The following is a 205,241-nucleotide window of genomic DNA, read 5'->3' as shown; positions in this document are numbered from 1 at the left end:
CTGTGTGTGGTAACCACCAACCTAAGAGGTCTTCACCTATTCACGACGTAACCAACGTCCTGACTCAGTACACCTAGACCCGGATCCGGTACCCGCGCTTCACCACGGTTTCAATCAGCTTGCCGTCCGGCAGCGAGGACCGCAGGCGGCTCACGGTCATGTCCAGGGCGTGCACCGAGCCGCGCAGCTCCAGCAGGTCGGACAGCGATTCGCGGGACAGGACCGCGCCGCCGGCGCCCAGCAGTGCACGCAGGAGCAGCAGGGGAGCGGGCGCCAGTTCCACCTGCTGGCCGTCGATGCGCAGGCTGCGTCCCCGCAGTTCGATGCTTCCGGAGCGGGTATCCAGCCGCCGGACGTGGTTCAGCGCCAGGTGCTCGCACACCAGCCGGATCAGCGCACCCATCCGGAAGCGCTCCGGGATCAGCGGCGTTATGCCCGCGTCCAGCAGGGGCTGGGCCGTGACGGGACCCACCACGGCCGTGGTGACATTCAGTTTCAGGCTCTCCACCAGCTGCTTGTAGAGCCCCATCTCATGGGCCGTGCTCCACATGGCGTCCACGGCGGGGGCGCTGGTGAAGGTCAGGACGTCCAGGTTCCCGGTGCAGGCGGCGTCGATGAGCCGCGGAAGCCGGTCCTCGCCGTCGGGCTTGACCCAGCGGTAGGGCGTGACGGTCAGGACGGTGGCGCCGGACATCCGCAGCCGTTCGATCTGGCGGACGTCGGTGTAGCCATGCAGCTGCATGGCCACAGTCTTGCCCCGGACGCCTTCAGCCAGGAGCATGTCCACCAGGGTGGAGGTGGTTTCGTCGCTGCTGATCCCGACGTCGGCAAGGCCGGCAGCGCGCACCGCACCGCGGGCCTTTGGTCCACGGACGAACATGCGGCAGCTGCCCAGCGTTTCCAGCAGTTCGTCACCAATTCCGAAGGAATCCGCGGCCTCGCACCAGCGGCGCATGCCATACGCCGTGGTCGCGATGCAGAGATCGGGCTTGGCGGCGATGATGGCCCGCGTGTCCTCGATGAGGCGCATGTCCTCCTGGACCGGGGCGATCTTCAGCGCAGGGGCGTGCAGCACTTCGGCGCCGCGCCGTTCCAGGGCTTCGATGAGGTCGCGGGAGCGCCGGTCCGAGGTGACGCCGATGCGGAATCCCTCCAGCGGCGACTCCGCGGCGTCAGTGGCTTCTTCAGCCTGCGTGGGTTCGGCCGGTGCAAGTGCAGTCATGGGGGTCAATCCTTTCATGATCCCAGCAGCGAGGCTGCCAGCCTGTCCAGGTCGGCTGCCGCGCCGGCGTGCTGCCGGTTGGCTTCCGCCACCCGCACCACTTCACCGATGACCAGTACGGCCGGGTTGCTGCAGCCGGCCGCGGCCGAGGTGATGGTGCCGAGGTCTGCGATGGTGGTGCGCTGGCCCGGCCGGTACCCGCGTTCCACCACGGCCATGGGCATGTCCGGGCGCATGCCGGCGCGGCGCAGCCCTGCCGCAAGCTGGTGGAGGGTGCCAATGCCCATCAGCACCACGATGGTGCCGCCCAGCCCGGCAAGGTGGTGGTGCTCCTCTTCGGTAAGCGGTGCATGCCCGGAAACCACAGTGAAAATGTGGCTGACTTCCCGGTGGGTGACCGGGATGCCGGCCGCGGCCGGGACGGAGATGGCGCTGGTAACGCCGGACACCACGTGCACTTTGACGCCGGCGGCCACGCACGCGGCAACTTCCTCTCCGCCCCGGCCGAAGACGTACGGGTCCCCGCCCTTGAGGCGCACCACGTTGTTGCCGGCCAGGGCGCTTTCGACCATCAGTTTTTCGATGTCCGACTGGCTGACTTTGTGGTGCCCGGGCTTCTTTCCGACGTCCACGAGTTCGCCGGAGGTCAGCAGCGGCAGTTCCTGGTACGGGGCCAGCCGGTCGTAGAAGACGACGTCGGCATCGCGGAGTGCCTTGACCGCAGCCACGGTGAGCAGGTCACCGGTGCCGGGGCCGCCGCCCACCAGGGTGACGTGGCCGGCCGGGCCGGCGGCGGGCTCGGCAGCGACAGGGATGCCGGCGTGCCGGCAGCGGTCCAGGAAGGCGTCCCAGCCGTGCTGTCCGTCCTCGACGGCGGCGACCAGGAACAGCCGCTCCGGCACGTGGACGAGCCGCGCCTCGGCGGGGCTTCCAAGGCGGTGGACGACGGCGCCCGCGGCTTCGTACCGGCGTACCGCCTGCCGCGCGGCATCAGGGGCGCCGGCCACCAGGACGTTCCGGCCGGTGAGGTCGATACTGAGCTGCATGGTTATGCCTCGTTTCCAGGGGTTTCCGTGGTGGCGGAGCGGACCGGGATGGAAGCACCGATCAGGACCTTGCCTCTTTCCTCCGGGGTGGCGGGGCGCATCTGGCCGCGCTCATCCGGGACGAAGGTGATGGAGTCGTCCTTCTGGTCGGGTGCATTGACGAAGGAACGGAACCGGCGCAGGCGTTCGGGGTCCTTGAGGGTGTCGGCCCATTCATCCACGTACGTGTCCACGTGCTTGGCCATCGCGGCTTCCAGGTCCTCGGCGATTCCCAGGGTGTCCTTCACCACCACGTCCTCGACGTGCTTGATGCCGCCGTCGAGCTCTTCCTGCCAGCGGGCCGTGCGCTGCAGGCGGTCGGCCGTGCGGATGTAGTACATGAAGTAGCGGTCGATGTACTTGATCAGGGTTTCGTCGTCCAGGTCCTTGGCCAGCAGCTGGGCGTGGGCGGGGGTGGCCCCGCCGTTGCCGCCGACGTAGAGGTTCCAGCCGTCGGCGGTGGCGATGACGCCCACGTCCTTGCCGCGGGCCTCGGCGCATTCGCGGGCGCAGCCGGAGACGCCCATCTTGAGCTTGTGCGGGCTCCGCAGGCCGCGGTAGCGCAGCTCCAGCTGGATGGCCATGGCCACCGAGTCCTGGACACCGAACCGGCACCAGGTGGACCCGACGCAGGACTTCACGGTGCGCAGGCTCTTGCCGTAGGCCTGGCCGGATTCAAAACCGGCGTCCACCAGTTCCTTCCAGATCTCCGGGAGCTGTTCCAGCCGGGCGCCGAACATGTCGATCCGCTGGCCGCCGGTGATCTTGGTGTACAGGTTGTATTTTTCGGCGACGGCGGCGATGACGCCGAGCTTCTTCGGAGTGATCTCGCCGCCGGCGATGCGGGGGACCACCGAGTAGGTGCCGTCCTTCTGCATGTTGGCCAGGGCGCGGTCGTTGGTGTCCTGCAGCGTGCCGCGGCCGGCGTCCAGGACGTAGGCGCTGTTCTGGCTGGCCAGGATGTTGGCGATGGTGGGCTTGCAGATGTCGCAGCCCGCGCCGGTGCCGTACTTGGCCATGATCTCCTCGAAGGAGGTCAGCTCCAGGACGCGGATGGCATCGAACAGCTCCTGCCGGGACAGTTCAATGTGCTCGCACAGGGCCTTGGAGACCTCGACGCCGGACTTGGTCAGCTCGGTTTCCAGCAGCTTCTTCAGCATCGGCACACAGGAGCCGCACTGGGTGCCGGCGCGGGTGCAGCCCTTCAGCTCACCGAGTTCCTGGACGGGGGCATTGCCCTCGCAGGCGCCGCAGCCGTTGATGGCGTCGCGGATGGTCCCCGCGGTGACGTTGTTGCAGGAGCACAGGGTGGCGTCGTCGGGAAGCTCGGTTTCGGGAGCCTCGCCGCCGCCCGCCGCGGAGAGGAAGGCGCCGGGCTCGGCCGGAAGTTCGCGGCCCAGGAGCGGGCGCAGGCTCATGTACGGCGAGGCGTCGCCGACGAAGATGCCCCCCAGGAGGGTTTTGGCGTCATCGGTGGTGACGATCTTCTGGTAGACCCCGCGGGCGGGGTCGGCGTAGACGATTTCCAGGGCGCGTTCGGTCCGGGCGAAGGCGTCGCCGAAGCTCGCAACGTCCACGCCGGAGAGCTTGAGTTTGGTGGCGGTGTCGAAGCCGGGGAACGTGGCGTCGCCGCCGTGGAGCCGGTCGGCCACGATCTCGGCCATGGTGTTCGCGGGGGCCACCAGGCCAAGGCACATGCCGCCGAAGTTGGCCACCTCGCCGATGGCCCAGATGCCCGGTACTTCGGTGGCGCAGAAATCGTTGATGACCACCCCGCCGCGGGGGCCCAGGCTGAAGAGCTGGTCTTCGCCCTCAGCGGCGCGGAAGAGTTCGTCGCGGGGTTTGACGCCGACGGCGACAATCACCAGGTCTGCCGGGATGACGCGCTCGTCAGCCATCAGGACTCCGGTGACCTGGCCGTCGTCATCCGTCAGAATTTCGGACGGGAACACGCCGCCGTGGACTTCGAAGCCCTTGGCCGCGATGAGCCGGCCCAGGGCCTGGCCGGCGCCCTCGTCCAGCTGCGTGTTCATGAGCCAGGGCGCACCGTTGATGACCACGGGGGTGGCGCCGAGCTGCTCGGTGCCGGCGGCCGACTCGAGGCCCAGGAGCCCGCCGCCGATGGTCACCGCGTTGATCTTGCGGCCAAGCTTTGCCGTCAGTTCGGCAATGGCTTTGTTGATGGCCCACACGTCCTCGAGCGTCCGGTACACGTGGGCGTGCTCACCGCCGGGGATGGGCAGGCGCACAGCGTCCGAGCCCGTGGCCACCACCAGTTCGTCATATTCGTACGTGTTGCCGGCGGCCGTCTCCACGGTCCTGGCGTCGGCGTTGACCTTCACGACGCGCTCGCCGGTCTTCAGGGCCAATGACCCGTGGTCCCACATGGAAGCGGTACCCAGGGTCAGGTCCACGCCGGCATCGGTGAGGGCCTTGGAAAGTGCCACCCGGTCGTAGGGGAGGTGCGCTTCCTCGGTGAGGACCGTGACATGCCAGCCGTCGAGGCCGCGGGCATGCATGGCGTCCGCAAAACGGTGGGCCGCGGGGCCGCCGCCGGCGACGACGATGCGGCGCGGTGTCTCTGTGCTTGAAGTCTGTTCGGTCACTGTGGGCCTTTCGCATGGGCCGCAGACGGTGCTCTGCAGCTTGTGCCTCCAGCCTAGGAAGGGGCAGTTTCGCCTCAGTTTCCCATTTGTTTCGTCAACTTAACTTCTGCATCACGAACGCATTTCCGCCCGCGTTAGGTCTCTTTTACGCGCCGGACACATTCACCGCACCCCTTTGAAACACCCGGACCATAGCGTGGGACACGGCCGCAAAAGCTGCCAATGCAAGGGACAACAGGCACAGGGAAAGGAGCCGGACATGACGGCAACACTTGAACTTGGGGCGCTCGCCGCCGAATCAGACACCGCCGGGTTCGGGACCGGCTGGCACCGTGTCTGCATGGTGGATGACCTCGAACCGGCATGGGGTGAGGCAGCACTGGTGGCAGGCCGCCAGGTGGCGCTCTTCCGCACCGGCCCCAGCGAAGTCTTCGCCGTGGCGCACCAGGACCCGGCCACGGGAGCCCACGTCATGGCCCGCGGCATCCTCGGTTCCAAGGGGACCCGCCCCACCATCTCCTCACCGTTGCACAAGGAGGTCTACGACCTCGAAACCGGTGAATGCTTCACGGCCCCGGGCCTGCGGCTGGCAGCCTTCGGCACCCGGGTCAGGGACGGCGTCGTCGAGGTGCAGCTCTGACGCAGGGGAACCCATAAAAACAAAGGAGCAGGTGCCGGGCGTGCAGGAAGCCCGGCACCTTTTGGTAGCTGGGGCCGGCTACAGGCCCAGTGCCTCGCTGACGTCGTGGCGGACCTCATCCAGCGACGCGCGTGCCGCCTGGCGTGCCGCCGGCAGCTCCGCCGCGGAACCCACCTGGTGGATGACCTCCAGGTAGCACTTGAGCTTCGGTTCGGTGCCGCTGGGCCGGATGATCACGCGGGTCAGGTTCCGGGTGATGTAGAGCAGGCCCTCCGTGGGCGGCAGCTGCGCGCTGCCTTCAGCCAGGTCCGTGAAGACCTCCACGGCCGACTGCCCGAACGACTCCGGCGGGGAAACCCGCAGGCGGTTCATCATGGCGTCCAGCAGTCCCAGGTCGGCGACCCTGATGCTGAGCTGGTCGCTGGCATGCAGGCCGTGCTGGAGGTACAGCTCGTCCAGGGTGTCGAAGACCGTCTTGCCCGCGGCTTTGGCGGTGGCTGCGAGTTCGGCAATCAGGACTGCGGCGGAAATGCCGTCCTTGTCCTTGACCTGCTCCGGCGCCACACAGTAGCCCAGCGCCTCCTCATAGCCGTAGACCAGCCCGGGGACCCGGGAAATCCACTTGAATCCGGTCAAAGTCTCCTCGTGGGCCAGCCCGGCCGCCGCGGCGATCCGTGCCAGCAGGCGCGAGGAAACAATCGAATTGGCGAACACGCCGCGGCCGTCCGTCTCCACTGCGGTGTCACCGTCGGCGAGCCGGGCCACCATGTGGGCGCCCAGCAGGGAGCCCACTTCGTCGCCCCGGAGCATGCGCCACGCCCCGGTATCGGGGTCCTTTGCCGCCACGGCAGCCCGGTCCGCGTCGGGGTCGTTGGCGATGACGAGGTCGGCGTCCAGCCGTTCCGCTGCTTCCAGGGCAAGGTCCAGTGCTCCGGGTTCCTCCGGGTTGGGGAAGCTGACCGTGGGGAAATCGGGGTCCGGGTCGGCCTGTTCGGCCACCACGGTGACGTCCGTGAAACCTGCCGCCTTCAGCACTTCCTGCGCTGTTCCGCCGCCCACGCCGTGAAGCGGTGTCAGGACAATCCGGAGGTCCCGTGCCGGAAAGCGGCCGGGCATGGCGAGTGCCGCCGTCGACCGCTGGTAGTTGGCGGCGAGCGAACTGTCCAGGACAGTCCAGCCATCTGCTGCCAGCGCGATGGAGTCCAGGGTCCCCACGGCGTTGATGCGCGCGGCGATTTCGGCGTCGTACGGTGCCACGATCTGGGCGCCGTCGCCATCTGCCGGCACGGCGTGCCGCCCCAAGTACACCTTGTACCCGTTGTCCTGCGGCGGATTGTGGCTGGCGGTGACCATGACGCCGCCGTCGCAGTCCAGGGCGCGGACGGCAAAGGCCAGCAGGGGAGTGGGGAGGGCTGCCGGCAGCATGAACGTCTCGATGCCGGCAGCGGTGAAGATCGCGGCGGTTTCGGCCGCAAAGATGTCCGAGTTGTGGCGGGCGTCATAGCCGACGACGGCGCGCGGCCGGGTGCCCGCGGCAGCCTTGGATACGGCGTCCACCAGGAACGCCGCGAGTCCGGCAGCTGCGCGGCGGACCACCACCCGGTTCATCCGGTTCGGCCCTGGGCCCAGCGCGGCCCGCAGTCCCGCGGTGCCGAACTGCAGTATGCCGCGGAAGCTGTCTTCCAGTTCCTGCCGGGCCGCCGGATCGCCGTCCTCCGCAAGGCGGACCAGCTCGAGGAGCGATGCCTTCGTTGCGGGGTCCGGGTCCTGGGCAGCCCAATCGCGGGCTTCGGCGAGCAGGCGAAGTTCGGCATCGGAAGACGTCATGGGCATAACGCTATCGTCATTGCCCGCCCACGTGGCGCACCCCGGGCGGCTGGCCCGCTAGAGCCGGGCGATGATGCCGGCCAGCAGCCTGGAAATGCGCGGGCCCGCCGCCTGGCCGGACTCGATGACTTCCTGGTGGCTGAGCGGCTGGGGGCTGATGCCTGCCGCAAGGTTGGTGACCAGCGAAATGCCGAACACTTCCATGCCGGCATGACGCCCCGCGATGGCCTCCAGCGCCGTCGACATCCCGATCAGGTCCGCGCCGATCCGCTTGGCGTACTGCACCTCGGCAGGGGTTTCGTAGTGGGGGCCGGGGAACTGTGCGTAGACGCCCTCGTCCAGGGTGGTGTCCACTTCCCGGGCCAGCCCGCGGATCCTGGGCGAATAGAGGTCCGTCAGGTCCACGAAGGTGGCGCCTTCCAGCGGTGAGGCGGCGGTGAGGTTGATGTGGTCCCGGATCAGGACCGGCGTGCCGGGCGTCCAGTCCTCGTTGAGGCCGCCGCAGCCGTTGGTCAGGACCAGGGTGCTGCACCCGGCGGCGGCTGCGGTGCGGATACCGTGCACCACGGCGCGGACGCCCTTGCCCTCGTAGTAGTGCGTGCGGGCGCCCAGGACCAGTGCCCGTTTTCCTTCCTTCGTCAGGATGGAACGGATGGTGCCCACATGGCCCTCCACGGCCGGGGCGTGGAAGCCGGGGACTTCCTCTGCTGACAGGGTGGCGGTGGTCTCGCCGATCAGGTCGGCGGCTTCGCCCCACCCGGAGCCAAGGACCAGGGCGGTGTCGTGGCGGTCCACGCCCGTTTCTTCCGCGATGTAGTCCGCGGCGGCGCGGGCGGCGGCGAACGGGTCGGTGTTCAGGAAGTCTGTTGTACTCACCAGTACAAGTTATCCTGCCGCCCCTGTTGCCCCGGTCACGGCAGGCCCGGAAAGCACCCTGATTTCTTGGTGGTCGGGCCGTCAATGGGAGAGAATGGATGACTGTGACTACGCATCCAGATTTCAGTTCCCCCCGGATCGCAATCCTGGGAGGTGGTCCCGGCGGATACGAAGCTGCCATGGTGGCCGCCTCGCTGGGGGCAACGGTCACCGTGATCGAGCGTGCCGGGCTCGGCGGATCCGCGGTGCTGACCGACGTAGTCCCCTCCAAGACCCTCATTGCCACGGCTGACCTGATGACCCGGGTTGCAGAGGCCGGCGAGCTGGGAGTGAAGTTCGACGTCGACGGCGGCGACTTCGTCCCGGTGATGCACGCCGACCTCAAGCACATCAACCACCGCCTCCTGAACCTCGCCCGCAACCAGTCCCGGGATATCCGCGACGGCCTGGAGAAGCAGGGCGTGCGGATCATCGAAGGCTCCGGACGGCTCCTTGACAGCCACCGGATCGAGGTCCTGACCGCTGACGGTTCCGAGACCGTCGAGGCCGACACCATCCTGCTGGCCGTCGGTGCGCACCCCCGCGAGCTGGAAACGGCACGTCCGGACGGTGAACGGATCCTGAACTGGACCCAGATCTACAACCTTGACGAGCTGCCCGAGGAGCTCATCGTGGTGGGGTCCGGCGTCACCGGCGCCGAATTCGCATCCGCTTACAACGGCCTGGGCTCCAAGGTCACGCTGGTTTCCAGCCGCGACCGCGTGCTGCCTGGCTCGGACGTCGACGCCGCCGTCGTCCTGGAGGAAGTCTTCGAACGCCGCGGTGTGCGGGTCCTGTCCCGCTCCCGTGCCCAAACCGTGGAACGCACGGACGACGGCGTGGTGGTCACCCTCTCCGACGGCACCAAGGTGACGGGCAGCCACTGCCTCCTGTGCCTTGGCTCCATCCCCAACACCGCGGGGATCGGCCTGGAGGAGGCGGGCGTGGCCGTCAGCGAAAGCGGCCACATTAAGGTCGACGGCGTCTCCCGCACCACGGCCCCGAACGTCTACGCCGCCGGTGACTGCACCGGCGTCCTGCCGCTCGCCTCGGTTGCTGCCATGCAGGGCCGCATCGCGGTGGCACACTTCATGGGCGACGGCGTCACCCCGCTCAAGCTCCACCAGGTGGCCTCCAATATCTTCACGTCACCGGAAATCGCGAACGTGGGCGTCTCCGAGGCCGAGATCGAGTCCGGTAAGTACCAGGCCGACGTCATCAAGCTCTCCCTGCGCAGCAACGCCCGCGCCAAGATGCGCAACGCCAAGGACGGGTTCGTGAAGATCTTCGCGCGGAAGGGTTCGGGCACTGTCATTGGCGGCGTGGTGGTGGGCCCCAACGCCTCGGAGCTGATCTTCCCCATCTCCATTGCCGTCAAGCAGAAGCTGCACGTGGACGACGTCGCAAGCACGTTCACGGTGTACCCGTCGCTCACCGGATCCATCTCCGAGGCAGCCCGCCGCCTGCACGTCCACATGTAAGGCTTTCTCCGGCAAGCGCGGGGCTGGACCCCTCCGGGCTTTGCTTAGACTCGAACCAGGCGCGGCCGGGAATTTCCTTGAAGTTCCCGGCCGTTCCTGTACCTGCGTCGACGCAGGGAGAAGCTTATGGAACTGCAGTACAGCAAGTGGAGGGCCAGTTCGTGGACCTGGCCAGGTTGCGACAACGGGCCTAGAATGGGTAGGGGGCAATGTCCGGCCGCATGGTGAGCCACTGGATCTCGGTGAAAGACTCCATGTTGGCGTGGTGGCCGCCGATCCGCGAGCCGTTGCCGGAGTTCTTCGTTCCGCCGAAGGGGGAGTTCGCCTCGTCCGAAACGGTCTGTTCGTTGATGTGGACCTTCCCGGAGTCGAGCCGGTCGGCGATGGTCATGGCCAGTCCGACGTCGCCCAGGATCCCGATGGACAGGCCGTACTCATTGTCGTTGGCCAGCGCCACAGCCTCATCCACGGTGGAGAACTTCATCACCGGGGCTACCGGGCCGAAGATTTCGTCCTTCCAGGCGGGGCTGCCGGTGTCCAGGTCAACCAGCACTGCCGGCTGGTAGAACCGGCCATCGTGGGTGCCGCCGGCGGCCAGCCGGGCGCCGGCCCGCACCGCATCCTGGACGATTCCGTCCACCCGCTGCAGTTGCCGTTCGTCAATCACCGGCCCCAAGGCCACGGTGCCGCTCTTCGGATCGCCCACAGGCAGGTGGGCGGCCTTCTCCGACAGCGCGGCGACGTAGTCGTCGTAGATGTCCTCATGCACGATGTGGCGTCCGGCGGCCATGCAGATCTGGCCCTGGTGCATGAATGAGCCGAACGCCGCCGCAGAGGCCGCCTTGGCCACGTCGGCGCCCGGGAGCACAATGAGCGCGTTGTTGCCGCCGAGCTCAAGGTGGGCGCGCTTCAGCAGCCGCCCGGCCGTTTCACCGATCTTCCGGCCGGCCGCCGTCGAGCCTGTAAAAGCGATGACACGGACTTCGGGAGCTTCGACGACGGCGGCCCCGATGTCCGCGCCGCCGGGCAGCAGGGAAAGCAGGCCCTGCGGAAGGCCGGCCTCCTCGAAGATACGCATCAGGGTCACGCCGCCGCAGACCGCTGTCCGGGGGTCAGGCTTGAGCAGCACGCCGTTGCCGAGCGCCAGGGCAGGGGCCACGGCGCGGATGGAAAGGATCAAGGGGAAGTTGAACGGCACGATGACGGAGACGACGCCCACCGGACGGCGCCGGGCGAAGGACCATCGGTTTTCGTTGGACGTGAGGACGTCCCCGGCAGGGAGCGAGGGCAGCGCCGACGCGTCATAGCATTCGTTGGCTGCGATATGCGTTTCCAGCGCTGCCTTGGGCGGAATGCCGCCGGATTCGCGCACGATCCAGTCCTGGACCTCGGCTGCGTGCTCTTCCCAGAGCTGCCCGGCGCGGCGCAGCACCGCGGCCCGGTCCTCGGGGTTGCGGGCGGCCCATTCCTTTTGTGCCTTCGCGCCAGCGGATGCGGCTTCGCGGACGTCCGCGACGGACGCGATGCCGTAACTGCCCAGCTGCCCACCGGTGGCCGGCTCCATGCTGGTGCCGGTACCGCCGCCGCCCGCCCGCCAGCCGTTGAGGTAGATCTTGCCTTCCCAGAGGGCGGGGTCGAGCAGGGACATGGGTGGGTCCTTTCGTTGTTCCGAACGGCAGGCGCCCGGCCCGGAGGAGGGGCGCGGGCCAGTCCCGTCCATCACATGCTGTGCGGACGCCGCCGTCAAGGCCCCGGGGGAGATCAGCGACCACAAGCCCGGCAGCTGCCAGGCCGCGGCCGCCTGGGGCCGCGGCCGTCGGGTTCCCTGGCCGAGCTTGCGAGATTAGGGCAAGGCTGGGGAGAAGTGCTGTTCGATGAGCCCCTTGATGTCCTCATGGCAGCCGCCGCAGCCGGTGCCCGCGCGGGTGGCCTTGGAAACGTCCGCCACGGTGGAGCAGCCGCCGGTTGCGGCGGCAGCGATGGCCGCCCCGCTGACCCCCGCGCACCGGCAGACGGTGCCCGCGGGATCGGCAGCCCCGCCCCCGGGCAGCTGGTCCGGTCCATCCAGGCGCAGGAGCAGTGACCGGTCGGCGGGAAGCTCGGCACCCCGCTCAAAAAGCCCCACGAGTTCGGCGGCGGTCCGGGGCATGCCCACCGCCACCAAGCCTTCCAGCACGCCGCCGCGGGTGGTCATCTTGACGTACCGGCCGTGCTCCGGATCCGCCCACTGGGCGATCTGCAGGCGCGGCCTGCCGTTGACCGCTCCGGCCGTGAGGGCTTCCTCGTCCCACGGTTCGGCGGCGTTGTCCCCGGCCACGGCCAGGTTCATGCCCCGGGCTTTCAGGACCACGACGCCGGGCTGTTCGGGAGCCAGCGCGGGGAGCACGTCGGCTTCCGCTTCCGCCCCTTCGGCCAACAGGGTGAGGTAACCTGCCAGCCATTCGGCCTGCCGCCATCCAGGACCCACCAGGCCGGAGGGACCCTTGGCGTTGCGGCAGGCTGCGCAGCGGGGATCCGGGCAGCGCACCTCTGCGCAGTCGCCAATGGCGAAGATATGCGGCTCGTGATGGGCCCGCAGCCGGTGGTCCACCAGGATCCCGGTGCCGGTGGACAGCCCACACCCCTCGGCCAGCTCCGTCCGCGGACGGACGCCGCAGGAGATGACCAGGAGGTCGCCGTCGATCGCTGAGCCGTCGTCGAGCAGCAAAGCCGAGAACCCGCCGTCGGGCGCGTTGTGCTCAACGCCGGTGGACCGGGCGTTGCCGGCCACGCGGACGCCGCAGCGCCGCAGCCCCGCAGCCAGGACGGCCCCGCCGCCGCGGTCGATGCTGCGGCCCAGCGGGTGCGGGCCGTTGTGGACCACGGTGACCGTGGCGCCTTCCTCCGCGGCCGCCAGCGCCGTTTCCAAGCCGAGGACGCCGCCGCCCAGGACCACCACGCGCTTGCCGCCCGCCACGGCCTGCCGCAGCACTTCCGCGTCGCGCAGGTCGCGCAAGGCCGTGACGCCGGCAGGCAGCACGGGGGAGGAGGGGTCCGGATTGATGCCGGTGAGGTTGGGGATCACGGGCCGGGATCCGGTGGCAAACACCAGCCGGTCGTAGTGCACGGACGCGCCGTCGGACAGAGCCACCTGCTGCCGTGCCCGGTCCACGCGCTTAACCCGGACGCCCAGCCGGACGTCCACGCCCTCCGCAACCAGCTCTGCGCTGTCGGCGAGGGCGAGGGCGTCAGCGGTGGTCCGGCCCACGCCCAGGTCGGCCACCAGGACGCGGTTGTAGGCGGCCTCCGCTTCCTGGCCAACCACCGTGAGCCTGGCGTGTCCGCTGCGCACGGCGGGCAGGAGCTCGTCCACCAGCCGGGCGGCCACGGGGCCGAATCCCACAATGACAATCTGCTCGCTCATGAGGCCTCCGTCGTTTGCAGCATGCGGGCGGATTCGGGTGCGGCCACGGGCCGGACCCATACGGTGTTGAACTTGAACTCGGGCATCCCGGAGACCGGATCTGTCGCGGCTTCCGTCAGCCGGTTGGCGCTTTCGGCCCCGGGAAAGTGGAAGGGCAGGAAGACCGTCTCGGGGCGGATGGCGGTGCTGAGCTCCGCCCGGCACACCACCTCTCCGCGCCCGTTGGACACCGACACCAGCGTTCCGGCGCCGATGCCCATGGCGTCGGCCGCCCCGGGGTGGAGCTGCATCCTAGCCTCGGGCTGCGCGGCGGCCAGCTCGGGGACCCGGCGGGTCTGGGCCCCGGATTGGTAGTGCTCCAGGAGGCGGCCGGTGATGAGGGTCATGGCTGTGCCGGCGGGTTCCGTTGCGTGCCCGGCGGCTTCAGCTGCGGGAGTACGACGGCGGCGCGGCACCACCGGGACCATGACCGCCTTGCCGTCGGGGTGCGCGAAGCCGTCCCTGAACAGGCGGGGCGTTCCGGTGCCGCCCGCAAGGTAGGGCCAGTAGGCGGCCTCGCCGCGGTCCAGCATGGCGTAGTCGATGCCGGAGTAGTCGGCCAGGCCGCCCGCGGAAGCCAGGCGGAGCTCCTCAAAGACAGTTTCCGGGTCCTCGCTGTAGGTGGAGGGGGCGTCCAGGCGCTCGGCCAGGCGGGCCACGATCCAGAGCTCGCTGCGGGCGCCGGCGGGAGGGGAGATGGCGCGGCGGCGGCGCAGCACCCGGCCTTCCAGGTTGGTCAGGGTGCCTTCCTCCTCGGCCCACTGGAGGACTGGAAGAATGAGGTCCGCCTCCGCAGCGGTTTCCGACAGAAAGAAGTCGCACACCACCAGGAAGTCGAGGCTCCGCAGCCCCTTGATGACGGCGTTGGCGTCGGGTGCCGCCACCGCAATGTTGGAGGCGTGGACGAAAAGGCACCGGACGCCGTCGGGCTGGCCCAGTGATTTCAACAGCTGGACTGCGGGCAGGCCGGGCCCCGGGATTGTCTCCTCCGGAACGCCCCAGACTGCGGCGACGTGTGCGCGGGCGGCGGGGTCTGTGATCTTCCGGTAGCCGGGCAGCTGGTCCGCCTTCTGGCCATGCTCCCGGCCGCCCTGGCCATTGCCCTGGCCGGTGAGGGTGCCGTAGCCGCTGCGGGCGGAGCCGGGCAGGCCCAGCAGGAGGCTGAGGTTGATGGCCGCGGTGGCGGTGTCCGTGCCGTCCACGTGCTGTTCCACGCCGCGGCCGGTGAGGATGTAGCTGCCGCCCGCGCGGGCACCGGCGGCGAGCAGGCGGGCGGTTTCGCGGATGAGGTCCGCCGGGACACCGGTGATGGACTGGACGCGTTCGGGCCAGAAGGCGTTTACGCTGCGGACCACGGCGTTGTAGCCCGAGGTGCGCTCCTGGATAAAGGCGGCATCCGCCAGGTTTTCGTGGATGACCACGTGGGAAAGGCCCAACAGGAGGGTGAGGTCGGTGCCCGGGAGGGGCTGCAGGTGGAGCCCGGCGCCGTCGGCCGTGAAGGCCGCGGTGGCGGAACGCCGCGGATCCACCACCACCAGGCCGCCGGCGTCGCGGGCCCCCTGCAGGTGCTGGACGAACGGCGGCATGGTCTCGGCGACGTTGGAGCCGAGCATCAGGATGGTGCTGGCGGTGTCCAGGGCTTCGAGCGGGAAGGGCAGGCCGCGGTCCACGCCGAAAGCGCGCATTCCCGCCGCGGCGGCTGAGGACATGCAGAACCTGCCGTTGTAGTCGATCCGGGAGGTGCCCAGGGCCAGCCGGGCGAACTTGCCCAGCATGTAGGCCTTTTCGTTGGTGAGGCCGCCGCCGCCGAAGACCCCGACGGCGTCGGCACCGTACCGGGCGCGGGCGTCCTTCACTGCCGCGGCGGCGAGGTCCAGGGCCTGGTCCCAGCCGATGGGCCGGTGGACGCCGTCGGCGCCTTTCAACAGGGGGTCGGTGATCCGGCCCGCGTGGCTCAGGAGGCTGGCCGAGGTCCAGCCCTTGCGGCAGAGGCCGCCGCGGTTGGTGGGGAAGTCCCGGCCGGCAACTTCCAGTGCGGGCGCGGGGTTCATGCCAGGCACGGGGCCCGGCCCCGGCTGTGCAGCCGGGGCCAGGTCCGCGGGGGACGTGAGCGTCATGGCGCACTGCAGGGCGCAGTAGGGGCAGTGCGTGGCGGCGCTTTTGGTCATGTTAGACGTGCCCCATCGCGTTCCGGCCGGCGTTGCGGATGTAGCAGGTCCAGCAGACCACCAGCATGAGGACATACGCACCGACGAATCCGTAGAAGGCCGGAGTGTAGGAGCCGCTGGCGGTGCTGGAGGCATTGAGGACCTGTGGGATCACGAAGCCGCCGTAGGCGCCGATCGCCGAGATCAGGCCGAGGGCGGACGATGCGAGCCGCTGGGTGGCCACGGAGCTTGCACCCTGGCGCGCAGCCCGGCTGGACGTGGCGAAGATGACCGGAATCATCCGGTACGTTGCACCGTTGCCGAAGCCGCTGGCAGTGAAAAGCATCAGGAAGAGGACCAGGAAGAGCAGGAAGTTCTTGAGCGGAAGTGTCCAGATCATGGTCAGCGTGATCACGGCCATGGCGGCGAAGGCGGATACAGTCATCCGGGCTCCGCCCATGCGGTCCGCCATGCGTCCGCCGTAGGGGCGGGCCAGGGATCCCACCAGGGGGCCGAGGAACGCCAAGGACAAGGCCACGCTGCCCACGGCGATGGAGGAGAACGCGGGGAAGTAGTCCTTGATCAGCTTGGGGAACACGCCGGCGAAGCCGATGAAGGAGCCGAAAGTGCCGATGTACAGCAGCGCCATGATCCACAGGTGCGGTTCCTTCAGCGCCGCGACCGAACCGGCTACGTCGCCTTTGGCGCTGGTGAGGTTGTTCATGTACTTGAAGGCGCCGAAGGCTGCGAGCAGGATGAGCGGGACCCACATCCAGCCGGCCATCGGAAGGTTGACGGTGCCGGCGGCCAGCAGGGTGATGACGATGGGAACGGCAAGCTGTGCGACGGCGGCGCCCAGGTTCCCGCCGGCGGCGTTCAGGCCCAGCGCCCAGCCTTTTTCCCGGGCCGGGTAGAAGAACGTGATGTTGGCCATGGAGCTGGCGAAGTTGCCGCCGCCGAAGCCGGCCAGGGCAGCCACCAGGAGCATGACGCCGAACGGCGTGCCCGGATTCGAGACGCAGAGGGCCAGCCCGGTGGAGGGGATCAGGAGCAGCAGGGCGGACACGATAGTCCAGTTGCGGCCGCCGAAGCGGGGGACCATGAACGTGTAGGGAATGCGGAGGGTGGCACCCACCAGGCTTGGCATGGAGATGAGCCAGAAGATTTCCGAGGTGGAGAAGGTAAAGCCTGCAGCGGGGAGTTGGACCACCACGATGGACCACAGCTGCCAGACGACGAAGCCGAGGAACTCGGCGAAGATGGACCAGTTCAGGTTGCGGCGGGCGATGGCCCGGCCTGCGGCCTCCCACTGCTCCTTGTTCTCGGCGTCCCAGTTGGCGATCCAGCGGCCGGGGCGGAATTCAAGGGCAGGGGCGTCAGTGGTGCGGGTAGGGCCGGGCTGTGCGCTGGCGGATACGGCATCAACGGTGCGGTCAACAGTCACGGGTTACCTCCTTCGGGGGATGTTGTTCCTCCAAGGTAGGGACGGCTCGTTTCGCGGACGGTCGAGGTTTGTTAACGCGCTGTGACTTTTGCCTATCCGGGGCAGCCGGACGGCGTGAGGCGCCGGCGGGGGTCCGGCATATGGGATCCACAACACAGGTCCGCATTGTGGACGTTTCGTCCATTGACTGGACGTTGGGAAGTAAGATCAAACTCTAACTATTCGAGCCGGGAGGCAGTACTGCCTGCGCCCGGCCGGTCACACGAAAGCGTTTACCCATGTCATCCACCGATACCACCAAGGTGCCTGGTTCGCACCAGCCGGTGAACTCCCGCGGCCGCGTCATCGTGGCAAGCCTGATCGGCACCACCGTGGAGTTCTACGACTTCTACGTCTATGCCACGGCCGCCGTGCTCGTGTTCCCGAAGCTCTTCTTCCCGGGCGCGAACGAAACCACCCAGCTGCTGAGCTCCTTCGCCGTCTTCGGCGTGGCCTTCATCGCCCGCCCCCTCGGCTCGATTGTCTTCGGGCACTTCGGCGACAAGTTCGGCCGCAAGGGAACCCTTGTTGCGTCGCTGCTGACCATGGGCATCGCCACCTTCCTCATCGGCTGCCTTCCCACGGCGCTGGTTCCGGGCTGGGAGTTCTGGGCTCCGGCCATGCTGGTGGTCATGCGCTTCGCCCAGGGCCTGGCCCTCGGCGGCGAGTGGAGCGGCGCGGCCCTGCTGGCCACCGAGAACGCCCCGGCCAACAAGCGCGCCGTCTACGGCACTTTCCCGCAGCTCGGAGCCCCCATTGGCTTCATCATCGCCAACGTCATCTTCCTGGTGGCAAGCTACACGCTGACACCGGAGGCCTTCGCGGCCTGGGGCTGGCGCGTGCCGTTCCTGCTCAGCGCCGTCATGGTGATCCTGGGCCTCTACGTCCGGCTCAAGTTGATCGAAACCCCCGCCTTCACCAAGGTGGTGGAGTCCAACGAGGTAGCCAAGCTGCCGCTGGGACGCGTCTTCAAGTCCAGCTGGCGCCAGCTGATCCTGGGCACCTTCATCATGCTGGCCACCTATGTGCTGTTCTACCTGATGACCACGTTCACGCTGACCTACGGCACCAAGCCCACCCTGGCCGGCGCTCAGGCCGCCGCAGAAAAGGCCGGCAAACCCATGTCCGAAGCCGCCGCCGCAGCGTTCGTTCCCGGCCTGGGCTACTCCCGCAACGACTTCCTCTGGATGCTGATTGCCGGCGTCGTCTTCTTCGGCATCTTCACCCTGGTTTCCGGCCCGCTGGCCGAGAAGCACGGCCGCCGCAAGATGCTGATGGCCGTCACCGCCGGCATCTTCGTGTTCGGCCTGCTGTTCGTCCCCCTGTTCAGCGGCGGCTTCGTGGGCACCATGGGCCTGCTGATCCTCGGTTTCTCCCTCATGGGCCTGACCTTCGGGCCCATGGGGGCGCTGCTGCCGGAACTGTTCCCCACGAACGTCCGCTACACCGGCTCGGCCATCAGCTACAACTTCTCCAGCATCCTGGGTGCCGCGGTGGCCCCGTTCATCGCAGTGGCCCTGTGGGAAGCCGCGAAGGGCAGCCCTGTCCTGGTGGGCGTCTACCTGACGTCCATGGCCGTGCTGACCCTGATCGCGCTGTTCCTGACGCGCGAGACCCGCGACCTTGACTACGAGAACAACGTGGCCTGATTCTCCAACGCCACAATGCCCGGCGCGGCCATCCGGCCCGCCGGGCATTTTCATGCTCACCGGGCGTAGCGGGCCACGAAGTTCTTCAGCACCGCCATGGGCTCGGTGATCGTGAATTGCCGTGCCGCGGCCATGAGCTCTTCAGCTGATTCCGGCGGAAAGTACCCGGCGTCCCGGTAGATATCGATCCGCGTCACCAATCCGTCGGCGTCCAGCTCCGGGTGGAACTGGGTGGCATAAAGGTTGGTCCTGACGCGGAACATGTGGACCGGGCAGGTGGCGGCCCGTGCCAGCAGGACGGCGTGCGGGGGCAGTGAGCGGACGGCTTCCTTGTGCCCGGTCAATGCCGTGAAGGTTTGAGGTACGCCCTGCAGGATGGGGTCCTGGAGGCCTTCGGCGGTCAGTTCCACCTCCACCGCGCCGAGGGGCTCGCCATAGGTCCGGTCGATCACGCCGCCCTGGTGGCTGCCCAAGGTGCCCACCCCGTAGCAGGCGCCAAGGAACGGAAAGTCGCGGGCCACCAGCTGGTCCAGCAGGGCGGCAAGCTCCCGCTCCACCCGGTGCTGGACCGGGGTCTTTTGCTCCGGCGGATCGCTGGAGGTGAACGGGCTGCCGCCGACGATGACGCCGGAATAATCCGCAAGATCCAGCGCGGGCAGGGGAGTGGCCTCAAGCCTGACCCGGCGGAGCTCCCGTTCCTCAAGCCCGCCGTACCTCAGGTAGGCGGCGTATTCATCCTCCGCGGCAGCATTTTCAGCACGTGATGCGAGGAGGAGGAATGGCAGCATGAGCTAAGTCTGCATCCTGGCGGCGCCGCCTGCCACCACAGCCGTGCGCGTGGCAGCGCCGCATAGGTGGATGTCTAGCCGGGGCGGATGGTAGGCCCGGCGAACGCTCAGCCTGTGGGCTGCGCCAGGGAGCGGCGGGACTGGGACCGGGCCGCAGGGTCGGCGTGGCGGTGCACCAGCTTCCAGTAGCCCTCCTCGCGGCGGAAGATGCTGGTCACGCGCAGCGCGAACTCCTCGGTGGCGGCAGCGCCGTCCAGGCGCGCCCGGAAGTGTTCGGTCTCCACCAGGTACGCGGTGTCGCGGGCCGTGTAGGAGGTGACGGTATCGAAGCCGAGCATCTCGCCGTCGCGGAACTGCCGCGCCGCCTGGTCCAGCCGGGCCTCCACCTGGGCCCAGCCGCGGGCTATCCCGCCGAACGGGTTGGCCAGGGTGACGTCGTCCAGCCGGGAGTACAGTTCCTTGATCGGGGCGGTGTTGCCCCGGGTGATCTCGGGAACCGCCTGGTGGTAGCGGGCCACTTCTTCCTGGAAACTTGGTGCCAGCATCCGGCTTCCTAGTCTTCGATCGTGGCGATGATGGCGCCCGCGGACACCGTTTCGCCGGCGGTTGCCGTCAGGCCCGTAATGGTGCCGGACCGGTGCGCGGTGAGGGGCTGCTCCATCTTCATGGCCTCCAGGACCACCACCAGGTCGCCCTCGGACACCACGTCACCGTGCGAAACGGCGACCTTCACGATGGTTCCCTGCATGGGGGAAGTGAGGGCGTTGCCCGTGGCGGCAGCGGGACCTGCGGAACGTGAGCGCTTCTTGGACTTGCCGGGCTTGCCGGCGGCTGCGGCGGTGCTGGGGGTGCCCAGGGATGCCGGGAGCACCACTTCCAGGCGCTTGCCGCCCACCTCGACGACGACGCGCTGGCGTTCGCCGGCGTCGGCCTCTTCTTCCGCGGTGCCGCTGGGTGTCCAGGCGGGGATGTCGTTGACGAAGGCGGTCTCGATCCAGCGGGTGTGGACCTTGAACGGGCCGTCCGCGGGGGCGAAGTCGGGGTTGCTGACCACGGCGAGATCGAACGGGATGACGGTGGGAATGCCCTCGACCACCATTTCCTCCAGGGCACGCCGGGAGCGCTGCAGTGCCTGGGTGCGGGTGGCGCCGGTAACGACCAGCTTCGAGAGCATCGAGTCGAAGTTGCCGCTGATGACGTCGCCCTGCTCCACGCCGGAGTCGATCCGCACGCCGGGCCCGGTGGGGTTCTTCAGGACACTGATGGTGCCGGGGGAGGGCAGGAAGTTCCGGCCCGGGTCCTCGCCGGTGATGCGGAATTCGATGGAGTGGCCGCGGACCTCGGGGTCGCCGTAGCCCAGTTCCTCGCCGCGGGCCAGCCGGAACTGCTCGCGGACCAGGTCGATTCCGGTGACTTCCTCGGAGACGCAATGCTCCACCTGGAGGCGGGTGTTGACCTCAAGGAAGGAAATGGTGCCGTCCTGGCCCACCAGGAATTCGCAGGTCCCCGCGCCCAGGTAGCCGGCTTCCTTCAGGATGGCCTTGGAGGATTCGTAAAGCCGCTGGTTCTGTTCCGGGGTGAGGAACGGGGCCGGGGCCTCCTCCACGAGCTTCTGGTTGCGGCGCTGCAGGGAGCAGTCGCGGGTGGAGACCACCACGACGTTGCCGTGTGCGTCGGCGAGGCATTGGGTCTCAACGTGCCGGGGAGCGTCCAGGAAGCGCTCGATGAAGCACTCGCCGCGGCCGAAGGCGGCTGTGGCTTCACGGACGGCGGATTCGAAGAGCTCGGGGATTTCCTCGCGGGTGCGGGCCACCTTGATACCGCGTCCTCCGCCGCCGAAGGCCGCCTTGATGGCCACGGGCAGGCCGAACTTGTCCACGAATTCCAGGATTTCCTCGGCGGATTCCACGGGGTCTGCGGTGCCGGGGACCTGCGGGGCGCCGACCTTCTCGGCGATGTGGCGGGCCTGGACCTTGTCGCCCAGGGCGGAGATGGCCTCGGGGGAGGGGCCGATCCAGGTGATGCCGGCGGCGATGACCTTGGCGGCGAAATCTGCGTTCTCCGCCAGGAACCCATAGCCGGGGTGGATGGCGTCGGCGCCGGACTGGCGGGCGGCGTCAATGATCTTGTCCATCACCAGGTACGACTCGGCGGCCGTGGTGCCACCCAGGGCATAGGCCTCGTCAGCGAGCCGGACGTGCAGTGCGTCGCGGTCCGGGTCGGCGTAGACAGCCACGGAGGCGATGCCTTCGTCCCGGGCCGCCCGGATGATCCGCACGGCGATTTCGCCGCGGTTGGCGATCAGCACCTTTGTGAGGCTGGGCTGCGTGGTTCCTGCGGACTGCTCCAAATTTGCTGACAAGGCGTCTCCTTCTTTCCTTCAGGGAGCCTAGCGCGGTTTTGGAGGTTCCGCCGATATTACTTGCGGAATCCGCGTGTAAAGCAGCCTTCCTTTGTAGGGAAGCTACAAGGGTGCCTAAAAAAGCACACGCCTACCGCGGCGGCCAGAGATCCGTGATGCGCACATTGGCGGCGGCGAGCAGGCCCCGCAGGGTGGAGACGGAAAGGCCGACGACGGCGTGCGGGTCGCCGTCGACCTTGCGGATGAAAGCGCCGCCCAGGCCGTCGATGGTGAAGGAACCTGCGCAGTGCAGCGGTTCACCGGTGGCGATGTAGGCGTCAATCTCCTCCGGGGCCATGTCCAGGAAGGAAACCTCGGCGGAGGCGACCGCCCCGAGCGTGGCGCCCGAGCCGCGGCCGCCGCCGGCGTCGTCGTCCGTGTCCCGGCAGTCCACCAGCCAGTGCCCGGTGTGCAGCACCCCCGCGCTGCCGCTCATCCGCAGCATCCGGTCGCGGGCGACGTCGGCCGTGTACGGCTTGCCGTGCGCCTCGCCGTCGAACTCGAAGACGGAGTCGCAGCCCAGCACCAGGGCGCCCTCCGCTTCCGGCAGGGATGCGACGGCCTCCGCCTTGGCCCGGGCCAGCAGCAGTGCGGTGTCGTGCGGGTCCGTCACGCCGTACCGTTCCTGGACGGCCGCCTCGTCGACGTCGGAAACCAGCACGGTGTGCCGGATGCCGGCCTCGGCCAGGAGCTTGGTGCGGGCGGGGGACTGGGACGCGAGGATCAGATGGAGCACGGTTTCAGCCTAGTGGACCAGCTCGCCCGGAGCAGGTGCGGTCTGGCCGCGGTTGAGCTTGGCGCCTTCCACGTCCACGTCCGGCAGGATCCGGTCCAGCCAGCGCGGCAGCCACCAGGACTTGGCACCCAGCAGGTACATGACGGCCGGGACTATGGTCATCCGGACCACGAAGGCGTCGAACAGGACGCCGAAGGCCATTGCGAAGCCCAGCGGCCGGACCATGGTGAGGTGGCTGAAGATGAAGCCGGAGAACACGCTGACCATGATGATCGCGGCGGCGGTGACCACGGCGGCTGCGTGCCGGAACCCCACCCTGACCGCTTCCTTGGCGGATGATCCGTGCATGTAGGCCTCGCGCATGCCGGAGGCGATGAACACCTGGTAGTCCATGGCCAGGCCGAACAGCACGCCGATCAGGATGATGGGCAGGAAGCTCAGCACGGCGCCCGGGTTGGCCACGTCGAAGACGTTCCCCAGCCAGCCCCACTGGTACACCGCCACCACCGCGCCGAAGGCGGCCGACAGGGACAGCAGGAAGCCGCCCGTGGCCAGCAGCGGGACCACGATGGAGCGGAACACCAGCAGGAGCAGGACCAGGGAGAGTCCGACGACGATCGCCAGGTAGGGCGGCAGGGCGTCGCCGAGCTTGGTGGAGACATCCACGTTGCCGGCAGTCTGGCCGGTCAGGCCCATGGCGACGTCGTAGTCGGCCTTGATCTCCCCGTTCAGGCCGCGGAGGTCGGCGACCACCTTGACCGTGCTGGCGCTGGCGGGACCTTCCTTGGGGATGACCTGGAAGACGGCGGTGCGGCGGTCTTCGCTGAGGGCCACCGGCACGGCGGCCACCACGTTGTCCACGGCACGGAGCTTGTCCGCGATGTCGTACTGCAGCTTCTGCGCCTGCGCCGCATCCAGGTTCGCGGGGAACTCGCCCACGGCCACGATGGGGCCGGTGACGCCCTCGCCGAAGCTGCGTGCTGTCAGGTCGTAGGCCTGGTAGGCCTCGGACTCCACGGGCTCGGATCCGCCGTCAGGCAGGGCCAGCTGGAGCTGGGTGGCAGGCAATGCCAGGGTGCCCAGCAGGAGGATGCCGGCGACGAGCGCAATCCAGGGGTGCTTGGTGACCAGGCCGCCCCACCCGTGGGTGCTTCGTTCGCGGTCGGTGGCAAGGTCCGCCGCCTCGTGGCCCGGTTCGGCGTTGTGGGCCTCGGACTTGGCCCATGCCCGCCTGGAGATGATGCGGCGGCCGATCAGGGACAACATGGCGGGGGTCAGGGTGATGGCGACCAGTACCGCCACCGCCACGGTTCCTGCGGCTGCCAGCCCCATGACGGTGAGGAACGGCAGACCGGGGACCACCAGGGCGGCGAGGGCAATGATCACGGTGAGGCCGGCGAAGACGACGGCGTTGCCGGAGGTTCCGTTGGCCCGGGCCACGGATTCTTCAGGGTCCATGCCGCCCAGGAGCTGGGTCCGGTGCCGGTTGACGATGAACAGCGAGTAGTCGATGCCGACGGCGAGGCCCAGCATGAGGGCCAGCATGGGGGAGATGGAGCTCATGTCGAACAGGCCGGAGAGGGCAAAGGTGATGCCTACGCCCACACCGACGCCGATGATGGCCATCAGCAGCGGCAGGCCGGCCGCGATCAGCGTTCCGAGCATGAGGATCAGGACCAGGGCCGCGACGGCGATGCCGACGATTTCCGCTGTGCCGAACAGGGCCGAGATGTCTTCGGTGATTTCCTTGCTGGCAAAGGCCTTGACGCCTGCGGAGGACGTCTCGTGGGCGATTTCCTGTACCTGCTTGCGGACCGAGGGGGCCAGGCCGTTGATGGAGGTGTTGAACTGCACCTGGGCCACGGCGGCCTTGTTGTCCGCGGACACGAACCGGATGGCCGAGGCCGCCTGGGCCTGGCGCTTGCCAAGTTCCAGCTTCGCCTTGTTGGCCTGCAGTTCCTGTGCGCCGGCGTCGAGTTTGGCCTGGCCGGCGGCCAGCGCTGCCTTCTGCTGGCCCAGTTGTGCCTCGACCACGGCCGCGGGCGCACCGGCGGCGGTGAGCTGCTGTTCAGCCGCTGCCAGTTGCGCCTTGCCCGCCTCCAGCTGGGCGCGGGAGGCATCCAGCTGCGCCTGGCCGGCCGCCAGTTGCTGTTCGCCGTCGGTGATGGCCTTGCCGGCCTGGTCCACCTGGGCCTGGGTGGTGAACGGATCAACCGTGCCGCGGACCTCGGGGAGGGCTTGCAGCTTCTTCAGCGCATCCGTCACGGCCGCCCGGCTCCCGGCCGTGAATCCGCCGTCGGGGGCTTCGAAGACGATCGTGGCGCTTCCGCCCGAGGCTGCGGGCAAATCCTGCTTGAGCTTGTCCGCGATCCGCTGGGTCTCGGTGCCCGGGATCTGGAAGTTGTTGGACAGCGTGCCGTGGAAAGCCGCGGCGGAACCGCCGACGGCCACCAGGACGGCAAGCCAGAGGGAAATGACAAGCCAGCGCCGGCGGTACGAGAACTTGCCGAGGCGGTAAAGGAGGAGTGCCATGCGGGAGGACCGATCTGATCAGGAGGAACGGGTGGCGGATGGGAAAGCGGTGGTGGTGAAGCCGGCGCCCAGCAGGGCCATGGCATCGATGAGCAGTTGGCGGAGTTCGGCCAGGGAGGCGGGTGAGAGGTCCGGGCCGCGCCGGCTGAACCAGACCTCCATGGCGGCCTTTCCGCAGGAGATGATGGAGCCGGCCAGGGCGTGGACGTAGAGTTCGTCCCGCTCGCCGGGGGTTCCGGCGAGGCGTTCGCGGGCCACGGTGAAGACCTGGGCCCGGCAGTGGTCCCACGCCTCCAGTTCCGTGTGGGACATCAGCGGACTCTGCTGGGTCAGCGAGAACAGTTCCGCGAGCGGGGCGATGGCCTTGGGGTCGGCCAGGGCCACCAGGGCGGCCTGGGCCGACTCCAGCATGGGTTCGTCCGCCGGCCGGAGGCGCAGTTGCTGGATGGCGTTGTCCAGGAAGCCGTGGACGATGGAGGCCAAGGCGGCGTCGGTGCTGCTGAAGTAGTTGAAGAAGGTACGGCGGGAGATTCCTGCGGTGTCGGCGATGTCCTCCACCGTGAAGTTTCCGGGGCCTTTGGAACGCAGGAGGCCCAGCGCGGCGTCGGTAATGGCCTGGCGCGTGGCGGCCTTGTTCAGCTCGCGGCGGGAAGGGGCGGCGGGCACGGCGTCCTGCGGGGTCTCCGGGGAGGAAAGCGGATCTGGCACAGGCTTACACTACGTGCAACTTTGCACTCTATGCAACTAATTTCCCGGGTGTAGTGATCTGGATTCACAGGAGAACGAAAGGTTCCCGACAGCCTTTCCTGAACCTGGTGGACGATGCTGGAAATGTCCCGCCGCGAGGCGTATCACCAGCAGCCGTCAGGCGACGGCGAATGAGGAGACAGAGAAATGACCCGCACGAAGAAGATGACCCTGGGCCTGTCAGCCGCGGCGCTGGCGCTCGGTGCAGGAATCGGCGTGGCCGGCATGGCGTCGGCCACCACCACTGCGCCCACTCCCACCCCGAGCGCGAGTTCCAGTGCCTCGGCCGACGGCTCCGCCGGAACCGACCACGGCGGCATGGGCAGGCACGGCGGTCGCGGCGGCAACGGCATGGAGCAGGCATCTGCCCTGGCGGCGAAGCTCGGCGTGGACGAAGCCAAGGTGACGGAGGCCTTGAAGGCCTTCCGCGAAGCCAACAAGCCCACCACGCCGCCCGCCGACGGCCAGAAGCCGGATCCCGCGGCCCGCGAAGCCGCCCTCGCCAAATCGCTGGCGGCCTCGCTGGGAATCGACGAGGCCAAGGTGACGGCAGCCCTCCAGGAGATCCGCAGCGAGGAGCAGTCAGAACACGCGGCCGAACTCAAGACCCGCCTGGACAAGGCAGTGACGGACGGCAAACTCACACAGGCCGAAGCCGACGCCGTGACCAAGGCGGTTCAGAACGGGGTGATTGGCGGACGCTGACTGCTGCCCGCCCGTTGCGGGCTGGGGCGAAGTCCTTAAGCAAAGACGTCCCCGGGAGCGTATCCCGGGGACGTCTTTTTGCTGGTGCGCGTTAGGCGTTGGCATCCTGCAGCTCGCGGGATGCGGTCCCGGCGCTGGTGCCGTCCGTTGCGGAACCATCGGCGGGAGCATCGCTGTCATCCACGAACGGGGTGCCGTTGCGGGGTGCGTTGTACAGCGATTCGTCCAGGATGCCCTGGCGCTTGGCCACGATGGTGGGGACCAGGGCCTGGCCTGCCACGTTCACCGCGGTGCGGCCCATGTCGAGGATGGGGTCGATGGCCAGCAGCAGGCCGACGCCGGCCAGCGGCAGGCCGAGCGTGGAGAGCGTCAGGGTGAGCATCACCACGGCGCCGGTGGTGCCGGCGGTTGCGGCGGAGCCAAGGACGGAGACCAGGGCGATCAGCAGGTACTGGCTGAAGTCCAGGTGGATGCCGAAGAACTGGGCCACGAAGATCGCGGAGATGGCAGGGTAGATGGCTGCGCAGCCGTCCATCTTGGTGGTGGCGCCCAGCGGTACGGCGAAGGAGGCGTACGCGCGGGGCACTCCGAGGCTGCGTTCAGTCACGCGCTGGGTCAGCGGGAGGGTGCCCACTGAGGAGCGGGAAACGAAAGCCAACTGCACTGCGGGCCATACGCCGGAGAAGTACTGCTTGATGGACAGGCCATGGCTGCGGGCCAGGATCGGGTACACCACGAACAGCACGAGCACCAGGCCGGCGTAGATGGCCACGGTGAACTTTCCCAGCGAGCCGATGGTGTCCCAGCCGTAGACGGCCACGGCATTGCCGATGAGGCCGACGGTTCCCAGCGGTGCGATGCGGATGATCCACCAGAGCACCTTCTGGATCACGGCGAGGGCTGACGCGTTCAGGTTCAGGAACGGCTCTGCTGCCTTGCCCACCTTGAGGGCGGCAACGCCCACCGCGATGGCGATGACGAGGATCTGCAGGACGTTGAAGCTGATCGACGTGGTGACGGCGCCGGAATCGCCGACAGTGGAGCTGGCACCCAGGCCGAGGAAGTTCTTCGGGAAGAGGCCCACGAGGAAGGCCCACCAGTCACCGGACTTGCCGGTGTACTTGGCGTCTCCGCTGATGCCCGTGTTGGCGCCGGGCTGCAGGAGCACGCCCAGGCCGATGCCGATCAGCACGGCGATCAGGGACGTGATGGCGAACCACAGGAGCGTGTTCCATGCGAGCCGGGCGGCGTTGGACACCTGGCGCAGGTTGGAAATGGAACTGACGACGGCGGTAAAGATCAGGGGAACGACGGCGGTCTGCAGCAGGGACACGTAGCTTGAGCCGATGGTCTGCAGCGTGGCGCCGAGGGCGTTGGGGCTGGTCTTGGTGCTGCCGGTGTACTTGGCCAGCAGGCCGAGGCCGAGGCCCACAATGAGGGCGGCAATGATCTGGAAGCCGAACGAACCCGCCCACTTGGGGAGCTGGAATCCGGTCTTCCCTGCGGGGGAGGGGGTGCTTGTCTGAGTGCTCACCAGAACAAGCTAGACCCCCACCTCATACCACGTCGAAAGAATATTGAGAAATATTACGCATCCACATTTGCCTACGAACCTGGAAAACCCCGGAAATACAAAGCAGACGGCGGCTATTGTTACTTATTCCCGTCCCGGATGTGCTTAATGTCTCGCCCGGGCATGGGCGAGTCAGGAAAGCAGCGCCCGGCGGAGGGTGTCCAATCCCACGGAGCCGATGTTGAGGGCCTTGGTATGGAACTCCTTGAGGTCGAACCCCGGCCGCGCCTCGAGCTCGGCGCGGATTTGTTCCCAAAGCCGCTGTCCCACCTTGTAGGAGGGGGCCTGCCCGGGCCAGCCGAGGTACCGGGTGAACTCAAAGTTGAGCTGGCCTTCGCTGATCGGGAGGTTTTCCTTCAGGAATGCGTAGCCCTTGTCGGCGGTCCAGGTGCCGGTTCCCCAGCGTTCGGGCATCCCGAGTTCCAGGTGCACGCCGATATCGAAGACCACGCGCGCGGCCCGCATGCGCTGCATGTCCAGCATTCCCATATGGTCGCCGGGATCGTCCAGGTAGCCCAGTTCCTGCATGAGCTTCTCGGCGTAAAGGGCCCACCCTTCGCCGTGGCCGGAGGTCCAGCAGACGTTCCGGCGCCACTTGTTGAGCAGCTCGCGCCGGTAGGTTGCAGTGGCGACCTGCAGGTGGTGGCCCGGGACGCCCTCGTGGTACACGGTGGTGGTTTCCGCCCAGGTGGTGAAGGTGTCCTCCCCGGCGGGGACTGACCACCACATGCGGCCGGGGCGGCTGAAGTCGTCGGACGGACCGGTGTAGTAGATGCCGCCTTCGTCGGTAGGGGCGATCCGGCACTCGAGCTTCTTCATGACGTCGGGGATGTCGAAGTGCACGCCGGCGAGTTCGGCCACCGCCCTGTCCGAGACATCCTGCATCCACCTCTGCAGCGCCTCCGTGCCTTTCAACTGCCGGGCGGGGTCGTTGTTGAGGATGTCCTTGGCCTCGGCAATGGATGCCCCCGGCTTGATGGCGTGCGCCACCTGTTCCTGTTCGGCGATGAGGCGGTCCAGTTCCTGGACGCCCCACGCGTAGGTCTCCTCCAGGTCCACTTCAGCGCCGAGGAAGGACCGGGAAGCGAGGGCGTAGCGGGCCCGGCCGACGGCATCCTTTTCCGGCGCTGCGGGCAGCAGCTCTGTGCGCAGGAATTCGGCCAGGCCACTGTAGGCACGGCGGGCTGCGTCAGCACCGGCGTCGAGTATTTCCTGCAGGTTCGCCGGCAACGGCCCGGCGGAGGTGGAGGCGCCGGCCGCCAGCTTGGCGAAGAAGCCGTCCCCGGCGGCGTATTTGGCCACCTGTTCGATGACGATCCGCACCTGGCGTGCAGCGGCCACCTTCCCGGCATCCCTTGCCAGGCGCAGCGACTCGGTGTAGCCGCTGATGGCTGCCGGCACGTTGTGCGCGCGGCCGGCGATGTGCTCCCAGTCCTGCTCGGTTTCGGTAGGCATGAGGTCGAAGATGGCGCGGATGTCCTGGGCCGGCGACGCGATGTTGTTCAGCTCCGCATACTCCCAGCCGGAAGCGTGGATCAGCAGCTGCAGGCCCAACCGTTCCTGCATGGCGTCCAGGGTGACGGCGTCCACGTCGTCTTCCGGTTCCAGGCCCTCCAGGGCCACGAGGGCAGCCCGTGCTGCCTCCGCGAAACCGGCGATGCCGGCGGGGGAAAAGTCCTGGTACTCCGTCTCATGCCCCGGCAGGCCAAGGGTGGTGGCAAAGGTGGGGTTGAGCCTGACCAGGGTGTCCGTGTAGGTGTCCGCGACAGCGTCGATCCGTGTGTGCGGGCGCGCGGCGGGTGCAGTGTCGATAGTCACATGCCGAGACTACCGGGCTCCGGGCAGTCAGCGTGGCAGGGAGGAGGTCAGCCCCGGCTGCGTTTCCAGGCTCCCGGCCCGGGAGCGGGGGCGAGCCGCAACTGCTGCCTCCGGACCCAGTGCCGCACGCTGGTGGTCTTAGCCGGGGCGGGGGTTTCCCCGCCGAGGGAAAGCACGACGGCGGCCAGTGCGGCGAGTTCCTCGTCGCTGGGTTGTCCTTTGACAACAGAAAACAGCGGCGCAGCGGCTGCTTCTGCCGTTTCCGGGGTCTCGTCGAGCTCCGGCGCCCCTGGGGTGGGGATCACAGCGGGATGTTCCCATGCTTCTTGGCGGGAAGGCTGGCGCGTTTGTCGCGGAGGGCGCGCAGTCCCTTGATGATCTGGATGCGGGTGTCCGACGGGGCGATGACGGCGTCCACATAGCCAAGCTCGGCTGCCTGGTAGGGGTTGAGGAGCTCTTCCTCGTACTGCTGGATGACCTGGGCGCGGCGGGCCTCCACGTCGCCGCCGTCCTCGGCGACCGCTGCGAGGTCGCGGCGGTAGAGGATGTTCACGGCCCCCTGCGCGCCCATGACGCCGATCTGCGCCGTGGGCCAGGCAAGGTTCAGGTCGGCTCCGAGCTTCTTGGAGCCCATGACGATGTAGGCGCCGCCGTAGGCCTTGCGGGTGATGACGGTGAGCTTGGGAACGGTGGCCTCGGCATAGGCGTACAGGAGCTTGGCGCCGCGGCGGATGATGCCCTGGAACTCCTGGTCCTTGCCGGGAAGGAACCCGGGGACGTCCACCAGGGTGATGATGGGGATGTTGAAGGCGTCGCAGTGGCGGACAAAGCGCGCGGCTTTTTCGGATGCGGCGATGTCCAGGGTGCCGGCGAACTGGAGGGGCTGGTTGGCTACGATGCCTACGGTGTGGCCCTCCACCCGGCCGTAGCCGATCATCACGTTGGGGGCGTAAAGGGCCTGCATCTCCAGGAAATGCCCGTCGTCCACGATCTGCTCCACCACGGCGCGCATGTCGTAGGGCTGGTTGGCTGAATCCGGAACCAGCGTGTCCAGGGCGAGGTCGTCGTCGTCGATCTCCAACTCCTGCTGGTGCCCCAACACCGGTGCCTCGGAGAGGTTGTTGGAAGGCAGGAAGTCCAGCAGTTCGCGCACGAACTCAATGGCGTCGTTCTCGTCGGAGGCGAGGTAGGTGGAGGTTCCGGTTGTGGCGTTGTGCTGCCGGGCGCCGCCGAGGGTTTCCATGTCGACGTCCTCGCCGGTGACGGTCTTGATGACGTCCGGACCGGTGATGAACATGTGCGAGGTCTTGTCCACCATCACCACGTAGTCGGTGAGGGCGGGGGAGTAGGCGGCACCGCCGGCGGAAGGCCCCATGATCAGGGAGATCTGCGGCACCACGCCGCTGGCGTGGACGTTGTTGCGGAAGATGTCCGCGAACATGGCCAGTGAGGCCACGCCTTCCTGGATGCGGGCGCCGCCGCCATCCAGGATGCCGACGACGGGGCAGCCGTTGCGGAGCGCAAACTCCTGGACCTTGACGATCTTTTCGCCGTTGACCTGGCTCAGGGATCCGCCGTACACGGTGAAGTCCTGGCTGTAGACCGCCACCAACCGCCCGTCCACGGTGCCGTAGCCGGAGACCAGGCCGTCACCCAGCGGTTTCTTCTTCTCCATGCCGAAGGCGGTGGAGCGGTGCACAGCCAGGGCATCAAACTCCACGAAGGAATCCTCGTCCAGCAGCAGGGCGATGCGCTCGCGGGCGGTGTTCTTGCCGCGGGCGTGCTGTTTCTCGATGGCCTCGGGGCCGGAGGGCTGTTCGGCACGCGCCTGGCGGTCGCGGAAATCGGCAATCTTTCCCGCAGTCGTTGTCAGATCGTGGCTCATCAAGTGTCTCCGGCTCTGTAGCAGGTCAATTCTGTCGGCTGGCAGGTCTGGCTGCGCGGAGCGTTAAGTAGCATCCACACAAAAGACGAACCCTGCTGGCAAGTCTAGTAACGCTTTGGGCGCCAACGGCTGTAGGGAACCTACAATTTTCTGCCGTTCCAACAACCTCTCCACAATGTTACTCATGAGTAACTTAGTTGGGTTACAGTGTTCCCATGACTTCAAGCGACGATGCTTTGCATGCCTCCGAAAGCCCGTACCGGGCCGCCGGCTCCCTGGCGGGCCTGACCATCCTGCTGTCCGGCGGCAGCCGCGGGATCGGCCTGGCCATCGCCCTGCGGGCGGCCCGCGATGGGGCCAACATTGTGCTCCTTGCCAAGACGGGGGAGCCGCACCCCAAGCTCGCCGGGACGGTCCACACCGCAGCCCGCGAGCTGGAGGCGGCCGGAGGCCAGGCCCTGCCCCTGGTGGGCGACGTGCGGAGGGACGATGACGTGGCCGGCGCCGTAGCCGCGGCTGTTGACCGGTTCGGCGGCATCGACATCGTCATCAACAACGCCTCCGCCATCGACCTCTCCACCACGGACAAGGTGGACATGAAGAAGTACGACCTCATGCAGGACATCAACGTGCGCGGCACCTTCCTGCTGTCCAAGCTGGCGCTCCCGGCGCTCCGTGCCTCGGGCCGGGGGCAGATCCTGACACTCTCGCCGCCGCTGAACCTCCACCCCTCCTGGGCCGGGAAGCACCTTGCCTACACCATGGCGAAATACGGGATGAGCCTGACCACCCTGGGCCTGGCCGAGGAACTGAAGGCTGACGGGATCAGGGTCAACTCACTGTGGCCCTGTACCCTGATCGACACGGCTGCCATCCGCAATATGCCCCACGGCGAAACCATGGTGCTGGCCGCGCGCGGCCCGCAGATCATGGCCGACGCCGCCCACGCCATCCTGACCGGCAGCAATCTCGGTGCCGGTGCGCCGCCGTCGGGCAACTTCTACACGGACGAGCAGGTCCTGGCCGCCGCGGGCGTGACCGACTTCCGCCCCTACAGCCTGGGAGCACCGGAAGACCGGCTGGTTCCGGACATCTTCCTCTAAGGCGGGCCCTCATGCAGTCCCCGGTGCCCGTTCCGGGACTGCGGCAGGCTGGGTACGATCAGGCGCGGCTCGGTAGGATCTAGCTATGGATGACGCACACGCACCGGGTACCCCCCTGAACCGAGGGGACCTGGCCGACCAGCGTTTCCTCTCCGCCACGGGAATACCCCGGATCGACGTGGTGGACTCCACCGGCTCCACCAACGCCGACCTCCTGAGGGGCGTCACGGTGGACCCTGCGGCATGGCCTGACCTCTCCGTCCTGACGGCGGAGTACCAGACCGCGGCAAGGGGCCGGCTGGACCGGCGCTGGGAGGCACCGCCGCTGAGTTCCGTGTCGGTCTCCCTGGTTTTGCGCCCGGTGAACGCCGAGGGCAGGCCCCTTCCCACCCAGAGCTACTCGTGGCTTTCCCTGATCGCAGCCCTGGCGCTGCGCGAGACGCTCCTGGAAACGGCAGGCCTTCCCGCCGAGCTCAAATGGCCCAACGACGTCCTGGTCCGCGGCAGGAAAATTGCCGGCATCCTGGCCCAGCTCGGTCCCATGGTGGACGGCAGCGTGCCTCCCGTCATCTTGGGGACCGGCCTTAACGTCAGCCTGGGCGAAGACGAACTTCCCGTGCCCACCGCCACGTCCGTGGCCATCGAGGGTGCCACCACCACAGACCGCACCGCGCTGCTGAAAAGCTACCTGGCCCACTTCGCTGTCCTGTACCGCAGTTTCTGCAACGCCGACGGCGACCCCGCGGCGGGCATGGCCGGCGGCCCATCGCTGCACAAACGGGTGGAGGCCGTGATGGTTACCCTGGGAAAGCAGGTGCGCGCGCAGCTTCCCGGCGACCACGAAATCATCGGACATGCCTCCCGCCTGGATGACTACGGCTCCCTCCTGGTAGTGGACCGGGATTCGCGTGAGCATGTGGTCACGGCCGGCGATGTGGTGCACCTGCGGCCCTGGTCATCGCCGGACGCGCCGCAGCAGGGTGGTTATGCGTAGGTCCCTTGTTCCAGGGGAGCAGGTCATCGTCACTACCCGCCCGCAGCCGCGGAAGCTTGCCGGTCCCGCCGTGGCCTTCGTCCTGGCGCCGGCCTTGGCCGCCTTCGCCAGCGCCTGGGTTATCCGCGGCGGCCCCGCACGCGTGGCGCCTGCCCTGGGCCGCCAGTGGACGCCCTGGTTGGTGGGCGCCTGCGTGCTCGCGGCGGCGGCTGTGTGGCTGGGCTACTGCCTGCCCCGGCTTCTTCGCTGGCATGGCACCCGGTACACGCTGACCAGCCAGCGGATGGTGGCCCGGTACGGACTGTTGAACCGGCGGGACCAGCAGGTGAACCTGGCATCGGTGCGAAACCTGACGGTCCATGAATCGTTGCTGCAGCGCCTGGTGCGTTCCGGGAATATATCCTTGGAAACCGGGCACCAGGGCATGGTGACCTTTCGCGACGTGCCCGAGGTCGCCCGGTTCCGGGACTTCATCCTCGACGCCATCGGGGAACTGCCGGAGGACAGCGGGGCCCAGCCCGGCGCGACGTATTACCCAGCCGGTGCATTTCCGGAGGACATGAGAGAAGGTGGACGGGATGACCGATGAGGACCAGCAGGAACGCGTCGAGAGCATCGAAACCGGCGCCTTCGACGCGTCGTCCGACGCCGGCTCGCCTGACCCTTTCACAACCGGGCCGGGTGCTGCCGCGGAGCTGCCCGGCGTCGACCGTCACCCGCCAACCGGCGCCATGTCCGCGGAACGCTTGGCCATGAAGGCGCTCGAAGCCCGCCTCCTGGGTGGGGAACGCAAGCTCCGCCGCCGTGAAGTTGCGGCCGGGGCCGGCCTCTCACTGCTTTCTGCCCGCAAGCTCTGGCGTGCCCTGGGATTCCCCAACTTCGGCGACGAGGACGTCGCCTTCACCGAACGCGACCAGGCGGCCCTGTCCACCGTGGTGGACCTTGTCCGCGCCGGCAAGCTCACGGAGGAAGCGGCGATCTCGGTGACGCGCTCCATCGGGCAAATGACCGACCGCATGGTGGTCTGGCAGATCGAGGCGCTGGTGGAGGACATGGTCCACGAGCAGGGCGTCACGGACGCCGTGGCCCGCAAGCGCCTGGTCAACGAGCTGCCCGCTTTGGTGGACGCACTCGAGGAAGTACTGGTCTACTCCTGGCGCCGCCAGCTCAACGCCGGCGTCCAGCGCCTCGCGGTCCGCGCCGAAGCCGGGCTGCAGGCCAGCGAGGAAGGCCGGGAAGGCGACGAGGACGACGCGCCGCTGCCCCTGGCCCGCGCGGTCGGTTTCGCGGACCTGGTGTCCTACACGAGCCTGTCCCGGCGGATGAACGAAAAGACGCTTGCCCGGCTGGTCCAGCGCTTCGAAAACAAATGCGCCGAGATCATCTCCGTCGGTGGCGGCCGGCTGGTCAAGACCGTGGGCGACGAAGTCCTGTACATCGCCGAAACCCCTGCCGCGGGTGCGGAGATTTCGCTGGCGCTGGCTGAAGCCTTCACCGAAGACGAAATCCTCCCGGAAGCCCGGGTAGCCATGGTCTGGGGAAGGATCCTGTCCCGCCTGGGCGACATCTACGGCCCCACCGTGAACCTCGCCGCCCGCCTGACCACCCTGGCGGACCCTGGTACCGTCCTGGTGGATTCCATGACAGCCTCCGCCCTGGAACATGACGAACGGTTCGTCCTGATTCCGCAGGACCCGGAGAATGTGCGCGGCTTTGGCGAGATCAATCCCGTCCGCCTGACCCGCGGGCGCGGCAAGGGCCTGGTCCTGGACTAGGCTCCGGCGGCTTTGGGTCCGGGACGGACCGGGCCGAAAGAATTTATCCACTTGTTGGCGTATGGCGGTATCGTTGTGGTGCCCGGGGTCCTGTGATGCCGGCAGCAGGCACGAAGCCTAGATTTACCGGGGGATTTCCACACATGACACGGCTCGGACAAACGCGCGCCCAGATCCCGGACCTGTCCGAATACGTCCGGGTCCGCAGCGGCCGCAGCGCCCGGATCACCGTGGCCGACTCCGTCCGCGTCCAGGGCGGCTCCCCGGATGGCATCATCCAGTCCGACGGCAAAGCCCTGCGCTACGCCGCCAGACCGGACTATGTGGGCCCGGGCTCCATCACCTTCGAAGTAACGGACGGCTCCGGACCTGACGACGCCGACGGCCTGAAATCCACCCTGGTCATCATGACCAAGGTGGTCCCGGACCCCAACGCCAACCACCCGCCCACGTTCAGCGGCACCTCCGTGGACGTCCCCAAGGCCGAAACGGCAACGGTGGACCTCGCCGGACTGGCCAAGGACGTGGACGAACGGGACAAGGACAACCTCCGCTTCGAACTGGACGGGACGCTTCCTGCCGGCTTCAGCGCAAAGGTCGACGGCGCCACGCTCGCCATCACTGCCGATGGTTCCCTTGGCATCGGCGTCACCGGGAACATCCAAGTGAAGGTCACCGACGGCAGGTCACCCGCCGTGGGCGCCACCATCGCCGCACGACACGTAGCATCCAACCGGCCCCTGCCAGTGGCCAACGACGATGCTGTGGACAAGGCCAACGCAGGAAAGACGGAACAGGTCAACGTCCTGGCCAACGACTTCAACCCTTTCCCGGATACGCCCCTGCGGATCGTCGGCGCCACCGTGGAGACGGGCGCCGCAGCAGGCCAGCCGTCCGTGTCGGGGGACAGCATCACCGTTACCCCGGCTGACGGGTACAAGGGCGTCATGGTGGTCCGCTACACCGTGGCCGACAAGACGGGCGATCTGTCCCGCCAGGTGGACGGCCGCCTGCGCCTCACCGTCCGCGGCAAACCCGACGCACCCTCTGCCCCCAGCGCCACCGACGTCCGCAGCCGAACCGCCGTGCTCAAGTGGGCGCCGCCGTCGGACAACGGCGCTCCCATCACCGGGTACACCGTCCGCTCGAACCACGGCTTCGAACAGAAGTGCCCCACCACCACCTGTACGTTGAGCGGGCTCACCAACAACGTGAAGTACGTATTTACGGTGCTGGCCACCAACGAGGTGGGGGACTCGCAGGCCTCGCCGCAGTCCAATGAAATCCGGCCTGACGAGAAGCCATCGCCACCGGAAGCCCCAACCGTGAAGGCGGGGGACAAGACCATGGCCATCACCTGGCCCGCGGCGAAAACCGAGGGCTCGCCGGTGAAGCACTACAACCTGGAGATCTCACCGCCACCGGCCAGCGGGGCAGCCCTCAAGAACGAGGTCGCCGGGCTGAACTACACCTGGACCGGCCTCACCAATGGCGTGAAGTACAAGGTGCGCGCCCAGGCCGTCAACGAGCTTGGCGCCTCCGACTGGGGGACCTATTCCGCGGAGGACAATCCCGCCGGAGTCCCTGCGGCACCTGCAGCACCTGCATCCGCCGTCGCAGCATCCGTGGGGACCCAGAACCAGCTTCGGGTCACGTGGGCCGAACCCAACACCAACGGTGATCCGATCAGCACCTATTACGTGACCATGAGCGGCGGCAACGCCCCTGCCCAGACGCAGACCGTCCCCGGTAACGTCCGCACCGCAAACTTCACCGCCAACAACTCTGAGGCCGCCTACACGTTCACGGTGCAGGCTGAGAACAAGGCCGGCAAGGGCGCGGTCAGCCCGCCCTCCGCGCCCCGGCGCGCCACCGGCAAGCTGGCGACGGTCTCCGGGGTCACGGCCACGCCGGCGAACACCGGCGGAGCAGGACGCGCCGTGACGGTGGACTTCCGCAAACTGACCGCGGCGGAACGAAATGGTTCTGCCGAAAACGAGGTCAGCTACAGCTACAACGCGAGCAACGGTGCCCGCGGGCCCATCACGCCCGGCCAGACCATCGGCGGCTTCACCAACGGCAACGCCGTCAGTATCACCGTCGTCGCCAACTCCACGGTGGCCCCGAGTTCTGACGGCAGCGCCCCTGCCACCGCCACGCCGTACGGCTCCCCGGGCACCCCCTCCGCGTCCGGCCAAAACGGCGGCGTGAACCAGAAGTCGGCCACCCTGAATTGGTCCTCCCCGTCCACCAGCACCAACGACGTGGCGCAAACGAGGATCAAAATCAACAACGGCGGCTGGGAGAACGTTGCCCCCTCCGGCAGCCGGACGGTCAACACGGCCAACTTCGGTGACACCGTCACCATCGCGGTCCAGACCTTCAACTCTGTCGGCACCGGCAGCGCGGTGGTTACCGCCAGCGCCACAGCGGGCAAGCAAGGCCTGTGGGAAACCCGGATCAAGACCTCCGACCCCAACTTCGTCAGGAGTTGCACGTTCACCCTGGGCGGATCCAACTACCGGCCAAGTCCCTACTTCGACTGTGACGGCGTCAACGCGGACAGCCCGCCATGGTTCTACAAGGCGGACCAGGACCGCATCATGGTGGCGTGCTGGATCGACCAGAGCGACAACTGGTCCGGCAACGGCATCGTCCGGTGGTGGCGGGTTGAATCCGGCTCGGCACGCAATGTTGGCCGCTATGTGATCGCCGGCCACACCACGCTTGCCGATCCCGCCGGGCTGGGGGCACCGCATTGCTGACACGCAGGGCGCGGATGTGCGGGCAGTTGTCCCCATCGCGGCGGTTTCCGCTATTCGGTAGGCTTACCCCGGGGAAAAGGAAGCCTGCTGCCTGTCCTGCCACCAGGCCGCCATCTGGCTACACAATCTGAGGGAAATTAACGCTGTGACAACTCTGCTGGGGAAGCTCGGGCTGAAAAAGCGACATAAGAAACTCGTCACCGGTACGGCGTTTGGTGCTGTGGTGGCTGTGGTGGTGACGGGTGCTGTGTTGTATCCGGGGTTTAAGACCACTGAGGTGGAGTTGAATGACGGTGGTGTGTGGGTTGTTTCGAAGTCGAAGAATGCTGTGGGGCGGTTGAATTATCCGTCGCGGGTGTTGGATGGCGCGGTGACGCCGGCGTCGTCGACGTTTGATGTGTTGCAGCATGCCGGTGAGGTTTTTGTTGATGATGAGTCTGGTTCGACGTTGAACCAGGTGTCGTCGGCGAATATGCGCCTGGGTGGGGACAAGCAGTTGCCGGGGGCGGCTGATGTGAGTTTTGGAGCGCGGACGATTTCGGTGACGGATGCTGCGTCGGGGAAGGTGTGGGCGGTGTCGCCGTCCACGGTGAATGGTTTTGATAAGGAAGCGTCCGAGCCGGTTTTGGTGGGTTCGGCGGGCCTGGTGTCGGTGGTGGGGTCTGATGACCGGATTTATTCGGCGGATCCGAAGACTGGTGTGGTGACGGTGACCGGTGTTGATGCCGAGGGTGGTGTGGTGTCGTCGGAGTCCAGTACGTGGGATGGGCTTAAGGGTGCCGGGGATTTGCAGATGACGGTGGTGGGGGACCAGCCGGTGCTGCTGGATGCTGCTGCGGGAAACCTGTTCCTGCCTGGTGGGAAGCGGCTGCAGTTGGATAATGCGCGGGATGCGAAGTTGCAGCAGCCTGGGCCGGGCAGTGATGTGGTGGCGGTGGCGACGCGGAAGGCGTTGTTGAAGCAGCCGTTGGATGGTGGAACGGCGAAGACCGTGGGGTTCGACGGCGAGGGCGTCCCTGCGGCGCCGGTGCAGTTGGGCGGGTGCGTGCATGCGGCGTGGTCGGGTGCGAACAAGTACGTCCGGGATTGCGTCAATGATGCTGATGATAAGAATGTGGCGGTGCCCAAGGCGAGTGCGTCGCCGTCGTATGTTTTCCGGGTGAACCGGGACCTGGTGGTCCTGAATGATGTGAACTCGGGGAATGTGTGGTTGGTGAACCAGAACATGCAGCTGGTGAACAACTGGGACGACGTCATCCCGCCCAAGAACCAGTCCGACGACCAGGACCAGGAGTCGGCGGACAACAACACCATTAACATCCTGCCGGACCGCACCAAACCGAACCGTCCGCCGGAAACCAAGCCCGACGCCGTCGGAGTCCGCCCCGGCCGCACCACCATCCTCAGCGTCCTGGACAACGACTCCGATCCCGACGGCGACGTCCTGACGGCTGCCGTGGCGCCCGAGGCTGCACCCAAATCGGGAACGCTGGAAAGCATCTACGGCGGCACCGCCTTCCAGATCACCGTCCCCGCGGACGCCAAGCCGGGCACCGAGACTTTTAACTACAGCGCCTCGGACGGCCGTGGCCTCTCCGCCACGGGCCAGGTCACGCTCAGCGTGGTGGGACCGGACGAGAACAAGCCGCCCAAGTTCAAGCGCGGCGAAGACACCACCATGCTGGTTGAACAGGGCAAGACCGTCAGCCAGAACATCCTCACCGACTGGATCGATCCCGACGGCGACGACCTGGTCCTGCTGGACGCGAAGGCCGATAACGACCAGGACCAGGTCAAGGTGCGGCGCGACGGCCTTCTGACTTTCCAGGATTCCGGCGCCACTGCCGGCAAGAAGAACGTCCAGGTCAGTATCTGGGACGGCCGCGCCACCGTCACGGGCAAGGTAGTGGTCAACGTGCAGCCGCCCGGAGCCCTGGCACCGGTGGTCAACGCCGACCACGTCACCGCCGTGGTGGGCCAGGATCTGGTCATCTCCCCGCTGAAGAACGACGTCGACCCCAACGGAGGTGCCCTCCGCCTGGCCCAGGTGGAAGCCAACGGCCCCGCCGAACTTGGCCCCGTCACCGACGGCGGCACCTTCACCTTCCGCAGCAGCACCCCGGGCCCCGTCTACCTGACGTACATCGCCAGCAACGGCCCCCAAAGCAGCCAGGGCCTCATCCGGGTGGACGTCGAATCCGGCAACGACGGCGGCGATCCCGTCGCGGTCCATGACGTTGCCCTGATGCCCACCGGCGGCAGTGTCCTGCTGGACCCCCTGGCCAACGACTCCGACCCCTCCGGCGGTGTCCTGGTGCTTCAGTCCGTGAAGCTCCCGGACAACGCGACGGTGTCCGTCAGCGTGATCAACCACAGCGTCCTGCGGATTACGGACATCCTGGGAACCAAGGACCCCATCCTGTTCGAATACACCATGTCCAACGGAAAGAAGTCCGCCACCGGCAGTGTCTCCGTGGTGCCCGTGCCGGCCCCCGCTGTCGTGGAAGCACCCCAGCCCAAGCCGGATGAGGTGAATGTCCGCGTCAACGACGTCGTCACCATCCCCGTCCTGGACAACGACACCCACCCGCAGGGGCAGGAACTGACCGTGGACCCCGTCCTGCCGCAGGCGGTTGACCCTGCCGACGGGAAGAGCTTCGTCTCAGAGAACACCCTCCGGTTCATAGCGGGCAGCCAGCCCAAGACCGTGCGCGCCATCTACAACGCGGTGGATCCGCAGGGCCAGAAGAGCGCCGCCGCCGTGACCATCCACATCCTCCCGCTCGAGGGCGCGGAGAACTCCCGGCCGCAGCCGCGGAACCTGACAGCCCGCGTGGTGGCTGCGGGCACCGTCCGCATCCCGGTTCCCCTCGACGGCATCGATCCCGACGGCGACTCCGTCCAGCTCACGGGCATCGACAGCACCCCTGCCATGGGAACCGCCACAGTAGGTAGCAACTTCATCGACTTCACCGCCGCCGGGGACGGTGCCGGCACCGACACCTTCCGCTACAAGGTGGTGGACCGCCAGGGGGCAGCGAACACGGGAACCGTCACGGTGGGCATCGCGCCCCGCGGTGACATGAATCAGAAACCCACCCCGGTGGACGACGAGGTCCGGGTGCGTCCCGGCCGGCAGATTGCCGTCGACGCTACCGCCAATGACACCGATCCTGACGGCGACCGGATCCGCATCCTCACCGACGGCATCGAGGCCGACCCCGCCCTGCAGGCAACCGTCAGCAGGAACAGCGGCCGCATCATCCTCCTGGCCCCGAACGAGGCCGGAACCGTCAACGTGCGCTATACCGTCGCCGACGACCGGGACGCCACCGCCCAGGCCACCATCCGCCTGGTGGTGGACAACGACGTGCCGCTGAAGGCGCCGATCGCCCGCGACGACAGGGTGACATCAGCCCAGGCCATGGGCAAGACCGCCGTGGACGTCCCCGTCCTCAAGAACGACGAGGACCCCGACGGCGTGGGCGAAAACCTGAAGATCAGCACCGAGGCCACCACTGCGCGGCCCGGCGGAAACGGCAACGTCCTGGTGGACCTCACCGAACAGCCACAGCTGATCCCGTACACGGTGGAAGACGTCGACGGCCAGCAGTCCACCGCCATCATCTGGGTGCCAGGCCTGGGCCAGCAGGTCCCCACACTGGCCAAGGACGAGGTCCTGGAGGTCGTGGCCGGACAATCCGTCGACGTCGACCTGAAGGAATGGGTCAAGGTCCGGGAAGGACGTTCACCCCGGCTGACCCAGGCGGACAGGATCAAGCTCATCGGTGCCGACGGCGGCGATCCGGTAACGCGCGACGGCACCGGCCTGAAGTACACGGCTGGTGCGGACTACGTGGGCCCCGGTTCACTGACCTTCGAGGTGACCGACGGTACCGGGCCGGACGATCCCGCCGGCCTCAAGTCCACCCTCAGCATCCGCACCAAGGTGTTGCCGGACCCCAACAAGAACAACCCGCCGGAGCTGCTTGGCGCCAACGTGGATGTTCCCAAGGGTGACTCGGCCAGCACCGACCTCGGCAAGCTCACCTCAGATCCCGACCAGGACGACGTCGAGAAGATGAAGTACGAACTGGTGGGAGACTCTCCCGGCGGGTTCTCTGCACGCATCGAAGGCAAGACGCTGAAAGTTTCGGCGGCCGACTCCACGGCAACCGGAACCCGCGCCGCCGTGCAGGTCAAGGCAATCGACCCCCGCGGGCTCGAGGCCACGGCCACGTACCAGCTTGCAGTAACCGCCTCCAACCGGCCCAAACCGGTGGCGAACGACGACGTGCAGGACAACGCCGCCGCCGGCAAGCCGGTGACCATCAACGTGCTCGCCAACGACGCCAACCCGTTCCCCGAAACACCGCTGAAGATCATCGCCGCCAATACCGAAACGGGGAGCGGCAACGTGGGCGTCAACGGTGACTCTGTGACCGTAACCCCCGCGCCGGGCTTTACCGGAACCATGGTGGTGGCCTACACGGTGGAGGACAAGACGGGGGATGCGTCCCGGCACGCCACTGCGCGGGTCCGGCTGACCGTCAAGGACAAGCCGGCGGCGCCCACCACGCCGCAGGCGCAGAGTGTGGGCGACCAGACGGCGCTGCTCACCTGGTCGGCACCGGCCGACCGGGGCTCGCCCATCACCAGGTACACCGTGTTCGGGGAGGGCGGATTCCGGCAGGAATGCCCGGCCAACACCTGCACCCTCAATGGCCTGACCAACAACACCACCTACCACTTCCAGGTGACGGCAACCAACGAGTTCGGTGATTCCGACCGGTCGCCGGCGTCCGCCGATGTCCGTCCGGACGTTAAACCGGATACGCCACAGGCTCCGTCGCTGAAGTTCGGCGATAAGCAGCTGACGGTCAACTGGGCCGCGCCGGCCAGCAAGGGGTCCCCGGTCAAGTCCTACGACCTGGAAATCTCGCCGGCGCCCGCTGGCCAAAACGCCCAGATCCAGGGACTGACGTCAGTCAGCTACGTGTGGAAGGGCCTGCAGAACGGCGTGTCCTACAAGGTCCGGGTCCTGGCCCGCAATGACGCCAAGGACCCGTCCGAATGGAGTCCCTATTCCGCGGCCGAGGTGCCCGCCGGAGTCCCCGCCACGCCGACGGCCCCCAGCGTCTCCCAGGCCACGCCGGTTGGTTCGCAGAGCCAGCTGCGCGTCGTGTGGTCGGCGCCCAACAACAACGGCGACGCCGTCTCCTCCTACACGTTGACCACGCTCAGGGGAGGGGCCGCCGTTGCCAGCCAGCAGGTAGCCGGCACCTCGCAAAACGTCACCGTGGACAATTCGGAAACGAACTACACCTTCACGGTTTCGGCAACGAACAAGGCCGGAACCAGTGCCACTAGCGCGCAGTCTGCCGCAATTCGGGCAGCTGGAAAGCCTGGCACTGTCAACTCTGGAACGGTGAAGGAGAACGGGACCAGCGGCCAGCTGGACGTGACATTCACGCCGTTGACCGATGCACAGCGCAACGGCTCCACCGCCTCCGAGATTGCCTACTCCTACAACGCCGACGGCAGGACCGGCTCGATCAAAGCCGGGGGAGGAACCATCGGTGGCATGACCAATGGGCGGGACATCACCGTGACCATCATTGCCACGTCCACCAAGAACAATATGGCCGGTGACGCCAAGGCCATCGGCACCGGAAACCCCTACGGTCCTGCCAACGCCCCCAATATCAACGGCGGCACCTCGGCCAAGGGCGATGGACAGGTGCATTGGACCTGGAATGACCCGGCGACGAACGGCAGGCCCCTCAGCTACTACGAGGTGAGCATGGATGGTGGCGGCTGGCAGAACGTCGGCAAGGCGAACAAGTTTGATGCCGGCGCCGGCGGCTGGAGCACGAGCCACAGACTGCGGGTCCGTGCCTACACGGTCACCCCGGGCGCCGTCGGCGGTCCGGTCACGTCAACGTCCGGCCCGGACAACACACCGCCCCCGCCCACGGACTGGTACGTCACGGCAAGCCCGGTCCGCAGCTGCACGGAGCCCCGCCAGGGGACTGACAGCTACATCGCCGGCAACCCCTCACAGTGCACCGGTGCCGGCAAGTGGCTCGATGCCGGTGCCCCGTCCACGGCGGACCGCTACCAGGTCTGGTACAAGACGTCCAACAACCCCAGCGGCATCTGGTACCACCTGAACTCCGGGATGGCGTCCGGTAACTGGCTCCGCTGCGACACCTCCAACGTGGGCTGCAATCCGCCGAATGGCATGCCTAACCGCTAGCAACCGCATCCATCGTGTGGGCCCGGGCCTCCCGGGCCCACACGACAACTTTCGACCCATCAAAAGGAAGCAACTTTCATGACCATGACCATTGAGCAGGCCGAGTGGTTTGCTGACACGTTCGAAAAGCTGGTTGCCAACGTGGGACAGGCGGTGCTCGGCAAGGAACACGTCATCCGGCTGACCTTCACCGCCATGCTGGCCGAAGGGCACGTCCTGTTCGAGGATGCACCCGGCACGGGCAAGACCTCCCTGGCACGCGCCTTGGCTGCCACCGTGCAGGGCTCCAACAACCGCATCCAGTTCACCCCTGACCTGCTGCCTTCCGACGTCACCGGCGTGACCATCTACGACCAGAAGACGCAGAAGTTCGAGTTCCACAAGGGACCGATCTTCAACAACATCGTCCTGGCCGACGAAATCAACCGCGCCTCGCCCAAAACCCAGTCCGCCCTGCTGGAGGTCATGGAGGAATCACGGGTGACCGTGGACGGCGTCACGTATTCCGCGGGCCGTCCTTTCATGGTGATGGCCACCCAGAACCCGATCGAGCAGGCCGGTACCTACCGCCTGCCCGAGGCCCAGCTGGACCGCTTCCTGATCAAGACCTCCATCGGCTACCCGGACCACGCGTCCACGGTCAGGCTCCTGGGCGGCAGCAACCTGAAGGACCGCTCCAAGGAACTGTCCGCCGTCATCACCACCCAGGCCGTGGCGGACATGGCAGACCTCGCCGCAACGGCACACGTGGACACCGCAGTACTGGAATACATTTCCAGGCTGTGCGAGGAAACCCGCAACGCCCCGGAAACCCGCCTTGGGGTGTCCGTGCGTGGTGCCCTGGCCATGGTCCGGGCCGCCAAGGTCTGGGCAGCCTCGCAGGGCCGGAACTTCGTCCTGCCGGATGACATCAAGGAACTGGCGCCCGTGGTGTGGACGCACCGGTTCGTGATGGACCCCGAAGCGGAATTTTCCGGCGCCACGGCCGAGGCCGTACTGACCCGGATCCTGGCCGACGTCGCCGCCCCGCAGCAGCGCACCAACGCCTGAGCCGCCCGGCTGCGGACGACCGCCGCAGCCCCCGCCATTCCATTCCAGCGCAACAACGAAGGCACACCCCTATGTCCGACGGCACGTCCAGCGGCACCCCGTTGACCCGGTTCGCGGAGCGTTTCCGGCAACTCTTCCACCGGAACGGCCGCCCCACCCGGCTGCACCCTGCCGCGGTGTGGTCCGAAGCCAGCAGCACCGCACTCCAGGCCCTGACGCCCGCATGGCGGTCCGTCCGGGACACCTGGCTGAAGTATGCATGGCCGGTGCTGTCCGTGGTCAGCATCCTGGGCTGGTCCGTCCTGGCCGCCGCGATCCTGCTCTGGGCCACCGGCCAGGCCTTCGGCTGGCAGGAAGCCACGGCGGCGGCCATTGCCGCCTTCGCCATGTTTGTGATCGCCGTTGCCTTCATCCTGGGCCGGTCGTCCTATGGCGTGGTCCTGGACCTTGCCCGGACCCGCGTGGCGGTGGGGGACAGCGCGGTCGGAAGCATCGCCGTCTCCAACACCTCCGCGCGGCCGTTGCTGCCTGCGGCCCTTGAACTTCCGGTGGGCAGCACCACCGCCGTGTTCCACCTGCCCCGGATGAAGCCGGGCCAGGTCCACGAGGACCTCTTCACCATCCCCACGGCACGGCGTGCCGTCATCGTGGTGGGACCGGTCCGCTCCGTCCGGGCCGACCCGCTGCACCTCCTGCGCCGGCAGGTCCTCTGGACCGACCCGGAGGACCTCTTCGTCCACCCGCGCACCGTGGCCCTGGCCGGCTCCGCCGCAGGCTTCATCCGCGACCTCGAGGGCATGCCCACCACGGACCTCTCCAGCGCCGACGTCTCCTTCCACGCCCTGCGCGACTATGTGCCGGGCGATGACCGCCGGCACATCCACTGGAAAACCACCGCCCGCACCAACAAACTCATGGTCCGCCAGTTCGAGGAAACCCGGCGCGCCCACCTGGCCATTTCGCTGTCCATTAACACCGAGGAATACGCCTCCGAGACCGAGTTCGAAATGGCCATCTCCGTGGCTGCCTCCATCGGCCGGCAGGCCATCCGCGAACAGCGTGAACTGGACGTCCTGACCCAAAAGGGCCCCCTGCGCTGCGAAACCGGCCGCAACATGCTGGACGACATGACCCGGATCGTCGGCGCCCCCATGCGCCGCACCGCCGTCGACCTCGCCCGGACCCTGGCCGACACCGTGCCCAACGCCTCGGTGGTCTTCTTCGTGGTGGGCAGCAACGTGACGGCAACCCAGCTCCGCTCCGCCGCCGCCTCCGTCCCGCCGGGTGTACGTAGCCTGGCGGTCAGGGTGGAAGCCGGGGTGGCCCCCACCCGGGCCAACATCGCAGACCTGACTGTCCTGACGCTCGGCGACCTGGCCGACCTTGCCATCGTGCTGAGAAAGGCGGCCGCATGAGCACCGCACCGGGCCGCTCCCCGCAAACGCAGATTCCCCCAACCCGTACCCGCCGCAAGGCGGCCACCACGGAGTCGCCCTTCGTGGACGGCCAGCCGCCATGGCATTTCCTGCTCGACGCCTGGGCACTGGTGGTCCTGCTGGGCCTGGGCCTGCTCGGTTTCGGCCTCAGCTTCGGCGGGGACCCGTACTACCTGCTGTCCGGGTTCGGCGGAATCGTGCTGGGCCTGGCCATCGGCGCAGCGAACGCCCACCTGCGGCTGGGGCTGTTGATCACTACAGCCCTGGCGCTCGCCGCCTACCTGGTCCTCGGAACCTGGCTGGCGGTACCCGGCGCTGCCATCGCCGGCTTCGTCCCCACCCTTGATTCGCTGCGGACCCTGCTCCTCGGCGTCGTCTTCGCCTGGAAGGACATGCTCACGGTCGGCGTGCCTGTGGGCACAGCCGGCGGGGTGCTCATTGTCCCCTTCCTGAGCTCCCTGATCACGGCGCTCGTCGCTGCGCTGCTGACCTGGCGCGCCAAAAGCCCCTACCTGCCCCTCCTGCCCGTGCTGGTCCTGTTCGTCACCGGAATCGCCTTCAGCACCAACGCCGCGTTCCTGACACTCGAACGCGGCATCGGCCTGACCGTCCTCGGCATCGCCTGGGCCACCTTCCGCCGCGACGCACTGCGGCGGAACAACACCCGCCGGGTGGCGGTCAACAACCCGCAAACAGACACGGCCGCTGCACGCCGGGCCAGGATCCGCCGGCTGGGCATGGCGGCAGGGGTCATTGCTGCCAGCGTGGGGGTCACCGCGGTGGCCGCACCGCTCGTCAGCGCAGGAGAAGACCGGAAAGTCCTCCGCAACGTGGTGGTGCCCCCGTTCGACCCCAAGGACTACATCACGCCCCTGGCAAGCTTCCGGACGTACGTGAAGGACAAAAAGGACGACACCCTGTTCGTGGTCAAGGGCCTCCCGAAGGACGGCCGGGTCCGGCTCGGCGCGCTGGATGCCTTCAACGGGACCAACTACAACATGGACCCCAATGGCTCCGGAAACTTCAGCAAGGTGGGGGATGCGAAATCCATCAACACCCTCGCCGACTCATCCGGCGTGGTGCCCACCAACGACTACTCGATCAGCATCAACATCGAGGACTACCAGGGCTACTTTGTCCCCGGCGGGCGAAAGACCACCGGCATCAGCTTTGACCAGTCCGGCTCCGCCGCTGCTGCCGGCCTCTACTTCAACCCCGGCTCCGACACCGCCGTGACCACCAACGGGCTGTCCCGCGGCGACTCCTACAGCGTCCAGGTCTCCGACCCCGTCAAGCTCGAGCACGGCCAGCTGACGCAATACGACTTCGCCAAGGTGTCGCTCCCGGACGCGTTGGAAGTGCCGCCGGTGGTGGGATCCCAGGCCAACGACCTGTCCGCCGATGCACCCACGGCCATCGACCGGGTCCGCCAGATCGAAGCCCACTTCCAGAAAACCGGGACGTTCAGCAACGGCCTGGTCAGTGAGGGCCAGCTGCCCAGCGTCTCCGGCCACGGTTCCGCCCGTATCCGCAGCCTGCTCACGGCCAAGCAGATGCTGGGCGACGATGAACAGTACGCGGTGGCCATGTCCCTGATGCTCCGGCACTTGGGCATCCCCTCCAGGGTGGTGATGGGTTTCTACCCTGAACCGACCAGCCCGGAGAACGGTGCCGGCGAGGTGAAGATCACCGGCAAGGACGTCCACGCCTGGGTTGAGGTCGCCTTTGAACGGGTCGGCTGGGTCAGCTTCGATCCCACCCCGCCCAAGGACAACATTCCCATCCCGCCGGACCCCGAAAACAAGTCCAAGCCCAAGCCGCAGGTGCTGCAGCCGCCGCCCCCGCCGCAGGAACCGGCAGACCTGCCGCCGGATTCATCGCCGGACGCGCTGGACGCCGACCAGAAAAAGAACAACCCCTGGCTCTTCTGGGGTGCCCTCCTGGGCGCCCTGGGCGTCGTCGCGGTCCCGCTGGTGATCCTGGCGCTGCCGCTGCTGCTGATCGGCCTGTTGAAGGCGCGACGGCGGAAGTCGCGTTTCCGCGACGGGCACCCCGCCCAGCGTGTGGGCGGAGGATGGAACGAGGTGGTGAGCCTCGCGACAGACCTGGGCGCCGCCGTCGACACCCGCTCGACGCGGCGCGAAAGCGCCGCCGTGCTGGCCGAAGCGTTCCCTGCCACCCAGGGAACAACCACCATGCTGGCGCGGCGGGCGGACGCCTCCATCTTCGGAGCCGGGGAACCCACCGAGGAGGAGGTCCGCGAGTACTGGACCATCGTTGATGGTTCGCTCAAGGAAATGACCTCCGGCATGGGATTCTGGCGGCGGCAGCAGGCACGCTTCTCGCCCCGTTCCCTGCTGGCCGACGCCCGGACCGCGATGAACTCCGGCAATGGCCTCAAACTGCGCGGCGGCCGCGTGGCGCTCCCGGCGGTGGGCGGCATCCTTGCTGCGCGGCGCCGCCGCCTCGCCGACGGCAACGCCGCGGGGGAGACCGCCGGAACGCCCGCCCCAACTTCGGCGCCCCAGCCGGAAACCCCGCAGCGCGAAGCGCCAGGGCCAGACCAGCAAGGACCCAGCCAGCAGTGATGCCTGATCCCGAACGCTGCCCGCGCTGCCAACAGCAGATCCGCGCGGGTGCCACCTTCTGCCCTGCCTGCGGTGCGCCGCTGCCCAACCGGGCGGCGCGCCGGACGCGCACCCCGGATCCTGTGGTGGGCTACGACAGGAGCGGTGCCCGGGAAGCGAGCCCCACGCATGCGCCGGGGATTCCCGGTACTATCCCGGTAGTAGAAAGCCCCCCGGCAGGTCGGCCGGCGGGCACAGCACAAACGGCCCCCGCGGGCAGGAACAGCCACCACGCGGGCGCCGGGCCGGGCATGACCGGCGGTTCCACCAGGGTGGAAGCCGCTCCAGGGGGAGGAACGGGAATGGCAGTGAACCTTCAGCTTGTTCCGGCTGCGGCGGGCAAGCGGCTTGGCGCTGCCGTCATCGACTGGCTGCCCGGGGTGGCGGTGCTGGTGGTGACGTTCGCCATCGGATTCGCCGGGATCACCCGGACCAGGAGCGGTGGCTACATTGTGTACGACACCTCTTCCCTGGTCCTCTTCGGCGGCATTGGCCTGGGCCTCACCCTGGCCTACCTCTTCGTGGTGCTCGGGCTGGAAGCCCGCACCGGCAAGACCCCCGGCAACCTGGCCATGGGCATCCGCAGCGCGGACCAGGACGGCTACGCACCAGGCGCCGGCGCCGTCTTCCTGCGCGGCCTCATCACCGGGGCAGGCACCCTCCTGGCCCTGCCCGCGGCGGTGCTGGTAGCGGTCTTCAAATGGTTTGAGGCCGCCCTGTTCATCCTCGGCCCGCTGCTCGCGGTGGGTGCCGCCTGGGCAGTGCTGGTGGTCGTTTCCAACCGATGGGACAAGAACGGCGGACTCCGGGGCTGGAACGACACCGCTGCCAAGACCCTGGTGTTCGACGTCAAGGCCGGCAGGGACCCCATCACCACCGGCGGCATCCAGGGACCCTACAGCTTCGCGCCCCTGGACCTCCCGCCCGTGCAGCAGGTGCTCTCCCCGGTGGCCCAGGCAAACACGCACCAAGCCCCCGCAGCACAATCTGCCGCCCGGTTCCAGGCTCCCCAGGCTTCCTCACCCCACGCGCCTGCGCCGTCGGCCACCATGCCCTCACAGACCATGCCCTACACCTCGCCGGCGTCCTTCGCGCCGCCGGCCACCCCAGCCCAGGATGCCCCCGCAGGCCACCGGGTGCCGCCACAGCACGTGGACGACGACGTCGAACGCACCCAGGTGCGCCCCGGCAACGGCGGACCCGCCCAGGTGGCCGTTCTCCGCATCCGGCTCGATGACGGCCGCGATTTCCAGCTGGACCGCAGCGTCCTGGTGGGCCGCAACCCGGTGGGGCAAGCGGGCGAACAGCACGCCCAGCTGCTGGCCGTGGACGACCCCGGCCGATCCATCTCCAAGACCCACCTGCACCTGCTCACTGACGGTGCGGGCATCTGGGTGACGGACCGGCAGTCAACCAACGGAAGCGCCGTCACCACCCCGGACGGCCTGCGCACCCCCCTGGTGCCGGGCGTCCCCACGTTTGTTACCCCGGGATCCAGCGTGCACTTTGGAGACCGTACCTTTTACCTAGGACAGGCATGAACCAGCACCCCGCCAGTGTTTCCTCCACCATCCAGCCGGGGCCGGGCCTCAGCCTTACCTACGGCTACGGGACGGACAGGGGACTCCGCCGGGAGCTGAACGAGGATTCCTACATCGCCGCCGACCCCGTCTTCGCCGTGGCTGACGGCATGGGTGGACACGAGGCCGGCGAAATCGCCAGCGGCCTGTGCGTGCGCGCCCTGGCCGAAATGCCCCAGGTCAGCACGGGGGAGCGGAACATCGCCGCCGCCCTCCTCCAGGAGTACCTGGTCCGCGCCGACGCCTCCATCCGCGAAGCCACGGGCGCCCGCGCCGGCACCACCCTTACGGGTGCCGTGGTGGTGGAGCAAATGGGCGTGCCGTACTGGCTGGTCCTGAATATTGGCGATTCCCGCACCTACCGGCTCAGCCAGGGCCGGTTCGAGCAGATCAGCGTGGACCATTCCGAGGTCCAGGAGCTCGTTGACGCCGGCGAGATTACCGCACAGGAAGCCACCGTCCACCCGCGGCGCCACGTGGTGACCCGGGCCCTGGGCACGGGCGATGAGACGGAGGCGGACTACTGGCTCCTCCCCGTGGAGGAAGGCGACCGGGTGCTGGTCTGCTCCGACGGCCTCACCGGGGAACTGGCGGACGACGATATCCTCCGGATCCTCAGCACCGTGGCTGATCCGCAGGAGGCGGTGGACGCCCTGATCCAGGCCGCCCTGCGCAGCGGCGGCCGGGACAACGTCACGGCCATCGTGGTGGACGCCCGGAACGTAGCGCACGACGACGGCGCCGGCACCACGGCACCGCGCCACGCCCCGGTGGACGGCGACGAAGTGACGCTGCCGCGGCCCCCGGCGTCTGAGGCGGTAACGCAGCCCCTGCCCGAACCTGTGGACGCCGGCGCGGACCAGGCCGGGGAGCCTGGCCGATGACGGGCGCAAGCTACACCCCCGGCACCTGGCTGGGCATTGTCCGGTCTGGGACCGCAGTCCTCCTGGGCCCGGAGACACCGGCGGAACTCGCCGGGGCCATCTGGGACCTCCTGGGTTCGCGCCCCGAGCCACACGAGGTCCTGGCCGCCGTCACCAGCAGCTCCGGTGGGTCACTGTCCCGGATACCGTCGTTTGCCATCCTCGATTTCAACGGTTCGCTCCGGGTTTTCCTGCGCGGCGAGCTCGACCTCGCCGTGGAGCAGCCCGGCGGATCGGTGGATCTGGACGGCCGCGACGTGACCACCTGGACTGAGCGCAGGTTCCTGGTGGCGGGTAAGTGCCGGCTGACAATCGCCGGCGGCACGGTTGCCACGGGACAGGGTGCCGGCAGTCCCGGCCGGCCGCTGGTTGAGCTGCCACTGCTTGAACTTCCTGAACTTCCGCTGCTTGAACTTCCACTGGTGGAGGGCGTGGTGCTGCTGCGGTCCCTGACCCTGGGTGCGCCGTCCGGCCCCGCCGCCGTCGTTGCTCCAGCTCCGGCTGACCGCGACGAATCGACGGGGACTCCGGCCGGTGGTGACGGCACCTTCGCCGTCAATTCTTCCGGGGAGGTGGACGGTCCCGCCGGCATCGACCAGCCCGTTGCCCCGGAAATGCCAACGGGTGGGGGCGAACCGGCCGCCGATGCGTCCGTGTGGACCGCCACTGCCATGCCGGCCGCAACCGCCGGTGACCTTCAGCAACCTGGCGCGCAGCCCGATCCGGAGTCCGCTGTGCGCCACCTTGATCCGGAAGCCACCATTGCCCCCGGCGCGATCATCGACGCGGACGGAGAGCTTCTCGAAGGAACCGGTACCCAAGACTCGGCAGGCCTTGGGGACCCGGGACCGGAGCTGCCCGGCCCCGGTACAACCGGGGCAGAGCCAACCGCCGCGGCGGGCCACGCCGATGCCGCCCCCGCCGCGGAGGTGACCACGTCCTACGACCACCTGTGGGACCGCACCGTGATGCGGAACATCGAGGACGCCGCCGTCCGCGAGGACCCAGATGCCGATTCCGGGCACGTGGTGCCGCAGCAACAGCCTGCGCTGGCCGCCGCCGAACCACTGCCCGCGCTCGGGACGGCAGAAGAGGCGGCGCCGGCAGGCTCCGCCGCTGAACCGGGGCCAGCGGAAGCCGGTGCAGCAGAAGCCGGGCCTGCGCCTGCAAGTCCCGGCGATGCAGCGGGACCCGGGACCGGCCGGGACGATGCTGCTGCCGGTCCGCCCCGTCCTGCGTCGGCTGGAGTCCTCATCGACTCCGTCCCCTGGCGCACAGGGGGAACAGATCCCACCCCCGCCCGCCCCGGGAGCCGGCCAGCTGTCCAGGAACCCGCTGCCCCGGAACCCGCCCCCGCCCCGGAACCCGCCCCCCAGGATCCCGCGGCAGCCCATGGACTGCTGGCGCACCCGCCCGCCCCGGGCCAGCAGCCCGGCCCAGGCTTCGACCCTGACCACGACGGCCAGACAATCATGAAGAGCAGCCTCGCCGGAACCGCGGGCCCGGCCTCGAACGCACCTGCCGCGCAGCAGGATGCCGGGAGTGGCCCGCTGGTCCTGGCGCGCGTCTGCACCCAGGGTCACGCCAACCCGCCTACCCGCGCCCTATGCAGCGTCTGCGGGGGCGCCCTGTTGCCCGATGCGGTGCAGGTGGCCCGTCCCCGGCTGGGGCGGATGCGGCTTTCCACCGGAGACCTGCTGGACCTCGACCAGTCCATGGTGATCGGCCGCCAGCCGTCGGTATCCCGCGTCCAGGGCGGGGTGATGCCGCGCCTGGTGCAGGTGGCAAGCCCGGGCGGTGACATCTCGCGCTCCCACGTGGAGGTGCGGCTTGAGGGCTGGCACGTGATGCTCTGCGACCTCAAGGCCACCAACGGCACCGTTCTGGTCCGCGAAGGCCAACCGCCGCGCCGTCTCGCCCAGAACGAGATGGCCATCCTGCTCGACGGCGACATCGCCGAGCTGGGCGACAACATCTCATTGCGTTTTGAGGAGATTCCTTGAGTTCCAAACGGCCCGTTGCGCCGCCGCCCCGCATTCCGGGGTTCACCTACATCAGCCTGCTCGGTTCGGGCGGCTTTTCGGACGTCTACCTGTACGAACAGGACAGGCCGCGCCGGAAGGTGGCCGTCAAGGTACTCCTGTCCGACCTGAAGACGGAGGGTGCCCGCCGGCGCTTCGAGTCCGAGGCCAACCTCATGGCCCAGCTGTCCTCGCACCCCTACATCGTCACGATTTTCGAAGCGGAAGTAACAGACGACGGGCACTCCTACCTGGCCATGGAGTACTGCTCCCGGCCCAGCCTGGATGTGAGGTACCGGCGCCAGCGCTTCAGCGTTGACGAAGTCCTGGCCGTCGGCATCCAGGTGGCCTCCGCCGTCGAAACCGCCCACCGTGCCGGCATCGCCCACCGCGACATCAAACCCGCCAACATCCTGGTGACGGACTACAACCGTCCCGCGCTGACCGACTTCGGGATCTCCGGCACCCTTGCCGGGGACTCCGACGACGACTCCGGCATGTCCATTCCCTGGTCGCCGCCGGAGCAGTTCCGGGATGGCAGCGTTGACGGCGTCATGGTGGACGTGTGGGCCCTCGGCGCCACCCTGTACACCCTGCTCGCCGGCCGGTCGCCCTTCGTCATGCCAGGGGCGGACAACTCACAGCGCGAACTCATCAACCGGATCAGCAACACGCCTCTGCCCCGGCTGGGCCGTCCGGATGTGCCGGAGTCGCTGGAACTGGCCCTGGCAACCGCCATGGCCAAGTCGCCGCAGTCCCGGTACTCCTCCGCACACGCCTTCGCCCTCGCCCTCCAGCGCATCCAGGCAGAACTCAACCTCTCCGTGACGCCCTTCGAGGTCCTTGAGGAACCCCAGCAGGAGGAGGGCCACCCGGACGACGGCACGGAGGAAACGCGCGTCCGCAGCATCGCCGCCATTGATCCCGAGCGCACCGGAAGCGCGCCCACCTTCCCGGCCCGCACCCGCCCCAGCGCACCCGGTGCCGGGACCGATGCCACGGGACGCCGTGGCGGCGCCGTCCCGCCGTCGTCCTTCACGCCCGCCGGCCCCGGCCAATGGCGGCCGGCCCCCGCCGTGCCCTCCATCCCGGCGGGTCCCGCTGGAACGGATGGCCACGGAGCACGCGCGGCCGACGGCGGCGGCCAGGGGGAGTGGGCCCAGTCCACCGTCCTGCGCGGCAGCCCGGGCACGGCGACCTATGGTGCCCCGGTAAGGGACGACGCCGGGCCTGACACCTACACCGCCGACGCAACCGTGCACCGGCCCGTGAACGTGGACGAGCCCGCGGCGGAGCCGGCGGCAGACCATGGCAAGCGCAACCTTTGGCTCGCGCTGGCCGGCGGAACCCTCCTGGCCCTGGCGGCGGTGGTGGGCATCGTGGTGGCCAACACTGCCACCGGGACGCCCAAAGCGGTGGAAACCCAGCAGGCCAGCAAGCCGCCGGCGGACGCCGTGGACAGCGGGACCGTCCCCAGTGTTGAAGGCCTCTCGGCAGCACGAAAGCCCGAAGATCCAAACACCATCATCTTCTCCTGGACCAACCCCCAGCCCAGGGAGGGCGACTCATACAAGTACCGCTCCAAATCCGCCAAGGCGGACGGGCCCTACGAAACCACGAAAGTACCGAAGACTTTTGTTTCCGGGTTCGGCCCGACTCCCATTTGCCTGGAAGTGATCCTGGTGCGGGCCGACGGCAGCGCCTCGCCGGAAGGCCCGGACTCCATCGCTTGCCTGCAGGACTAGCCAGCTGATGACGCAAACACATTGCCCACTGAGGAGGCACAGATCATGGGGGATCTAGCAATAGATTTCTGTGGCGAATGGTACGAGCCATCGGACGAGGACATTTTCAATATCGGCCGCGAAGGCGACCTTGAAGTGGACGACAATCCGTACCTGCACCGGCAGTTCCTGCAGGTGGCCCGTTACGACGGCATCTGGTGGCTCAGCAACGTGGGCAGCATGTTGTCCGCCACCGTGGCTGACGCCTCCGGCGGCATGCAGGCATGGTTGTCGCCCGGGGCCCGGATTCCGCTGGTGTTCAGCCACACCAACGTCATCTTCACGGCCGGGCCCACTACCTACGAGTTCGCCGTGCACCTGAAGACGCCGTCCTTCCGGCAGGAAGCCCGGGACGGCGCCAGCAGCGGCGACACCACCATCGGCCCCGTGGTCTTCACCGACGCCCAGAAGGCACTGATCGTCGCCCTCGCCGAGCCGGTGCTCCGGCGCGAAGGCACCGGCTTCAGCACCATCCCGTCCTCGGCGGCCGCCGCCAAGACCCTGGGCTGGGCGCTGACCCGTTTCAACCGCAAACTGGACAACGTCTGCGACAAGCTGGACCGCGTTGGCGTGGTGGGCCTGCGCGGAGGCGGCGGGAAGCTCGCCACCAACCGCCGCGCACGGTTGGTGGAACACGCCGTCACCACCCACCTGGTGACCCCCGATGACCTGTACCTGCTCGAAAAGATGAGGGGCGTGGACGAAGGATGAGGATCCGGCTGACACTCCGCCGCGAACCCGCCGACGCCAAGGACCTGGCTGTCACGGTGGACGGCCTGGCCACGGTGGCGGACATCGCCACCGTGCTCTGGTCGGCGGACCCCGACCGTAAGGGCACGCCTGTGCCGGACAACCTTTCCCTGCGCATCGACGAAGCCTTCGTGGGCGCCGGCATCACCGGAAACATCCTGGCCCGGGAGGACAACCTCCTCGAGTCGGGCCTGCGCCCGGGCTCCGTGGTCTCGCTGGCGCAGGTGAGCGGGCAGTTCCACGAACCCGGAGCCAGCCGTGGGCCTGCAGCGGCCACGCTGCGCGTGTTGTCCGGGCCCGACGCCGGCCGCGAATTTTCGCTGCCCAGCGGCACCAGCTACATCGGCCGGGACCGGGACGTGGACATCCGCCTGGCGGATCCGCTCACCTCCAAGCGGCACGCCCGGATCACGGTGGGCGAAAGCATCGAGATCGTGGACACCAACTCCGCCAACGGCCTCCTGATGGACGGGCTGCCCGTCACCCGCGCCACCCTGAACTCATCGGACACGGTGACCCTGGGGGACACCACCGTCACCGTGGTGCCGCTGGGGCACAACCACGCGGCAGCGCCGACGTCGCCCCTGGTGGACTTCAACCGCTCCCCGCGGGTGGTGCCCCGCTTCGACGTGCCCAAGCGCGTCCTCCCTGCCGGGCCCAAGCGGCCGGAGGACCAGCCGTTCCCGTACATCATGCTGGTGGCGCCCCTGATGATGGGCGCGGTCATCTTCGCGGTCACCCAGAACGTGCTCTCCATGGTGTTCATGCTGATGATGCCCCTGTTCATCGTGGGCCATTACGTTGACACCAGGATGCGGACGCGGAAGCAGCAGAAGGAACAGCTCAAGCAGTTCCGCGCCTCCATGGCCGCGTTCCGGCAGGACCTGACCGAACTGCAGCAGGTGGAACGGGCGGTCCGGCTCCAGGAAGCACCGTCCGTCAGCGACACCGTGGATGCCATCTACAAGCTGGGGCCTTTGCTGTGGACGCACCGGCCCGAGCACTCCTCCTTCCTGGGCCTGCGCTTTGGACTGGGGACCGCGCCGTCGCGGGTCCCGCTGGAAGAGCCGTCCAACAATGACACCGAGGTCCAGTACGCCCGCGAAATCCAGGACTGCATCAAACAGTTCAGCGAGATCGAGGGCGTCCCCGTGGTCTCCCAGCTGCGCACCTCCGGCGCCCTGGGCATCGCGGGTGCCCGCGGCCTGGTGGACGATGTTGCCCGCGGCATGGTGCTGCAGCTCGTCGGGCTGCATTCACCCGCCGAGGTGGTCCTGACGGCCATTACGTCCGCCCAGTCCCGCGAACGCTGGAACTGGCTGCAGTGGCTGCCGCACGTGGGCTCGGGGCACAGCCCGCTGGGCGGGGACCACCTGGCCGCCGGCTCGGCCGGCGGTTCGTCCCTGCTGGCCCGGCTTGAGGACCTGGTGGATGCCCGCGAAGCGGCGGCGAAGCGGACCGCCCCGGACCTCCGCCCCGGCATCGACCCCGCCAAGCATGAACTCGAAGAGCCGGTCCTTCCGTCGGTGCTGGTCATCGTGGAGGACGACGCTCCCGTGGACCGCGGCCGGCTGACCCGGCTGGCGGAACGCGGGCCCGACTCCGGCGTACACGTCCTATGGGTGGCCACCGACATCCAGGCCCTCCCGGCCGCCTGCCGCGACTTCATGGTGGTGGACGGCGACCACGGGACCACCACCGGCCAGGTGCGCCTGGGCCGCCACACGTATCCGGTCAGCTGTGAAAGCGTGGACGCGGAGCTCGCCGCCCAGCTGGCCCGGATGCTGGCCCCCGTGGTGGATGTGGGCAAGCCTGTCAACGACGACTCCGACCTGCCCCGTGCAGTGTCCTACGCGACGCTGATCGGCAAGGATTTCCTGGACAACCCGCAGTCGGTGGCCGAGCGCTGGACGGAAAACAACTCCGTGCATGCCACCGCCGTGGCGAACCGCAAGGACAACGGCACGCTCCGGGCCCTGGTGGGGTCCAAGGGCATCGAGCCGCTGTACCTGGACCTGAAGAACGAGGGGCCGCACGCGTTGGTGGGCGGCACCACCGGCGCCGGCAAGTCCGAGTTCCTGCAGTCCTGGGTCATGGGCATGGCCGCCGCCTACAGCCCGGACCGGGTCAGCTTCCTGTTCGTGGATTACAAGGGCGGCGCCGCATTCGCGGACTGCATCAACCTGCCGCACACCGTCGGGCTTGTCACCGACCTGTCTCCGCACCTGGTCCGCCGGGCCCTGACGTCGCTGCGCGCGGAGCTGCACTACCGTGAGCAGCTGCTGAACCGGAAGAAGGCCAAGGACCTGCTGGCCCTGCAGCGCGAAGCAGACCCCGAAGCCCCGCCGTACCTGATCATCATCGTGGACGAGTTCGCCGCCCTCGCCAACGATGTTCCGGAGTTCGTGGACGGCGTGGTGGACGTGGCCGCCCGCGGCCGCTCCCTGGGCCTGCACCTGATCCTTGCAACCCAGCGGCCGGCCGGCGTCATCAAGGACAACCTGCGCGCCAACACCAACCTCCGCGTGGCCCTTCGCATGGCCGATGAGGATGACGCTACGGACATCCTCGGCGTCCCGGACGCCGCCTACTTCGACCCCGCCATCCCGGGCCGCGGCGCCGCCAAGACCGGGCCGGGCCGCATCCAGGGGTTCCAGACCGGCTATGCCGGCGGCTGGACCACCGACAAGCCGCAGCGGCCCCAGATCGACATCGTGGAAATGGCCTTCGGCTCAGGTCCCAGCTGGGAAGCGCCGGCCCCTGACAAGCCTGTTGTCCAGGAACCGGCGGGACCCAACGACATCGCCAGGATGACCTCCACCATCGTCCACGCAGCGGACACCCTGGCCATCCAGCCGCCCCGCAGGCCATGGCTGGACGAACTGGCCAAGACCTACGATTTCTCCAAGCTGCCCAACCCGCGCACCGACGAACAGCTCCTGCTCGGCGTGGCCGACGACCCCGCGCACCAGGACCAGCCCACCGTGTTCTACGAACCGGACCGGGACGGCAACATGGCCATCTACGGAACGGGCGGTTCCGGCAAGTCCGCAGCCCTGCGCGGCATTGCCATTGCCGCCGCGGTCACCCCGCGCGGGGGCCCCGTCCACGTGTACGGCATCGACTGCGGCTCCTCCGGACTGAGGATGCTGGAAGAGCTTCCGCACGTGGGTGAGATCATCAACGGCGACGACGTGGAACGCGTTGGGCGGCTCCTGCGCCTCCTGCGGGACATCGCCGAGCTGCGGTCCGCACAGTTCGCTGAGGTGCGGGCATCCACCATCGTGGAGTACCGGAAGCTGGCCAACCGGCCGGACGAGAAGCGGATCTTCGTACTGGTGGACGGCATGTCAGCATTCCGCGAAGCCTACGAGCACAGCAAGCTTTCCGGGCTCTGGGACATTTTCCTGCAACTTGCCACCGACGGCCGCACCCTCGGCATCCACCTGGTGGTGACGGGGGACCGGCCCAACGCCGTCCCCGCATCGCTGCTCGCCTCCATCCAGCGGCGGCTGGTGCTGCGGCTCTCCAACGAGGACGACTACATCTCCATGGACGTACCCAGGGATGTCCTCACCGCAACGTCGCCCCCGGGCCGCGGCCTGCTGGACGGGCTCGAAGTGCAGCTGGCCGTCCTGGGCGGCAACTCCAACCTGGCCCTGCAGGCCCGGGAAGTCCATAAGCTCAGCGAGGCGATGCTGCGCCAGGGCCTCGGTACCGCACCCGGGATCGAGCGGCTGCCCGAGCAGGTGGACCTGGATGTCCTGCCCGCGGGCAGCCCGGACCTGCCGGTGGTCGGCGTGGACGACGAGTCCCTGCAGCCCGCGGAGATCATGGCCCGCGGCCCGCTGCTGCTGGCAGGCCCCCCGGGCGCCGGCCGGACCGTGGCCCTGGTGACCCTGGCCTACGCCCTGCGCCGGTCAAACCCCGCTACCGAGCTGATCTACCTCGGATCCCGCCGGTCCGCCGTCGCCTCCCTCCCCATCTGGAACCGCTCCGTGGTGGGACCGGACGACCTCGCCGAGGTTGTGGAGGACCTGGTGGAGCATTCCACCGGGAATCCCGGGGCTGTGGCGTTCTTCATCGAAGGCCTGACCGAATTCACGGACACCCTCGCCGAATCAGGGATGGCACAGCTGGTCACCGCGTCACTGAAGGCGGACCAGTGGGTGGTGGGAGAGTCCGAGACCTCCACCTGGTCCAGCGCCTGGCAGCTTGCCCAGCCTTTCAAATCCGGGCGCCGGGGCCTGCTGCTCAACCCGGGCGACATCGAAGGCGACAGCCTGCTCAACACCTCGCTGGGCCGGGTCAGCCCCGACTTCATCCCGGGCCGCGGGTACGTGGTGGGCCGCGGCAAGGCCCGGAAGATCCAGGTGGCGCTGCCGCCCGAAAACAGGGACTGAGCAGGACCAACGACGGCGGGGCTGCTGCTGCGGCGGATTTGCGGCCCCGCCCGGCGCTGTAGAAGACTACCGGGGACACCAGAAAGCCGCGGTGGGGGGCTGCGCGCATCGAAAGGTAGCAATGACCCCGTCCGCTCCGATCCTCCGTGCCGTCCCGACGACGGCTTCAGCAGCTGCCCTGGCCCTGGCTCTTGGCTTCTTCCCGGCCGGGCCCGCGCTCGCCGCCGCCACCGCACCCTCGCCGACTCCGGCGTCGGACACCCAGGCCCCGTCCGACTGCGGGCTGGTCTGCGTACCCATCCTCGCCAGCAGCCCCGACGCCGGCCAGACTGGGCGTCCGCGGAAATCCAGGGACCCGGTCCCGCCGCCGAGCCAGCCGGCACCTCCCGCCGGAGCGCCTGCACCAACAGCCCAGCCCGGCCAGCCCCAGCCCGCGCAGCCCGACGTCCCGGCCCCGGACCCCGCACAGCTTCCTGCAACGGCGGCGCCGGACCCGGAGGTGGCCGCTCCCACGGAATCGCCGTCAGCCACAGCGGGCTACCGCCCACCCACCGGCCCCTCGAGCGGGCAGGACTGGAACAGCCCCGTCACCCGCTCCAGCGGGCCCACCCAGATGGCTGCCGTGGCACCTGCCGGCGGTGAGGGCCCGGGCGGCCCGGCCCTCGGGCCCATCGCCCTGGGCACGCTGCTGGTGGGCACTTCCGCCGGTGCCTTCGCCGTGTGGAACCGGAACCGGAACCGGCTCCGCTCGCACTGAGCGGTCCATCCGGCCAAACAGGCGGGTGCCACGCCGTGCTGCCCCATGGCTGTCCGGGGTGTAGGGCAAGATAGGTCTGTGAGCACAGGACCAGGACCCGCAGAACAGACCGCCACCCGGACCACGGCACCGCACCAGCCCGAAGCGGTACCCACCGAAGCCATCCGCGAGGAGTACGAAAACCTTGCTGACCTGGTCCGGAAGTACCGGTTTGCGTACTACCAGGAGGACGCGCCCCTGGTATCGGACGCCGAGTTCGATTCGCTCTTCCGCCGCCTTGAGGAGATTGAGGCGCTGCACCCCGAGCTTGTCGCCAACGATTCACCCACCCAGGAAGTGGGCGGGGAGGTCTCCGCCGCCTTCGCGCCGGTGGAACACCTGCAGCGCATGTACAGCCTGGAGGACGTCTTCTCGCTGGAGGAGCTCGAGGCCTGGCTCAACCGGGCCGAGGCCAGCATCGAAAGAATTGGCGACGGCGGCGCAAAGGCCGCCTGGCTGACCGAACTGAAGATCGATGGCCTGGCAGTCAACCTCCTGTACCGCGACGGCAAGCTGGTGCGCGCTGCCACCCGCGGCGACGGCACCACCGGCGAAGACATCACCCACAACCTGCTCACCATCAAGGAAATCCCGCAGGAACTGCACGGGACCGGCTTTCCCGCGGAAATGGAGGTGCGCGGCGAAGTCTTCATCCCGTCCAAGGCGTTCGCCGAGTTCAATGAGGCCCTGATCGAAGCCGGCAAGGCGCCGCTGGCCAACCCCCGCAACGCCGCGGCCGGTTCGCTGCGGCAAAAGGACCCGGCGGAGACGGCCAAGCGGCCGTTGAAGATGTTCGTCCACGGCATCGGCGCCCGCGAGGGCCTTGCCGCCGGCAGCCAGTCGGAAACCTACGGACTGCTGAAGGAATGGGGCCTGCCGGTCAGCCCCTACTTCGAGGTGCTGGCCGCCCGGGACGACGTCCTGGCCTTCATCAAGCGGTACGGGGACCAGCGCCACAAACTGCTCCACGAAATCGACGGCATCGTCATCAAGGTGGATGATTTCGCCACCCAGCGGGCCCTCGGAAACACCACCCGCGTTCCGCGCTGGGCCGTGGCGTACAAATACCCGCCGGAGGAAGTCCACACCAAACTGCTGGATATCCAGGTCAACGTGGGCCGCACCGGCCGGGTCACGCCCTACGGTGTCATGGAGCCGGTCAAGGTTGCCGGATCCACCGTGGAAATGGCCACCCTGCACAACCAGGACGTGGTCAAGGCCAAGGGCGTCAAGATCGGCGACATCGTCGTCCTGCGCAAGGCAGGGGACGTCATTCCCGAAATCGTGGGCCCGGTCCTGAACCTCCGGGACCAGCAGGACCCGCCGGTGCGCGACTTCGTGATGCCCACCGAGTGCCCGTCCTGCGGTACCCCGCTGGCACCTGCCAAGGAGGGGGACGTGGACGTCCGCTGCCCCAACGCCAGGTCCTGCCCGTCCCAGCTGCGGGAGCGGGTGTTCCACGTGGCCGGCCGTGGGGCCTTCGATATCGAGGCCCTCGGTTGGGAAGCGGCCATCGCGCTGACCCAGCCTGCCGAACCGGACACCCCTCCGCTCACCTCCGAAGCACGGCTGTTCGACCTCACCCCCGAAGACCTGGCCGGCGTCCGGATCCGGCGTGAGAAAAAGGCCAAGGGCGTCCCCACCGGCGAATATGAACTGGTGCCGTACTTCTTCAGCAAGGGCACGGCCAAGTCGCCATCCAAGCCAACCGCGAACACCCAGAAACTGTTCAAGGAACTGGAAAAGGCCAAGACCCAGCCCCTTTGGCGGGTTTTGGTGGCGCTGTCCATCCGGCACGTTGGTCCCCGCGCATCACGGGCCCTGGCACAGGCGTTCGGCAGCATGGACCGCATCCGCGCCGCGTCCGAGGAGGAACTCGCGCACGTGGACGGCGTCGGCCCCACCATCGCCGCCGCGCTGAAGGAGTGGTTCGCCGAGGACTGGCACGTCGAGATCATCGACCGCTGGGCCGCCGCAGGTGTACGCATGGAAGACGAACGCGACGAGTCCATGCCGCGCACCCTGGAGGGGCTGACCGTGGTGGTCACCGGTTCCCTGCCCAACTTCAGCCGTGACGAGGCCAAGGAAGCCATCCTGCTCCGCGGCGGCAAGGCAGCCGGCTCGGTCTCCAGGAACACCAGCTATGTGGTGGCCGGCGAAAGCGCCGGCAGCAAGCTGGACAAGGCAGAGCAACTGGGCATCCGCGTCCTGGACGAGGACGGGTTCCGGCAACTGCTCGACGGCGGCCCGGCAGCCTTGGGGGACTCGGCGGACGAAGACGTGACCGAGGAAGAGGCAATGGAAGTAGTGACTGGGGAGGACGCATGACGTCTGCAACGGAACTGCTGGAGGTGGCCAAACAGGCCGCCGCGGCAGGCGCAAAGGTCCTGTCCGGCCGTGACGGCAGCGCCCTGGACGCAAGCAACAAGGGAGCGGCCGGGGACTGGGTCACCGCCTTCGACCTGGCCGCGGAAAACGCCGTGCGCCGCGTCATCACCGCCGCCCGCCCCGGCGACAGCATCACCGGCGAGGAACAGGGAACCACCCGCTCCGCCCACCCCACCGGTTACCGCTGGTCCATCGACCCCCTGGACGGCACCACCAACTTCATCCGCAACATCGTCTACTACGCCACCTCGGTGGCTGTCGCCGATGCCGGCGGCGCCTGGCTGGCGGGCGTCGTCAACGCCCCCGCCCTGGGCCGGGTGTACTACGCTGCCCGCGGCCAGGGTGCGTGGCTTGAGGAACGCGGCACAGTCACCAGGCTCGATGGACCGGTACCGGGCCGTGCCGGGCAGATCCTGGCCACAGGGTTCAGCTACGAGCCCGAAATCCGCGCCCAACAGGCGGCTGCCTTCGGCACGTTGATGGACGGCTTTGCCGATGTCCGCCGGCTTGGTTCCGCCGCCCTGGACCTGTGCATGGTGGCCGACGGAACCCACGATGCCTACGGTGAGCGGGGGCTGAACGAGCATGACTTTTCAGCCGGTGCCCTGATCGCGGAGGAGGCCGGCTGCTGGGTGCGCAGGCCGCGGCTCACCAGCCCGCTCGACGGCGGACCAACGGACGACGAGCGCCTGGACGCTTGGACCTGCGCGGCCGGCCTGGAGCTGTCAGGGAAGTTTCCGCTTTAGGCGGGCCGCCCTGGATGGGCTCTCGGGCGGCCTCATCGAAGGAGCGGGTTGTCCGTTCTGATAGTTCTGTCACGGAAAGTGCCTTCCTGCCGTCCAGTGGGCGGGCCCGCCACTAGCATTGACGGGTGCAGCCGCAGATAACCATCCGTCCCGCCGTCGAGGCCGACTTCGCCGCCATTGCCCGCATCACCGGGGATTCGTATCTTTCGGCAGGCTACTTCGACGACGCAGCCCACCCCTACATGGTCAAGATCATGGATGTGGCAGAGCGCGCGGAGCAGGCAACCATCTGGGTGGCGGAGCGCGAGGGAGCTGTCATCGGTTCCGTCACGCTGGCGCTGGCGGGGGAGCCGTACGCGGATATCGCCCTGCAGGATGAGCTGGAATTCCGGATGCTGGTGGTGGACCCCGCCGTCCAGCGCAGCGGGGCCGGCAAAGCCATGGTGGAGGCCATCATCGGCCATGCCAGGACCCTCCCCGGCATCCGTGCGGTGGCCCTCACCACCGGCCAAACCTGGGAGAGCGCGCACGGGCTCTACCGCAAGACCGGCTTCCAGCGGGTGCCTGCACGGGACTGGCTGGTCCCCGGAACCGACATAAAACTGCTGGTTTACCGGCGCGACCTGTAGCAGCCCTACAGTGGTGGCGACCCATTCCAGCTTTGAAAGGCCCACCATGCGCAAAACCTTCGGCAGCGGATCCGTCTGGGAACAGACCCTCGGCTATTCCCGCGCCGTCCAGGTGGACAACACCCTCTACATCTCTGCCACCGCTGCGAGCGGCGACGACGGAGTGGTGGGGGATGACTTCTACACCCAAACCCAGTACATCCTGCAGAAACTCGGCAAGGTCCTGGCCGACGCCGGCTTCGGCTACGGGGACGTGGTGCAGTCCAAGCTTTACCTGACGGACATCAGCAAATGGGAAGAGGCCGGCCGGGCCCACGGCGAAGTGTTCGGTGAGATCCGCCCCACCCTCTCCCTGGTGCACGTGCTCCCGTTCCTGGACCCAAAGATGCTCGTCGAGATCGAACTGGTCGCGCAGAAGAGCGCGTAGTTTCTCCGGCCCTACCGTGCGGGCAGGCCGTAGCGGTGTTCCGGCCTGCCCGTGGTGCCGTAGCGCAGTTGGATGTCCACGGCGCCGTCGTCGGCCAGCGACGACAGGTAGCGCTGCGCTGTGGCGCGGGAGACGCCCACCCGGGCGGCCACCTCGGCGGCGGAGTACTGTTCGCCCGGAGCCAGTGATTCCAGCACCGCGGCTTCGGTTGCCGAGCGGGGTTTCGACGACGACGTGACGTCCCCGGGGATCAGCGACCGTTTTGCGCGTTCCACGGCCTCCTGGTCCAGGGCCACGGCCTGGCCCAGGAGGCGCCGGTACCTGGCATAGGAGCGCAGCTGCTGCGACAGTGACTCCGCCGTGAAGGGCTTGAGCAGGTAGCCCAGGGCGCCGCGGCGGAACGCCACCCGGACCGACGAGGTGTCGGAGGCGGCGCTGAGGATGATCGTGTCCACATCCAGCTGCTGCAGCAGGTCCAGCCCGGAGGCATCCGGCAGGTACACATCCAGGAGTACCAAATCCGGCCGCAGGCTGTGGATGGCCTGCAAGGCCAGCGACGCCGTACCGACGGGCGCCAGGGCCAGGAAGCCGGCCACCGAATCCACGTAGGCGGCGTGCAGCTTCGCCACGTGGAAGTCGTCGTCCACGATCAGGACCCGAAAATCGTCAGCCATTCTTTTCCTTTCCGGCTTCCCCCGTGGTCTTTGCGGCGGCGCTTCCCGCCGTCGTATGCGGAAGGGTGGCCATGAACACGGCACCCGGCCCACCCGTGGCCCCGCGGTCCAGCACCTTCACATCGCCGCCCCGGCGCCGCGCCAGCTGGCGGGCCAGCGCCAGGCCGAAACCCTGGCCGCCGCCGGCGCGGACCGGGCCGGCGGCAGTGGTGAAACCTTCGGCGAACACGCGTTCCGTGTCCGTGCCTTCCGCCAGCCCGTCACCTGAGTCCGCCACCACGACGTGCAGCGTGCCGCCGTCGTCGCCCGGTTCATCCAGCACCTCCAGCTCAACCCAGCGGTCCGTCGAGGATCCTGCCACGGCGGCGTTGACGGCGTTGTCGATCAGGTTTCCCAGCACCGTCGTCACATCCTGGGCCTCCGTCACCTGCCCGCGGACCAGGGTCTCCGGGCCGATGCGCAGTGCGACGCCCCGTTCGTCTGCCTCCACGCCCTTGGCACCCACGAATGCCTGCAGGTAAGGGTCCTGCAGCAGCTCGGCCTGGTCCACCGGGAACTTCAGCGGTCCGGTGGCGGCCAGCCCTGCAAGGTAGTCGCGGGCTTCCTGGTGCTGCCCGATGCCCAGGAAACCGGCCAGGGTGTGCAGCTGGTTGGCGAACTCGTGCCGCTGGGCGCGCAGGGCGGTGGACATGGTGCCGACGGCATCGAGTTGCCGCGTGAGCTCCTGCAGTTCCGTCCGGTCACGCAGCATGACCACCCAGCCCAAATCCTCCCTGCGGTGCAGGGCCTTGCGCGCATTCACCACCAGCACCCGGCCGCCGGCCACCAGTTCGAGGGCGTCCTGGGTTGATCCGCCGCTACCCACCGCCGGACCGGCAACACCAGTTCCGGTGCGCGTGAGGGACTTCAGCTGTTCCGGGACGGGGGCGTCCTCCCACCGGGACCCCGACAGGTCGGGCAAAGCAAGCAGCCGCTGCGCTGCGGCGTTGAACACGCTGACCCGGCCGTCGGCACTGACGCCGATCACGCCGTCGTCCACGCCCTGCAGCACCGCCACCTGGTCGTGGACCAGCGTGCTGATTTCCTCCGGTTCCAGGCCCAGGGTGAGGCGCTGCAGGCGGCGGCGCAGCAGGAAGGACCCCAGTACCCCGGCCAGCAGGGCGCCGGCGGCGGTCAGGGCCACCGGGCCGATGTCGCGGCTCACGCTCTGTGCCACCGTTTCCATGGAGTAGCCGACGCTCACCTCACCCACCACCGTGCTGGTGCCCGGCGCGTACACCGGAACCTTCGCGCCGGCCGACGGGCCAAGCGTTCCGGTGTTCCGGGTAGTGATCTCCTGCCCGGACAATGCTTCGGACGGGTCGGTGCTCACCTTTTCGCCCAGCCGCTGCGGATCCGGGTGGGCCAGCCTGATCCCCGTTTCGTCGGTGATCACCACGAACAGCGCCCCGGTCCGGGTCCGCGCTGCCTCCGCGGACGCCTGCAGCGGGCCGGCCAGGAGCTCGGCCGGCGGGGGAGTGCCGGGCTGGTCGCTGATGGCCAGCACATCGGCGCGGACCTCCGGATCGGAGGCGACGGTCCGGGCCAACGTCAGTGCCTGGTTCTCCGCGTCGCTGCCCACCCGGTCGTAGGTCAGCCAGGCGTGAACGGCGGTGCTCAGCAGCACGACCAGCAGCACCACGGCCAGCTGGAGAAGCAGCGTCTGGGTGGAAAACCGCAGCGGCTGCCGGGGCACGGAACGCTGCATTCATCCTCCTTGACGGGTGGCAGGGGCCACGGTTCCGGCGCGGCGGCGCCGTGAGCACAATGAGCAAAATGCTCCCAATAAGCAGTATGCCAATCAATTGAGCCAAAGGCACTGTCGTGACGGCCGCCACCCTACAGTCTGTAGCACGCGTCACACCGCTGTGCCGCTGTTCACAAGAAGGAGCCGGCTGTGCTGGTAATACTTGGATTCGCCATGATCGCGGTATTCATGGTGCTGATCATGACGAAGAAGTTGACGCCAGTGCTGGCGTTGATCATTGTCCCTACTGTTTTTGGCCTGTTCGCAGGTGCCGGCCTGGGCATCGGCGACATGGTCATGGACTCCATGAAGTCCATGACCTCCACCGCGGCCCTGCTGATGTTCGCCATCATCTACTTCGGCCTGATGATCGACGTCGGGCTCTTTGACCCGCTGGTGAAGTTCATCCTCCGCAAGCTGGGCAACGACCCCGCCAAGGTTGTCCTGGGCACCGCCATCCTGGCCGCCGCCGTGTCCCTGGACGGAGACGGGTCCACCACCTTCATCCTCACCACCGCAGCCATGCTGCCGGTCTACCTGCGCCTGAAGATGAGCCCCGTGGTCCTCACCTGCGTGGCCGGCCTGGCCAACGGCACCATGAACATCCTGCCGTGGGGCGGTCCCACCGCCCGCGCCGCCACCGCCCTGAAGATCGACGTCAACGACGTCTTCGTCCCCATGATCCCGTCCCTCGTGGCCGGCCTGGTGGTCGTCTTCGCTTTCTCCTGGCTGCTCGGCCTGCAGGAACGCAACCGCCTCCGCGCCACCGCCCCCGAGATCTGGGGAACGCCGTCTACGGCAGAGCCCTTCACGGCGGAAGAGTTCGACGGCGGCACCACCGCCGGCGGTTCGCGCACCGGCGTGTCCGGCGCCGGCCGTGGCCGCAAGGGCGGCAACCCCGGCGGAGCAGCCCCCACCGTCGGCGGCTCCCCGGCAGGATCCTCCGTAGCCGTGCTGGAGCGCACCGACACCCTCCTTGAGGACAGCAGCGCCGGACTCACCGACACCGCGCTCGATCCCAACCGCAGCACCCTGCGCCCCAAGCTGTTCTGGTTCAACCTGGCCCTGACCGTCGCCGTCATGGTGGTTCTCGTCGCCAACGTCATCCCGCTGCCGTTCGTGTTCATGGTGGGCGCCGCGATCGCCCTGCTGGTCAACTTCCCCAGGGTCAAGGACCAGGGCGCCCAGCTCATTGCGCACGCACCGTCCATCGTCGCCGTGGTCAGCATGGTCATGGCCGCCGCCGTCCTCACCGGCGTCCTCAAGGGCACCGGCATGGTGGAAGCCATGTCCGCCTGGCTGGTCCAGATCATCCCCACCTCCATGGGCCCGTTCATGGCCGTCATCACGGGCGTGCTCAGCATCCCCATGACGTTCTTCATGAGCAATGACGCCTTCTACTTCGGCGTCCTTCCGGTCCTGAGCGAAACCGCGGCGCACTACGGAGTCGGCGCCGCCGACATGGCCCGCGCCTCCATCACCGGCCAGCCCTTCCACCTGCAGAGCCCGCTGGTTCCGGCCATCCTGCTGCTGGTCTCGCTGGCCAAGGTGGACCTGGGCGACCACCACAAGAAGGTCCTGTGGCGCACCGCCGTTATCTCCCTGGTAATGCTCGGCGTCGGGATGCTGACTGGAGCCATCGGTATCGGTTAGTCTGTAGCTGCCCGCGCTCCCTGTCCCCGAGGCAGGAGCGGGCTTCGAAGGTGCCCGTCTGACGCCCGCTGGGGGATGTCAGACGGGCATCTGCGTTTGGCGCACTAGACTGGATCGGAAAACAATTCGAACTTTGCAGGGGAGATCCATGGCTGCGATCAACCGTGACGACGTCGCGCACCTCGCGCGGCTCGCTCACATCGAGATGAGTGCCGAAGAGCTGGACAGGATGGCCGGCGAACTGGCCGTCATCGTGGATTCGGTCAAGTCCGTCAGCGAGGCCGCAGGGGACGACGTTCCGGCCACCTCGCACCCCATCCCGCTCACCAACGTGTTCCGCGACGACGTTGTGGGCCACACCTTCACGGCTGAACAGGCACTCTCTGGCGCCCCGGACTCCGATGACAACCGTTTCAAGGTTCCGGCAATCCTGGATGAGGCATAGACATGACTGACAAGAACACCAGCGCCGACACCCTGATCAGGCTTTCCGCCGCGCAGCTTGCCGAGAAACTCCACGCCGGCGAAGTCACCGCCGTCGAAGCCACCCAGGCCTACCTGGACCGCATCGCCGCCGTTGACGGCCAGGTCAACGCCTTCCTGCACGTCAACGCCGAAGAAGCGCTCGCCGTCGCCGCCGAGGTGGACGCCATCCGCGCAGCCGGCGGGGCGGAAGCCGAAGCACTGCACTACCTGGCGGGCGTTCCCATCGCCGTCAAGGACCTGATCGTCACCATCGGGCAGCCCACCACGGCCGGCTCCAAGATCCTCGAGGGCTGGCACAGCCCGTACGACGCCACCGTCGTCGAGCGGCTGCGTGCCGCGAAGATGCCCATCCTGGGCAAGACCAACCTGGACGAGTTCGCCATGGGCTCGTCCACGGAGCACTCCGCGTACGGTCCCACCCGCAACCCCTGGGACCTGGACCGGATCCCCGGCGGCTCCGGCGGTGGCTCCGCTGCCGCCGTCGCTGCTTTCGAGGCGCCCCTGGCCCTGGGCACGGACACCGGCGGCTCCATCCGCCAGCCCGGCGCCGTCACCGGAACCGTGGGCGTGAAGCCCACCTACGGCAGCGTCTCCCGCTACGGCGCCATTGCCATGGCATCCTCCCTGGACCAGATCGGCCCGGTCACCCGCACCGTCCTGGACTCCGCGCTCCTGCACCAGGTCATCGGCGGCCACGATCCCCGCGACTCCACCTCGCTGCCGGAACCGTTGGCTGACCTTGTTGCCGCGGCCAAGACCGGCAACGTCGAGGGGCTGCGGATCGGCATCATCAAAGAGCTGCACGGCGAGGGCTACCAGGCCGGGGTCGAGAACCGTTTCAACGATGCCCTGGAGCTGCTCAAAGAAGCCGGGGCCGAGATCGTGGAGGTCTCCTGCCCCAACTTCCAGTACGCCCTGGGCGCCTACTACCTGATCATGCCGTCCGAGGCATCCTCAAACCTGGCCAAGTTCGACGGCGTCCGGTACGGCCTGCGCGTCCTCCCCGAAGACGGCCCCATGACCATCGAACGCGTCATGGGTGCCACCCGTGCAGCCGGGTTCGGCGACGAAGTCAAGCGCCGCATCATCCTGGGCACCTACGCCCTGTCCGCGGGCTACTACGACGCCTACTACGGCTCCGCCCAGAAGGTCCGCACCCTGGTGCAGCGGGACTTCGAGGCCGCCTTCGCCGAGGCTGACGTCCTGATCTCGCCCACCGCCCCCACCACGGCGTTCCCGCTCGGCGAAAAACTGGACGATCCGCTGGCCATGTACCTCAACGACGTCGCCACCATCCCCGCGAACCTCGCGGGCGTCCCCGGCCTGTCGCTGCCAGGCGGCCTGGCGGACGAGGACGGGCTGCCCGTCGGCATCCAGCTGCTGGCCCCCGCGCGCGAAGACGCCCGTTTGTACCGGGTGGGCGCGGTCCTTGAATCGCTGCTCGAGGCGAAATGGGGCGGCCCGCTGCTGGCACAGGCTCCCGACCTTGCCGCCGCCGCTGCCGGAACCCTCGAAACCCAGGAGGCAAAATAATGAGCACTGACCACATCCTGAGCTTCGAAGAGGCCATGGAGAAGTACGATCCCGTCCTCGGGTTCGAGGTCCACGTGGAGCTGAACACCAAGACCAAGATGTTCTCCTCCGCGCCGAACGTCTTCGGCGACGAGCCCAACACCAATGTCAACGAGGTGGACCTGGGCATGCCCGGCGTCCTGCCCGTGGTCAACAAGACGGCCATCGAGTCCTCCATCAAGATCGGCCTGGCGCTGAACTGCAAGATCGCCGAGTCCTGCCGCTTCGCCCGGAAGCAGTACTTCTACCCGGACACCCCCAAGAACTTCCAGACGTCCCAGTACGACGAGCCGATTGCGTACGACGGCTACCTCGATGTTGAACTCGAGGACGGCACCGTGTTCCGCGTGGAGATCGAGCGCGCACACATGGAGGAGGATGCCGGGAAGCTGACCCACATGGGCGGTGCCACGGGCCGAATCCAGGGCGCAGACTTCTCGCTGGTGGACTACAACCGTGCGGGTGTGCCGCTGGTGGAAATCGTCACCAAGCCCATCGAGGGAGCCGGGTCCCGCGCACCGGAACTGGCCAAGGCCTACGTCGCGGCCGTCCGGGAGATCGTGAAGAACCTGGGCGTGTCCGACGCGAAGATGGAACGTGGCAACGTCCGCTGCGATGCGAACGTGTCGCTCCGCCCGCACGGCCGTGAGCGGTTCGGCATCCGTTCCGAGACCAAGAACGTGAACTCGCTGCGCGCCGTGGAACACGCCGTCCGCTACGAGATCCAGCGCCACGCCGCTGTCCTGGACTCGGGTGAACCGGTGATCCAGGAGACCCGCCACTGGCACGAGGACACCCGCACCACCACGTCCGGCCGCGCCAAGTCCGACGCCGACGACTACCGCTACTTCCCGGAACCGGACCTGGTTCCCGTGGTGGCATCCCGTGAATGGGTGGAGGAACTGCGCGCCACCCTGCCCGAGCCGCCCGCCGAGCGCCGCAAGCGCCTCAAGGCCGACTGGGGCTACTCCGACCTCGAATTCCGGGACGTGGTGAACGCCGGCGTCCTGGACGAGATCGAGGAAACCATCGCCGCCGGCGCCACGGCTTCCGTGGCCCGCAAGTGGTGGATGGGTGAGATCGTGGGCCGCGCCAAGGCCGCCGACGTGGACCCCGGCCAGCTGGGCGTTGAGGCTGCCACGGTGGTGGAGCTGAGCCGCATGGTTGAGGCGGGCAAGATCAACAACAAGATGGCCTCCCAGGTGCTGGACGGCGTTCTCGCCGGTGAAGGCACCCCGGAGGAGATCGTGGAGAAGCGCGGCCTGGCCGTCGTGTCCGACGACGGGCCCCTCCTCGAAGCCATCGACGCCGCACTGGCCGCGCAGCCCGACGTCGCGGACAAGATCCGCGGCGGCAAGGTGCAGGCCATCGGCGCGATCGTTGGCGGGGTCATGAAGGCCACCCGCGGCCAGGCCGACGCGGGCCGCGTCCGGGAACTCATCCTGGAGAAACTGGGCGTCACCGTCTAGTACCCGCACACCCAACTGGGTCGCAGTTGATGTCGTTTTGGGCGCCCATAACGACATTGACTGCGGCCCAGTTGGGCTTTAAGTACTCAGGTGCCGCCGGCCGCAAAGTACCCGTGGCCGCGCCGGCGTGGCGGACTTACACTGGAGCCCACAGGGCGCCGGTGCCCTGCCTGCGTGCGGGAGGAACAACCATGGTCCGGGAACCTAAGAGGATGCGCAAGGCGGTGCTGGCCGGTGCCGTAGCCGTGGCACTCACCGGGACGGGAGCCGCCCTCGCCTGGTCGGCAAGCGGGACGCCAACGCCGTCCCCCTCCCAGGCCGCGCCGAACCCCTCGCAGACCGCACCGGGCCAGCAGAAGGCACCCGGACAGCAGAAAGCGCCAGGCCAGCAGAAGGCACCCGGGCAACAAAAGTCCCAGCGCGCCCAGCCGCTGCATGGTGAGGGTGTGGTCAAGCAGCCCGACGGAACCTTCCAAACCGTCCTCGAACAGCGCGGAACCGTGGAGTCCGTCAGCGACTCCGCCATCACCGTCAAGAGCGAGGACGGCTTCACGCAGTCCTACACTGTCAACGCGGACACCAGGATCACCAAACTTCCAGCGTCCGACAACGGTGCCAGCCGTAAGCCGGCAGACGGAACGCCAGCGGACATCGCCGCCGGCGACACCGTGCGGGTAGCCGGCGTAAAGGACGGGGACAAGGCCACCGCCAAGCGGATCGTTGACGGTGCCGGCGACGGCCCCGGCTTGGGATTGGGACGCGGGCATGGCATGGGCCACAAGATGGGCGCCGGAGACGATCAGGATGGCGAAGGGGCGTAGCGGCGCCGGTCCGGCCACCTTGGCAGAGCGCCCGCGGCACGCTGCCTACCCCTGCTGCACCAGTCCTGCCATGATGTCCTCCAGGGCCTCGCAGACCATCACCACGGCCCGACGCTTCAGGTTCTCAGGCCTGGCCAGCAGGTCGATCCGGCGCCGGGTGCTGATGCCCTCCAGCGGCCGCAGCACGATGTCCGGGTTCAGGACCGGGCCCGCCGTGTACCTGGGCAGCAGCCCCACCACGCCCCCGGCAGCCACCAGCGCCGCCACCGTGGAGTAGTCGTTGATGCGGTGGATGATGTTCGGCTCCCGGCTGGAGACGGCAGCGACGGCGGACAGGACATCGGCGGGGGAGTAGCCGGGGTGGCTGGTCACCCAGGCCTCGCCGCCGACGTCGTCCGCCGTGACTTTCTCCTGTCGGGCCAACCGGTGGCCTGCGGGCAGCGCCACGTCCAGCGGCTCATGCGCCAAGGGGATCACGGCAACCCGTTCCGCCGGCCAGCGCGGGCTGTGGTCCATCCGGTGTGCGAGCACCAGGTCATACCGGGCGGTGAGTGCGGGGAAGTCCTGCTGGGCAACGTCCTCGTCCGACAATTCAATGCGCGGGTGCTCCGGCCGGTCCAGCATGCGCGCCAGCGGCGCGAACAGGGCCTGCCCCGCGCTATGGAATCCACTGAGGGTCACCCTGCCGGCAGGGGAGCCGTGATAGGTGCCCAGCGCACCGCGGGCCTCGGCCATGGCGCTGACGACGGCGGCGCCCGCGTCCGCGAGCACCTGTCCCGCCTCTGTCAGCACCAGGTTGCGGCCCTCCTTGCGCGTCAGCGGAACCTCCACGGTGCGCTGCAGGTGCGCCAGTTGCTGCGACACGGCCGACGGGGTGACCATGAGCGTATCGGCCACCGCCTTCACGCTGCCCAAAGCGCCCAGCTCCCGCAGGATTTCCAGCTGATGAACCTCCATGCATCCACTCTAATCATTAGCAAACGCTACATCGTCGATTGAGAAGATCCCGGTTGTGCTAAAGCATCACCGGGGCTTCAATGGGGAGGTACCCCGCAGAGCGAACGCCAAGCAGTAAGGACGCCAATGAAGGCCCTGTATAAGGCCGGCCCGCACGCCGGCTTCGAGCTCGTCGACCGGCCCGAACCCGAAGCCGGCCCGGCCGACGTGAAGATCCGCGTCATGACCACCGGGATCTGCGGCACGGACCTCCACATCCAGTCCTGGGACGCCTGGGCGCAGGGGATCATCGAGGCGCCCCTGATTGCCGGCCACGAATTCTATGGCGAAGTGGTTGCAGTGGGCGAGGACGTCCGCGAAGTCAAAGTAGGTGACAGGGTGTCGGGCGAAGGCCACGTGGTCTGCGGCATCTGCCGGAACTGCCGGGCCGGGCGCCGCCAGATGTGCATCCACACGGTCAGCGTCGGCGTCCAGCGCGATGGTGCCTTCGCTGAGTACGTCGTCATCCCCGAAACCAACGTCTGGGTCCACCACGATCCCTCCGTCACGCCCGAACTCGGTGCCATCTTCGACCCCTTTGGAAACGCCGTCCACACCGCGCTCAGCTTTCCGCTGGTGGGGGAGGACGTGCTCATCACCGGCGCAGGCCCCATCGGGCTCATGGCCATCGCCGTGGCCCGGCACGCAGGGGCCCGCAAGATTGCCATCACGGACGTTTCCCGGCCGCGGCTGGACCTGGCCCGGCAGCTCGGGGCCGACCTTGCCATCGATGTCTCCACCACCCGGGTGCGCGATGCCCAGCGTGAGCTGGGCATGCGCGAAGGCTTCGACGTCGGAATGGAAATGTCCGGCCACCCCTCCGCCCTGCCTGAGATGATCGACAACATGAACCACGGCGGCCGGATCGCCATGCTGGGCCTGCCCAGCCAGGAGATCACCATCGACTGGGGCAAGGTGGTCACCCACATGCTCACGCTCAAAGGCATCTACGGCCGCGAGATGTACGAAACCTGGTACGCCATGAGCGCCATGCTCTCCTCCAACCCCGTGCTGCACGCCGGCATCTCTGCCGTGGTGACGGACACGCTGTCCGCCACGGACTGGGAAAAAGGCTTCGACATTGCCCGCAGCGGCGTGGGCGGCAAAGTTGTCCTCGACTGGACCCGACTGTAAGGAACCCCATGTTCACCTCCATCAAGGACCAGCTGCGCGAAGAGCTGGACGAGATCCGCACCGCCGGACTGTACAAGACCGAGCGCAGCATCAGCTCGCCGCAGTCCAGCCACATCACCGCCGGGCAGATTGGCGGCCCCGGAGCCGACGTGCTGAACTTCTGCGCCAACAACTACCTGGGCTTGGCTGACCACCCGGACATCATCCGCACGGCCAAGGCGGCCATGGATGAGCGCGGCTTCGGCATGGCAAGCGTCCGCTTCATCTGCGGCACCCAGGACCTGCACCTGCAGCTGGAAGCCAAGGTCTCCGCGTTCCTGGGCACCGAGGACACCATCCTGTTCTCCAGCTGCTTCGACGCCAACGGCGGCGTGTTTGAGTCCCTGCTCGGACCGGACGACGCCGTGATTTCCGACGCGCTCAACCACGCTTCCATCATTGACGGCATCCGCCTCTGCAAGGCCCGCCGCTACCGCTACGCCAACCAGGACATGGCCGAACTCGAGGCCCGCCTGCAGGAAGCACAGGATGCCCGGCGGACCCTGATCGTCACCGACGGCGTGTTCTCCATGGACGGCTACCTGGCCCCGCTTGAGGCCATCTGCGACCTCGCCGAAAAGTACGGCGCCATGGTCATGGTGGACGATTCCCACGCGGTGGGCTTCATGGGCGCCACCGGTGCGGGCACTCCCGAGCACGCCGGCGTCTCTGACCGGGTGGACATCTACACCGGCACCTTCGGCAAGGCTCTGGGCGGAGCGTCGGGCGGGTACGTCTCCGGACGCGGGGAGATCGTGGCCATGCTGCGCCAGAAGGCGCGGCCCTACCTGTTCTCCAATTCCCTGGCTCCCGCCATTGTTGCCGCGACCCTCAAGGCGCTTGACCTGGTGCAGAACTCGGCCGACCTTCGCCGCCGCCTGTTCGAAAACGCCGGGCTGTTCCGCCGCCGGATGACCGAGGAGGGCTTCGACCTGCTTCCCGGCGAGCACGCCATTGTCCCGGTCATGTTTGGCGACGCCGTCATGGCGGCCAAGGTGGCGGACCGGATGCTGCAGCACGGTGTCTTCGTCACGGCCTTCAGCTTCCCCGTGGTCCCCCGCGGTGCTGCAAGGATCCGGGTGCAGCTTTCAGCCGCACATTCAGCGGACGACGTCGAAGCGTGCGTGCGTGCCTTCGTCGCCAGCCGTGCCGAGGCGGCAGCCTGACAGGATTTCCCCTGAAACGGAGGGTACCGGGACGCATGATCTCTGTCAGGATGGACCAATGGCAGCACACTACGATGTCCTGATTGTGGGCGGCGGCATCGCCGGCCTGTCCCTCGCGTCCGCGCTCGCCGGCCGCTGCAGCGTTGCACTGGTGGAGGCGGAGCAGGAGTTGGCGTACCACACGTCCTCCCGCTCCGCCCGCCAGCTGATTCCCAGCTACGGGCCGCCCGTGGTGCAGGAGCTCACCGTCCGGACCCTCGAACTGCTCGCGGCCCGCGACGCCGAAGCGCCGGAAGCGGTCCTGGCGCCGCGCAGCTTCATGCTCGTGGGCTCGGCGGAGGATGTTGCCGCGGAGGCCAGCGGACATATGCAGCCCATTGCGGTGGACCGTGCCCTCGAGCTGTGTCCGGCCCTGAAGCCGGGAACCTTTGAAGCCGCCGGACTTGATACCGGCTCCTTTGGCTGCAATGCGCCCCTTCTGCTGGAGGACCACCGCAAGCGGGCTCTCGCCGCCGGAGCGGACATCATCACCGGTGCCCGCGTGCATTCGGCACAGCGACTGGGTTCAGGGTGGCAGGTGGGGGCTGGCGCCGAGGGCTTTGAAGCCGCGGTACTGGTCAATGCGGCAGGTGCCTGGGCCGATGAGCTGGCGGTGCTCAGCGGCGTCGAGAAGCTGGGCCTCCAGCCGTACCGGCGCACTGCGGCGATTGCCGCCGTCGACCATCCCCTGCCCGCTGCCACCCCCATGGTGGCAGCGGCGGACAACACTTTCTATTTCCGCCCCGACGGCCATGACGTGCTGATTTCCCCATCGGAGACGGTGCCCAGCGGGCCCGAGGACGCACGGCCCAATCCAGGTGATGTGGAGCGCCTGATGGAGAAGCTCAACGCGTTCACCAGCCTGGGGATCACCGGAGTGCGCCGGGCCTGGACCGGCCTGCGCACCGAAGCCGCGGACGGGGTGCCCGTAGCCGGGTTCGACGCTGAAGCGTCCGGGTTCTACTGGCTCGCGGGCCAGGGCGGCTACGGATTCCAGACGTCGGCGGCGCTGGCGGAGTTCGCCGCCGGCCAGATCCTTGCGGGGCTGGGCTCTTCCGGCGGCGCCGTCCCTGGCGATGGGGCTGTGGACGGTCCGGAATCCCGGACAGCGCAGGCCCTGGCAGCCACGCGCTGGTCCGTCAGACGCTGAAGAATGATTTCATGAGCACCTTGATCACCAATATCGCCGAGCTGATGACGCAGGACCTGGAACACCGGGTCCTGAGGGACGCGGCGGTGGTGGTCGAGGGTGAACGGATTTCCTGGATCGGGGCGGCGGCCGATGCTCCGCCGGCGGATGAAGCCGTCGATGCCGGCGGCCGGGCCATGCTGCCAGGATGGGTGGACTCCCACAGCCACCTGCTGTTCGCCGGGGACCGCACCGCAGAATTCGAAGCCCGGATGGCTGGGGAGTCCTACGCTGCCGGTGGCATCGCCGTCACCATGAACGCCACGCGCGCCACGTCCGATTTCGATCTCACCCGCCTGGCCATGGGGCGGGTTGCCGAAGCAGTCTCGCAGGGCACCACCTACCTGGAAACCAAGACCGGCTACGGCCTGGACGTTGAGCACGAGGCCCGGAGCGCGCGTATTGCCTCCACCATTGCGGACCAGGTGACCTACCTTGGGGCACACCTGGTTCCAGCCGGGCAGGACCCGGAGGAATACACAGACCTGGTCTGCGGGCCGATGCTCGCTGCGGTCCGCCCTTATGTCCAGTGGGCCGATGTGTTCTGCGAGGAGGGTGCGTTCAACGCCGAGCAATCCCGCCGTGTGCTCATGGCCTGCCGCGAGGCCGGCCTGGGCCTGAGGGTCCACGGCAACCAGCTCGGCGAGGGCCCCGGCGTACAGCTGGCCGTGGAGCTTGGCGCGGCCAGCGTGGACCACGTGAACTACTTAGCCGCGCAGGACGTGAAAGCCTTGGCGTCGTCCTGGTCCGGCTGGGACCCGGCCGTGGGAACGGGGGAGCGGGGCACCGTTGCCACGTGCCTTCCTGCCTGCGACCTCTCCACCCGCCAGCCGTTGGCTCCCGCCCGCGAACTTCTCGACGCGGGGGTGCAGGTGGCACTGGCGTCCAACTGCAACCCCGGCACGTCGTACACCAGCTCCATGGCTTTTTGCGTGACAACGGCAGTGCTCCAGATGCGCCTGAGCGTGCACGAGGCCGTCCGTGCCGCTACCTACGGCGGTGCGCTGGCGTTGCACAAGGAAGCCGGCCGGGACACCGACGGCGAACGCGCCGTGGGATCCATCGCCGTCGGACACCGGGCCGACCTGCACCTGTTGAATGCGCCATCCGCGACCCATCTCGCTTACCGGCCCGGGATGCCATTGACGTACGCTGTGTGGCGGGCCGGGGTGCGGGAGCGTTAGCAGGACTCCTGCTGTATGATTGTTCCTGATCTTTTCCGTCCGGTTAGAATCAGGAAACGTCATCCCAATGCGGTGGCTGATGTATCGAAAGGCCTGCTTGCATGACGCGCACCGACCGGCTGACAGCGATTCTGGACCTGCTCGCCAGGACCGGCCAGGTGGAGGTCGATGAAATCGTCAGCACCCTCAACGTTTCCCCTGCCACGGCCCGGCGCGACCTGGACAGCCTTGCCAAGCGCCGCCTGCTGACGCGGACGCGCGGCGGCGCCACCACAGGCGCCCTGGCGTATGACCTGCCCGGGCGTTACAACCGCGACGACCATGCCGAAGCAAAGGAACAGATCGCCCAGTGCGCCGCTGCCCTAATCCGGCCCGGCGACGTCATCGGTCTCTGCGGGGGCACCACCAGCACCGCGCTTGCGCAGATCCTGGCCACCCGGGAGGACTTGAATGCGCCCTCCAACCAGCCGACGCTCACCGTCGTAACGAACGCCATCAACATTGCGGGCCAGTTGGCGGTCCGGCCCAACATCAAGGTGATGGTGACAGGCGGCATCCTCAACCCCCGGTCATACGAGCTCGTAGGCCCTTACACCGACATCATCATGCAGAAGGTGGTGCTGGACATTGCCTTCATCGGTGTCAACGGCATCGACCCGGAGGTGGGACCCACCAATACCGGGGAGGGGGAGGCTTCCGTCAATGCCCTGCTGGCGTCCCGTGCCAGGGTGTCCTACGTCCTGGCTGACTCCTCCAAAGTTGGCGTGCGGGCTTTTGCCACGATGGACGGCTACGACTTCACCCGGCTGATCACCGATTCCGGGATCTCTGCGCGGGACAAGGCAGCCTTTGAAGCCAACGGCACGGAAGTGATCGTGGCACCTGCCTGATGACCCCGGGAGGCTGTGGGGAGTTCCGTCAGGCAGGATCCAGAAACTGAAGGCAAGATGGGAACATGCTGGTTCCCTCCCGCCGTCGGCTGCGGCTCGAAGTCTGGATCGTCCTGGGGCTGTCCCTGGGCCAGTCCGCCGTCTACTCCGTGGTGCAGCTGCTGGACAAGATGACCCGCGCCCCGCTGGCCGAGGGCACGTCCACCCTGAACCGATCGCAGAGCACCCGCGAGTACTTCGACTTGACGTACCAGCTGCTCGACATCATCTTTGCGCTGGTTCCTGTGCTGCTGGTTCTCTACTTCCTCACCGACCAGCGCCAAGCTTCCCCCGGCGACGCACGGAACTCCGGTTCAGCATTCCGGAAGCTGGGGTTCAACTTCGCCCGGCCCGGAATGGACCTGCTGCAAGGCCTGGGGCTGGCCGCGCTGATTGGGATACCGTCCTTGGGGCTCTATGCGGCCGGCCGGGCGCTCGGCATCACCACAGCCATCATCCCCAGTGCCCTGGACGCCTACTGGTGGACCGTTCCAGTCCTGGTCCTCTCGGCGATGCGCCACGCGGTGCTCGAGGAAGTCATCGTGGTGGGGTACCTGATGGACCGCTTCGGCAAGTTCGGCTGGAGCACGCCACTGGCCATCGCCGTGAGCTCCGTGCTGCGTGGCAGCTACCACCTTTACCAAGGCTTCGGTCCCTTCATTGGCAACGCTGTGATGGGGGTGGTCTTCGCCTGGCTCTATACGCGCACCAAGCGCGTCATGCCGCTGGTCATCGCCCATGCGCTGCTGGACATCGTGGCATTCGTCGGCTTCAGCCTCTTCGGCAAGGCCGTGGGGCTGGGGTAGCTGTACAGCTATGGCCGCCGCGGTCTGCCGGTACCCGACTGAACGACCGCTGGGCGGTGGTCCGGCCTGCAGTAGCCCTAGTTGCGGGTTCTTGTTGATTCCAAGCATGCCTTCGTGAAGTCTTGCAGCATGGGTGGGGGACTACGACACGGATTGGCCTTGGGGAGTGCCGTCTTGGCGTTGGCCGGATGTTTGCTCATTGGGCGATTGTGGAGCATCCATGAACAGACGTCGGACTGGGTGCTCTGGCCTCGAGAGGTTCCTTCCAAAGTCCAGTTTGCCGGGCGCGAGTACAACTGCGGTCCTTACCCGGAGCCCGCACGGACTGATGTTTCCCTCCTGACGGTCCAAGGCAAAACCGCCGGTGGAGCCGACATCCTCGCCGCGCCCTCCTCCGACGAGGCCCGAGTATTCATCGTCGTGAGAACTGCCGAAAGAAATGTTGGCTGCGGCCTGCTGGGCGGGCCCTAGCTCCTGCCGCGGCCTGCGCGCTGTTTTCCGCCCTCACTTCAGGTGTAACAGCACTGCCAGTCCGCCTGCGGGTCAGCGGGCAGCTCGTAAAACCTTGCATGGAACTCATCCCACAGGGGATCCGCGGGGCGAAGCTCGCCGGGGTCCAGAAGGTCCTCACTTGGTGGTTCTTCGACAGGAGGATCAGACCACGGCGGCATCGATGCGAGGAGCTGCTGCCACTGCCCGTCCTCGACTGGCCCGGTGGCCCCCAATTCAACCCCTGCCACAACGGCACCCCGAACAGCGTGCGCCGGCAGGCTCCCCGGTGGCCAGTGGGTTGGTTCTGAATCCTGGTGTTCGGGGTTGTAGTGGCGTCCGGTGGGTGAGGTCCAGCCCGGTGGGTCCTTGCTCGTGGCCGGGCCGGGGGCCCATTGGCTGTGATGTTTGAGCCGATGGTGCTTACGGCAGAGCTGGGCCAGGTTGCTGACGTTGGTGGCGCCGCCGTGTTCCCACGCTTGGAGGTGGTCTGTTTCGTTGTCGGGGGTCTTGTTGGTGCAGCCGGGGAACGTGCATTGGGCATCGCGCAGCCTGATCCAGCGTTTGATGGCCCCCGTGAGCCGGTAGTTCTTCCTGCCGATCTCCAGGGGCGCCCCGTCCCGCGGGTCGACGAGGACCCGGTAGAAGGAGTCCGCGCCACCGGCGAGGAGTTTGCGGGCCATGGACGCGGGGATCGGGCCGAAGCCGTCCAGCATTGCTGGTTCGTCGGTGAGGCCGAGGAGCGAGAACACGGGCACGGTGACCAGGACGTCGGCCCTCGGCGTGGGGACTTTCCCGATGGCGGTGACTCCTGCGGGTCCCGCGCCACTCTCCCCGCCAAGAGCATTGCCGGCGCCGAGCAGCAGTGATGCGGCGATGTCGGGGCGGAGTTGGGTGAGCGTGCGGGGTTCGTTGGGGCCTTGGAGGCCGCGGGCGGTGGCGGTGGTCCGGTTCCAGATGGCGCACGCGGTATCGCCGGGAAGGTAGAGGGAGATCCAGGCCATGCCGTCCCGGTCCGGGGTGTACTCCATCCGCCGGTTTGCCAAACCTTTTACATGGCGCTTTTGGATTGATTCGGGGTGGTGGCGTTCCCGCCAGCCCCGGATCTTGGCCCGGAACCGGGACGGGACCAGTTCACCGGGCGCGGCACCCCGGGCCGGATCGGGTGCGGCGGGGTCGAAGAAGTGCGCCACCAGCCCGGCAGCCCCGACAGCGTCAAGGCCTTCGGTTTCGTCCGCGACGACGCGGGCGTGCTGCCACGACATGGTTCCGGTGGACAGGGCCTCGAACACCGGCGGTAGGGAACAGACCCGGCGGGACTGCTCCACCAACGCGCCTGCTGCGGCGGAGCCGATGGTGAGGACCCCGGCGATCTCCTCCACCACCGACATCTGCCCGTACGTGCGGTCCTCGATCGAAGCGTCCGGCGGGGTCATCGCCTCCTGGAACCCGGCGGCGTCGGCGGCGTCCTGCGCCGTCACTGCTGCAAGCTGCGCCTCCAAACGGGACGTAAGCTCCAGCCGCTCCAGCCGGATCTCATAGCGCCGCTGCAACACATCCACACCAGCACCAACACCGAAACCAACATCCAAACCGGATGCCAGGGAAGCGTCCTCCCGCTCCAGCGCATCCAGGGCAGCAACAGAGGCACGAACACCCTCCAACATCACCCCAAGACCACCGCCGATTCCCATACCCACAGCATCCAACGGGGGTCTGACAATTACAGATCAAACCGGTGGCGCTGCCTGCGCAGGTGAGCCGGCGCACCGAAGCGGGCCGCCGTCGTCGTACGTTTTCGACGCGAAGGTTGCATGTCGCAGCCCAAATGTGTGGCGCGAAAAAGAGCACGCGTTGCGTAGAAAAAGACGCGACCCTCACTTTGGCGCGGCAGCCGCTTAAATGGATTCGGCCGCCATTGGGTGGTGACGCCGTTGTCACCACCCAATGGCGGCCGAAGTTTGCCCGGGCACAACCCGGGGACCTCCCCGGAGTGGTCCGGGAGGAAGGGGAAGGGTCAGATGGTGACGGCTCCGTTGGCGGTCTCAAAGGTGACCGAGAGGATGCCCGGCGTACCGTGCGGGGCCACCCATTCCACCGCAACGTCCTCGAGCGGCTTCTCCACGGGCTCACCGAGCCACTCGGTGACGCGCGAGGCGGAACCGGCGATGGTCAGGCAGCTCATCTTGAGGTTGCTCTCGTAAGCGTGGGACGGGTGGAGGGAGGGGTCGCCCTCCCACTTGAGCATGTACGGCACCTGGGGATCGGCGATGAGGCCCAGGATGCCAATTTGCTTCCAGACCAGCTCGCGGCCGTCCGGGAACTTGCGGTTGCCGTTCACGGCAGCGCGGCCCAGGCGTTCCTCGAAGGGGGCGAGGTCGTCCACTTCGACGCACCAGCCCATCCAGCCGCCGCCGGCAGCGGAGCGGGCACGCACTGCCTGCCCGAACGGTGCCTTGTCCGACGCCGGGTGGTCAAGGACCTCGACGACTTCGAGGTACTTGTGGCCCGCCAGGGGGATGATCATATTCCGGGTTCCGAAGCGGGGGTGTACGCCACCCTTCACTGCCTCAACGCCGAGGGCAGTTGCAATACGTTCGGTAGTGGCCGCGAGGCCATCGTGTTCACAGGCGTAAGAGACGTGATCCATGCGCATGCGAACATCTTGGCACTTTGTGATCGGGCTCTCAGCTAAGGGTACCCTTACTGGCATTTTGGGCAGCCGCCGTCCCTGTCCAAATGCCCCTGGGCCTGCGCCAAGACCATGTTCGTCACAATGCTGTCCGGGCCGGATTGAAGTTCCTAGACTGGGCCCAGGTCATGAGTGCCAGCGCCAAGCCCCGGCTCGCTGGCCGGCAACCCTCCATCCGCGGTGGGGTGCCCCGGGTGAGGACCAGGCTGTCCGGCAATGGCCGGAGAGCAAGCGCGGCCCGTGGTGCTCCCAGCATGCCGGGCCCATGTCATAGGAGACTGAGATGTCCAACGGATGGTCCTTCGAAACCCGCCAGATCCATGCCGGCCAGGAGCCTGACAGCGCCACCGGAGCCCGCGCCCTTCCCATCTACCAGACCACGTCCTTCGTGTTCCCCAGTGCCGAGAGCGCGGCCAACCGCTTCGCCCTGGCCGAACTTGCACCCATCTACACCCGCATTGGCAATCCCACCCAGGACGCCGTCGAGCAACGTATCGCAAGCCTTGAAGGCGGCCTGGCGGCATTGCTGCTGAGCTCCGGCCAGGCCGCGGAGACGTTCGCGGTGCTGAACATCGCCGAGGCAGGCGACCATATAGTGGCCAGCCCCAGTCTTTACGGCGGAACCTACAACCTGTTCGCCCACACGTTGAAGAAGTTCGGCATCTCGGTGACCTTCGTGGCTGATCCTGACAATCTGGACCAGTGGCGCGGCGCCGTGCAGCCCAATACCAAGCTCTTCTTCGGTGAAGTGGTGTCCAACCCGCGCCAGGACGTCCTGGATATTGAGGGCATCTCCGAAGTGGCCCACCAGGCCGGCGTGCCCCTGATCGTGGACAACACCCTTTCCACCCCATACCTGATCCGCCCATTGGAGTGGGGCGCGGACATCGTCATCCACTCGGCCACCAAATACCTGGGCGGCCACGGCTCGGCCATCGCCGGCGTCATCGTCGATTCCGGCAGGTTCGATTTCGGCAAGGACCCGGAACGTTACCCCGGCTTCAACACCCCGGACCCCACCTATAACGGCCTGGTCTACGCACGCGACCTCGGCGAAGGCGGCGCGCTCGGCGCCAACCTCTCCTACATCCTCAAGGCCCGGGTGCAGTTGCTGCGCGACCTTGGCTCGGCGGTCTCGCCCTTCAACGCGTTCCTGATTTCCCAAGGCCTGGAGACCTTGAGCCTGCGGGTGGAGCGCCACGTTGCGAACGCAACGGAGGTTGCGCGCTGGCTGGAGGCAAGGGACGACGTCGAGTCCGTCGCCTACGCGGGGCTGCCGTCCAGCCCCTGGTACGAGCGTGGCCGCAAGTACGGGCCAAAGGGAACGGGCGCCGTGGTCGCCTTCAACCTGGCCGGCGGCGCGGAAGCCGGCAAGCGCTTCGTCGACGCACTGGAGCTGCACTCCCACGTGGCCAACATCGGCGACGTGCGTTCCCTGGTCATCCACCCGGCGTCGACCACGCACAGCCAGCTTTCGCCGGAGCAGCAGGTTGTGGCCGGCGTTCACCCGGGCCTGGTCCGGCTTTCCGTCGGTTTGGAGCACATCGACGACATCCTGGCTGACCTGGAGGCAGGCTTCCGGGCCGCCAAGGGCACCGGCGCCTAGACCCAACCGCGAGGGCGCAGCACGTGCCGGCCGGCAAGCCGGGAAGTCACAACCAGTCATACTCTTGGCCTGGAGCGGGGGGTGTTTCGTACACTCGAACCAGGTCATGAGTGCCAGTGACAGCCCCGGCTTGCTGGCCGGCAACCCTCCATCCGCGGTGGGGTGCCCCGGGTGAGGACCTGGCCTGCCGGTCAGACGACGGCGGGCAAGCGCGTAGAAGAGGTCTTGCCATGACGGTTACCGTCGCCCGAACCGCCATCCCTGAACACGGAATTGTCCGTTACGCCTCCATCGGGGGACTGGAACTCGAAGCCGGAGGCTACCTCCCGGACGTCACCCTGGCCTACGAAACCTGGGGCACGCTCAACGCGGACGCCAGCAACGCCATCCTGATCGAGCACGCACTGACCGGCAGCACCCACGTGACCCGCGGCGACACCGACGAAGAAGGTTGGTGGGAGCAGCTGGCCGGCCCTGGAGCCCCCGTGGACACGGACCGTTTCTTCGTGGTGTCCATCAACATCGTGGGCGGCTGCTACGGGTCCACCGGGCCGTCGTCGCCCGCGCCTGATGGGAAGCCCTGGGGCTCCAGGTTTCCCCTGGTCACGCTGCGCGACAGTACTGTTGCCGAGGCCCGGCTGGCGGACCAGCTGGGCATCAAGAGCTGGTTCGCCGTCCTGGGCGGCTCCATGGGCGGTGCACGGGCCCTGGAATGGGCTGTGACGTACCCGGACAGGGTGCAGCGCTGCGCCGTGATCTCCGTCGGAGCCGCCAGTACTGCCGAACAGATTGCCTTCGCCCAGGCGCAGACCCTGGCCATCAGGCAGGATCCCAACTTCAACGGCGGGGACTACTACGGCGGCCGGAGTCCGGAAGAGGGACTGGCCCTCGCCCGCAGGATCGCCCACATCACCTACCGGTCCGCCACCGAGCTGGAAGGCCGTTTCGGACGGGAACCCCAGGCGCCGGAATCGCCACTGCGGGGGGAAGTCCTGGCCTCCCGCGGCCGCTACCAGGTGGAAAGCTACCTGGACCACCAGGGCAACAAGCTGGTGAAGCGCTTTGACGCCAACAGCTATATTGCCCTGACCGAAGCGCTGATGAGCCACGACGTCTGCCGGGGACGGGGAACCTTGGCCGAAACCCTGGCCGCATCCACGGCACGGTTCTTTGTGGCCGCCGTCGACTCCGACCGGCTCTATTTCCCATCGCAGTCCCACGAGCTTGCCCAGGCCCTGCCCGGGGACGTGGATGTCCACCTCATCCGGGCGCCGATCGGGCACGACGGGTTCCTGACCGAAATTGGACAGCTGGGCAGCCAGCTCCGGAGCAGTTTCCTGGCGTAGCCGCCGCCGGGAGGACAGCCGGCAATGTGCATTCCTGCAGATGCCTTCTGCACTATTTGGCGTTGAGGTTGCACCGCGGGCAGACCATACTCAATCGAATCCGGTGTCCGTGGTGTGCATCACACCCCGGGCCCCATTGACTGGTCCCCGTGGCGTCGACGACGACGCCGAAGGAGTTCGCATGAGTACGGAAAGCTCCGCCGCAAGGCGTACAGAGGAACCCGACGTCAAGGCCTCAGGCCTGAAGAAAGTGGTGACGGCGTCCATGGCCGGCACGGTCGTGGAATGGTATGAATTCTTCCTCTACGCATCGGCCGCCACCCTGGTGTTCGGGAAGGCCTTCTTTCCCAACGCCGGCACCGAACTGGACGGCATCATCGCCGCCTTCCTCACCTATGCCGTCGGTTTTGTCGCACGCCCTATCGGCGGCATCGTCTTTGGCCACTTCGGCGACAAGTTCGGCCGCAAGCAGCTGCTGCAGCTGAGCATCATCCTGGTGGGCGTCTCCACCTTCCTCATGGGCTGCCTGCCCACCTTTGGGCAGATCGGCTACTGGGCGCCTGCGCTTCTGGTTTTCCTCCGGTTCGCCCAGGGCTTCGCCGTGGGCGGGGAGTGGGGCGGCGCCGTCCTCCTCGTCGCAGAGCACAGCCCCAGCAAGTCCCGCGGCTTCTGGGCCAGCTGGCCGCAGTCGGCGGTGCCGCTGGGAAACCTCCTGGCCACGGCCGTATTGTTCGTCCTGTCCTCCACGCTGACCCAGGACGCGTTCCTGGGCTGGGGCTGGCGCGTGGCGTTCTGGCTCTCCGCCGTGATCGTCCTGATCGGCTACTACATCCGCACCAAGGTCAACGACGCCCCCATCTTCCTGGAGGCCCGTAAGGAAGTGGACGCCGGCCACAAGGGCTACGGCGTGGCTGAGGTGTTCCGGCGGTACCCGCGCGGCGTCTTCACTGCCATGGGCCTGCGCTTTGCGGAGAACATCCTCTATTACCTGGTGGTCACGTTCTCCATCACGTACCTAAAGACCGTTGTCCAGGCCGACACCACGCGGATCCTCCTGCTGCTGCTTGTTGCCCATGCCGTCCACTTCTCGGTGGTCCCCATGGTGGGCAAGTTGTCGGACCGCTTCGGCCGCAAGCCCGTCTACATGGCCGGCGCCGTCATGGGTGCCACCTGGGGCTTCTTCGCCTTCCCCATGATGGACACGAAGAACGACTTCGTCATCCTGGCGGCCATCATGATCGGCCTGGTGTTCCACGCCTTCATGTATGCCGGGCAGCCGGCCATCATGGCGGAAATGTTCCCCACCCGGATGCGCTACTCCGGCGTCTCCCTGGGGTACCAGGTGACGTCCATCGTGGCGGGTTCCCTGGCCCCGATCATCGCTGCCTCGCTCCTGGGCACCTACAAGTCCTCCGTCCCGGTAGCGGTGTACCTGCTCATCGCCTGTGCCATCACCGCCGTCGCGGTCTTCTTCCTGAAGGAAACCCGGGGCATCTCGCTGCACGATGTTGACGCTGCCGACGCCAAGGGCACGGCAGACCTGCTCGCTGCCAGCAAGAAGTAGGCCCATGAAAGCCGCCGTCCTCTACTCCACCGTTCCCGCCCCGGCCGCAGCAGGGGTAAAGCAAAGTTATGCCGAGTCCCGGCCACTGCTGGTGCAGGAACTGGACCAGCCGGAGCCGCGCACCGGTGAACTCGGAGTTTCCATCACCTACTCGAGCCTGTGCCATTCGGACCTGTCAGTGGTGGACGGTTCCCGCGTCCGGCCCCTTCCCATGGCCCTGGGACACGAGGCCGTGGGGCGGGTGGTATCCGTAGGAGACGGCGTCTCCGACGTGTCCGTGGGTGACCACGTGGTTTTGGTGTTCGTTCCCAGCTGCGGCCAGTGCCGGGCCTGCTTGGCAGGCAGGCCAGCGCTCTGCCACCGGGCAGCTGAGGTGAACGGATCCGGAGACCTGCTCCACGGTCCGGCGCTGTTGCGGACGCCGGAGGGCGGCCGCATCAACCACCACCTGGGCGTATCCGCCTTCGCTGACTACGCGGTGGTTGCCCAGGAATCAGTGGTGGTGATTGACGACGACGTCCCGGACACCGTCGCTGCGATGTTTGGTTGCGCCGTGCTCACCGGAATGGGAGCGGTGTTCAACACCGCAGGAGTCCGCCCCGGCCAGTCCGTGGCAGTGTTCGGCCTGGGCGCGGTGGGCCTGTCCGCCGTGATGGCAGCCCGCCTCGCCGGGGCCGCCAGCGTCATCGCCATCGATCCCAACCAGGGGAAGCACCAACTGGCCCGCGACGCCGGGGCCACCGCGGTGGGGACGCCGGAGGACGCGGGACGGCTGATCGGGGAAGCAGCCGGCGACGGCGTCGACGTTGCCGTCGAGGCGGTGGGCTCGGCCGCTGTGATCGCGTCCTGCCTCGAGCAGGTCACCAGGGGTGGCGCAGTGGTCTCGGTGGGCCTGCCCCACCCGTCCGCCGAATTGACCGTACCTGCCCTGCAGTTCGCCGGCGCCGGCAAGCGGCTGCTGGGCTCCTACATGGGTGACGCCGTTCCCGCACGGGACATCCCCAAGTACCTGGCGTACTGGCGGGAAGGCAAGCTGCCCGTTGAGCTGCTGCACACCGACACCCGGCCACTCAGCGAGATCAACGAGGGCCTTGATGCGCTCGCCGCGGGACAGGTAGTGCGGCGGCTCTTCCAGGCCTGAACCGTCGCGCCGCACTCGTCGGGCCTGACTCCTCCGGCCTGACCCGTCGGGCCGGATCTTCAGCCGGCGAGCAGCACAGAGCGCTCCTTCACCTCGTCCTTCAGGGCCGCGATCACGGCCTGTACCCGGACCGAGCGGAGCGATTCCGGCCTGGCAACGGCCCAGATGGGCAACTGGCGCTCAAACTCACCCGGCAGCACGTGGACGAAATCTTCGCGGTCTCCCACCATGAAGTTCGGCAGCAGCCCTATGCCGGCGCCTTGGCGCACCGCCTCCACCTGGGCGAACACGCTGGTGGCCTGGAAGCTCGTCCTGGGCGTCGGAAGCTGCGATGACCAGCGGGGCCCAAGCTCCGCCACCTGGAGCGCAGACTCCACGTAAGAGACGAACGCGTGCTGCCCCACGTCGTCGAGCGTTTCCGGCAGGCCCTGCTGCGCGGCATAGCCGCGGCTGGCGTAGAGGCGCAGGTAGTAGTTGCTCAGGAAGATGGTCTGGGCGGTGCTGACGTCGGCCCGGCCCACCACGATCTCCAGGTCCACCCCTGACCGGTTCTGGCTGACTTTCCGGGTGGCGCTCAGCATTTCAATGTTCAGCTGCGGGTTCTGCTGCTGGAGGCGCACCAGCGACGGGGTGACAAACACGGCTCCCACTCCGTCGGTGGTGGCCACCCGCACCAGGCCGGCCAGGGCACTCTGGTCCTGGCTGATCAGGCCTGACAACGAGCCAAGAGTCCTTTCGATCGCCTCCGCCGCCTCCACTGCGGACGCACCAAGCTGGGTCAACTCCCAGCCGTGCGGGCTGCGTTCCAGGGTCCGGCCGCCCAGCTGTTTGTCCAAGGCCAGGATGCGGCGGGAAATGGTGGTGTGGGTGGTGCCCAGGGTCTCGGCCACCGCGTTGAACCGGCCCAGGCGCGCCACCGTCAGCAGGATGAGCAGGTCGTCGGGGCTTGGCAGCCGTCTGGAGTCCACGCGTAGCCTTCCTCTTGTGTGCATCGATGCACAGAGCGTCTGTAATTTTTCCCCTTGATTGCACTCTAGCAAGGTGTGATCGTAGACACAGGCATGCCGGCAGTAACGCCGGAATGGAAGCGAAGGAGCTTACGCATGGCAGTTATCGGATGGATCGGCCTGGGGAACATGGGCGGCCACATGTCAGTGAACCTGGTGAAGGCCGGGCACGACGTGCGCGGGTTCGACCTCAACCCCGCGGCACTGGCAGCCGCCGAGGCAGGTGGCGTCAAACGCGCAGCCAGCATCGCCGAGGCCGTGCACGGCGCGGACGCCGTGTTTACCATGCTGCCCAAGGGCGAACACGCCCGGGCCGTATACCTCGGGGAGGACGGCGTGCTCAAGCACGCGGATACCCGCACGCTGCTCATCGACTCCTCCACCATCGATATCGCCTCCGCGCAGGAACTGCACGACGCCGCTGCTGCCGCCGGCTTCCGCTTCGTGGACGCCCCGGTGTCCGGCGGAATGAGCGGCGCGGAAGCAGGGACCCTGACCTTCATGGTGGGCGGCGAAGAGGGCGCCGTCAAAGACGCCTCGGACTACATCGGGCCCATGTCCGGAAACATCATCCCCACCGGCGGCCCCACCACGGGCCAGGCGGCCAAGATCTGCAACAACCTGATGCTCTTCATCAACCTTGCCTCCACCGCGGAGGGCGCTGTCCTGGCTGACCGGCTGGGCCTGGACAAACAGGTCTTCTGGAACATCGCCTCGGTCTCCTCGGGAGACTCTTGGGCGCTCCGGACCTGGTACCCGGTCCCCGGCGTGGTGCCCACGGCGGCGTCCAACAACGACTTCGCACCCACCTTCACTACCGAGCTTGCCAACAAGGACATCGGCCTGGCCATCAGCGCCGCCGAGGACACGGGCACGCCCCTGGAAATCGGCAAGCACGTCCAGCAACTGTTCCAGCGGCTCATTGACGCCGGGGACGCAGGCAAGGACTGCTCCATGATCATCAAACTCGTGGACGGCTCGCTCCAGCCAGCCGACCAGGCACCGTCCAACTAAACACGCCGCCCAACTGGCCACACCGCCAGCACCGCAGGAAAAGAGACTCCCTTGGAAACCATCCCGCACTACATCAACGGCACCCGCGTCACCGATGCCGACCGTTTCGGCCCGGTCTTCAACCCCGCCACCGGCCAGCAGGAAAAGCAGGTGACGCTCGCCTCCGCAGCCCGGACAGAGGAGGCCATCGCGGCAGCCCGCGCCGCGCTGCCGGAATGGCGCGCCACCAGCCTGGCCAGGCGCACCACCATCTTCTTCAAGGTCCGCGAAATCCTGACCCAGCGCAAATCGGAACTCGCTGCGATCCTCACCAGCGAGCACGGCAAGGTCCTCTCCGACGCCGAAGGTGAAATTGCCCGCGGCCTGGAAAACATCGACTTCGCCACGGGCCTGTCCCACATGCTCAAAGGCGAACGCTCGGAGCAGGTCTCCAGCGGCATCGACGTCCACTCCGTCCGCCAGCCCGTTGGCGTGGTGGCGTGCATTACTCCGTTCAACTTCCCGGCCATGGTGCCGCTGTGGATGATCGGCAGCGCGCTGGCGTGCGGCAACACGGTGTTGCTGAAGCCCAGCGAGAAAGATCCGTCCGCCGCCGTCTTCATCGCCGAAGCCTTCGCCGAGGCGGGACTGCCGGCCGGCGTCCTGAACGTGGTCCAGGGGGACAAGGAAGCCGTCGACGTCCTGCTGGAGCACCCCGAGGTGAAGGCAGTCAGCTTCGTCGGCTCCACTCCCGTGGCCCAGTCCATCTACAAACGGGCTGCCGAGCACGGCAAGCGGGTGCAGGCCCTGGGCGGTGCGAAGAACCACATGGTGGTGCTTCCCGACGCCGACCTGGACATGGCCGCCGACGCTGCGGTTTCCGCCGCCTATGGTTCCGCCGGCGAACGCTGCATGGCCGTCAGCGTCCTGGTGGCCGTCGGACATATTGCCGATGACCTGGTCAAGGCGATCTCCAGCCGCATGGCAGACCTGAAGATCGGTGCCGGCACCGATCCCGCTTCCCAGATGGGTCCCCTGATCACCGCGGAACACCGGGACCGGGTGGCGTCCTACGTCACGGGAGCCGAAAGCGAAGGAGCCACCGTGGTGGTGGACGGCAGCTCCCAGCAGTTCGACTCCGACGGGTTCTTCATCGGCGTCAGCCTGGTGGACCACGTCAAGCCGGGCATGAAGGTCTACGACGACGAGATCTTCGGCCCGGTCCTGTCGGTGGTCCGCGTGGACACCTACAGCGACGCGGTACAGCTGGTCAACGACAACCAGTTCGGCAACGGCACTGCCATCTTCACCCGCGACGGCGGGGCGGCACGGCAGTTCGAGTTCGACGTCGAGGCAGGCATGGTGGGCGTCAACGTCCCCATCCCGGTCCCGGTGGGTACGTTCTCGTTCGGCGGCTGGAAGAACTCACTGTTCGGCGACACCCACATGTACGGGCCCGACAGCATCCGGTTCTACACCCGCGGCAAGGTAGTCACCACCCGCTGGCCGGACCCGTCCACCTCAGTGATCGACCTTGGCTTCCCGCAGGTGGACTAGCCAGGTGCACTGAGCGCGACGACCAAGCAACAACAGGCCGGGGACCGTCATTCGGTCCCCGGCCTGTTGTGTGCAGGTGTTGCTAGCCGTTCATGATGTCGCCACGGCGCTTCATGTACTCCTCCATGGACAGCTCTCCGTTGCTGTACTGCTGGTCCAGTTCAGCGAGCTTCCGCGCCCGGTACCCCTGGGGAGCTGCCGGCGGCGGCGGTGCAGCCGGTCCGGAGGAGGGCTCGTGTCCATAAGGTTGCTGCCCGTAAGGCGGTTGCTGGGGCTGCTGCTGGAACGGGGGTTCCTGCCCGAATTCCTGCGACGGAGCGTCGTAACGGGGGTCCGCCATGGGCGGCTGCCCGTACTGGTAGGGCGGCAGCTGCTGGCCGCCAATGGGGCCCTGCGGCTGGCCGGGGTGGCGGAAGCCGCCGGAGAAGTAATCCTGCTGGGTGTAGCCGTCACGCGGCTGGTTGCTCTGCGGCCCGGCGGAGCCAGGGAACTGGCCGTAGCCCGGGAACTGGTTCGGACCGGGGAACTGGCCCGGCAGGCCCTGGTCCCGGTCCCGCCGGGCCATGGAGCGCCGGTACGCCCGCATGGCCATGGGGACAACGAAGGACAGGATGATAATCCAGAAAAACAAGCTGCTCACGGTGCCGCGCCTCTCGAGTGTTGTCCTTCCAGCGTAACCCCGGCAGCCTTACCGGCGGCTGGGTTCGGAGGTTCCCAGCGGACCCTCGCCCGAACCCATCGGAACGCCCGGGCCAAAGACGGGACCCGGCGTCGGACGTTTTGCCGTGATGCCGTCGCCGGAGGACTGGTGGCGCAGGCGGCGCAGCACCCATGGCACGAAGTATTCCCGCGCCCATACCAGGTCGCCGCTCCTTGCCTCGCGCCAGGTCCGGGGCGGCAGCGGCTTGGGCTGCAGGGGTTTCAACGAGTGCTCCACGTTGAGCGCGTCCAGCACCATGGCCGCGATGGTGTGGTGGCCCAGGGGGGAGAAGTGCAGCCTGTCCTGGTCCCACATCTGCGGGTCGCTCAACTGCCGCAGGGACCACATGTCGGCGATGACGGCGTCGTGCCGGGCCGCCACCGTCCGCAGGTTTTCGTTGTAGATGGCCACCTTGCTGCGAATCCGGCCCAGCACCGACGACCCCGTGTCCGGCCCGTTGAACAGCACCACCGTGGCGCCGCCCATGGAAAGGATCTGGACCACGGAATCCAGTTTTTCGGCCAGCGCGTCCGGGTCCCCGCCGGGGCGGATGAGGTCGTTCCCGCCGGCGGACAAGGTGACCAGGTCCGGCTTCAGGTCCAGGGCGGGTGCCAGCTGCTGGTCCACGATCTGCTGCAGCAGCCTGCCGCGGACGGCAAGGTTGGCGTAGGCGAAGTCCGGCTGGGTGCGGCCCAATTCCTCCGCAACGCGGTCGGCCCAGCCGCGGTGGCCACCGGGGCTTGAGGGTTCGGGGTCGCCGATGCCCTCGGTGAAGGAATCGCCCATTGCCACGTACCGGGTCCAGGGATGGGAACCGGCGGGCGAAGGAGTAGTGGAAACGGCACTTGCATTAGTCACGGTCCTATCCTGCCTTCCGCTCCGCTGCCTACGCGAACGTAGGTTGTTACTTTCGGGTAACTGTAAGAATGGAAACCATGACTGACGCCGAAGTATTTCCTGCCCCCGTTGTCCTGTGGTCCCATCCGGAAGACCAGCGCGCCGGCAAGCCGCTGCTGGTGCTCCTCCACGGCTACGGAGCCAATGAGCAGGACCTGCTCAGCCTGGCCGACATGCTGCCCGGGGACTTCGCCGTCGCGTCGCTGCGGGCGCCCATCGCCATGGGTCCCGGCTTCACCTGGTTCCCGCTGACGGCCTCGATCGAGTACTCGCTGGAAAGGGTCAAGAAGGCGTCCACGTATGTGCTGGAGTGGATCGACAGCATCCGCGCCGGGCACCCGTCCGTCACCCTGCTGGGTTTCTCCATGGGCATGGCCATGGCCACCACGCTCCTGCGCCAGCGGCCCACGGACTTCGCCGCCGTCGTCGGACTCTCAGGGTTCGTAGTGGACGCCGCCGGAGACCCCAGCTTCAGGGACGACGAACTGGACGGCACCGTGCCCATGTTCTGGGGACGGGACCAGCAGGACCCCGTGATCACCCAGGACAAGATCGAGTTCACCATGGGCTGGGTGCGCAGGCACGTCAAGCTCACCAAGGTCCTCTACACGGGCATGTGGCACGGCATCAACCAGCAGGAGATCGGGCACGTGGGGGAGTTCCTCACGCATGAGGTGCTGAACAAGTAGAACGGACGACGGCGGCGCGGCGGCCGGGCGCTTAGTCCGCCGTGGGTGCCACGACCCGTACGGTCTGGCCATTGACGGCGACAGTGTCCCCGTTGTGCAGCTGCCGGCCCCGGCGGTCATCGATCTCGCCGTTGACCTTGACCAGCCCGTTTTTGATGAGCTCCGCAGCCTCCACCCCGTCCTCGACGAGATTGGCCAACTTCAGCAGCTGGCCGAGCCGGATCATGGTGTCGCGGATGGGGACGTCCTCAATGGGGTTGCTCATAGAGCAATAATGCCTGAACTAAGGTGGATTCAATGACCTCCCCTTCCCGCCTGCCGGCACTGGCGGGCCTGCCCCTGGCCGTAGGTTCAGGCCTGGCCATCCCCGTCCAGGGCCGCATCAACGGCGCCCTGGGGGCGCGCCTGAATGACGGAATTGCCGCCGCGGCCGTGAGTTTCAGCACAGGCCTGCTGGTCATGATCCTCATTTCCCTGGTGTTGCCACGGGGCCGGGCCGGCCTGGCGGCCATCATCCCGGCCGTCCGCAGCCGCGCGTTTCCCCGCATCTATGTGGTGGCCGGCGCCATTGGAGCCCTGTTCGTCTTTGCCCAGTCCTTCACCGTCGGCATCCTCGGCGTGGCGCTGTTCACCGTGGCCACCGTCACCGGGCAGACCGTCAGCGGCCTCGTGGTGGACCGGCTGGGCATAGGGCCGGCCGGAAAGAAGTCGGTCACCGCCATCCGGATCGTCGGCTGCGTCCTGACCATCGCCGCCGTGGCCTGGGCGGTTTCGCCGAGGTTCAGCGGCGGCGGTTCCGGGGACGGGGCGGCCGGGTTGCTGCTTCCCCTCATACTGCCTGTGGCGGCGGGATTCCTCATGAGCTTCCAGCAGGCCATGAACGGTACCGCCACGCTCCACTACGGCACTCCCATTGCCGCCACCCTGGTGAACTTCGTGGCCGGCTGCATCGTGCTGTGGGCCGCGTTCGCCGTGAAGCTCGCCGTGGCCGGCCCCGGCAACCCGCTGCCGGGGGAGTGGTGGTACTACCTGGGCGGCCCCATGGGCTGCATCTTCATTGGGCTGGGCGCCCTGCTGGTCCGCAGCCTGGGCGTACTGGTCACCGGCCTGGGAATGATCGCGGGCCAATTGCTTGGCTCGCTGGCCCTGGACCTTGCCCTGCCCGCCCCGGGAACCGTCGTCGCGCCGGCCACCGTCCTGGGAACGCTGCTCACGCTCGGCGCGATCATCCTGGCCACCCTGCCCTGGCCCCGGGGCGCGCTTCGCAGGCAGCGGCCGGTACGCTAGGACACAAGCTTTCCCCTGATCTTCCTTCATCCGCCCCGACCCGTTGCCGCTGTGCCGCAGGCACATGGCAGCCGGGGCCTGACAACCCGCGGACCGCACCCAGCGGCCCTGTAGAAATTGGAGTTACCCCATGGCAGCAAAATCCGTCCTCGACCAGGTCATTTCCCTTTCCAAACGGAGGGGCTTCGTGTTCCAGGCCGGTGAGATCTACGGAGGTTCGCGCTCTGCCTGGGACTACGGGCCCCTCGGAGCCGAACTCAAGGAAAACATCAAGCGCCAGTGGTGGCAGTCCATGGTCCGCGGCCGCGAGGACGTGGTGGGCCTGGACTCCTCGGTGATCCTGCCCCGCCAGGTATGGGAAGCATCCGGCCACGTGGAAGTCTTCTCCGATCCGCTGGTGGAGTGCCTCTCCTGCCACAAGCGCTACCGCGCTGACCACCTCGAGGAAGAATACGAGGAAAAGAAGGGCCGCCCCGCCGAGAACGGCCTGAAGGACATCGCCTGCGCCAACTGCGGCACCCGGGGCCAGTGGACCGAGCCGCAGGAGTTCTCCGGCCTGCTCAAGACCTACCTGGGACCGGTGGCCAGCGAGGAAGGCCTGCACTACCTGCGGCCCGAAACCGCGCAGGGCATCTTCGTGAACTTCAACAACGTGCTCACCACCTCGCGGAAGAAGCCGCCGTTCGGCATCGGCCAGATCGGCAAGTCTTTCCGCAACGAGATCACGCCCGGAAACTTCATCTTCCGGACCCGCGAGTTCGAGCAGATGGAAATGGAATTCTTCGTCGAGCCCGGCACGGACGAAGAGTGGCACCAGTACTGGATGAAGGAGCGCATGGCCTGGTACACGGGCCTGGGCATCCGCGAGGAGAACCTGCGCTTCTTCGAGCACCCCAAAGAGAAGCTCAGCCACTACTCCAAGGGCACCACGGACATCGAGTACCGGTTCGGCTTCCAGGGTTCCGAGTGGGGTGAGCTGGAAGGCATCGCCAACCGCACCGACTTTGACCTCTCCACCCACGCCAAGGCCTCCGGCACGGACCTGAGCTACTTCAACCAGGCCACCAACGAGCGCTACACCCCCTACGTGATCGAGCCCGCGGCCGGCCTGACCCGGTCCTTCATGGCGTTCCTGGTGGACGCCTACACCGAGGACGAGGCCCCCAACGCCAAGGGCGGCGTGGACGTGCGCACGGTCCTGAAGCTGGACCCGCGCCTGGCCCCGGTCAAGGCCGCCGTGCTGCCTCTGAGCCGCAACGAGGACCTGTCCCCGAAGGCCAAGGCCCTGGGCGCGCAGCTGCGGAAGAACTGGAACATCGACTTCGACGACGCCGGCGCAATCGGCCGCCGCTACCGCCGCCAGGACGAGATCGGCACCCCGTTCTGCATCACGGTGGACTTTGACACCCTCGAGGACCAGGCCGTCACCATCCGCGAGCGGGACACCATGAGCCAGGAACGCGTCTCCCTGGACAAGGTGGAAGGCTACCTGGCGGCACGGCTGATCGGCGCCTGAGCGTGGCCATCGAATACCGTGAATGGCGGGATGGCGACGACCTCGCGCTGCTGGAAATCTGGGGCGGTCCCGAGACTGCCCAGGCCCGCCAGTTCCGTGGCGCCCTGGCCGTATCCTCCAACGGAGGGAACGGCACGCCGTGGCGGCGCTGCATCGTAGCCGAGGACGTCGTTGACGGCGTCGGCATCCCGGTCGCGGCCGGCGTCGTCTATGAAGCGTCCCTGCACCCGGAACGCCTCTGGGCCTACATTGAAGTCGCCAGGGACCACCGCCGCAACGGCATCGGCGCCACCCTCCTGGCCATGCTGCGCCGCGAAGCCGGACACGCGCCGTCGGGCGTTACCAAGCTCCGCGCCAAAGTGGAACCGGGCACGCCCGGGGCCGCATTCGCCGAAGCGGCCGGGCTGGCACCCATCCAGCGCTCCCGGCTGGTTATCGTGGAGCCCGGAGCCCTCCGGCTGCCCGTCTTCCCGGACAAGGACCACGGCGGCCGCCCCATCGATGGTGAAAACGCCGGTTCCGACATCGTCATGGACCTGGCTACCGGCTCGGTGGAGCTGACGGACGTGGTGGGCCGGTACTACACCTCCATCCACGGCTGGGACTCTCCTGGTGTTCTGTCCGTGGGCCAGGTGCAGAAACTCTTCCTGGATGAGCTCACCGGAGCCCACGGCGCCATCGTGCTCCGGGCCCAGCCGGAATCGGCGTTCGGCCAGGGCGTGGCACCCAGCAAGAAGGGCCGCATCCGGGCGTTCGCCGTCAGCTACGCCGCCCCTGCCGGCCCTGACGACGCACCGCAAACGGAAGTGGGCACGGGACCGGACACTCCCACGGACGTTTTCGTCGGGCACGAGCCCTCGCTTGCTGCCGATGACGCGGCCGAGGCCGTCCGGGACATGCTTGCGCTGATCGCCTACCAGCACCCCGTCATGCTGGAACTGGACGACTCGATGGCCGCGCTGCGCGCCGCCGTCGAACCCCTCCTCGCAGGCGGCAAGGCCCGCCTGGCCGGCGCCGAGACCCTGGTGGTCTCCGACTAAGCGCGCTCCCGCTTCCCAGCCGGGTAGCGCCAGGTACCGTTTTGACCCGTCAAAACGGTACCTGGCGCTACCTGCTTGGGCTGCGATGCTACCTGGTGCGGGGAGCCCGACGGCGGCCCGCGGCGGCGTCGGCAGCGTCCAGCAGTTGCCGCTCGGCATCCGTGGGCGCGCCACCACCCAGCCGCGCCGGCATCCACCAGGCTCCAGGCCCCGGCCGGAGCGGAAAGCCGGCGATGCAGCGGTCGATCCCCGCCTGCAGGGTGCCGCGCAAAGCTTCCGTTGCCGCCTCAACGTCAACGCCGGCCGGAAGCACCACCGGCGCGTCCACGTGGACCCGGACCGGCGCCCGCCAGCTGCGGCGGAAGGAAAAGCCGTGCCCCCGGGTCAGGATGCGGTGGGCGCCCCAGATGGATACCGGGATGACCGGAACCCCCGCCTCCGCCGCCATCCGGACAGCACCCGTGCGGCATTCGCGGACCGTGAAGCTCCTGCTGACCCCCGCCTCGGGGAAAACAGCCAGGTATTCGCCTTCCCGCAGCCTGGCAACGGCAGCCGCGTAAGCGTCTGCGCGGCCCGTATATCCCACCACCACGTGGCCGCTGGCGCTGATGGCCGGGCCGGCCAGCCAGTGGTCCGCTGCGCCCTGGTGAACCAGGAACCGCAACTGGGCGCGTGCATGGCGCCACAGGAGCAGTTCCAGCACGGCAAAATCCACATAGCCGAAGTGTGTCACGGCGAAAACGGCCCCTTTCCCGCGGACCGGCTGCCGGGATGGCCCCGTCCGCGGCCCGGGAGTGGGCAGGTGCTCCACGCCCGTGGCTCGGAGGTCCAGCTGGAGGGCCCAGCGGAGGAACTGCCCCGTGCGGACGATCAGCCGGTAGAAGCGGTCGTTGGGCGGGGGACGCCACGTCACAGGACCGGTCCCTACAGGGTGACGTGTACGGCGGACTCGGGCAGCAGCTCCACGAACGCACGGGACGGCTGGACGCCGGCGCCCGTGCTTTCGGCGAAGGATTTGATGACAAACCCGGTGGCCAGGGTGTGCCACACGCGGACTTTACGGAGCATGAAGTGCCCCACGCCCTTGAGCGAGACGTACTGCATGCTCGCCGCGTCCGCGGACGCCCGGCGGGCAAAGGCCAGCGACTGCGAGGGGCTGGTCATATGGTCGGTGGTGCCATGGATGATCAGCACCTTCCGGCCGGCGACCCGGTAGGCAGGGGTTTCGGGGCTCAGCCATGGTGCCAGTGCCACCACGGCCTCCACCTGCGGGTGGTCTGCCGCGCACATGGCGGTCAGCCCGCCCATGGAGTGGCCCAGCAGGAACACGGGAACGCCCGGGTGGCGGTCCGCAATCTGCTGCAGCGCCCAGCGGGCATCCTGGAGCGGGGACATGTCGGAGCCGTTCCAGCCGCGGACGCTGTTGCGCAGTGACCACACCGCCAGCCCATGCTTCCGGCCGGCACGGTGCAGGTCCCTGGCGAAAGGGACCATCCTGGCCGGGCTAAGGTGCCGGGCCTCCACCGGATCCCGGCTGTGGGCCTTGCCGCCATGCAGGACCAGGACCACGCCCCGGGTGTTGCCGGATGCTTCAAGGACGCTCAGGACCGGCCGATGGGCGGAAACGCGCGGCACCTGCCCATCCTGTACACCGCCCTTGTCGGGTGCTCCGTTTCTGCCGCCCCCATGCCCACCACGGTTGTCCATGCCAGGTTCCTCCCCATCCGATGGTCCATTTATAAACCCTATGGCGCCGCACGTAGAGTTCAACCATGAGGTTGTACTGCTGATGGGCGCCGGTCACTCCCACGCTTCCTTGGACCATTCGGAGCCGACGCCCCAGGCGATGGCTGCCCGCAGCAAGGCGAACCGGATCCTGGCCGCCGTGCTCATCCCGCTGGCACTGCTGACCCTGGCCGGGATGGCGGCGCTATGGCCATCCGGCAGCAAGGAAGGGGTTTCGCTCGCCAACCCGTACTCCACCGCCCCCGGCGTCACCTTCGATACCGGCACCATCCAGAGCGTGGTGACCGAGAACTGCATGCAGGGGAGTACCCAGCAAGGGCCGGCCCAACAGGCGCCCGGCCAGCAAGGGGGAGGCCAGCAAGGCGCGCAGCAGCCACCGGGCAAAGGCTCGGACTGCACGTTCGCCTACACCGAGCCCGACAAGGGCGGCAGCCCGGTCAAAGTGGTCATCAACCCGGATGTGGCCTCATCGCACGGGGTCAAGCCCGGGGACCAGATCCGCTACCTGAACCTGTCCAACGCCCAGGGCGCCGGCGGATCGCAGGGATCGCCGGCGTACATCTTCGTGGACTTCGTCCGGACCCTTCCCATCATCCTGCTCGCCGTGCTGTACGCCGTGGTGGTCATCGCCGTCGCCAGGTGGCGCGGACTCCGGGCCCTGATCGGGCTGGTGGGGGCATACTTCGTGCTCGCGAACTTCCTGCTCCCGGGCCTGGTGGAGGGCAAACCGCCGCTGTTGTTGGCCCTGGTGGGATCCACCGTGATCATGATCGGGGTGCTGTACTTCGCCCACGGGTTCTCCGCGCGCACGTCCACGGCGCTCCTGGGCACGGTCTTTGGACTGGCCATCACCGCCCTGCTCGCAGCGTGGGCTACGGATACGGCCAACCTGGCCGGCGTCGGGAGCCACGACGCCGCCACCCTGGTGAACACGTCGTCCAACATCTCCATCTCCGGCGTGATCCTCTGCGGGCTCATCATTTCCGGCCTGGGCGTCCTCAACGATGTCACCATCACCCAGTCCTCAGCCGTGTGGGAGCTTTACGAGCTTGCACCGGCCAGCAGCGCCCGGAAGCTGTTCACTTCCGCCATGAGGATCGGCCGCGACCACATCGCATCCACGGTGTACACCATCGCGTTCGCCTACGCGGGCGCCGCGCTGCCCATCCTTATCATCGTCATGCTCTACGACCGGCCCCTGCTGGACACGCTCACCAGCGCCGAACTCTCCGAGGAGGTGATCCGGACGCTGGTGGGTTCCATCGGGCTGGTCCTGGCCATTCCGGTCACCACGCTGATCGCCGTGCTGGTGGTGAAGGCCACCGGGGTTCCGGTGCCGGGTCCCGTCCCGGCAGGCGGAGTCCATCCGCCCGTCGCCGGGCCAGGGGACGGAAAGCACGACGACGGGCACAGCCACGCGGACGACGTCGCGGACACCGGGGCGCTCGCCGCAGCCGTGCTTGAGGAACGCAGCCGGCGCGCCGCCGTCGAACCCGCCGCCGCGCACACCGACGCACCGGTGCCTTTGGAAGTACCCGCCACCCGCCGGGGCCGGCGGGCGGACCGCGGCTGACCTGCGGACCAGGGGCTGGACCGGCGTTCGCTGGAGGCGGCTACTGGTAGTCGGCCAGCCAGAGGTCCGGTCCGAAGACTTCGTACTGGATGTCCTTCGCCCGGACACCTGCCCCCACCAGGGCGGACCGTACGGCCTGCATGAAGGGCACGGGACCGCAAAGGTAATACTCGGCGTCGGACGGCAACGAGATGTCCTTGACGTTCATGAACCCCGGGTGCACCGTACCGGCGTCGCTGTCCGCGGAGGAGCCTTCACCGGCCGGCTCCAGGAACCACGACGTGAGGGAGGCGTCAGCCAGCGCCGCAAGGTCGGCCGTCACCTGGTTCCGCAGGGCAAAGGAGGCCGGGGAGTCGGCCGCATGCAGGAACAGGACCTTCCGCTGGGACCCGGACTTGACCAGGTGGGACAGCATGCCGGCCATGGGCGTAATGCCGATTCCCGCGCTCGCCAGCACCAGGGGCCGGTCCGTGTATTCCAGGACGACGTCGCCGAAGGGGGCGGAAAGGGTGACCTCGTCGCCAACCTTGACGTGGTCGTGCAGGAGGTTGGACATTTCGCCGTCCGGCGCCCCCTCCGCGCGCACCCGCTTGACGGCGAAGCGCCGGTGCTGGCCGTCGTCTGCCTGGGTCAGGCTGTACTGGCGGGGCTGCAGGACGCCGTCGGGCATCTGCATCCGGAGGGTGACGTACTGTCCCGGCAGCGATGGCTTGACTTCGCGCTCGTCGGTCCGCTCCACCACGAAACTGACAACGTCCTCGGTTTCCTGGATCTTTTCGGCCACCCGCCATGTGCGCCACACAGTTTCCGGGCTGAGCCGGACGGCGTCGTACAGCCCGCGTTCCTTGTTGATGAGCATGTTGGCCATGAGCCAGTAGACCTCGTCCCAGGCCGCGGCCACCTCGGGTGTCACGGCGTCGCCCAGGACATCCACGATGGCCCACATCAGGTTGTCGTGGACCACCTGGTATTGCTCAGGACTCAGGCCCAGGGAGACGTGCTTGTGCGAAATGCGGGACAGCAGATGGTCCGGCAGGTGGGTGGGGTCGTTGACCAGGAAGCCGGCGAAAGTGACAACCGAACCGGCCAGCGCCTGTTGCTGCCGGCCATCTGCCTGGTTGCCGCGGTTGAACAGGCCGTTGAGCAGCTCGGGGTGTTCGCCGAACATGTGCTTGTAGAAACGGGACGCGATTTCCTGGATGTGTTCGCCCACCACGGGAAGGGTGGCCTGGATGACGGGATATGAGGTCTCTGACAGCATGGGTAAGTCTCCTTGAAGCGTCCTGGCTGGTGGTCCGTCCCCGCGCCACGCTAACAGCCGGCCGGAACGGGGGGTCAGGTACTTTGGCACTGGCCGGAAGCACCGATTTGCCCGGCTTTGCAACAATGGACAGGTGACTGTTGCTGCAACTCCTCCCGCCCCCAAGCTGGAACTCCCGCCCCTGAAGCTGGGACCCATCACGGTGGACACCCCGGTGATCCTCGCCCCCATGGCCGGCATCACCAACTCCGCCTTCCGCAGGCTCTGCCGTGAATACGGCGGCGGCATGTATGTGGCGGAGATGGTCACCTCCCGTGCGCTGGTGGAGCGGACCCCCGAATCCCTCCGCATCATTTCGCACGACGACGACGAGAAAGTGCGCTCCGTCCAGCTCTACGGCGTGGACCCCGGCACGGTCGGCGCTGCCGTGCGGATGCTCGTGGAGGAAGACCGGGCCGACCACATCGACCTCAACTTCGGCTGCCCTGTCCCCAAGGTGACCCGGCGCGGCGGCGGCTCGGCACTGCCCTGGAAGATCGATCTCTTCACCTCGATCGTGCAGACCGCCGTCAAGGAAGCCTCCAAGGGCAACGTTCCGCTGACCATCAAAATGCGCAAGGGCATCGACGATGACCACCTGACGTACCTCGACGCCGGCCGCATCGCGCGCGACTCCGGTGTCGCCGCCGTCGCACTCCACGGCCGGACGGCCGCCCAGTTCTATTCCGGCAAGGCCGACTGGTCCGCCATCGCCCGGCTCCGCGAGGCGCTGCCCGACATTCCGGTGCTGGGCAATGGCGATATCTGGTCCGCCGAGGACGCCGTCCGGATGGTCCGCGAAACCGGCGTGGACGGCGTGGTGGTGGGCCGCGGCTGCCAGGGCCGGCCGTGGCTCTTCGGTGACCTGCAGGCCGCGTTCGAAGGCAGCGACGTCCGGCACCGGCCCAACCTGCGCCAGGTGGCCGAAGGCGTGTACCGCCACGCCGAGCTCATGGTGGAAACCTTCGGCGACGAAGGTAAGGCGCTGCGTGAGATCCGCAAGCACATTGCCTGGTACTTCAAGGGCTACGTGGTGGGCGGGGAACTGCGCACGCGGCTTGCCCTGGTGACCAGCCTGGAGGTACTCCGGGACACACTGGCCGAACTGGACCTGGACTCGCCCTACCCCGGGGTGGACGCCGAAGGCCCCCGCGGCCGCGCCGGCTCCCCGAAAAGGCCGGCCCTGCCCAAGGACTGGCTGGACTCCCGGGCACTCAACGAGGACCAGTCCAAGGACATTGCGGCAGCAGAACTGGACGTTTCCGGTGGCTGAAGCTTCGGTTGCCGGGCACCGGCCCGCGGGAACCCCCACCGCGGCCCTGGCGCTGCCCGGTTACGACACGCACGATTCCGCCCGCTGGGTGGAGGAGCCGCCCAAGAACACGTACCGCTCAGACTTCGAACGGGACAGGGCAAGGGTGCTGCATTCCTCCGCGCTGCGCCGGCTGGGCGCGAAAACCCAGGTGGTGGCCCCGGACACGGACGACTTCGTGCGCACCCGCCTTACGCACAGCCTGGAAGTGGCGCAGGTGGGCCGCGAACTGGGCCGGGCCCTGGGCTGCGACCCGGACGTGGTGGACACGGCCTGCCTCAGCCACGACCTGGGCCACCCGCCTTTCGGCCACAACGGCGAGTCGGCGTTGAACGAGGTGGCACATGCCATCGGCGGCTTCGAGGGCAACGCCCAGACTCTCCGCCTGCTCACCCGGCTCGAGCCCAAGGTGCTCACGGCTGACGGCCGGCCCGCGGGCCTGAACCTCACCCGCGCAAGCCTTGACGCGGCGTCGAAATACCCCTGGTCAGCCCTGGAAGCGCCGGTGATCCATGGCCAGCGGACCAGCAAGTTCGGAGCCTACGAGGACGACCTCCCCATCTTCACCTGGCTCCGCGAAGGCGCCCCGGAACGCCGGAGCTGCCTGGAAGCCCAGGTCATGGACCTCGCGGACGACATCTCATACTCGGTGCACGACGTGGAGGACGCGATTGTTGCCGGCCACTTCCAGCTTCGCTGGATGGACAACCCGGACCACCGCGCCCGCGTGGTGGGCTACGCCAAGCAGTGGTACCTGCCGCACAACGACCCCGCGGCCATCGATGCCGCACTGGCCCGGCTGGAGGCCACGGACGTCTGGGTGCGGGAGGCCGATGGCAGCCGTAAATCGATGGCGGCGTTGAAGAACATGACCAGCCAGCTGATTGGCCGGTTCTGCCAGAGCGCCCTGGAAACCACCCGTGCCGTCTACGGGCCGGAAAACCTGACGCGCTATAACGCCGAACTCATGGTTCCCGACGAAACCGTCATGGAAATCGCGGTGATGAAGGGCCTGGCCACCACGTTCGTGATGACCACCGAGCACCGGCAGCCCATCTACGAGCGGCAGCGGGAAGTGCTCCACGCCCTGGTCACCGCCCTCAGCGCTACGGGGGACCGGCACCTGGAGCCGATGTTCGCGGCAGACTGGCGGGCGGCGGACGACGACGGCGCGCGCCTGCGCGTCGTCATCGACCAGGTGGCGTCCCTGACGGACGGCTCCGCGCTGGCCATGTACGAGCGCCTGGTGGGAAGCCTGCCCTCGCTCTGGTGACCAGCCCTGGTGCGGCCGGACGTCCCTGCGATCAACAGCTTCCTTAAAGCATCTTCACAGGAAGGAGGCGCACCATGGGAGGAAAGACAGGCCGCTAGGAACGGGAGCTGGTCATGAGTACTCGCAGCAGGGGCAAGCGCCTTGCCACCGGGATCACCGCGGCCGTGGGCGTTGGCAGCTTCGCCGCCGCCGGGGTCGCGGCATCCGCCGTCTACGCCGCAACGCCCTCCGTGATCGCCAGGACCACTCCCGCCACCGACACCAGCACCACACAGTCAAGCACGCCCAAATCTGACGACGATAACCGCGGGACCACCAAGAACAACACCTCACGCCGCTCGAAAACCTACGGCAGTTCCGGCAGCACCACGCCGGTCCAGCCGGGAAAAGGCAGTACCGTCCATGGCCGGTCATCGGGGTCCTGACATGGCAGGCTCCGGCAGGGCCGCTCCCGGCGCAGCCGGCACCTGGACCGCCGAACAACCTTCGCATGCGAGCAACACTGCGTCGCCGGACAACACAGCACGGGCCAGCTGGACTGTCTGGGAACTTGAGGCATCGGTCACCGTCACCGATCCAGAACTGCTCGCCGCCGCCGAAGAGGCCGTCCGCGGCGTTGTAGCGGCAATCGACCTCGCCTGCAGCCGCTTCCGGGAAGACTCCGAACTGATGATGGTCCAGTCCCGGATGTCGCAGGGCGTAGGCGTCAGCCCCCTGTTCCGGCTTCTGCTCGAGCGCGCACTGGAGGCGGCCCGGCTCACCGGCGGCGATGTGGACCCCACCCTCGGAGCTGAGCTGGCCGCCTTGGGCCATGGCCCGGAATGGCAGAGGCCCGGGCTCACCAGCATCCCGGTGCCGCTGCAGCCCGCACCTCCCCGGCGGCCTTCGGTACCGCGGGCACCCGGCTGGACCCGCCTGAACCTCGACGCCTCGACCCTGACCCTCCCGGCCGGCCTCCGGCTGGACCTGGGAGCAACAGCGAAGGCAGTCGCAGCCGACCTCGCCGCTGCCGCCGTGCACCAGGCACTGGGTTGCGGGGTGCTCATCAACCTGGGCGGCGACCTGGCCAGCGCAGGCCCGGGGCCGCGGGAGGACAGCGGGCCCGGCCAGTGGCAGGTCATGGTGCAGGACCTTCCTGCCGACCCCTGCCAGCAGGTCTCCCTGGCCCCGGGCTTTGCCCTGGCCACATCCAGTACGCAAAAGCGCCGCTGGAAGCACCAGGGGACCGAGGTGCACCACATCCTTGACCCCCGTTTTGGCCTGCCGGCCGAGCCGGTCTGGCGGTCGGTGACCGTTGCCGCCCCCACCTGCCTGGAAGCGAACGCGTTCAGCACGGCGGCAGTCGTCCGCGGCTTCGCTGCCGTGGACTGGTTCCGGGCCGAAGGCATAGCTGCCCGCCTGGTGGACAGCCGGGGCAGGGTGGTCACCACCGGGGACTGGCCTGCCGACAACGGCAGCCCTTCCCTGGCCGCCGGCGGAAGCTCCCATGCCGGGGGTGGCCGCCGTGGATGAAGCAATGTGGGCGTTCGGGCGGGTCAGCGGCTTCGTGTCCCTGGCACTATTCACCGTGTCCGTGCTGCTGGGGATCCTCAACAGGTCCGGCCGCCCGCTGCTGGTGCTGCCCCGGTTCTCCATCAGCCTCCTGCACCGGAACATAGCGCTGCTCGCCACGGTGTTCCTGGGGCTGCACGTGGGATCCCTGCTCCTGGACTCGTTTGCCAAGCTGAACCCGGTGGACGTCGTCGTCCCGTTCCTGGGCTCGTACCAGCCGTTTTGGCAGGGACTGGGGACGGTGGCCCTGGACCTCGTCCTCGCGGTGGTGGTGACGGGCCTGCTGAGGCACCGGATCGGGCAGCGCAGCTTCAAGGCCGTGCACTGGCTCAGCTACGGCGTCTGGCCGGTCGCCATGGCGCACGCCCTCGGCAACGGCACCGACGTCTCCAGCGGATGGTTCCTCCTGCTGGCCGTCGCGTCAGCGGTCGCCGTAGCGGCGGCCCTGCTGTGGCGCCTGAGCCCTTCCTTCCTCGAAACCTCCCACGCCAGGCAAGGACGCGTCCTGTGACCCACCCCCATGACACCCACCAGCCGGTGCCGCTCCACGCGGAACAGGACAGCCTGCGGCAGCAGCCGCGGCTCCTGGCCGCAGGCCCAGGCGCAGGCTGGTCCCAGCATCTTGAGGCGTTTGGGCCCTGGGAAGCGCAGGCTGCCGGACCCGGGCTGCTGGACACGCTTGCCGCAGCCGGGCTCACCGGGCGGGGCGGCGCCGCGTTCGAAACCTGGCGCAAAGCCAGTGCCGCTGCAGGGTCCGGACGGAAAGGCATGTTTGCGGCCAGGCCTGTGGTGATTGCGAACGGTGCAGAAGGCGAACCCCTGAGCTTCAAGGACCGGACCCTCCTGGCCCATGCACCCCACCTGGTCATCGACGGGCTCGTTGCCCTGGCCGAAGCACTGGGCGGCGCAAGTATGTACATGTACGCGCCTGCGGCCAGTCTTCCCCGCGTGGAACAGGCCGTCGGCGAACGTCCCCGGGGCAAGCGGATCCGCATGGTCCAGGCTCCCGAAACCTTCATCTCCGGTGAGTCGAGCGCCGTCGTCAACATGATTGCCAACGGCAGCGCCATCCCCACGGACCAGCGGCCCCGCCTCAGCGAATCCGGCCTCAACGGCCGGCCCACGCTGGTGGTCAACGTCGAAACCCTTGCCCAGGTTGCCCTGATTGCCCGTTACGGAGCGCCGTGGTTCCGCCAGGCGGGGACACCGGCTGACCCCGGCACCCGGCTCGTGTCCGTTTCCGGCCCTGCCCCGGTACCGGACGTCGTGCTGGAAGTGCCCGGCGGTGCACAACTTTCGGCGGTCCTGCAGGAGGCCGGGATGGATCCTGCCGCCCTGTCCGCCGTCCTGGTGGGTGGCTATCACGGGCGGTGGGTGCGGCCCGCCGCGCACGCGCTCTCTCCAGCGGGGCTGCCCGGCCGGACCGTCCGGCTGGGAGCAGGCGTGATCCATGCCCTGGACCTGCAGGCGTGCGGCATCCAGGCCACTGCCAGGATCGTGGGCTACCTGGCCGACCAATCCGCCCGGCAATGCGGACCCTGCATGTTCGGGCTGCCGGCCATGGCGTCCATCCTGAACCGGATCGCCGGCGGGGAAACCAATCACCGGCTTGCTTCCGAGCTTGACCGGCTGGGGAAGCTGGTTTCGGGACGTGGCGCGTGCCGGCACCCGGAGGGGACCGCCGGCCTGGTCGGCAGCGCCCTGGAGGTCTTCGCCGGCGACTTCCGCGCCCACCTTTCCGGCTACTGCACGGGCCCGGGAGGAGCAGCGGCATGAAAACCCACCTGCACATCGACTGGACCAGCTGCGACGGCCGCGGCCTGTGTGTCGAACTGCTTCCCGGCGTACTGGACCGGGATGACTGGGGGTACCCGGTGGCACGGGGGAAGGTGGGCCGGGACCGGACAGATGTTCCGCTGCGTGATGCCGACCGGGAAGCCGCGCAGGAGGCCGTCATCCTGTGCCCCAAGCTGGCGCTGAGCCTGCTGGAGGGAAAGGCTCCGGAACCACAGAAGCGGGCGCCGGGGACGTGAAGCCGGGCGGTGACACTAAGATTGCTGTGTGGCTGGGCTGATTAAACGTGAAGATATCGACGAAGTACGCCAGCGCACGGACATCAAGGAAGTGGTTGACGGCTACGTCACGCTCAAGGGTGCGGGGCTGGGAACCTTCAAGGGCCTGTGCCCCTTCCACGACGAGCGCTCGCCGTCCTTCACCGTCCGTCCCCAGGTAGGCCGCTACCACTGCTTCGGCTGCGGCGAGGACGGCGACGTCATCGCCTTCGTCCAGAAGCAGGACCACAGCTCCTTCCAGGAAGCCGTGGAGAAGCTTGCATCCCGGATCGGCTACGAGTTGCGCTACGAGGACGGCGGCACCGGCCCCAACCGTGAGGAAGTGGGCCGGCGCCAGCGGCTGCTGGACGCACATAAGATCGCGGACGAATTCTTCCGGGCCCAAATGCTCACCCCCGGCGCCGCCACGGCCCGCAACTTCCTGTTTGGCCGCGGCTTCGACCGGGCCGCCGCGGAACACTTTGGCTGCGGTTATGCACCCCAAGGGTGGGATGCGCTGCTGAAGCACCTCCGCGGCCGCGGCTTCACCGACGCCGAGCTCAAGCTGACCGGCATGTTCAGCGAAGGAAACCGGGGCATCTACGACCGTTTCCGCGGCCGCCTCATCTGGCCCATCAAGGACATGGCCGGCGACACCATCGGCTTCGGCGCGCGCAAGCTGTATGAGGACGACCAAGGCCCCAAGTACCTCAACACCCCGGAGACCACCCTCTACAAGAAGTCACAGGTCCTCTACGGCATCGACCTCGCCAAACGCAGCATTGCCAAGGACCGGCAGTTGGTGGTGGTGGAGGGCTACACGGACGTCATGGCGTGCCACCTCGCCGGGATCACGACGGCGGTGGCCACCTGCGGCACGGCGTTCGGCACCGAACACATCAAGATCGCCCGCCGGCTTTTGTCCGACGACGGCACCGGGGGAGAAGTGGTGTTCACCTTCGACGGCGACGCCGCCGGGCAGAAGGCCGCCCTGCGGGCCTTCGAAGAGGACCAGCGCTTCACCGCCCAGACCTACGTGGCCGTGGAACCCACAGGCGCCGATCCCTGCGACCTGCGCCTTAGCCGCGGGGATGACGCGGTGCACGCCCTGATCCAGTCCCGCCGGCCGCTGTTCGAATTCGCCATCCGCAGCACCTTGAAGCAGTTCAACCTCGATACCGTTGAGGGCCGCGTGCAGGGCCTCAAGGCTTCCGTGCCGGTGGTGGCCGCCATCCGGGATGCCTCCACCCGGACGGGTTACTGCCAGGCGTTGACCGGCTGGCTGGGCATGCCGGACCCCAACGAGGTCCTGCGCATGGTCAACGCAGAAGTGAAGAACGCCGGAAAGCGTGGCGACCCGGGACGGTCCCCGGTTCCGGGCCAGCCGCAGCCAGGCGGTCCCTCCCGCCCGGCTCCCGCCCAGCCCGGGGCGCCGGGCGTAGCTGCCGGGCCGTCGTCGGGCGTTGTCCCGTCCTTCCACCGGCCGGACCCCCGCGATCCCGTGGCCTCCATGGAGCGGCAGGCGCTGGAGGTGGCGCTGCAGCAGCCTGCGCTGCTGGCGGGCGGGGTGTGGGACCGCTTTGCCGCTGCCAGGTTCGCCATCCCTGCCTTCCAGGCCGTCCACGATGCCATGCGCGCCACGGGCCCCGGCCTGACCGTTGATCCGGTGCGTTGGGTGGAACACGTGATGCACGAGGTTCCAGAGCCCCTCCGGCCGCTGGTGTCGGAACTCGCCGTGGTGCCCCTGCCGGCCCATACCGAGGAAGCGGTCCTGAAGTACTGCCGCGACATTCTGTCCCGGCTGTTCGAACTGCAGATCACCCGGATCAAGGCTGACAAAATGGGCCAGTTGCAGCGCCTTGACGCGGCGGCGGAGCCGGAAACCTACCAGCGGCTCAACCGGGAACTGATGATGCTGGAAATGGAACGCCGGGCCCTGCGGGCCGAGGCGTAGGCCCACCCCGGGCCGCGGACCCGGGGTGGGCCAAGTCACGGCGGTCCGATTTCGTTTCCCCGCCGGGTGTTTGCTAGGCTGGTACCCGCTTCATTCCTCCTTAGCTCAATTGGCAGAGCATTCGACTGTTAATCGAAGGGTTGCTGGTTCAAGTCCAGCAGGAGGAGCTTCCAATCCCCGTTCCGGCTTCCGGAACGGGGATTTTTGTTTCCCCGCAAGGCAGGCTGGGCCTGGGGAACTGCCGATTTCCCTGTGCCGGAATCCTTTGCTAATGTCATACCTGCTTCATTCCTCCTTAGCTCAATTGGCAGAGCATTCGACTGTTAATCGAAGGGTTGCTGGTTCAAGTCCAGCAGGAGGAGCGCAACGAAAAAATCCCCGTTCCTCCGGTTGGAGGAGCGGGGATTTTCTTATGCGGTGCTGCAGTGGTCAGACGAAGTCCATTTCCACCTGCAGGAACCTTTCGGCTTCGGCGATGGCCGCCTGGAAGGCTTCCTTCTCGGTCGGCGACTTCCGGGGCTCGCGGGGGTTCCATTCGTGCGGCGCGGAGTGGATCCTCACGAAGCCGGCGTCCGGGGGAGCGTAGAAGATTCCGAAGCGCTGCACCGGCCATTCAGGGGAGGTTTCCGGCGCCACCAGCAAGGCCGCGTTGAAGGCGGGATTGAACCATTGGGCGATGGGCCGGCGCCGGTCTTCGGTGAACAGTCCCGCAGCGTACAGGGCCGCCGACTGCTGGCCTGCCTGCGCACACAGCCGCTCCCACCACAGTGGCAGGATCCGGGCGTCGCACCGTTGCCATGTGGCCGGAAGTGGCGGTTGGTTCTGCCAGTTGGGCACGGCATCATTTTATCGCGGGAGGGACCCGGACGGCAGGGAAAGCCGCACCGGACCGGCCATAACAATCAGTGCCGGGAAGTCAGCGGCGCCGGCGGGAGCCCGGGTTGACCCGGTACAGGAGCGCGGCGCCTGCCAGCGTCCCGAGGATGATGCCCCAGCCCGGGTTTCCCAGGAGACGGCCGGCGAAGTAGCCGACGACGGCGCCGAGCACCGCCCCGAGGAACAGTCCCCGTCCGTTACGGTGCGGTTTGCGGCTCACGGGCTGCCTTTCGATTGGAGGCAAAGGGGCTGGCATGCGCCCCTGATGATGGCCTGGCTCAGTGGATCGAGGGTACCGTGCGCGGCCGGACCACCAGCCACAGTGCGGCGGCCGCCAGGAGGATGCAGGCTGCCTGCACCCCGCCCATGGGCGTGGCGCTGGTGATGCCGAGCCAGCCCACCACCGGGGAAATGAGCCCGGCCATCAGGAACGTCGCGGCGCCCAGCAGTGACGCTGCCGTTCCCGCCTGGGCCGCGTGTCCGGCCAGGGCGAGCACCTGGACGCAGGGGAACATGAAACCGGTGCCCAGGATGTAGAACCACAGCGGGACCATGACGCCCCACAGTCCCAGGCCGGCGCGGTCAAAGACCACGATCAACAGGGCCATCAGGAACATCCACGCCGTGGCGCCGGCCAGGATCCACTGCGGCGGGACGATCCGGATGAGCCGCGCACTGGTCTGCACGCCGGCCACGATGCCCAGGGAGTTGATGCCAAACAGCAGGCCGTACTGCTGGGCTGAAAACCCGAAGACGTCCTGGAACAGGAATGGCGAGGCCGAAAGGTAGGTGAACAGTCCGCCGAAGTTGAATCCCGCAACCATCAGCAGCCCCACGAAGATCCGGTCGCTGAACAGCGCTTTGTAGCGTTGCCGGGCTGTCATGCCGGTCCGCCCGCGTTTTTCCGGAGGCAGCGTTTCGCGCACCAGGAGGAGCGCGGCGACAACCACGAGGGTTCCGTACGCTGCCAGGAACACGAAGATGCCCGGCCATGGCATCACCAGCAGAAGCTGTGAGCCGATGACCGGGGCAAGGATGGGCGCCAGCCCGTTGACCAGGGACATCCTGGAGAACATGCGTACCATGGCGTAGCCGGAAAACAGGTCGCGGACCATGGCCATGGCCACCACGCCGCCGCCGGCCGCGCCAACCCCCATCAGCACGCGGAAGATCCCCAGCGTGGCGATGTCCGCGGATACTGCGGCGCCCAGCGATGCCGCGATGTGCAGTGCCGTGGCCAGGATCAGCGGGGTCCGGCGGCCGAACTTGTCGCTGAAGGGGCCAACCACCAGCTGCCCGAACGCGAATCCGACCGTGGTGCCGGCCAGGGTGAGCTGAACCTGGGCCTCCGTCACCCCCAGGCTTGCCTCCAGCGCCGGAAAGGCGGGCAGGTAGAGGTCGATGGTAAATGGACCAAGGGCGGTCAGGGCGCCCAACAGGAGGATGTACAGGAGCTTCCGGCGGCGGCTCAGCAGGTCGCCCGGATTGGGGGGATTGGTCACGGAGAACAATCCTAGGCCCGCGCATGCCGGTTTTTGCAGCGTTGTAGGCCGCGCCCACCGGCAAGCCCCCAAGTTCGCCCTGAACCTGAATGGTAGTTTTGGTGGCGTGGACTGTGCGGCTGCACATTCCACACCCAACGGATGCAGTATCGACCCATGAACCAGTAAGGCGGAACCGATGAGCGGACGTCACAGCGGGCGTACCAGCCCGGGATTGCGTATCACTGCGCTGCCCGGGACGGCAAGACTCCTTTTCCGGTTGGCCCCCCGCCAGCTCAATGACGAGATCGCCTTCGCCAAGATCGAACTCAAGCGCAAGGGAATCCAGGTGGGGGTGGCTGCGGCCTTCTTCGCCGTCGCGCTGCTCTTCCTCGCATTCCTGGTGGTTGGACTGATCGTTGCGGCCATCATGGGCCTGGCCACCATCATGCCCGCCTGGCTGGCAGCCCTGCTGGTCTCCGCCGCTTTCCTGCTGATAGCCCTCATCGGCGGCCTGGTTGGCCTCGCGAGGTTCAAGAAGGCCATGCCGCTGATGCCGGAAGAGACCATCCGCGGCATCAGGCACGATATAGGGGTGGCCCGCGAGGGCTCGGCCTTCAACCCGGCCATCCTTGACCCGGAGAGCCCCGAGGCCAAGGCCGCCAAGGCCGCCAAGGCCGACGCAGCCGCCAAGGCAAAGGCGGAGAAGGAAGCCAAGGCCGCCCAGCACGAGCAGGAATTCCCGCACGCGTCCGAAGCAGATCTGGTGCGGCGCCTGAGCCAGCGCCGCCACCACCTCACCGAGGTCCGGGACGAACTCGGCACGGAGCTGGATGTGAAGACCCAGGCCCGCTACCTGCTCGCCGCCGCCCAGGTCAAGGCGCGCGAGGGCCAGGTGCTGGCGCGGCACGGCATGGAATCGGCGGGGCAGCGGTTCGCGGCAGTATCCGGCTCCGCCGACCTGTCCAGGCGCTGGAAGCCGCTGGCCGCCTTCGTCGCGGCAGGCACGGTCCTGATAGTCCTCCTGCGCAGGCTCTTCCGCGCCAACTAGGTCCCCGTTCCGCCACGCAGGATTCCGGCGGACGCTGTTTCCGCCTGAAAAGGCACAACCGAAAGACCGCGCCGCGGCGCTGCAGGAAGGAGAGGGGACGGGTGAAGTTCATTGGTGCAGGCGCCCGCCCCGGCCGTCCCCAGGTGGACCATGACCGCGTGGCCACCATCCCCAACCTGCTCACCGTGGTGCGGTTCATGGGCGTTCCGCTCTTCATCTGGCTTGTGCTGGCCCAGAAGGAATACGGGGCCGGGGTGGTTGTCCTGGCTGTCATGGCCGGGACGGACTGGATCGACGGCTACATCGCCCGCCGGTTCGACCAAGCCTCCAAGCTCGGCCGGGTCCTTGACCCCATTGCCGACCGCCTGGCCCTGCTGGCGGTGGCCTTCACCCTGGTGATTGCCGGCGTCGTGCATTGGCTTTACCTGGCGGCACTCGTGATTCCCGATGCCGTCCTGCTGGTATTGACGCTCTCCCTCTTCCACGGACACCCGGACCTCCCGGTCAGCGTGGTGGGCAAGGTACGGACCGGGCTGCTGCTGCTGGGCACGCCCCTGCTGCTCCTATCCCGCCTGGATACCGTCATGTCCGCCACCCTCCTCACCGCCGCCTGGGTGGTGCTGGGCCTGGGCCTGGTCGGCCACTGGATTGCCGCGTACAACTACTTTTGGGCCATGCTGCGCAAGGGCCGGGAACAACAACAGCACGACGGCGGGGACGGCTGATGGTGTGGCTTGCCGTCGGCCTGGCGGTGCTTGGCGCCTTCTGCCTTGCCCTGGGTGCCCAGCGCCAGGGGAGCGCGGTCAAGGCCGACACCGGTGGCCTGGCCCTCAGCTCGAACGGTTTCCTGCGCCTCCTGCGCAACCCCCGGTGGATGCTGGGGCTCCTGCTGTTGTGCACCGGCATGGCCATGAATGCCGTAGCCCTGGTCTCCGCGCCGCTTACCGTGATCCAGCCCATTGGTGCCATTGCCCTGGTGATCACCACAGTGGTCAACGCCCGGGACCAGGACCTGACGATCAACCGTGCCACGGCAGTTTCCATCGCCGCGTGCGTCACTGGATCCGCGCTGTTCGTCCTCCTGGCGGTCAACGTGACCCAGGAGAACCACCATGTCAGCCCGGAAGACGAGCTCACCATCGTGCTGCTCCTGGCCCTGGCGGTGGGGCTGTTCGGCACGCTGGCGGTGATGTTCAGGCACCGGATGAACGCGTTCATCTATATCCTCGGCGCCGGCATCCTGTTCGGTTTCGTGGCGGTGCTCACCCGGATCATCGGCAAGCACCTCCTGGACCCGAACGGGCTCTTCCTGCTGAACGTCCAGTGGTATTCCGTGGTGGCCATCATCGCGGCCGGCGGCCTGGGGTCATGGTTCGTGCAGAGCGCCTACTCCACGGGGCCGCCGGACCTGGTGATCGCCGGACTCACGGTGGTTGACCCCATGGTGGGCATTGCCATCGGCATCATCATCCTGGGTGAACTGCGGCCCGACGTCCATGCGGTCATGGCCATTGCAATGGGAACGGCGGCCTGCCTTGCTATCGTTGGAGTCATCGCCCTTTCCCGGCACCACCCGGAAGTCACCAAGCGCAAGAAGGACGCGCGGAAGGCTTCCGGAAGGCCCGCCCACTAGTTCATTTCCAGTCCAACATCACCAGCAATTCCACGAAGCCCGGCGCCCCTGCGCCAGCGGCCAACCGTGCTGTCAGTTCCACGCTGTCCGCACCGTGACCATCAGGAGTACTCCCCATGACCACGCCAGCCGACCAGCGACCCCTGACCATCCTGATCGCCGCAGACACCTATCCGCCGGACGTGAACGGTGCTGCCCAGTTCGGATACCGGCTGGCCAAGGGGATGACGGCCCGGGGCCACAACGTCCATGTCCTGGCTTCCCGCGACAGCAAGGGAAAGAGCTTCACCGAGTTCCGCGAGGAAGCCACGGTTCACCGGCTCCGCTCGCACAAGGCATTCACGCACGAGAGCTTCCGCCTCTGCTTCCCCTGGGAAATCAAGAAGGAAATCAGCCTCCTCTTCGACCGGGTCAACCCGGACGTTGTGCACATCCAGAGCCACTACATGATTGGCGAGCATGTGCTGTATGAGGCCGTGAAACGTGGCGTCCGCATTATCGCCACCAACCACTTCATGCCCGAGAACCTCAACCCCTTCCTGCCGTTCCCGCAGTGGTTCAAGGACATCATCGGGCGGGTCTCCTGGAAGGACATGGGCAAGGTCATGGGCCAGGCCGACGTCGTCACCACCCCCACCCCGCTTGCCGCCCGGGCCATGCACGAGCACGCGTTCCTGCGCAAAGTCCTGCCGTTGTCCAACGGCATCGACTCCGCCGCCTACGAACTGAAGCCCGGCGAGCACATCGAGCCGCACCCGCACCCCACCGTCCTGTTCGCCGGCCGCCTCGCCGAGGAAAAGCACGTGGACGTCCTGATCGAGGCCATCGGCAAGACGCCGCCGGAGCTGAACGTGCACCTGGAGATCGTGGGCGGCGGCGAAGTGCGGTCTGCCCTGGAGGACCTGGTGCGCCGGCTCGGGCTCACCGGGCGGGTCAAATTCCTGGGCCTGGCCAGCGACGAGGAACTGCGGACCGCCTATATCCGCGCCGACCTGTTCTGCATGCCCGGAACCGCGGAGCTGCAGTCGCTGGTGACCCTGGAAGCGATGTCCGCGTCAACACCCGTGGTCCTGGCCGACGCCATGGCGCTGCCCCACCTGGTCCGCGACGGCGAGAACGGGTACCTCTTCACGCCCAACGACAGCGACGACCTTGCCAAGAAGATCACCCAGGTCCTGGAACTGCCCAAGGAGGAACAGCGCGCCATGGGCCGGGCAAGCCGGCAGATGGTGGAACCCCACAGCATCCAGGGCACGCTGCAGACCTTCGAGGACCTGTACCGCGGCGCGTCCTACGAGGACAAAGTGGTCTGAACCCTTTCCCGTGTTTGCTAGAGTGTTCATGCCCTGCCGGAGCACGGCGGTCCACCGCCTGCTCCCGGGGCTTGGGGGCTATAGCTCAGCTGGTTAGAGCGCGGGACTCATAATCCTAAGGTCCTCGGTTCAAGTCCGAGTAGCCCTACCCATAGACCGCGGCCGACAATTTCTGTTGGCCGCGGTTTTCTTGGTTAACCCCACACCCTGCGGTATGTTACTGACCAGTAACATACCGTGCTCCGTTCCGCGGCATGGTCAGCGCTGATCACCCAAGAAGGTAACCATGGCCACCTCCACAGCCGACTTTCCCGAGCTTCCCTACGCCGACGGCGACTTCTTCGCGTTCGAGCAGCTTCTCTCCGGGAAGGAGCAGGACCGGCTCGCCGAAGTCCGCGGGTTCCTGGACCGCGAGGTCAAGCCCATTGCCGTGGACTGCTGGAACCGCGGAGAGTTCCCCATGGACCTGGTGCCGAAGCTTGCCGGGCTGGACCTGGTCAGCCCGGTCCGGCGGCAGGGGTACTCCAACCTCTTCGCCGGCATGCTGCACGCCGAAGCCACCCGGGCCGACGCCTCCATCGCCACCTTCCTGGGGGTGCACGACGGGCTCTTCGCCGGTTCCATCGAGTTGCTGGCGTCCCAGGAACAGAAAGATGAATGGCTCCCCGACATCTACGCACTGAAGAAGATTGGCGCGTTCGGCCTGACCGAGCCGCTTGGAGGCAGTGACGTGGCCGGCGGAACGCGCACCACAGCGCGCAGGGACGGCGGCAACTGGATCCTCAGCGGCGCAAAGCGGTGGATCGGCAACGCTACCTTCTCCGATTGGGTGGTGGTGTACGCCCGCGACGTGGCGGACAACCAGGTCAAGGGCTTCCTGGTGGACACCACGCTGGCCGGATACAGCGCAACAAAGATCGAGAACAAGATTTCCCTTCGGACTGTCCAGAATGCCGACATCGTCCTGCAGGACGTGGTGGTCCCGGATCACTTCAAGCTCGCCAATGCCAACAGCTTCCGCGACGTCAACAAGGTACTCAAGGTCACCCGCCTGTCGGTTGCCTGGCAGGCCGTGGGGCTCCAGATGGCCGCCTTCGATGTTGCCCGGCGCTACGCCGTGGAGCGCCGGCAGTTCGGCCGTCCCCTGGCCTCCTTCCAGCTCATCCAGGACCAGCTGGTCCGGATCCTGGGCAATACCGTCAGCTCCATGGGCATGATGGTCCGGCTGTCGCAGCTGGAGGATGCCGGGGAAGCCAAGGATGAGCAGTCCGCGCTGGCCAAGGCGTTCGCCACCGACCGCATGCGGGAGAGCGTGGCGCTGGGCCGCAGCATCCTCGGCGGAAACGGCATCGTGACCGACTACGGGATGGCCAAGATCTTCGCCGACGCCGAAGCCATCTACTCCTACGAGGGCACGGCCGAAATCAACACCCTGGTGACTGGCCGCGCCATCACCGGCATCTCGGCCATCGTCTAGGCGGGGCGCCCCCACGGCGAGTTGCCTGATCGGCTGATACTCCGGGGCCATGCCTGCGTTTAGTGGTCATGGTCCACCCGCGAGTGGCAGCAAAATGGATGGCCGCAGGTCCAGGACGAACTGCAGGGGATTGACGTAGTCCCCACCGTCCCGGACTCCCCAATGGAGGCACTGCGCCGGCGGGCAGTGCCCCGGCAGTACAGTGCCAATCACCTGGCCCGCAGCCACGGCGGCGCCCTGCGGCAGCGTGCTTTCCACCGGTTCGAAACTGCTGCGCAGGCCCCCGCCATGGTCGATGGTGATCACTGGCCGGTCCACCACCACGCCGGCGAAGCTGACCGTTCCCGCGGCCGGGGCGTGGACGTCGGTGCCGGCCCCGGCAGTGCCGAGATCCACGCCCCGGTGTCCGCTGAGCCACGGTTTCGGTGGGGGATCAAATCCGCGGAGTACCTCGGGCCGCGGAGCCAGCGGCCACTGCCAGGAGGCCCGGGCACCTGGCCGGGCCGTCGTCGTCGGCATTCCTGCCTGGCCCGGACCGGCTGCCTGGGCTGTGGCGCCGGTGGTGATCGGCGCGAGCGGGACGCCGGTGCCCACGGAGGCGACGGAGGCCGGCAGCAGGAGGATTGCCGCCAGCAGGACTGGTGTCTTCATGCGACCAGAATGCCCGCCCTGGCCCGCAGGCGGCAGGGCGGAATCCGGCTATGTGGACAACGGTCCGTTCAGCGCGCAGTGTCCGGCGGCAGGGGCCGCCTGTAGTACACTTGGTGGAGCAGTTTGCTGCGCCCTCAACGCTTTCCGTCCCAGTGGTCCACCCCCGCGGTGCACCGCCCTGTCCGGACGGCGTCGGCACATCTCATTCAGGAGTGTGGGGGAGCGGCGGCTGACTACGCGCATCCGGCCTTCCGGCAGGCAACGCTCCGGCGTTGTCCACGGAGGACCGCGCTTCCTGCGGTCAGGCTTTGGTCCTGATGGGAAGGGCGGTGGATGCCAGGAGCACGGCCCGCCCGGGCCACGCTGATCAACCGTCAACTATTGGCAGGGTAAGAAGCCTCCGGGTTTTCTCATGAATGACCTGCCGGAAAATAAGGAGCGCCGGAATGCCCGTCGTAACCATGCGCCAGCTGCTTGACAGCGGCGTCCACTTTGGACACCAGACCCGCCGTTGGAACCCGAAGATGAAGCGCTTCATCTTCACCGAGCGCAACGGCATCTACATCATCGACCTGCAGCAGTCGCTGTCCTACATCGACCGCGCCTACGAGTTCGTCAAGGCCACCGTTGCCCACGGCGGCACCGTGCTCTTCGTCGGCACCAAGAAGCAGGCCCAGGAAGCAATTGCCGAGCAGGCAACCCGCGTGGGCCAGCCCTACGTCAACCAGCGTTGGCTCGGCGGTATGCTGACCAACTTCCAGACGGTTGCCAAGCGTATCCAGCGCATGAAGGAACTCGAAGAGATCGACTTCGACGACGTCGCCGGTTCCGCCTACACCAAGAAGGAACTCCTGCTCCTCAAGCGCGAGCTGACCAAGCTGGAGTCCAACCTCGGCGGTATCCGCAACCTGACCAAGGCTCCGTCCCTGCTGTGGGTTGTTGACACCAAGAAGGAACACCTCGCCGTTGACGAGGCCAAGAAGCTGAACATCCCGGTTGTGGCCATCCTGGACACCAACTGCGATCCGGACGAAGTCGACTTCCCGATCCCGGGCAACGACGACGCCATCCGCTCCGTGAACCTGCTGACCCGCGTTGTTGCCGACGCCGTTGCCGAGGGCCTGATCGCCCGCAACAACCGCGGCACTGGCGCTGCTGAAGCTCCGGAAGAGCCGCTGGCCGAGTGGGAGCGCGAGCTCCTCGAAGGCAGCAAGGCAGAAGCCGCTGCAGCTCCGGCAGAGAACGCTGAAGCTCCGGCAGCCGAGGAAGCCCCGGCAGCTGCCGAGGCTCCCGCCGAAGACGCCAAGTAGTCACGCAAAAAAACCGGATTCTCCGCGCTGTCCGCAGCCGGAGCTGCTGACAGGATGGCAGCCCACCTCCGTGGGCTGCCGTCCTGTCGGTCCGTACACCACCACACATTTCTAGACAGAGGGGTTCACATGGCGAACTACACTGCCGCGGACATCAAGGCCCTGCGCGAGCGCACCGGCGCCGGCATGATGGACGTCAAGAAGGCTCTTGACGAAGCCAACGGTGACGCCGAAAAGGCCATCGAGATCATCCGCATCAAGGGCCTCAAGGGCGCTACCAAGCGCGAAGGCCGCTCCACCGCCGAAGGCCTCGTGGCCGCCAAGGTCAGCAACGGCGTCGGCGTCATGATCGAGGTCAACTGCGAGACCGACTTCGTCGCCAAGGCTGACAAGTTCATCCAGCTGGCCGACAAGGTCCTGGCTGTCGCTGTCGAGTCCGGCGCTGCCGACCTCGAAACCCTGCTGGCCACCGACGTTGACGGCAAGCCGCTCTCCGAGGTTGTCGTCGAAGAAGGCGCCATCCTGGGCGAGAAGGTCGTCGTCCGCCGCATCTCCCGCGTTGAGGGTGCGACGGTTGACGCCTACCTGCACAAGACCTCCAAGGACCTCCCGGCCCAGGTCGGCGTGCTGTTCGCCGTCGACGGTGAAGGCGAAGCCGCCACCGCCGCCGCCCACGACGTCGCCGTGCACATTGCCGCCATGGCCCCGAACTACCTCACCCGTGAGGACGTTCCGGCCGAGCTCGTCGAGTCCGAGCGCCGCATCGCCGAAGAGACCGCCAAGGCCGAGGGCAAGCCTGAAGCTGCCCTCACCAAGATTGTGGAAGGCCGCGTAACCGGCTTCTACAAGGGCGAGGTCCTGGTTGACCAGGCATTCGCCAAGGACGCGAAGAAGTCCGTGGCACAGGTCCTCGAAGAGGCCGGTGTCAAGGGAATCGCGTTCACGCGCTTCCGCGTCGGCTCCTAGTCGAAACTGCAAGGGGGTGGCCACTTCGGTGGCCGCCCCTTTTGCATGCGCCCAAACGGACGCAGCAACAGTCCGCTTGGACCACTGCCGGTTCCGACCACCGGAGCCGGCAGGATACCCTTTTTTCAGAGTCACCAACGGGAAGGCATCATGGAAGCCGTCAACACTGTCACGCATTCGGAGAAGAACCGGCGGCGGGTCCTCCTGAAGCTCTCCGGAGAGGTCTTCGGCGGCGGGAAGCTCGGTGTCGATCCCGAGACCGTCCGCAACGTCGCCAAGCAGATTGCCGCAGCCGTTCCCGAAGTGGAAGTGGCCATTGTGGTGGGCGGCGGAAACTTCTTCCGTGGCGCCGAACTGTCCCAGAGCGGCATGGACCGGTCCCGTGCCGACTACATGGGCATGCTGGGAACGGTCATGAACTGCCTGGCCCTGCAGGACTTCCTGGAGCAGGCGGGCGTCGAAACCCGAGTCCAGAGTGCCATCACCATGGGCCAGGTGGCCGAGGCCTACATCCCGCGCCGCGCCATCCGCCACATGGAAAAGGGCCGCGTGGTCATCTTCGGTGCAGGCGCAGGCCTGCCCTACTTCTCCACCGACACCGTGGCAGCCCAGCGTGCCCTGGAAGTCCACGCCGACGTGGTCCTTATGGCCAAGAGCGGGGTGGACGCTGTCTACACCGCCGACCCCAAGAAGGACCCCACCGCGGAACGGCTGGAAACGCTCAGCTACGACGACGCCCTCCGGCGCGACATCCGCGTCATGGACCAGACGGCCATGACCATGTGCAAGGACAACGACCTCTCCATGGTGGTTTTCGGCATGGAAGGTGAAGGCAACGTCACCCGCGCCATCCTTGGCGAAAAGCTGGGCACCCTGGTCACCGCCTAGCTGCGGCTAGGATGATTTCAGGACAGTTCCGTCCCCGCCCCACCGGGCGGGGACGGAAACGGCAACATAGAACCACGTGAGTGCAGGGAACCGGCTCCCCGGACTGCACCAGAACCGTCAGGAGAGACCGTGATCGAAGAAACCTTGCTCGAAGCCGAAGAAAAGATGGACAAGGCGGTAGAGGTAGCCAAGGAAGACTTCGCCGCCGTCCGCACCGGCCGCGCAAACCCCGGCCTCTACAACAAGGTCCTGGTGGACTACTACGGCTCGCCCACGCCGCTGCAGCAGCTGGCCTCGTTCGCCATCCCGGACGCCCGCACCATCCTCATCACTCCGTTCGACAAGACCGCCATGCGGGACATCGAACGCGCCTTGAGCGATTCCGAGGTCGGTGCCAACCCGTCCAACGACGGCAACGTCATCAGGATCACCATCCCTGAGCTGACCAAGGAACGCCGCAAGGAATACGTGAAGATCGTCAAGACCAAGGGCGAGGACGCCAAGATCTCCATCCGCAACATCCGCCGCAAAGCCAAGGAAACCCTTGACCGCCTGGTCAAGGACGGCGAGGCCGGCGAGGACGAAGGCAACCGCGCCGAAAAAGAACTGGACAGCCTCACCAAGGCCCACGTGGACGGCATCGACGAGCTGCTCAAGCGCAAGGAAGCAGAGCTGCTCGAAGTCTGATGGGCCAGGCAGATCAGGCCCCCGCACCACGGGCGCGCACACGGGGGAAGCAGCCCAGGAGCAACCCGACGCCAAAGGCCGGGCGGAACCTGCCGGCCGCCGTCGTGGTGGGCCTGTCCATGCTCATCGCCGTGCTGGGCGGCCTGCTGTTCGTCCCGCTGGCCTTCGTAGCCATCGTCACGGCCTTCGCGGTCTTTGGCGTATGGGAGATCTATCGGGCGCTGGAGGCCAACGGCACCAGGATGCCCATTGTGCCGGTCATGACCGGCACACTGGCCATGCCGTTCGCCGCCTATTTTGGCGGCATCGAGAGCCAGCTGTTCGCCCTGCTGCTCAGTGCAGTGGCCGTGCTGTTGTGGCGGTCGATCGAAAGTGCCGCCGGCTCGGCCAACAGCATCTTCGCCGGCGTGTTCACGCTGGGGTGGGTCCCGTTCTTCATCAGCTTCGCGGCACTGCCGCTGCACGCGGCCGGCACCACCCCGCTGGGGCTGTGGCCCGGCGGCCTGGCCCCCCTCGGGGCGTGGGAGATCGCCGTCATGCTGCTGCTGGTGGTCTCCAACGACACCTTTGGCTACCTGGTGGGCGCATCCCTCGGGAAGCACCCGATGGCACCGAAGATCAGCCCCAAGAAGTCCTGGGAGGGCTTCGCAGGGTCGGTGGCGGGTGCCATGCTGATTGGCGTCCTGGCCGCCATCTTCGTACTGGACAAGCCGTGGTGGGTGGGTGCGGTCCTGGCCGTAGGAACCGTGGCAGCGTCCACCGCCGGCGACCTCGCCGAGTCCATGGTCAAGCGTGAGCTGGGAGTCAAGGACATGAGCAGCATCCTGCCCGGGCACGGTGGAGTGATGGACCGGCTGGACTCCATCGTTTTCGCCTCGCCGGTGGCCTTCATCCTGTACGGCATAGTGGCCGGCGCATAACCCCCTCCGGCGCATCACCCTTCCGGCGCCCAAAGCCGGAAATGACACACAACGGGGGACCCGCGGCCGCGCTGGTCCCGGCACCCTAAACTGGTGCGGAAGCACTACCGGCTGAAGAGCATTGAAGGAATCGAAGTGGCATTGGACATTCATCGGCAGATCCCTGCGTCCTTTGAGCGCGTGCAGCGCAGCGAGTACGGGTACAACGCCCGGCAGGTGGACCAATTCCTGCAGCGGGCACGGATCTCCCTGGAAACTCCCGAGTCAGCCACCGAGCCCGTCAACAGCGCCGACGTGCGGGCGGTGTCCTTCGACCCCGTCAAGGGCGGCTACTCCGCCGCCGTGGTGGACGCCGCACTGGACCGGCTCGAGGACGCGTTTGCCCGCCGGGAGCGTGACGAGCTGATCGCGGCGCAGGGGGAAGAGGCCTGGCTGCGGGAAATCGGCAGCCTGTCCGGCATCCTCCGCGGACGCCTGCACCGGCCCGACGGAGACCGCTTCCGCCGGCCCAGCAAGAACAGGGCGCGCAGCTACAACACCGACGACGTCGACCGGCTGTGCCGCGAACTCATCGCCTACCTCGAACAGGACAAGCCGCTGAGCGTGGACAGTGTGCGCCGTGCAGTCTTCCGCCCGGCCGTGGGCCGGGAAGGATACGAGGAATCGCAGGTGGACGCGTTCCTGGACCGCGTTGTCGAGCTGATGGCAGCCATCGACTGACGGGGCTGCTGCGGGAGGGGCCTCAGTCCCCGTCCGGCGGGGTGGGGGAGAGCGGCGTGAAGCGGCGCCACACCTCCTGGTAGCTCCGGTACCCGCGAACAGCGGACACTGCCAGGAATGCCAGTCCGCACAGCGCCCCGACGATGAGCCCGCCTGATGTCCCCGCCCCGGCCAGGGTGACCAACAACCCGGCAACGATGGCAATCAGGGCGGCGTTCGCCGTCGTCATGAAGATCATGCTGCTGCCCGCGACGTGGCTGAAGGAGCCGCGGTTGCCAAAGAAGTAGTAGGTCTGCCTCGAACCGGCCTCGTCGTCGTGGTACGCGGCCATCAGATAAGGCGCCACGCCCGGATCCAGGTCCACGTAGGCAGCACGCAGCCTGTTCATGGCCGTCACGTACATCAGGTCCTCGTGGGCCACGTTCATCACCCGGAGCTGGGTCAGCAGCCCGATCGCCGTGTCGATGAGCAGGACCACGACTGCCAGCAGGACGAATGCATCCGAAAAGCCGGTGGCCTGCCCTACCAGGGCCACGCTGACAATGCTGGCCGAGGTGAACGTCAGGAACATGCTGATGCGGGTCAGGACCTCGCCCTGGGCCGTACTGCGCGACGCCAGCAGGCCCCAGTGTTCCGTGGCGAGCAACTGGGCGCGCACGGAGGGAGGGACCCCGCTTTGCTGGTGGGAGGCACCGCCGTCCTCCATGGACATGGCGCTATTGTCCCCCGGTCACCGCTCCGTTGCCAGCGGCCGCTCCGGGGTGTGCAGCCGCGTCATGATGCGCGGCATGGTCCCGGGAATCCGGTGCGAAGTGGCCCGGGACACGATGACCGTCACGGCGAATGCGGCCGGGACGCTCCAGGCCGCAGGCTGCGCCAGCCAGGGCGGCGTCGGGCCGGATCCCGACAGTGCGCCGGCGATCATCGCCCCGCCGCACAGCACCCCGCCGGTCACCATGCCGGCAATGGCTCCGGCGTCGGTCAGGCCCCGCCACCAGATGCCGAGCAGCAACACGGGGCAGACCGTGGACGCCGTGAAGGCGAAGACCAGGCCCACACTGCCCGCCAGGGCCAGGGAGCCGGTCATGAAGGCAAAGCCAAGCGGGACGACGGCGGAGATGACGGCGGCGAGCCGGAACCCGCGGACGCTGCCGCCCAGGACATCCTGGCTGATGACCCCTGCCAGGGACACCACCAGGCCGGAGGTGGTGGACAGGAACGCTGCGAAGGCCCCGGCCACCACCAGGGCCGAGAGCAGGTCGCCCGCCACCCCGCCAATGAGTTCACCGGGCAGCCGCAGGACCATGGCGTCCGGCTGCCCGGAACGGGCAAGATCGGGGGCAAACATCCTGGCCACCAGCCCGAACGCCGTGGGGAAGAGATAGAACACGGACAGCAGTCCAAGGACGATCAGGGTGGTCCGCCGGGCCGAATGGCCGTCCGGATTGGTGTAGAACCGGACCAGCACGTGCGGCAGCCCCAGGGTGCCGAAGAGCAGCGCCACCAGCAGGGACACGTTCTGGTAGAGCCCCGCGGGTGCCGCGCCCGTGGGGTTCACCGCGGGAGCGGACTCGGGTTCGGCTCCCTGGCCGGCCAGCACGAAAATGATGAACAGGATGGGCACGGCCAGCGCCGTCAACTTAAGCCAGTACTGGAACGCCTGGACAAAGGTGATGGAGCGCATGCCGCCCGCCACCACCGTGAGGCATACCACCACCACGACGGCCAGCGAACCCACCCAGTTGGGCAGCCCTGTGGCGATATGGATGGTCAGGGCCGCACCGTGCAGCTGCGGCACGATGTACAGCCACCCCACCATCACCACCACCAGGCTGGTGACCCGGCGGACTGTCCGGGAGGCGAGCCTGGACTCGGTGAAGTCAGGGATGGTGTAGGCGCCGGACCGGCGCAGCGGGGCGGCGACGAAGAGCAGCAGCATGAGGTAGCCGGCGGTGTAGCCCACCGGGAACCACAGCGCGTCGGTCCCGGACACCAGGATCAGCCCGGCGACGCCAAGGAAGCTGGCCGCAGAGAGGTACTCGCCGCCGATCGCCGAGGCATTCCACCAGGGCCGCACGGTCCTGGACGCCACGTAGAAATCCCCGGTGGTGCGCGAGATGCGCAGCCCGTAGAACCCGATGATGGCCGTGGCGAGGGACACCACCGTGACGGCAGTGATGGCGATGCCGGCATTCACGGCCGCGTCACTGGTCCCCGGCCAGGTCCCGGTAGCGCGCCTCATTGCGCGCCGCGGTCCTGACATAGAGCCAGGCGCCCAACCCGATCACCGGGTAGATTCCCACGCCCAGCAGCAGCCAGCCGAACGGGATGCCGGCGATGGTGGTGTCCGCCAGGCCGGGAACCAGCACCAAAGTGAGCGGGAACGCCGCCAGGATCAGCAGGAAGCCGGCCGCCACCACCAGGGCCAGCCGCAGCTGGGACCTGATCAGCGACCGGACGAACACCTGGCCTACTTCGGAATCCTGCGCGGCTTCCCGCGACTCAAACGGACGCGGGGCACCATGGACAGCGGTGCGGGCAGCTGCGCTGGGGGCCGTAACCCGGACCCGGGTCATGTGTGCGGCCTGATCCTGGTTGCCTCCAGCTTCTCCCGCACAATGGGCAGGTGCCGCCGGCTGATGGGCAGCCCGGCGCCGGCCACCGTGACGCGCGGCCCGTCGGCGGCCAGCTTCATGGAGGACACGTGTTTGAGTGCCACCAGGTAGGAGCGGTGCGTGCGGATGAAGCCGGCGTCCGCCCATTGCTGTTCCAGGTCAGCCAGCGGCACCCGGATGAGGTAGCTTGCGTCGGCTGTGTGCAGCCGGGCGTAGTCGCCCTGGGCCTGCACATAGGTGACGTCGTCGCGCCGGATCATCCTGGTGGTCCCGCCTTGGTCCACCGTGATCATCTCCGGCGCCGCTCCGCCCTCCCGCAGCTCGCAGATCCGCCCAACCGAACGCGCGAGGCGCTCCGCACGCACCGGCTTGAGCAGGTAATCCACGGCGGCAAGTTCAAACGCGGCCAGGGCGTGGTCCTCGTCGGCGGTGACAAAAACTACCGCCGGCGGACTGCTGCTCCGTGCGATGGCGGCGGCGATGTCCAGGCCCGAGACCGCAGGCATGTGGATGTCCAGGAAAACAGCGTCGATGCTGCCGCCGGACAGGGCCGTGAGCGCCTCTGCGCCGGACGTGGCCCGCAGGACCTTGCCGATGCGCTCATCCCTGCCCAGCAGGAAGGCCAGCTCCTCAACGGCGGGCAGCTCATCATCAACGACGAGGACGTTTATCATTCTCCTAGGTTACGTCCAGCGGCAGGCCGGCCTTACGCATCATGCCCCGGCTGGGACTTCGGCACCCGCATGGTGATCAGCGTTCCCTCGCCCGGCGCCGTTTCCACCACCAGCCCGTGGTCGTTGCCGTACACCTGGCGCAGGCGCGCATCCACGTTCCGCAGCCCCACGTGGTCCCCGTCGGTATGGCCCGCCAGCACGGACCTCAGCTGCTCAGGATCCATCCCCACGCCGTCGTCCTCGATGGTGACCTCGGCGAACGCTCCCGCGTCCTCCGCCGTGATGGTGATGTGCCCCGGCCCTTCCTTGGCCTCGAGCCCGTGCCGGACGGCGTTTTCAACCAGCGGCTGCAGGCTGAGGAACGGAATGACGGTGCCCAGCACTTCCGGCGCTACCCGGAGGCTGACCTGGACGCGCTCGCCGAACCGGGCCCGCTCCAGGAGCAGGTAGCGGTCAATGCAGCGGAGCTCCTCGGCGAGGGTGGTGAAGTCGCCATGCCGCCGGAAGGAGTAGCGGGTGAAATCCGCGAATTCCACCACCAGCTCCCTGGCCCGTTCCGGATCGGTGTTGATGAAGGAGGCGATGGCGTTAAGCGAGTTGTAGATGAAGTGCGGGCTGATCTGGGCCCGCAGCGCCCGGACTTCCGCTTCCATCAGGAGCGTCCGGGAGGCGTCCAGCTCGGCGAGCTCCACCTGGACCGCCACCCAGTCGGCCACTTCCCCGGTTGCCCTGACCAGGCCTGCCCCGGCGGACGGTGCGAAGGCTGCCAGCGCGCCCACCACCCGGGTGCCGGCGCGTACCGGGGCGATGACGCCGGAAAGGTGGCCGCCGGTTCCCTCCGTGCCGGCGGAGAGCACTGCTGTCCGCCCGGAGGCCAGGACATCCGCTGCGAGTTCCATCAGGCGCGGCCGGATGTCCTCGGCACCCCCGTCCCAGGCCAGGACGCCGGAGGTGTCGGTGATCGCCAAGGCTTCGCAGGCGAGGAGGGTCCGCAGCTGGCGGCTGGCTTTCGCGGCGCCGGCGGGGTTCAGGCCGCGCCTCAGGTGCTGCCCGGCCTGGGAGGCGGCGTGGAGCGTGTGGTACGTGGCGCGCTCTGCGTCGGTGCCCAATTCCCGGAAGGAGCGGAGCACCTTCAGGCCCACGCCGACCACGACGGCAATGGCCATGGCGATCACCGCAACGGCCGCGGCGGTAAGGAGGGGGGAGTCCGGCATGGTGCCCAGCGTAGCGCGGGTGCCGCTTGCCGCAGCATCGCAGCCGTTGAGCGACGGCGGGCGGCCAAGTGCTGGAACAGGGCCACTGCCGGGCGGCACAGTGATTGGTGTCACATCTGCGGTGCCCCCCGTGGTGCTGCCGGCCAGGTACCTGTCCGGCAGTCCGGGGCCCTCCGCCCGGTGTGTTCCGGCAACTCAATGAGGAGGAACGATGGGTAATGATGCCCATACTCCGGACGCAGCGGCGTCCGTGGACTTCGAGCAGGTCCAGTCGACCGGGCAGTTCCAGGAACTGCGCAAGCGTCACCGCAGCTTTGTCTTCCCCATGGCAGTGGCCTTCCTGCTGTGGTACTTCGCCTACGTCCTGCTCGCGGACTATGCGGTGGGCTTCATGTCCACCAAGGTCTGGGGCAACATCAACGTCGGTCTGATCCTGGGCCTGCTCCAGTTCATCTCCACGTTCGCGATTACCGGCTGGTACGTGCACTACTCCAACAAGCGGCTGGACCCCATTGCCACGGAGATCAGGCACGAGATCGAGGGCCACGAATTCGACAAGAACCCAAACCGAGTGGGCGGAGCCAACAAATGATCGCAATTCCCGCTGCGGTGGATGTCGCCGCGCTCAAGGACACCACCCTGCTGAACATGGGCATCTTCGGCCTGTTCGTGGCCGTGACCATGGTGATCGTGCTGCGTGCCAGCAGGAACAACAAGACCGCCGCCGACTACTATGCCGCCGGGCGCTCGTTCACCGGGTCGCAGAACGGCACCGCCATCGCAGGCGACTACCTGTCCGCGGCATCCTTCCTGGGCATCACCGGCGCCATCGCCATCAACGGCTACGACGGCTTTATGTACTCAATCGGCTTCCTGGTCGCCTGGCTGGTGGCATTGCTGCTGGTGGCTGAGCTGTTGCGCAACACCGGCAAATTCACCATGGCGGACGTGCTGTCCTTCCGGCTCAAGCAGCGCCCGGTCCGGATCGCGGCCGCCATTTCCACCCTCGCGGTCTGCTTCTTCTACCTGCTGGCCCAGATGGCCGGCGCAGGAAGCCTCATCTCCCTCCTGCTGGGCATCAGCGACTGGGGCGGACAGGCCCTGGTGATCATCGTCGTCGGCGCCCTCATGATCATGTACGTCCTGATCGGCGGCATGAAGGGCACCACCTGGGTCCAGATCATCAAGGCCATGCTGCTGATCGCCGGCGCCGCCGTGATGACCCTCTGGGTCCTGGCCATTTACGGCTTCAACCTCTCGGCCCTGCTGGGCGGCGCCGTCGAAACCGCCAACAATCCCGCAGTCCTCAACCCGGGCCTGCAGTACGGGAAGACCGAAACCTCCAAGCTGGACTTCATGTCCCTGGGCCTGGCGCTGGTCCTGGGCACGGCAGCCCTCCCGCACGTGCTGATGCGCTTCTACACCGTGCCCACGGCCAAGGAAGCCCGCAAGTCCGTGGTCTGGTCCATCTGGCTGATCGGCCTGTTCTACCTGTTCACCCTGGTGCTGGGCTACGGCGCAGCTGCCCTGGTGGGCGCGGACACCATCAAATCCGCACCGGGCGGTGTCAACGCTGCCGCACCTCTGCTGGCCTTCCACCTTGGCGGGCCGCTGCTGCTCGGCTTCATCTCCGCGGTGGCGTTCGCCACCATCCTGGCGGTGGTGGCCGGTCTGACCATCACTGCCGCAGCATCCTTTGCGCATGACATCTACGCCAACGTCATCGCCAAGGGCAAGGCCGACGCCGCCACGGAAGTCCGGGTGGCCCGGCGCACCGTGGTGGTCATCGGCATCCTGGCCATCCTGGGCGGCATCTTCGCCAACGGCCAGAACGTGGCCTTCCTGGTGGCGCTGGCCTTTGCCGTCGCTGCGTCGGCGAACCTGCCTACCATCATCTACTCACTGTTCTGGCGGAAGTTCACCACCCAGGGCGCGGTGTGGAGCATGTATGGCGGCCTGGCTTCGGCCATCCTGCTCATCGTGTTCTCCCCGGTGGTTTCGGGACTGAAGACCTCGATGATCCCGGGTGCCAACTTCGCCCTCTTCCCGCTGAGCAACCCCGGCATCGTGTCCATCCCGCTGGCCTTCTTCCTGGGCTGGCTGGGCACCACCCTGGACAAGCGGCGGGAGGATCCTGCCAAGCAGGCAGAGATGGAGGTCCGCTCCCTGACCGGCATCGGTGCCGAAAAGGCTGTGGACCACTAAACCGGGCCACCCCTGAAACCGGGACCACAACAACCAGCGCCGCGACTGTTCCGGCGCAACGTGAAGAGCCTCCTGCCGCGGATGCGGCACGGAGGCTCTTTCGTTGGGACGGACCCGGTGTGTTTTCCGGTGGCCGATCAGGGATGGTGGTGGCCGCCCGGTGCCAGGTTCCCGTGTTCACCGTGTGGCACGGCGTACTGTCCCGCCGTCGAGGCGGCGAGGCCCGGCGTCGTAATGCCTGCCACCAGCACCGCCCCGGCGAACGCTGCCAGCAAGAGCCTGCCGGGGCGCATGCCGACCCCTGCTGGCTGCGGCGTCCCGTCCGCCGGGGTGCTGTGCCGCTGGAGCCACCCGAGCGAGGCGATGATCATCAGCGTCAGCAGCAGCGCCGAAAGCTGCGTCAGGCTGAGCCGGGAGGTGGCGGAGATGGGGAAGGCTATGGCGGCCACGTGGGTGGCGGCCGCACCGGCCAGGGCGTACCGCGCCCACCTGTTGCCGGCCAGCCGGTCCTTGGCCAGGAAGGCCACGGTCCCGGCCAGCAGCCCGGCGCCCCAGAGGCAGGCCGCCACGCCCGCAAGGAGCGCTGCCGGTCCAGAAGCGCCTCCTGCGAGGAAGCTGGAGGAGATGGCCAGGTTGACCGAGCCTGCGCCGAAGCCGGCGAACCCGGTGACCAGGCGGACCAGAGAGTCCGCCCGGGGCGCCGTGGACTGCACCACCACCGGGTGGGCGCGCGGTGCGGTGGGCCGGAGCGAAACCATGCCGGACCGTGCCATGCTAGGCGCGGGCAGCGGCCGGCGACTTGTCCAGGGACAGGCCCACGCCGAGGAGGAGCACGGCGCTGGCGAGGTGGAGGACGTTGTCGGCACCGTTCAGGGCGATGATGTTCAGCGGCGAATCCAGCAGGAACAGCCCCACGATGCCGACCAGGAGGTAGACGGCGCCGACGGCGGCGTTCACGGTGCGTGCGCTGTCAACCCCGCGGAGCCCGGCGAAGAGCAGTGCGGCGCCGATGGCCAGGTGGATCACGTTGTGCAGCGGGTTCACCTCGAAAATGATGAGGTTCGCGCCCTCGGTGGCCGCGAAACCGACCCCGGACGTAACGGCGAAGCCCAAGAGGCCCACCAGCAGGTAGACGGCTCCGAAAGCGGAGGCGACGAGGCGGTTGGGTGAATTTCGCATGACCCGAATCCTTCCTTCAGGGCGGGTGGATTGTCCCGCCGGATATGGCCCCCGGGTGGGGCCCTCGGAAGCGATTCGGATCATTGCCGGGGGCGGATGGGTGGAAAGGTCAGTACCCTTTCCATTTTTCCGCCGGCTGGACCTGCCTAGGCCGCGGGCCGAAGCTTGATGTTGGTCATCAGCAGCCTGTCAGTGCCCTGGAACCGGTAGGCGAGGTCCACTTTCTTGCCGGTGCAGCTGATCTGGCCCACCACCTCGGCCGATTTGACGCCGTTCTCGGTGGCCACTTTGAGGTCGGTGTAGGCGGGCTTGCAGGAACTGTCCATTTCCAGGCTCTGCACGCCGGAGATGAAAGCCTCCTTGGAAAGCTGCTTCTGCAAGGCAGGGTCGAGGTATTGGTCGTAGGCGCCCGAGGTATCGCCGGCAATCACCTTTTTGGTGAAATCGTCGGCCAGGCCCCGGGCCTGGTTGGTGGCACTGCCCACCACATTCACCAGGATCACGACGCCGAGGATCACCAGGAGCAGCACCCCGCCAATGCTCCCCAGGATGATCCATAGCCTCCTGCGGCTCCTCGGCGGTGGTGGTTCCCCCGGGAGGCCGAACGGCGCCGGCCGGGCCGGCATCGGGGGCAACCCCTGTGGGGTGAAGCCCTCTTGGCCCTGCCGGTACGGATCCTCGGGACTGCCCGGACCGTGGGAACTGCCCGGACCGTGGGAACTGCTCAAAGGGGGAGCCTTTCGTCGAACAGGCGCTGCGGCGCCGGCGAAGTGGCCGGACCCTCCCGGCCCGGCGCATGACTGGACCAGCCTATAACCCTGCCTGCCGGCGTCGTGCCGGTAGCTGCGTCCGGACGCTGCCGCTATCCGGCTTCGGAGCCCCGGTCCAGCAGCGGCTGCACCCGGAAGGGGATCAACTCGCCCATGGCAAGGGCCGTATCCGCCCGCTCCACGCCGTCGCAGGCCAGGATCTTGCCGTTGATGCGGAAAAGGTCCTCAGCGTCTTTGGCCACCACGCGCAGCAGCAGGTCTGCCGAACCCGTCAGCCCGTAGCCTTCCAGGACCTCGGGGATGGCGGCGATTTCCTCCGCCAGCCGCCCGAGTTTCTGCTGCTGCACGTGGACCGAGATGAAGGCCATGAGCGGATAGCCCAGGGCTGCCGGGTTGAGGCGCCGCTCGAAGGACAGGAAGACGTGCTTCTTTTCCAGCTGGGCCATGCGCGCCTGGACGGTATTGCGGGACAGGCCCAGCTTCTGGGCGAGGGCCACCACGGTCCGGCGGGGGTCCTGCGCCAACGCCGCCAGCAGGCGGGTGTCAGTGCCATCCAAAGCTCGCATAATGCGCAACGCTAGCACGGTGGAGCGGAGCGTGACAGGGCACTTTGCTCAGAAATGGCGGCGGTGGTTGTACCTCCTGGCTGTTGTGAGTAGGGTCACAGTATCTGGGGCAATGACGCCCGGAAGGCCGGTGGCAGCCGGAGCCAAAAGCCCCAAAACCACAGGTCAACGACGTTCGAAGGTTGCGGCAATCATGTCTACAGACCAAACGGGCCATAGCGGCGCAAGTACCCCCGAAAGCGCAGGAAATCCTGGTGCAGCCGGGCCGGAGTTCCTCCAGCTGATCACCCCGGCCGGTGAGCGGATCAGCCATCCTGAGTTCGATTTCTGGGTCAGGGACATTACGGATGACCAACTGTGCTCCCTCTTCGAGGACATGACCGTCATCCGGCGGATCGATGTTGAGGCCACGGCGCTGCAGCGCCAGGGTGAGCTTGCCCTTTGGCCGCCACTCCTGGGGCAGGAAGCAGCCCAGATCGGCTCCGGGCGGTCACTGCGCACCGACGATTTCGTGTTCTCCAGCTACCGGGAGAACGGCGTGGCCTACTGCCGCGGCGTGGACCTGACGGACCTCCTGCGGGTCTGGCGCGGCAACGCCTCCGGCGGCTGGGATCCGTACAGCATCAACATGGCCACCCCGCAGATCATCATCGGTGCCCAGACCCTGCACGCCACGGGCTACGCCATGGGCATCCAGAACGACGGTGCCGACGCCGTGGCCGTCACATACTTTGGCGACGGTGCCACCAGCGAGGGCGACGTCAACGAGGCCATGGTGTTCGCGGCCAGCTTCCAGGTCCCGGTGGTGTTCTTCTGCACCAATAACCACTGGGCAATCTCCGAGCCCGTGCGCCTGCAGTCGCACATCCAGCTCGCGGACCGGGCCGCCGGATTCGGCATCCCCAGCCTCCGGGTGGACGGCAATGACGTCCTGGCGGTCATGGCTGCCACACGGCTGGCCCTGGACCGGGCGCGCCGCGGCGGCGGCCCCACCTTCATCGAGGCCGTCACCTACCGCATGGGCCCGCACACCACCGCCGATGATCCCACCCGTTACCGTGACGCCAACGAGCTGGAGGACTGGGCCGCCAAGGACCCCATTTCCCGGCTGGCCGGCCTGCTGGAGCGGAAGGGGCTGCTGACCGGGGAACTGCAGCAGCAGGTCAAGGACAAAGCCGACACCGTCGCAGCGCAGATGCGCCGTGGATGCACCACCATGCCGGAGCCCCAGCCCATGGACATCTTCAAGCACGTTTACAGCACGCCCAATTCCTGGCTGGAACGCCAGCAGGACCACTATGCAAGGTATTTGGCCTCCTTCGGTGATCCCGCAGGAGCCGTCCAAGAAGAAGGTGTCCGCTGATGACCCAGTTGACCTTTGCCCGTGCCATTAACGCCGGGCTGCGCAAATCGCTCGAGGACGACTCCAAGGTGGTGCTCCTCGGTGAAGACATCGGCACCCTGGGCGGCGTCTTCCGGGTGACGGACGGCCTGCAGAAGGATTTCGGCAAACACCGCGTGGTGGACACCCCGCTGGCCGAATCCGCCATCGTGGGAACCGCCGTCGGCCTGGCCTACCGCGGCTACCGTCCCGTGGTGGAAATCCAGTTCGACGGTTTTATCTACCCCGCCTTCGACCAGATCGTCAGCCAGGTGGCCAAGCTCCACTACCGAACCCGGGGTGCCGTGAAGATGCCCATCACCATCCGGGTGCCCTTCGGCGGCGGCATCGGCTCGCCCGAACACCATTCCGAATCTCCCGAAGCCTATTTCACGCACACGTCCGGGTTGCGCGTGGTCACTGTTTCCAACCCGCAGGACGCGTACACGGTGATCCAGCAGGCCATCGCCTGCGACGACCCCGTCCTGTACTTCGAGCCCAAGCGCCGCTACCACGACAAGGGGGACGTGGACGAGGCCGCCGGACTGCAGTCCGCCGAGCCCATGGGCAAGGCGCGGTTGCTCACCGACGGGACGGACGTCACCCTGGTGGCTTATGGTCCGCTCGTGAAGACCGCGCTCGACGCCGCTTCCGCCGCCGCTGACGAGGGCATATCGATCCAGGTCATCGACCTGCGCTCGCTGGCGCCTGTGGACTACGAACCCGTGGTGGCGTCCGTGCGGAAGACCGGGCGCCTGGTGGTCACGCACGAGGCAGGGCAGTCCGGCGGGCTCGGCGCGGAAGTGGCGGCCAGCATCACCGAGCGGTGCTTCTACCACCTCGAGGCGGCCCCGGTGCGCGTCACGGGCTTCGACATTCCCTATCCGTATTCCAAGTTGGAAATGCATCACCTGCCGGGCCTGGACCGCATCCTGGACGGCGTGGACCGCGCCCTGGGACGTCCCAATTCCCTGAGTGGACTGGAAGGATGAGCGCCACCATGATCAAGGAATTCCGTCTCCCGGACCTGGGCGAGGGACTCACAGAATCCGAAATCCTTAGCTGGAAAGTGGACGTTGGCGACACCGTCAGCCTGAACCAGGTCATCGCCGAAGTGGAAACCGCCAAGGCCGTGGTGGAGCTTCCCTCGCCGTTCGCCGGGGTCATCAAGGAACTTCACGAACAGCCCGGTTCGGTCGTGGAGGTGGGCAAGCCGATTGTCTCCTTTGAGGTGGCGGACGACGCCGGCGCCCCACCTTCGGCGTCGTCCGGCGCCGCGGGCACGGGGTCCGGGGAGACCGTGGCGGAGACGCCGAAACGGGAACCTAACCTCGTGGGGTACGGGGCCGTCGTCGAAGGTTCCGGCCGCCCCACGCGCCGGGCGCGGACGTTTGCCCCAGTGGTTGGGCCTGCCGAACCCAAGCCTGTCGCAACCGGTCCTGCTGAAACGCCGCCCGCTGACAGCGGGCGAGCCGAACGTCCCCGGTCCACGCCTCCTGTCCGCAAACTGGCCAAGGACCTGGGGCTGGACCTCGCACGGGTTCCGGGGACCGGTCCCGGCGGACTGATCACGCGGGAGGACGTGCAGGAGTTTTCCGGCCACGCCGCGGAACCTGTCCCGCAGCAGCGGCGGGAATCGTCTTCAGCTGGAGCCGGGACGGGGGAGCGGGAAACCCGGACGCCCATCAAGGGGGTGCGTAAGCACACCGCTGCCGCCATGGTGCAGAGCGCCTTCACCGCGCCCCATGCCACGGAGTTCCTGACCGTGGACGTCACACCGAGCCTTGATCTCCTGGCCAAGCTCAAGACCAGCCGGGAATTCTCGGGAATCAAGCTGACCCCGTTGACGCTGGCCGCCAAAGCCGTACTGATCGCCCTGGGGCGGAATCCGGCGCTGAACTCCCGCTGGGACGAAGAAAACCAGGAGATCGTCACCTTCAACTACGTGAACCTGGGCATCGCCGCCGCCACACCGCGCGGGCTAATGGTTCCCAATATCAAGGACGCCCACGCCCTGCCCTTCCCGCGGCTGGCGCAGGAGCTCACGGCGCTCGCCGACGCCGCACGGGCGGGCAAGACCACGCCGGGTGACCTGTCCGGCGGCACAATCTCCATCACCAATATCGGCGTCTTCGGCATCGACGCCGGTACCCCTATCCTCAACCCGGGAGAGGCAGCGATCCTTGGCCTCGGAGCGGTCCGGACCATGCCATGGGAATACCGGGGCGAGGTGGCGCTGCGCCAGGTGGTCACGCTGAGCCTGTCCTTTGACCACCGCCTGGTGGATGGGGAGCAGGGTTCCCGGTTCCTGGCGGACGTGGGAGCCATGCTGGCCGAACCCGGCATGGTACTCACCATGGTCTAGCGGAGTCCGCACCACCGGCCCCGGCCCGCACAAGCGGTGCTGCCCGGGGCCGGTGGTGCGGCCGGCGGCCGTTGGTGTCCGGTGGGCGGTTGGGTCAGGCCGAGGGCACGGTCAGGGCGGCCATGGCCATGGCCTCCAGGAGGGGCCGCGCGGTCCTCGAGGCCATCCGGCGGCCATGGCTGCGGACGGAGTGCGGAGTGGAATTGATCAGCCCGAACGTGGCATGGGCCCGCATCCGCAGGTCCGAAACGTCGGTATCGGGATGGATCCGCGCCAGGACGTCCACCCAGATTTCCACGTAGCTGCGCTGGAGCGTCCGCACGGCCAGCTGGTCCTGCTCCGACAGGTTCGGAAGATCCCGGTCCTGCACCCGGATCACGTCCGGCTTGCCGAGGGCGAAGTTGACCTGGAACTCCACCAGCTGCCGCAGTGCGGCCATGGGGTCGGCCGTGCGCTCCACGACCTGCCGGCCGCCGTCGAGCAGTTCCTGGCTCACGGTGACCAGCAGGCCGGCCAGGACTGCCTGCTTACCGGAAAAGTGCCGGTACACGGCAGGTCCGCTGACACCCGCAGCCGCGCCAAGGTCTTCCAGTGAAACCCGGTTGAAGCCGTTGGCCGCGAACAGTGAGGCGGCAGCGGAGAGCAACGCCTGACGCCGGTTCTCCTTGGCCTTGCCGCGCTGGGTGGTGGGGGCCTGGGCGGCAGGGGCCGGCTGCGCGGTATTGCTGGACACTTTTCCTCCTTGGGCCGTCCCAGAGTCTAGCAACGCGATGCTGTGTTGGACATCACAGTTAATCGAGACTAACCTGAATTTCAGTTATTAGTCACTAACCGAGTTGGCCTTTATGGCTGCCCGGACCCACTTTAGGACGGAGCGTCGATGGAGACCCTGGCCACCCGGCTCGACCCGGCAAGCGAGTCCTTCCGCGCCAACCGGGAGGAACAGTCATCGCTCGCGGGGGAGCTGCGGAAGAAGCTGGCGGATGCTGCACTGGGCGGCCCCCAGAAGTCGCGGGACCGCCACGTGGCCCGGGGCAAGCTGCTGCCGCGGGACCGGATCGACCAGCTCCTCGATGACGGCAGCCCTTTCCTCGAAATCGCCCCGCTCGCCGCCAACGGCATGTACGGCGGCGACGCTCCCGGCGCCGGGGTCATCGCCGGGATCGGCCTGGTGCACGGCCGGCAGGTCCTGGTCATCTCCAACGACGCCACCGTCAAGGGCGGCACCTACTACCCCATGACGGTGAAGAAGCACCTCCGCGCCCAGGAGATCGCCCTGGAAAACAGGCTGCCCTGCATCTACCTGGTCGATTCAGGCGGGGCCTTCCTCCCCATGCAGGACGAGGTCTTCCCGGACAAGGACCATTTTGGCCGGATCTTCTACAACCAGGCACGCCTGTCCGCCGCCAAGATTCCGCAGCTCGCCGCCGTCATGGGGTCCTGCACTGCCGGCGGAGCCTACGTCCCCGCCATGAGCGATGAAACCGTCATTGTCCGGAACCAGGGCACCATCTTCCTGGGCGGGCCGCCACTGGTAAAGGCAGCCATCGGTGAAATCGTCACCGCCGAGGAACTGGGCGGGGGCGAGGTGCACTCGAAAATCTCCGGAGTCACCGACCACCTGGCAGAAAACGACGAACACGCCCTGCAGATCATCAGGGACATCGTTGCCACCCTCCCGCCGCCGGCCGCGCCGGCCTGGCAGGTGGAGCCCGGCGTCGAACCGGCCGTGGACCCGGAAGGGCTCTACGGCGCCGTGCCCACGGACGTCAACGCCCCCTACGACGTCCACGAGGTCATTGCCCGCCTGGTGGATGGCAGTAAGTTCCACGAATTCAAGAAGGATTACGGCACCACCCTGGTCACGGGATTCGCCCGGATTGACGGACACCCTGTAGGGATCGTGGCCAACAACGGCGTGCTGTTCAGCGAGTCCTCGCTCAAGGGTGCGCATTTCATTGAACTCTGCGACCAGCGCGGCATCCCGCTGCTCTTCCTGCAGAACATCTCCGGCTTCATGGTGGGCAGGGACGCCGAGCAGGGCGGCATCGCCAAGAACGGTGCCAAGATGGTGACCGCCGTCGCCACCGCCCGCGTCCCCAAACTGACGGTGGTCATTGGCGGCTCCTTCGGCGCGGGAAACTACTCCATGTGCGGCCGGGCCTATTCCCCGCGGTTCCTGTGGATGTGGCCCGCGGCCCGGATCTCGGTGATGGGCGGCAACCAGGCAGCCAGCGTGCTGGCCACCGTCAAACGGGACCAGTACGAAGCCGCAGGGGAGGAATGGGCTGCCGGGGACGAGGAAGCCTTCAAGGCACCCATCCGCCGGCAGTACGAGGACCAGGGCAGTCCCTACTACTCAACGGCCCGGCTGTGGGACGACGGCGTCATTGACCCGGCCGATACCCGCACCGTCCTGGGCCTGGCGCTCGACGTCGTCTCCCGCACCCCCTTGCCGGAGACTTCCTTCGGCCTCTTCCGGATGTGAGCCAGCAATGACCATGCAGACCAACACCGCAACGCAGCGGTTCGCCGCAGGCACGCCCGTCGGTGAAGCCGTTAGCGCGGAAACCGGCGGCGCACCCCTCTTCAGCACCGTCCTGGTGGCCAACCGGGGGGAAATCGCCTGCCGCGTCATCCGCACGCTGCGCGCGCTGGGAATCCGATCGGTGGCCGTTTACAGCGATGCCGACGCCGGCGCCCGCCACGTCCGTGAAGCTGACACAGCCTTACGCATCGGCCCGGCAGCGGCAACCGAAAGCTACCTCAGCATCGACGCCATCCTTGAGGCCTGCCGGCAGTCCGGGGCGGAAGCGGTCCACCCCGGCTACGGCTTCCTGAGCGAGAATGCGGACTTCGCCCGTGCGCTCGAGAAGGCCGGCATAGCGTTCATAGGTCCCGGAGTGGACGCGCTGAACGTGATGGGCGACAAGATCCGCGCCAAAAACCACGTGGCAGGCTACTCCGTGCCGGTAGTCCCCGGCATCGCCAGGCCCGGCATGACGGACAGTGAGCTCGAGGAGGCCGCCGGCGCCGTCGGCTTCCCGCTTCTCATCAAGCCCTCCGCCGGTGGCGGCGGGAAAGGCATGCACGTGGTGGAGAGGCCGGCGGACCTGCCCGCCGCCCTGGCCACCGCACGGCGGGTGGCCGCCGCCGCGTTTGGCGACGACACCCTATTCCTGGAGCGGCTGGTGACCACACCACGGCATATCGAAGTCCAGGTACTCGCCGACGGCCACGGCAACGTCATCCACCTGGGCGAACGCGAATGCTCCCTGCAGCGGCGGCACCAGAAGGTCATCGAAGAAGCCCCCTCGCCCCTGCTGGAGGGCCTGCCGAACGGTGCGGACGTGCGTGCCCGGATCGGCGAGGCCGCCTGCAACGCCGCCCGCAGCGTGAACTACACCGGGGCCGGAACCGTGGAGTTCCTGGTCTCGGACAATGCGCCGGATGAGTTCTTCTTCATGGAGATGAACACCCGGCTGCAGGTGGAGCACCCCGTCACGGAAATGGTGACCGGCGTCGACCTGGTGGAATGGCAGGTGCGGATCGCCGCCGGTGAGCCGCTCACCATCCGGCAGGCCGACGTCGGGCTTTCCGGCCACGCGGTGGAGGCCCGCGTCTACGCCGAGGTGCCGGAAAAGAACTTCCTCCCATCCACCGGGACGGTGCTCCGGCTGGCCGAGCTGCCACCTGCGGACGACGACCGGGTCCGGGTGGATTCCTCGCTGCTGGAAGGGCTGGAGCTCTCCGCCAACTATGACCCCATGATTTCCAAGGTCATCGCCTGGGGCGGAGACCGTGCAGAAGCCTTGGAAACCCTGGACAAGGCGCTGGCCGGGTACACGGCACTGGGCATTGAGACCAACGTCGAGTACCTGCGGCTCCTGCTCAGCGATCCCGATGTCCGGGCCGGGCGACTGGACACCGGACTGATCGAACGGAAGATGCCGGCGCTGGAATTCAGGCGCATTGGCGATCACGAACTGGTGGCTGCCGCGCTGTACCTACTCGCACAGGAGGATGGGAACCATCCCACTCCCGCCCGCGGACCGTGGCAGGCCAGGAGCAGCTGGCGGCTGGGGGCACCGGCGCCCCGCCGGATCAGCCTGGGAACGCCCGACGGCGGGGTGGCCACCGTTGCGGTGACGGACAGTCCGACTGGTGGAGGCACAGCCGTGGCCGCCGTCAACGGGGGCGCGCCGCAGGAAGCGTCGCTGCGCAGGGCGGAAGACGGCAGCGCAGTCCTTACCCTTGGCGGGGCAGCCCGGGAGTACCGGGTGGCCGTGGCCCCCGGGCAGATCTTCCTCGGCAGCGGCGGCTGGTCCTGCCGGCTGGAACTCCTCACGCGGGAAGCCCGGCTGGAGCGGGTACTCGCAGCAGTCCAGCGACAGGAAGGTGCCGCCGATCCCGAGGTGCGCTCGCCGATGCCCGGAACCGTCGTGGCGGTCCCGGTCAACGACGGAGATGCGGTGGAAGCGGGGGAAGTCCTGGTGTCCGTCGAGGCCATGAAGATGGAACACCACCTGGTGGCCCCCCTTGCCGGCACCGTCCACCTGACCGCCCGTACCGGTGACCTAGTCAAGGCCGACCAGATCCTGGCCACCATCCACCCTGCGGATGCGGAACCCGCACACACCGACGCAGACACCGTTACAGGCGAAGCTGCAGAACAAGGCGAAGGAGCCTGACCATGACCGGTTTTGAACTCACCGAGGAATACCAGGACCTCAGCGACACCGTCCGCGACTTCGCGGACAACGTCGTGGCCCCGGTGTCCGCCAAACACGACGAAGAGCACAGCTTCCCCTATGAAGTGGTGAAGCAGATGGCGGAAATGGGCCTGTTCGGGCTGCCGTTCCCCGAGGAATACGGCGGAATGGGCGGGGACTACTTCGCCCTGGCGCTCGCACTGGAACAGCTTGGCCGGGTGGACCAGTCTGTCGCCATCACCCTGGAGGCGGGCGTGTCCCTCGGTGCCATGCCGGTTTACCGGTTCGGTACGGATGCGCAGAAACAGGAATGGCTGCCCATGCTGGCCTCCGGCCAGGCGCTCGCCGGGTTCGGGCTCACCGAGCCGGAGGCCGGCTCGGATGCCGGCGGCACCAAGACCCACGCCCGGCGGGAGGGCGGCCAGTGGGTGATCAACGGGAACAAGGAATTCATCACCAACTCCGGAACCGACATCACCCGCCTGGTCACCGTCACCGCCGTCACCGGACAGCGGGAACGCCCCGACGGCAGCATCAAGAAGGACATCTCCACCATCCTGGTCCCCACCGACACGCCCGGTTTCAAGGCGGAAAAGCCCTACAACAAGGTGGGCTGGAACGCCTCGGACACCCACCCCCTCACCCTGAAGGACGTCCGGGTGCCGGAGGAAAACCTGCTGGGGACCGAGGGGCGCGGGTACGCCAACTTCCTGTCCATCCTGGACGAGGGCCGGATTGCCATCGCCGCCCTGGCCACCGGTGCCGCGCAGGGCTGCGTTGACCAGTCCGTCAAGTATGCCCGCGAGCGCCGGGCTTTCGGCCACGAAATCGGCAAGTACCAGGCCATCTCCTTCAAGATCGCCCGGATGGAGGCCCGCGCCCATACCGCCCGCCTGGCGTACTACGACGCGGCCGCCCGGATGCTTGCCGGCAAGCCGTTCAAGACCCAGGCGGCCATCGCTAAGATGGTCGCAGGCGAGGCAGCCATGGACAATGCGCGGGATGCCACCCAGGTATTCGGCGGCTATGGCTTCATCAACGAGTTCACCGTGGCGCGCCACTACCGCGACTCCAAGATCCTTGAAGTGGGGGAGGGCACCACGGAGGTCCAGCTGATGCTGATTGCCCGCGAACTGGGACTCTAGCCGGCCCGAAAGGATCAATGATGATTGACAAGGTTGTTGCCAGCGCTGACGAAGCCGTCGCGGACATCCCCGATGGCGCCTCGCTGGCGGTGGGCGGATTCGGGCTCTGCGGGATCCCGGTGGCCCTGATCGATGCCCTCCACCGGGCCGGCACCTCGGGCCTGGAGACCGTCAGCAACAACTGCGGCGTGGATGACTGGGGGCTCGGCATCCTGCTCCGCGACGGCCGCATCCGCCGCACCATCAGCTCCTACGTGGGCGAGAACAAGGAGTTCGCCCGCCAGTACCTCGCCGGCGAGCTTGAAGTGGTGCTCACCCCGCAGGGCACGCTGGCCGAGAAGCTGCGGGCCGGCGGGGCCGGGATCCCGGCGTTCTATACCAAGGCGGGGGTTGGCACGCAGGTGTCCGACGGCGGCCTGCCGCAGAAGTACGACGCCAACGGCGGGATCGCGGTCGCCTCCGCGCCGAAGGAAGTGCGCCCCTTCGAGGGAGTGGACTACGTCCTGGAAGAGTCGCTCACGCCGGACTTCGGGCTGGTGCATGCATGGAAGGGCGACCGCCACGGCAACCTGGTGTTCCACGCCACGGCCATGAACTTCAACCCGCTGTGCGCCATGGCAGGGCGCATCACCATCGCCGAGGTGGAGGAACTCGTGGAACCCGGCGAACTGGACCCCGAACACATCCACACCCCCGGCATCTTCGTCCAGCGGGTGGTCCTGGCCCAGGACGGGGAAAAGCGGATCGAAAAGCGGACGGTGGCACTCCACCAGGCAGGAGCATGACCATGGATCCCAACAGCCCCGACGCCCCGCGGCCAGAAGCCGTACGCCCGGAATACCGGCGTGGCGGCGAGCACCAGCCCGGACCCGGCGGAGCAGGCGCCGCCGAAACCAAAGGCTGGACGCGAAACGAGCTCGCCGCCCGGGTGGCCAAGGAACTCCGCAACGGCCAGTACGTGAACCTGGGCATCGGGATGCCCACCCTGATCCCCAACTACATCCCGGACGGAGTGGAGGTGGTGCTGCACTCGGAGAACGGGATCCTCGGCGTCGGCCCCTACCCGGCCGAGGACGCCATCGACCCCGACCTCATCAACGCCGGCAAGGAGACCGTGACCGTCAACAGGGGAGCGGCGTTCTTCGATTCGGCAACGTCCTTCGGCATGATCCGCGGCGGCCACGTTGACGTGGCCGTGCTCGGCGCCATGGAGGTGGCAGCCAACGGGGACCTCGCCAACTGGATGATCCCGGGAAAGATGGTCAAGGGCATGGGGGGCGCCATGGACCTGGTGTTCGGGGCCAAGCGGGTGATCGTGATGATGGAGCACGTCGACCGCAACGGCAACCCCAAGATCGTCCAGGAGTGCTCATTGCCGCTGACCGGGAAGGGCTGCGTGGACCGGATCATCACGGACCTGGCCGTCATCGACGTCGTGCGGGACGGCGGCGGATCACGGCTGGTCCTGAGCGAACTGGCCCCCAACGTCTCCGTGGAGGATGTAGTGGCCGCTACCGGGGCGGACCTGTTCGAGGAAGACCGGGAACTCACGGTATGACCGGCAGCAACCCCACGGACGGCAACTCCGGGGCCGGCGCCCACGGGGGCCCCGCTGCCGGCCGGCGGGTCATCGAACAGCGCGGGCTGTACTTCGATGAGCTGGAGGAGGGGCTGGTGTACGCCCACCGTCCCGGCAGGACGGTGACGGAAACGGACAACGTCCTGTTCAGCACCCTGACCATGAACACCCAGGCGCTGCACCTGGACGCCGCCTGGAGCGCCGGCCAGCCGTTCGGGCAACGCCTAATGAACTCCATGTTCACCCTGGCCACCATGGTGGGCCAGTCCGTCACCCAGCTGACCCAAGGGACCATCATTGCCCAGCTGGGCCTGACGGACGTTTCCTTCCCGCACCCGCTGTACCACGGGGACACCCTGTACACGGAGACCATCATCACCGGCAGGAGGCTCTCGGCCTCACGCCCCGGCCAGGGCATCGTGACCATGGAACACACCGGCCGCAACCAGGACGGCGCCGTGGTGGCACGGGCCACCCGCAGCTGCCTGATGTGGACGCGGGAGGCGCATGGGAACGCACAGGGCAGCCAAAACGTCGGAGAATAGCCTTATGACCTTTGTGATGGGCCCCGCCCTGCTCTTCTGCCCCGCCGACCGTCCCGAGCGCTACCAAAAGGCCGCCGCGCGTGCGGACGCCGTCATCCTGGACCTCGAAGACGCGGTGGCGCCGGCGGACAAGCAGCGGGCCCGTGGCGCCATCCTGGCCCAACTGGGCACCACCGGCGTGGAACCCGAGCTTGAACCCAGCTGCACCATTGTCAGGGTCAACCCCGTGGGCACCGAGGACTTTGAAAAAGACCTCCACTGCCTGGCGCACACGCCCTACCGCACCGTGATGCTGGCCAAGGCGGAGTCGGCCGACCAGCTCAAGGCGCTGGAGGGCTACCAGGTGATTGCGCTGTGCGAAACGGCCGTGGGCGTGCTCAACGCCCCGGCCATCGCTGCCGCCCCCAACGTGGTGGGCCTGATGTGGGGGGCCGAGGACCTGCTGGCCTCCCTGGGCGGTACGTCCAGCCGGAAGGACGACGGCGGCTACCGGGCAGTGGCGCTGCACGCCCGCTCGTCAGTCCTCCTGGCAGCGCGGGCCCACGGCAAGGAAGCAGTGGATGCCGTCTACACCAACATCCCCGACCTCGACGGGCTGGCTGCTGAAGCGGCCGACGCCGTGGCCTCCGGCTTCAGCTCCAAGGCCTGCATCCATCCCAGCCAGGCAGCCGTGGTGCGGAAGGCCTATGCGCCCTCGGCCGGCGAGGTGGCAGCGGCCACGGCCCTGCTGGACGCTGCCGCGTCGGCGGGATCCGGGGTCTTCAAGTACCAGGGCAAAATGATCGACGGCCCCATCCTCAAGCACGCCCAGGAGATCGTCCGCCGCGCCGCCGTGGAGGCATAACTACCGCTGCCGTCCCTTGGGCCGGCGGAGGGACGTGGCCGGGATCGGCTCATACAGCAGGGTCCGCACCCAGCGGTTCCCTGTTTCGCGGAACTCCTTCCGGCTGGCGAAGCGGTAATGGAAGCTGCGCACGCGCACCCAGCGTGGCGCGGCGCCGTCGAACGGGTCCTTCCGCAGCAGCCGCAGCACCTGCCGGTCAGCGGCCAGGAGCTTGCCGAGGAAGGCGTAGAACCATTCCTCGTGGACGGTCCGCAGCGGCAGGAACCACATCAACCAGTCCAGCCGCAGGTGGTAGGGGGCCCACTGGCGCGGGAGCCGGCGGACGTCCCCCGGCTTGCCTTTGAAGCCGTACTCGCGCCAGTCCGAACCGTCACCGGGGTCCTCGTCCAGCGTGCCCTCCACCACGATCTCGATGCGCTGTTTGGTCACTGTGCCGAAGGCCCCATAGGCGTTGACCAGCTGCCACCGGTTGAAGCTGGCATTCATCAGCTGCCGGCGGGAGAAGAGGTTCCGCAGCGGCCAGTAGCTCAGCACCAGCAGCAGGATCGACGCCGCCAGGGTGATGGCCAGCCACCACAGCGGCGTTTCCGTCCGGGCGCCCGTGGCGGCATTCCAGTCCGCCGGGATGGCAGGTATCACGGCGTGCGCCACGGGGTCGCTGACCGCCGCGAACGCCAGCACGATCGCCATCCAGTTCAGCCAGGCGAAGTTGCCGGTGGCCACCAGCCACAGCTGGGTCAGCACGACCACCCCCGCCGCAACGCTTGCCACGGGCTGGGGGGCGAACAGCAGGAACGGCACCACCAGTTGGGCGATGTGGTTGCCCACTACCTCGATCCGGTGCAGCGGCTTGGGCAGCAGGTGGGCCTGCCGGCTCAGCGGGCCGGGCATGGGCTGGGTTTCGTGGTGGTAGTACAGGGCGGTCAGGTCGCGCCACTCCCTGCCGCCGCGGATCTTGATCATTCCCGCGCCGAATTCCAGCCGGAACACCAGCCACACGACCAGGACCAGGATGGTCCGGGGCGGATCCGTCTGGTTGGAACCGAGGAACCCAACGGTGAAGCCCGCCTCAAGAAGCAGCATTTCCCAGCCGAACCCGTAGAAGGTCTGGCCCACGTTCACGATGGACATGTACAGCAGCCACAGGGCCAGGAACGCAAGCAGGGGCACCCAGGGCGGCCCCAGCTGCGGGAGTCCGGCCACCAGCAGTGCCGATACCACCAGGCCGGCGGTGCAGACTCCGCGCAGCAGCCCGTCCGAGTACCGCCAGCGGAACAGCGTGGGCCGGCGGAAACGGGGGAACGCGGCAAGGAACCCGGGCACCGGGAGGAGGCCGCGCTCGCCGAGCAGGGCGGGGAACTGGTTCATCGTGGACAGGAACGCAACAAAATACAGTGCCGCCACACCCCGTTGCAGCACCTGGCGGGCGAACCCGTATTCCGGCGCGTCAAACCACCACAGCCAGTCCACGGATTCCACGTTACGCCCGGTCACGCGGGGGTCAAGGTGCATCATCAGGCCGGGCACGGCAGGATCGGGGGCGTCAAAGGGGCCGGACTGGTGCGGGATACTTAACCCATGCAGCCACGCAGAATCGTCCTCCTCGGATCCACTGGTTCCATCGGCACCCAGGCGATTGACGTCGCCGACGGCGCCCCGCACCTGTTCGAAGTGGTGGCCCTCAGTGCCGGGGGCGGCAACCTGGAGCTCCTGGCGCAGCAGGCGGTCCACACCGGCGCCGCTGCGGTGGGGATTGCCGGCGGGGATCCTGGCCGGCTGGCATCGCTGATTAGCGACGCCGCGGCTGCGGCAGGCCGCCAGGGGTACCGGCCGGAGATCGTGGCAGGCCCGGATGCCTCCGCCCGCATCGCGGCGGTGGAAGCGGACGTGGTGCTCAACGGCATCACCGGATCAATCGGCCTGGCCCCCACCCTCGCGGCACTCAAGTCCGGAGCCACGCTGGCCCTTGCCAACAAGGAATCCCTGATCGTCGGCGGCAGCCTGGTCAAGGCAGCGGCCCGCGAAGGCCAGATAGTCCCCGTCGATTCGGAGCACTCGGCCATCGCCCAGTGCCTGCGCTCCGGCACTGCCGTTGAGGTGGATAAGCTCATCCTCACAGCTTCAGGGGGGCCGTTCCGGGGCAGGAGCCGGGAAGAGCTCCACTCCGTCACCCCCCGGGAAGCCCTGGCCCACCCCACCTGGGACATGGGCGTCATGGTCACCACCAACTCCGCCACGCTGGTGAACAAGGGCCTGGAAGTCATCGAGGCGCACCTGCTGTTCGATATTCCGCTGGACCGGATCGACGTCGTGGTGCACCCCCAGTCGGTGGTCCATTCCATGGTCCAGTTCGTGGACGGCTCCACCATCGCCCAGGCTTCCCCGCCGGACATGCGCCTGCCCATCGCGCTGGGGCTCGGCTGGCCCGCCCGGGTGCCCAACGCCGCCAGCCCCTGCGACTGGACCCAGGCCGCCACGTGGACCTTTGAACCGCTGGACACCGAAGCTTTCCCCGCCGTCGGACTGGCCAAGGACGCCGCCAAGCAGGGGAGCACCTACCCTGCTGTCTTCAATGCGGCCAACGAGGAAGCGGTCACGGCGTTCCATGCCGGCCGGATCCGGTTCACGGACATCGTCGACACCGTGGACAGTGTGCTCAGCGAACACTCAGGTTCCTCCGGGCTGACGGTGGAATCCGTGCTGGATGCTGAAAGCTGGGCACGCGCACGGGCCCACGAACGTTTAGCAGTCAGCAGACTCTAGGAAGCAGCAGCACCTCCATGACCCCTGTCCTACTTTTCATTCTCGGCGTCGTCTTCGTCGCCCTTGGCATCGCGGTGTCCATTGCGCTCCACGAAGTGGGCCACCTGGTGCCCGCCAAGCTCTTCAAGGTCCGTGTCACCAAGTACATGATCGGGTTCGGGCCAACGCTCTGGTCTCGCCGGAAGGGCGAGACCGAGTACGGCGTGAAAGCTGTGCCGCTGGGCGGCTACGTCTCCATGATCGGCATGTACCCGCCCAACAAGGAGGACGGCTCAGTCCGGCCCTCCAGCACCGGCATGTTCCAGACTTTGGCCACCGAGGCACGTTCCATGGCCCATGAGGAAGTGGGGCCGGGCGACGAAAACCGGGTCTTCTACCGGCTGCCCGTCTGGAAGAAAGTCATTGTGATGCTGGGCGGGCCGGCCATGAACATGATCCTGGGCGTGCTGCTCACCGCCGTGCTGCTGATGGGTTTCGGTGTCGCCACGGCCACCACCACCATCTCGGACGTCTCCAAGTGCCAGGTGGCAGCGGGACAAACCGTTGATCCTGACTCCGCCGACTGCCAGCTGACGCCCGCAGCCGCGGCAGGCCTGAAGCCCAATGACACCATTACCTCCTTCGACGGCAAACCCGTCACCCGGTGGGACCAGTTGACGGAGTGGATCCGCGCGTCGGCCGGCAAGGAGGTGGCCATCACCGTGCAGCGGGACGGCCAAACGGTCTCCACCACCGTGACGCCGGTGCTGTCGGCCCGGCCGGTCATCGGAACCGACGGGCGCCAGGCCACCGACGCCGCCGGCAACCTCCAGTACCAGGACGTCGGATTCCTTGGTATCGGTGCGCAGACCGCACTGGTGCCCCAGCCGGCGTCGTCCGTCCTGCCCATGGCGGGGGAGAACATCCGCCAGGTGGCCGGTGTGGTCCTCAACCTGCCTGCCCGCGTAGTGGGGGTGGCCAAAGCTGCGTTCAGCGAAGAGCCGCGCGACCCCAACGGCCCCATCAGCGTGGTGGGCGTCGGACGGGTGGCAGGCGAGGTGGCAGCCATGGAGGCTGTTCCGATGCAGTCCCGGGTGGCAACCCTCGTTGGCCTGCTGGCCGGCCTGAATTTCGCCCTCGCGGTGTTCAACCTCGTCCCGCTCCTGCCGCTGGACGGCGGCCACGTTGCCGGCGCCCTGTACGAGGGCGCCCGGCGCAGGGTGGCGAAGCTGCGCGGACGGCCGGACCCGGGGGCGTTCGACATTGCCAAACTCCTTCCCGTCACCTACGTGGTCGCAGCCCTGTTGATGGGCATGAGTGCGCTGTTGATCTACGCGGACATCGTCAAGCCGGTCAATTTGTTCGGCTGATCGGCCCCTAATGGTTGACTACAAAAAATCAGTCAAATCTGATTGATTGACCGGTATCAACCATCTATGGTTGAGGTATGTTCGTCATGACCATCGACCAGCGGGGAAGCACTGGAGACCAGGACCGCGTACCGGCCCTGCTCGAACAGCTGGCACGCCTCGAACTGCCGGGAACGGACAAGCCCATCTTCGACCGCTCCGTGGGGGATGAAGTCCAAGGCGTCGTGCGGGACGCGGCCGCCGTGGTGGAGATAGCCCTGCACGCGCTCCGCGGCGGACGCTGGTACGTCGGAATCGGCGTCGGAACTGTAGCCCTGCCACCCCATGCCAGCCCCAGGGAAGGCACGGGAACGGCCTTTGTTGCCGCCCGCCGGGCGGTTGAGCTTGCCAAAGGAGCCGGCTCCCAGGTGCCGCTGTCAGTGGTGCCCGGCATTATGGCTGGGGAAGCGGCCAGGGGCGCCGCCGGGGAAGGAGTGCAGGCATGCGCCAATGCGGAAGCGGTGCTCAGGCTGCTCGGCAGGCTCGTCCAGGAGCGTACGCAGGCCCAGTGGCGGGTAGTGGATGCCCTGCGCCGCCTGGGCACCCCCGGGCAGCGGCAGGGCCGGCACGGAAGCCAGAAGCACGTGGCTATTGAACTCGGAATCTCGGAACAATCGGTGAGCCGAACCGTCATACGCTCCGGGTGGCAGGAAGAATGGGCAGCCAGGCCGGCGGCGTCCATGCTTCTTGGGTATGCCGACTCCCGGCTCGGCCAAGCACTGGAGGACGCTCCGGGCCGGAAGGAAGCCCCGGGCGGCCAGGAGCCGGCGAACAGGACTGAAGGAGACAGGTGACCGCACTGTGGGTGGCAGTGGCCTTGGTAATGGCAGGTTTCGCCGGCTGGCCGGTGACTGCGCTGGTCTTCAGGCTCGCCCGGACCATCGACGACAAGGCCGATGCCGCCAAGGCCGCCGAGGATGCGCGGGCGGCTGCAGAGGACCCCTCGGCTGACGTCACCCTGGACCCCGTCCCGGACGCCGGAGGCGGAGGAGGCGGCCAGGCGGTGGACAACGAGCTGACCGCCCCTCCCGGCCGGACGCCGTCGAACGCCCCCGCGGCCGGAGCTGCCGCACCCAGCCAGCGCATCCTGCGCGGCGGGGCCATCATCGGCGTACTGGAGCGGCTGGGGGTGTGCCTGGCCATCCTCACCGGCCAGCCCGTGGCCATCGCCTACATCGTTGCCATCAAGGGCCTGGGCAGGTTCGCCGAACTGAAGGAGACGCCGGTAGCCGCCGAGCGTTTCATCATCGGGACCCTCACTTCCATGCTCTGGGCGGCCGGCACCGCTGCCGCGGTCAAAGTCCTCTTCCTCCACTGACCGCAGCCCGCGGTGCAGGCGTGTGCTCCGTCCCGGCACGTCCTCCGGGATCGGGGATGGGGACGGTACCAGGCCGGCCATGGAGATAGGGTAGCGGTATGACAGTTTTTGCCGTTGAGTACGTTTATGCCGCCAACTCCACTGAAACCCGCAACGAGGTCCGCCCCGCGCACCGGGAATGGACAGGCAGGCTGGCGCAGGACAGCGTCATCGTGGCCAGCGGACCCTACGGCGACGGCGCCGGTGCCCTGCTGATCTTCAAGGCATCAGACGAAGCCGCCCTTAACTCGATCCTCAAGCAGGATCCTTTCGCCAAGGCCGGCGTGATTGCCGGTACCCGCATCACGGAATGGTCCCCGGTAACCGGCATGCTGGCCGGGATCGCCGCGTAGCCGCTTTTCTGCCCTTTCAACTCAAGGAGTCCACGTGACCTCGGTCAGCCTGGGAATGCCGTCAGCACCACCGCCCGTCCTTGCCCCCCGCCGCAAGACGCGCCAAATCAAAGTCGGCTCGGTAGGCGTCGGATCTGATTTCCCCATCAGCGTGCAGTCCATGACCACCACGCCCACCACGGACATCAACGCCACCCTGCAGCAAATCGCCGAACTCACGGCGTCCGGCTGTGACATTGTGCGCGTGGCCTGCCCCTCCGCCGACGATGCCGAGGCGCTGCCCATCATCGCCCGGAAGTCCCAGATCCCCGTCATCGCGGACATCCACTTCCAGCCGAAGTACGTCTTCGCGGCCATCGAGGCCGGGTGCGCGGCAGTGCGCGTGAACCCCGGAAACATCCGCAAATTCGATGACCAGGTAAAAGAAATCGCCGCCGCGGCCAAGGACCACGGCACCTCCATCCGCATCGGGGTCAACGCAGGATCCCTGGAGCCGGGAATCCTCAAGAAGTACGGCAAGGCCACCCCGGAGGCGCTGGTTGAATCGGCAGTCTGGGAAGCTTCGCTCTTCGAGGAGCACGGCTTCCACGACTTCAAGATTTCCGTGAAGCACAACGACCCCGTAGTCATGGTGGCCGCCTACGAAATGCTCGCCGAAAAGGGCGACTGGCCCCTCCACCTGGGCGTCACCGAAGCCGGGCCTGCCTTCCAGGGCACCATCAAGTCTGCCACCGCGTTCGGGGCACTTCTCTCCCGGGGCATCGGCGACACCATCCGGGTGTCCCTCTCCGCGCCGCCGGTGGAGGAAATCAAGGTAGGCAACCAGATCCTCCAATCGCTGAACCTGCGGCCCCGCAAACTTGAAATCGTGTCCTGTCCTTCCTGCGGCCGCGCCCAGGTGGACGTGTACACCCTGGCCGAGCAGGTCACTGCCGGGCTGGAAGGGATGGAGATCCCGTTGCGCGTGGCGGTCATGGGCTGCGTCGTGAACGGGCCCGGTGAGGCGCGCGAAGCTGACCTCGGTGTCGCCTCCGGCAACGGCAAGGGGCAGATCTTCGTTAAGGGCGAGGTCATCAAGACTGTTCCCGAGAGCGCAATTGTTGAGACACTGATCGAAGAGGCTATGCGTATCGCGGAAGAGATGGGGGAGGCCGATGGCGAAGATGCTGTCAAAGGTAGCCCCGTGGTTAGCGTCTCGTAGGGACGCGGCAGACCCCGCGGGGCTTTCCGTCCGTATCCTGGACGGCCAGGATACCCCGGCGCTGAGACTGCTGGCCCAGCGGGATCCGGTGACCAACGTCTTCATCCTCTCGCATCTCCGGGCCACGGGGACGGCGGCGCCCACCAGCGGTGGGGCCGGGGTCATTGGGGTTTTCGACGACGGCATCCTCACGGGCGCGTGCTGGGCCGGAGCCAACCTGGTTCCGGTCCAGCTTGACCCCGCCCTGGCCCCGCTGGTGGCGGAGGCCGCCAACACTTCCGGGCGCCGGTATGCGTCCGCTTTTGGGCCCGCTGACGCGGTGCTTGCACTCCATACCCAACTCGCCGGGCTGGGCCACCGGGCCCATGAGGTCCGTGACGACCAGCCCCTGATGGTTATTGAGGGGCCGGCGTTGGTACAGCCCAACCCCGGACTGGCCCTGGGCAACCTCGCCGATTTCGACCGCATCCTGCCCGCCTGCGCCGCAATGTTCGAGGAAGAGGTAGGTTATTCGCCCTACCTGGGCGGCAGGGAGTTCTACAGCCGCCGCGTGGAGGGCCTCATCAGGCAGGGGCACTCCATGGTCCACCTCAACGACCAGGGGGACGTGGTGTTCAAGGCGGAGCTTGGGGCAGTCACGGACCACGTCACCCAGGTCCAGGGCGTGTGGATGAACCCGGTCTTCCGTGGCCAGGGGCTCAGCGCCGGCTACATGTCCGCCGTGGTGGAAAAGGCCCAGCAACTGGCCCCCGTGACCAGCCTCTACGTCAACGGATTCAACACCAGGGCGCGGTCCACCTACGAACGCGTAGGCTTCCGCCAGGTGGGCACCTTCGCTACAGTTCTCTTCTAGCCGGCGATCACCGGCAGCACGCAGAATATTGGGGGAAAATTGAAGACGTCGGTGCTGGGAACTTTCGCGGTCTCTGTCCTTCTTGCCACAGCAGTCTCCGCCTGTGGTGGAACACCCGAACCGAAAGCGGCCGGGTCCACACCCGCAGCCACTGCCGGCCCCGCAACAACTGTTGCCGCCACCCCCACGCCAACCCCGACAGCCAAGGCGTATACCGCCGGAGAACTCGCGGCCATCGTCGGGCAGGTGAGGGACGCCGCCGACCGGAGGCTGACCGTCCTGCCCAGCGCAGACATTGCCACCACGCTGGAACAAACGAAGGCAATGCTTTCCTCCATCGACGTCAAACCGGCCGAGTGCAAGGAACTCGCAGCCTCGAGTACTGTCCCGTCCGTCGATGGCGCCGCCATGGCCGTGGGCATGAGCACCGACGCTGCCACGGGGGCCGTCACTGCGCTGTCCCTGGTGTCCGGCCTGGACCAAAGCTTCCTTGCCAGGCTCAAGGGCCAGCAGGACCAGCTGGCAAAGTGCTCCTCAATGACCATGACGGCCTCGGGCATGGAGGTGGCCGTCACCGTCACGGCGCTGCAGGGAGTCAGCAGCCGTCCCGGCACCATCGCCTACCGCACCGACACCGCCTTGCCCGATGGGCAGAAGCAGTCCACGGTCACGGCGCAGGTTGTCCAGCAGGGCGTAGTGCTTACCTCGGTGGCTTCCGGCGGCGCCAGCGAGGCAGACGCCGTGCAGCGCGCGGGGGCGCTCCTCGAATCGGCCGGTGCGCTGGTCAAGTAAACACCCGGCGGCTGAAGAAACAATGTGCGTCAATCGCAGGCAAGCGGATTCCAAAAAATAAAAACTCTTGTCAAACGTGCGCACGATCACATAAGTTCGATCTAGCTGCGCTGGAAGTGGGGTGGGCGGTCTCACCAGTCCTCACCAGTACTAAGGCGATAACGGCGTCGAGCCACGCCCGGATGCGATGACCAGCCCTATTGGGGGGCCAGGGGCTTTGCATTCCCGGGCGTGGCTCTACTGTTTCCCGGCGTGGCCCTGGGCGGCTGCGGCCCGCCAGTCCGTACCGTTCGTTCCCTGCCGGTAGATTAGTACCCAGACGAATTGTCCGGCCCTGCTGACCCAGCACTTCCCCAGAAACGGATACCACCCGTGGTCCTACGACTATCCCAGCTTTTCCTGCGCACGCTGCGCGAAGACCCCGTCGATGCCGAGGTCGCCAGCCACAAACTCCTGGTCCGCGCCGGCTACATCCGCCGCGCCGCCCCCGGCATCTACACCTGGCTGCCGCTGGGGCTCAGCGTCCTGCGCAAGGTCGAGGAGATCATCCGCCAGGAAATGGCCGCCATCGGTGCCCAGGAAGTCCACTTCCCGGCCCTGCTGCCCCGGGAACCGTACGAGGCCACCAACCGCTGGACCGAATACGGCGAAGGATTATTCCGGCTGCAGGACCGCAAGGGCGCAGACTACCTGCTGGCCCCCACGCACGAGGAGATGTTCACACTCCTGGTCAAGGACCTGTACTCGTCCTACAAAGACCTGCCGTTGAGCCTCTACCAGATCCAGAACAAGTACCGCGACGAGGCGCGCCCCCGCGCGGGACTCCTCCGCGGCCGCGAATTCATCATGAAGGACTCCTACTCCTTCGACGTGGACGACGCCGGCCTGGACGCCAGCTACGCCGCGCACCGCGCCGCCTACCTGAAGATCTTCGAACGCCTGGGGCTCGAAGTTGTGCCGGTCGCGGCCACCGCCGGCGCAATGGGCGGGTCCAGGAGCGAGGAATTCCTGTTCCCCACCGAGATCGGCGAGGACACCTTCGTCCGCTCCGCAGGCGGCTACGCGGCCAATGTGGAGGCCGTGACCACGGTGGTTCCCGAGGAGATCGACTTCACCAACGCCCCGGCCGCGGAGGTCCTGGACACCCCGGACACCCCCACCATCGAGACCCTGGTGGCCGCGTCCAACCAGATCGCCCCGCGCGCGGAGGCCGACGGCGGCGCCTGGACGGCCGCCGACACGCTTAAGAACGTGGTCCTCGCCGTCACCCTGCCCACGGGTGAGCGGCAGCTGGTGGTCATTGGCGTCCCGGGCGACCGGGCCGTGGACCTCAAGCGCGTCGAAGCGAACATTGGCTCGTTCCTGCCCATCGCGGGCGAGATCGGACTCGAGCAGGCCGGCGAGGAGGACCTGAAGAAGCAGCCGCTGATCGTCAAGGGCTACCTGGGACCGGGCCTTACCCTGGACCAGGCACTTCTGGGCGCTGAAAGCGCAACAAAGCTCCTGTACCTGGTGGACCCCCGGGTGGTTCGCGGAACCGCCTGGATCACCGGCGCCAACCAGGCCGGCAAGCACGTCTTCGGCCTCGTGGCAGGCCGCGACTTCACCTGGGACGGCGTCATCGAGTGCACCGAAGTCCGCGCCGGCGATCCCTCTCCGGACGGCTCCGGCCCCCTGGAAACCGCCCGCGGCATCGAAATGGGCCACATTTTCCAGCTGGGCCGCAAGTACGCCGAAGCGCTGGACCTGAAGGTGCTGGACCAGAACGGCAAGCAGGTGGTGGTCACCATGGGTTCGTACGGCGTCGGTGTCACCCGTGCCGTGGCCGCGCTGGCTGAGGCCAACCATGACGAGCGCGGACTGGTCTGGCCCCGCACCGTGGCCCCTGCCGATGTACACGTGGTGGCCGTGGGCCGGGGTGAGGAGATCTTCCAGGCAGCGGAGAAGCTCTCGGCAGGCCTTGAAGCAGCAGGCCTTTCAGTCATCTACGACGACCGCCCCAAGGTCTCGCCCGGCGTGAAGTTCGGCGACGCGGAACTGGTGGGCGTCCCCACCATCCTGGCAGTGGGCCGCGGCCTGGTGGACGGCGTGGTGGAGATCAAGGACCGCCGCAGCGGTGAGGCCGAGAACATCGAGGTGGACAAAGCCGTCGACTACGTGGTCAACGCCGTCCGCAACCAGTGATCTCCGGCTTCGAGTCGATCCAGCTCACCACGATCATCCTGATTGTGGTGGCTGGATTCGCAGCCGGCTGGGTTGACGCGGTGGTGGGCGGCGGAGGACTCATCCAGCTTCCGGCGCTGCTCCTGGTGCCCGGCATCGCGCCCGTCCAGGCGCTTGCCACCAACAAGATGGGCTCCATTTTCGGAACCGCCACCAGCGCGGCCACGTACTACCGGAGGGTGGGGCCGGACCTCCGGACGGCCGTCCCGATGGCCGTCATTGCCCTGGCGGGCAGCTTCGGCGGAGCCAGCCTGGCGGCCACCCTGCCGGCCGGGGTCTTCAAGCCCATCATCGTGGTGGCGCTGGTCGCCGTCGCGCTCTTCACCGCCCTGAAACCGAATGTCGGTGAGCTGACGGCGCTCCGGCACGCAGGCCACCGCCACTACGTCGTCGCCTGCCTCATCGGTGCCGTGATCGGCTTCTACGACGGACTCATCGGGCCCGGGACGGGATCCTTCCTGGTCATCGCCCTGGTGTCCGCCATGGGATACGCCTTCCTGGAGGCCAGTGCCAAGGCAAAAATCGTCAACATGGCCACCAACGCCGGGGCGCTGCTGTTCTTTGCCCCGCACGGGTCCATCCTGTGGGGGATCGGCCTGGTCCTCGGCGCGGCGAACATGGCCGGCGGCTACCTCGGTGCCCGGACCGCGGTGCAGCAAGGCAGCAAGTTTGTGCGGGTGGTCTTCCTTGTGGTCGTCGCGGCTTTGATCCTCAAACTCGGCTACGACGTCTGGCAGGAAAACTTCGCCTGATCCCTGGCCAGGACTCGTCCTCGTGGCACTCGCCCGCCCGGCGTAGCATGCAGGTATGGCACACGGCGATGACGAGTATGCCGCGGCACTGGCGGCCGCAGCAAGGCACTCGCAGGCCTGGCTGGCCAGCCTCCGGCACCGCCCCGTGGGACCAAGGCTGCATGCGTCAGACCTTGGCGGGGTGTTCGGTGGTCCGTTGCCCGAAGCGGGCGTGCCGGCTGCTGAAGTGATCGACTTCCTGGCCACGAACGCCGAGCCCGGACTGATGGCAATGCCCTCCGGCCGGTTCTTCGGCTGGGTCATCGGCGGCACCCTGCCTGCCGCCCTGGCGTCCGACTGGCTGGTCAGCGCCTGGGACCAGAACGCAGGACTCCGCTACGCCACCCCAGCCACCGCCGCCATCGAGGAAGCCGCCGGACAGTGGGTACTGGAATTGCTGGGCCTGCCGTCCGGAGCCGATGTCGGATTCGTTACCGGCGCCACCATGGCAAATTTCACGGGGATGGCTGCTGCCCGCTGGCGGTTGCTGGCCGACGCCGGCTGGGACCTGGACCGCGACGGGCTCTCCGGTGCACCACGCATCCGCTGCTTTGTGGGCCGCGAACGGCATGACACCGTTGACCTTGGCCTGCGCTACCTGGGCCTTGGACAGCCGGCGCAGGTCGACGCCGACGGCCAGGGCCGCCTTGTTCCCGAAGCACTCGATGCCGCCCTTGCTTCCGGGAGCGGTCCGGCGCTGGTGTGCCTCCAGGCCGGCAACCTGCACTCGGGCGCCTTCGATCCCTTTCCCGAAGCCATCGCCGTGGCGCGCAAACATGGCGCTTGGGTCCACATCGATGGCGCCTTCGGCCTGTGGGCGGCTGCCGCGCCGGACCTGCGGCACCTCACCCAGGGGTTTGAAGAAGCGGACTCCTGGGGCACGGATGCCCACAAGACCTTGAACGTTCCCTATGACTGCGGCATTGCCATCGTCCGGGACCCGTCGGCACTGCGGGCCGCGATGGGACTGCATGCGAGCTACTTGGTGCACGACGCCGAAGGCCCCGGAGATCCTTTCGAGAAGGTCCCGGAGCTGTCCCGCCGCGCGCGGGGAGTGCCGGTATGGGCGGCCCTGAAAAGCCTGGGCCGGGACGGTGTGGCGGCCCAGGTGGGCGGCCTGGCCGCTGCGGCCAGGGCCATCGCTGCGGGGCTGGCGGCACTGGACGGGGTGGAGGTCCTCAACGACGTCGGCTACACCCAGGTGTGCCTGGCGTTCGGGGACGATGCCACCACCCGGGCGGTCACCGCCCGCATCATCGAGGAGGGAAAGGTCTGGATGTCCGGTTCGCGCTGGCAGGACCGGGACATCCTCCGGGTGTCGGTGAGTAACTGGCACACGGCGGGCGAGGACGTGGCCACGGCAGTGGACGCTGTCCGGTCAGCGCTGGCCGCCGTGAAGGACCCGGCCTAGAGGACTCCTGGGCCCGCCGGGCGTCCGGACCGCGTGTGGTGCCGGACTGCCCCGGGCGGTGCCGGACCTTATCCGTCCTGTCCGGGCTCGGGAAGGGAATGTGGGTGGGGAAGGCCGGCCAGGGTGTTCCCGGCGAGGGTGCTGGCTACCCAAAGCGAGCGGGCCAGGTCTCCCCGGTGCCCGTTCCGGAAATACCACAGCGCGTTGTCGACTTCCCTGGTGATGGCCCATTCCCGGGCCGCGTCCGGGTCCAGCCCTGCGGCGGCGCTGAAGTTCTGGCAGCGCTCCACCAGCGCAGGACCCGGCAGGGCAGCAGGGAGGTCTTTGAGGCGGTTCCACAGCAGCGGAGCAACCGCGAACCCGGCCTCGCCGATCATGGGCTGGGGGTCGATCGCCGCGTAGCCGGCCGGAGTTGCCCCCGCTGTCCCCGGCCGCGCGAGGACGTTGTCGAAATGCAGGTCCGTGTGGACCAGGACATCGTATGCGGACCTGCGTCCCACCGCGCCGCGCGTCTGGCACACCTCCAGGGCCGCCTCCAACAGCCACCTGGGAAAAGGACGGCCCAATTGATCCCAGTCAGCGGGCAGGTCGTCGCTCCATTGCTCAGCCCGGGCGGCTATGTGGCTGAATTCCTGCCACTCCGGGCGGTGGTCCGGGACCAGCCCCAATTCCTGTACCAGCCCTCCCCACACGTGCACGGCTTCATCGATCGGCAGGGCCGCCAGCGAGCGGCCGGCCTCAAGGCGCTCCAGCAGCATGGCGCACGACGCGCCGTCCGAGGCCAGCAGGAGAACGGCGCCGCGGCCGCCCCAGAGCGCCAGCGCATGCCGCTCCACCTGGGCCTCGTCATGCGGAAAAGCGATTTTGAGGGCTGCGGGGGATCCGTCGTCCTGCCGCACCGGGACCACGAGGCCGCCGTGGCCGCTCCACGGGAAGCTTCCTGGCTCCAGGTCCACCTCCAGGTGCCACTGCTCCAGGCGATCGGCCAGCAGGCCAGGCAGGCCGCCAAGCCAGTCCCGGCCGGCGCTGCTGCGTGCATAGCGGGCAGCGAGCCTGGGCGGGATGGGGACCGCGGGCACCACGGGGCGTGGCACTGCGGGATCAGACAACACCGGAAGCGCCGAGCAGGTTGCCGATCATGAACGTCGCTGCCAGCGCGAGGGCCCCGCCCACCACCACCCGTACTGCTGCCCGGGTCTTCGACCCGCCGCCGATCCAGGCCCCGAGGGCGCCGGTCAACGCCAGGGCCACCAGTACCGAGATGAACGTGAGTGGTACCCGGATGCCCGGCGGCGGCAACAGGATGGCCAGCATGGGCAGGATGGCCCCGATGGTGAAGGCGATTGCCGAGGCAAAGGCGGCATGCCAGGGGCTGACGATGTCAGCTTCGTCGATGTTGAGTTCGGCGGACAGATGCGCCGCCAGGACGTCGTGGGCCGTCAGCTCCTTGGCAACCTTGGCCGCCGTTTCGGCGGTGAGGCCCTTCTCCTGGTAGATGGCGGCCAGCTCCGCCAGTTCAGCTTCCGGATCCTCGGCCAGCTCACGCCGTTCCTTCTCGATCAGTGCCCGCTGGCTGTCGCTCTGGCTGCTGACGGAAACGTACTCGCCCAGCGCCATGGACACTGCCCCGCCCACCACACCGGCCACCCCCGCGGTGAGGATGGGGGCTACCTCAGGAGTGGCCCCGGCCACGCCCACCACGATCGCGGCAACCGAGACGATGCCGTCGTTGGCGCCCAGGACACCGGCACGCAGCCAGTTGAGCCGGTGCGCAGTGTCGTCACCGTGCGGTTCCGCCTCGGGGTGCCGGCCCAGGCCCCGGCCCGCTGCCGTGGGTTCCGGACGTCCGGCCGGTTCGTCCGCGTTCATCCCTTCAGCAAACCATCCCGGCCCGCCCAACGCCACCCTCCCGGAGGCCTTCCCTGCGGGACTGCGCCAAGGGCCGGAAAGCTGCGCGGTTCCGGACCGGGTTCAGGAAGCAACGGACGACGACGGCCGGGGTCCGGCGGCAAGGCCATCACCGGCGGGAAGCCCCGGCAATTGGCCTGCGTCCAGGGTGAGGCCCGGAACGGGGCCCGGATCCGCACCCCACCGAAGGGCGCGGGCGGCGGCTGACCGAAGGGCTGCCAGCGCCCACTTCCGGTCGTGGCCCTGCGCAGCCGCCACCAAATCGCCATAGGCCACCACCGTGGCCGCCTCAAGCCTGCCCAGCGCCACCGCCGGGGCAGCCAGGAAACCGGGATCAAGGACGTACCCGGGCTGTTGCGGTACCTCCGTACCGCAGGCCAGCCGCAGGCGTTCCACCGCCGCGGCAGCCAGTTCCTTGTGCGCACCCAGGAATTCCGACGCCGGGCCGGCGTCGGCGGGTGCGAGGCGGGGGAGCGCTGCCTGATAGCCGTAGACGGCCTGCTGTTCGGCGGACACGGCGGCGGCCAATGCGGCGGGGGATGAAACAGCGGGAGCCGGCGCGGCAGCCCGGGCAGGTGGGGACGGGCACGGCGACGCAGGCTGTGCTGTTGCCTGGACCTCGGTGCCGGGTCCTGCCGCCTCCGGCGGCACGGGAACCCCGGCTGCGGAAGCCAACTGGGCGGCGGCGAGGAGCTGTGCGGTGCCGGTGCCGGCCAAAAGCCGGGCCATGCCGCCGTCGGCCGTCTCCGCGTCCTTGAGGCGGGCTGTCCCGCTGACGGCCAGGGCCCGGACCAGCTCGGCGGTGTTTTGCGGACCGGCATCTGCGGACGGCGTCGCCGCTGCCGGTGGCGGGGACGCCTCCGTGGGTGCGGACGGGGACCCGGACGCGGGGGCCAACAGGGCCCTGGCCTGAATGGTCAGCAAGGTCACAACAGGGCCCAGCGCAGTGGATTGGCTGGTGTCTGCTGATGCAAGGGCCAATCCTGCAGTGCGCATTTCCAGGACCGCACTGAGGGCCGCCGCCCGGGCCCGCTCGGAAAACGGCGGCTCGGCAGGGACAGGTCTTTCCGCGGGAATCAGGGCAAAACCGAGGCTCAGGACAACCAGGGCGGCAAGGGCAAGGACGGCATATCGGAACGGGCGCATGCCGTGCTTGGGGTCCGGGCGGCGGTCTTTCACAACAGACCATGGTGTCACGCTGAGGGGGCACCCGGGTGCACCACTGGGCCGGTAAAATAGCTACGCTAGTAAACACCACATCATCTATAGGGAGGGCGGCCGGCATCGTGAGCAATGCAGAAGCCACAGCTTCACCAGACCACACCGGTACGGGAAGCGGATCCGCGCCGGCCCATAATCCCGAAGCCGCCCGGCTCCGGGCCCTCCTGGAACCCGCCGTCCAAGCCAACCGCCTGTACCTTGAGGACGTAGCCATCATCCCCGGCTCCCACCGCGTGGTCCACGTGGTGGTGGACCTGCCGCAGGAAGAGACCGGCGGAGTCAGCCTGGACGTCATTGCGGACATCTCCAAGGTGCTCTCCGATGTCCTGGACAACGACCCCAACGACGACGGCCGCCCCTATGACCTCGAAGTGTCCTCGCCCGGCGTCGGGCGTCCCCTCACCGAACCCCGGCACTGGCACCGCGCCCGCGGCCGGATGGTCAAGGTCAACGTCATCCAGGGCGAAAACGTCACCGGCCGCATCCAGGCCGTGGACGGCGGGGGAGTGACGCTCATCCCCGAAGTGCCCGTCAAGAAGGGCATGAAGCCCCGGCAGGGCGAACCAGTAACGCTTCCTTTCGACAGGATCCGCAACGGAAAAGTCGAGATCGAATTCAGCCACCTCCCGGAGGATGGTCTGGAACCTGAACACAATGGACCTTCCGAGGAGGCCTGATGGATATTGACATGAGCGCACTGAGACTTTTGGAGCGTGAGCGTGAAATCCCGCTGGACCTCCTGATCCCCACCATCGAGCAGGCGCTCCTGGTGGCGTATCACAAGTCGCCCGGCGCCTTCGAAAAAGCGCGCGCCGAACTCGACCGCAAGAGCGGCCACGTCACCATCTGGGCTGTCGAAATTGACGACGACGGCGCCCCCATCGGTGAATTCGAGCACACCCCCGAAGGCTTTGGCCGCATCGCCGCAAGCACCGCACGGCAGATCATCCTGCAGCGGCTCCGCGACGTCGAGGACGACAACGTCCTGGGCGAATTCAAGGGCCGTGAGGGCGAACTGGTATCCGGCACCATCCAGCAGGGAAACAACCCGCACATGATCCAGGTCAACCTTGGATCGCTGGAGGCGCTCCTGCCGCCGCCCGAACAGGTTCCCGGTGAAAAGTACATCCACGGCAACCGGCTCCGCGCCCTGGTCATTGACGTGCACCGCGGCACCAAGGGCCCGTCCGTGACGCTGTCCCGCTCGCACCCGGGCCTGGTCCGTAAGCTCTTCGAACTCGAAGTACCCGAAATCGCCGACCATTCGGTGGAAATCGTGGCGCTGGCCCGCGAAGCCGGGCACCGCACCAAGATTGCCGTGAAGGCCAACACGCCGGGGATCAACGCCAAGGGCGCCTGCATCGGTGAAATGGGCTCCCGCGTCCGCGCCGTCATGAACGAACTGAACGACGAAAAGATCGACATCGTCGACTTCAGCGAGAACCCGGCAACCTTCATTGCCAGCGCCCTGTCGCCGTCGCGCGTGAATTCGGTCACCATCACGGACGAGGCCACGCGCTCCGCCCGGGTCGTGGTCCCGGACTACCAGCTGTCCCTGGCCATCGGCAAGGAGGGCCAGAACGCCCGCCTGGCGGCCAAGTTGACCGGGTGGCGCATCGACATCGTCTCCGACGCCGCGGGCAACCGCGATAAGTGAGGTCCGGCCCGGGCGGCTGATGCAGCGCAGCAGCCGCCCGGTTTCGGGCATAACGGCCTGAAGGGGCTAGAATAGACAAGACCGCGCCTAACGGCCGGCAGCCGTGTGCCTTGGGCGTGCTCGTTTCCGTGACTGCGGAGGCGGACAACCTCTGGCCAGCAGAAAGAACGTCAGGACGATGACCGTGGCAGAAGTGCTTTCCACCGGGAATCAGCCCCAGCGTACCTGCATCGGATGCCGGAAAAAGGGCCCGCGGTCGCAGTTGCTCCGGCTCGTCGCCGAAGGCAGCGGGTCAACCGCTGTCCTGGTGGATGAACGACGCCGGATGGCTGGCCGGGGTGCATGGCTGCACCCCAGCACATCGTGCCTGGCTCTGGCGATCAAGCGGCGAGCCTTCGGACGTGCCCTCCAGGGCGCAACCGGGACCGCCGCCGTCGAACACCGGGTCACGTCAGGCCCGAACGTTGACGCCGCCCCGGTGGCTGCAACACCAACCGTCCAACCTGAAAGCGGGTCAGAAATCTGATGGAAACCCGATGAGTTCCCAGCGATGAGTGCGTAACGATGACAACTTTGTTGCGCTCTGCAATGGGCCCCTTCGCATCAACAGCGGCTGGGGTCCGCAGTAAGAAGTAGACGGTTCGTGCCTGGCTCGGTGCGGACCGAGACAGGAGAAATGTGGCCAAGGTCCGCGTACATGAGCTCGCCAAAGAGCTCGGTATAACTTCCAAAGATGCAGTAACCAAACTGCAGGAACTGGGCGAATTCGTTCGCTCCGCCTCGTCAACCATCGAGGCCCCCGTTGTGCGGAAACTGCGCAACGCCTTCCCCGACGCTGCCGCAAAGTCGGCGGCACCGGCCGCAGCGCCCGCCGCTGCCCCCAAGGCACCCGCCCCCGCAACAGGCAACCGTCCTTCAGCACCGGCTCCCGGCCCGGCTGCGCCCAAGGAGCCGGCCCCCAAGGCAGAGGCGCCGGCTCCGGCAGCCCCCGCCGAGCCGGCAGCGAAGGCAGCCGCACCGGCAGCCCCGGCTCCCGCAGCCCCGGCAGCACCGTCTGCGGGTGCTCCGTCCACCGGTGCCAAGCCCGGTGCACGTCCGGCCCCCAAGGCCGAGACCCCTGCTCCGTCCGCACGTCCGGGTGGTTCAACGCCCGGTGGTTCCGGTCCCCGTCCCGGCGGTCCCCGTCCGGGCAACAACCCCTTCGCCACCTCACAGGGCATGCCCCGTGGCCGCGGCGGAGACGGTGACCGCGCCCCGCGTCCCGGCAACAACCCGTTCGCCACGTCCCAGGGCATGCCCCGTCCGGGCGGCGGCCGCGACGGCGACCGCCCCGGTGGTCCCCGTCCCGCAGCCGGTGCCGGCGGACCGCGTCCCGGTGGGCCGCGTCCCGCAGCCGGTGCCGGTGGTCCCCGCCCCGCCGCAGGCGCAGGCGGACCCCGTCCGGGTGCACCGCGTCCCGGCGGTCCCCGTCCCACTCCCGGCATGATGCCCAACCGCACTGAGCGTCCCGCACCGGCAGGTGCAGGCCGTCCCGGCGGCGGCCGCGGTCCCGGACGCCCCGGTGGCGCTCCCGGTACCGGTGGTCCCGGTGGCGGCGGTGCTCCCGCCGGCGGCGGCTTCGGCAAGGGCGGCCGCGGCCGCGGCGGCACCCAGGGTGCCTTCGGCAAGGGCGGCGCAGGCCGTGGCAAGCAGCGCAAGTCCAAGCGCGCCAAGCGCCAGGAACTTGAGCAGATGAGTGCCCCGTCGCTGGGTGGCGTGAGCGTACCCCGCGGCGACGGCAACACCGTCATCCGCCTTCGCCGTGGCTCGTCCATCACGGACTTTGCCGACAAGATCGAGGCAAACCCCGCCGCACTGGTCACCGTGCTGTTCCACCTCGGTGAAATGGCCACCGCGACCCAGTCGCTGGACGAAGACACCTTCGCCCTGCTCGGCGAGGAGCTGGGCTACAAGCTCCAGGTCGTTTCGCCGGAAGACGAAGAGCGCGAGCTGCTCTCCAGCTTCGACATCGACTTTGACGCCGAACTCGAAGCCGAAGGCGACGAGGAACTGGAAGCACGTCCTCCAGTAGTCACCGTCATGGGCCACGTCGACCACGGTAAGACCCGGCTGCTCGATGCCATCCGCAAGTCCGACGTCATGGCGGGCGAACACGGCGGCATCACCCAGCACATCGGTGCCTACCAGGTCACGCACAGCCACGAAGGCACCGACCGGAAGATCACCTTCATCGATACCCCGGGCCACGAGGCGTTCACCGCCATGCGTGCCCGTGGTGCCAAGGTCACCGACATCGCCATCCTGGTGGTCGCAGCGGACGACGGCGTTATGCCGCAGACCGTTGAGGCCCTCAACCACGCCCAGGCGGCCAACGTGCCGATCGTCGTGGCCGTGAACAAGATCGACAAGGAAGGCGCCAACCCGGAGAAGGTCCGCGGCCAGCTGACCGAGTACGGCCTGGTTCCCGAGGAATACGGTGGCGACACCATGTTCGTGGAGGTCTCTGCCCGCCAGAACCTCAACATCGACGAGCTGCTCGAGGCCGTCCTGCTCACCGCGGACGCTGCCCTGGACATGCGCGCCAACCCGAACAAGGACGCCCGCGGCATCGCGATCGAAGCCAACCTGGACAAGGGCCGCGGTGCGGTTGCCACCGTCCTGGTGCAGTCCGGTACCTTGCGCGTCGGCGACACCATCGTGGCAGGCACGGCCCACGGCCGCGTCCGTGCGATGTTCGACGACGACGGCAGCGCCCTGACCGAGGCAGGCCCGTCCCGCCCCGTGCAGGTGCTGGGTCTGTCCAACGTCCCGCGCGCCGGTGACACCTTCTTCGTGACCGCTGACGAGCGCACCGCCCGCCAGATCGCCGAGAAGCGTGAAGCCGCCGACCGCAACGCCGCCCTCGCCAAGCGCCGCAAGCGCATCAGCCTGGAAGACTTCGACCAGGCCGTCGCCGAAGGCAAGATCGACACCCTCAACCTCATCCTCAAGGGTGACGTGTCCGGTGCCGTGGAAGCCCTCGAAGACGCGCTGCTCAAGATCGACGTCGGCGAAGGCGTGCAGCTGCGCGTCATCCACCGCGGTGTGGGTGCCATCACCCAGAACGACGTCAACCTGGCAACGGTCGACTCCGCCGTCATCATCGGCTTCAACGTCAAGCCCGCCGAGCGGGTTGCCGAACTGGCAGACCGCGAAGGCGTGGACATGCGCTTCTACTCCGTCATCTACGCAGCAATCGATGACATCGAAGCAGCGCTCAAGGGCATGCTCAAGCCGGAGTACGAAGAGGTCCAGCTCGGCACGGCCGAGGTCCGCGAAGTCTTCCGCTCCTCCAAGTTCGGAAACATCGCCGGCTCGATCGTCCGCTCGGGCATCATCCGCCGCAACGCCAAGGCACGCGTCACCCGCGACGGCAAGATCATCGGTGACAACCTCACGGTCGAGTCGCTCAAGCGGTTCAAGGACGACGCCACCGAGGTCCGCACGGACTTCGAATGTGGTATTGGCCTTGGCTCGTACAACGACATCACCGAAGGCGACATCATCGAGACCTTCGAGATGCGCGAGAAGCCGCGCGTCTAGGCTGGTCCGAGGGCGGGGTGCCTCCAAGTTTTGGGGGCACCCCGCGCTTTTCCGCCGTGAAGGGGGCCCCGCCCCTACGACGGGTTGCTGGCGATCTACGATCGCCAGCAACCCGTCTCCGGCAGGCCCGATGCCACTCGCGGGCCCCCTTCACGGCTCCAGAGCGCCGCCGGAAGAACCCGCCGGCATCGCCCTTGGCCCGCCTTTGGTGCGTGGCACATAACTGAAACGTTCGACGCCGGCCCCTCGCCGCCGTCGTACGTCCCAAATTTTTCTTCTTTAGGAGTTGTTCATGGCTGATCCGGCACGTGCTGCCAAGTTGGCGCAGCGGATTAAGGTTGTTGTTGCTGAGGCTCTGGGCCGGAAGGTCAAGGATCCCCGGCTCGAGGGCATTACTGTCACCGATGCCCGTGTGACCAATGACCTGCAGCACGCCACTGTCTACTACACCGTGCTTGGCGACCAGGCCGTCCAGGCGGATGCCGCCAAGGGGCTTGAGAAGGCAAAGGGGGTGCTTCGGCAGGAGGTTGGACGCAACATTACCGTGCGCCTGACCCCCACCCTCGAGTTTGTGGCTGACCAGATCCCGGTGGTCGCTTCAAACCTCGAAGAACTCCTTCGTGAGGCGAAGAAGCGCGATGCCGAGGTAGCCGCGCTTGCTGCCAACGCGCAGCACGCGGGTGACGCAGACCCCTATAAGACCGATGCCTCCGGTGAGGTCGAAATCGACGAAGACGACTTCGACGAGGAAGACACCGACCTCAGCGTTGACGGAGACGTCGAGGAAGACAGCAACAAGTAGGACCCGGCAACACCCACACAGCATGGAAACGGCAGGACCGCGTGCGGTCCTGCCGTTTTCCTGTCCGGGTCAGCGGTGGTCGACTTCGATCAGTCGGCCCCCGGGTTGGGGCGTCGGACCGCCGCTGGGCGCCATGGGATCGGGTGCACCCACCAGTGCGTCAACCGTGGCAAAGACGTCGCCGTTCCTGAACTCAACGTCGGCGGGCTGGTTGACGGCCAGGAATTGTGACCGGTGTCCCTGGCAGTCGAACTTCAGGATTTCGCTGCCGAAAAGGGACGCGACATACACATCGCCATCGTCACCCACAGCGAGGCCGGTGGGGCTCATGATGTGGTCCGCCCAAACGTCCGCGTCGCCGCTCCACGGATTGATCTTGAAGACGGCTCCACGGGCACCGAGCGACGGGTCCTCGGGTCCACCCGGCAACGACGTCACGTACAGCCAGCCGTCCGTACCGATTTCCACGTCCGTTGGCACGGGCTCAAAAGCGTACGAGAAGCCGGCGCAGTCCGGGGCGCCCAGGGTCGCGGCAATTTTCTTGGTCAGGGTCAATGGGCGCGGCGGAAGGACTGCCACGGTGGAAATCTTCCCGGACTCCAGGTCGACTTTCAGGATGGCGTTCATGCCCGCGTCCGCGACGTAGGCCGTGTCTTTCCAGAGGGCCAGGGCGTAAGGATGTGAGTCCACGGTGCCCGTGTACTGCGGCGGGGGCGCGTCCGGCAGGCCACCAGCCTCCGTGAGGCACTGCTGGCTGGCATCCGGTTCCAGGCCATAATGCTGCTTGGCGTCTGGATTGGCCTTCCGCTCGTAGTCGGCGAAGTTGGCGATCGTCTCCACGTGGCCCTTGGCGTCGATGGACTTCAGGTAGCCGTGCAGTGCGGCCGGGTCACCTTGGCCCGCTCCAATGCTTTCCAGGAAATAGGTCTTGTCGCCGCGGATCTCTGCCCCGGCGACTTCCCACCCTTTCCTGGCGGTGTAGACGTCGTGGCGTTCTCCGTCGTGCTCGACCTGCGTGAGCATTCCGGAAAAATCCTGGCTGACCTTTACGGATTCGCCATCGCCTACCGCCAGGTGCAGGGGTGAAAGCAGGCCGGTGGCCATGACTTCGTAGTCCTGGTGGGGATCAGAGGCGAACGCCGGCGCGGCCTGGACCACCAGGCCGGCGGCCACGCAGGCGATAAAAGTGAGTTTTCGTTTCATGGGGTACTCCGGGGTGCGAGGCCCTTGCGGGCTGGATATGGAAGCCTCGGTAGAGGCGAAATACATCCCCGGGCGCCAGCGTAGGCCGCTACCAGCCAGTAGTCCTGAGGTGAGCCTCCCCTTCTTGGCCCCCAATCCATCCCCCAACGGGGTCCCCGTGGCTAGGATCGTGCTATGACCTCCGCGGACCCCGGTAACAGCCCCTCCCGCCAGCCCGACTCGAGCCGCTATCTTGGGCAGGCCGTGGACCTCGCCGTGCAGAATGTCGGTCAGGGCGGTGGCCCCTTCGGTGCGGTGGTGGTGACGCCTGACGGGCGGGTCCACACCGGCGTGAACAGGGTGACCCGGGACAACGACCCCACCGCCCACGCTGAGGTGGTGGCCATCCGGGCAGCAGCGGCGGCAACGGCGGACTTCGACCTCAGCGGCTCCGTCCTCTATGCCAGCTGCGAGCCGTGCCCCATGTGCCTGGCGTCCGCTTTGTGGGCCAGGATCGGCCACGTCTACTTCGCCGCGGACCGGCACGGGGCCGCGGCAGCAGGTTTTGATGACGCACTCTTTTACGACTACTTCAGCGGCGCCGCGCCGGAGTTGATGCCGGTCACCCGGGGTGAGGTCCCGACGTCGGACCTCCCCTTCCAGGCGTGGCGCGGCTTTGACAGCAGGAAGGAATACTAGGCATGGAAACCACACTCCTCAGCTGCCCCCAGTGCGGGAAGACCAACCGGGTGCCGGCACAGGCTGCTGGCCACCCCCGCTGCGGGAACTGCAAGGCGGACCTGCCGTGGATCGTGTCGGCAGGCGATGCCGACTTCGCTGCCGTGGCGGAGCAGTCGTCAGTTCCGGTGCTGGTCGATTTCTGGGCGGCCTGGTGTGGGCCCTGCCGGATGGTCAGCCCCGTCCTGGACAGGCTGGCACGGGAACGGCCGGGGAAGATCAAGCTGGTGAAGGTGGACGTGGACACGTCGCCCGGCCTTTCGCGGCGGTTCGACGTGCAGGCCATCCCAACGCTGATGGTGCTCGTGGACGGCAGGGTCGCGGCACGGCAGGCCGGTGCCGCCCCGGCCGAGGCGCTCCGTACCTGGCTGGACAAAGCGCTGGCCGGCACCCGCCCCTGATACCCCTTTTAGCGGCCGCGGGCGCCCGGTAACCGGGACAGTCCTTCCAACAGGTCCTGCTTCCGGCCGCACAGCGCAATCCGCACCCACCCCTCGCCGATGGAGCCGAATGCGGTCCCGGGGGCCAGCGCCACCCCGGAGTCGGCCAGGAACCGCCGGACCCAGCTGCGCACATCCCCGCCGGTCACATGCGACATGTCTGCCCACAGGTAGAACGCCCCCTGGGCCGGCAGGTAACGGATCCCCTTCGCAGCCAGCACCGCGGAGGCCGCATCCCGGTTTTCCCGGTAGTGCCGGTGCGCGTGACGCACGTATTCCTGCGGCCCGGTGAGGGCTGCGAGAGCGGCGTACTGCGGGGCGGACGCCACGCAGGAGACGATCGATTCCATGACGTTGTCCATCTTCTGTCCGAGCCCCGGCGGGCAAATCAGCGCGCCAATCCGCAGGCCCGTCAGGCCGTAGGTCTTGGACAGCGTCAACGAAGTGAACACCCGCGCATCCTCCGCTGTGCCGCCGTCGAACCTTGCCGGGCTGACGTGGGGGACATCGTAGGTGAATGCCTCGTAGCACTCGTCCGAGATGACCCAGATGTCATGCCTGCGGGCCAACTCCACCAACTCCCGGACCAGGTCTTCACTGAGCACAGCGCCCAGCGGGTTTGACGGGGAGTTGAGCACCAGGACGCGGGTGCGGCTGGTGATGAGGGCTTCCACGTCGGCGACCCGGGGCTGGAATCCGTGGTCCGGGTGCAGGGGGTAGCCCACCGGAACGGCGTTCAGCAGCCGGCCGGTCATGGCGAAGGTGGGGTAGCCCGGGTTCGGGATCAGGACCTCATCGCCGGGGGAGAGCAGCAGGGTCATGGCGAAGTGCAGGCCCTGCTGCGCGCCGGACACCACGTACACGCGTTCCGCGCCGACATCCACGCCCTGCTCCTCGCGGAACCTGGTGGCGAACGCCTCGCGCAGGGCCGGTATCCCGGCGTTGGGCGTGTAGTTGGTCTCATCCCGGTCCAGGCAGGCGATGCCCGCGTCCAGGACATGGCGGGGGAGGGGGAAACCGGGCTCCCCGATGCTGAGCACCACGGCGCCGGGAGTGCGCCACGCGGCCTCGGTGATCTCACGAATCTGGTTGATGGGCACGTCGCGGACATGGGCGGCAAGCTCAGGCATGCCAGCCATCCTAGCCGTCCCCTGCCCTGCCTCCGCCCCGCCCGGTGACGTGGCCGCGTGGTGGGGCGCCGCCGTCGTCCGCACCCTGCCGGTTCCCTGCACATGCGCCCCAACCTGCGCCCATATACTGGGAGGCGTGCTTTCTGGACTGGTGATAGTGGACAAGCCGCAGGGATGGACCAGCCATGATGTGGTTGGCCGGATGCGGCGCCTCGCAGGGACCCGGAAAGTGGGGCACGCAGGAACCCTCGATCCCATGGCCACCGGTGTCCTGGTGCTTGGCATCAACAAAGCCACCCGGCTGCTGACCTACATCGTGGGCACCTCCAAGACCTACACCGCCACCATCCGGCTGGGGCAGTCCACGGTGACCGACGACGCGGAGGGCGAGGTCACGGCCACCACCAGCGCTGCCGGCATCACGGACCAGCAGATCGACGACGGCGTGGCGGCGCTCACGGGCGACATCCAGCAGGTGCCCAGCAGCGTCAGCGCGATCAAGGTCAACGGCGAACGGGCGTACGCGCGAGTCCGGTCCGGCGAGGACGTCAAGCTCGCCGCCCGCCCCGTCACCATCCACCGCTTTGATGTCCACGGCATCCGCCGGGACGATGCAGCAGGGGTGGTGGACCTGGACGTGACGGTCGAATGTTCGTCGGGCACGTATATCCGCGCCCTGGCCCGGGACCTCGGAAACGGCCTTGGCGTGGGAGGCCACCTCACGGCGCTCCGCCGGACCCAGGTGGGCCCCTACTCCCTTGAGCGGGCGCGTACCCTGGAACAGCTCGCCGGTGAACTCAACGTCCTGGACATGTCCCTCGCCGCCAGGGCGCTGATGCCCAACCGCGAACTCACCGCCGAAGAAACCGCCGAAATCTCCTTCGGGCGGCGGATCGCGGCCAGTGCCGCCCCCGGCACCGCCGGCGCCGCCACGGTGGAACACCCTGCCGCGGCCTTCGCTCCGGACGGCAGCCTGGTGGCCCTTCTTGCCGACGCGGGCAGCTACGCCAAACCGGTCCTGGTTTTCGCCCCAGGCACCGGCCCGGCCGCAACCGCGCCTGCGGAGGCATAGCGGATGGACGCATATTTTTGGATCATCCTGGTGGTCGGCCTGGCATCAACCCTGCTGTGCCTGGGCGCCGGAATCCTGAAGAAGGCACCCAACGACATCACCATCCTGTCCGTCGTGGCCGTCGAAGTGGCCCTGGTGGTCTACCTGGTGGGGTCCATCGTCCGCGTGATCGCCGGCGAACCAATCGCGGGGGAAGCCTGGGAGTTCTGGGGCTACATGGCCACCGCGATGCTCCTGCCGCCCGCCGCCATCTACTGGTCCATCCTGGAGCGCACGCGGTGGAGCAACTTTGTCCTGGCCGCCGTCGGCGTCACAGCGCTGGTGATGGCTGCCCGAATGAACCAGATCTGGTACTGAAGTGGAAGAAGCAGCAGAAATGAAAGACCAGCAGGCCCAGCCGGCCACCGGAGAAACCGTCCGCAACACCCGCAACACGGGACCGGGACGCCTCCTGATCGCGGTGTACGGTGTGTTCGCCATCTCGGCCACCGCCCGCGCCGGCTACCAGATCCTCACCAAGTTCTCCGAGGCACCCCTGGCCTACCTGCTGTCCGCCTTTGCGGCCCTGGTGTATATCCTGGCCACCGTGTCACTGGCCAAGGCCGGAACCACGTGGTTCAAGGTTTCGGTTGCGGCGGTGCTGGTTGAACTTGCCGGCGTCCTGGTGGTGGGCACCCTGAGCATCCTGGACTCCGTGCAGTTCCCGCATGAAACCGTCTGGTCGCTGTTCGGACGCGGCTACGGCTTCATCCCCCTGCTGCTGCCCATCCTTGGGTTGGTGTGGCTGTACCGGCGCCGGCCATCACGCGCCAAAGCTGCGCAGTGAATCCGGGTAACCTTGAAGAGTTCCGCGGCCGGAAGGGTCCGGGAACGTTGATGCTTTCAGGCAGCTTAAGGCGAGGGTGATGGTTTACATCTGGAACGATCCGTCCGATGTCCCGGCGGACTTCGGCCCATCCGTTGTCACTTTCGGCAACTTCGACGGCGTTCACCGCGGCCACCAGCAGGTGCTGTCCCAGCTGATCCGGTCGGCCCGCCTGTCCCATGCCAAGGCAGTGGCCGTGACGTTCGACCCCCACCCGGCAGTAATCCACCGCCCGGAGGCTGCGCCGGACCTGATCATGGGGCTGGATGACAAGCTGGACGCGCTGGGTGAGCTGGGCCTGGACGCCATCCTGGTGGTCAAGTACTCGCTGGACCTCGCCAGCCTCACGGCCGAAGAGTTCGTGGAGCAGTACCTGGTGGACTGCCTGCACGCCAGCCACGTGGTCATCGGCCACGATGCCAGGTTCGGCCGTGGCAACTCCGGTGACCTGGACACCATGAAGGCGCTGGGCGAAAAGTTCGGCTTCGATGTCCAGGTGATCAGCGAATTCGGGGCCGAAGGCTACCCCCTGCATGACGACGGCGGCACGGACCGCCGCTGTTCCTCCACCTGGGTGCGGGAAGCACTGCAGGCCGGAGACGTCACCACCGCCGCCTCGGTCCTGGGCCGGCCGCACCGGATGCGCGGCGAGGTGGTCCACGGCGCCGCCCGCGGCAGGGCGCTGGGGTTCCCCACGGCCAACCTCGCGTCCAATGCCACGGGGCTGATTCCCGCCGACGGCATCTACGCCGGCTGGCTGGTGGACCAGGCCGGCAAGCGCTGGCCGGCAGCCATCTCCGTAGGCTCCAACCCCACCTTCGACGGCGTCAGCCGCCAGGTAGAGGCCCACGTGATTGACCGGCCCAAGGAGGCCGTTGAGGACTTCGATCTGTACGGCCAGACAGTGATCGTCGAATTCGTGGAACGGCTTCGGGGCATGGTGGCCTACCGTGGCCCTGAGGCCCTGGTGGAACAGATGCGCCTGGACGTGGCGCAGGCCCACCAGCTCCTGGCCGGCCACTGACAAGACTGCCCGGTGGCAGCAAGCGAAAGGCAGGACGTGTCCGTCGAGAAGAACACCCGCACGCTGGATGAGGGGATCGTCCGCGACTTCAGCTCCCGGATGAGCTACGCCTCCTACCTGCAGCTTCCCACCCTGCTCAGTGCGCAGCAGCCGGTCAGCAAGCCTGAGCACCACGATGAGTTGCTGTTCATCATCCAGCACCAGACCACTGAACTGTGGCTGAAGCTGGTCCTGCATGAACTCCGCAGCGCAGCCGCCTGGCTCCGGGAGGACGACCTCGGTTCGGCGCTCAAGGGCATCGCCCGGGTCAAGCACATCCAGAAGACCCTCACCGAACAGTGGTCCGTGCTGGCCACCCTTACGCCCACCGAGTACTCGCAGTTCCGCGGCTTCCTGGGCAACTCATCAGGTTTCCAGTCCGCGCAGTACCGGGCCGTCGAGTTCGTCCTGGGGAACAAGAACCACAGGATGCTGCCGGTTTTCGAATCCGATCCTGAGGCGCACGGCATGCTGTCGGAACTGCTGGCCGCACCCAGCATCTATGACGAGTTCCTGGCCTACCTCTCCCGGCAGGGGTTTGATGTCCCGCCGGCAGTCCTGGACCGGGATGTGACCCTGGCCCACGAGTTCGTCCCGGAGCTGGTACCGCTCTTCAAGCACATTTACGAGAATGCGGCGGACAACTGGGCGGCCTACGAGGCCTGCGAGGAACTGGTGGACCTGGAGGACAATTTCCAGCTCTGGCGGTTCCGGCACCTGCGCACAGTCCAGCGGACCATCGGCATGAAGACCGGCACCGGCGGATCCAGCGGTGTGACCTTCCTGCAGAAGGCCCTGGAACTGACGTTCTTCCCGGAACTATTCGCCGTCAGGACGGAGATCGGACAATGAGCATCCACCAGGAAAACCACCTCGACGTGTCTGCTGAAGCGCTCCGGGGGCGCGCTGAAGAGCTGGACCGCCGGGACGCCCTGGCGCACTACCGGGACCTTTTCATTGGTACCGACACCCCGCTGTCCTACCTGGACGGCAACTCCCTGGGCCGGCCCCTGAAGCGTACTGCCGACGACGTCGCCGCCTTCATCCGGGATGAGTGGGGCGGACGCCTCATCCGGGGCTGGGACGAACAGTGGCTTAGCATGCCGCAGGCCATCGGGGACCAGCTCGGACGTGCCGTCCTCGGGGCAGCGCCGGGGCAGACCATCATTGCCGACTCCACCACGGTGGTGCTGTACAAGCTGATCAGGGCTGCCCTGGCCGCCGTACAGGATCCAGACCGCAACGAGCTGGTGCTGGATACGGAAAACTTCCCCACGGACCGCTACCTGGTGGAGGGCATCGCCCTTGAGGAAGGCCTCACCCTGCGCTGGATCGAGCCCGACCCGGCCGCCGGGGTGACCCTTGACCAGGTGCGCCAGGCCACCGGGCCGCGCACCGCCGTCGTCCTCCTCAGCCAGATCGCCTACCGGTCGGGCCACCTGGCGGACCTGCCGGGCATCACCGCGGCAGTGCACGACGCCGGCGCCTTGGTGGTGTGGGACCTGTGCCATTCCGCGGGGTCGGTGGAGATCGACCTGGACCGTGCCGACGTCGACTTCGCTGCGGGCTGCACCTATAAGTACCTCAACGGGGGCCCCGGCTCCCCGGCGTTCGCCTACGTCAACGCCCGCCACCTGCCCTCGCTGAACCAGCCCATCTGGGGCTGGATGGGACGCAAGGACGCCTTCGAAATGGCGTCCGGTTATGAACCGGCCCAAGGGATCCGCGGGTTCCTCAGCGGCACTCCCGCCATCTTCGGCATGATCGCCATGCAGGCCACGCTGGACCTCATCGAAGAAGCCGGCATGGCGGCCGTCCGTTCGAAGTCCGAAGACCTCACCGCCTTCGCCGTCGAGGTCTTCGACGCGTGGCTGGCACCGCTGGGGGCCGGGCTTGCGTCGCCGAGGAACCCGGGGGAGCGGGGCGGGCACATCACGGTGGACCATCCCAACTTCACCAAGGCCACGGTCGAGGCCCTGTGGGACGGCGACGTCATCCCGGACTTCCGCTCGCCGCACGGCATCAGGGTGGGTTTGTCGCCGCTGAGCACCAGCTTCGCCGAGGTGCTGCACGGCATGGCGGCGATCCGGGACAGGCTGCAGGGCTGAGCGCCCTGCGAACCTGGCGGGCGTGTTTCGACAAGGTTAGGCCGCGCCCGGTAAACTGGACGATGGATCCGGCTGCAGTCCGTGGCGGCTGGTTCCTGTTGTAGTCGGCCTTCTCCGGTTATCCGGATCAGGACCAACACGGCAGACCCGGCAGTGAGTTACTGACCTGGGCCCGCACGGCACATCCCAAGGAGATATTGTGGCACTTGACGCCGCTGTAAAGCAGTCCATCATCAAGGAATACGCAACTGGCGAAGGTGACACCGGTTCACCCGAGGTCCAGGTTGCCGTCCTGACCCAGCGGATCAAGGATCTGACTGAGCACATGAAGGAGCACAAGCACGACTACCACACCCAGCGCGGTCTGCTGGCCATGGTTGGTCGCCGCAAGCGCATGCTGAGCTACCTCAAGAAGACTGACATCGCCCGCTACCGTTCGCTCATCGAGCGTCTCGGCCTGCGCCGCTAGTCACACTTTGGGGCGGCCCTTTCCCTCCGGAACGGGCCGCCTTCTTCAAATAAAAACTAAACAGGAGGATCAACCGCATCACGCATTCGCGGTCCTCGGTAGTGATCCCCGGGAACGGCTTCGTTGACTGAAGCCGGCGGCCCGTGGGTCTCGATCGATGACCGGGTGCAGGGCCAGTAGACAGATGCTGGCTGGGTTGATGCGGCTGGACTTCCGTAAAAAGAAACGGAGGTGACTCTCTTGGAGGGTCCCGAAATCCAGTTCTCGGAAGCAGTCATTGACAATGGCCGTTTTGGCAAGCGCGTAATCCGCTTTGAAACCGGCCGCCTCGCCAAGCAGGCCGCCGGCGCAGCCATGGTGTACATCGACGATGACACCGCACTGCTGTCCGCAACCACCGCCGGCAAGCACCCGCGTGAAGGCTTCGACTTCTTCCCGCTGACGGTCGACGTCGAAGAGCGCATGTACGCTGCCGGCCGCATCCCGGGCTCGTTCTTCCGCCGCGAAGGCCGCCCGTCCACCGAAGCCATCCTGGCCTGCCGCCTGATGGACCGCCCGCTGCGCCCCGCCTTCATCAAGGGCCTGCGCAACGAGGTCCAGATCGTGGTCACCGTCCTGGCCATCAACCCCGATGAGCTGTACGACGTCGTTGCCATCAACGCTTCCTCGATGTCCACCCAGCTGTCCGGCCTCCCGTTCTCCGGCCCCATCGGCGGCGTCCGCGTCGCCCTGGTCAACGACGAAAACGGATCGCAGTGGGTTGCCTTCCCCAAGCACTCCCAGCTGGAAAACTCCGTGTTCAACATGGTGGTTGCCGGCCGTGTTGCCGGTGACGACGTCGCCATCATGATGGTCGAAGCCGAAGCAACCGACAACTCCTGGAACCTCATCAAGGAACAGGGCGCCACCGCCCCCACCGAAGAGGTTGTGGCCGAGGGCCTCGAAGCTGCCAAGCCGTTCATCAAGGCACTCTGCGACGCCCAGGCCGACCTCGCCGCACGCGCTGCCAAGCCCACGGTCGAGTTCCCGGTCTTCCTGGACTACGAGGACGACGCTTACGCCGCCGTCGAATCCGCTGCCGCCGACAAGCTCGCCGCCGTCTTCCAGATCGCCGACAAGCAGGAACGCGACAACGCCTCCGACGCACTCAAGGACGAGGTCCTCGCCAACCTCGCCGGCCAGTTCGAAGGCCGCGAGAAGGAACTGTCCGCAGCATTCCGCTCGGTCACCAAGCACGTTGTGCGCCAGCGCATCCTCAAGGACCAGGTCCGCATCGACGGCCGTGGCCTGACGGACATCCGCCAGCTGACCGCCGAGGTCGAGGTCCTGCCCCGCGTCCACGGCTCCGCCATCTTCGAACGCGGCGAGACCCAGATCATGGGTGTCACCACACTGAACATGCTCAAGATGGAGCAGCAGATCGACTCGCTGTCTCCCGTGACGCGCAAGCGCTACATGCACAACTACAACTTCCCGCCGTACTCCACCGGTGAAACCGGCCGCGTGGGCTCGCCCAAGCGCCGCGAAATCGGCCACGGTGCCCTGGCCGAACGTGCACTCGTGCCCGTCCTGCCGTCCCGCGAGGAATTCCCCTACGCCATCCGCCAGGTATCCGAAGCCCTCGGTTCCAACGGTTCGACGTCGATGGGTTCCGTCTGCGCCTCCACCCTGTCCCTGCTGAACGCCGGTGTGCCCCTGAAGGCCGCCGTCGCCGGTATCGCCATGGGCCTGGTCTCCGACCAGGTGGACGGCCAGACCCGCTACGCAGCGCTGACCGACATCCTGGGCGCCGAAGACGCCTTCGGTGACATGGACTTCAAGGTTGCCGGCACCGCCGAGTTCGTCACGGCCATCCAGCTGGACACCAAGCTCGACGGCATCCCCGCTTCGGTGCTCGCGGCAGCCCTGAAGCAGGCACGCGAAGCCCGCCTGCACATCCTCGAGGTCATCAACTCGGCCATCGACACCCCGGACGAGCTCTCCGAGTTCGCACCGCGCGTCATCGCCGTCAAGATCCCCGTGGACAAGATCGGCGAGGTCATCGGCCCCAAGGGCAAGATGATCAACCAGATCCAGGAAGACACGGGCGCCGACATCTCCATCGAGGACGACGGCACGGTCTACATTGGCGCCACGAACGGTCCGTCTGCCGACGCAGCACGCTCCGCCATCAACGCCATCGCCAACCCGCAGGTTCCGGAAATCGGCGAGCGCTACCTGGGCACGGTCGTCAAGACCACCACCTTCGGTGCCTTCGTGTCGTTGACCCCGGGCAAGGACGGCCTCCTGCACATCTCCGAGCTGCGCAAGATCGCCGGCGGCAAGCGGGTGGACAACGTTGATGACGTTGTTTCCGTGGGCCAGAAGATCCAGGTGGAAATCACCAAGATCGATGACCGCGGAAAGCTGTCCCTGTCTCCGGTCGTGGCTGACGAGGAAGGCGCCGACGAGACCGAGCGCGTTCACGCCACGGAGCCTGCTGAAGGCGCTGAGGTCTAACAGCAGGGGCTTCCCGGCATAAGCATGAATCGGCGGGACCGGTGGATGATCCACCGGTCCCGCCGCTGTTACGATGGCAGCCAGATCCGGCTGCCCGTCCTGAAAGGCATCAATGACTGTTGTACCCCTGCCGCTTGAGCAGAACCACGCCGGCGACACCCTGGTCCACGGCTCCGACGGCGGGTCCGAGGTCCGGCGTTCAGTGCTGCCAGGGGGAGTGCGGGTACTGACCGAGGCGATGCCGGGCCAGCGGTCAGCCACGATCGGGTTCTGGGTGGGTGTGGGCTCCCGTGACGAGGCTCCCGGCCAGCACGGTTCCACCCACTTCCTTGAGCACCTGCTGTTCAAGGGGACCAGGCGCCGCACGGCCCTGGAGATTGCCTCCGCCTTTGATGAGGTGGGCGGCGAATCGAACGCGGCCACTGCCAAGGAAAGCACCTGCTACTTTGCGCGGGTGCTGGACTCGGACCTTCCCATGGCCATCGACGTCATCGCGGACATGATCACCGGCGCCGTGCTGGACCCTGACGAGATGGAGCAGGAACGGGACGTGATCCTCGAGGAAATCGCCATGGACAGCGATGACCCCACCGACGTTGCCCACGAGCACTTCGTCGCCGCGGTCCTGGGCAGCCACCCGCTGGGCCGCCCCATCGGAGGCACTCCCGCTGCCATCAAGGCCGTGGCCCGGGACTCCGTGTGGGAGCACTACCGCAGGTACTACAAACCGGAGGAGCTGGTCATCACCGCCGCGGGCGGGCTGGACCACGACGTCGTCTGCGGACTCGTGGTGGATGCCCTCCAGACCGCGGGCTGGTCGCTTGAGCCCGACGCGGCACCGGTGCAGCGGCGCTCCACCGAACGCGCCCTCATCACCGGGACCGCAGGCCTGCACGTGGTCAAGCGCGCCGTGGAGCAGGCGAACATCATCATGGGCTGCCCCACCATCGTTGCCACCGACGAACGCCGCTACGTCATGAGTGTGCTGAATGCGGTCCTGGGCGGCGGCATGTCCTCCAGGCTGTTCCAGGAAGTCCGCGAGAAGCGCGGCCTGGTGTACTCCACCTACTCCTTTGCCTCGTCCTACGCCGACGCCGGCTACTTTGGGATGTACGCGGGCTGCACGCCGTCCAAGGTCCGGCAGGTGCTGGACCTGCTGGGTGTGGAGCTGGACAAGCTCGCCGAACACGGCATCTCCGACGACGAGCTCCGCAAGGCCGTTGGACAACTCGGCGGCGGCATCGTCCTGGCCCTGGAGGACACCGGCTCACGGATGTCCCGGCTGGGCAGGGCCGAACTGGTCTCCGGCGAATACCAGGACATCGACGAAACCCTGCGGCTCATCAAGGCGGTCACCGCAGAACAAGTCCAGGAATTGGCCGCCGAACTCGCCGCAGCCCCGCGGACCGTCACCGTGGTTGGCCCGTTCGAGGAGACGGAGACGTTCGGGTTGTAGCAACCTGGCGCCGCGGAGACGCTGGCGGCCCGGCCCTCCAGAGTCCATCCTAAGTTGGGGAGCGATCTTCGTTTGGGAAGGCGGAACGGTGAACGGGGCGGGAGTGCGGCACGGACCTCATGCGTTATCCGGCCTGCTGGGTCACTGGCGGGGACGGACCCAGGTCGCTGCAGGTCCGTGGGGGCCCGAACGCAGCGTTGATGCAGAAGTGACCTACAGCCAGGTGGCCGGAGGTCTCGGCGTCGTGCAGAGCTACCGGCACGTTGAACCCGACGGCAGCCATTTCGAAGGCCACGGCATCTTCACGATCGATCCGGTCCACAACGATGTGCTGTGGTACTACGTGGACAGCGCCGGCGTTCCGCTCGGCAGCGCCACCCGCTGCACTTGGCGCGACGGTGTCCTCCGCGTTGAACGCCGCACTGCCGGAAGCTGGACGCGCCACTCCATCGAGGTGGCGGACGGTGTCCTGACGCACGTCACCGAACTACGTTCTGCCGGGCAGGACGACGGCGGCGACACCCCGGAGGCTGGAACCGACGGTAATGAATCGCCGTACAGGCCATTCATGCGCTCGGAGTTCCACCGCGCGTGAGGCATGGGCTAGGATGCCGCCTCGATGATGCGCGTTTTCGGCGCACCGGCGAGGGCAGGGGCGTTGGCGGGCGAACGCCATACCTGTGTTCAAAGGTTCGTGAGCAGCTGCTCTGCCAGGGCCAGGTCCGCGAAGTCGAGTTCCACAACAATGTATTGCAGTTCGCCCACGGGCCGGCCTATCCGGTGCGCGAGAACCCCTGACGCGGACCGGCCCACCGGATCACGGTCGAATGGCGCCTTCCACGTGCTGAAATCGGTGATGCTGTGTTCGATCTGCAGGGTGAACATCCCAGTCTCCTTACTCGTCCCGCCAGGTTGGAGGACGCTCCACGCTGCTAAAGCTAAACGGTCGGGCTGCGGCGGGTATCCCAGAATTCTGGGTGGCACCGCCTCCGGGTTGCCCGGGATGGCCGGAGCATACTTGGAACATGACCAAGGGCTGGGCTGGAAACCGGAGCCAGGAGCGCATCCGACTCCTGGCAGGCTCGGACCTGGATCACCAAGCTCTCCGGACAGCGATTCTGGCAGAAGTGGCCACCATGGTGCCTTTCGATGCATTCGTTTGGCCGTTGTGTGATCCCGACACGACGGTGGGGATGGCTCCGAGGGCCAGGATTCCCTGCCCCCAGGAATTGCCCACACTTATCCGCCTCAAGTACCTCTCCGGGGCCAGCCGCTGGACCGAGCTGATGCATTCGCCGGAGCCGGCGGAGTCCCTCCTGACGGCAACGCAGGGAGAGCCCTTCCGCAGCCCGGTGTGGAGTGGCGTGTTGCAGCGCTATGGGGTCCGCGATGTCCTGTCCGCCGTCTTTGCCGACAAGTATGGGTGTTGGGTCTGGCTCGATTTGTGGCGTACCGGCGTTCGGTCCCCTTCACGGACGAAGAAACTGCGTACCTGGGCGAGCTCGCAGCGGCAGTGACCGCGGGTCTGCGGAGGTCCGTAGCCAGGCAATTTTGGATTCGACCGCCCCCGGAACCTGGCCCGGACCACGCATCCGGGACAGGAGCCGGGCAGCCCGGATTGCCGGAGCAGGCTGTCCTCACCCTGGACGACGATCTGGCGATAGCTGGCCGAACGGCGTCCGTGGACGACTGGCTCCAGCTGCTTCAGCCTGGTCCGGTTCCTCACGATCACGTGCCGGCTGAGGTGTTGAACGTTGCGGTCCAGCTGGCGGCAAGGGAAGCGCTGGTGGACACCCACCCCGCGGAATGCAGGGTCTACGTCGGGGCGGGCCGCTGGGCCTCCCTGCGGGCCAACCGCATGGAGTCGGGGGGGTCCGGACCCACTCCACCGGTGGCCGTGACGATTCAGGCCAGCACGCCTGCCGCGAGGCTTGACATGTTTGCCCGGGCGTTTGGCCTGACACCCCGGCAGGGGGAACTGCTCTGGCTCACCGCAGCAGGGGCCGGTACGGCAGCCATGGCGGACGCCCAGGGAGTGACGCCGTACACGGTCCAGGACCAGTTCAAGCAACTCTTCAAGGCTTGCCGAGTCCACAGCCGGGCGTCACTGCTGGCCATGGCACTGGCAACGGGGCCCGCGTCCAGCGGGGGGCCATCGGCCCCTGTACCCACCCGCTGACACACACCCCTGGGGAAGTACTACGACAGGAGCACGTCCCAATGTCCCGCCGGGTCTGGTGGCAGCAGGAACGGCATGGCGTAGAAATCGTCCCACAAAGGATCTGTCGGCGGGAGTTCATCCGGCTCAAGCAAGTTGCCGCCAGGCGGTTCCTCGGCTGGCTCGTCCGGCCACTCCAGCGTGTCTGTCACTAACTGGCGCCATAGCGGCAGTTCCACCGGCAGTTCCGATGGTGGTTCCATTGGTCCCACTTCGTCCGCTGTCGCCGGTGCGCCCAACCCGGCTGGGCCCACCCCTGGTGCGTCCAACGCTGTCGGTGCGGACTTCCCGGAGACGATGGCCTTCGGCGCCAGGATTCCTGGTGGCCAGTGGGTTGGTTGGGAGTCTGCTTGTTCGGGTTTGTAGTGTCGGCCGGTGGGTGAGGTCCAGCCGGGCGGTTCATTCGGGGTCGCCGCGTCAGGGACCCAGGTGCTGGTGTGTTTGAGGCGGTGGTGTTTTGGGCAGAGCTGGGCCAAGTTTCGGATGTCTGTTTTGCCGCCGTGTTGCCAGGCGGTGAGGTGGTCGGTGTCGTTGTCGGGGGTGTGGTTGGTGCAGCCTGGGAAGGTGCATTTGCAGTCCCGCAGCCGGATCCATTTCTTGCTGGTCTCCGGGAGCCGGTAGCGGGTGCGTCCGATCTCCAGGGGTGCCCCGTCGCGCGGGTCGACCAGGACCCGGTAGAACGATTCCGCCCCGCCGGCGACGAGCCTCCGTGCCATGGATGCCGGGATCGGCCCGAATCCGTCCAGCACCGCGGGCTCATCGGTGAGGCCAAGCAGTGAGAACACCGGGACCGTGACCAGGATGTCGGCCCGCGGTGTGGGGATTTTCCCAATATCACCGGTGCTCCTGGCAGCTTCACCCGCGGCCGTCGTGTTTCCGGCGCCGAGGAGCAGTGACGCGGCGACGTCGGCGCGGAGCTGGGTGAGGGTCCGCTCCTCCGTGGGGTTTTGGACGCCGCGGGCGGTGGCGGTGCTGCGGTTCCAGATGGCGCACGCGGTATCGCCGGGAAGGTACAGGGACAGCCAGGCCATCCCGTCCCGGTCCGGGGCGTAGTCCATCCGCCGGTCCGCCACCCCCTTCACATGCCGTTTCTCCAAGGACTCAGGGTGGTGGCGTTCCCGCCAAGCCCGGACCTTCGCCCGAAACCTGGACGGGACAAGGTCACCGGGCGCGGCGCCCCGGGCCGGGTTGGGCGCGTCAGGGTCAAAGAAATGCGCCACCAGGCCGGCGGCAGAGTCGGGGGTGAGGCCTTCGGTTTCGTCGGCCACGATCCGGGCGTGCTGCCACGACACCCCACCCATGGACAGGGCCTCAACCACAGCCGGCAGGGAACAGACCCGCCGGGACTGCTCCACCAACGCACCGGCCGCCCCCGAACTGATGGTGAGGATCCCGGCGATCTCCTCCACCGCGGACATCTCCGCAAACGTGCACTCATGGACCGGGGCGTCAGGTGCAACCTGTGCCAGCTGGATTTCGACGGCTTCGGCAACATCACTGACCTTGACCGCTGCGAGCTGGGCCTCCAACCGGGCCACGACTTCAAGCCGCTCCAACCGGATCTCATACCGGCGCCGCAACACATCCACGTCAGCACCAACATGAGCGCCCGAAGCCAAGGAACAATCATCCAGAACCAGCCCGCTCAGGGCAGCAACAGAGGCAGAAACACCCTCCATCACCACCGCGAGATCCGCACCGATTCCCATGAAAACATCATCCAACAGGGGTCTGACATTCAAAGCGGACGCAGCCTTGGCAGGCTGGCCAGCCGCTGCCCAGACGCCCGGACATGCTTGTATTACCTACCCGCCAGCAAAGGGGGGAAGCACGTCGACCACGTCGTCGGCCCCAAGAACCGTTGACTGGTCCCGGACGGCCACCTCGTTGAGCAGGAAGCTGCTGCGGGACAGGAGCCGAGCGAGCGGAGGAGTGCCTGCCGGCGGCTCGGCGCGAGGCACCCCCAGCACAGCTTCCAAGAGATGGGCGACCGTGGCACCGTCGGGCAGGTCGAACTTTTCTTCCTCACGCCCGGCGGCAGCGCGCGCGGCAGCAAAATAACGTACAAGCATCCGTGTCAGCCCCCGATGGCGCTCATGCTGCGGTCCGGCTGGACGAAGTCCGGAGCGTCGAGTCCCACGTGGTCCATGCCGTGGGCCTTTGGTTTGATCCACATGGCATCCTGCCACCGCTGAGCCAGCTCGTCGTCGCCGGCACCAGTGCGCAGCAGGCCCAGCAGGTCGAACTCCTCCCGGGAAAACAGGCAGCTCATGATCTTGCCTTCGGCGGTGATCCTGGTCCGCCTGCAGTCAGCGCAGAACGGTTCGGTGACGGAGGCGATGATCCCCACCGTCCCAAGGAGGGGACTGCCGGCGCCGTCCGCCGGACCTTCCTGCCGCCGTCGTACCTCAAACCGCTCCGCAGGAGCGCCGTCACGCGCCCGGGGATCGGGGGTGAGGACGTAGTCCCGGGACAGCAGGGCGCGGATTTCGGCGGCGGTGATCATATTGCGGCGGGTCCAGCCGTGATCGGCGTCGAGCGGCATCTGTTCAATGAACCGCAGTTCGTACCCGCGCTCCAGCGCCCAGGCCAGCAGCTGGGGCGACTCGGCGTCGTTAATGCCCCGCATCAGGACAGCATTCAGTTTGACCGGACCCAGGCCGGCGGCCCAGGCGGCGTCCACTCCGGCCATGACCTGGCCGAGGAACGGGCGCCGGGTCAGTTTGGTGAACGTCTCCTCATGCAGTGAGTCCAGCGACACATTGATGCGGGTCAGCCCTGCATCCTTCAGCGCGGCAGCCTTCCTGGCCAGGCCCACCCCGTTGGTGGTCATGGAGATCGGCAGGTCCGGGTGGTTGGCCCGCAGGGCGGCGATGATGTCCACCAGGTCATGCCTGACCAGCGGCTCACCGCCGGTGAGCCGCAGTTCCCGGACCCCCAGCTGCTCCACGCCGACTTTCACGATCCGCACGATTTCCGCTGCGGACATCACTGCCTGCTTGGCGAGCCATTCCAGGCCTTCCGCGGGCATGCAGTAGGTGCAGCGGAGATTGCACTTGTCCGTTAGGGACAGCCTCATGTCCGTGGCGCGGCGGCCATACCGGTCCGCCAGCCCGGCCGGCGCGTCAGCGGGGCGGCGCGCCGGAACGCCTGGCAGCGCAGGGGCTGTTTCCTCGCGCGGCTGCGGCATTCCTAGCTGGACACTCATGATTTCAGGCTACGCCACGTTGCGCTGCGCATCACACCCGTGACCGGCGCAGAACCACCGGACGGAACCTGCGCCGGGGACCGCCGCCGAACCTATGCTGGAAGTTGTGAAGAGTTCCCCGCAACAGCACGGGGCGGACGACGACGGCGCCGGCCCCGGGGAGCGTGCGGAAAGTCCCGTCCAACACCAGGCAGTCCCGCACCAGTCAGTCCCGCGGCCCGGGGCACGGTGGGGTGCGGCCGCCGGGATCGCAGCGGCCGCCGGCGGCCTCGCGGCGGGGGAGCTGCTGGCGGGTTTTGCCAGCCCCTCCCTTTCGCCCCTGACCGCTGTGGGCGGCGCTGTCATCGATGCCGTCCCGCCCGGAGTCAAGGACTGGGCCATCACCCTCTTCGGCACTGCGGACAAGGCCGCGCTCCTGGCGGGCATGGGGCTGGCCATTGCCGCTCTGGCGGCCCTGGCCGGGGTCCTGGAGCTCCGCCGCCGGTGGGCCGGTGCCTTCGTGATGGGGATTTTCGGGCTGGCGGGACTGGCTGCGGTCCTCACACGGGCCCAGGCGACCCCCTTGGCCCCCATGCTGCCGGTCCTGGCCGCGGCAGCCGCCATCGTGCTGTTGCGATTCCTGGTCCGGCGGCTGCAGTCGTGGGAAGGCTCCGCCCCGGGGAAGGCAGGGCCCGGAGGAACCGCCGGTTCCCGCCGCGGCTTCCTCCAGGCTCTCGCCGCCACCTCAGCCGCCTCAGCCCTGGGGGGAGTGCTGGCGGGATTCTGGCGCGGAGCCGCCATCGCCGCCACCGAAGCCAGGGCACGGATCACCCTGCCGGCCCCTGCGTCCGCGGCACCGCCCATTCCGGCGGCCGCAGAGGCGGGCGTACCCGGGATGCCGCCGCTGGTCACCCCCAACCCTGGTTTCTACCGGATCGACACTGCCCTGGCTGTTCCTACGGTCAACCCGGAGACCTGGGTCCTGAAAGTCACCGGAATGGTGGCCCGGGAAGTCCAGCTCTCCTTCGCCGACCTCCTGGGGAAGCCCCTGGTGGAACGCCACATGACCATTGCCTGTGTTTCCAACGGGGTGGGCGGGGACCTGATTGGAAACGCCCGCTGGCTCGGTTGGCCGGTCCGCGAACTGCTGGCCCTGGCTGTTCCGCACCAGGGGGCCGACATGGTCCTCTCCCGCAGTGCCGATGGCTGGACTGCCGGAACGCCACTGGAGGCCCTAACCGACGACGGCAGGGACGCGCTCCTTGCCGTAGGCATGAACGGTGAACCGCTGCCGCTGGAGCACGGATTCCCGGTACGCCTGGTGGTCCCGGGCCTCTACGGGTATGTGTCGGCCACCAAGTGGGTTACTGAACTCAAGGTCACCAGGTTCGCCGACGACGCCGGGTATTGGACGCCGCGGGGCTGGTCGGCGCGCGGTCCCATCAAGACGTCGTCGCGCATCGACGTACCCCGCAGCGGGCGTCCGGTCAGTGCCGGAACCGTACTCCTGGCGGGCGTTGCCTGGGCCCAGCACACCGGCATCCAAAAGGTGGAACTGCGGGTCAACCGAGGGCCGTGGCGGGAAGCCGAGCTGGCCCCGGGCATCTCCATAGACACCTGGTACCAGTGGAAGCTGGCGGTCAGCCTGGTCCCGGGGCAGTATGAGGTCCAGGTCCGCGCCACCGATCTCAACGGTGTGGCCCAGGATGAAACTGAGCGGCCTCCCGCGCCGGACGGAGCCACGGGATTCCACACCGTTAGAGTGGACGTGAAATCCTGACGGCCGCGACCAAAGGCGTACCCATGACCAGCCACCCCCACGGCAAAGCAGGCCCGGCCCACCACGCCCGCTCCGTTGCTGAGCATCTGGCGGCGGTCACGGACCTCCTGGCCCGGCTGGCGGCAGAGTCCCGCGCTGAAGTCCTCCCCCTGTCCGGTGCGCTCGGCCGGGCACTGGTGCACGGCTTACTGGCGCCCATCAGCCTTCCCCCATTCGACAACTCCCAAATGGATGGGTACGCCGTCCGGTCAGTGGACATCTCCGACGGCGGAGCTGACCTGCGCATCATGCCCCCGGTTCCCGCCGGGTCCAGCCCGCAGCCGCTGCGGCCCGGGACCGCGGCGCCCATCATGACCGGTGCCATGATCCCGGCGGGGGCGGACGCCGTCGTCCCCATCGAAAAGGCGGTGCCGAACCACTTCCGCACGGAGGCCAGCGATGGGCTGGTGAAGCTGCCCGCAACCGTTCCGGGGACCTATGTGCGTAGCGCCGGCAGCGACATTGCGGCGGGGGAGCGGGCCATGGCCGCCAGGACGTGCCTGGGACCGGCGCAGCTGGGACTTCTCGCAGCCCTCGGTGTGGCTGAGGTGGAGGTGTACCGGGCAGTGACTGTCCTGCTCGTCACCACCGGGGACGAGGTAGTCCAACCGGGACAACCACTGCCGCAGGGCAAGATCTACGACTCCAACGGAACCCTCCTGGAAGCGGCCATGAAACAGGCTGGACTCAACGTCCGGCGCACCGGCATCTCCACCGACAACCCCGCCGAACTCCAGGCCCTGCTGCGGACCGCCGGCCATGACGTGGACCTGATCGTGACCACGGGCGGGGTCAGCAAGGGCGCGTATGAGGTGGTGCGCCAGGCCATGGCGGACCAGCCCGCCGAGTTCCTGCATGTGGCCATGCAGCCGGGCGGACCCCAAGGGATAGGACTGTTCGACGGCGTCCCCTTCCTGGGGTTTCCCGGCAACCCGGTCAGCTGCCTGGTGTCCTTCGAGATGTTCCTCCGCCCCGCCCTGTCGGGACTGCTCGGGTCGCCGGCGGCCAGGCAGCCGCTGCGCGCCCGCCTGGCCCAGCCCTTGGAGTCACCCGGGCACAAGCACCAGGTCCGGCGGGGAAGCCTGCAGCCTGACGGGACCGTGCAGCTGGAGGGCGGCGAGGGCTCGCACCTGATGCACGCGCTCGCGGGATCGAACTGCCTGGTCCACGTCCCCGTTGGCGTAACGGAGCTCGCCGCCGGCGACGAGGTGGAAGTATGGATGCTGTGAACGCAGAACAGACCCCCGCGCTGACGCACCTGCGCCAGGACGGCAGCGCCCAGATGGTGGATGTTTCCGCCAAGGCAGAAACAACCCGCGAGGCCACGGCCACCGCTACGGTCCGGACCACACCGGAGGTGATGCGGCTCCTGGGCACCGGCGGCCTGCCCAAGGGGGATGCCCTGGCCGTTGCGCGCGTGGCAGGCATCATGGCCGCCAAGAAGACCCCGGACCTGATTCCGCTGTGCCATCCGCTGCCGCTGTCCAAGGTGACGGTCGATTTCGACCTTGGCCTGGACGCCGTCGCCATCAGCTCCACCGTCAAGACACGGGGCGTCACCGGAGTGGAAATGGAGGCCCTGACAGCGGCGTCCGTGGCTGCGCTGAGCGTCTACGACATGATCAAGGCCGTGGACAAACATGCCGTCCTCACGGACATCAAGGTGCTGGCGAAGAGCGGCGGCAAGAGCGGAGACTGGGCCCTGTGACTACCCCCAACACCCTTCGGGTTCCCGAACCGCACCGGCATGGCGACGTACAGGGACGGAAAGCCGGCGTCGTCATCGCCTCCACCCGCGCCGCCGCCGGCATCTACGACGACGAAACCGGGCCCGTGATCACCGACTGGCTCACCGAACACGGTTTTGACGTGTTTCCCGCCATGGTGGTCCCCGACGGCGACCCCGCGGGCGCAGCCATCCGCGCGCTCCTTACCCAGCACCCCGCCGTCGTCATCACCAGCGGCGGCACCGGCCTCAGCCCCGACGACCGGACTCCCGACGTCACCCTGCCGCTGCTGGACCGGGAAATCCCCGGAATCATGGAGGCCATCCGGCGGGCCGGAGCCGCCAAAACCCCGCTTGCTGCCCTGAGCCGGGGGTATGCCGGCGCCGCAGGGCGGACCTTCATCGTGAACCTGCCCGGCTCCCCGAAGGGCGTCATGGACGGACTGGGCGTCCTGGACCCGCTCATCGGGCATCTGTGCGACCAGCTGGAGGGCGGACATGGGCACTGAAGCATTCGAAGTAGTCAGCGCGGTCCTGAGCGCTGAGCCCATCTCGGTGGACCAGGCGATTGCCGCTGTGGAAAGCGATACAGCCGGTGCCGTGGTCAGCTTCAGCGGCGTGGTGCGCAACCACGACGGCGGCAAGGCCGTCAATCGCCTCAGCTACAGTGCGCACCCCACGGCGCACCAGGTCATGGCAGACGTCGTCGGGCGCCTGGTTGCCGAGCAGAACGCCGAAGCAGGTGCCGGGCCCGGACAGCCCGTCCGGATCTGGGCGGCGCACCGGATCGGCATGCTGGAGATTGGGGACCCGGCCCTGGTGTGCGCGGTGTCCGCAGCCCACCGCGGGCAGGCGTTCGCCGTCTGCTCCGAGCTGGTGGACCGCATCAAGGAACAGGTACCTATCTGGAAGGAACAATTCTTCACTGACGGCACCGTGGAATGGGTTGGCGCAGGCAGCTGATGCGGCACTGTCCGGAGCGCCCCCGGGACTGCGAGGTAACGCACGCCGCCCGGTTCCTGCGCGCGCGGGTCCCGCCGGTAGGGTTAACGGCATGACCGAACAACACTCCGTTCCCAAGCTGGTGGCCGTCCTGGGCGCCAACGGACGCATGGGCGCCGAGGCCGTCAAAGCCGTCGACGCCGCGCCCGACATGAAGCTCGTCGCAGCCCTGGGACGGGGTGACTCGCTGGAGCAGCTGGCCGCCTCGGGCGCCCAGTATGTGGTGGACCTGACGGTTCCCGAAAGCACCGAAGCCAACGTCCGCTTCGCCGTCGAGCACGGCATCCACACCGTGGTGGGCACCACCGGCTGGGACGCGGGACGCTTGTCAGCCCTGGAGTCTTTGCTGGCAGCGCACCCGGGCACCGGTGTCCTCATTGCGCCCAACTTCGCCCTGGGCTCGGTCCTGGCCTCGGCCTTCGCAGCGAAGGCATCGAAGTACTTTGAATCGGTGGAGATCATCGAACTGCACCACCCGGACAAGGTCGACGCCCCGTCCGGCACCGCTGTCCGCACCGCCCAGCTGATCGCCGCCGAGCGCGCGGCGGCGCAGGTTCCGCCAAGCCCGGATGCCACCACCAGCGAGCGTGCCGGGGCCCGCGGCTGCGAGGTGGACGGCGTCCGCGTCCACAGCGTCCGGCTCCGCGGCCTGGTGGCACACCAGGAAGTGCTCTTTGGCGGTCCGGGGGAGCAGCTGACCCTTCGCCACGATTCCTTCGACCGCGCCTCGTTCATGCCCGGCGTGCTCCTGGGCGTGCGCAACGTTGCGGCGCACCCGGGCCTGACAGTGGGCCTGGATGGATACCTGGACCTGGACTCTAGGCCATGAATGGTCTCCTAGCCGGCTTCCGGAAAAACCGCACCAAGATTTGGGTGGGTGCGGTCACCCTCCTGCTGGTTTTCTACCTGGTGGTCTCCTTCCAGCGTTCGCTCCTGCTCCTGACGGACAGCAACCTGACAGCCAAGGCCATCGGCGCCGCCTACCTGGTGCTGCCCGTTGTGGGCGCCTGGGCCCTGATCCGGGAGCTCATGTTCGGCGCCCGCACCGAGCAGATGGCCAAAGTCCTGGAAGCCGAAGGCGGGCTGCCCGTCGATGAGCTCCCACGCACGCCCGGAGGCCGGATCGTTCGGGCCGCAGCAGACGCGGAGTTCGAAAAGTACCGGGCCGAAGCCGAAGCCGCCCCCAACGACTGGCGTTCCTGGTTCCGCCTCAGCTGCGCCTACGACGCCGCCGGCGACCGCAAACGTGCGCGGGCGTCCATGCGTGACGCCGTGAAGCTCTTTACCGCCGCCTCCTGATCCACCGCCGGCGCCGGCCCGGCCCCAGCCTCGCGGTGGCGCTGCGGGTAACTGCGATGGGCATTTCTGCCCATCGCAGTCCGCCTCCGCCCGCGGTAGGTTTATTTAGTAAATACTCTTTAGCTTTGGGGGAAAGCATGAGGCTGGCCGTATCTGTGCCACGGTTCCGGCTCTCCGGAACCGAAGGCAGGGCCCCCGCCCCTCAACCCCACCACTTCGCTCCTCCACGCCGTGCCGCCCGAGGCTTCCTGACGCCGCGCGCAGTTACTCCTGGGCCCAGCCGCGCCCTGCGTGCCGCACCGCACCCTTGACCAGAAGGACCATCAATGAGCCACCCAAATTTCCCGCAGCCGCCCCACAACGGACCGGCCGCTCCACCCATTCCGCCGGCACCATCCACCTACGGCGGACGGCCCAATTTCCAGGGGCAGTTCCCGGCAGGTCCGCAGGGGGAATACCAGCCCGGGCCCCACGGCAACGCTTTCTACTCCGGCGGCCCCGGAAAGTCCTTCATCACCACCTGGATCCTGTCCCTGCTGCTGGGAACATTTGGTGCGGACCGCTTCTACCTGGGCAAGACCGGCTCGGGTGTCGCCAAGCTCTTGACCGCCGGTGGCCTGGGCATCTGGGCCCTCGTTGACCTGATCATGACCTTGACGGGGAACACCAGGGACAAGGAAGGCCGCCCGCTGGAGGGCTACCCGGAGAACAAGAAGAAGGCCTGGATCATCACCGGCATCCTCTGGCTGGTGAGTATCATCACCGCTATCCTGCTGACCCTCGTGTCCCTTGCAGTGGCCGGCGCCGCCCTTGAGAAGCGGACGATCCCAGGAGCGCCCGATGTTCCGTCGGCCTCACAGGCCGCCCCGGCGCCGTCCACCGGATCCGCCCCACCCAGTGCATCGGCTGCCGGCGCGAACTCCTTCGTGGCCACCGTCTCGGAAGGAAATACCGTCAAGGTCAGCGTCCTCGACTCCATCTACACCACGGAAATTCCGGGCATGACGTACCTGCAGCCCAAGAATGGCGGATTCCTGGCCGTCAAGGTCTCCTGGGAGACGCTGACCGGAAGCAGCTTCGCCAGCCCCTCGAACTTCACGGTCTTCGACGCTGACGGCAAAGAGGGCGAACTGGTTTACCTCGATGACGGCATGGGCGCCCTGCCCACCGATGAGGTGGGTGCCGGCGATCGCCGCCAGGGCGTCATCGCGTTCGATGTGAAGAAGGGCCCGGTCCAGGTTGTCCTCAACGATGACTTCGGCGACAAGGCGGCCGCCTTCACGCTGACGCCGCAATAGCAGGCGGCCCCGGCGCCGGAACCGGACCCGCGCCCCCACCCGGGGGCGCGGGTCCTTTCATTCCGGCCGGCGCTTTGGGCAGCGGGAGGGTCAGGAAAGGGCCTTGAAGCCTCCGCGGCCCACAAGCGAGGCCGTATGGCCTGCCCACTCCAGCGGGCCGCGCCACCGCAGCCGGGCGAAAACGATGCCGATCGTGACGGCGGTGGCCGCCTGGGCGAAGAACATCCCGTCCTCGGTCCAGCCGGCGGGAAGGGGCTTCAGGTAAAACCCGGAGACAACCCAGACGTGGACGGTGTAGAGAGTCAACGTCATGGCGCCGGCCCCGCGCAACGGCAGCAGCAGGTCCAGGTCCACCCACTCCGCGAGGCGCTCCAGGAGCAGGCAGGCGCCGATGACGGCAGTGGCCACCGCCGAGGTATGCAGCAGGTCAAGCGGGGTTCCCGAGTGCGGTGCCGCTGACGCCAGCCACCACCAGGAACCCTCCTGCTGGATGCCTGTCAGGTTGACCTGCAGGACGCTGCCCAACGGGTACCCCGGAGCGTTGAGGACCTGCTCCAGCGCTGCACGGCCGCCCCAGTCTTCCATGGCCGCCGTACCCAGGGCCTTGGCCGCCACGGCCACCACGGTTCCGCTTACCAGCAGCAGCACCGGGGTGACTGCTTTGGTGAGCACCAGGCGGCCTATCACCACTCCCACCAGCAGGTAGGACAGCCATTGGAACACGGGGTAGTAGCCGGTAAAGAAGACATCCGCGAGCAGCCGTGTTGGCGTAGCCAGGTCATCCCAGGCGGGGTTGTGGCCCAGGTTCAGCGGGGGTTCGGGGGCCAGCAGCCATGGCCGCAGGAGGTACGCCAGCACCGGCGACGCAAGGATCCATCCCGCGGCCCACGCGCACAGCGGCTTCACCCCGAGCCCCAGGAAAGGCAGGATACACAAAAACAGCACGGCGTAGTGGACCAGGATGATGGCCACATTCACTTCGAGTCCGCCCAGGGTAAGTCCGACGGCGGCAACCACCAGGGCGCGCAGTGCCACGCCGCGCCGGGCGGCGGAGAGTTGGGCACCCTCGAGCGGCGTGTTCTTCCCGGTGGACAGGGCGAGCCCCACGCCCGCCAGCACGGCGAAGAGGGCAGCAGCGCGGCCGGAGAAGGTGAGGCCGATCCAGGTCGGCGTGAGGTTTGCATTCGATTCGAAGGTGGGCAGCAGGTGGGTGGCCATCATGCCCAGCAGGGCCACGCCCCGCGCAGCGTCGATGCCCCGAAGACGCCCCGGTTGCCGGCTTCCAGTGGCCTTGCGGGACCGGGTGGCCGCGGATCGGGACGTCATGACCAGATCGTCTCACATGCGCCGCCGGCGCAGCTTGTCACAGCACGGCAGGACCGGCCCCGGGCCCTGAAAGGCCGGACCGTCCGGGCAGCCACGCACCATCCAGAGGATACCTGGACATCCTTGTTTTCGAATATATGTTCGAATATCATGGCAGCCATGGAGATCAGACCAGCAGGAATCCCCGCACCCCGGGAGCAGGGGCGCCAGCAGCACGGACCTGGGCGGGCTGGGGCAGCGCGTCCTGGGAACCAGCCGGCGGACAATCCGCAGTCCGCCGGCAAGCCGCGCCGGATTGGCCCCGCCACCCAGTCAGCGGTGGATAACGGCTCCGGCGGTGGGCCCCTGAGGGCGATGAGTCCGGGAGTGGTGGATTACCTGTTCCGCCAGCTTGTTTCCGGCCGGCCGGCGGAGGACGTGGCATGGGAACGGGAGGGCATCAGCCTGGCTGCCCAGCCCGAAGGGGCGGAACTGGCCCGGCGGCTTGCTGAAACGGACCTTGATGCGCTGACGCCCACGGAGTTGTTCCACTATGTGCGCGCGGCGCAGCGTCTCGCGGCATGGGCAGAGGGCCTGCGCCAAACCGCCGTCGGCCGCTATTGCCATGCCGGAGCGGACGCACCGCGGCCGGACCGGCGCGGTATTTGACGCTCGTCACGCCCGTGGCATTGTCCTAACCAGCCGGGGACAGGGTAACGTTTTTTCCATGGCTGACTCTTCCGCGCACATCCCTGCCCTCGGTACCCTCCTGACCGCCATGGTCACGCCCTTCACCAAGGACGGCGCAGTGGATTACGACCAGGCGGCAGCGCTGGCCAGCAAACTGATCGACGACGGCTGCGACGGCCTTGTGGTCACCGGCACCACAGGCGAAACCTCCACGCTGACAGACGAAGAGAACCTCGGCATGTTCCGCGCCGTCAAGGATGCCGTGGGCGGCCGCGCAGCCATCATTGCCGGTACCGGCACGAACGACACCGCGCACTCGGTGCACCTTTCCCAGCAGGCAGCCGCCCTCGGCGTCGACGGCCTCCTCCTGGTGACCCCTTACTACAACAAGCCCAGCCAGGCCGGCGTCCGCGCGCACTTCGAGACCATCGCCTCCGCAGTGGACGTCCCCGTCATGCTCTACGACATCCCCGGGCGTTCCTCCATACCGATTGAGCCCGACACCATGATCCGGCTGGCCCAGCACCCCAACATCGTCGCCGTCAAGGACGCCAAGGCGGACTTCACCGCAGCCACCCGCGTCATGGCCGAAACGGACCTCCTCTTCTACTCGGGCGATGACGGGCTGACCCTTCCCTGGATGGCGCTGGGCGCAGTCGGCCTGGTAGGGGTCACCACCCACGTCGCCACCCGCCGCTTCCGCGAGCTCATCGACGCCGTCAACGCCAATGACCTTGGGACTGCCCGCAAGATCAACTTCGAGCTGCAGCCCGTCGTCCGCGCCACCATGACCCGCGTCCAGGGGGCCGTGGCGGCCAAGCAGATTCTTAAATGGCAGGGAGTCCTGCCCAACTCGATTGTCCGTTTGCCCCTCGTGGAGCCGGACGAAACCGAGATCGAAACCATCCGCGGGGATTTGGCGGAAGCGGGGCTGGTCTTCTCCTGAGGCTAAGACCGGCACCCTTCCGCCTGGAAAGTAGTGCACTATGACCCAAACTGCCCTTACCGGCCTTGTAACCCCTCCGCGCCTGCCCCAGGGCACGCTCAGGATCGTTCCGCTTGGCGGACTCGGGGAGATCGGCCGGAACATGGCCGTGTTCGAAATCGACGGCAAGCTGCTGATCGTGGACTGCGGCGTCCTCTTCCCCGAGGAAACCCAGCCCGGCGTTGACCTGATCCTGCCGGATTTCTCCTACATCGAGGACCGGCTGGACGACGTCGTGGCCGTCATCCTCACCCATGGCCACGAGGACCACATCGGTGCCGTGCCGTACCTGCTGCGCCTGCGCAACGACATTCCCCTGGTCGGTTCCCAGCTGACGCTTGCCCTGATCGAGGCAAAGCTGCAGGAGCACCGCATCCGTCCCTACACGCTGACGGTCGAAGAGGGCCAGGTGGAGAAGTTCGGGCCGTTCGAATGCGAATTCGTCGCCGTGAACCACTCCATCCCGGATGCCCTCGCCGTCTTTATCCGCACCGCCGGCGGCACTGTCCTGCACACCGGTGACTTCAAGATGGACCAGCTGCCGCTGGACGGACGCATCACCGACCTGCGCCACTTCGCCAAGCTGGGCGAAGAGGGCGTTGACCTCTTCATGTCCGACTCCACCAACGCCGACGTCCCCGGCTTCACCACGGCCGAGAAGGAAATCGGGCCGACCCTGGAGCGCCTCTTCGGCCAGGCCACCAAGCGCATCATCGTGGCGTCCTTCTCCTCCCACGTGCACCGCGTGCAGCAGGTCCTCGACGCCGCCGCCAAGCACAACCGCAAGGTGGCCTTCGTGGGCCGCTCCATGGTCCGCAACATGGCCATTGCCGAAAAGCTGGGCTACCTGGACGTCCCGGCCGGGCTGATCGTCGACATCAAGAACATCGACAACCTGCCGGACAACCGGGTGGTCCTGATGTCCACCGGTTCGCAGGGCGAGCCCATGGCGGCCCTGTCCCGGATGGCAAACGGTGACCACCGGGTGGTGGTGGGGGACGGCGATACCGTCATCCTGGCCTCCAGCCTCATCCCGGGCAACGAGAACGCCGTGTTCCGGATCATCAACGGCCTCCTCAAGCTTGGCGCCGACGTCATCCACAAGGGCAACGCCAAGGTCCACGTCTCCGGCCACGCCGCGGCCGGCGAACTGCTCTACTGCTACAACATCCTCGAGCCGCTCAACGCGATGCCGGTGCACGGCGAAACCCGCCACCTGATCGCCAACGGCAAGATCGCCATCGAGTCCGGCGTTCCCGAAGCCAGCGTCATCCTCGCGGACAACGGCACCGTCATCGACCTTCGCGACCACCAGGCAGACATCGTGGGCCAGGTGGAGGTGGGCTTCGTCTACGTTGACGGCTCCAGCGTTGGGGAGATCACGGACGCCGACCTCAAGGACCGCAGGATCCTGGGCGACGAAGGCTTCATCTCGATCATCACGGTGATCCACCGCGCCACCGGCAAGGTGGTGTCCGGCCCCGAGATCCATGCCCGCGGCGTTGCCGAAGACGACTCCGTCTTCGACGACATCATCCCCAAGATCAACGCGGCACTGGAAGAAGCGGTCCAGAACAATGCGGACCACACCAGCCACCAGCTCCAGCAGGTGGTGCGCCGCGTCGTGGGCACCTGGGTCAACCGCAAGCTGCGCCGCAAGCCCATGATCATCCCGGTGGTCCTCGAGGCCTGATGGTCCACCCCGCCGGCTCCGGCCCGCCCTCCCCGCCGCAGGCAGGAGTGCGGGCCGGAGGCCTTTAACAGCGGGGAGCGGGGATGCTCCCGGCCCCGATATCCCCGGAATCACCGCATGCTTCCGGTAGCGTAACTACTATGGCCACACGTACTACTTCCGCGCCCAAAGGTACCGGCAGGGGCAGCTCCGGCAGCAAATCCGGGAGCCCCACAGGCCGCGGAACCGGCTCCACCGCCGGCAGGGCGGGGCGTGGCGGCTCATCAAGCACCGCACGCACCCGCCAGCTTCCCGCCGTCGAACACCACCAGCCGTGGCTGCTGCGCGTAGTGGGCGGCGCATGGCTTGGCGTGGGGCACCTGGTGGGCGGGGGAGTGCGCCGCATCGGCCACGACGTCAGCGACCTCCCCCCCGAGGACCGCCGCGATGGAGCCGCCCTGTTCAACCTGGCGCTCGGCGTCTTCATCGCCACGTTCGCCTGGTGGGGCCTGACAGGCTGGTTCCCCGACGCCGTCTACGCCGTGGTGAACGGCACGTTCGGGTGGATCTCCCTGCTGCTTCCGCTCATGCTCTTCGTCTGCGCCTTCCGGCTGTTCCGGCAGCCCTCCGATGGCCGGGGCAACAACAGGGTGGGCATCGGCTTCCTGATCATGACATTCGCCGGCTGCGGCCTGGCACACATCCTGGGCGGCCAGCCCACGGTGGCCGACGGCTTCGACGGGCTCCGCAGGGCGGGCGGCATGCTCGGTTTCCTGGCCGCCACGCCGTTGGCCGCCATCCATCCCGCCGTGCCGGTGGCCCTCTACGGCCTGCTCGCATTCGTATCCCTGCTGATCATCACGGCCACCCCGTTCACCGCCATTCCGCGCCGCATCCGCGGAGCGTACGAGCACCTCATGGGCATCGACCTGATGGATCCGGAACGCGCCGACATCCACGACCGCAGCTACCTCGAGCGGACGGCGCCGCCCGCACCCCGGAAGAAGAAGCGGAAGTTCTTCGGGAAGGACCAGGAAGCCGGGGCAGGCCTTGAGGGTTACGTGGGCGACGAAGCCTTCGAGCACGCTGTGATTGACGACGACGAGGGCGAACCGGCGCGGCCCGCTCCCGGAGTGCGGCGGCCCACCCAGGCGGAGATCGCCGTCGAGAAGATCAAGGCCGCCCAGGGCCTGGGCGCCGGTGCGCAGGCGGCCCCGCCGGAAAACGCCACCGAGGCCATCCCCCTGGTTATCCCCGGTGCCGCGGCTCCCGGCAAGCCTGCCGCCGCGCCCACGGTGCCCTCGAACCCGGTGGCGCCCGCGCCGCCGCCCGTTCCCATCCCGCAGCGGACCGAGCAGCTCTCGCTGGCCGGCGACGTGACCTACACCCTGCCGGCCTCGGACTTCCTGACCCCCGGGTCCATCCCGAAGGAGCGCACGGAAGCCAACGACGCCGTCGTCGCCGCCCTCACGGACACCCTGACCCAGTTCAACGTTGATGCCACGGTCACCGGGTTCAGCCGCGGCCCCACCGTCACCCGGTACGAAATCGAGCTCTCGCCCGGCACCAAGGTGGAGCGCGTCACCGCCCTGTCCAAGAACATCTCGTACGCCGTTGCCTCCAGCGACGTCCGGATCCTCAGCCCCATCCCCGGTAAGTCCGCCATCGGCATCGAGATCCCCAACACCGACCGTGAAACGGTCTCCCTGGGCGATGTCCTCCGCAGCCAGAACGCGCGCCGCACGGACCACCCCATGGTGATGGGCGTGGGCAAGGACGTGGAGGGCGGCTATGTGGTGGCCAACCTGGCCAAGATGCCCCACCTCCTGGTGGCTGGTGCCACCGGTGCCGGTAAGTCGTCCTTCGTGAACTCGATGATCACCTCGATCCTGATGCGGGCCACCCCGGATGAGGTTCGCATGGTCATGGTGGACCCCAAACGCGTGGAACTGACCGCGTACGAGGGCGTGCCGCACCTCATCACGCCGATCATCACCAACCCCAAGAAGGCCGCCGAGGCGCTGCAGTGGGTGGTGCGGGAAATGGACGCCCGCTACGACGACCTGGCCAACTACGGCTTCAAGCACATCGACGATTTCAACAAGGCCGTCCGTGCCGGGAAGGTCCACCCGCCGGTGGACTCCAAGCGCGTCATCCGGCCCTACCCATACCTGCTGGTGATCGTGGACGAACTCGCCGACCTCATGATGGTCGCGCCGCGCGACGTTGAAGACTCGATCGTCCGCATCACCCAGCTGGCCCGCGCCGCAGGCATCCACCTGGTCCTGGCCACCCAGCGCCCGTCCGTGGACGTGGTCACCGGCCTCATCAAGGCCAACGTGCCTTCGCGCATGGCCTTCGCCACGTCCTCCGTCACCGACTCCCGCGTGGTCCTCGACCAGCCCGGCGCCGAGAAGCTGATCGGCCAGGGCGACGCCCTCTTCCTGCCCATGGGCGCGTCCAAGGCGATGCGTGTCCAGGGCGCCTGGGTCACCGAATCCGAGATCCATAAAGTGGTGGAGCACGTCAAGGGGCAGCTGCAGGCTGTCTACCGGGACGACGTCGCCCCCGAAGCGGAAAAGAAGCAGATCGACGACGACATCGGGGACGACCTCGAAGTGCTGCTGCAGGCCACGGAGCTTGTGGTCACCACCCAGTTCGGCTCCACCTCCATGCTGCAGCGCAAGCTCCGGGTCGGCTTCGCCAAGGCCGGCCGGCTCATGGACCTCCTTGAGTCCAGGGGAGTGGTGGGACCTTCCGAGGGTTCCAAGGCCCGGGACGTCCTGGTCAAGCCGGACGACCTCGCCGCGGTCCTCGCCGCGATGAAAGGCCAGGAGCCGCCGGCCGTGGCCGATTCACAGACGGCAGCGCTCAGTGACAACGCCAACGCCAACATCGCCCAGGGCGGCTACGCCGAAGACCTGGTGGCCGCTGACCTGGACCAGCGGAAGCAGAACGTCGAATATTACGACGGATCGGATTCCGCCCCGGGCGACGACGACGGCTCCGAGGACGCCTGGTCCCTCACCGGACGCTAGCCCGGTAGCCTAGGAACGTGACTAGCACCGATGCAACCGCCGCCGGCCAAGGCCGTGCCGGGGTCTGGAACCTCCCCAATGTCCTGACCATGATCCGCATCGCGCTGGTCCCGTTCTTCGTATGGTTTCTCGTGGCCGACGCCCCCGGGCTGCACAGCACCTCCGGACCGTGGCGCTGGGCAGCGGTGGCCGCGTTCGCCGTCGCCATCTACACGGACAAGCTCGACGGCGACATCGCCAGGAGCCGGAACCTGGTCACTGACTTCGGCAAGATTGCCGACCCCATTGCCGACAAGCTGCTCATCGGCTCCGCGCTGGTGATGCTGTCCTTGCTGGGCGAGCTCCCCTGGTGGGCAACCGTGGTGATCCTGGTCCGTGAATGGGGCATTACGGCCCTGAGGTTCTTCGTGATCCGCTACGGAGTCATCCCCGCCTCCCGCGGCGGCAAGCTCAAAACCGTTGTCCAGACCGCGGCAATCTTCCTGTACCTGCTGCCGCTCGGGGCATTCGCGCCCTGGATGTCCTGGGTGGCATTCGCCGTCATGA

General features: G+C 67.6%; 176 protein-coding genes, 3 tRNA genes, 1 pseudogene and 2 riboswitches (1 of these 182 only partly in view). Of the genes and pseudogenes, 124 read left to right on the top strand and 56 right to left on the bottom strand.

The window, feature by feature from the left end; genetic code table 11:
* Positions 1-73 precede the first annotated feature (73 nt).
* From PV772_RS05580 to nirB, 3 genes are read right to left on the bottom strand one after another with little or no spacing between them, the layout of a single operon-like run.
* Complete coding sequence (locus PV772_RS05580; protein WP_141161124.1) at positions 74-1,222, bottom strand: uroporphyrinogen-III synthase; 1,149 nt, start codon at positions 1,220-1,222, stop codon at positions 74-76.
* A gap of 14 nt (positions 1,223-1,236) precedes the next feature.
* Positions 1,237-2,268, bottom strand: a complete 1,032-nt coding sequence (cobA, locus tag PV772_RS05575; RefSeq protein ID WP_347885571.1) for a uroporphyrinogen-III C-methyltransferase — start codon at positions 2,266-2,268, stop codon at positions 1,237-1,239.
* Between the two features lie 2 nt (positions 2,269-2,270).
* On the bottom strand, positions 2,271-4,913 hold the full coding sequence (nirB, locus tag PV772_RS05570; protein WP_347885570.1) for a nitrite reductase large subunit NirB: 2,643 nt from the start codon (positions 4,911-4,913) through the stop codon (positions 2,271-2,273).
* Between the two features lie 259 nt (positions 4,914-5,172).
* Here nirB and nirD point away from each other — a divergent pair, with 259 nt between their 5' ends.
* Positions 5,173-5,553, top strand: coding sequence for a nitrite reductase small subunit NirD (gene nirD, locus PV772_RS05565; protein ID WP_141161121.1), 381 nt, complete (start codon positions 5,173-5,175; stop codon positions 5,551-5,553).
* 78 nt (positions 5,554-5,631) lie between these two features.
* On the opposite strand, the gene PV772_RS05560 is transcribed toward nirD, so the two are convergent.
* Both PV772_RS05560 and PV772_RS05555 read right to left on the bottom strand, forming a co-directional pair.
* Positions 5,632-7,380: a phospho-sugar mutase gene (locus tag PV772_RS05560; RefSeq protein WP_347885569.1), complete on the bottom strand. Its 1,749-nt coding sequence runs from the start codon at positions 7,378-7,380 to the stop codon at positions 5,632-5,634.
* A 57-nt stretch (positions 7,381-7,437) separates the two neighbouring features.
* Positions 7,438-8,256: a purine-nucleoside phosphorylase gene (locus PV772_RS05555; protein ID WP_141161119.1), complete on the bottom strand. Its 819-nt coding sequence runs from the start codon at positions 8,254-8,256 to the stop codon at positions 7,438-7,440.
* A gap of 104 nt (positions 8,257-8,360) precedes the next feature.
* Between PV772_RS05555 and PV772_RS05550 the strand changes: the two genes are divergently transcribed.
* Complete coding sequence (locus PV772_RS05550; protein ID WP_141161118.1) at positions 8,361-9,776, top strand: NAD(P)H-quinone dehydrogenase; 1,416 nt, start codon at positions 8,361-8,363, stop codon at positions 9,774-9,776.
* Between the two features lie 190 nt (positions 9,777-9,966).
* On the opposite strand, the gene PV772_RS05545 is transcribed toward PV772_RS05550, so the two are convergent.
* From PV772_RS05545 to PV772_RS05530, 4 genes are all read right to left on the bottom strand, one after another.
* Positions 9,967-11,424 (bottom strand): benzaldehyde dehydrogenase, encoded by a 1,458-nt coding sequence (locus PV772_RS05545; RefSeq protein ID WP_347885568.1) that lies wholly within the window; start codon positions 11,422-11,424, stop codon positions 9,967-9,969.
* Between the two features lie 195 nt (positions 11,425-11,619).
* The gene (locus PV772_RS05540) at positions 11,620-13,179 is read right to left on the bottom strand and encodes an FAD-dependent oxidoreductase (RefSeq protein ID WP_347885567.1); all 1,560 of its coding nucleotides are present in this window, start codon (positions 13,177-13,179) and stop codon (positions 11,620-11,622) included.
* The gene (locus PV772_RS05535) at positions 13,176-15,386 is read right to left on the bottom strand and encodes a molybdopterin oxidoreductase family protein (RefSeq protein WP_347885566.1); all 2,211 of its coding nucleotides are present in this window, start codon (positions 15,384-15,386) and stop codon (positions 13,176-13,178) included. Before PV772_RS05535 ends, PV772_RS05540 begins: the two co-directional genes overlap by 4 nt.
* A 1-nt stretch (position 15,387) precedes the next feature.
* Positions 15,388-16,809, bottom strand: a complete 1,422-nt coding sequence (locus PV772_RS05530) for an MFS transporter (protein ID WP_141161108.1) — start codon at positions 16,807-16,809, stop codon at positions 15,388-15,390.
* 278 nt (positions 16,810-17,087) lie between these two features.
* Between PV772_RS05530 and PV772_RS05525 the strand changes: the two genes are divergently transcribed.
* Positions 17,088-18,497, top strand: coding sequence for an MFS transporter (locus PV772_RS05525; RefSeq protein ID WP_141181081.1), 1,410 nt, complete (start codon positions 17,088-17,090; stop codon positions 18,495-18,497).
* Positions 18,498-18,553: 56 nt separating this feature from the next.
* On the opposite strand, the gene PV772_RS05520 is transcribed toward PV772_RS05525, so the two are convergent.
* From PV772_RS05520 to PV772_RS05495, 6 genes are all read right to left on the bottom strand, one after another.
* The gene (locus PV772_RS05520) at positions 18,554-19,285 is read right to left on the bottom strand and encodes a glutamine amidotransferase (protein ID WP_347885565.1); all 732 of its coding nucleotides are present in this window, start codon (positions 19,283-19,285) and stop codon (positions 18,554-18,556) included.
* Between the two features lie 107 nt (positions 19,286-19,392).
* The gene (locus PV772_RS05515; RefSeq protein WP_141161105.1) at positions 19,393-19,830 is read right to left on the bottom strand and encodes a nuclear transport factor 2 family protein; all 438 of its coding nucleotides are present in this window, start codon (positions 19,828-19,830) and stop codon (positions 19,393-19,395) included.
* An 8-nt stretch (positions 19,831-19,838) separates the two neighbouring features.
* A complete protein-coding gene (locus tag PV772_RS05510) occupies positions 19,839-21,635 on the bottom strand; it encodes a biotin carboxylase N-terminal domain-containing protein (protein WP_347885586.1) in 1,797 nt (598 codons plus the stop codon).
* Positions 21,636-21,777: 142 nt separating this feature from the next.
* Positions 21,778-22,422: a nucleoside triphosphate pyrophosphatase gene (locus PV772_RS05505; RefSeq protein WP_141181083.1), complete on the bottom strand. Its 645-nt coding sequence runs from the start codon at positions 22,420-22,422 to the stop codon at positions 21,778-21,780.
* Between the two features lie 9 nt (positions 22,423-22,431).
* The gene (locus tag PV772_RS05500) at positions 22,432-24,954 is read right to left on the bottom strand and encodes an MMPL family transporter (RefSeq protein ID WP_347885564.1); all 2,523 of its coding nucleotides are present in this window, start codon (positions 24,952-24,954) and stop codon (positions 22,432-22,434) included.
* 18 nt (positions 24,955-24,972) lie between these two features.
* Complete coding sequence (locus tag PV772_RS05495) at positions 24,973-25,662, bottom strand: TetR/AcrR family transcriptional regulator (protein WP_307359802.1); 690 nt, start codon at positions 25,660-25,662, stop codon at positions 24,973-24,975.
* A 186-nt stretch (positions 25,663-25,848) separates the two neighbouring features.
* Here PV772_RS05495 and PV772_RS05490 point away from each other — a divergent pair, with 186 nt between their 5' ends.
* On the top strand, positions 25,849-26,406 hold the full coding sequence (locus tag PV772_RS05490; protein WP_347885563.1) for a hypothetical protein: 558 nt from the start codon (positions 25,849-25,851) through the stop codon (positions 26,404-26,406).
* 91 nt (positions 26,407-26,497) lie between these two features.
* On the opposite strand, the gene PV772_RS05485 is transcribed toward PV772_RS05490, so the two are convergent.
* The 4 genes from PV772_RS05485 to PV772_RS05470 all read right to left on the bottom strand — a co-directional run bounded on the left by PV772_RS05485 (position 26,498) and on the right by PV772_RS05470 (position 31,682).
* Positions 26,498-27,940 (bottom strand): dicarboxylate/amino acid:cation symporter, encoded by a 1,443-nt coding sequence (locus PV772_RS05485; protein WP_347885562.1) that lies wholly within the window; start codon positions 27,938-27,940, stop codon positions 26,498-26,500.
* Between the two features lie 171 nt (positions 27,941-28,111).
* The gene (locus tag PV772_RS05480) at positions 28,112-29,797 is read right to left on the bottom strand and encodes a DUF885 domain-containing protein (protein ID WP_347885561.1); all 1,686 of its coding nucleotides are present in this window, start codon (positions 29,795-29,797) and stop codon (positions 28,112-28,114) included.
* Between the two features lie 47 nt (positions 29,798-29,844).
* Entirely contained in the window at positions 29,845-30,099 is a 255-nt protein-coding gene (locus PV772_RS05475) for an acyl-CoA carboxylase subunit epsilon (RefSeq protein ID WP_347885585.1), read from the bottom strand.
* Positions 30,099-31,682 carry an acyl-CoA carboxylase subunit beta gene (locus tag PV772_RS05470; protein ID WP_347885560.1) on the bottom strand — a complete coding sequence of 528 codons (1,584 nt, stop codon included), beginning with the start codon at positions 31,680-31,682 and terminating at the stop codon, positions 30,099-30,101. The genes PV772_RS05475 and PV772_RS05470 overlap by 1 nt, the downstream gene beginning before the upstream one ends.
* A gap of 215 nt (positions 31,683-31,897) precedes the next feature.
* On the opposite strand from PV772_RS05470, the gene PV772_RS05465 reads away from it, so the two are divergent.
* From PV772_RS05465 to PV772_RS05365, 21 genes and pseudogenes are all read left to right on the top strand, one after another.
* Entirely contained in the window at positions 31,898-32,785 is an 888-nt protein-coding gene (locus PV772_RS05465; RefSeq protein WP_141161096.1) for an NAD(P)-dependent oxidoreductase, read from the top strand.
* Positions 32,786-32,870: 85 nt separating this feature from the next.
* On the top strand, positions 32,871-33,779 hold the full coding sequence (locus PV772_RS05460; protein ID WP_141161095.1) for a biotin--[acetyl-CoA-carboxylase] ligase: 909 nt from the start codon (positions 32,871-32,873) through the stop codon (positions 33,777-33,779).
* Positions 33,772-34,368, top strand: a complete 597-nt coding sequence (locus PV772_RS05455) for a PH domain-containing protein (RefSeq protein ID WP_141161094.1) — start codon at positions 33,772-33,774, stop codon at positions 34,366-34,368. Before PV772_RS05460 ends, PV772_RS05455 begins: the two co-directional genes overlap by 8 nt.
* On the top strand, positions 34,358-35,554 hold the full coding sequence (locus tag PV772_RS05450; RefSeq protein WP_141181091.1) for an adenylate/guanylate cyclase domain-containing protein: 1,197 nt from the start codon (positions 34,358-34,360) through the stop codon (positions 35,552-35,554). The genes PV772_RS05455 and PV772_RS05450 overlap by 11 nt, the downstream gene beginning before the upstream one ends.
* A 143-nt stretch (positions 35,555-35,697) precedes the next feature.
* Positions 35,698-38,319 carry a fibronectin type III domain-containing protein gene (locus PV772_RS05445; protein WP_347885559.1) on the top strand — a complete coding sequence of 874 codons (2,622 nt, stop codon included), beginning with the start codon at positions 35,698-35,700 and terminating at the stop codon, positions 38,317-38,319.
* A 145-nt stretch (positions 38,320-38,464) separates the two neighbouring features.
* Positions 38,465-44,578 carry an Ig-like domain-containing protein gene (locus PV772_RS05440; RefSeq protein ID WP_347885558.1) on the top strand — a complete coding sequence of 2,038 codons (6,114 nt, stop codon included), beginning with the start codon at positions 38,465-38,467 and terminating at the stop codon, positions 44,576-44,578.
* A gap of 78 nt (positions 44,579-44,656) precedes the next feature.
* Entirely contained in the window at positions 44,657-45,628 is a 972-nt protein-coding gene (locus tag PV772_RS05435; protein WP_141161090.1) for a MoxR family ATPase, read from the top strand.
* A 71-nt stretch (positions 45,629-45,699) separates the two neighbouring features.
* Entirely contained in the window at positions 45,700-47,043 is a 1,344-nt protein-coding gene (locus PV772_RS05430; protein WP_141161089.1) for a DUF58 domain-containing protein, read from the top strand.
* Positions 47,040-49,652: a transglutaminase-like domain-containing protein gene (locus tag PV772_RS05425; protein WP_347885557.1), complete on the top strand. Its 2,613-nt coding sequence runs from the start codon at positions 47,040-47,042 to the stop codon at positions 49,650-49,652. Before PV772_RS05430 ends, PV772_RS05425 begins: the two co-directional genes overlap by 4 nt.
* Positions 49,652-49,729 (top strand): annotated as a pseudogene (locus PV772_RS05420) (zinc-ribbon domain-containing protein); the annotation flags it as partial. The gene PV772_RS05425 and the pseudogene PV772_RS05420, both read left to right, overlap by 1 nt.
* Positions 49,730-49,993: 264 nt before the next feature.
* Positions 49,994-51,232 (top strand): RDD family protein, encoded by a 1,239-nt coding sequence (locus PV772_RS05415; RefSeq protein WP_347885584.1) that lies wholly within the window; start codon positions 49,994-49,996, stop codon positions 51,230-51,232.
* Entirely contained in the window at positions 51,229-52,155 is a 927-nt protein-coding gene (locus PV772_RS05410; protein WP_347885556.1) for a PP2C family serine/threonine-protein phosphatase, read from the top strand. Before PV772_RS05415 ends, PV772_RS05410 begins: the two co-directional genes overlap by 4 nt.
* Complete coding sequence (locus tag PV772_RS05405; RefSeq protein WP_347885555.1) at positions 52,152-54,197, top strand: FHA domain-containing protein; 2,046 nt, start codon at positions 52,152-52,154, stop codon at positions 54,195-54,197. The genes PV772_RS05410 and PV772_RS05405 overlap by 4 nt, the downstream gene beginning before the upstream one ends.
* Positions 54,194-55,960, top strand: coding sequence for a serine/threonine protein kinase (locus PV772_RS05400; protein ID WP_307359844.1), 1,767 nt, complete (start codon positions 54,194-54,196; stop codon positions 55,958-55,960). The genes PV772_RS05405 and PV772_RS05400 overlap by 4 nt, the downstream gene beginning before the upstream one ends.
* A gap of 45 nt (positions 55,961-56,005) precedes the next feature.
* Complete coding sequence (locus tag PV772_RS05395; RefSeq protein WP_141161083.1) at positions 56,006-56,710, top strand: hypothetical protein; 705 nt, start codon at positions 56,006-56,008, stop codon at positions 56,708-56,710.
* Positions 56,707-61,152: an FtsK/SpoIIIE domain-containing protein gene (locus PV772_RS05390; RefSeq protein WP_347885554.1), complete on the top strand. Its 4,446-nt coding sequence runs from the start codon at positions 56,707-56,709 to the stop codon at positions 61,150-61,152. The genes PV772_RS05395 and PV772_RS05390 overlap by 4 nt, the downstream gene beginning before the upstream one ends.
* 121 nt (positions 61,153-61,273) lie before the next feature.
* A complete protein-coding gene (locus PV772_RS05385) occupies positions 61,274-61,909 on the top strand; it encodes a hypothetical protein (RefSeq protein ID WP_347885553.1) in 636 nt (211 codons plus the stop codon).
* Positions 61,910-61,987: 78 nt separating this feature from the next.
* Complete coding sequence (ligA, locus tag PV772_RS05380) at positions 61,988-64,276, top strand: NAD-dependent DNA ligase LigA (protein WP_347885552.1); 2,289 nt, start codon at positions 61,988-61,990, stop codon at positions 64,274-64,276.
* Complete coding sequence (locus PV772_RS05375; protein WP_141161079.1) at positions 64,273-65,082, top strand: inositol monophosphatase family protein; 810 nt, start codon at positions 64,273-64,275, stop codon at positions 65,080-65,082. Before ligA ends, PV772_RS05375 begins: the two co-directional genes overlap by 4 nt.
* A gap of 125 nt (positions 65,083-65,207) precedes the next feature.
* The gene (locus PV772_RS05370) at positions 65,208-65,711 is read left to right on the top strand and encodes a GNAT family N-acetyltransferase (RefSeq protein ID WP_141181102.1); all 504 of its coding nucleotides are present in this window, start codon (positions 65,208-65,210) and stop codon (positions 65,709-65,711) included.
* Between the two features lie 46 nt (positions 65,712-65,757).
* Entirely contained in the window at positions 65,758-66,138 is a 381-nt protein-coding gene (locus tag PV772_RS05365; protein WP_307359856.1) for a RidA family protein, read from the top strand.
* 11 nt (positions 66,139-66,149) lie between these two features.
* On the opposite strand, the gene PV772_RS05360 is transcribed toward PV772_RS05365, so the two are convergent.
* Complete coding sequence (locus tag PV772_RS05360) at positions 66,150-66,812, bottom strand: response regulator (RefSeq protein WP_347885551.1); 663 nt, start codon at positions 66,810-66,812, stop codon at positions 66,150-66,152.
* Positions 66,805-68,559: a sensor histidine kinase gene (locus tag PV772_RS05355; protein WP_347885550.1), complete on the bottom strand. Its 1,755-nt coding sequence runs from the start codon at positions 68,557-68,559 to the stop codon at positions 66,805-66,807. The genes PV772_RS05360 and PV772_RS05355 overlap by 8 nt, the downstream gene beginning before the upstream one ends.
* A 189-nt stretch (positions 68,560-68,748) precedes the next feature.
* Between PV772_RS05355 and PV772_RS05350 the strand changes: the two genes are divergently transcribed.
* From PV772_RS05350 to PV772_RS05330, 5 genes are all read left to right on the top strand, one after another.
* Positions 68,749-70,251 carry a CitMHS family transporter gene (locus tag PV772_RS05350; RefSeq protein WP_347885549.1) on the top strand — a complete coding sequence of 501 codons (1,503 nt, stop codon included), beginning with the start codon at positions 68,749-68,751 and terminating at the stop codon, positions 70,249-70,251.
* Between the two features lie 148 nt (positions 70,252-70,399).
* Positions 70,400-70,696, top strand: coding sequence for an Asp-tRNA(Asn)/Glu-tRNA(Gln) amidotransferase subunit GatC (gatC, locus tag PV772_RS05345; protein ID WP_018763018.1), 297 nt, complete (start codon positions 70,400-70,402; stop codon positions 70,694-70,696).
* Between the two features lie 2 nt (positions 70,697-70,698).
* Positions 70,699-72,270 (top strand): Asp-tRNA(Asn)/Glu-tRNA(Gln) amidotransferase subunit GatA, encoded by a 1,572-nt coding sequence (gene gatA, locus PV772_RS05340; protein ID WP_347885548.1) that lies wholly within the window; start codon positions 70,699-70,701, stop codon positions 72,268-72,270.
* Complete coding sequence (gene gatB / locus PV772_RS05335) at positions 72,270-73,778, top strand: Asp-tRNA(Asn)/Glu-tRNA(Gln) amidotransferase subunit GatB (RefSeq protein ID WP_141161072.1); 1,509 nt, start codon at positions 72,270-72,272, stop codon at positions 73,776-73,778. Before gatA ends, gatB begins: the two co-directional genes overlap by 1 nt.
* Before the next feature lie 191 nt (positions 73,779-73,969).
* Positions 73,970-74,599: a DUF5666 domain-containing protein gene (locus tag PV772_RS05330; RefSeq protein ID WP_347885547.1), complete on the top strand. Its 630-nt coding sequence runs from the start codon at positions 73,970-73,972 to the stop codon at positions 74,597-74,599.
* Positions 74,600-74,644: 45 nt separating this feature from the next.
* Here PV772_RS05330 and PV772_RS05325 read toward each other — a convergent pair whose 3' ends face one another.
* Entirely contained in the window at positions 74,645-75,556 is a 912-nt protein-coding gene (locus PV772_RS05325) for a LysR family transcriptional regulator (RefSeq protein ID WP_141161071.1), read from the bottom strand.
* Between the two features lie 126 nt (positions 75,557-75,682).
* Between PV772_RS05325 and tdh the strand changes: the two genes are divergently transcribed.
* From tdh to PV772_RS05295, 6 genes are all read left to right on the top strand, one after another.
* Positions 75,683-76,729 (top strand): L-threonine 3-dehydrogenase, encoded by a 1,047-nt coding sequence (gene tdh, locus PV772_RS05320; RefSeq protein ID WP_141161070.1) that lies wholly within the window; start codon positions 75,683-75,685, stop codon positions 76,727-76,729.
* Between the two features lie 8 nt (positions 76,730-76,737).
* Entirely contained in the window at positions 76,738-77,934 is a 1,197-nt protein-coding gene (locus PV772_RS05315) for a glycine C-acetyltransferase (RefSeq protein WP_141161069.1), read from the top strand.
* A gap of 58 nt (positions 77,935-77,992) precedes the next feature.
* A complete protein-coding gene (locus tag PV772_RS05310; RefSeq protein ID WP_347885546.1) occupies positions 77,993-79,123 on the top strand; it encodes an FAD-dependent oxidoreductase in 1,131 nt (376 codons plus the stop codon).
* An 11-nt stretch (positions 79,124-79,134) separates the two neighbouring features.
* Positions 79,135-80,346 carry an imidazolonepropionase gene (gene hutI, locus PV772_RS05305; RefSeq protein WP_141161067.1) on the top strand — a complete coding sequence of 404 codons (1,212 nt, stop codon included), beginning with the start codon at positions 79,135-79,137 and terminating at the stop codon, positions 80,344-80,346.
* Between the two features lie 101 nt (positions 80,347-80,447).
* Positions 80,448-81,236: a DeoR/GlpR family DNA-binding transcription regulator gene (locus PV772_RS05300; protein ID WP_347885545.1), complete on the top strand. Its 789-nt coding sequence runs from the start codon at positions 80,448-80,450 to the stop codon at positions 81,234-81,236.
* Between the two features lie 65 nt (positions 81,237-81,301).
* Positions 81,302-82,081 carry a CPBP family intramembrane glutamic endopeptidase gene (locus PV772_RS05295; protein WP_347885544.1) on the top strand — a complete coding sequence of 260 codons (780 nt, stop codon included), beginning with the start codon at positions 81,302-81,304 and terminating at the stop codon, positions 82,079-82,081.
* A gap of 509 nt (positions 82,082-82,590) precedes the next feature.
* Here PV772_RS05295 and PV772_RS05290 read toward each other — a convergent pair.
* Together PV772_RS05290 and PV772_RS05285 are read right to left on the bottom strand one after the other, a co-directional pair.
* Entirely contained in the window at positions 82,591-84,264 is a 1,674-nt protein-coding gene (locus tag PV772_RS05290; protein ID WP_347885543.1) for a DUF222 domain-containing protein, read from the bottom strand.
* Positions 84,265-84,587: 323 nt separating this feature from the next.
* Positions 84,588-85,226, bottom strand: coding sequence for a VOC family protein (locus tag PV772_RS05285; protein ID WP_141161063.1), 639 nt, complete (start codon positions 85,224-85,226; stop codon positions 84,588-84,590).
* 160 nt (positions 85,227-85,386) lie between these two features.
* A riboswitch (SAM riboswitch) is annotated at positions 85,387-85,502 on the top strand.
* Positions 85,503-85,545: 43 nt separating this feature from the next.
* On the opposite strand from PV772_RS05285, the gene PV772_RS05280 reads away from it, so the two are divergent.
* The 4 genes from PV772_RS05280 to PV772_RS05265 all read left to right on the top strand — a co-directional run bounded on the left by PV772_RS05280 (position 85,546) and on the right by PV772_RS05265 (position 90,919).
* Positions 85,546-86,868, top strand: coding sequence for a bifunctional o-acetylhomoserine/o-acetylserine sulfhydrylase (locus PV772_RS05280; protein ID WP_347885542.1), 1,323 nt, complete (start codon positions 85,546-85,548; stop codon positions 86,866-86,868).
* A 102-nt stretch (positions 86,869-86,970) separates the two neighbouring features.
* Positions 86,971-87,086, top strand: a riboswitch (SAM riboswitch).
* Between the two features lie 12 nt (positions 87,087-87,098).
* Positions 87,099-88,214 (top strand): homoserine O-acetyltransferase, encoded by a 1,116-nt coding sequence (locus tag PV772_RS05275; protein WP_141181113.1) that lies wholly within the window; start codon positions 87,099-87,101, stop codon positions 88,212-88,214.
* A gap of 181 nt (positions 88,215-88,395) precedes the next feature.
* Positions 88,396-89,778 carry an MFS transporter gene (locus tag PV772_RS05270; RefSeq protein WP_141161060.1) on the top strand — a complete coding sequence of 461 codons (1,383 nt, stop codon included), beginning with the start codon at positions 88,396-88,398 and terminating at the stop codon, positions 89,776-89,778.
* Positions 89,779-89,782: 4 nt separating this feature from the next.
* A complete protein-coding gene (locus PV772_RS05265; protein ID WP_347885541.1) occupies positions 89,783-90,919 on the top strand; it encodes a zinc-binding dehydrogenase in 1,137 nt (378 codons plus the stop codon).
* A 59-nt stretch (positions 90,920-90,978) separates the two neighbouring features.
* On the opposite strand, the gene PV772_RS05260 is transcribed toward PV772_RS05265, so the two are convergent.
* Complete coding sequence (locus PV772_RS05260) at positions 90,979-91,911, bottom strand: LysR family transcriptional regulator (protein ID WP_347885540.1); 933 nt, start codon at positions 91,909-91,911, stop codon at positions 90,979-90,981.
* Positions 91,912-92,022: 111 nt separating this feature from the next.
* On the opposite strand from PV772_RS05260, the gene mmsB reads away from it, so the two are divergent.
* Complete coding sequence (gene mmsB, locus PV772_RS05255; RefSeq protein WP_141181117.1) at positions 92,023-92,940, top strand: 3-hydroxyisobutyrate dehydrogenase; 918 nt, start codon at positions 92,023-92,025, stop codon at positions 92,938-92,940.
* A 51-nt stretch (positions 92,941-92,991) separates the two neighbouring features.
* Positions 92,992-94,476 carry a CoA-acylating methylmalonate-semialdehyde dehydrogenase gene (locus PV772_RS05250; protein ID WP_347885539.1) on the top strand — a complete coding sequence of 495 codons (1,485 nt, stop codon included), beginning with the start codon at positions 92,992-92,994 and terminating at the stop codon, positions 94,474-94,476.
* An 82-nt stretch (positions 94,477-94,558) separates the two neighbouring features.
* Here PV772_RS05250 and PV772_RS05245 read toward each other — a convergent pair whose 3' ends face one another.
* Positions 94,559-95,116, bottom strand: a complete 558-nt coding sequence (locus PV772_RS05245) for a hypothetical protein (protein WP_141161055.1) — start codon at positions 95,114-95,116, stop codon at positions 94,559-94,561.
* 48 nt (positions 95,117-95,164) lie between these two features.
* A complete protein-coding gene (locus tag PV772_RS05240; protein ID WP_347885583.1) occupies positions 95,165-95,962 on the bottom strand; it encodes an SGNH/GDSL hydrolase family protein in 798 nt (265 codons plus the stop codon).
* A gap of 149 nt (positions 95,963-96,111) precedes the next feature.
* Between PV772_RS05240 and PV772_RS05235 the strand changes: the two genes are divergently transcribed.
* Entirely contained in the window at positions 96,112-96,762 is a 651-nt protein-coding gene (locus PV772_RS05235; protein ID WP_141161053.1) for an alpha/beta hydrolase-fold protein, read from the top strand.
* Between the two features lie 31 nt (positions 96,763-96,793).
* Here the strand turns inward: PV772_RS05235 and PV772_RS05230 are convergent, their stop codons facing one another.
* Positions 96,794-97,027, bottom strand: coding sequence for an RNA-binding S4 domain-containing protein (locus PV772_RS05230; RefSeq protein WP_141161052.1), 234 nt, complete (start codon positions 97,025-97,027; stop codon positions 96,794-96,796).
* A gap of 32 nt (positions 97,028-97,059) precedes the next feature.
* On the opposite strand from PV772_RS05230, the gene PV772_RS05225 reads away from it, so the two are divergent.
* The 3 genes from PV772_RS05225 to PV772_RS05215 all read left to right on the top strand — a co-directional run bounded on the left by PV772_RS05225 (position 97,060) and on the right by PV772_RS05215 (position 100,605).
* Positions 97,060-98,049, top strand: coding sequence for a DMT family transporter (locus PV772_RS05225; RefSeq protein ID WP_141161051.1), 990 nt, complete (start codon positions 97,060-97,062; stop codon positions 98,047-98,049).
* A gap of 130 nt (positions 98,050-98,179) precedes the next feature.
* Positions 98,180-99,565 (top strand): glycine--tRNA ligase, encoded by a 1,386-nt coding sequence (locus PV772_RS05220; RefSeq protein ID WP_141161050.1) that lies wholly within the window; start codon positions 98,180-98,182, stop codon positions 99,563-99,565.
* Positions 99,566-99,567: 2 nt separating this feature from the next.
* Entirely contained in the window at positions 99,568-100,605 is a 1,038-nt protein-coding gene (locus PV772_RS05215) for a GNAT family N-acetyltransferase (protein WP_347885538.1), read from the top strand.
* Between the two features lie 88 nt (positions 100,606-100,693).
* Here the strand turns inward: PV772_RS05215 and PV772_RS05210 are convergent, their stop codons facing one another.
* Both PV772_RS05210 and PV772_RS05205 read right to left on the bottom strand, forming a co-directional pair.
* A complete protein-coding gene (locus tag PV772_RS05210; protein ID WP_347885537.1) occupies positions 100,694-101,518 on the bottom strand; it encodes a lysophospholipid acyltransferase family protein in 825 nt (274 codons plus the stop codon).
* An 11-nt stretch (positions 101,519-101,529) separates the two neighbouring features.
* Positions 101,530-102,240, bottom strand: a complete 711-nt coding sequence (locus tag PV772_RS05205; RefSeq protein WP_347885536.1) for an alpha/beta fold hydrolase — start codon at positions 102,238-102,240, stop codon at positions 101,530-101,532.
* 154 nt (positions 102,241-102,394) lie between these two features.
* Between PV772_RS05205 and PV772_RS05200 the strand changes: the two genes are divergently transcribed.
* On the top strand, positions 102,395-103,924 hold the full coding sequence (locus tag PV772_RS05200; RefSeq protein ID WP_347885582.1) for a YibE/F family protein: 1,530 nt from the start codon (positions 102,395-102,397) through the stop codon (positions 103,922-103,924).
* Between the two features lie 40 nt (positions 103,925-103,964).
* On the opposite strand, the gene PV772_RS05195 is transcribed toward PV772_RS05200, so the two are convergent.
* Positions 103,965-105,185 (bottom strand): globin domain-containing protein, encoded by a 1,221-nt coding sequence (locus PV772_RS05195; RefSeq protein ID WP_347885535.1) that lies wholly within the window; start codon positions 105,183-105,185, stop codon positions 103,965-103,967.
* Between the two features lie 133 nt (positions 105,186-105,318).
* Here PV772_RS05195 and dusB point away from each other — a divergent pair, with 133 nt between their 5' ends.
* From dusB to PV772_RS05145, 10 genes are all read left to right on the top strand, one after another.
* Positions 105,319-106,497 carry a tRNA dihydrouridine synthase DusB gene (dusB, locus tag PV772_RS05190; RefSeq protein ID WP_347885534.1) on the top strand — a complete coding sequence of 393 codons (1,179 nt, stop codon included), beginning with the start codon at positions 105,319-105,321 and terminating at the stop codon, positions 106,495-106,497.
* Positions 106,498-106,543: 46 nt separating this feature from the next.
* Positions 106,544-107,809 (top strand): deoxyguanosinetriphosphate triphosphohydrolase, encoded by a 1,266-nt coding sequence (locus tag PV772_RS05185; protein ID WP_141161642.1) that lies wholly within the window; start codon positions 106,544-106,546, stop codon positions 107,807-107,809.
* Between the two features lie 113 nt (positions 107,810-107,922).
* Entirely contained in the window at positions 107,923-108,234 is a 312-nt protein-coding gene (locus PV772_RS05180; RefSeq protein WP_141161043.1) for a hypothetical protein, read from the top strand.
* A gap of 1 nt (position 108,235) precedes the next feature.
* Positions 108,236-109,321 carry an FAD:protein FMN transferase gene (locus PV772_RS05175; RefSeq protein WP_141161042.1) on the top strand — a complete coding sequence of 362 codons (1,086 nt, stop codon included), beginning with the start codon at positions 108,236-108,238 and terminating at the stop codon, positions 109,319-109,321.
* The gene (locus PV772_RS05170) at positions 109,314-109,871 is read left to right on the top strand and encodes a ferric reductase-like transmembrane domain-containing protein (protein WP_246839737.1); all 558 of its coding nucleotides are present in this window, start codon (positions 109,314-109,316) and stop codon (positions 109,869-109,871) included. Before PV772_RS05175 ends, PV772_RS05170 begins: the two co-directional genes overlap by 8 nt.
* Positions 109,868-111,136, top strand: a complete 1,269-nt coding sequence (locus PV772_RS05165) for an NADH-ubiquinone oxidoreductase-F iron-sulfur binding region domain-containing protein (protein ID WP_246839736.1) — start codon at positions 109,868-109,870, stop codon at positions 111,134-111,136. The genes PV772_RS05170 and PV772_RS05165 overlap by 4 nt, the downstream gene beginning before the upstream one ends.
* Positions 111,133-111,393: a ferredoxin gene (locus tag PV772_RS05160; RefSeq protein ID WP_141161040.1), complete on the top strand. Its 261-nt coding sequence runs from the start codon at positions 111,133-111,135 to the stop codon at positions 111,391-111,393. Before PV772_RS05165 ends, PV772_RS05160 begins: the two co-directional genes overlap by 4 nt.
* Before the next feature lie 28 nt (positions 111,394-111,421).
* Positions 111,422-113,365 (top strand): DNA primase, encoded by a 1,944-nt coding sequence (gene dnaG / locus PV772_RS05155; RefSeq protein WP_141181131.1) that lies wholly within the window; start codon positions 111,422-111,424, stop codon positions 113,363-113,365.
* Between the two features lie 94 nt (positions 113,366-113,459).
* Positions 113,460-113,532: transfer RNA gene (locus tag PV772_RS05150), tRNA-Asn, on the top strand.
* Positions 113,533-113,654: 122 nt separating this feature from the next.
* Positions 113,655-113,727 (top strand) — tRNA-Asn (locus PV772_RS05145).
* A 67-nt stretch (positions 113,728-113,794) separates the two neighbouring features.
* Here PV772_RS05145 and PV772_RS05140 read toward each other — a convergent pair.
* The 3 genes from PV772_RS05140 to PV772_RS05130 form a co-directional block, all read right to left on the bottom strand.
* Complete coding sequence (locus PV772_RS05140) at positions 113,795-114,202, bottom strand: hypothetical protein (protein ID WP_141161038.1); 408 nt, start codon at positions 114,200-114,202, stop codon at positions 113,795-113,797.
* A 79-nt stretch (positions 114,203-114,281) separates the two neighbouring features.
* Positions 114,282-114,461, bottom strand: coding sequence for a glycine zipper 2TM domain-containing protein (locus PV772_RS05135; RefSeq protein ID WP_141161037.1), 180 nt, complete (start codon positions 114,459-114,461; stop codon positions 114,282-114,284).
* A gap of 58 nt (positions 114,462-114,519) precedes the next feature.
* Positions 114,520-115,743 carry a multidrug effflux MFS transporter gene (locus tag PV772_RS05130; protein ID WP_347885533.1) on the bottom strand — a complete coding sequence of 408 codons (1,224 nt, stop codon included), beginning with the start codon at positions 115,741-115,743 and terminating at the stop codon, positions 114,520-114,522.
* A 178-nt stretch (positions 115,744-115,921) separates the two neighbouring features.
* On the opposite strand from PV772_RS05130, the gene PV772_RS05125 reads away from it, so the two are divergent.
* From PV772_RS05125 to PV772_RS05100, 6 genes are all read left to right on the top strand, one after another.
* Positions 115,922-116,773 carry a phage holin family protein gene (locus PV772_RS05125; protein WP_347885532.1) on the top strand — a complete coding sequence of 284 codons (852 nt, stop codon included), beginning with the start codon at positions 115,922-115,924 and terminating at the stop codon, positions 116,771-116,773.
* A 101-nt stretch (positions 116,774-116,874) separates the two neighbouring features.
* Positions 116,875-117,498: a CDP-alcohol phosphatidyltransferase family protein gene (locus PV772_RS05120; protein WP_347885531.1), complete on the top strand. Its 624-nt coding sequence runs from the start codon at positions 116,875-116,877 to the stop codon at positions 117,496-117,498.
* The gene (locus PV772_RS05115; protein WP_347885530.1) at positions 117,498-118,406 is read left to right on the top strand and encodes a DMT family transporter; all 909 of its coding nucleotides are present in this window, start codon (positions 117,498-117,500) and stop codon (positions 118,404-118,406) included. The genes PV772_RS05120 and PV772_RS05115 overlap by 1 nt, the downstream gene beginning before the upstream one ends.
* A 116-nt stretch (positions 118,407-118,522) precedes the next feature.
* Positions 118,523-119,719, top strand: coding sequence for a glycosyltransferase (locus PV772_RS05110; RefSeq protein ID WP_307359927.1), 1,197 nt, complete (start codon positions 118,523-118,525; stop codon positions 119,717-119,719).
* Between the two features lie 74 nt (positions 119,720-119,793).
* Positions 119,794-119,867: transfer RNA gene (locus PV772_RS05105), tRNA-Ile, on the top strand.
* A 138-nt stretch (positions 119,868-120,005) separates the two neighbouring features.
* The gene (locus tag PV772_RS05100) at positions 120,006-121,196 is read left to right on the top strand and encodes an acyl-CoA dehydrogenase family protein (RefSeq protein WP_347885529.1); all 1,191 of its coding nucleotides are present in this window, start codon (positions 120,006-120,008) and stop codon (positions 121,194-121,196) included.
* A 66-nt stretch (positions 121,197-121,262) separates the two neighbouring features.
* Here PV772_RS05100 and PV772_RS05095 read toward each other — a convergent pair whose 3' ends face one another.
* Positions 121,263-121,847 (bottom strand): M23 family metallopeptidase, encoded by a 585-nt coding sequence (locus PV772_RS05095; protein WP_347885528.1) that lies wholly within the window; start codon positions 121,845-121,847, stop codon positions 121,263-121,265.
* 446 nt (positions 121,848-122,293) lie between these two features.
* Between PV772_RS05095 and rpsB the strand changes: the two genes are divergently transcribed.
* From rpsB to PV772_RS05065, 6 genes are all read left to right on the top strand, one after another.
* Entirely contained in the window at positions 122,294-123,157 is an 864-nt protein-coding gene (gene rpsB, locus PV772_RS05090; protein ID WP_141161029.1) for a 30S ribosomal protein S2, read from the top strand.
* A gap of 129 nt (positions 123,158-123,286) precedes the next feature.
* Entirely contained in the window at positions 123,287-124,123 is an 837-nt protein-coding gene (gene tsf, locus PV772_RS05085) for a translation elongation factor Ts (protein WP_307359931.1), read from the top strand.
* A 150-nt stretch (positions 124,124-124,273) separates the two neighbouring features.
* Positions 124,274-125,011 (top strand): UMP kinase, encoded by a 738-nt coding sequence (gene pyrH / locus PV772_RS05080; RefSeq protein WP_141161027.1) that lies wholly within the window; start codon positions 124,274-124,276, stop codon positions 125,009-125,011.
* Positions 125,012-125,140: 129 nt separating this feature from the next.
* On the top strand, positions 125,141-125,698 hold the full coding sequence (frr, locus tag PV772_RS05075) for a ribosome recycling factor (RefSeq protein ID WP_141161026.1): 558 nt from the start codon (positions 125,141-125,143) through the stop codon (positions 125,696-125,698).
* The gene (locus tag PV772_RS05070) at positions 125,698-126,618 is read left to right on the top strand and encodes a phosphatidate cytidylyltransferase (protein ID WP_307359935.1); all 921 of its coding nucleotides are present in this window, start codon (positions 125,698-125,700) and stop codon (positions 126,616-126,618) included. Before frr ends, PV772_RS05070 begins: the two co-directional genes overlap by 1 nt.
* A gap of 135 nt (positions 126,619-126,753) precedes the next feature.
* On the top strand, positions 126,754-127,338 hold the full coding sequence (locus PV772_RS05065) for a DivIVA domain-containing protein (protein ID WP_141183311.1): 585 nt from the start codon (positions 126,754-126,756) through the stop codon (positions 127,336-127,338).
* 22 nt (positions 127,339-127,360) lie between these two features.
* On the opposite strand, the gene PV772_RS05060 is transcribed toward PV772_RS05065, so the two are convergent.
* From PV772_RS05060 to PV772_RS05040, 5 genes are read right to left on the bottom strand one after another with little or no spacing between them, the layout of a single operon-like run.
* On the bottom strand, positions 127,361-128,050 hold the full coding sequence (locus PV772_RS05060; protein WP_347885527.1) for a hypothetical protein: 690 nt from the start codon (positions 128,048-128,050) through the stop codon (positions 127,361-127,363).
* A gap of 18 nt (positions 128,051-128,068) precedes the next feature.
* Positions 128,069-129,535, bottom strand: coding sequence for a cation acetate symporter (locus tag PV772_RS05055; RefSeq protein ID WP_141161639.1), 1,467 nt, complete (start codon positions 129,533-129,535; stop codon positions 128,069-128,071).
* Positions 129,536-129,542: 7 nt separating this feature from the next.
* Positions 129,543-129,914: a DUF485 domain-containing protein gene (locus PV772_RS05050; RefSeq protein WP_141161023.1), complete on the bottom strand. Its 372-nt coding sequence runs from the start codon at positions 129,912-129,914 to the stop codon at positions 129,543-129,545.
* A complete protein-coding gene (locus tag PV772_RS05045) occupies positions 129,911-130,627 on the bottom strand; it encodes a LytTR family DNA-binding domain-containing protein (protein WP_347885526.1) in 717 nt (238 codons plus the stop codon). Before PV772_RS05045 ends, PV772_RS05050 begins: the two co-directional genes overlap by 4 nt.
* A gap of 32 nt (positions 130,628-130,659) precedes the next feature.
* Positions 130,660-131,841 carry a histidine kinase gene (locus tag PV772_RS05040; protein WP_347885525.1) on the bottom strand — a complete coding sequence of 394 codons (1,182 nt, stop codon included), beginning with the start codon at positions 131,839-131,841 and terminating at the stop codon, positions 130,660-130,662.
* Between the two features lie 211 nt (positions 131,842-132,052).
* On the opposite strand from PV772_RS05040, the gene PV772_RS05035 reads away from it, so the two are divergent.
* A complete protein-coding gene (locus tag PV772_RS05035; RefSeq protein ID WP_141161020.1) occupies positions 132,053-132,433 on the top strand; it encodes a DUF485 domain-containing protein in 381 nt (126 codons plus the stop codon).
* Positions 132,430-134,046 carry a sodium/solute symporter gene (locus PV772_RS05030; protein ID WP_141161019.1) on the top strand — a complete coding sequence of 539 codons (1,617 nt, stop codon included), beginning with the start codon at positions 132,430-132,432 and terminating at the stop codon, positions 134,044-134,046. The genes PV772_RS05035 and PV772_RS05030 overlap by 4 nt, the downstream gene beginning before the upstream one ends.
* Before the next feature lie 137 nt (positions 134,047-134,183).
* Here the strand turns inward: PV772_RS05030 and PV772_RS05025 are convergent, their stop codons facing one another.
* From PV772_RS05025 to PV772_RS05010, 4 genes are all read right to left on the bottom strand, one after another.
* Complete coding sequence (locus PV772_RS05025; protein ID WP_246839735.1) at positions 134,184-134,804, bottom strand: hypothetical protein; 621 nt, start codon at positions 134,802-134,804, stop codon at positions 134,184-134,186.
* A 16-nt stretch (positions 134,805-134,820) separates the two neighbouring features.
* Complete coding sequence (locus PV772_RS05020) at positions 134,821-135,225, bottom strand: DUF4383 domain-containing protein (RefSeq protein ID WP_141161017.1); 405 nt, start codon at positions 135,223-135,225, stop codon at positions 134,821-134,823.
* A 146-nt stretch (positions 135,226-135,371) separates the two neighbouring features.
* The gene (locus PV772_RS05015) at positions 135,372-135,953 is read right to left on the bottom strand and encodes a hypothetical protein (protein WP_307359949.1); all 582 of its coding nucleotides are present in this window, start codon (positions 135,951-135,953) and stop codon (positions 135,372-135,374) included.
* Positions 135,954-136,087: 134 nt separating this feature from the next.
* Positions 136,088-136,561: an Lrp/AsnC family transcriptional regulator gene (locus PV772_RS05010; RefSeq protein ID WP_141161016.1), complete on the bottom strand. Its 474-nt coding sequence runs from the start codon at positions 136,559-136,561 to the stop codon at positions 136,088-136,090.
* 193 nt (positions 136,562-136,754) lie between these two features.
* Between PV772_RS05010 and pdhA the strand changes: the two genes are divergently transcribed.
* From pdhA to PV772_RS04995, 3 genes are read left to right on the top strand one after another with little or no spacing between them, the layout of a single operon-like run.
* The gene (pdhA, locus tag PV772_RS05005) at positions 136,755-137,924 is read left to right on the top strand and encodes a pyruvate dehydrogenase (acetyl-transferring) E1 component subunit alpha (RefSeq protein ID WP_347885524.1); all 1,170 of its coding nucleotides are present in this window, start codon (positions 136,755-136,757) and stop codon (positions 137,922-137,924) included.
* The gene (locus PV772_RS05000; RefSeq protein WP_347885523.1) at positions 137,924-138,934 is read left to right on the top strand and encodes an alpha-ketoacid dehydrogenase subunit beta; all 1,011 of its coding nucleotides are present in this window, start codon (positions 137,924-137,926) and stop codon (positions 138,932-138,934) included. Before pdhA ends, PV772_RS05000 begins: the two co-directional genes overlap by 1 nt.
* Positions 138,931-140,307: a dihydrolipoamide acetyltransferase family protein gene (locus PV772_RS04995; protein WP_347885522.1), complete on the top strand. Its 1,377-nt coding sequence runs from the start codon at positions 138,931-138,933 to the stop codon at positions 140,305-140,307. The genes PV772_RS05000 and PV772_RS04995 overlap by 4 nt, the downstream gene beginning before the upstream one ends.
* A gap of 94 nt (positions 140,308-140,401) precedes the next feature.
* Here PV772_RS04995 and PV772_RS04990 read toward each other — a convergent pair whose 3' ends face one another.
* Positions 140,402-141,040 (bottom strand): TetR family transcriptional regulator, encoded by a 639-nt coding sequence (locus PV772_RS04990; protein WP_141161012.1) that lies wholly within the window; start codon positions 141,038-141,040, stop codon positions 140,402-140,404.
* 147 nt (positions 141,041-141,187) lie between these two features.
* On the opposite strand from PV772_RS04990, the gene PV772_RS04985 reads away from it, so the two are divergent.
* The 7 genes from PV772_RS04985 to PV772_RS04955 are packed head-to-tail and all read left to right on the top strand — an operon-like array spanning position 141,188 to position 149,132.
* Positions 141,188-142,795 (top strand): carboxyl transferase domain-containing protein, encoded by a 1,608-nt coding sequence (locus PV772_RS04985; protein ID WP_347885521.1) that lies wholly within the window; start codon positions 141,188-141,190, stop codon positions 142,793-142,795.
* A gap of 13 nt (positions 142,796-142,808) precedes the next feature.
* Complete coding sequence (locus tag PV772_RS04980; protein ID WP_347885581.1) at positions 142,809-144,998, top strand: biotin carboxylase N-terminal domain-containing protein; 2,190 nt, start codon at positions 142,809-142,811, stop codon at positions 144,996-144,998.
* A 2-nt stretch (positions 144,999-145,000) separates the two neighbouring features.
* Positions 145,001-146,164: an acyl-CoA dehydrogenase family protein gene (locus PV772_RS04975; RefSeq protein ID WP_347885520.1), complete on the top strand. Its 1,164-nt coding sequence runs from the start codon at positions 145,001-145,003 to the stop codon at positions 146,162-146,164.
* Positions 146,165-146,184: 20 nt separating this feature from the next.
* Positions 146,185-146,949, top strand: coding sequence for a CoA transferase subunit A (locus tag PV772_RS04970; RefSeq protein ID WP_347885580.1), 765 nt, complete (start codon positions 146,185-146,187; stop codon positions 146,947-146,949).
* Between the two features lie 2 nt (positions 146,950-146,951).
* On the top strand, positions 146,952-147,722 hold the full coding sequence (locus PV772_RS04965) for a CoA transferase subunit B (protein ID WP_141161009.1): 771 nt from the start codon (positions 146,952-146,954) through the stop codon (positions 147,720-147,722).
* The gene (locus tag PV772_RS04960; RefSeq protein ID WP_347885519.1) at positions 147,719-148,288 is read left to right on the top strand and encodes a MaoC family dehydratase; all 570 of its coding nucleotides are present in this window, start codon (positions 147,719-147,721) and stop codon (positions 148,286-148,288) included. Before PV772_RS04965 ends, PV772_RS04960 begins: the two co-directional genes overlap by 4 nt.
* A gap of 4 nt (positions 148,289-148,292) precedes the next feature.
* The gene (locus PV772_RS04955; protein WP_347885518.1) at positions 148,293-149,132 is read left to right on the top strand and encodes a CoA ester lyase; all 840 of its coding nucleotides are present in this window, start codon (positions 148,293-148,295) and stop codon (positions 149,130-149,132) included.
* Here the strand turns inward: PV772_RS04955 and PV772_RS04950 are convergent, their stop codons facing one another.
* The gene (locus PV772_RS04950) at positions 149,133-150,602 is read right to left on the bottom strand and encodes a lipase maturation factor family protein (RefSeq protein WP_347885579.1); all 1,470 of its coding nucleotides are present in this window, start codon (positions 150,600-150,602) and stop codon (positions 149,133-149,135) included.
* Positions 150,603-150,710: 108 nt separating this feature from the next.
* Here PV772_RS04950 and dxr point away from each other — a divergent pair, with 108 nt between their 5' ends.
* From dxr to PV772_RS04895, 11 genes are all read left to right on the top strand, one after another.
* On the top strand, positions 150,711-151,895 hold the full coding sequence (gene dxr, locus PV772_RS04945; protein ID WP_347885517.1) for a 1-deoxy-D-xylulose-5-phosphate reductoisomerase: 1,185 nt from the start codon (positions 150,711-150,713) through the stop codon (positions 151,893-151,895).
* 17 nt (positions 151,896-151,912) lie between these two features.
* Complete coding sequence (locus PV772_RS04940; RefSeq protein ID WP_141181149.1) at positions 151,913-153,244, top strand: site-2 protease family protein; 1,332 nt, start codon at positions 151,913-151,915, stop codon at positions 153,242-153,244.
* Between the two features lie 77 nt (positions 153,245-153,321).
* Positions 153,322-154,077 (top strand): MarR family transcriptional regulator, encoded by a 756-nt coding sequence (locus tag PV772_RS04935; RefSeq protein WP_347885516.1) that lies wholly within the window; start codon positions 153,322-153,324, stop codon positions 154,075-154,077.
* The gene (locus PV772_RS04930) at positions 154,074-154,601 is read left to right on the top strand and encodes a hypothetical protein (RefSeq protein ID WP_347885515.1); all 528 of its coding nucleotides are present in this window, start codon (positions 154,074-154,076) and stop codon (positions 154,599-154,601) included. Before PV772_RS04935 ends, PV772_RS04930 begins: the two co-directional genes overlap by 4 nt.
* Before the next feature lie 98 nt (positions 154,602-154,699).
* Positions 154,700-154,993, top strand: coding sequence for a YciI family protein (locus PV772_RS04925; protein ID WP_141181151.1), 294 nt, complete (start codon positions 154,700-154,702; stop codon positions 154,991-154,993).
* 34 nt (positions 154,994-155,027) lie between these two features.
* Entirely contained in the window at positions 155,028-156,194 is a 1,167-nt protein-coding gene (gene ispG / locus PV772_RS04920) for a flavodoxin-dependent (E)-4-hydroxy-3-methylbut-2-enyl-diphosphate synthase (RefSeq protein ID WP_141161002.1), read from the top strand.
* A complete protein-coding gene (locus tag PV772_RS04915; RefSeq protein WP_347885578.1) occupies positions 156,157-157,047 on the top strand; it encodes a GNAT family N-acetyltransferase in 891 nt (296 codons plus the stop codon). The genes ispG and PV772_RS04915 overlap by 38 nt, the downstream gene beginning before the upstream one ends.
* 39 nt (positions 157,048-157,086) lie before the next feature.
* The gene (locus PV772_RS04910; RefSeq protein WP_347885514.1) at positions 157,087-157,839 is read left to right on the top strand and encodes a hypothetical protein; all 753 of its coding nucleotides are present in this window, start codon (positions 157,087-157,089) and stop codon (positions 157,837-157,839) included.
* 372 nt (positions 157,840-158,211) lie between these two features.
* Positions 158,212-160,023, top strand: a complete 1,812-nt coding sequence (locus PV772_RS04905; protein ID WP_347885513.1) for a proline--tRNA ligase — start codon at positions 158,212-158,214, stop codon at positions 160,021-160,023.
* Positions 160,020-160,814, top strand: a complete 795-nt coding sequence (locus tag PV772_RS04900; RefSeq protein WP_141181154.1) for a TSUP family transporter — start codon at positions 160,020-160,022, stop codon at positions 160,812-160,814. The genes PV772_RS04905 and PV772_RS04900 overlap by 4 nt, the downstream gene beginning before the upstream one ends.
* A gap of 55 nt (positions 160,815-160,869) precedes the next feature.
* Positions 160,870-162,264, top strand: a complete 1,395-nt coding sequence (locus PV772_RS04895) for a pyridoxal-dependent decarboxylase (RefSeq protein WP_347885512.1) — start codon at positions 160,870-160,872, stop codon at positions 162,262-162,264.
* A 68-nt stretch (positions 162,265-162,332) separates the two neighbouring features.
* Here PV772_RS04895 and PV772_RS04890 read toward each other — a convergent pair whose 3' ends face one another.
* The 3 genes from PV772_RS04890 to PV772_RS04880 all read right to left on the bottom strand — a co-directional run bounded on the left by PV772_RS04890 (position 162,333) and on the right by PV772_RS04880 (position 165,351).
* Positions 162,333-163,358: an aminoglycoside phosphotransferase family protein gene (locus PV772_RS04890; RefSeq protein ID WP_347885511.1), complete on the bottom strand. Its 1,026-nt coding sequence runs from the start codon at positions 163,356-163,358 to the stop codon at positions 162,333-162,335.
* 7 nt (positions 163,359-163,365) lie between these two features.
* Positions 163,366-164,133, bottom strand: a complete 768-nt coding sequence (locus PV772_RS04885; RefSeq protein ID WP_347885510.1) for a VIT family protein — start codon at positions 164,131-164,133, stop codon at positions 163,366-163,368.
* Between the two features lie 102 nt (positions 164,134-164,235).
* The gene (locus PV772_RS04880; protein WP_347885509.1) at positions 164,236-165,351 is read right to left on the bottom strand and encodes a DUF4439 domain-containing protein; all 1,116 of its coding nucleotides are present in this window, start codon (positions 165,349-165,351) and stop codon (positions 164,236-164,238) included.
* A 107-nt stretch (positions 165,352-165,458) separates the two neighbouring features.
* On the opposite strand from PV772_RS04880, the gene rimP reads away from it, so the two are divergent.
* The 5 genes from rimP to rbfA all read left to right on the top strand — a co-directional run bounded on the left by rimP (position 165,459) and on the right by rbfA (position 171,434).
* The gene (gene rimP, locus PV772_RS04875; RefSeq protein ID WP_141181157.1) at positions 165,459-166,070 is read left to right on the top strand and encodes a ribosome maturation factor RimP; all 612 of its coding nucleotides are present in this window, start codon (positions 165,459-165,461) and stop codon (positions 166,068-166,070) included.
* A complete protein-coding gene (nusA, locus tag PV772_RS04870) occupies positions 166,070-167,050 on the top strand; it encodes a transcription termination factor NusA (protein ID WP_141160995.1) in 981 nt (326 codons plus the stop codon). The genes rimP and nusA overlap by 1 nt, the downstream gene beginning before the upstream one ends.
* A 178-nt stretch (positions 167,051-167,228) precedes the next feature.
* Complete coding sequence (locus tag PV772_RS04865; RefSeq protein WP_141160994.1) at positions 167,229-167,576, top strand: YlxR family protein; 348 nt, start codon at positions 167,229-167,231, stop codon at positions 167,574-167,576.
* Positions 167,577-167,728: 152 nt separating this feature from the next.
* Positions 167,729-170,632 (top strand): translation initiation factor IF-2, encoded by a 2,904-nt coding sequence (gene infB / locus PV772_RS04860; protein WP_141160993.1) that lies wholly within the window; start codon positions 167,729-167,731, stop codon positions 170,630-170,632.
* A 292-nt stretch (positions 170,633-170,924) separates the two neighbouring features.
* Positions 170,925-171,434, top strand: a complete 510-nt coding sequence (gene rbfA / locus PV772_RS04855) for a 30S ribosome-binding factor RbfA (protein WP_141160992.1) — start codon at positions 170,925-170,927, stop codon at positions 171,432-171,434.
* Between the two features lie 69 nt (positions 171,435-171,503).
* On the opposite strand, the gene PV772_RS04850 is transcribed toward rbfA, so the two are convergent.
* Entirely contained in the window at positions 171,504-172,637 is a 1,134-nt protein-coding gene (locus PV772_RS04850) for a ScyD/ScyE family protein (protein WP_347885508.1), read from the bottom strand.
* A gap of 174 nt (positions 172,638-172,811) precedes the next feature.
* On the opposite strand from PV772_RS04850, the gene PV772_RS04845 reads away from it, so the two are divergent.
* Entirely contained in the window at positions 172,812-173,315 is a 504-nt protein-coding gene (locus PV772_RS04845) for a nucleoside deaminase (protein ID WP_347885507.1), read from the top strand.
* Positions 173,316-173,317: 2 nt separating this feature from the next.
* A complete protein-coding gene (gene trxA / locus PV772_RS04840; RefSeq protein ID WP_141160989.1) occupies positions 173,318-173,755 on the top strand; it encodes a thioredoxin in 438 nt (145 codons plus the stop codon).
* A gap of 8 nt (positions 173,756-173,763) precedes the next feature.
* Here the strand turns inward: trxA and PV772_RS04835 are convergent, their stop codons facing one another.
* Positions 173,764-174,924: an aminotransferase class I/II-fold pyridoxal phosphate-dependent enzyme gene (locus PV772_RS04835; protein WP_347885506.1), complete on the bottom strand. Its 1,161-nt coding sequence runs from the start codon at positions 174,922-174,924 to the stop codon at positions 173,764-173,766.
* Positions 174,925-175,060: 136 nt separating this feature from the next.
* Here PV772_RS04835 and truB point away from each other — a divergent pair, with 136 nt between their 5' ends.
* From truB to PV772_RS04785, 10 genes are all read left to right on the top strand, one after another.
* Entirely contained in the window at positions 175,061-175,996 is a 936-nt protein-coding gene (truB, locus tag PV772_RS04830) for a tRNA pseudouridine(55) synthase TruB (RefSeq protein WP_347885505.1), read from the top strand.
* 3 nt (positions 175,997-175,999) lie between these two features.
* On the top strand, positions 176,000-176,353 hold the full coding sequence (locus tag PV772_RS04825; RefSeq protein WP_141160986.1) for a hypothetical protein: 354 nt from the start codon (positions 176,000-176,002) through the stop codon (positions 176,351-176,353).
* A 19-nt stretch (positions 176,354-176,372) separates the two neighbouring features.
* The gene (locus tag PV772_RS04820) at positions 176,373-176,822 is read left to right on the top strand and encodes a hypothetical protein (RefSeq protein WP_141160985.1); all 450 of its coding nucleotides are present in this window, start codon (positions 176,373-176,375) and stop codon (positions 176,820-176,822) included.
* 79 nt (positions 176,823-176,901) lie between these two features.
* Entirely contained in the window at positions 176,902-177,885 is a 984-nt protein-coding gene (locus tag PV772_RS04815; RefSeq protein ID WP_347885504.1) for a bifunctional riboflavin kinase/FAD synthetase, read from the top strand.
* A 36-nt stretch (positions 177,886-177,921) separates the two neighbouring features.
* Positions 177,922-178,776 (top strand): tryptophan 2,3-dioxygenase, encoded by an 855-nt coding sequence (gene kynA, locus PV772_RS04810; RefSeq protein WP_347885577.1) that lies wholly within the window; start codon positions 177,922-177,924, stop codon positions 178,774-178,776.
* A complete protein-coding gene (locus tag PV772_RS04805) occupies positions 178,773-180,032 on the top strand; it encodes an aminotransferase class V-fold PLP-dependent enzyme (RefSeq protein WP_347885503.1) in 1,260 nt (419 codons plus the stop codon). Before kynA ends, PV772_RS04805 begins: the two co-directional genes overlap by 4 nt.
* A 199-nt stretch (positions 180,033-180,231) precedes the next feature.
* On the top strand, positions 180,232-180,501 hold the full coding sequence (gene rpsO, locus PV772_RS04800) for a 30S ribosomal protein S15 (protein WP_013600532.1): 270 nt from the start codon (positions 180,232-180,234) through the stop codon (positions 180,499-180,501).
* A 240-nt stretch (positions 180,502-180,741) separates the two neighbouring features.
* Positions 180,742-183,000, top strand: coding sequence for a polyribonucleotide nucleotidyltransferase (locus PV772_RS04795; protein ID WP_347885576.1), 2,259 nt, complete (start codon positions 180,742-180,744; stop codon positions 182,998-183,000).
* Between the two features lie 112 nt (positions 183,001-183,112).
* Positions 183,113-184,456, top strand: coding sequence for a pitrilysin family protein (locus PV772_RS04790; protein WP_347885502.1), 1,344 nt, complete (start codon positions 183,113-183,115; stop codon positions 184,454-184,456).
* A gap of 208 nt (positions 184,457-184,664) precedes the next feature.
* On the top strand, positions 184,665-185,051 hold the full coding sequence (locus PV772_RS04785) for a DUF1579 domain-containing protein (RefSeq protein ID WP_246857400.1): 387 nt from the start codon (positions 184,665-184,667) through the stop codon (positions 185,049-185,051).
* An 89-nt stretch (positions 185,052-185,140) separates the two neighbouring features.
* Here PV772_RS04785 and PV772_RS04780 read toward each other — a convergent pair whose 3' ends face one another.
* Complete coding sequence (locus tag PV772_RS04780) at positions 185,141-185,341, bottom strand: hypothetical protein (RefSeq protein WP_347885501.1); 201 nt, start codon at positions 185,339-185,341, stop codon at positions 185,141-185,143.
* Between the two features lie 140 nt (positions 185,342-185,481).
* Here PV772_RS04780 and PV772_RS04775 point away from each other — a divergent pair, with 140 nt between their 5' ends.
* Both PV772_RS04775 and PV772_RS04770 read left to right on the top strand, forming a co-directional pair.
* The gene (locus PV772_RS04775; protein WP_246839730.1) at positions 185,482-185,973 is read left to right on the top strand and encodes a hypothetical protein; all 492 of its coding nucleotides are present in this window, start codon (positions 185,482-185,484) and stop codon (positions 185,971-185,973) included.
* Positions 185,974-186,074: 101 nt separating this feature from the next.
* A complete protein-coding gene (locus PV772_RS04770; protein WP_347885500.1) occupies positions 186,075-186,635 on the top strand; it encodes a hypothetical protein in 561 nt (186 codons plus the stop codon).
* Positions 186,636-186,655: 20 nt separating this feature from the next.
* Here PV772_RS04770 and PV772_RS04765 read toward each other — a convergent pair whose 3' ends face one another.
* From PV772_RS04765 to moaA, 3 genes are all read right to left on the bottom strand, one after another.
* Positions 186,656-188,383, bottom strand: a complete 1,728-nt coding sequence (locus tag PV772_RS04765; protein WP_141160978.1) for an HNH endonuclease signature motif containing protein — start codon at positions 188,381-188,383, stop codon at positions 186,656-186,658.
* A gap of 96 nt (positions 188,384-188,479) precedes the next feature.
* Positions 188,480-188,746 carry a MoaD/ThiS family protein gene (locus PV772_RS04760; protein ID WP_141181168.1) on the bottom strand — a complete coding sequence of 89 codons (267 nt, stop codon included), beginning with the start codon at positions 188,744-188,746 and terminating at the stop codon, positions 188,480-188,482.
* A gap of 5 nt (positions 188,747-188,751) precedes the next feature.
* Entirely contained in the window at positions 188,752-189,864 is a 1,113-nt protein-coding gene (gene moaA / locus PV772_RS04755) for a GTP 3',8-cyclase MoaA (protein ID WP_347885575.1), read from the bottom strand.
* A 265-nt stretch (positions 189,865-190,129) separates the two neighbouring features.
* On the opposite strand from moaA, the gene PV772_RS04750 reads away from it, so the two are divergent.
* The 8 genes from PV772_RS04750 to PV772_RS04715 all read left to right on the top strand — a co-directional run bounded on the left by PV772_RS04750 (position 190,130) and on the right by PV772_RS04715 (position 197,005).
* Complete coding sequence (locus tag PV772_RS04750; protein ID WP_246839920.1) at positions 190,130-191,641, top strand: molybdopterin-dependent oxidoreductase; 1,512 nt, start codon at positions 190,130-190,132, stop codon at positions 191,639-191,641.
* Positions 191,642-191,664: 23 nt separating this feature from the next.
* Positions 191,665-192,909: a gephyrin-like molybdotransferase Glp gene (gene glp, locus PV772_RS04745; RefSeq protein WP_347885499.1), complete on the top strand. Its 1,245-nt coding sequence runs from the start codon at positions 191,665-191,667 to the stop codon at positions 192,907-192,909.
* Positions 192,897-193,388, top strand: a complete 492-nt coding sequence (gene moaC / locus PV772_RS04740) for a cyclic pyranopterin monophosphate synthase MoaC (protein WP_141181171.1) — start codon at positions 192,897-192,899, stop codon at positions 193,386-193,388. Before glp ends, moaC begins: the two co-directional genes overlap by 13 nt.
* The gene (locus PV772_RS04735) at positions 193,385-193,915 is read left to right on the top strand and encodes a MogA/MoaB family molybdenum cofactor biosynthesis protein (RefSeq protein ID WP_141181172.1); all 531 of its coding nucleotides are present in this window, start codon (positions 193,385-193,387) and stop codon (positions 193,913-193,915) included. The genes moaC and PV772_RS04735 overlap by 4 nt, the downstream gene beginning before the upstream one ends.
* Complete coding sequence (locus PV772_RS04730) at positions 193,905-194,369, top strand: molybdenum cofactor biosynthesis protein MoaE (RefSeq protein ID WP_141160972.1); 465 nt, start codon at positions 193,905-193,907, stop codon at positions 194,367-194,369. Before PV772_RS04735 ends, PV772_RS04730 begins: the two co-directional genes overlap by 11 nt.
* A 91-nt stretch (positions 194,370-194,460) precedes the next feature.
* Entirely contained in the window at positions 194,461-195,237 is a 777-nt protein-coding gene (dapB, locus tag PV772_RS04725) for a 4-hydroxy-tetrahydrodipicolinate reductase (protein ID WP_347885498.1), read from the top strand.
* Complete coding sequence (locus PV772_RS04720) at positions 195,234-195,707, top strand: hypothetical protein (RefSeq protein ID WP_141160970.1); 474 nt, start codon at positions 195,234-195,236, stop codon at positions 195,705-195,707. Before dapB ends, PV772_RS04720 begins: the two co-directional genes overlap by 4 nt.
* A gap of 326 nt (positions 195,708-196,033) precedes the next feature.
* Positions 196,034-197,005: a TM2 domain-containing protein gene (locus PV772_RS04715; RefSeq protein ID WP_347885497.1), complete on the top strand. Its 972-nt coding sequence runs from the start codon at positions 196,034-196,036 to the stop codon at positions 197,003-197,005.
* 90 nt (positions 197,006-197,095) lie between these two features.
* Here PV772_RS04715 and PV772_RS04710 read toward each other — a convergent pair whose 3' ends face one another.
* Positions 197,096-198,331, bottom strand: a complete 1,236-nt coding sequence (locus PV772_RS04710) for a heparan-alpha-glucosaminide N-acetyltransferase domain-containing protein (RefSeq protein WP_347885496.1) — start codon at positions 198,329-198,331, stop codon at positions 197,096-197,098.
* Positions 198,332-198,490: 159 nt separating this feature from the next.
* Here PV772_RS04710 and PV772_RS04705 point away from each other — a divergent pair, with 159 nt between their 5' ends.
* From PV772_RS04705 to pgsA, 5 genes are all read left to right on the top strand, one after another.
* Entirely contained in the window at positions 198,491-198,979 is a 489-nt protein-coding gene (locus tag PV772_RS04705) for a hypothetical protein (RefSeq protein WP_246839728.1), read from the top strand.
* Positions 198,980-199,037: 58 nt separating this feature from the next.
* The gene (dapA, locus tag PV772_RS04700) at positions 199,038-199,946 is read left to right on the top strand and encodes a 4-hydroxy-tetrahydrodipicolinate synthase (RefSeq protein WP_347885495.1); all 909 of its coding nucleotides are present in this window, start codon (positions 199,038-199,040) and stop codon (positions 199,944-199,946) included.
* 40 nt (positions 199,947-199,986) lie between these two features.
* A complete protein-coding gene (locus PV772_RS04695) occupies positions 199,987-201,678 on the top strand; it encodes a ribonuclease J (protein ID WP_141160966.1) in 1,692 nt (563 codons plus the stop codon).
* A 140-nt stretch (positions 201,679-201,818) separates the two neighbouring features.
* Positions 201,819-204,695, top strand: a complete 2,877-nt coding sequence (locus PV772_RS04690) for a DNA translocase FtsK (RefSeq protein ID WP_347885494.1) — start codon at positions 201,819-201,821, stop codon at positions 204,693-204,695.
* Between the two features lie 17 nt (positions 204,696-204,712).
* On the top strand, positions 204,713-205,241 hold the 5' portion of the coding sequence (gene pgsA / locus PV772_RS04685; RefSeq protein ID WP_141160964.1) for a CDP-diacylglycerol--glycerol-3-phosphate 3-phosphatidyltransferase. 113 nt of this gene lie beyond the right edge of the window; 529 of the gene's 642 nt are visible here — the first part of the coding sequence; its start codon is at positions 204,713-204,715; its stop codon lies off the right edge, out of view.

Origin of the sequence: Pseudarthrobacter sp. CC12 (genome assembly GCF_039907755.1) — a bacterium.
Classification (GTDB): domain Bacteria; phylum Actinomycetota; class Actinomycetes; order Actinomycetales; family Micrococcaceae; genus Arthrobacter; species Arthrobacter niigatensis.
Note: the sequence above shows the minus strand (reverse complement) of the source record. Positions and strands in the feature narration are given on the sequence as shown.

Excerpts from the sequence above, each read along its gene's own strand:
- PV772_RS05580 (WP_141161124.1), bottom strand. The coding sequence starts at position 1,222 with ATGACTGCACTTGCACCGGCCGAACCCACGCAGGCTGAAGAAGCCACT.
- cobA (WP_347885571.1), bottom strand. The coding sequence starts at position 2,268 with ATGCAGCTCAGTATCGACCTCACCGGCCGGAACGTCCTGGTGGCCGGC.
- nirD (WP_141161121.1), top strand. The coding sequence starts at position 5,173 with ATGACGGCAACACTTGAACTTGGGGCGCTCGCCGCCGAATCAGACACC.
- PV772_RS05560 (WP_347885569.1), bottom strand. The coding sequence starts at position 7,380 with ATGACGTCTTCCGATGCCGAACTTCGCCTGCTCGCCGAAGCCCGCGAT.
- PV772_RS05545 (WP_347885568.1), bottom strand. The coding sequence starts at position 11,424 with ATGTCCCTGCTCGACCCCGCCCTCTGGGAAGGCAAGATCTACCTCAAC.
- PV772_RS05540 (WP_347885567.1), bottom strand. The coding sequence starts at position 13,179 with ATGAGCGAGCAGATTGTCATTGTGGGATTCGGCCCCGTGGCCGCCCGG.
- PV772_RS05535 (WP_347885566.1), bottom strand. The coding sequence starts at position 15,386 with ATGACCAAAAGCGCCGCCACGCACTGCCCCTACTGCGCCCTGCAGTGC.
- PV772_RS05525 (WP_141181081.1), top strand. The coding sequence starts at position 17,088 with ATGTCATCCACCGATACCACCAAGGTGCCTGGTTCGCACCAGCCGGTG.
- PV772_RS05520 (WP_347885565.1), bottom strand. The coding sequence starts at position 19,285 with ATGCTGCCATTCCTCCTCCTCGCATCACGTGCTGAAAATGCTGCCGCG.
- PV772_RS05515 (WP_141161105.1), bottom strand. The coding sequence starts at position 19,830 with ATGCTGGCACCAAGTTTCCAGGAAGAAGTGGCCCGCTACCACCAGGCG.
- PV772_RS05500 (WP_347885564.1), bottom strand. The coding sequence starts at position 24,954 with ATGGCACTCCTCCTTTACCGCCTCGGCAAGTTCTCGTACCGCCGGCGC.
- PV772_RS05490 (WP_347885563.1), top strand. The coding sequence starts at position 25,849 with ATGACCCGCACGAAGAAGATGACCCTGGGCCTGTCAGCCGCGGCGCTG.
- PV772_RS05470 (WP_347885560.1), bottom strand. The coding sequence starts at position 31,682 with ATGAGCCACGATCTGACAACGACTGCGGGAAAGATTGCCGATTTCCGC.
- PV772_RS05465 (WP_141161096.1), top strand. The coding sequence starts at position 31,898 with ATGACTTCAAGCGACGATGCTTTGCATGCCTCCGAAAGCCCGTACCGG.
- PV772_RS05460 (WP_141161095.1), top strand. The coding sequence starts at position 32,871 with ATGGATGACGCACACGCACCGGGTACCCCCCTGAACCGAGGGGACCTG.
- PV772_RS05455 (WP_141161094.1), top strand. The coding sequence starts at position 33,772 with ATGCGTAGGTCCCTTGTTCCAGGGGAGCAGGTCATCGTCACTACCCGC.
- PV772_RS05450 (WP_141181091.1), top strand. The coding sequence starts at position 34,358 with ATGACCGATGAGGACCAGCAGGAACGCGTCGAGAGCATCGAAACCGGC.
- PV772_RS05445 (WP_347885559.1), top strand. The coding sequence starts at position 35,698 with ATGACACGGCTCGGACAAACGCGCGCCCAGATCCCGGACCTGTCCGAA.
- PV772_RS05435 (WP_141161090.1), top strand. The coding sequence starts at position 44,657 with ATGACCATGACCATTGAGCAGGCCGAGTGGTTTGCTGACACGTTCGAA.
- PV772_RS05430 (WP_141161089.1), top strand. The coding sequence starts at position 45,700 with ATGTCCGACGGCACGTCCAGCGGCACCCCGTTGACCCGGTTCGCGGAG.
- PV772_RS05425 (WP_347885557.1), top strand. The coding sequence starts at position 47,040 with ATGAGCACCGCACCGGGCCGCTCCCCGCAAACGCAGATTCCCCCAACC.
- PV772_RS05415 (WP_347885584.1), top strand. The coding sequence starts at position 49,994 with ATGGCAGTGAACCTTCAGCTTGTTCCGGCTGCGGCGGGCAAGCGGCTT.
- PV772_RS05410 (WP_347885556.1), top strand. The coding sequence starts at position 51,229 with ATGAACCAGCACCCCGCCAGTGTTTCCTCCACCATCCAGCCGGGGCCG.
- PV772_RS05405 (WP_347885555.1), top strand. The coding sequence starts at position 52,152 with ATGACGGGCGCAAGCTACACCCCCGGCACCTGGCTGGGCATTGTCCGG.
- PV772_RS05395 (WP_141161083.1), top strand. The coding sequence starts at position 56,006 with ATGGGGGATCTAGCAATAGATTTCTGTGGCGAATGGTACGAGCCATCG.
- PV772_RS05390 (WP_347885554.1), top strand. The coding sequence starts at position 56,707 with ATGAGGATCCGGCTGACACTCCGCCGCGAACCCGCCGACGCCAAGGAC.
- PV772_RS05385 (WP_347885553.1), top strand. The coding sequence starts at position 61,274 with ATGACCCCGTCCGCTCCGATCCTCCGTGCCGTCCCGACGACGGCTTCA.
- PV772_RS05375 (WP_141161079.1), top strand. The coding sequence starts at position 64,273 with ATGACGTCTGCAACGGAACTGCTGGAGGTGGCCAAACAGGCCGCCGCG.
- PV772_RS05365 (WP_307359856.1), top strand. The coding sequence starts at position 65,758 with ATGCGCAAAACCTTCGGCAGCGGATCCGTCTGGGAACAGACCCTCGGC.
- PV772_RS05360 (WP_347885551.1), bottom strand. The coding sequence starts at position 66,812 with ATGGCTGACGATTTTCGGGTCCTGATCGTGGACGACGACTTCCACGTG.
- PV772_RS05355 (WP_347885550.1), bottom strand. The coding sequence starts at position 68,559 with ATGCAGCGTTCCGTGCCCCGGCAGCCGCTGCGGTTTTCCACCCAGACG.
- gatC (WP_018763018.1), top strand. The coding sequence starts at position 70,400 with ATGGCTGCGATCAACCGTGACGACGTCGCGCACCTCGCGCGGCTCGCT.
- gatA (WP_347885548.1), top strand. The coding sequence starts at position 70,699 with ATGACTGACAAGAACACCAGCGCCGACACCCTGATCAGGCTTTCCGCC.
- gatB (WP_141161072.1), top strand. The coding sequence starts at position 72,270 with ATGAGCACTGACCACATCCTGAGCTTCGAAGAGGCCATGGAGAAGTAC.
- PV772_RS05330 (WP_347885547.1), top strand. The coding sequence starts at position 73,970 with ATGGTCCGGGAACCTAAGAGGATGCGCAAGGCGGTGCTGGCCGGTGCC.
- PV772_RS05325 (WP_141161071.1), bottom strand. The coding sequence starts at position 75,556 with ATGGAGGTTCATCAGCTGGAAATCCTGCGGGAGCTGGGCGCTTTGGGC.
- tdh (WP_141161070.1), top strand. The coding sequence starts at position 75,683 with ATGAAGGCCCTGTATAAGGCCGGCCCGCACGCCGGCTTCGAGCTCGTC.
- PV772_RS05315 (WP_141161069.1), top strand. The coding sequence starts at position 76,738 with ATGTTCACCTCCATCAAGGACCAGCTGCGCGAAGAGCTGGACGAGATC.
- PV772_RS05310 (WP_347885546.1), top strand. The coding sequence starts at position 77,993 with ATGGCAGCACACTACGATGTCCTGATTGTGGGCGGCGGCATCGCCGGC.
- hutI (WP_141161067.1), top strand. The coding sequence starts at position 79,135 with ATGAGCACCTTGATCACCAATATCGCCGAGCTGATGACGCAGGACCTG.
- PV772_RS05300 (WP_347885545.1), top strand. The coding sequence starts at position 80,448 with ATGACGCGCACCGACCGGCTGACAGCGATTCTGGACCTGCTCGCCAGG.
- PV772_RS05295 (WP_347885544.1), top strand. The coding sequence starts at position 81,302 with ATGCTGGTTCCCTCCCGCCGTCGGCTGCGGCTCGAAGTCTGGATCGTC.
- PV772_RS05290 (WP_347885543.1), bottom strand. The coding sequence starts at position 84,264 with ATGGGAATCGGCGGTGGTCTTGGGGTGATGTTGGAGGGTGTTCGTGCC.
- PV772_RS05285 (WP_141161063.1), bottom strand. The coding sequence starts at position 85,226 with ATGCGCATGGATCACGTCTCTTACGCCTGTGAACACGATGGCCTCGCG.
- PV772_RS05280 (WP_347885542.1), top strand. The coding sequence starts at position 85,546 with ATGTCCAACGGATGGTCCTTCGAAACCCGCCAGATCCATGCCGGCCAG.
- PV772_RS05275 (WP_141181113.1), top strand. The coding sequence starts at position 87,099 with ATGACGGTTACCGTCGCCCGAACCGCCATCCCTGAACACGGAATTGTC.
- PV772_RS05270 (WP_141161060.1), top strand. The coding sequence starts at position 88,396 with ATGAGTACGGAAAGCTCCGCCGCAAGGCGTACAGAGGAACCCGACGTC.
- PV772_RS05265 (WP_347885541.1), top strand. The coding sequence starts at position 89,783 with ATGAAAGCCGCCGTCCTCTACTCCACCGTTCCCGCCCCGGCCGCAGCA.
- PV772_RS05260 (WP_347885540.1), bottom strand. The coding sequence starts at position 91,911 with ATGCACACAAGAGGAAGGCTACGCGTGGACTCCAGACGGCTGCCAAGC.
- mmsB (WP_141181117.1), top strand. The coding sequence starts at position 92,023 with ATGGCAGTTATCGGATGGATCGGCCTGGGGAACATGGGCGGCCACATG.
- PV772_RS05240 (WP_347885583.1), bottom strand. The coding sequence starts at position 95,962 with ATGGGCGATTCCTTCACCGAGGGCATCGGCGACCCCGAACCCTCAAGC.
- PV772_RS05235 (WP_141161053.1), top strand. The coding sequence starts at position 96,112 with ATGACTGACGCCGAAGTATTTCCTGCCCCCGTTGTCCTGTGGTCCCAT.
- PV772_RS05230 (WP_141161052.1), bottom strand. The coding sequence starts at position 97,027 with ATGAGCAACCCCATTGAGGACGTCCCCATCCGCGACACCATGATCCGG.
- PV772_RS05225 (WP_141161051.1), top strand. The coding sequence starts at position 97,060 with ATGACCTCCCCTTCCCGCCTGCCGGCACTGGCGGGCCTGCCCCTGGCC.
- PV772_RS05220 (WP_141161050.1), top strand. The coding sequence starts at position 98,180 with ATGGCAGCAAAATCCGTCCTCGACCAGGTCATTTCCCTTTCCAAACGG.
- PV772_RS05200 (WP_347885582.1), top strand. The coding sequence starts at position 102,395 with ATGGGCGCCGGTCACTCCCACGCTTCCTTGGACCATTCGGAGCCGACG.
- PV772_RS05195 (WP_347885535.1), bottom strand. The coding sequence starts at position 105,185 with ATGCTGTCAGAGACCTCATATCCCGTCATCCAGGCCACCCTTCCCGTG.
- PV772_RS05180 (WP_141161043.1), top strand. The coding sequence starts at position 107,923 with ATGAGTACTCGCAGCAGGGGCAAGCGCCTTGCCACCGGGATCACCGCG.
- PV772_RS05175 (WP_141161042.1), top strand. The coding sequence starts at position 108,236 with ATGGCAGGCTCCGGCAGGGCCGCTCCCGGCGCAGCCGGCACCTGGACC.
- PV772_RS05160 (WP_141161040.1), top strand. The coding sequence starts at position 111,133 with ATGAAAACCCACCTGCACATCGACTGGACCAGCTGCGACGGCCGCGGC.
- PV772_RS05125 (WP_347885532.1), top strand. The coding sequence starts at position 115,922 with ATGAGCGGACGTCACAGCGGGCGTACCAGCCCGGGATTGCGTATCACT.
- PV772_RS05115 (WP_347885530.1), top strand. The coding sequence starts at position 117,498 with ATGGTGTGGCTTGCCGTCGGCCTGGCGGTGCTTGGCGCCTTCTGCCTT.
- PV772_RS05110 (WP_307359927.1), top strand. The coding sequence starts at position 118,523 with ATGACCACGCCAGCCGACCAGCGACCCCTGACCATCCTGATCGCCGCA.
- PV772_RS05100 (WP_347885529.1), top strand. The coding sequence starts at position 120,006 with ATGGCCACCTCCACAGCCGACTTTCCCGAGCTTCCCTACGCCGACGGC.
- PV772_RS05095 (WP_347885528.1), bottom strand. The coding sequence starts at position 121,847 with ATGAAGACACCAGTCCTGCTGGCGGCAATCCTCCTGCTGCCGGCCTCC.
- rpsB (WP_141161029.1), top strand. The coding sequence starts at position 122,294 with ATGCCCGTCGTAACCATGCGCCAGCTGCTTGACAGCGGCGTCCACTTT.
- tsf (WP_307359931.1), top strand. The coding sequence starts at position 123,287 with ATGGCGAACTACACTGCCGCGGACATCAAGGCCCTGCGCGAGCGCACC.
- pyrH (WP_141161027.1), top strand. The coding sequence starts at position 124,274 with ATGGAAGCCGTCAACACTGTCACGCATTCGGAGAAGAACCGGCGGCGG.
- PV772_RS05070 (WP_307359935.1), top strand. The coding sequence starts at position 125,698 with ATGGGCCAGGCAGATCAGGCCCCCGCACCACGGGCGCGCACACGGGGG.
- PV772_RS05060 (WP_347885527.1), bottom strand. The coding sequence starts at position 128,050 with ATGTCCATGGAGGACGGCGGTGCCTCCCACCAGCAAAGCGGGGTCCCT.
- PV772_RS05050 (WP_141161023.1), bottom strand. The coding sequence starts at position 129,914 with ATGACCCGGGTCCGGGTTACGGCCCCCAGCGCAGCTGCCCGCACCGCT.
- PV772_RS05045 (WP_347885526.1), bottom strand. The coding sequence starts at position 130,627 with ATGATAAACGTCCTCGTCGTTGATGATGAGCTGCCCGCCGTTGAGGAG.
- PV772_RS05040 (WP_347885525.1), bottom strand. The coding sequence starts at position 131,841 with ATGCCGGACTCCCCCCTCCTTACCGCCGCGGCCGTTGCGGTGATCGCC.
- PV772_RS05035 (WP_141161020.1), top strand. The coding sequence starts at position 132,053 with ATGGGTAATGATGCCCATACTCCGGACGCAGCGGCGTCCGTGGACTTC.
- PV772_RS05030 (WP_141161019.1), top strand. The coding sequence starts at position 132,430 with ATGATCGCAATTCCCGCTGCGGTGGATGTCGCCGCGCTCAAGGACACC.
- PV772_RS05025 (WP_246839735.1), bottom strand. The coding sequence starts at position 134,804 with ATGGTTTCGCTCCGGCCCACCGCACCGCGCGCCCACCCGGTGGTGGTG.
- PV772_RS05020 (WP_141161017.1), bottom strand. The coding sequence starts at position 135,225 with ATGCGAAATTCACCCAACCGCCTCGTCGCCTCCGCTTTCGGAGCCGTC.
- PV772_RS05010 (WP_141161016.1), bottom strand. The coding sequence starts at position 136,561 with ATGCGAGCTTTGGATGGCACTGACACCCGCCTGCTGGCGGCGTTGGCG.
- pdhA (WP_347885524.1), top strand. The coding sequence starts at position 136,755 with ATGTCTACAGACCAAACGGGCCATAGCGGCGCAAGTACCCCCGAAAGC.
- PV772_RS05000 (WP_347885523.1), top strand. The coding sequence starts at position 137,924 with ATGACCCAGTTGACCTTTGCCCGTGCCATTAACGCCGGGCTGCGCAAA.
- PV772_RS04995 (WP_347885522.1), top strand. The coding sequence starts at position 138,931 with ATGAGCGCCACCATGATCAAGGAATTCCGTCTCCCGGACCTGGGCGAG.
- PV772_RS04985 (WP_347885521.1), top strand. The coding sequence starts at position 141,188 with ATGGAGACCCTGGCCACCCGGCTCGACCCGGCAAGCGAGTCCTTCCGC.
- PV772_RS04980 (WP_347885581.1), top strand. The coding sequence starts at position 142,809 with ATGCAGACCAACACCGCAACGCAGCGGTTCGCCGCAGGCACGCCCGTC.
- PV772_RS04975 (WP_347885520.1), top strand. The coding sequence starts at position 145,001 with ATGACCGGTTTTGAACTCACCGAGGAATACCAGGACCTCAGCGACACC.
- PV772_RS04970 (WP_347885580.1), top strand. The coding sequence starts at position 146,185 with ATGATTGACAAGGTTGTTGCCAGCGCTGACGAAGCCGTCGCGGACATC.
- PV772_RS04965 (WP_141161009.1), top strand. The coding sequence starts at position 146,952 with ATGGATCCCAACAGCCCCGACGCCCCGCGGCCAGAAGCCGTACGCCCG.
- PV772_RS04960 (WP_347885519.1), top strand. The coding sequence starts at position 147,719 with ATGACCGGCAGCAACCCCACGGACGGCAACTCCGGGGCCGGCGCCCAC.
- PV772_RS04955 (WP_347885518.1), top strand. The coding sequence starts at position 148,293 with ATGACCTTTGTGATGGGCCCCGCCCTGCTCTTCTGCCCCGCCGACCGT.
- dxr (WP_347885517.1), top strand. The coding sequence starts at position 150,711 with ATGCAGCCACGCAGAATCGTCCTCCTCGGATCCACTGGTTCCATCGGC.
- PV772_RS04940 (WP_141181149.1), top strand. The coding sequence starts at position 151,913 with ATGACCCCTGTCCTACTTTTCATTCTCGGCGTCGTCTTCGTCGCCCTT.
- PV772_RS04935 (WP_347885516.1), top strand. The coding sequence starts at position 153,322 with ATGTTCGTCATGACCATCGACCAGCGGGGAAGCACTGGAGACCAGGAC.
- PV772_RS04925 (WP_141181151.1), top strand. The coding sequence starts at position 154,700 with ATGACAGTTTTTGCCGTTGAGTACGTTTATGCCGCCAACTCCACTGAA.
- PV772_RS04915 (WP_347885578.1), top strand. The coding sequence starts at position 156,157 with ATGCTGTCAAAGGTAGCCCCGTGGTTAGCGTCTCGTAGGGACGCGGCA.
- PV772_RS04895 (WP_347885512.1), top strand. The coding sequence starts at position 160,870 with ATGGCACACGGCGATGACGAGTATGCCGCGGCACTGGCGGCCGCAGCA.
- PV772_RS04885 (WP_347885510.1), bottom strand. The coding sequence starts at position 164,133 with ATGAACGCGGACGAACCGGCCGGACGTCCGGAACCCACGGCAGCGGGC.
- nusA (WP_141160995.1), top strand. The coding sequence starts at position 166,070 with ATGGATATTGACATGAGCGCACTGAGACTTTTGGAGCGTGAGCGTGAA.
- PV772_RS04865 (WP_141160994.1), top strand. The coding sequence starts at position 167,229 with ATGACCGTGGCAGAAGTGCTTTCCACCGGGAATCAGCCCCAGCGTACC.
- rbfA (WP_141160992.1), top strand. The coding sequence starts at position 170,925 with ATGGCTGATCCGGCACGTGCTGCCAAGTTGGCGCAGCGGATTAAGGTT.
- PV772_RS04850 (WP_347885508.1), bottom strand. The coding sequence starts at position 172,637 with ATGAAACGAAAACTCACTTTTATCGCCTGCGTGGCCGCCGGCCTGGTG.
- PV772_RS04845 (WP_347885507.1), top strand. The coding sequence starts at position 172,812 with ATGACCTCCGCGGACCCCGGTAACAGCCCCTCCCGCCAGCCCGACTCG.
- trxA (WP_141160989.1), top strand. The coding sequence starts at position 173,318 with ATGGAAACCACACTCCTCAGCTGCCCCCAGTGCGGGAAGACCAACCGG.
- PV772_RS04835 (WP_347885506.1), bottom strand. The coding sequence starts at position 174,924 with ATGCCTGAGCTTGCCGCCCATGTCCGCGACGTGCCCATCAACCAGATT.
- PV772_RS04825 (WP_141160986.1), top strand. The coding sequence starts at position 176,000 with ATGGACGCATATTTTTGGATCATCCTGGTGGTCGGCCTGGCATCAACC.
- PV772_RS04820 (WP_141160985.1), top strand. The coding sequence starts at position 176,373 with ATGAAAGACCAGCAGGCCCAGCCGGCCACCGGAGAAACCGTCCGCAAC.
- PV772_RS04815 (WP_347885504.1), top strand. The coding sequence starts at position 176,902 with ATGGTTTACATCTGGAACGATCCGTCCGATGTCCCGGCGGACTTCGGC.
- PV772_RS04805 (WP_347885503.1), top strand. The coding sequence starts at position 178,773 with ATGAGCATCCACCAGGAAAACCACCTCGACGTGTCTGCTGAAGCGCTC.
- PV772_RS04790 (WP_347885502.1), top strand. The coding sequence starts at position 183,113 with ATGACTGTTGTACCCCTGCCGCTTGAGCAGAACCACGCCGGCGACACC.
- PV772_RS04780 (WP_347885501.1), bottom strand. The coding sequence starts at position 185,341 with ATGTTCACCCTGCAGATCGAACACAGCATCACCGATTTCAGCACGTGG.
- PV772_RS04775 (WP_246839730.1), top strand. The coding sequence starts at position 185,482 with ATGACCAAGGGCTGGGCTGGAAACCGGAGCCAGGAGCGCATCCGACTC.
- PV772_RS04765 (WP_141160978.1), bottom strand. The coding sequence starts at position 188,383 with ATGGGAATCGGTGCGGATCTCGCGGTGGTGATGGAGGGTGTTTCTGCC.
- PV772_RS04760 (WP_141181168.1), bottom strand. The coding sequence starts at position 188,746 with ATGCTTGTACGTTATTTTGCTGCCGCGCGCGCTGCCGCCGGGCGTGAG.
- moaA (WP_347885575.1), bottom strand. The coding sequence starts at position 189,864 with ATGCCGCAGCCGCGCGAGGAAACAGCCCCTGCGCTGCCAGGCGTTCCG.
- glp (WP_347885499.1), top strand. The coding sequence starts at position 191,665 with ATGACCAGCCACCCCCACGGCAAAGCAGGCCCGGCCCACCACGCCCGC.
- moaC (WP_141181171.1), top strand. The coding sequence starts at position 192,897 with ATGGATGCTGTGAACGCAGAACAGACCCCCGCGCTGACGCACCTGCGC.
- PV772_RS04730 (WP_141160972.1), top strand. The coding sequence starts at position 193,905 with ATGGGCACTGAAGCATTCGAAGTAGTCAGCGCGGTCCTGAGCGCTGAG.
- dapB (WP_347885498.1), top strand. The coding sequence starts at position 194,461 with ATGACCGAACAACACTCCGTTCCCAAGCTGGTGGCCGTCCTGGGCGCC.
- PV772_RS04720 (WP_141160970.1), top strand. The coding sequence starts at position 195,234 with ATGAATGGTCTCCTAGCCGGCTTCCGGAAAAACCGCACCAAGATTTGG.
- PV772_RS04715 (WP_347885497.1), top strand. The coding sequence starts at position 196,034 with ATGAGCCACCCAAATTTCCCGCAGCCGCCCCACAACGGACCGGCCGCT.
- PV772_RS04710 (WP_347885496.1), bottom strand. The coding sequence starts at position 198,331 with ATGACGTCCCGATCCGCGGCCACCCGGTCCCGCAAGGCCACTGGAAGC.
- PV772_RS04705 (WP_246839728.1), top strand. The coding sequence starts at position 198,491 with ATGGAGATCAGACCAGCAGGAATCCCCGCACCCCGGGAGCAGGGGCGC.
- dapA (WP_347885495.1), top strand. The coding sequence starts at position 199,038 with ATGGCTGACTCTTCCGCGCACATCCCTGCCCTCGGTACCCTCCTGACC.
- PV772_RS04695 (WP_141160966.1), top strand. The coding sequence starts at position 199,987 with ATGACCCAAACTGCCCTTACCGGCCTTGTAACCCCTCCGCGCCTGCCC.
- PV772_RS04690 (WP_347885494.1), top strand. The coding sequence starts at position 201,819 with ATGGCCACACGTACTACTTCCGCGCCCAAAGGTACCGGCAGGGGCAGC.